The sequence below is a fragment of the Streptosporangium vulgare genome, assembly GCF_042428775.1.
Lineage (GTDB): Bacteria > Actinomycetota > Actinomycetes > Streptosporangiales > Streptosporangiaceae > Streptosporangium > Streptosporangium vulgare.
Genome location: NZ_JBHMBS010000002.1, coordinates 453,105 through 650,881 on the forward strand (window position 1 = coordinate 453,105; position 197,777 = coordinate 650,881).

Annotated in this window: 167 protein-coding genes, 2 tRNA genes and 2 pseudogenes (1 of these 171 only partly in view); 104 read left to right on the plus strand and 67 right to left on the minus strand. The window is 70.7% G+C overall.

Annotation, left to right across the window (positions count from 1 at the left end; genetic code table 11):
- A protein-coding gene (locus ACFFRH_RS06070) for a S9 family peptidase (RefSeq protein ID WP_386154867.1) crosses the window boundary here: on the plus strand, window positions 1–1,069 show its 3' portion. Its footprint begins 698 nt before the window's first position; 1,069 of the gene's 1,767 nt are visible here — the last part of the coding sequence; the start codon falls outside the window, past its left edge; its stop codon occupies window positions 1,067–1,069.
- A gap of 202 nt (window positions 1,070–1,271) precedes the next feature.
- Here the strand turns inward: ACFFRH_RS06070 and ACFFRH_RS06075 are convergent, their stop codons facing one another.
- Window positions 1,272–2,810, minus strand: coding sequence for a PP2C family protein-serine/threonine phosphatase (locus tag ACFFRH_RS06075; protein ID WP_344749707.1), 1,539 nt, complete (start codon window positions 2,808–2,810; stop codon window positions 1,272–1,274).
- Between the two features lie 120 nt (window positions 2,811–2,930).
- On the opposite strand from ACFFRH_RS06075, the gene ACFFRH_RS06080 reads away from it, so the two are divergent.
- Both ACFFRH_RS06080 and ACFFRH_RS06085 read left to right on the plus strand, forming a co-directional pair.
- Window positions 2,931–7,106 (plus strand): HAMP domain-containing protein, encoded by a 4,176-nt coding sequence (locus ACFFRH_RS06080; protein ID WP_386154871.1) that lies wholly within the window; start codon window positions 2,931–2,933, stop codon window positions 7,104–7,106.
- 3 nt (window positions 7,107–7,109) lie between these two features.
- Complete coding sequence (locus ACFFRH_RS06085; RefSeq protein WP_344749708.1) at window positions 7,110–7,742, plus strand: response regulator; 633 nt, start codon at window positions 7,110–7,112, stop codon at window positions 7,740–7,742.
- Between the two features lie 96 nt (window positions 7,743–7,838).
- Here the strand turns inward: ACFFRH_RS06085 and ACFFRH_RS06090 are convergent, their stop codons facing one another.
- Together ACFFRH_RS06090 and ACFFRH_RS06095 are read right to left on the minus strand one after the other, a co-directional pair.
- Entirely contained in the window at window positions 7,839–9,035 is a 1,197-nt protein-coding gene (locus ACFFRH_RS06090; protein ID WP_344749709.1) for an NYN domain-containing protein, read from the minus strand.
- 335 nt (window positions 9,036–9,370) lie between these two features.
- Window positions 9,371–12,274 carry a zf-HC2 domain-containing protein gene (locus tag ACFFRH_RS06095; protein WP_344746818.1) on the minus strand — a complete coding sequence of 968 codons (2,904 nt, stop codon included), beginning with the start codon at window positions 12,272–12,274 and terminating at the stop codon, window positions 9,371–9,373.
- Between the two features lie 170 nt (window positions 12,275–12,444).
- On the opposite strand from ACFFRH_RS06095, the gene pyrE reads away from it, so the two are divergent.
- Entirely contained in the window at window positions 12,445–12,981 is a 537-nt protein-coding gene (pyrE, locus tag ACFFRH_RS06100) for an orotate phosphoribosyltransferase (protein WP_386154877.1), read from the plus strand.
- A 266-nt stretch (window positions 12,982–13,247) separates the two neighbouring features.
- Here the strand turns inward: pyrE and ACFFRH_RS06105 are convergent, their stop codons facing one another.
- Entirely contained in the window at window positions 13,248–13,673 is a 426-nt protein-coding gene (locus ACFFRH_RS06105; protein WP_344746816.1) for a hypothetical protein, read from the minus strand.
- A 314-nt stretch (window positions 13,674–13,987) separates the two neighbouring features.
- Between ACFFRH_RS06105 and fbaA the strand changes: the two genes are divergently transcribed.
- From fbaA to ACFFRH_RS06125, 4 genes are all read left to right on the plus strand, one after another.
- Entirely contained in the window at window positions 13,988–15,010 is a 1,023-nt protein-coding gene (gene fbaA / locus ACFFRH_RS06110; RefSeq protein ID WP_329088784.1) for a class II fructose-bisphosphate aldolase, read from the plus strand.
- A gap of 125 nt (window positions 15,011–15,135) precedes the next feature.
- The gene (locus ACFFRH_RS06115) at window positions 15,136–15,555 is read left to right on the plus strand and encodes a DUF3151 domain-containing protein (RefSeq protein WP_344746814.1); all 420 of its coding nucleotides are present in this window, start codon (window positions 15,136–15,138) and stop codon (window positions 15,553–15,555) included.
- A gap of 219 nt (window positions 15,556–15,774) precedes the next feature.
- Window positions 15,775–17,058, plus strand: coding sequence for an adenylosuccinate synthase (locus ACFFRH_RS06120; protein WP_344746813.1), 1,284 nt, complete (start codon window positions 15,775–15,777; stop codon window positions 17,056–17,058).
- A gap of 102 nt (window positions 17,059–17,160) precedes the next feature.
- Window positions 17,161–18,087, plus strand: coding sequence for a glycerophosphodiester phosphodiesterase family protein (locus ACFFRH_RS06125; protein ID WP_344746811.1), 927 nt, complete (start codon window positions 17,161–17,163; stop codon window positions 18,085–18,087).
- An 85-nt stretch (window positions 18,088–18,172) separates the two neighbouring features.
- Here the strand turns inward: ACFFRH_RS06125 and corA are convergent, their stop codons facing one another.
- Entirely contained in the window at window positions 18,173–19,324 is a 1,152-nt protein-coding gene (corA, locus tag ACFFRH_RS06130) for a magnesium/cobalt transporter CorA (RefSeq protein ID WP_344746809.1), read from the minus strand.
- A 450-nt stretch (window positions 19,325–19,774) separates the two neighbouring features.
- On the opposite strand from corA, the gene purD reads away from it, so the two are divergent.
- From purD to ACFFRH_RS06155, 5 genes are all read left to right on the plus strand, one after another.
- A complete protein-coding gene (gene purD / locus ACFFRH_RS06135) occupies window positions 19,775–21,007 on the plus strand; it encodes a phosphoribosylamine--glycine ligase (RefSeq protein WP_344746808.1) in 1,233 nt (410 codons plus the stop codon).
- A 118-nt stretch (window positions 21,008–21,125) separates the two neighbouring features.
- Window positions 21,126–22,160 (plus strand): hypothetical protein, encoded by a 1,035-nt coding sequence (locus ACFFRH_RS06140; protein ID WP_344746807.1) that lies wholly within the window; start codon window positions 21,126–21,128, stop codon window positions 22,158–22,160.
- A gap of 376 nt (window positions 22,161–22,536) precedes the next feature.
- Window positions 22,537–23,805 (plus strand): UDP-N-acetylglucosamine 1-carboxyvinyltransferase, encoded by a 1,269-nt coding sequence (murA, locus tag ACFFRH_RS06145; protein ID WP_344746805.1) that lies wholly within the window; start codon window positions 22,537–22,539, stop codon window positions 23,803–23,805.
- Between the two features lie 225 nt (window positions 23,806–24,030).
- Window positions 24,031–25,320, plus strand: a complete 1,290-nt coding sequence (locus ACFFRH_RS06150; protein WP_344746819.1) for a GTP cyclohydrolase IIa — start codon at window positions 24,031–24,033, stop codon at window positions 25,318–25,320.
- A gap of 556 nt (window positions 25,321–25,876) precedes the next feature.
- Window positions 25,877–26,824, plus strand: coding sequence for an EamA family transporter (locus tag ACFFRH_RS06155; RefSeq protein WP_344746804.1), 948 nt, complete (start codon window positions 25,877–25,879; stop codon window positions 26,822–26,824).
- 204 nt (window positions 26,825–27,028) lie between these two features.
- On the opposite strand, the gene hisC is transcribed toward ACFFRH_RS06155, so the two are convergent.
- Window positions 27,029–28,090 (minus strand): histidinol-phosphate transaminase, encoded by a 1,062-nt coding sequence (gene hisC / locus ACFFRH_RS06160; RefSeq protein WP_386154886.1) that lies wholly within the window; start codon window positions 28,088–28,090, stop codon window positions 27,029–27,031.
- An 80-nt stretch (window positions 28,091–28,170) separates the two neighbouring features.
- On the opposite strand from hisC, the gene ACFFRH_RS06165 reads away from it, so the two are divergent.
- A complete protein-coding gene (locus ACFFRH_RS06165) occupies window positions 28,171–28,821 on the plus strand; it encodes a Uma2 family endonuclease (protein ID WP_344746802.1) in 651 nt (216 codons plus the stop codon).
- Between the two features lie 81 nt (window positions 28,822–28,902).
- On the opposite strand, the gene ACFFRH_RS06170 is transcribed toward ACFFRH_RS06165, so the two are convergent.
- From ACFFRH_RS06170 to ACFFRH_RS06190, 5 genes are all read right to left on the minus strand, one after another.
- Window positions 28,903–29,571, minus strand: coding sequence for an NUDIX hydrolase (locus tag ACFFRH_RS06170; RefSeq protein ID WP_344746801.1), 669 nt, complete (start codon window positions 29,569–29,571; stop codon window positions 28,903–28,905).
- Between the two features lie 19 nt (window positions 29,572–29,590).
- Entirely contained in the window at window positions 29,591–31,441 is a 1,851-nt protein-coding gene (locus ACFFRH_RS06175) for a DUF4434 domain-containing protein (RefSeq protein WP_344746800.1), read from the minus strand.
- Window positions 31,442–31,510: 69 nt separating this feature from the next.
- Window positions 31,511–32,599: a glycosyltransferase gene (locus tag ACFFRH_RS06180; RefSeq protein ID WP_344746799.1), complete on the minus strand. Its 1,089-nt coding sequence runs from the start codon at window positions 32,597–32,599 to the stop codon at window positions 31,511–31,513.
- 19 nt (window positions 32,600–32,618) lie between these two features.
- Window positions 32,619–33,884 carry a nucleotide sugar dehydrogenase gene (locus ACFFRH_RS06185; protein WP_344746798.1) on the minus strand — a complete coding sequence of 422 codons (1,266 nt, stop codon included), beginning with the start codon at window positions 33,882–33,884 and terminating at the stop codon, window positions 32,619–32,621.
- A 129-nt stretch (window positions 33,885–34,013) separates the two neighbouring features.
- Window positions 34,014–35,780, minus strand: coding sequence for a glycosyltransferase family 4 protein (locus ACFFRH_RS06190; RefSeq protein ID WP_344746797.1), 1,767 nt, complete (start codon window positions 35,778–35,780; stop codon window positions 34,014–34,016).
- A 106-nt stretch (window positions 35,781–35,886) separates the two neighbouring features.
- On the opposite strand from ACFFRH_RS06190, the gene ACFFRH_RS06195 reads away from it, so the two are divergent.
- From ACFFRH_RS06195 to ACFFRH_RS06210, 4 genes are all read left to right on the plus strand, one after another.
- Window positions 35,887–36,258 (plus strand): hypothetical protein, encoded by a 372-nt coding sequence (locus ACFFRH_RS06195; protein WP_344746796.1) that lies wholly within the window; start codon window positions 35,887–35,889, stop codon window positions 36,256–36,258.
- 49 nt (window positions 36,259–36,307) lie between these two features.
- Window positions 36,308–37,477, plus strand: a complete 1,170-nt coding sequence (gene wecB, locus ACFFRH_RS06200) for a non-hydrolyzing UDP-N-acetylglucosamine 2-epimerase (protein WP_344746795.1) — start codon at window positions 36,308–36,310, stop codon at window positions 37,475–37,477.
- 63 nt (window positions 37,478–37,540) lie between these two features.
- The gene (locus tag ACFFRH_RS06205; RefSeq protein WP_344746794.1) at window positions 37,541–39,601 is read left to right on the plus strand and encodes a glycosyltransferase family protein; all 2,061 of its coding nucleotides are present in this window, start codon (window positions 37,541–37,543) and stop codon (window positions 39,599–39,601) included.
- A 689-nt stretch (window positions 39,602–40,290) separates the two neighbouring features.
- Window positions 40,291–41,574: a DUF418 domain-containing protein gene (locus tag ACFFRH_RS06210; protein ID WP_344746793.1), complete on the plus strand. Its 1,284-nt coding sequence runs from the start codon at window positions 40,291–40,293 to the stop codon at window positions 41,572–41,574.
- A 288-nt stretch (window positions 41,575–41,862) separates the two neighbouring features.
- On the opposite strand, the gene ACFFRH_RS06215 is transcribed toward ACFFRH_RS06210, so the two are convergent.
- Window positions 41,863–42,843 (minus strand): alpha/beta fold hydrolase, encoded by a 981-nt coding sequence (locus ACFFRH_RS06215; protein WP_386154895.1) that lies wholly within the window; start codon window positions 42,841–42,843, stop codon window positions 41,863–41,865.
- On the minus strand, window positions 42,827–43,507 hold the full coding sequence (locus ACFFRH_RS06220) for an ATP-binding cassette domain-containing protein (protein ID WP_386154898.1): 681 nt from the start codon (window positions 43,505–43,507) through the stop codon (window positions 42,827–42,829). The genes ACFFRH_RS06215 and ACFFRH_RS06220 overlap by 17 nt, the downstream gene beginning before the upstream one ends.
- A gap of 125 nt (window positions 43,508–43,632) precedes the next feature.
- Here ACFFRH_RS06220 and ACFFRH_RS06225 point away from each other — a divergent pair, with 125 nt between their 5' ends.
- The 6 genes from ACFFRH_RS06225 to ACFFRH_RS06250 all read left to right on the plus strand — a co-directional run bounded on the left by ACFFRH_RS06225 (window position 43,633) and on the right by ACFFRH_RS06250 (window position 49,583).
- Window positions 43,633–44,037, plus strand: a complete 405-nt coding sequence (locus tag ACFFRH_RS06225) for a GntR family transcriptional regulator (RefSeq protein WP_386154901.1) — start codon at window positions 43,633–43,635, stop codon at window positions 44,035–44,037.
- Window positions 44,034–44,924: an ABC transporter ATP-binding protein gene (locus tag ACFFRH_RS06230; RefSeq protein WP_386154904.1), complete on the plus strand. Its 891-nt coding sequence runs from the start codon at window positions 44,034–44,036 to the stop codon at window positions 44,922–44,924. Before ACFFRH_RS06225 ends, ACFFRH_RS06230 begins: the two co-directional genes overlap by 4 nt.
- Window positions 44,921–45,991 (plus strand): ABC-2 membrane transporter-related protein, encoded by a 1,071-nt coding sequence (locus ACFFRH_RS06235; protein WP_344745793.1) that lies wholly within the window; start codon window positions 44,921–44,923, stop codon window positions 45,989–45,991. The genes ACFFRH_RS06230 and ACFFRH_RS06235 overlap by 4 nt, the downstream gene beginning before the upstream one ends.
- Window positions 45,988–47,418, plus strand: coding sequence for a S41 family peptidase (locus ACFFRH_RS06240; protein ID WP_386154907.1), 1,431 nt, complete (start codon window positions 45,988–45,990; stop codon window positions 47,416–47,418). Before ACFFRH_RS06235 ends, ACFFRH_RS06240 begins: the two co-directional genes overlap by 4 nt.
- Window positions 47,419–47,431: 13 nt before the next feature.
- A complete protein-coding gene (locus tag ACFFRH_RS06245) occupies window positions 47,432–48,589 on the plus strand; it encodes an alpha/beta hydrolase family protein (protein ID WP_386154910.1) in 1,158 nt (385 codons plus the stop codon).
- Window positions 48,590–48,689: 100 nt separating this feature from the next.
- Window positions 48,690–49,583: an aldo/keto reductase gene (locus ACFFRH_RS06250; protein ID WP_344745795.1), complete on the plus strand. Its 894-nt coding sequence runs from the start codon at window positions 48,690–48,692 to the stop codon at window positions 49,581–49,583.
- Between the two features lie 126 nt (window positions 49,584–49,709).
- Here the strand turns inward: ACFFRH_RS06250 and ACFFRH_RS06255 are convergent, their stop codons facing one another.
- The 3 genes from ACFFRH_RS06255 to ACFFRH_RS06265 all read right to left on the minus strand — a co-directional run bounded on the left by ACFFRH_RS06255 (window position 49,710) and on the right by ACFFRH_RS06265 (window position 51,733).
- Window positions 49,710–50,297, minus strand: a complete 588-nt coding sequence (locus ACFFRH_RS06255; protein ID WP_344745796.1) for a dihydrofolate reductase family protein — start codon at window positions 50,295–50,297, stop codon at window positions 49,710–49,712.
- A 120-nt stretch (window positions 50,298–50,417) separates the two neighbouring features.
- Complete coding sequence (locus ACFFRH_RS06260; RefSeq protein ID WP_344745797.1) at window positions 50,418–51,149, minus strand: SRPBCC family protein; 732 nt, start codon at window positions 51,147–51,149, stop codon at window positions 50,418–50,420.
- Window positions 51,146–51,733, minus strand: a complete 588-nt coding sequence (locus ACFFRH_RS06265; protein WP_344745798.1) for an ArsR/SmtB family transcription factor — start codon at window positions 51,731–51,733, stop codon at window positions 51,146–51,148. Before ACFFRH_RS06265 ends, ACFFRH_RS06260 begins: the two co-directional genes overlap by 4 nt.
- Before the next feature lie 403 nt (window positions 51,734–52,136).
- Between ACFFRH_RS06265 and ACFFRH_RS06270 the strand changes: the two genes are divergently transcribed.
- On the plus strand, window positions 52,137–52,826 hold the full coding sequence (locus ACFFRH_RS06270) for an RNA polymerase sigma factor (protein WP_344745799.1): 690 nt from the start codon (window positions 52,137–52,139) through the stop codon (window positions 52,824–52,826).
- A complete protein-coding gene (locus tag ACFFRH_RS06275) occupies window positions 52,823–53,509 on the plus strand; it encodes a hypothetical protein (protein ID WP_344745800.1) in 687 nt (228 codons plus the stop codon). Before ACFFRH_RS06270 ends, ACFFRH_RS06275 begins: the two co-directional genes overlap by 4 nt.
- A 272-nt stretch (window positions 53,510–53,781) precedes the next feature.
- Here the strand turns inward: ACFFRH_RS06275 and ACFFRH_RS06280 are convergent, their stop codons facing one another.
- The 3 genes from ACFFRH_RS06280 to ACFFRH_RS06290 all read right to left on the minus strand — a co-directional run bounded on the left by ACFFRH_RS06280 (window position 53,782) and on the right by ACFFRH_RS06290 (window position 56,287).
- On the minus strand, window positions 53,782–54,054 hold the full coding sequence (locus tag ACFFRH_RS06280) for a GlsB/YeaQ/YmgE family stress response membrane protein (protein ID WP_344745801.1): 273 nt from the start codon (window positions 54,052–54,054) through the stop codon (window positions 53,782–53,784).
- 259 nt (window positions 54,055–54,313) lie between these two features.
- Window positions 54,314–55,909, minus strand: a complete 1,596-nt coding sequence (locus tag ACFFRH_RS06285) for an SPFH domain-containing protein (RefSeq protein WP_344745802.1) — start codon at window positions 55,907–55,909, stop codon at window positions 54,314–54,316.
- 177 nt (window positions 55,910–56,086) lie between these two features.
- A complete protein-coding gene (locus tag ACFFRH_RS06290) occupies window positions 56,087–56,287 on the minus strand; it encodes an NfeD C-terminal domain-containing protein (protein ID WP_344745803.1) in 201 nt (66 codons plus the stop codon).
- A gap of 502 nt (window positions 56,288–56,789) precedes the next feature.
- Here ACFFRH_RS06290 and ACFFRH_RS06295 point away from each other — a divergent pair.
- Window positions 56,790–58,823 (plus strand): flavin monoamine oxidase family protein, encoded by a 2,034-nt coding sequence (locus tag ACFFRH_RS06295; RefSeq protein WP_344745804.1) that lies wholly within the window; start codon window positions 56,790–56,792, stop codon window positions 58,821–58,823.
- Between the two features lie 66 nt (window positions 58,824–58,889).
- Here ACFFRH_RS06295 and ACFFRH_RS06300 read toward each other — a convergent pair whose 3' ends face one another.
- The gene (locus ACFFRH_RS06300; protein WP_344745805.1) at window positions 58,890–59,918 is read right to left on the minus strand and encodes an acyltransferase family protein; all 1,029 of its coding nucleotides are present in this window, start codon (window positions 59,916–59,918) and stop codon (window positions 58,890–58,892) included.
- A gap of 364 nt (window positions 59,919–60,282) precedes the next feature.
- Window positions 60,283–61,089: an SDR family NAD(P)-dependent oxidoreductase gene (locus ACFFRH_RS06305; RefSeq protein ID WP_344745806.1), complete on the minus strand. Its 807-nt coding sequence runs from the start codon at window positions 61,087–61,089 to the stop codon at window positions 60,283–60,285.
- A 119-nt stretch (window positions 61,090–61,208) separates the two neighbouring features.
- On the opposite strand from ACFFRH_RS06305, the gene ACFFRH_RS06310 reads away from it, so the two are divergent.
- Genes ACFFRH_RS06310 through ACFFRH_RS06325 form a run of 4 tightly spaced genes read left to right on the plus strand, consistent with a single transcriptional unit; the run spans window position 61,209 to window position 65,121 of the window.
- A complete protein-coding gene (locus ACFFRH_RS06310) occupies window positions 61,209–63,755 on the plus strand; it encodes a nitrate- and nitrite sensing domain-containing protein (RefSeq protein ID WP_344745807.1) in 2,547 nt (848 codons plus the stop codon).
- On the plus strand, window positions 63,752–64,159 hold the full coding sequence (locus ACFFRH_RS06315) for a roadblock/LC7 domain-containing protein (protein ID WP_329088690.1): 408 nt from the start codon (window positions 63,752–63,754) through the stop codon (window positions 64,157–64,159). The genes ACFFRH_RS06310 and ACFFRH_RS06315 overlap by 4 nt, the downstream gene beginning before the upstream one ends.
- A gap of 58 nt (window positions 64,160–64,217) precedes the next feature.
- Complete coding sequence (locus tag ACFFRH_RS06320; protein WP_344745808.1) at window positions 64,218–64,565, plus strand: DUF742 domain-containing protein; 348 nt, start codon at window positions 64,218–64,220, stop codon at window positions 64,563–64,565.
- A complete protein-coding gene (locus ACFFRH_RS06325) occupies window positions 64,546–65,121 on the plus strand; it encodes a GTP-binding protein (RefSeq protein WP_344745809.1) in 576 nt (191 codons plus the stop codon). Before ACFFRH_RS06320 ends, ACFFRH_RS06325 begins: the two co-directional genes overlap by 20 nt.
- 390 nt (window positions 65,122–65,511) lie before the next feature.
- Here the strand turns inward: ACFFRH_RS06325 and ACFFRH_RS06330 are convergent, their stop codons facing one another.
- The 6 genes from ACFFRH_RS06330 to xylA all read right to left on the minus strand — a co-directional run bounded on the left by ACFFRH_RS06330 (window position 65,512) and on the right by xylA (window position 72,346).
- On the minus strand, window positions 65,512–65,883 hold the full coding sequence (locus tag ACFFRH_RS06330; protein ID WP_344745810.1) for a DUF742 domain-containing protein: 372 nt from the start codon (window positions 65,881–65,883) through the stop codon (window positions 65,512–65,514).
- A complete protein-coding gene (locus ACFFRH_RS06335) occupies window positions 65,880–66,269 on the minus strand; it encodes a roadblock/LC7 domain-containing protein (protein ID WP_344745811.1) in 390 nt (129 codons plus the stop codon). Before ACFFRH_RS06335 ends, ACFFRH_RS06330 begins: the two co-directional genes overlap by 4 nt.
- Before the next feature lie 234 nt (window positions 66,270–66,503).
- Window positions 66,504–68,741, minus strand: coding sequence for a sensor histidine kinase (locus tag ACFFRH_RS06340; protein WP_344745812.1), 2,238 nt, complete (start codon window positions 68,739–68,741; stop codon window positions 66,504–66,506).
- A 141-nt stretch (window positions 68,742–68,882) separates the two neighbouring features.
- Window positions 68,883–69,533 carry a DUF998 domain-containing protein gene (locus ACFFRH_RS06345; RefSeq protein ID WP_344745813.1) on the minus strand — a complete coding sequence of 217 codons (651 nt, stop codon included), beginning with the start codon at window positions 69,531–69,533 and terminating at the stop codon, window positions 68,883–68,885.
- A 282-nt stretch (window positions 69,534–69,815) separates the two neighbouring features.
- Window positions 69,816–71,198 (minus strand): xylulokinase, encoded by a 1,383-nt coding sequence (gene xylB / locus ACFFRH_RS06350; RefSeq protein WP_344745814.1) that lies wholly within the window; start codon window positions 71,196–71,198, stop codon window positions 69,816–69,818.
- Complete coding sequence (gene xylA / locus ACFFRH_RS06355; RefSeq protein ID WP_344745815.1) at window positions 71,195–72,346, minus strand: xylose isomerase; 1,152 nt, start codon at window positions 72,344–72,346, stop codon at window positions 71,195–71,197. The genes xylB and xylA overlap by 4 nt, the downstream gene beginning before the upstream one ends.
- A 78-nt stretch (window positions 72,347–72,424) precedes the next feature.
- On the opposite strand from xylA, the gene ACFFRH_RS06360 reads away from it, so the two are divergent.
- Window positions 72,425–73,576, plus strand: coding sequence for an ROK family protein (locus ACFFRH_RS06360; RefSeq protein ID WP_344745816.1), 1,152 nt, complete (start codon window positions 72,425–72,427; stop codon window positions 73,574–73,576).
- Between the two features lie 213 nt (window positions 73,577–73,789).
- Here the strand turns inward: ACFFRH_RS06360 and ACFFRH_RS06365 are convergent, their stop codons facing one another.
- Window positions 73,790–74,251: a MarR family winged helix-turn-helix transcriptional regulator gene (locus tag ACFFRH_RS06365; protein ID WP_344745818.1), complete on the minus strand. Its 462-nt coding sequence runs from the start codon at window positions 74,249–74,251 to the stop codon at window positions 73,790–73,792.
- A 72-nt stretch (window positions 74,252–74,323) separates the two neighbouring features.
- On the opposite strand from ACFFRH_RS06365, the gene ACFFRH_RS06370 reads away from it, so the two are divergent.
- The gene (locus ACFFRH_RS06370; RefSeq protein WP_344745819.1) at window positions 74,324–74,833 is read left to right on the plus strand and encodes a VOC family protein; all 510 of its coding nucleotides are present in this window, start codon (window positions 74,324–74,326) and stop codon (window positions 74,831–74,833) included.
- Between the two features lie 200 nt (window positions 74,834–75,033).
- Here the strand turns inward: ACFFRH_RS06370 and ACFFRH_RS06375 are convergent, their stop codons facing one another.
- The 3 genes from ACFFRH_RS06375 to ACFFRH_RS06385 form a co-directional block, all read right to left on the minus strand.
- Window positions 75,034–76,014 (minus strand): asparaginase, encoded by a 981-nt coding sequence (locus ACFFRH_RS06375; protein ID WP_344745820.1) that lies wholly within the window; start codon window positions 76,012–76,014, stop codon window positions 75,034–75,036.
- A gap of 182 nt (window positions 76,015–76,196) precedes the next feature.
- Window positions 76,197–78,485, minus strand: a complete 2,289-nt coding sequence (locus ACFFRH_RS06380) for a WD40 repeat domain-containing protein (RefSeq protein ID WP_344745821.1) — start codon at window positions 78,483–78,485, stop codon at window positions 76,197–76,199.
- Between the two features lie 178 nt (window positions 78,486–78,663).
- Entirely contained in the window at window positions 78,664–79,524 is an 861-nt protein-coding gene (locus ACFFRH_RS06385; RefSeq protein ID WP_344745822.1) for a hypothetical protein, read from the minus strand.
- 382 nt (window positions 79,525–79,906) lie between these two features.
- Here ACFFRH_RS06385 and ACFFRH_RS06390 point away from each other — a divergent pair, with 382 nt between their 5' ends.
- The 6 genes and pseudogenes from ACFFRH_RS06390 (at window position 79,907) to ACFFRH_RS06415 (ending at window position 86,033) form a co-directional block, all read left to right on the plus strand.
- Window positions 79,907–81,145 (plus strand): sensor histidine kinase, encoded by a 1,239-nt coding sequence (locus ACFFRH_RS06390; RefSeq protein ID WP_386154931.1) that lies wholly within the window; start codon window positions 79,907–79,909, stop codon window positions 81,143–81,145.
- Entirely contained in the window at window positions 81,136–81,777 is a 642-nt protein-coding gene (locus ACFFRH_RS06395; RefSeq protein WP_362689643.1) for a response regulator transcription factor, read from the plus strand. Before ACFFRH_RS06390 ends, ACFFRH_RS06395 begins: the two co-directional genes overlap by 10 nt.
- 1 nt (window position 81,778) lies before the next feature.
- Window positions 81,779–82,582, plus strand: coding sequence for a DUF4097 family beta strand repeat-containing protein (locus ACFFRH_RS06400; RefSeq protein WP_386154934.1), 804 nt, complete (start codon window positions 81,779–81,781; stop codon window positions 82,580–82,582).
- 163 nt (window positions 82,583–82,745) lie between these two features.
- Window positions 82,746–83,372 (plus strand): TetR/AcrR family transcriptional regulator, encoded by a 627-nt coding sequence (locus ACFFRH_RS06405; protein ID WP_344745824.1) that lies wholly within the window; start codon window positions 82,746–82,748, stop codon window positions 83,370–83,372.
- 249 nt (window positions 83,373–83,621) lie between these two features.
- A pseudogene (locus tag ACFFRH_RS06410) lies at window positions 83,622–85,025 on the plus strand (GH1 family beta-glucosidase); the annotation flags it as partial.
- A complete protein-coding gene (locus ACFFRH_RS06415) occupies window positions 85,005–86,033 on the plus strand; it encodes a LacI family DNA-binding transcriptional regulator (RefSeq protein WP_386155087.1) in 1,029 nt (342 codons plus the stop codon). The pseudogene ACFFRH_RS06410 and the gene ACFFRH_RS06415, both read left to right, overlap by 21 nt.
- Window positions 86,034–86,466: 433 nt before the next feature.
- Here the strand turns inward: ACFFRH_RS06415 and ACFFRH_RS06420 are convergent, their stop codons facing one another.
- Both ACFFRH_RS06420 and ACFFRH_RS06425 read right to left on the minus strand, forming a co-directional pair.
- Entirely contained in the window at window positions 86,467–86,985 is a 519-nt protein-coding gene (locus ACFFRH_RS06420) for a COG4315 family predicted lipoprotein (protein WP_344745827.1), read from the minus strand.
- A 271-nt stretch (window positions 86,986–87,256) separates the two neighbouring features.
- Window positions 87,257–88,237: a winged helix-turn-helix transcriptional regulator gene (locus tag ACFFRH_RS06425; protein ID WP_386154938.1), complete on the minus strand. Its 981-nt coding sequence runs from the start codon at window positions 88,235–88,237 to the stop codon at window positions 87,257–87,259.
- A gap of 81 nt (window positions 88,238–88,318) precedes the next feature.
- Between ACFFRH_RS06425 and ACFFRH_RS06430 the strand changes: the two genes are divergently transcribed.
- On the plus strand, window positions 88,319–89,773 hold the full coding sequence (locus tag ACFFRH_RS06430; protein ID WP_386154941.1) for an MFS transporter: 1,455 nt from the start codon (window positions 88,319–88,321) through the stop codon (window positions 89,771–89,773).
- Between the two features lie 175 nt (window positions 89,774–89,948).
- Here the strand turns inward: ACFFRH_RS06430 and ACFFRH_RS06435 are convergent, their stop codons facing one another.
- A complete protein-coding gene (locus ACFFRH_RS06435; RefSeq protein WP_386154944.1) occupies window positions 89,949–90,545 on the minus strand; it encodes an NADPH-dependent FMN reductase in 597 nt (198 codons plus the stop codon).
- A 155-nt stretch (window positions 90,546–90,700) separates the two neighbouring features.
- Between ACFFRH_RS06435 and ACFFRH_RS06440 the strand changes: the two genes are divergently transcribed.
- Window positions 90,701–94,009 carry an AfsR/SARP family transcriptional regulator gene (locus ACFFRH_RS06440; protein WP_386154947.1) on the plus strand — a complete coding sequence of 1,103 codons (3,309 nt, stop codon included), beginning with the start codon at window positions 90,701–90,703 and terminating at the stop codon, window positions 94,007–94,009.
- Between the two features lie 358 nt (window positions 94,010–94,367).
- Here the strand turns inward: ACFFRH_RS06440 and ACFFRH_RS06445 are convergent, their stop codons facing one another.
- Complete coding sequence (locus ACFFRH_RS06445; protein WP_344745832.1) at window positions 94,368–94,847, minus strand: hypothetical protein; 480 nt, start codon at window positions 94,845–94,847, stop codon at window positions 94,368–94,370.
- Window positions 94,848–94,962: 115 nt separating this feature from the next.
- Window positions 94,963–95,508 carry a GNAT family N-acetyltransferase gene (locus ACFFRH_RS06450; protein WP_344745833.1) on the minus strand — a complete coding sequence of 182 codons (546 nt, stop codon included), beginning with the start codon at window positions 95,506–95,508 and terminating at the stop codon, window positions 94,963–94,965.
- Window positions 95,509–95,797: 289 nt separating this feature from the next.
- Between ACFFRH_RS06450 and ACFFRH_RS06455 the strand changes: the two genes are divergently transcribed.
- Together ACFFRH_RS06455 and ACFFRH_RS06460 are read left to right on the plus strand one after the other, a co-directional pair.
- A complete protein-coding gene (locus ACFFRH_RS06455; protein WP_344745834.1) occupies window positions 95,798–98,074 on the plus strand; it encodes a DEAD/DEAH box helicase in 2,277 nt (758 codons plus the stop codon).
- Window positions 98,075–98,174: 100 nt separating this feature from the next.
- Complete coding sequence (locus tag ACFFRH_RS06460) at window positions 98,175–98,420, plus strand: hypothetical protein (RefSeq protein WP_344745835.1); 246 nt, start codon at window positions 98,175–98,177, stop codon at window positions 98,418–98,420.
- Here the strand turns inward: ACFFRH_RS06460 and ACFFRH_RS06465 are convergent.
- Window positions 98,410–99,237 carry an alpha/beta fold hydrolase gene (locus ACFFRH_RS06465; protein ID WP_446697419.1) on the minus strand — a complete coding sequence of 276 codons (828 nt, stop codon included), beginning with the start codon at window positions 99,235–99,237 and terminating at the stop codon, window positions 98,410–98,412. The two genes, ACFFRH_RS06460 and ACFFRH_RS06465, sit on opposite strands and share 11 nt — an antisense overlap.
- A gap of 276 nt (window positions 99,238–99,513) precedes the next feature.
- On the opposite strand from ACFFRH_RS06465, the gene secY reads away from it, so the two are divergent.
- Window positions 99,514–100,830 carry a preprotein translocase subunit SecY gene (gene secY / locus ACFFRH_RS06470; protein ID WP_344745837.1) on the plus strand — a complete coding sequence of 439 codons (1,317 nt, stop codon included), beginning with the start codon at window positions 99,514–99,516 and terminating at the stop codon, window positions 100,828–100,830.
- On the opposite strand, the gene ACFFRH_RS06475 is transcribed toward secY, so the two are convergent.
- The 3 genes from ACFFRH_RS06475 to ACFFRH_RS06485 form a co-directional block, all read right to left on the minus strand.
- A complete protein-coding gene (locus ACFFRH_RS06475; protein ID WP_344745838.1) occupies window positions 100,805–101,470 on the minus strand; it encodes a response regulator in 666 nt (221 codons plus the stop codon). The genes secY and ACFFRH_RS06475 overlap by 26 nt on opposite strands.
- Before the next feature lie 79 nt (window positions 101,471–101,549).
- Entirely contained in the window at window positions 101,550–102,692 is a 1,143-nt protein-coding gene (locus ACFFRH_RS06480) for a sensor histidine kinase (protein ID WP_344745839.1), read from the minus strand.
- A gap of 145 nt (window positions 102,693–102,837) precedes the next feature.
- The gene (locus ACFFRH_RS06485; protein WP_344745840.1) at window positions 102,838–103,443 is read right to left on the minus strand and encodes a TetR/AcrR family transcriptional regulator; all 606 of its coding nucleotides are present in this window, start codon (window positions 103,441–103,443) and stop codon (window positions 102,838–102,840) included.
- A 59-nt stretch (window positions 103,444–103,502) separates the two neighbouring features.
- Here ACFFRH_RS06485 and ACFFRH_RS06490 point away from each other — a divergent pair, with 59 nt between their 5' ends.
- On the plus strand, window positions 103,503–103,919 hold the full coding sequence (locus ACFFRH_RS06490) for a VOC family protein (RefSeq protein ID WP_344745841.1): 417 nt from the start codon (window positions 103,503–103,505) through the stop codon (window positions 103,917–103,919).
- Between the two features lie 22 nt (window positions 103,920–103,941).
- Here the strand turns inward: ACFFRH_RS06490 and ACFFRH_RS06495 are convergent, their stop codons facing one another.
- The 3 genes from ACFFRH_RS06495 to ACFFRH_RS06505 all read right to left on the minus strand — a co-directional run bounded on the left by ACFFRH_RS06495 (window position 103,942) and on the right by ACFFRH_RS06505 (window position 107,422).
- Complete coding sequence (locus tag ACFFRH_RS06495; protein ID WP_344745842.1) at window positions 103,942–105,081, minus strand: acyltransferase family protein; 1,140 nt, start codon at window positions 105,079–105,081, stop codon at window positions 103,942–103,944.
- 134 nt (window positions 105,082–105,215) lie between these two features.
- On the minus strand, window positions 105,216–106,256 hold the full coding sequence (locus tag ACFFRH_RS06500; protein ID WP_344745843.1) for a cupin domain-containing protein: 1,041 nt from the start codon (window positions 106,254–106,256) through the stop codon (window positions 105,216–105,218).
- A 176-nt stretch (window positions 106,257–106,432) separates the two neighbouring features.
- On the minus strand, window positions 106,433–107,422 hold the full coding sequence (locus tag ACFFRH_RS06505; protein WP_344745844.1) for a helix-turn-helix transcriptional regulator: 990 nt from the start codon (window positions 107,420–107,422) through the stop codon (window positions 106,433–106,435).
- A 61-nt stretch (window positions 107,423–107,483) separates the two neighbouring features.
- On the opposite strand from ACFFRH_RS06505, the gene ACFFRH_RS06510 reads away from it, so the two are divergent.
- Window positions 107,484–108,701, plus strand: coding sequence for an epoxide hydrolase family protein (locus ACFFRH_RS06510; protein WP_344745845.1), 1,218 nt, complete (start codon window positions 107,484–107,486; stop codon window positions 108,699–108,701).
- Window positions 108,702–108,785: 84 nt separating this feature from the next.
- On the opposite strand, the gene ACFFRH_RS06515 is transcribed toward ACFFRH_RS06510, so the two are convergent.
- Complete coding sequence (locus ACFFRH_RS06515; RefSeq protein ID WP_344745846.1) at window positions 108,786–109,376, minus strand: YdeI/OmpD-associated family protein; 591 nt, start codon at window positions 109,374–109,376, stop codon at window positions 108,786–108,788.
- 400 nt (window positions 109,377–109,776) lie between these two features.
- On the opposite strand from ACFFRH_RS06515, the gene ACFFRH_RS06520 reads away from it, so the two are divergent.
- Both ACFFRH_RS06520 and ACFFRH_RS06525 read left to right on the plus strand, forming a co-directional pair.
- Window positions 109,777–110,310 carry a pyridoxamine 5'-phosphate oxidase family protein gene (locus ACFFRH_RS06520; RefSeq protein WP_344745847.1) on the plus strand — a complete coding sequence of 178 codons (534 nt, stop codon included), beginning with the start codon at window positions 109,777–109,779 and terminating at the stop codon, window positions 110,308–110,310.
- A gap of 160 nt (window positions 110,311–110,470) precedes the next feature.
- Window positions 110,471–111,688 carry an MFS transporter gene (locus ACFFRH_RS06525; RefSeq protein WP_386154960.1) on the plus strand — a complete coding sequence of 406 codons (1,218 nt, stop codon included), beginning with the start codon at window positions 110,471–110,473 and terminating at the stop codon, window positions 111,686–111,688.
- A 150-nt stretch (window positions 111,689–111,838) separates the two neighbouring features.
- On the opposite strand, the gene ACFFRH_RS06530 is transcribed toward ACFFRH_RS06525, so the two are convergent.
- Entirely contained in the window at window positions 111,839–112,897 is a 1,059-nt protein-coding gene (locus ACFFRH_RS06530; RefSeq protein WP_344745908.1) for an IS630 family transposase, read from the minus strand.
- A gap of 163 nt (window positions 112,898–113,060) precedes the next feature.
- A complete protein-coding gene (locus tag ACFFRH_RS06535; RefSeq protein WP_344745849.1) occupies window positions 113,061–113,957 on the minus strand; it encodes a TIGR01777 family oxidoreductase in 897 nt (298 codons plus the stop codon).
- Window positions 113,958–114,290: 333 nt separating this feature from the next.
- On the opposite strand from ACFFRH_RS06535, the gene ACFFRH_RS06540 reads away from it, so the two are divergent.
- The 3 genes from ACFFRH_RS06540 to ACFFRH_RS06550 all read left to right on the plus strand — a co-directional run bounded on the left by ACFFRH_RS06540 (window position 114,291) and on the right by ACFFRH_RS06550 (window position 116,413).
- Entirely contained in the window at window positions 114,291–114,848 is a 558-nt protein-coding gene (locus tag ACFFRH_RS06540) for a CGNR zinc finger domain-containing protein (RefSeq protein WP_344745850.1), read from the plus strand.
- 64 nt (window positions 114,849–114,912) lie between these two features.
- Window positions 114,913–115,509: a YdeI/OmpD-associated family protein gene (locus tag ACFFRH_RS06545; protein WP_344745851.1), complete on the plus strand. Its 597-nt coding sequence runs from the start codon at window positions 114,913–114,915 to the stop codon at window positions 115,507–115,509.
- Window positions 115,510–115,927: 418 nt separating this feature from the next.
- On the plus strand, window positions 115,928–116,413 hold the full coding sequence (locus ACFFRH_RS06550) for a DnaJ family domain-containing protein (RefSeq protein ID WP_344745852.1): 486 nt from the start codon (window positions 115,928–115,930) through the stop codon (window positions 116,411–116,413).
- A 44-nt stretch (window positions 116,414–116,457) separates the two neighbouring features.
- On the opposite strand, the gene ACFFRH_RS06555 is transcribed toward ACFFRH_RS06550, so the two are convergent.
- Window positions 116,458–117,918, minus strand: a complete 1,461-nt coding sequence (locus tag ACFFRH_RS06555) for an amidohydrolase family protein (RefSeq protein ID WP_344745853.1) — start codon at window positions 117,916–117,918, stop codon at window positions 116,458–116,460.
- 206 nt (window positions 117,919–118,124) lie between these two features.
- Here ACFFRH_RS06555 and ACFFRH_RS06560 point away from each other — a divergent pair, with 206 nt between their 5' ends.
- The 5 genes from ACFFRH_RS06560 to ACFFRH_RS06580 are packed head-to-tail and all read left to right on the plus strand — an operon-like array spanning window position 118,125 to window position 122,457.
- Entirely contained in the window at window positions 118,125–119,309 is a 1,185-nt protein-coding gene (locus ACFFRH_RS06560; protein ID WP_344745854.1) for a CaiB/BaiF CoA transferase family protein, read from the plus strand.
- Window positions 119,310–119,341: 32 nt separating this feature from the next.
- Window positions 119,342–120,247, plus strand: coding sequence for a citryl-CoA lyase (locus ACFFRH_RS06565; RefSeq protein ID WP_344745855.1), 906 nt, complete (start codon window positions 119,342–119,344; stop codon window positions 120,245–120,247).
- A gap of 29 nt (window positions 120,248–120,276) precedes the next feature.
- Window positions 120,277–121,140 carry a DODA-type extradiol aromatic ring-opening family dioxygenase gene (locus ACFFRH_RS06570; protein ID WP_344745856.1) on the plus strand — a complete coding sequence of 288 codons (864 nt, stop codon included), beginning with the start codon at window positions 120,277–120,279 and terminating at the stop codon, window positions 121,138–121,140.
- On the plus strand, window positions 121,137–121,499 hold the full coding sequence (locus ACFFRH_RS06575) for a hypothetical protein (RefSeq protein ID WP_344745857.1): 363 nt from the start codon (window positions 121,137–121,139) through the stop codon (window positions 121,497–121,499). The genes ACFFRH_RS06570 and ACFFRH_RS06575 overlap by 4 nt, the downstream gene beginning before the upstream one ends.
- A 4-nt stretch (window positions 121,500–121,503) precedes the next feature.
- Entirely contained in the window at window positions 121,504–122,457 is a 954-nt protein-coding gene (locus tag ACFFRH_RS06580) for a quinone oxidoreductase family protein (protein ID WP_344745858.1), read from the plus strand.
- A 129-nt stretch (window positions 122,458–122,586) separates the two neighbouring features.
- On the opposite strand, the gene ACFFRH_RS06585 is transcribed toward ACFFRH_RS06580, so the two are convergent.
- The gene (locus tag ACFFRH_RS06585) at window positions 122,587–123,393 is read right to left on the minus strand and encodes an IclR family transcriptional regulator domain-containing protein (RefSeq protein ID WP_386154970.1); all 807 of its coding nucleotides are present in this window, start codon (window positions 123,391–123,393) and stop codon (window positions 122,587–122,589) included.
- A gap of 415 nt (window positions 123,394–123,808) precedes the next feature.
- Between ACFFRH_RS06585 and ACFFRH_RS06590 the strand changes: the two genes are divergently transcribed.
- The 8 genes from ACFFRH_RS06590 (at window position 123,809) to ACFFRH_RS06625 (ending at window position 136,421) form a co-directional block, all read left to right on the plus strand.
- Window positions 123,809–125,848, plus strand: a complete 2,040-nt coding sequence (locus tag ACFFRH_RS06590; protein WP_344745862.1) for a cellulose binding domain-containing protein — start codon at window positions 123,809–123,811, stop codon at window positions 125,846–125,848.
- A 319-nt stretch (window positions 125,849–126,167) separates the two neighbouring features.
- Window positions 126,168–127,067: a helix-turn-helix domain-containing protein gene (locus ACFFRH_RS06595; protein ID WP_344745863.1), complete on the plus strand. Its 900-nt coding sequence runs from the start codon at window positions 126,168–126,170 to the stop codon at window positions 127,065–127,067.
- 314 nt (window positions 127,068–127,381) lie between these two features.
- Complete coding sequence (locus tag ACFFRH_RS06600; RefSeq protein ID WP_344745864.1) at window positions 127,382–128,353, plus strand: SMP-30/gluconolactonase/LRE family protein; 972 nt, start codon at window positions 127,382–127,384, stop codon at window positions 128,351–128,353.
- Window positions 128,354–128,761: 408 nt separating this feature from the next.
- The gene (locus ACFFRH_RS06605; RefSeq protein ID WP_344745865.1) at window positions 128,762–128,932 is read left to right on the plus strand and encodes a hypothetical protein; all 171 of its coding nucleotides are present in this window, start codon (window positions 128,762–128,764) and stop codon (window positions 128,930–128,932) included.
- Between the two features lie 155 nt (window positions 128,933–129,087).
- Complete coding sequence (locus ACFFRH_RS06610) at window positions 129,088–130,095, plus strand: MvdC/MvdD family ATP grasp protein (RefSeq protein ID WP_344745866.1); 1,008 nt, start codon at window positions 129,088–129,090, stop codon at window positions 130,093–130,095.
- The gene (locus ACFFRH_RS06615) at window positions 130,085–131,209 is read left to right on the plus strand and encodes a TIGR04500 family putative peptide maturation system protein (RefSeq protein ID WP_344745867.1); all 1,125 of its coding nucleotides are present in this window, start codon (window positions 130,085–130,087) and stop codon (window positions 131,207–131,209) included. Before ACFFRH_RS06610 ends, ACFFRH_RS06615 begins: the two co-directional genes overlap by 11 nt.
- Window positions 131,206–133,359 (plus strand): peptidase domain-containing ABC transporter, encoded by a 2,154-nt coding sequence (locus ACFFRH_RS06620; protein ID WP_344745868.1) that lies wholly within the window; start codon window positions 131,206–131,208, stop codon window positions 133,357–133,359. Before ACFFRH_RS06615 ends, ACFFRH_RS06620 begins: the two co-directional genes overlap by 4 nt.
- 164 nt (window positions 133,360–133,523) lie before the next feature.
- Entirely contained in the window at window positions 133,524–136,421 is a 2,898-nt protein-coding gene (locus ACFFRH_RS06625) for an ATP-binding protein (RefSeq protein ID WP_386154981.1), read from the plus strand.
- A 204-nt stretch (window positions 136,422–136,625) separates the two neighbouring features.
- Here the strand turns inward: ACFFRH_RS06625 and ACFFRH_RS06630 are convergent, their stop codons facing one another.
- Window positions 136,626–137,375 carry an SDR family NAD(P)-dependent oxidoreductase gene (locus ACFFRH_RS06630; protein ID WP_344745870.1) on the minus strand — a complete coding sequence of 250 codons (750 nt, stop codon included), beginning with the start codon at window positions 137,373–137,375 and terminating at the stop codon, window positions 136,626–136,628.
- A 128-nt stretch (window positions 137,376–137,503) separates the two neighbouring features.
- Between ACFFRH_RS06630 and ACFFRH_RS06635 the strand changes: the two genes are divergently transcribed.
- Window positions 137,504–137,938, plus strand: a complete 435-nt coding sequence (locus ACFFRH_RS06635) for an Rrf2 family transcriptional regulator (RefSeq protein WP_344745871.1) — start codon at window positions 137,504–137,506, stop codon at window positions 137,936–137,938.
- A 228-nt stretch (window positions 137,939–138,166) separates the two neighbouring features.
- Here the strand turns inward: ACFFRH_RS06635 and ACFFRH_RS06640 are convergent, their stop codons facing one another.
- The 3 genes from ACFFRH_RS06640 to ACFFRH_RS06650 are packed head-to-tail and all read right to left on the minus strand — an operon-like array spanning window position 138,167 to window position 141,196.
- A complete protein-coding gene (locus tag ACFFRH_RS06640) occupies window positions 138,167–139,672 on the minus strand; it encodes a tripartite tricarboxylate transporter permease (RefSeq protein WP_344745872.1) in 1,506 nt (501 codons plus the stop codon).
- Between the two features lie 20 nt (window positions 139,673–139,692).
- Window positions 139,693–140,154 (minus strand): tripartite tricarboxylate transporter TctB family protein, encoded by a 462-nt coding sequence (locus tag ACFFRH_RS06645; protein WP_344745873.1) that lies wholly within the window; start codon window positions 140,152–140,154, stop codon window positions 139,693–139,695.
- A gap of 1 nt (window position 140,155) precedes the next feature.
- Window positions 140,156–141,196, minus strand: coding sequence for a tripartite tricarboxylate transporter substrate-binding protein (locus ACFFRH_RS06650; protein WP_344745874.1), 1,041 nt, complete (start codon window positions 141,194–141,196; stop codon window positions 140,156–140,158).
- A 174-nt stretch (window positions 141,197–141,370) separates the two neighbouring features.
- Between ACFFRH_RS06650 and ACFFRH_RS06655 the strand changes: the two genes are divergently transcribed.
- Window positions 141,371–142,054 (plus strand): response regulator transcription factor, encoded by a 684-nt coding sequence (locus ACFFRH_RS06655; RefSeq protein WP_344745875.1) that lies wholly within the window; start codon window positions 141,371–141,373, stop codon window positions 142,052–142,054.
- 6 nt (window positions 142,055–142,060) lie between these two features.
- Complete coding sequence (locus tag ACFFRH_RS06660; protein WP_386154987.1) at window positions 142,061–143,629, plus strand: sensor histidine kinase; 1,569 nt, start codon at window positions 142,061–142,063, stop codon at window positions 143,627–143,629.
- 171 nt (window positions 143,630–143,800) lie between these two features.
- On the opposite strand, the gene ACFFRH_RS06665 is transcribed toward ACFFRH_RS06660, so the two are convergent.
- From ACFFRH_RS06665 to ACFFRH_RS06685, 5 genes are all read right to left on the minus strand, one after another.
- On the minus strand, window positions 143,801–144,769 hold the full coding sequence (locus ACFFRH_RS06665) for a TAXI family TRAP transporter solute-binding subunit (protein ID WP_344745876.1): 969 nt from the start codon (window positions 144,767–144,769) through the stop codon (window positions 143,801–143,803).
- Window positions 144,770–144,875: 106 nt separating this feature from the next.
- Window positions 144,876–144,950 (minus strand) — tRNA-Ser (locus ACFFRH_RS06670).
- A 20-nt stretch (window positions 144,951–144,970) separates the two neighbouring features.
- Window positions 144,971–145,043, minus strand: a tRNA-Lys gene (locus tag ACFFRH_RS06675).
- Between the two features lie 46 nt (window positions 145,044–145,089).
- Window positions 145,090–146,505 (minus strand): hypothetical protein, encoded by a 1,416-nt coding sequence (locus tag ACFFRH_RS06680; protein WP_344745878.1) that lies wholly within the window; start codon window positions 146,503–146,505, stop codon window positions 145,090–145,092.
- Between the two features lie 7 nt (window positions 146,506–146,512).
- Entirely contained in the window at window positions 146,513–146,695 is a 183-nt protein-coding gene (locus tag ACFFRH_RS06685; RefSeq protein ID WP_386154991.1) for a hypothetical protein, read from the minus strand.
- 214 nt (window positions 146,696–146,909) lie between these two features.
- Here ACFFRH_RS06685 and ACFFRH_RS06690 point away from each other — a divergent pair, with 214 nt between their 5' ends.
- The 8 genes from ACFFRH_RS06690 to ACFFRH_RS06725 all read left to right on the plus strand — a co-directional run bounded on the left by ACFFRH_RS06690 (window position 146,910) and on the right by ACFFRH_RS06725 (window position 155,080).
- Entirely contained in the window at window positions 146,910–147,413 is a 504-nt protein-coding gene (locus tag ACFFRH_RS06690) for a methylenetetrahydrofolate reductase C-terminal domain-containing protein (RefSeq protein ID WP_386154994.1), read from the plus strand.
- On the plus strand, window positions 147,410–148,393 hold the full coding sequence (locus ACFFRH_RS06695; RefSeq protein ID WP_344745881.1) for a methylenetetrahydrofolate reductase: 984 nt from the start codon (window positions 147,410–147,412) through the stop codon (window positions 148,391–148,393). Before ACFFRH_RS06690 ends, ACFFRH_RS06695 begins: the two co-directional genes overlap by 4 nt.
- Complete coding sequence (locus ACFFRH_RS06700) at window positions 148,383–149,873, plus strand: hypothetical protein (protein ID WP_344745882.1); 1,491 nt, start codon at window positions 148,383–148,385, stop codon at window positions 149,871–149,873. The genes ACFFRH_RS06695 and ACFFRH_RS06700 overlap by 11 nt, the downstream gene beginning before the upstream one ends.
- A complete protein-coding gene (locus ACFFRH_RS06705) occupies window positions 149,873–150,964 on the plus strand; it encodes a uroporphyrinogen decarboxylase/cobalamine-independent methonine synthase family protein (RefSeq protein ID WP_344745883.1) in 1,092 nt (363 codons plus the stop codon). The genes ACFFRH_RS06700 and ACFFRH_RS06705 overlap by 1 nt, the downstream gene beginning before the upstream one ends.
- A complete protein-coding gene (gene metK, locus ACFFRH_RS06710; RefSeq protein WP_344745884.1) occupies window positions 150,961–152,202 on the plus strand; it encodes a methionine adenosyltransferase in 1,242 nt (413 codons plus the stop codon). The genes ACFFRH_RS06705 and metK overlap by 4 nt, the downstream gene beginning before the upstream one ends.
- A complete protein-coding gene (purU, locus tag ACFFRH_RS06715; protein WP_344745885.1) occupies window positions 152,199–153,065 on the plus strand; it encodes a formyltetrahydrofolate deformylase in 867 nt (288 codons plus the stop codon). Before metK ends, purU begins: the two co-directional genes overlap by 4 nt.
- A gap of 42 nt (window positions 153,066–153,107) precedes the next feature.
- Window positions 153,108–154,100 (plus strand): carbohydrate kinase family protein, encoded by a 993-nt coding sequence (locus ACFFRH_RS06720; RefSeq protein WP_344745886.1) that lies wholly within the window; start codon window positions 153,108–153,110, stop codon window positions 154,098–154,100.
- Between the two features lie 77 nt (window positions 154,101–154,177).
- Window positions 154,178–155,080: a VOC family protein gene (locus ACFFRH_RS06725; RefSeq protein WP_344745888.1), complete on the plus strand. Its 903-nt coding sequence runs from the start codon at window positions 154,178–154,180 to the stop codon at window positions 155,078–155,080.
- A gap of 16 nt (window positions 155,081–155,096) precedes the next feature.
- On the opposite strand, the gene ACFFRH_RS06730 is transcribed toward ACFFRH_RS06725, so the two are convergent.
- Window positions 155,097–156,434, minus strand: a complete 1,338-nt coding sequence (locus ACFFRH_RS06730; protein ID WP_344745889.1) for a PucR family transcriptional regulator — start codon at window positions 156,432–156,434, stop codon at window positions 155,097–155,099.
- Window positions 156,435–156,839: 405 nt separating this feature from the next.
- Here ACFFRH_RS06730 and ACFFRH_RS06735 point away from each other — a divergent pair, with 405 nt between their 5' ends.
- From ACFFRH_RS06735 to ACFFRH_RS06780, 10 genes are all read left to right on the plus strand, one after another.
- Window positions 156,840–157,775 carry an ABC transporter permease gene (locus ACFFRH_RS06735; protein WP_386155001.1) on the plus strand — a complete coding sequence of 312 codons (936 nt, stop codon included), beginning with the start codon at window positions 156,840–156,842 and terminating at the stop codon, window positions 157,773–157,775.
- Window positions 157,772–158,629: an ABC transporter permease gene (locus ACFFRH_RS06740; RefSeq protein WP_344745892.1), complete on the plus strand. Its 858-nt coding sequence runs from the start codon at window positions 157,772–157,774 to the stop codon at window positions 158,627–158,629. The genes ACFFRH_RS06735 and ACFFRH_RS06740 overlap by 4 nt, the downstream gene beginning before the upstream one ends.
- Window positions 158,626–159,663, plus strand: a complete 1,038-nt coding sequence (locus ACFFRH_RS06745; protein WP_344745894.1) for an ABC transporter ATP-binding protein — start codon at window positions 158,626–158,628, stop codon at window positions 159,661–159,663. Before ACFFRH_RS06740 ends, ACFFRH_RS06745 begins: the two co-directional genes overlap by 4 nt.
- Window positions 159,656–160,684, plus strand: a complete 1,029-nt coding sequence (locus tag ACFFRH_RS06750) for an ABC transporter ATP-binding protein (protein ID WP_386155005.1) — start codon at window positions 159,656–159,658, stop codon at window positions 160,682–160,684. The genes ACFFRH_RS06745 and ACFFRH_RS06750 overlap by 8 nt, the downstream gene beginning before the upstream one ends.
- Window positions 160,681–163,038, plus strand: a complete 2,358-nt coding sequence (locus ACFFRH_RS06755) for a CaiB/BaiF CoA transferase family protein (RefSeq protein ID WP_386155007.1) — start codon at window positions 160,681–160,683, stop codon at window positions 163,036–163,038. Before ACFFRH_RS06750 ends, ACFFRH_RS06755 begins: the two co-directional genes overlap by 4 nt.
- Window positions 163,039–163,118: 80 nt before the next feature.
- Entirely contained in the window at window positions 163,119–164,375 is a 1,257-nt protein-coding gene (locus ACFFRH_RS06760) for an amidohydrolase family protein (RefSeq protein ID WP_344745896.1), read from the plus strand.
- Window positions 164,372–165,409 carry a peptidyl-alpha-hydroxyglycine alpha-amidating lyase family protein gene (locus ACFFRH_RS06765; protein ID WP_344745898.1) on the plus strand — a complete coding sequence of 346 codons (1,038 nt, stop codon included), beginning with the start codon at window positions 164,372–164,374 and terminating at the stop codon, window positions 165,407–165,409. The genes ACFFRH_RS06760 and ACFFRH_RS06765 overlap by 4 nt, the downstream gene beginning before the upstream one ends.
- A complete protein-coding gene (locus ACFFRH_RS06770; protein ID WP_344745899.1) occupies window positions 165,406–166,596 on the plus strand; it encodes a uroporphyrinogen decarboxylase/cobalamine-independent methonine synthase family protein in 1,191 nt (396 codons plus the stop codon). Before ACFFRH_RS06765 ends, ACFFRH_RS06770 begins: the two co-directional genes overlap by 4 nt.
- Window positions 166,597–166,943: 347 nt before the next feature.
- On the plus strand, window positions 166,944–168,341 hold the full coding sequence (locus ACFFRH_RS06775; RefSeq protein ID WP_344745900.1) for an ABC transporter substrate-binding protein: 1,398 nt from the start codon (window positions 166,944–166,946) through the stop codon (window positions 168,339–168,341).
- A gap of 16 nt (window positions 168,342–168,357) precedes the next feature.
- A complete protein-coding gene (locus ACFFRH_RS06780; RefSeq protein WP_344745901.1) occupies window positions 168,358–169,245 on the plus strand; it encodes an SDR family NAD(P)-dependent oxidoreductase in 888 nt (295 codons plus the stop codon).
- A gap of 203 nt (window positions 169,246–169,448) precedes the next feature.
- Here ACFFRH_RS06780 and ACFFRH_RS06785 read toward each other — a convergent pair whose 3' ends face one another.
- From ACFFRH_RS06785 to ACFFRH_RS06810, 6 genes are read right to left on the minus strand one after another with little or no spacing between them, the layout of a single operon-like run.
- Entirely contained in the window at window positions 169,449–170,315 is an 867-nt protein-coding gene (locus tag ACFFRH_RS06785) for an amidohydrolase family protein (RefSeq protein ID WP_344745903.1), read from the minus strand.
- A complete protein-coding gene (locus ACFFRH_RS06790; RefSeq protein ID WP_344747180.1) occupies window positions 170,312–171,184 on the minus strand; it encodes an amidohydrolase family protein in 873 nt (290 codons plus the stop codon). The genes ACFFRH_RS06785 and ACFFRH_RS06790 overlap by 4 nt, the downstream gene beginning before the upstream one ends.
- The gene (locus ACFFRH_RS06795) at window positions 171,181–171,591 is read right to left on the minus strand and encodes a lipocalin-like domain-containing protein (RefSeq protein ID WP_344747179.1); all 411 of its coding nucleotides are present in this window, start codon (window positions 171,589–171,591) and stop codon (window positions 171,181–171,183) included. Before ACFFRH_RS06795 ends, ACFFRH_RS06790 begins: the two co-directional genes overlap by 4 nt.
- Window positions 171,588–172,355, minus strand: a complete 768-nt coding sequence (locus ACFFRH_RS06800; protein ID WP_344747178.1) for an HpcH/HpaI aldolase family protein — start codon at window positions 172,353–172,355, stop codon at window positions 171,588–171,590. Before ACFFRH_RS06800 ends, ACFFRH_RS06795 begins: the two co-directional genes overlap by 4 nt.
- Window positions 172,352–173,281, minus strand: coding sequence for a cupin domain-containing protein (locus ACFFRH_RS06805; RefSeq protein ID WP_344747177.1), 930 nt, complete (start codon window positions 173,279–173,281; stop codon window positions 172,352–172,354). The genes ACFFRH_RS06800 and ACFFRH_RS06805 overlap by 4 nt, the downstream gene beginning before the upstream one ends.
- Window positions 173,282–173,298: 17 nt before the next feature.
- Window positions 173,299–174,189, minus strand: coding sequence for a DUF6282 family protein (locus ACFFRH_RS06810; protein WP_344747176.1), 891 nt, complete (start codon window positions 174,187–174,189; stop codon window positions 173,299–173,301).
- A gap of 227 nt (window positions 174,190–174,416) precedes the next feature.
- On the opposite strand from ACFFRH_RS06810, the gene ACFFRH_RS06815 reads away from it, so the two are divergent.
- From ACFFRH_RS06815 to ACFFRH_RS06835, 5 genes are read left to right on the plus strand one after another with little or no spacing between them, the layout of a single operon-like run.
- Complete coding sequence (locus ACFFRH_RS06815) at window positions 174,417–175,178, plus strand: CoA-transferase subunit beta (RefSeq protein ID WP_344747175.1); 762 nt, start codon at window positions 174,417–174,419, stop codon at window positions 175,176–175,178.
- A 6-nt stretch (window positions 175,179–175,184) separates the two neighbouring features.
- Window positions 175,185–176,033, plus strand: coding sequence for an alpha/beta fold hydrolase (locus ACFFRH_RS06820; protein ID WP_344747174.1), 849 nt, complete (start codon window positions 175,185–175,187; stop codon window positions 176,031–176,033).
- A complete protein-coding gene (locus ACFFRH_RS06825) occupies window positions 176,030–176,812 on the plus strand; it encodes an alpha/beta fold hydrolase (protein WP_344747173.1) in 783 nt (260 codons plus the stop codon). The genes ACFFRH_RS06820 and ACFFRH_RS06825 overlap by 4 nt, the downstream gene beginning before the upstream one ends.
- Window positions 176,813–176,825: 13 nt before the next feature.
- Window positions 176,826–178,415 (plus strand): class I adenylate-forming enzyme family protein, encoded by a 1,590-nt coding sequence (locus tag ACFFRH_RS06830; protein ID WP_344747172.1) that lies wholly within the window; start codon window positions 176,826–176,828, stop codon window positions 178,413–178,415.
- Window positions 178,412–179,293 carry a CoA transferase subunit A gene (locus tag ACFFRH_RS06835; RefSeq protein ID WP_344747171.1) on the plus strand — a complete coding sequence of 294 codons (882 nt, stop codon included), beginning with the start codon at window positions 178,412–178,414 and terminating at the stop codon, window positions 179,291–179,293. Before ACFFRH_RS06830 ends, ACFFRH_RS06835 begins: the two co-directional genes overlap by 4 nt.
- 57 nt (window positions 179,294–179,350) lie before the next feature.
- Here the strand turns inward: ACFFRH_RS06835 and ACFFRH_RS06840 are convergent, their stop codons facing one another.
- Window positions 179,351–180,352, minus strand: a complete 1,002-nt coding sequence (locus tag ACFFRH_RS06840) for an aldo/keto reductase (protein ID WP_386155018.1) — start codon at window positions 180,350–180,352, stop codon at window positions 179,351–179,353.
- 164 nt (window positions 180,353–180,516) lie between these two features.
- On the opposite strand from ACFFRH_RS06840, the gene ACFFRH_RS06845 reads away from it, so the two are divergent.
- From ACFFRH_RS06845 to ACFFRH_RS06900, 12 genes are all read left to right on the plus strand, one after another.
- Window positions 180,517–182,019, plus strand: coding sequence for an aldehyde dehydrogenase family protein (locus ACFFRH_RS06845; RefSeq protein WP_386155021.1), 1,503 nt, complete (start codon window positions 180,517–180,519; stop codon window positions 182,017–182,019).
- Window positions 182,020–182,050: 31 nt separating this feature from the next.
- Complete coding sequence (locus ACFFRH_RS06850; protein ID WP_344749689.1) at window positions 182,051–183,148, plus strand: zinc-binding dehydrogenase; 1,098 nt, start codon at window positions 182,051–182,053, stop codon at window positions 183,146–183,148.
- A 79-nt stretch (window positions 183,149–183,227) separates the two neighbouring features.
- Entirely contained in the window at window positions 183,228–183,728 is a 501-nt protein-coding gene (locus ACFFRH_RS06855; protein WP_344749688.1) for a VOC family protein, read from the plus strand.
- A gap of 84 nt (window positions 183,729–183,812) precedes the next feature.
- Window positions 183,813–184,931: an alpha/beta hydrolase gene (locus ACFFRH_RS06860; protein WP_386155024.1), complete on the plus strand. Its 1,119-nt coding sequence runs from the start codon at window positions 183,813–183,815 to the stop codon at window positions 184,929–184,931.
- The gene (locus ACFFRH_RS06865; RefSeq protein WP_344749686.1) at window positions 184,931–186,130 is read left to right on the plus strand and encodes an FAD-dependent oxidoreductase; all 1,200 of its coding nucleotides are present in this window, start codon (window positions 184,931–184,933) and stop codon (window positions 186,128–186,130) included. Before ACFFRH_RS06860 ends, ACFFRH_RS06865 begins: the two co-directional genes overlap by 1 nt.
- A 19-nt stretch (window positions 186,131–186,149) precedes the next feature.
- Window positions 186,150–187,325 (plus strand): acyl-CoA dehydrogenase family protein, encoded by a 1,176-nt coding sequence (locus ACFFRH_RS06870; RefSeq protein ID WP_344749696.1) that lies wholly within the window; start codon window positions 186,150–186,152, stop codon window positions 187,323–187,325.
- Entirely contained in the window at window positions 187,318–189,003 is a 1,686-nt protein-coding gene (locus ACFFRH_RS06875; RefSeq protein ID WP_344749685.1) for an AMP-binding protein, read from the plus strand. Before ACFFRH_RS06870 ends, ACFFRH_RS06875 begins: the two co-directional genes overlap by 8 nt.
- Window positions 189,000–189,440 (plus strand): FAS1-like dehydratase domain-containing protein, encoded by a 441-nt coding sequence (locus ACFFRH_RS06880; protein WP_344749683.1) that lies wholly within the window; start codon window positions 189,000–189,002, stop codon window positions 189,438–189,440. Before ACFFRH_RS06875 ends, ACFFRH_RS06880 begins: the two co-directional genes overlap by 4 nt.
- Window positions 189,437–189,859: a MaoC/PaaZ C-terminal domain-containing protein gene (locus ACFFRH_RS06885; protein WP_344749682.1), complete on the plus strand. Its 423-nt coding sequence runs from the start codon at window positions 189,437–189,439 to the stop codon at window positions 189,857–189,859. Before ACFFRH_RS06880 ends, ACFFRH_RS06885 begins: the two co-directional genes overlap by 4 nt.
- Window positions 189,860–189,926: 67 nt before the next feature.
- Window positions 189,927–190,808: an amidohydrolase family protein gene (locus ACFFRH_RS06890; RefSeq protein ID WP_344749681.1), complete on the plus strand. Its 882-nt coding sequence runs from the start codon at window positions 189,927–189,929 to the stop codon at window positions 190,806–190,808.
- A 24-nt stretch (window positions 190,809–190,832) separates the two neighbouring features.
- Window positions 190,833–192,344 carry an FAD-dependent oxidoreductase gene (locus tag ACFFRH_RS06895; RefSeq protein WP_344749680.1) on the plus strand — a complete coding sequence of 504 codons (1,512 nt, stop codon included), beginning with the start codon at window positions 190,833–190,835 and terminating at the stop codon, window positions 192,342–192,344.
- Between the two features lie 85 nt (window positions 192,345–192,429).
- Window positions 192,430–193,134: an IclR family transcriptional regulator gene (locus tag ACFFRH_RS06900; RefSeq protein ID WP_386155030.1), complete on the plus strand. Its 705-nt coding sequence runs from the start codon at window positions 192,430–192,432 to the stop codon at window positions 193,132–193,134.
- 29 nt (window positions 193,135–193,163) lie between these two features.
- Here ACFFRH_RS06900 and ACFFRH_RS06905 read toward each other — a convergent pair whose 3' ends face one another.
- The gene (locus ACFFRH_RS06905) at window positions 193,164–193,547 is read right to left on the minus strand and encodes a VOC family protein (protein WP_386155033.1); all 384 of its coding nucleotides are present in this window, start codon (window positions 193,545–193,547) and stop codon (window positions 193,164–193,166) included.
- A gap of 654 nt (window positions 193,548–194,201) precedes the next feature.
- Between ACFFRH_RS06905 and ACFFRH_RS06910 the strand changes: the two genes are divergently transcribed.
- Window positions 194,202–195,659 (plus strand): RICIN domain-containing protein, encoded by a 1,458-nt coding sequence (locus ACFFRH_RS06910; protein ID WP_344749676.1) that lies wholly within the window; start codon window positions 194,202–194,204, stop codon window positions 195,657–195,659.
- Window positions 195,660–195,904: 245 nt separating this feature from the next.
- Here ACFFRH_RS06910 and ACFFRH_RS06915 read toward each other — a convergent pair whose 3' ends face one another.
- Window positions 195,905–196,558 carry an HNH endonuclease family protein gene (locus ACFFRH_RS06915; protein WP_344749675.1) on the minus strand — a complete coding sequence of 218 codons (654 nt, stop codon included), beginning with the start codon at window positions 196,556–196,558 and terminating at the stop codon, window positions 195,905–195,907.
- A 249-nt stretch (window positions 196,559–196,807) separates the two neighbouring features.
- Between ACFFRH_RS06915 and ACFFRH_RS06920 the strand changes: the two are divergent.
- Window positions 196,808–197,692: pseudogene (locus ACFFRH_RS06920) on the plus strand (IS630 family transposase); the annotation flags it as partial.
- Between the last annotated feature and the right edge of the window lie 85 nt (window positions 197,693–197,777).

Sequence of the window (197,777 nt, forward strand, 5' to 3'; positions counted from 1 at the left end):
CCAGCGGGAGATCTGGCTGCGCGACCCGGGCGAGATCACCGCCGACTGGTACGACGACGGCCGCTCGCTGCTCGTCGTGCGCGGCAACCGGGGGCGCACCTACCTGACCCGCTACGACCTTCCCGGTGGCGGGCTCTTCCCGATCGAGACCCAGCACGGCGTGATCGACGCCGCCGCGCCCCGCCCCGACGGCTCCGTCGAGTACTCCTGGTCCAGCGGGGCCCACCCACCGCTGATCCGGTCGACCAGCGGCCACGTGGTGATGAACCACGGCGGCCCCACCTCGCCTCCGTCGGTCCCGGTCGAGGACGTGGACGTGGAGGGCCCCGGCGGCCGCATCCACGCCCTGGTCTCCCGTCCCGAGCGCGGCTCGGGCCCCTTCCCCACGGTCTTCATGTTGCACGGCGGACCCACCGCCCAGGACGACGACTCCTTCGTGCCGCAGGTGGCCGCCTGGGTGGACCTCGGCTTCGCGGTCGTACGGGTCAACTACCGGGGCTCCACCGGATACGGCTCGGCCTGGCGGAACGCCCTGCACGGCGACGTCGGGCACATCGAGCTGGCCGACGTCGCCGCCGTCAGGGACACGATGGTCGACCGCGGCGTCTGCGACCCCGACCGGCTGGTGCTCTCCGGCGCCTCCTGGGGCGGCTACCTCACGCTGCTCGGCCTGGGCACCCAGCCCAAGATGTGGGCGGCGGGCATCGCCACGGTGCCGATCGCCGATCACGTCGCCGCCTACCGGGAGGAGACGGAGGCGCTCCGCTCCTACCACCGCGCCCTGCTCGGCGGCTCGCCCGAGGAGCAGCCCGAGCGGTACGTGAACAGCTCGCCGATCACCTACGTCGACCAGGTCGAGGCCCCGCTGCTCATCCTCGCCGGGGAGAACGACCCGCGCTGCCCGATCGGGCAGATCGAGACGTACGTGGCACGGCTCGCCGAGCGCGACCACGAGCACCGGGTGTACCGCTACGACGCGGGCCACGGCTCCCTGGTCATCTCCGAGCGGATCGCGCAGATGTCGGCCCAGCTGGACTTCGCCAGAAAGCACGTGAAGACCGACATCTAACCCGTACCGCCCCGGTGCGGGCGTGCCGGTCTTCCGGGCGCGCCGGCCTTCCTCCGTGATCCCCGGCCTTCCTCCGTGATCCCCGGCGAGAACGTGCCGATCTTTCACATGCGGCCCCGGAGGCTCCTCCACGTGCGGCCCCGGAAGCGCGCGGGCGGGAAGGCGGGAGCATGCGGAACGGCCGGGACGGCCGGCGGGGCCGTCAGCGGGCCCGCAGGACCACGATCGCCATGTCGTCGGCGCTCGGCTCGGGGGCGAAGTCCTGGACCGCGCGGCGGACCCGCTCGGCGACCGCCCGCGCCGACAGCCCCGCGCACTCGGCGAGCAGCTTGGCCAGCCCCGCGTCGTCGTCGAGCAGCCGCCCGCCCCTGCGGCGCTCGGTGACCCCGTCGGTCACCGCGAGAAGCACGTCACCGGGGTCGAGGTGGACGAGCTCCGCCTTGAAGGTCGCCTCGGGGAAGACGCCCAGCAGTGACTGCGAGGTCACCACGGCCTCCACGACGCCGCTGGGCTTCAGCCGCAGCGCCTCCGGGTGCCCGGCGGAGACCATCGCCACGTCCAGGCCGCTCGGCACGGGCGTGATCTCCCCGTGCAGCAGCGTCAGGAAGCGGGCGCGCTCGCCCTCCTCCAGGATGGCCTGGTTGAGGCGGTCGAGGACGGCCGCCACCCCGTACCCCTCCCGCGAGAGCAGGCGCAGGGTGTGGCGGGCGAGGCCGGTGACCGCGGCGGCCTCGGGGCCGGTCCCGCAGACGTCGCCCACCGCGAACCGCCAGGAGCCGTCGCCAGCCGCGAAGAGATCGTAGAAGTCGCCGCCGACCTCGTTGGTCTCCCCGGCGGGCTCGTAGACCACCGCGGGGTCCAGGCCGGGGATCTCGCCCGGCTCGTCGGGCGGGAGCAGGCTGCGCTGCAGGGCCCGGTTGGCCGCCGCCTGGGTGGCGTACAGCAGGGCGTTGTCCAGGGCGAGCGCGGCGCGGCGGCCGATGTCCTCGGCGTACTGGAAGACGTCCTCGGCGAAGCGGTCGGGCCGCCCCAGGCACATCGCGCCCAGCGTGCGCCCGCGCGCGAGGAGCGGGATGACCAGCATCTGCGAGTCGGCGAGCTGCATGGACCCGCCGGTCTGCGGGATCTGGACGCTGGCGAGCTCCTCCCTGAGCTCGTCGATGCGCCGCTCGTCGGTGTGCCAGAGGTAGGCTGGACGTTGCGGGCCGCCGCCGTTGCTCCATGTGTAGACGGCACACCAGGTGGCCAGCCGCGGCACCACGATCTGCGAGATGATCGCGGGCACCATGTCGGGATCGAGGGTGCCCGCCAGCAGATCGCTGGCGTCGGCGAGAAAACCCATCCATATCGGCCCTCGGCTGGGCTCCTCGGCGGTCCACTCCGAGGACGGCCGCCCGGAGGAGCCGGGCAGCCGGATCCTGGCCCAGTGCGTGCGCTGCTGACCGGCGAAGGTGACACCCCACTCCTCCACCGGCACGGACGGTGCGCCCGGGCTTGCCTCGGGGGCCTGCTTCTGGCGCACCTCGATCTGCAGCCCGTCGCCCAGATGGCTCCAGACGATCTCGAAGGGAACATCGGTCACCTGCGACGACAGGTCGGCCGCGAGCCGCTCGGCGACCGCCAGGACGGGCGCGGCGGCCCAGGCGGTCATCACCTCGATGGTGAACCGTCTGGCGGCGGGAACGGCCGTGTGTCCCGGGGCGAAGGTCGCCGCCAGGACGGCGCGTGGGGCACTGGTCACTGTTCCGTGCCTACCACACTTCCCGTTGGCATGGGGTGAATCGAAGGTGGGACTACACATTGCGCACCGTGACAGACTGGGGTGACTCACGGCTGCGCCCCCGGGAGTCAAGGAGGTCTTATGACCACGGTCAACACCGTGCCCGACGTCGAGGAGCGACGTTACAGCGAATCCGATCTGCGACCAATTCTGCAGACGCTGATCACCTGGCGCGACGGTGACTTCCGCCGCCGGGTGCCGCACGCCCCGCCGGGAATCCTCAGCGAGATCCGCCTGCTGCTCAACGAGGTGGCCGATCGCCGCGAGCACCTGGCCAACGAGCTGCACCGGGTGCGCCGTGAGGTGGTGAAGGAGGGCCGCTTCGGCGAGCGCCTCACCCCCGGTCCCGGCGTGGGTTCCTGGGCCGAGAGCGTCGATTCGGTCAACACGCTGATCGACGCGCTGGTGGGCCCGGTGAGCGGGGCCGCGGACGTGATCGACGCGGTGGCCAAGGGTGATCTGTCCCGGCGGATCGACCTCGACCGCAGTGCCAGGGGCGAGGTGCGCCGCCTCGGCAAGGCGATCAACGGCATGGTCGACCAGCTGTCGCTGTTCACGTCCGAGGTGACGCGGGTGGCCAGGGAGGTCGGCACCGAGGGCCGCCTGGGCGGCCGGGCGAACGTGCGCGGCATGTCGGGAAGCTGGCGCGACCTCACCGAGGCCGTCAACACCATGTCCAGCCGCGTCTCCGCGCAGGTCCGCGACATCGCCGCGGTGACCACCGGGGTCGCGCGAGGCGACCTGAGCCGCAAGGTCACCGTCGACGCGGTCGGCGAGATGTTCGAGCTGAAGAACACCGTCAACACCATGGTGGACCAGCTGCTGGCGTTCGCCGAGGAGGTCACCCGCGTCGCCCGCGAGGTCGGCACCGAGGGCCAGCTCGGCGGCCAGGCGCAGGTGCGCGGCGTCTCGGGGGTCTGGAAGGACCTCACCGACAACGTCAACGTGATGGCGGGCAACCTGACCACCCAGGTCCGCGCCATCGCGGCGGTCTCCACGGCGGTGGCGCAGGGTGACCTCTCCAAGAAGATCACCGCGGACGCCCAGGGCGAGATCCTCCAGCTCAAGGACACCCTGAACACCATGGTGGACCAGCTGTCGATGTTCGCCGACGAGGTCACCCGGGTGGCCCGCGAGGTCGGCACCGAGGGCCAGCTCGGCGGCCAGGCCCGCGTACGCGGCGTCTCCGGCGTCTGGAAGGACCTCACCGACAACGTCAACTCCATGGCCAACAACCTGACCTACCAGGTCCGCAACATCGCCGAGGTCACCACCGCGGTCGCCAACGGGGACCTGACCCGCAAGATCGACGTGAACGCCCAGGGCGAGATCCTCGCCCTGAAGACCACGATCAACACCATGGTCGACCAGCTGTCGTCCTTCGCCTCCGAGGTGAGCCGGGTGGCCCGCGAGGTCGGCTCGGAGGGCCAGCTCGGCGGCCAGGCACAGGTGCCCGGTGTCTCCGGCACCTGGAAGGACCTCACCGACAACGTCAACGTGATGGCGAACAACCTGACCACCCAGGTCCGCCAGATCGCCGCGGTCTCCACCGCCGTCGCCCAGGGCAACCTGTCCAAGAAGATCACCGCGGACGCCCAGGGCGAGATCCTCCAGCTCAAGGACACCCTGAACACCATGGTGGACCAGCTGTCGATGTTCGCCGACGAGGTCACCCGCGTCGCCCGCGAGGTCGGCACCGAGGGCCAGCTCGGCGGCCAGGCCCGCGTACGCGGCGTCTCCGGCGTCTGGAAGGACCTCACCGACAACGTCAACTCCATGGCCAACAACCTGACCTACCAGGTCCGCAACATCGCCGAGGTCACCACCGCGGTGGCGTCCGGCAACCTGACCCGCAAGATCGACGTGAACGCCCAGGGCGAGATCCTCGCCCTGAAGACCACGATCAACACCATGGTCGACCAGCTGTCGTCCTTCGGCGCGGAGGTCACCCGCGTCGCCCGCGAGGTCGGCTCCGAGGGCAAGCTGGGCGGCCAGGCCCGCGTCGAGGGCGCCGAGGGCATCTGGAAGCGCCTCACCGAGAACGTCAACGAGCTCGCCGCCCGCCTCACCACCCAGGTCCGCGCCATCGCCGAGGTCACCACCGCCGTGGCCACCGGCGACCTGACCCGCTCCATCACCGTCGACGCCGAGGGCGAGATCGGCGAGCTGAAGGACAACATCAACATGATGGTGGCGGTGCTGCGCGACACCACCACCGCCAACCAGGAGCAGGACTGGCTGAAGTCCAACCTGGCGAGGATCTCCCGCCTCATGCAGGGCCACCGCGACCTGATGGAGGTCGCCAAGCTCATCATGAGCGAGCTGACTCCGCTGGTGTCGGCCCACTACGGCGCCTTCTACCTCGCCGAGCCCACCGGCGACCGCGACCTGCACCTCATCGCCGGGTACGGCGTCCGCTCCGGCGACGGCCCCCGGCAGCGGTTCGCGACCGGCGAGGGCATCGTGGGCCAGGCCGCGATGGAGGGCCGGGGGATCATCCTCGGCAACGTGCCCGCCCGCTACCTGACCGTCGACACCGGCCTGAGCACCTCCACGCCCGCGCAGATCGTCGTGCTGCCGGTCCTGTTCGAGACGCAGGTGCTCGGCGTGCTGGAGCTGGCCTCGTTCAACGAGTTCAGCGAGATCCACCACGACTTCCTGAACCAGCTCGTCGAGACCATCGGCGTCACGATGAACACGATCATCGCCAACTCCAGGACCGAGGACCTGCTGACCGAGTCGCAGCGCCTCACCACCGAGCTGCGGGAGCGTTCCGACGAGCTCCAGCGCCAGCAGGAGGAGCTGCGCCGCTCCAACGCCGAGCTGGAGGACAAGGCCGCCCTGCTGGCCAAGCAGAACCGGGCCATCGAGATCCAGAACTTCCAGATCGAGCAGGCCCGCCGCACGCTGGAGGAGCGCGCCGAGCAGCTCGCGGTCTCCTCCCGCTACAAGTCCGAGTTCCTCGCCAACATGTCCCACGAGCTGCGCACCCCGCTGAACAGCCTCCTCGTGCTGGCCAAGCTGCTCACCGAGAACGCCGAGGGCAACCTCACCGCCCAGCAGGTGGAGTTCGCCAGGACGATCCACGGCGCCGGCTCGGCCCTGCTGCAGCTGATCAACGACATCCTCGACCTGTCGAAGGTCGAGGCGGGCCGGATGGACATCCACCCCCAGCAGATCTCGCTGCCCAAGCTCGTCGACTACTTCGAGGCCACCTTCGCGCCGCTCGCCCAGGACAAGGGCCTGTCGTTCACCGTCGAGGTCGACCCGTCGATCCCGCAGGAGCTCCGCACCGACGAGCAGCGCCTCCAGCAGGTGCTGCGCAACCTGCTCTCCAACGCGATCAAGTTCACCCCCAAGGGGGAGGTGCGGCTGCGCGTGATCCACGCCAGGCGCGCCGTCTCCTTCGTGGACGACACCCTGCGCGGCGCCGACGGCATCCTCGCCTTCGAGGTGGTCGACACCGGCATCGGGATCGCCTCCGACAAGCTGGAGGTCATCTTCGAGGCGTTCCGCCAGGCCGACGGGACCACCAGCCGCAAGTACGGGGGGACGGGCCTGGGCCTGTCCATCTGCCGCGAGATCGCCCGCCTGCTCGGCGGCGAGATCCACGTGGTCAGCGAGGTCGGCGAGGGCAGCACCTTCACCCTCTACCTGCCCCCGTCGTACGGCGGGCCGCTGGCCTCGCGCGACGGCGGGGCGAGCGCCCCCAGCGCCTCCCCCCGCAACCCGGCGCTCATCGGCGTGCTGGAGGAGCCGGACGACCTGCCGGAGCTGACGTTCAACGACGACATGCCCCTGCCGCAGTTCCCGCAGGGCGAGGGCAAGCCGTGGAAGGGCGACGACCCGCTGACCGGGGCGAAGATCCTGATCGTGGACGACGACATCCGCAACGTGTTCGCGCTGACCAGCGTGCTCGAACGCTACGGCTCCACGGTGATCTACGCCGAGAACGGCCGCGAGGGCATCGAGCAGCTCGAACGCAACGAGGACGTCGCCCTCGTCCTGATGGACATCATGATGCCGGAGATGGACGGCTGGGCCACCACCTCCGCGATCCGCAGGATGCCCCAGTTCGCGGACCTGCCGATCATCGCGCTAACCGCTAAGGTCATGCGAGGCGACCGGGAGAAAAGCATCGCATCCGGCGCCTCCGACTACGTGCCCAAGCCCGTGGACGTCGACCGCCTCCTGGAGAGGTTGCGCGGCTGGCTGACCCGGGGCAAGCCGGCCGGCGACTCCAACGAAGGCGTGTGATCGATGCCGGACAGAGCCAAGATCCTCCTGGTCGACGACCGGGAGGAGAACCTGATCGCGCTCGAGGCCATTCTCAGCTCGCTCGATCTGATACCCGTCCGGGCGAAGTCGGGGGAGGAGGCGCTCAAGGCGCTGCTCGGCACGGAGTTCGCGCTGATCCTGCTCGACGTCCGGATGCCGGGCATGGACGGGTTCGAGACGGCGGCCCACATCAAGCGCCGCGAGCGCACCCGCAACATCCCGATCATCTTCCTCACCGTGGTCGACAGCGCGCCCGACTACGCCTTCCGCAGCTACGCCGCGGGCGCCGTCGACTACCTCACCAAGCCCTTCGACCCGTGGGTGCTCCGGGCCAAGGTCGCGGTGTTCGTGGAGCTCTACAACATGAACCGCAGGCTGGCCGAGCAGGCCACCATGCTCCGCGAGCGCCTCGGCGCGGAGCTTCCGCCCGGTGATGCGTCCGACCAGGCCGCCGTGCTGCCCGAGCTGTCCAGGCGCCTGACCGCCGTCGAGGAGGAGCTCGGCCGGGTCGTCGAGCTGACCCGCAAGAGCGGCGACCCCGGTCTCGCGGGCCCGATGACCGAGCTGTCCAACCGCCTCAGCCACCTGCGCGCGGGCTTCGACGCCCTCACCTGACGGACGCGCCGCGGCGGGGCGGGGCGGGTTTTCCCCAGAGCGGTCCCGGCTTTTCCCCAGAGCGGTCCCGGCGGCCTCCGGCGCGTCCTGGCGGCCTCAGCGGCGGGCGCGCTCCAAGGCGTCCCAGAAGCCGCGGCGCAGGGCGTGGCGGACCTCGTCGTGCAGGAGGAAGTCGATCGGCAGGGAGGAGCCCTGGAGCAGGCGTGCCTCCAGGTCGGAGGGCATCCGGGGCTTGCGGGCGAGGACCGCCTCCAGCCACAGGGCGGGCGCGTCCTTGGCCACGGACTCGCCGAAGTCGTGGCCCTCCTTGTGGGCGGCCTGCACCGCGTCGGAGAGGGTCGTCGCGGTGCCGGTGCTCTGCGGGGGAACCGGGGCCGCCTGGGGACCGGTGTAGGCGCCCATCTGCGGGGACTGGTAACTCGGCATGCTGCCCGTGTTGCCCAGCGAGTACTGGGGCGCGGCCGGCAGCGGGCCGGTCTGGGTGCTGCCGGTGGCCGCGTGCGAGGGCTTGGAGGCGGGCGGGGGCGGCGGGGGCGGCGGAGCGGCGGGAGTGACCGGGGTGATCGGCGACTCCTGGGTGTAGCTCGGGTAGGTCGAGTGCGGCGCGGGCTGGGCGTGGGCCGCGCGGGAGGTCTGCACCGCGGGGATGGGGCTGGTGGCCGGGGCGCCGTTGCTCACGCCGACTCCGCGTGAGGTGGCGGACTGGCCGTTGCCGGAGCCGTGCTGGTGGCCGTTGGTCACCAGGGCGGGCATGTCGCCGCTGAGCATGCTGACGTGGGGACGCAGGTGACCGGCGCCGATCTCGATCAGGTCGTCGCACTCCTGGCGCAGCGTGCGGGAGACGGCCCAGCTGCCGTCGGCGCTGATGTGGACCACGGTGACCCGGACGCCGAGGTCCTGGGCGTCGCAGACGACCTGTGCCAGGTCCTCGTCACCGCTGACCACGACCGCGTCGCAGACCGCGCCGTTGCGGGCCAGCGTCATCAGGTCGCGGTGGACCTGGGCGTCGACGCCCTCGCGGCGGCCGGGACGGATGCGCGACAGGCGGAGCTTGAGGCCGGGGATGTCGGCCAGCGTGTCGTGCTCCGGGGTGCGGCGGCCCTCCACGGTCGCCTCGTACCAGTAGCAGCGCAGCAGCGGCAGCCCGGTGCGCTCTCTCGACAGTTTGTTGAGCAGCTGGAGCAGCCCCGGGTAGTCCCAGGAGACGGACTCGCGGTGGCGGGTACCGTGCACCGCCATCGCGCCGTCGGCCAGCAGGTAGCCGGCGTCCACGAACAGCGCGCAACGATCCACACGACACCGCCCTTCCTACGTAGCCCGATCCTTCGGTTCAGACAAGCCTGAAAGAACCCCTAAGAGACCGGACAGACGGCCCTTCCTCAGGGTAATCAAGCAGCTGACCATCCGAGGGTGAATCCCGACGATTCCACCCGCGCTCGACCATACGCTGGATCGTTCACGCAGACCGTACCAGTTTGTCCCGTTCGTGGACCCCCTCGGCGAGGTGCCACTCGCTCGGGTTTCCCACCGGCCCGCCACACGTGTCCCCACGCCCCGCATGACACCTTCGCCTCACAACGGACCCCGCCGAACAGTGCGCCCCCTGGGTGTCACGTCCGCTCACACCGTCACGGCGCGGTCTGCACACTCACCGCCGCCGCCCCGAACAGCAGGACGTCCTGGTGCGTGCTGAGCTCCAGCACCGGGTCCCGGCCGAGGGACGCCCGGAAGCGGTCCACGTCCGTGCCGAAGGTCGTGCCGGTGCCCCGCGCTCCGGCTGCGGACCCGTCGAAGGGGTTGTGCGGGTCCCGCTCCCCGCCCGCGGGCCGCAGGGGCCGGCCGCCGAGCCTCACCCGGTCACCCATGACGCCCGCGTCACCCTCCCAGGTCACCAGGGCGAGCCTCGCGGGCGCGCCGGAGCCGGAGGGGGTGAGCCCTCCGAGCGGTATCCGCGCCGAGCGATGCCCCCCGTCCAGCACCGTCGCGGTGTCCACGACGACGGCCTGGCTGTACGGCCGGCGCGGGTCGGCCACGATGACCACCAGGCTCCAGCCGGCGTGACGCGCCACACCGGACCGCACCGAGGCGTCGGCCACCCAGTACGTCCCGCGGACCGTGCCCAGCAGACGCGTCACGTCGGCGAACGCCTGGTAGCCGCGCCCCGCGGGCAGCTCCCGCTCCACCACCTGCGTGGCCCTGACCTGCCGGTATCGCTCCTCGCCCGGCACCTTGAGCTTGATCCGCCCGCTGGGCGGCGCGCTCGCCGACCAGTAGAGGCCCGCCCAGACCACCTTGCTCGCCGCCGGCAGGACGAGCCTGGCTGCGCTCGAACTGCTCGTCGACAGATCCCCGTCGCGGTCGAGGGGGCGCATCTCCCAGCTGTTGTTGTCGCGCCTGCCGCCCCGCCGCGAGTGCGCGGCCTCGCACGCGGGCTCCGAGGACGCGCAGCTCACCAGGGTGTTGCCGATCGCGGAGACGGCCACCCGGCCGTCGGTGGCGAACCGGGCCGGGGCACCCATCGCCCGTACCCCGCCGCGCGCCCTGGCCGCCACCCGCGTCCCGGTGGTGGAGACCGTGACCGAGGGTACCGCCCCGTAGGGCGCGTCGCCCGACACCAGGACCCTCAGGAAGACCGCCGTGGCCCGGCCGGCCGGCAGCGGGCCGCGTACGCACCGGGCGCCTCGGCTCCTCGCCCGGCAGGACCAGCCGTCGACCGTGCCGACCGGCGTGACACCGCCGACGGCGTTCCCCCTGCGGGCCCCGGACGGCAGCGTCACGCCTCGTGGCAGGCCGACATCGGCGACGACCTCGTCGCTCTGTCCCTGGCCCGCGTTGCGTAGCCGCACCACGACGATTCCGGCCTCGGACCTGACCAGGGCGCCGAGCGCGTCGATCCTGGCCACCAGGCGGGGGGCGAGCCAGGAACCCGTCCGGCCGTCCTGCCCCGCTCCGGCCGTCCCCCGCGATGTCCCCTGTTGTGTCTCCCGTGGGTCACCGATCCCGCCTTCCGTCCCACCGGGTTCTCCGAGCCCGTCGGGCTCGCCGCCGGGCACCGCGCCGGGGCTCGTCGTCCCGCCGGATCCGGACGTCGTCCCGGTCTCGGCGGGCTCGCGGTCGGGGCCCATCGGCCGCCCGGAGAGTGACGGTACGGGTGAGGCGGTGTCCTGCCCGTCCGGGGACTCTCGCGGGGCGGGGGAGCCGGGCGCGGGCGCCACGACGATCGGCTCGGAGGCCGTGCTCGGCCGGGGGACGGGCCCCTCCGCCGACACCAGCACGAGGGCCGCGACCACCGCGAGCGCGGTGGCCGTCGCACCGGTCACGACGGCACGCCGTACGGACCGGGGGGCCCTGTGCCAGCGTCCGGCCAGCCCGCCACCCGCCGTGGCGCCCATCCTGGCGAGTGCCGTCAGGTAGGCGGGGAACGCGGGGCCGACGACGAGCGGTCCGACCACCGAGCGGATGCCCTGGCCGATGCCGGTCAGCTCCGCGAGCACCGCGCGGCAGCCGGAACAGCCGTCCAGATGCCTGTCGATGACCCTGCCCTGTTCCCTGGGCAGGCCGCCTCGGGTGTAGGGCCCCAGCCTGGTCAGCACGGGCCGGCACTCGGGGGCGGACGTCTCGGCCAGGTGGATGCGCAGGCACGCCTGGCGCGTCCCCTCCCGTGCCCGGTGGGCGAGCGCGGCCGCGCCGTTGGCCGTCAGGCCCAGCAGGAGCCCGATGTCCTCGGCCCTGAGCCTCTCGACCTCGGCGTGCCACAGGACGAACTGCCACCGCTCGGGCAGGGAGAGGAACGCCCTGGCCACCGGCGAGCGTTCCAGCCCCTCCACCGACGGGTCGACGAGAAACGCGCGCGGGCCGAAGGAGGACTCCCCGTCCGCCCTCTCGTCGACCTCCCCCGCCGTTCGCTCATCGGCCTGCGCCCGCTCGTCGGCCTCCCCTTCCAGGCACTCATCGGCCTGCGCCTGCCCCCCGATCTCCCCCTCCGCCCGCTCACCGACCCCCTCTTCCGCCCGCTCATCGGCCTGTGCCCGCTCGTCGGCCTCCCCTTCCAGGCACTCATCGGCCTGCGCCTGCCCGCCGGCCTCTCCTTCCTCCCCCTCATGGGCCTCCGCCCGCTCATCGGTCTGCGCCCGCTCGCCGGTCCCTCCACCCTCCCCGCCCGCGCTCTCGTCGGCCTTCCCCTCCGCCTCCTCCGCCTCCTCCTCACCGGCTCCCGGTACGGCGGTCGCCGGGCCGTCGCCGGCACCGGTCGTGACGGCCGTGCCGGGATAGGCGGCGGTGCGGCGGAGGGCGGTGAGCAGGTAGACGCGGAACGCCTGCTCCGGACCGTGTCCCTGGGCGATCACGCGGTGGACCTCGGCGAACGTCCTCTCCACGACACCCGCGGCCTCGGCCTCGCCCGGCAGGAGCAGACGGGCCAGGGCGTGCGCCGCGGGGGCGTGCCGCTGATGGAGCACCCGGTAGGCGGCCACGTCGCCGTTCCTGGTGGCAGCCAGCAGTTCAGCGTCGCCTTGAGATGTTTTCACACTCATTGTGACCTCACCATTACCCGGAGTTGCCTGCCGGATAATCCCGCAGTACGCGCCGCGAGTAAACCCGGATCGCACTTTTGCCGCCCCCGGGCCGAAATCCGCGTTACGGCAGCCCGGTTCCCCGGCGGGGCCCGATCGGACGGGTTCCCGGCTCGCCCTAACCTTGTGCCATGAGCGATCGCGAGAACCTGCTGACGGAGATCAAGGGCAAGGCCGTGGTGCACGGCAAGGTCGTGCTGTCCTCGGGCATGGAGGCCGACTTCTACGTGGACATGCGCAGGGTGACCCTCGACGGGCAGGCGGCGCCGCTGGTGGGGCGGGTCATGCTGGACATCACCGAGGACCTCGACTACGAGGCGGTCGGCGGCCTGACGCTGGGCGCCGACCCGGTGGCGACCGCCATGGCGCACGCGGCCGCCGCGCGGGGCGGGAGACTCGACGCGTTCGTGGTCCGCAAGGCGCAGAAGACCCACGGCATGCAGCGCCGGATCGAGGGGCCGGACGTGTCGGGGCGGCGGGTGCTGGTGGTCGAGGACACCTCCACCACCGGCGGATCCCCGCTGACGGCGGTGGAGGCGCTGCGCGAGGCGGGCGCCGAGGTCGTCGCGGTCGCCACGATCGTCGACCGGGGAGCCGCGTCGGCGATCCCCGACGCGGGACTGCCGTACCGGACCGCCTACACCCTCGCCGACCTCGGCCTGGCCTAGAGTCCGCCCCCGTATCCGCACCCGCCGACCCTGATTCGGCCCGTATCCGCACCCTCCGGTTCCGGCACGGAGCCACCACCGGGCGCCCCGGCCGCCCGGCCAGGGCCCGCGGCTCCCTGAGCTCGGCCTGAGCCACGTCCCCGCCCACCTCGGCCCGGCCCAGGGGCACGCCCCACCCACCTGGACCCGGCCAGGAGCCGCGTACGGGGACCCGAGGGCTTTCCACAGGGGGACGGCGGGAGAACCGGGCCCCGGGGGCCAGGGGGCTAGTCCCGGGAGACCGTGAACTCCTGGCGCTCTCCCGCCTTGCCCGGGGAGCGGACGGCCCCGTTCACCTGGACGCGGACGGCCGCGGAGTCGGCCAGGACGACGTCGACCTTGGCGTCGAAGGACTGGAACCGCTCGCCGTGGACCAGCTCCCTGTCGAGGAGCACGTCGCCCCCGGTGACCTTCAGGAAGACCGTGGGGCAGTGCTCCCGCAGGCACTCGACGAGGACCGTCGGGACGCGCTCGGGCGTGGCGGAGGGGGGCGGGGAGGCGGCGGCGGACGACGCGCCGGCCGAGGGATCGGGCGACGCGGCCGTCTCCGCGTCGGAGCCCAGGCTGCCGAACAGTGAGAGCGCTCCGAACACGATCAGGGCGACGAGCGCCAGCACCACCAGTCCGACGAGGACCAGGCGCGCGATACCCATAGGGTCAGACCTGTGGCGTCCCACACTGTGGAGATTAGCGGTTCGTGAGGAGATTTCACGACCGACCCGGTGGATCGGTCAGGAAGATCCTCGGTCTGGAAGATCGTCCGTCCCCGCCCAGGTCGTGCGCCCCCTCGCCCTCCGCCCGGAGACGGGCCGGGGATAGGTTGGAGACACCGCCGGACACACATCGGTACGGATCGAAGTGGTACCGGAGCTATCCGGCCGGGCATGAACCTGGGACACTGGCCAACGGGTTATGCCCTCATAGCCACGCGCCAGCTTTTCACAGCCGTCTCCAGGGAGATGACACGATGCCTATCGCTACTCCAGAGGTCTACGCCGAGATGCTCGACCGGGCAAAAGCAGGCGGTTTCGCCTACCCGGCCATCAACGTGACCTCATCACAGACCCTCAACGCGGCGCTCAGGGGGTTCGCCGAGGCGGAGAGCGACGGCATCGTCCAGGTGTCGACCGGCGGCGCCGATTTCCTCTCGGGCACCACGGTCAAGAACATGGTGACCGGCTCGGTGGCCCTCGCGGAGTACGCCCGCGTCGTCGCGGCCAACTACCCCGTGACGATCGCCCTGCACACCGACCACTGCCCCAAGGACAAGCTGGCCGGTTTCGTGCGCCCGCTGCTCGACATCTCCCTCGAGCGGGTGGCCAGGGGCGAGGACCCCCTCTTCCAGTCGCACATGTGGGACGGCTCCGCCGTGCCGCTGGACGAGAACCTGGAGATCGCCAAGGAGCTCCTGGAGAAGACGGCCCGCGCGCGGATCGTCCTCGAAGTGGAGATCGGCGTCGTCGGCGGCGAGGAGGACGGCGTCGTCGGCGAGATCAACGAGAAGCTCTACACCACCACCGAGGACGCCCTCGCGACCGCCGACGCCCTGGGCCTGGGCGAGCGGGGCCGCTACATGCTCGCCGCGACCTTCGGCAACGTGCACGGCGTCTACAAGCCGGGCCACGTCAAGCTCCGCCCGAGCGTGCTCAAGGAGATCCAGGACGCGGTCAGCGCCAAGTACGGCACGGAGAAGCCGTTCGACCTGGTCTTCCACGGCGGCTCCGGCTCGCTGCTGGAGGAGATCCACGAGGCCATCTCCTACGGCGTGGTGAAGATGAACATCGACACCGACACGCAGTACGCCTTCACCCGGCCGATCGCCGACCACATGTTCAGGAACTACGACGGCGTGCTCAAGGTCGACGGCGACGTCGGCAACAAGAAGGTGTACGACCCCCGCTCCTACGGCAAGGCCGCCGAGACCTCGATGGCCGCGCGCATCGTCGAGGCCGCCCAGCACCTGAAGTCCGCGGGCACCAAGATCTCCTGAGGCCCGGAAGGGTCGCGTTTCCAGGGCCCGGAAAGGGTCACGACAGGGATCGCGAGATCGGCCTCCGGAAAGACTCCGGGGGCCGATCTTGGCCTGACACGGGTACACCGGGTAGGACTGTCGTTATGGAATCGCACGAGAATCTCCTCGCCGGCCCGCCGCCCACCCTGCTCCCGGACCTGCCCGAGGCCCGCGAGGCACTGGAATCCGGCGCCAAAGCATCCGACGTCGCCGCGCGTTTCCCCGCGTACCCGGCCGCCTGGGCCGTACTCGCGGACGAGTACTTCGCGGCGGGGCACGCCGTGACGTCGTACGCCTTCGCCCGCACCGGTTACCACCGCGGCCTCGACCAGCTCCGCAGGTCGGGATGGAAGGGGCACGGGCCGATTCCCTGGCAGCACCTTCCCAACCAGGGGTTCCTGCGCTGCCTGCACGCGCTGGCCCGCGCCGCCCAGAGCATCGGGGAGAAGGAGGAGGCCGAGCGGTGCTTCCAGTTCCTGAAGGACTCCAGCCCCGAGGCCTCCGAGGAGCTGACCAGCCGCTGACCAGGCCCTGACCAGGCGGCGTCCCCCGCCCGGCGCCGCCCCCGATCCACCCCGCTGAGCCGCTGATCAGCTTCCGATCCGCCCCCGGGATCTCTCACCGCACCACCCTCTCGCAAGGTGGGAGATCCCCATTTCGGACGCCGTCGGGTATTCTCTCCACGCAAGAGCCCCTGTCGCGATTGCGCCAGGGGTTTTCGTTTTTGTGGTGGGAGACTCACGATGCCGGCTGTCGTTCTCGTTGGTGCCCAGTGGGGCGATGAGGGCAAGGGTAAGGCGACCGACCTGCTTGGAGACCAGGTCGACTACGTCGTCAGATACCAGGGAGGCAACAACGCGGGCCACACGGTCGTCATCGGCGACCAGAAGTACGCGCTGCACCTGCTGCCCACGGGAGTGCTCTCCCCGAACGTCGTCCCCGTGATCGGCAACGGCGTCGTCATCGACCCGGGCGTGCTGCTGAGCGAGATCGACGGGCTCCAGGCCCGGGGCGTCTCCTCCGAGCGCCTGCTGATCTCCGCCAACGCGCACCTGATCATGCCCCACCACAAGGCCCTCGACAAGGTCACCGAGCGCTACCTCGGCAAGGCCAAGATCGGCACGACCGGGCGCGGCATCGGCCCCGCGTACGGCGACAAGATCTACCGGATGGGCGTGCGGGTCCAGGACCTGCTGGACCCGGGCATCCTGCAGAAGAAGATCGAAGTCGCGCTGGGCGAGAAGAACCAGATCCTCACCAAGATCTACAACCGCCGGGCGATCGACGCGGGCAAGGTCCTGGAGGAGTATCTCGGCTACGCCGAGCGCCTCACGCCGCACATCGCCGACACCTCGCTCATCCTCAACAGGGCGCTGGACGAGAACAAGGTCGTGCTGCTCGAAGGCGGGCAGGGCAACCTGCTCGACATCGACCACGGCACCTACCCCTTCGTCACCTCCTCCTCCCCGACGAGCGGCGGCGCCTGCTCCGGTTCCGGCATCCCGCCGACCCGGCTCACCGGCGTGATCGGCATCCTGAAGGCGTACACCACGCGCGTCGGCGCCGGGCCGTTCCCGACCGAGCTCGACGACGAGATGGGCGAGTGGCTGCGCACCACCGGCGGCGAGTACGGGGTGACCACCGGGCGCAACCGCCGCTGCGGCTGGTTCGACGCCGTCATCGCCCGCTACGCCACCCGGATCAACGGCGTCACCGACTACTTCCTCACCAAGCTGGACGTGCTGTCCGGCCTGGACACGATCCCCGTCTGCGTCGCCTACGAGGTCGACGGCGTCCGCCACGACGAGATCCCGATGACCCAGACCGACTTCCACCACGCCAGGCCGGTGTACGAGGAGTTCCCCGGCTGGAAGGAGGACATCACCGGTGCCCGGAGCTTCGAGGACCTGCCCGCCAACGCGCAGGCGTACGTGAAGGCCCTGGAGGAGATGAGCGGCGCCAGGATCTCCGCCGTCGGGGTCGGCCCCGGCCGTACGGAGACGCTCCAGATCCACTCGATGCTCTAGTTTCCGTAGTCTGCGGGTTTCTGCCGGTACGGCCCGCGCCCGGTGTCGCCGAGACGCGAGCCGTACCGGACGATCGGCGTTCGGGGTGGATAAGGTCCCTGTGTGCATGCCGAGATTCACGGTCACCGCGGCGCCCGCGGGCTCCGTCCCGAGAACACCCTGCCCGGCTTCGCCCACGCCCTCGAACTCGGCGTCGACGCGCTGGAGCTCGACGTCGCGCTCACGGCCGACCGGCGGCTGGTGCTCACCCACGATCTCACCGTGTCGGCGGTGACCAGCGCCGACGTCCGTCCCGCCTTCCGCGACGACCCCGCCTTCCCGTACGTGGGCCGGCCCGTCGGCGCGCTCACGCTGGCGCAGCTGCGCACGCTGGAGTGCGGGATACGGATGCCGCGCCACCCCGGCGACCGTTTCGCCCCGACCCAGCTGCCGGTGCCGAACACCCGGATGCCGACCCTGGGCTCCGTGCTGGGGTTGATGGACGCGTACGGCGCCGACGGGGTGCGGGTGCACGTGGAGCTGAAGTCCGACCCGACCAGGCCCGACCTGAGCGCCGACCCGGCCGAGTTCACCGAGATGGTGGTCGCCGAGCTCGACCGGCACCACCGGCTCGACAGGGCGGCGATCCTCAGTTTCGACTGGCGCGTCCTGCGGATCGCCCGCTCGCTCACCCCCGCGACCCTGCGGTACGCCCTGATCGAGCGGGCCACCATGGACAGCGCCTGGCTCGACGGTCTCCACCTCGACGACTTCGGCGGCGACGTCCCGGCCGCCGCCGTCGAGGCCGGGGGCACCACGCTCTCCCCCGAGCACGTGATGGTCGACCAGGAGTTCGCCAGGCGGGCCGAGAAGGCCGACCTGCCGCTGGCCGTGTGGACGGTCAACGACCCGGGACGGGCCGCGGAGCTGCTCGACCTCGGGGCGGCGGCGATCGTCACCGACTATCCCGACCGGATGATCGCCCTGTGGACCGAGCGGGGCATGCCCGTCCCCCGGCCGGTCACCCCCGCGCGCCCGCTGAGCGCCTGAGGGCTTGAGGGCCGGCGGGGGCCCGGGTCACCTCCAAGCCGTACGGCTCACATCCGGCTGTGCGGCCACCTCCGGCCGTTGCGGCTCACATCCAGCCGTTGCGGCGGAAGCCGCGGTAGAGCAGCGTGCAGGCGATGACCATCACGCCGATCACCACCGGGTAGCCGAAGACGGAGCCGAGCTCGGGCATGTGCTCGAAGTTCATCCCGTAGATGCCGGCGATCATCGTGGGGACGGCCATGATGGCGACCCACGAGGAGATCTTCCGCATGTCCTCGTTGGCGAGCGCGTTGGAGCGGGCGAGCGCCGCCTGAAGTATGGAGTTGCAGAGCTCGTTGGACGACTCGACCTGCTCGCAGACGCGGGCCAGGTGGTCGACGACGTCGCGGAAGTACTCGCGCATCTCGGAGGGGATCATCCGGCGCTGGGCCAGCGTGGACATCGGCGACTGGAGCGGCATGACCGACCGCTTCATCTCGATCATCTCGCGCTTGAGGTTGTAGATCCGGCCGATGTCGCGGGCGCTGACGTCGGCGAAGACCATCGCCTCGACGTCCTCCAGCTCGGCCTGCATCCGGTCGGCCACGCTGAGGTACCTGTCGACGACGTGGTCGGCGATCGCGTGCAGCACGCCGGTGGGCCCCCGGTTGAGGAGCTTGGGCTTGTCCTCCAGGCGCGCGCGCACCTCCGAGAGGGGGCAGTGGCTGCCGTGGCGCACGGTCACCACGAAGTCGGGGCCGACGAACACCATGAGCTCGCCGGTGCCGATGATCTCGCTGGTGGCGGTGAGCACCTCGTGGTCGATGTAGGCGACGGTCTTCAGGACCACGAAGATCGAGTCGCCGTAGCGCTCGACCTTGGGCCGCTGGTGAGCCTTGACGGCGTCCTCGACGGCGAGCGGGTGCAGGGCGAAGACCTCCGCCAGCCACTCGACCTCGGGGGCGTCGGGCTCGTGCAGGCCGACCCAGACGAAGGCGTTTCCCTTGCCGGAACCGCCGGAGTCCCCGTCGGAGGCCGCCTCGCAGGCCGCGTTGTGGGCGCGGACGATCTCCAGGGCGTCGGGGATGCCCAGGGCGTCGATCTTCTTGCCGCCGACGTAGGCGGCGTACTCGACGAGCGAGTCGCTCGGCGGTACGCAGACCCCGGTCATCCGCTCACGGAGCGAGACGGCGGGCGCGTGCGCGGCACGGATCGTACGGGTGTGCTTGATACGGGGAAAAAGAAGCGAAGAGCGCATGGCGAGCCTTTCCCGCCCAACCTGGCGGGATCCACACGCGATGCGATGTCACCCCCGATGAAGGAGGTGATGCGTGTGGCGCCGGTCGGGCACCGAGATGGGGTGGTCGAGGGTGCGCACAGCAGGCGTGCGCGAGCACGTACTGCTGGGATCGCCAGAGGACATCCCGAACCACCTCCAATCAGCAAGAGACACGCAAAGCCACCCAAAAACTAACACGATTGGGGGGATGTCTCTCAGTTTACTCCCAGGTTCAACTGTTGATCATGCACAACCAGACAAAATTCACACGCCCTTTACGGCACCTTCCCCGCGTACGGGCATCCGGAGTCGTCCACAGCCTGTGGACGATCCCCCGATCCCCCGATCCCACGGCCCCACGGCTCCACGGCTCCCGGGTGGCGGACGCGGGCCCAAGGGGCGTGCCGGGAGGACGATAGGCTCTGACGAGTGCGCGTTCTTGTGATTGGATCCGGCGGGCGTGAGCATGCCCTGTGCCGGTCGCTGGCGGCGGACCCCCAGGTCACCGAGGTTCACTGTGCCCCCGGAAACGCGGGTGTCGCGCAGGTCGCGACCCTGCACCCGGTGGTGCCGACCGACCCGGCCTCGGTCACCGAGCTGGCCGGGAGACTCCGGGCGGACCTGGTCGTGATCGGTCCCGAGGCCCCCCTGGTCGCCGGGGTCGCCGACGCCGTCAGGGAGGCCGGGATCCCCTGCTTCGGGCCCTCGCGCGAGGCCGCGCTGATCGAGGGGTCCAAGGCCTTCGCCAAGGACGTCATGGTCGCGGCGGGCGTTCCCACCGGGCGGTCGCACACCTGCGTCACGCCCGAGGAGGTCGCCGCCGCGCTCGACGAGTTCGGCACGCCGTACGTGGTCAAGGACGACGGCCTGGCCGCGGGCAAGGGCGTGGTGGTCACCGGCGACCGCGACGAGGCGCTCCGGCACGCCGCCGCCTGCGGGCGGGTCGTGATCGAGGAGTTCCTCGACGGCCCCGAGGTGTCGCTGTTCGCGCTCTGCGACGGCTCCACCGCCGTACCGCTCCAGCCCGCCCAGGACCACAAGCGCGCCTACGACGACGACCAGGGCCCCAACACCGGCGGGATGGGCGCCTACACCCCGCTGCCGTGGGCGCCGGACGACCTCGCCGACCAGGTGATGGCCGAGACCGTCATGCCGACCGTGACCGAGCTGGCCAGGCGCGGCACGCCGTACACGGGGGTGCTGTACGTGGGGCTCGCCCTCACGTCCAAGGGCCCGAAGGTGATCGAGTTCAACGCCAGGTTCGGCGACCCGGAGACCCAGGTCGTGCTGGACCGGCTGGAGACGCCCCTCGCCGCCCTGCTGCTCGCCTGCGCGAACGGGACGCTCGACCGGTTCGGTCCGCTCACCTACCGCGACGGCGCCGCGGTGACCGTGGTGATCGCCGCGGAGAACTACCCCGGGGAGCCGGTGAAGGGCGACGTGATCGAGGGTCTGTCCGACCCGGTCGAGGACGCCTACGTGCTGCACTCGGGCACCGCCCGCGACGGCGACCGGATCGTCTCCAGCGGGGGCCGGGTGCTCAGCGTGGTCGGCACCGGGCCCGACGTCCCCTCGGCCCGTGCCGCGGCCTACGAGGCCGTGGGGCGCATCCGGATGCGCGGCTCGCACCACCGCACCGACATCGCGGGCCGCGGCGCCTGAGCCCCCGGTTTCCCGGGAGGCGTAGCGCTTGATCGGCATGTCGCGGTAAGCCTGGGGCAGTCATCAGTGCCCGCCCCGCCCGGCAGCCCCGCCCCAGGCCGCTCCCCCCGGAGGAACGATGTCGCTTGACCCCGCGATGGCCCCCGAGCGGATCGGCGACACCGGCGTGCTGCGCTGGCCGGGCACCTGGCGGGTGTACGTGGCCACCCGGAGCGAGGAGATCAGGGCCGACGCCGAGCGGGCCCTCACGATGCGCGACGAGGCGGGCCAGCTGGTCTCGGTGGGCGAGGGCATCGGCACGCACCTGGCCCGCGCGGAGACGTACGCGCGCAGCAGGCACGGCGTGCGGCGCTGGCTGACCGGCCAGGCCATCGAGGGCGCCTGGTCCAACGTCAACAGCGCGACCGTGATGCTGTACGGCGTGCTGCCGACGGCGGAGCTGTGCGGGCGGGGCCCGGAGGTGGCGGCGATCGGCCGGGCGTACCTGCCGGGCGACGACCCCCGGCTGGTCCACCTCCAGGCCAGGCTGGCGGTGGGGGACCTGGGGGAGAACGACAGGCCGCTGATGCAGTCGGTGCTGCGGGCCGCGTACACCGCGCAGGCGATGGAGACCGGGCGGGTCCGCAGCTTCCGCAACCTGCTGCTCGGCGGGGTGGTGATGCTGACCCTGATCGTGCTGGGCGTGGTGGTCATCGGCGCGATCTGGCCGGACGTCATCCCGATGTGCGGCAACCAGTCGGTGATCCGCACCCAGGGGCTGATGCCCGCCCAGATCTGCCCGACGGGCGGCCTGCGGCCCGGCCACGGCGACGTCCCGCTCGTGGCCCTGATCGGCATGCTGGGCGCGGCGCTGGCCACCGCGGCCTCGCTGTCGACCCGCTCGGAGCTGTCCACCCGCTACTCGCTGGCGGTCGTCCAGAACCTGCTCAAGGCGCCCGCGGGGGTGGCCACCTCGGTGCTCGGGCTGCTGATCCTGAACTCGGGCTTCGTGCCCGGTTTCGCGGGACTGGGCTCGCAGCCCGCGATCCTGGTCTGGGCGATGGCGTTCGGGTACGGCCAGCAGGTCGTCACCCGCTTCGTGGACCAGCGGGCCGACAACCTCCTGTCGGCCGCCTCACCGCTCACCGCCGCGGGCGGCACGAAGAGCCGGTAGCGGCCGTCCGCCGGGGCGGCGCGAGGGGCGGATGACGCCTCTCCGCCGGGGCGGCGTGAAAGGCGGGCGACGCCCGTCCGCCGGGGCGGTGCCCCCATCTCCCGTGGCCGGCGGGTCATGAGATGATCTTCTGCGCGGCCCGGCCGCGGGCGGTGCGGGAGACATGGCCGAGGAGGCGCGGGGACACCGGGGAACACGAGCGGGCGGGCCTTCGCCGCCCGCGGGCGTGAAGGCCGATGATTACCGGTCAATCGGGGGGTAGTTCCCCCCTGAAGTGGCCGGTTCAGGGGCATCCAACGGCTACTGTTGGCCGAATAAACTCGGCTGCCGCCCCGCGCCACACGAATCACCCGAACCACTTCAAGGAGCATGACGCATGGTCCGTTACCGCGTGCGCGGTGGCAACCCACTTCGTGGAACCGCCTTCATCCAGGGTGCCAAGAACGCCGTGCTGCCCATGATCGGCGCGGCGCTGCTGGCGTCCAGAGGCCGGACCGTCCTGCGCAACGTCCCCATCATCGAGGACGTCCGCCGCGCGGTCGAGCTGGCCGAGACGGTCGGCGCCACGGTCGAGCTCCACGAGGCGGAGCGCACACTGGTGATCGACGCCTCGACGCTCAGCAGCCCGGTCCTGCCCGCCGAGATCGCCCGCCGCTTCCGCGGTTCCGTGCTGTTCGTGCCCGCCCTGCTGCACCGCCTCGGTGAGGCGATCATCGAGGGCGTGGGCGGCTGCAACCTGGGCAGCCGCAACCTCGACTTCCACTACCTGGGCTACAAGCGCCTGGGCGCGCTCGTGGACGAGGGCGACTCTGTCATCCACGTCAAGTCGTCCGGCCTCACCGGCGCCACCCTGTACCTGGACACCCCCTCGCACACCGGCACCGAGAACCTGATCATGGCCGCCGCCCTCGGGCGCGGCACCACCGTGATCGAGAACGCGGCGCTGGAGCCCGAGGTCCTCGACGTGATCGACATGCTGACCCGGATGGGCGCGAAGATCAGCGGTGGCGGCACCGGGTTCATCACCGTGGAGGGCGTGGAGGAGCTCCAGGCCGTCGAGCACACCGTGATGCCGGACCGCCTCGACGCGGGCGTGTTCGCCATGGCCGCCGCCGTCACCGGCGGCGAGGTGAACCTGGTCGGCGCCGACCTGGACCACCTCGGCGTGGTCCGCTACAAGCTGGAGCAGATGGGGGTGGAGTTCGCCGACCACGGCGCGGTGCTCCACGTGCGCAGGGACCGCCCGCTGCGCCCGATCAACGTGATCACCGACACCTACCCCGGCTTCGCCACGGACCTGCAGTCGCCCATCATGACGGTCGCCTGCCTCGCCGACGGTGCCAGTTACATTCATGAACGCATCTTCGACGGGCGTTTCGCTCTGGCCTCAGAGCTGAACAAGATGGGCGCCGATATTGAAGTGAAAGAGAACAGCGCTGTCGTTCGCGGTGCCACTCCGCTCAACGGAACGCAGGTGACCGCACACGATCTGCGTTCGGGAATCGCGCTCGTGCTCGCGGGTCTGGCGGCCGAGGGGGAGACCGTGATCGAATCGGGATATCTCATCGACCGCGGGCACTCTTATCTGGCCGAGCGTATGCAGTCCCTGGGGGCCGATGTGCGACGAGAGATTTCAGCATCATAATCAGCAGGTTTGAGACGCTCAAAAACCGCTCTGACCTGTGTAAACGATGCCAGTCATGGCTTTAACCCGGAAGTTGCTTCCGGAATTGGCCGCAAATCGGGCGTGACATTACGGCCCTCGCGAGCGATCGTTCCAAAAGAGAGCCGAAAACAAACGGACGGCATGATGGGACGAACATTGGTCGAGCGGGCCGAAGAAGCGCCACGAGTGTCACGCCCGGGTGCCATGACACCGGACCTCACTATCGGTGTGGTGGGCCCCCATGACCTCGTCGAACGGGTGATGTTGATGGGGCATGCGGCTGCCCCGTTACCCTGCCGCCTGGTGGCGGCGGCATACCGTGACGAGCAGGAAGCAGCCGACAAGGTCACCCGGCTGGGAGCCGGGGTCGACGCATGTCTGTTCGCCAGCCCGGTCCCCTACGACCTGGCCCGGCGATCGGGGGTGCTGACGATGCCCGCGACGTATGTCCAGCTCGGCGGCGCCGCGCTGATCGCCGCGCTGGCGAGGGCCGCGCTGGACGAGCGGATAGACCCGCGCAGGGTCAGCATCGATGTCCTGGGCAGAGCAGAGGTCGAGGAGGCGTACAACGATCTGAGCCTTCCCTCCGGGGACGTGCAGAGCCGCGACGAACCGGGCGCCACCGGTACGATCGCGGCCTTCCATGAACGCCTCGCCCGCCAGGGCAGCACGAGCGGGGCGCTCACCTGTCTGCCCGCGGTCGCCGACCGCCTCCAGACGGCGGGAGTGCCCGTCGTGAGGATCCGCCCGACCTCGGCCGCGGTGCGCACGGCGCTGCACACGGCGGCCCTGCTGGGCGCGCACCACAGACTGGAGGAGTCGCAGCTCACCGTGGTCCTGGTGGAGGTGCCCACGCTGCGCGAGCCGGTCCGCCGGGCCGCGCCGCGCTACTGGCGCGACGAGCTCCGGCTCTCGCTGCACCGGTTGCTGGTGCAGGAGGCCAACCGGATCAACGCGTCGGTCACCGCGGTCGACGACCACAGCTACATGGTCACCGCGACCCGCGGCTCGGTGGCCGCGGCCACCGAGGGCTTCCGGGTCCTGCCGTTCGCCGCGCGGGTCCGCGACGAGCTGGGCCTCGCGGTCGAGGTGGGCGTCGGCATGGGCCGGACCACCCACGACGCCGAGTCGCACGCCAGGGCCGCGCTGGCGCGCACCCAGGCGGGCAAGCAGGCCCAGGGCTTCGCGGTCGACCGCGAGGGCCGGGCGCTCATTCCGGCGCCCAGGATGCCCCCTCAGGGCGCGGGGCCGCTGAAGCCGAAGGGCGTGGAGGTCCTGGCCCGGCTGGCGGCCAAGCTGGAGGGTGGAGACACGGTGGTGGACGCGGAGGGCGCGGGCAAGATGCTCGGCGTCACCCCGCGCACGGCACGGCGGTTGCTGCGCACGCTGGTAGACGAGGGACTCGCGTGGCCGCTCCCGCCGAACCGGACACCACAGCCGGGGCGTCCCCGGCAGCTGTACCGGCTGATCGTGGAGAAGCTCGGCACCCGCTGAGCCCCGCGCCACGATCTCCACCGACCTGGAGGATTCCGCCGCACCCGGACGGCGGAACCTCCCAGGTCACGGCGCGCCGGCCCTGACGTGACGTGACCGGCCGACTCCGCGGTGTGTTCGTCGCGGGCTGTTCACCATGGTCCGCCGGGCCCGGCGTGTTCACTGTGGTTTGTTCATTCCGGCCTGTTTATTTTGGTCTGTTCACCGGACCTGTTCACAGGATTCGTTCATTCCGGCCCGGTCATTACGACCCGGTCATTACGGTCCGGTCATTGCGGCCCGCCCGTCCCGGCAGGGCTCACGGCGCGGCGCGCGGCACAGCTCACGGTGCGGCTCGCGGTGCGACTCACGACACGGCTCGCGGTGCGACTCACGGTGCGACTCACGGTGCGGCGAGGATCACGGGCCGCGATCCCCCGATCCCCCTGAGCGCGCTCCGCCGGATCCGGCCGGATCCCGTGTGGCGGAACCCGCCGGGGCACGGTCCGCCACCCCGTATCTCAGGGTCCGAAACCCGCGAGCGGATTGTCGGTTTCAGCCGCTATTGTCACGAGCTATGGGTCAAGACAGTGCTGACAGCCGCAAGACGCTCCTCGTCTGGGGGGCGCTGGCGATCGTGTACGTGGTGTGGGGTTCCACATACCTGGCGATCATGATCACGATCGAGACGATCCCGCCGCTGCTCAGCGGAGCTGTCCGCTTCACCACGGCCGCGCTCGTCCTCGGCCTCGCGGTGTACCTGCTGAAGGGCCGGGACGCCTACCGGATGACCTGGAAGGAGGCGGGTGGTGCGGCCCTGGTCGGCCTGCTGCTGCTGAACGGCGGCAACGGCATGGTCGCGGTGGCCGAGCAGCACATCTCCAGCGGCCTGGCGGCGCTGCTGGTGGCCTCGACACCGCTCTGGCTGGTCGTCTTCAGGATCCTGTTCAGGGACCGGCCGCGGGCGCTGACGCTCGTCGGAGTGCTCATCGGGTTCGGCGGCGTGGCGGTGCTCTCGCTGAGCGGCGGGAGCAACGCGGCCGACGGCACCGGAGTCGCGATCATCCTGCTGGCGTCGCTGTCGTGGGCGGCCGGCTCGTTCCTGGCGTCCCGCATCCCGATGCCCGCGAACCCCTTCACCGCGAGCGCCGTCGAGATGGCGGCGGGCGGCGTCGGGCTCGCCCTCACCGCCACCGCGATGGGCGAGCGCCTCGACGTCACCGCCGTCTCCGCGCGGTCGTGGACCGCGCTCGCCTACCTGATCCTGATCGGGTCGCTGGTCGCCTTCACGGCGTACGTGTGGCTGCTGGGCAACGCGCCGATCTCGCTGATCTCCACCTACGCCTACGTCAACCCGGTCGTGGCGGTCGTGCTGGGCGCCCTCGTGCTGAGCGAGCCGGTCACCGGCTCGATGATCGCGGCCGGCGTGGTGATCGTCATCGGCGTGGCCCTGGTGGTCTCCACCGAACGGCGCAGGAAGCCCGAGCCCGCACCGGAGACGAAGGCGGAGCCCGCGACCGTGTAACCCGCGACCGTGCGGGCCACACGGTCGCGGGCACCCGGCCGCGGGCACCCGGCGCGCGGGTGGACCGGTGAAGGCGGTCCGGCGCGCGGCCGGACCGGTCGGCACGGGCGAACCCGTCGGCACAGGGCGGGCCGACCGGCACAGGCGAACCCGTCGACTCAGGACGGGCCGACCGGCGCAGGCAGGCCGGCCCGCGCGGGCGGGTCAGGCGCTCCAGAAGGCCGACGCGGCGGCCAGGAAGGTGTCGTTGGCCTCGGGGTCGCCGATGGAGACGCGGGCGCCCTCCCCGGCGAAGGGCCGCACCGCGACGCCCTCGGTCGCGCAGGATTCGGCGAAGTCGAGCGTGCGCTCCCCCAGCCGGAGCCAGACGAAGTTGGCCTCGCTCACCGGCACCTCCCAGCCCTGGGCGACCAGCGCCTCGCGGACCCGGTCGCGCTCCTTGACCACGGCGTCGACCCGCTCCATCAGCTCGTCCTCGGCGGCCAGCGAGGCGATCGCGGCGGCCTGGGCGAGGTGGTTGACCGCGAACGGCACGATCGTCTTGCGGACGGCGGACGCCACCGGCTCGTCGGCGATCAGGTAGCCCACCCGGAGCCCGGCCAGGCCGTACGCCTTGGAGAAGGTCCGCAGCACGGCCACGTTGGGACGGTCGCGGTAGACGGTGAGCCCGTCGGTGACCCCGGCGTCCCTGACGTACTCGCGGTAGGCCTCGTCGAGCACGACGAGCACGCTCTCCGGCACCCGGTCGAGGAAGGCCTCCAGCTCGGCCGCGTGGACGACCGTGCCGGTGGGGTTGTTCGGGTTGCAGACGAAGATCATGCGGGTGTGCGGGGTGATCGCGTCGGCCATCGCCTCCAGGTGGTGCGTCTCCCCCAGCAGCGGGACCCGCACCGAGGTCGCCCCGGCCAGGTCGGCCAGGAGCGGGTACGCCTCGAAGGAGCGCCAGGCGTAGATCACCTCGACGCCCGGCTCGCTCACGGTCTCGAAGAGCTGCTGGGCCACCGTCACCGAGCCCGCGCCGAGGGCGACGTGCTCGGCCGGGACGCCGTACCTCTCGGCGATCGCCCCGGTCAGCTCGGTGGCCGCCGGGTCGGGATAGCGGTGCATCTGGGTCGCCGCCCTGGCGACCGCCTCGACCACCGAGGGCAGCGGCTCGTAGGGGGATTCGTTCGAGGAGAGCTTGTAGGACCGGCCGTCGGCGGACACCACGGCCTTGCCCGCCCGGTAGGCGGGCATCGTGTCCAGGATCGCGCGGAAACGAGGCATGGCCTTACCTTATGAGCAGCGGGCGGATGGGGCATCCTGTAACACTGGAGGTGAGAGGCGTGCCCGACCGGGAGGACGACATGAGCATCGCACCGCCGGCCGAGAGGCCGAGCGCCGAGGCGCCGAACACCGAGGCGGACGAGGCGGGGCCCCCCGAGCTGGAGCCGCTGCCCAGTTGGGTGTTTCCTCCCAAAGAGGGCTTCTCGGCCGACGACCTCGACCGGCTTCGAGGGATCCCTCCCCACACGGAACTCGTCGATGGCACTCTCGTCTTCGTGAGCCCCCAGACCAACTTCCACATGTCGACGCTCTTTCTCCTGGAGAGCGAGCTACGTCGGGCTGCTCCGGCCGACCTGCGCGTTCGCAGGGAGATGACGATGACACTCGGAAAGCGGCAACGTCCCGAGCCGGATCTCCTGGTGGTCCACGCCGAAGCCGTGAAGGACCTGAGGCAGACCACCTACCAACCGGCCGACGTCGTCCTCGCCGTCGAAGTCGTCTCCGCCGAGTCGGAGATCCGCGACCGGGAGCGCAAGCCGGTCCTGTACGCCCAGGCGGGCATCGACCACTTCTGGCGGATCGAGGAGAAGGACGGCCGCCCGGTCGTCTACGTCTACGAGCTGGACCCGGCCACCAAGTCCTACGCGCTCATGGGGATCCACCACGACCGGCTGAAGCTCAGCGTCCCGTTCGACCTCGACGTCGACCTGACGGAGATCGACGACCTCTAAGACGACCTGTAAGACGACCTCTGATCGGCGGCGAGACCCGACGGCTCACGACAGCGGGGCTCGGCGACGGCGGGGCTCCGGCTACTCCTTGAGGGAGCGGAGCATCGGGGGGTGCAGCGCCACGGCGGGGCCGCGGCGGTAGAGCTTGGCGGGGCGGCCGCCGTCGCGGGTGGTGGTGCCGCCGGTGGGCACCAGGAAGCCCTCGGCCTTGGTGACCTTCCGGTGGAAGTTGCGCGGGTCGAGGGTGCGGCCCCAGACGATCTCGTAGACCCGGCGCAGCTCGGCGACGGTGAACTCCGGCGGGCAGAAGGCCGCGCCCAGCGGGGTGTACTCCAGCTTGGCGCGGGCCCGCTCGATCCCGTCGACCATGATGCGCCGGTGGTCGAAGGCCATCTCGCGCAGCAGCGCGGAGACCGGCTGCCAGCTCATGTGCGCCTCGGTGGAGGTCGGCAGGTGCGGGGCGAGGCCGAGATAGGCCACGCTCAGCACGCGCTGGCGCGGGTCGCGGTCGGGGTAGCCGTAGGTCTGGAGCTGCTCCAGGTGCACGAGGGCGCCCGGCAGGCCCGCCCGTTCCGCGAGGACCCGGGCCGCGGCGGCGGGCAGGTCCTCGTCGAGCTGGATGAACCCGCCTGACAGGGCCCAGCGTCCCTCGTACGGCGGTTTGTCGCGCCGCCAGACGAGCGCGCTCAACGCCTGGTGACGCACCGTGAGGACGACAAGGTCCACGCTGACGGGAATGCGCGGCACCATGGCAGGCACGTTACACCGGTCAGACCCGCACGCGGACGTGCAGCGGCTCCGTGGCGGCGCGTCCGTCGGCCGCCGCGACCGAGACCTGGACCCAGGTGTCGTCCGGCACCCTGGACCAGTCGAACGGGATCCACGCCGTGCCCATCCGCACCGGAAGGTCGGGCGGCGGCTCGGTCAGGTTCACCCCGGCCACGTCGACGACGTGCGGCTCCTCCTGGCCCTTCCAGGTGAGCGTGACCTTGGCGCCCATGGGGATGTTGTAGCCGCGGATCTCCACGCCGTCCTGGATGTCGCGCTGCATGCGGATCGCGTCGGCCGCGATGGGCCGGTTGTAGTCACGGGCGATCTCCTCGGCGAGGGACGGGGAGCCGCAGGTGTAGAAGTCGCTCCACATGTAGGAGACGACCTTGGAGACGTAACGCCCGACCTGCGCCACGGCCGTGTCGAGCCGCTCCTTGTCGGTGCGTCCCCGGTCGGAGCCCGCGGCGCACCGCTCCTCGCCGGCCGGCTCGAAGGCCTCGACGTTGGCCCAGAGCTGCACGTGGAAGCCCTGCTCGACCATCCTGGTCCTGGCCAGGGACATCTCGCGGTAGTAGTCGCGGGTCGAGCCGTGGTACGCGTCGCCGTTGGTCTTCTCCTCGACGACCGGGCGCAGCCGCTCGTCGACCTCGTCCTCGCGCTGGTCGGGCCAGAACAGCCCGACCTTGCCGGTACCCCGGCTGTCCTGCGGGGCGATGATCCCGACGCCGGTCCTGACGAGGGCCTCGAAGCCCTTGGCGACCTGCTTGGGGGTGGCGCTGAACGGCCGCTTCTTGCGGGCGTCGAGGTAGGGGCTGACCAGGACGGGCCTGCCGGGCATCTCCTGCTCGACGATCTCGTGCTGCGAGGCGTAGACCCTGAGCGTCGGATGGTCGTCCTCGGAGTCCCCGACGTACTTCATCTCGCGCATCTGCAGCTCGAACGGCTGGTAGAAACCGCCCAGCGACTCCCGGTCCTGGAAGCGCGCCCCGTAGTCCTGCATGATCCGCCGGGTGAGCGTGGTGAGCGTGTCCGTGCCCTGCTTGGCGGCCCGGGTCTTCTGCGCCGGGTCGCGGGGGGCGAGCGGCAGCGCGGGGTAGACCTTCACCCCGAACCGGTCTCCGAGGTCGAGCAGTTCGGTGAGGCTGTCCTGGTACGCGGCCGCGACCAGGATCACGTGGTAGCCGCGTCCCTTCGCCCGGATGTTCGAGCAGCTCGGGTCGTCGCTGCCGTCGTCGGGGGCGACGATCCGGTAGAAGACCGTCTTCTCCGTGACGATCTTCCGCTCGAACTCGGGGCAGCGGAACAGGTCGGGGCCGAACGCCTCGTCGGTCCGGTAGACGAACGTCCAGCTCACCCGGTTGCCGGAGTTGGCGGCCTTGAGGTCGTTCTCCGCCGCCAGCGCGCACGGCACCCCGGCCTCCTCGCACGGCTCGTAGCGGGCGTCGACGTTCCCCTCGCCGTCCAGGACGCGGCCGTCGTCGTCGACCTTGCGCGCCTGCAGGCCCCAGCCGATCCGGATCACCGTGTCGCCGCCCACCTCGTGGATGGCGCCGAACTGCCGGCGCCAGGTGCAGTGGTCGGCGGTCGGGATGAGCCAGTAGCCGGTGATGGCGTACGGCCATCGCATCGTCGTGTCGAACGTTCCACACGGGTCGGTGAACTCGGCCACCTCCGGCACCGGGACCGAAGGGGAAGCGGAAGGCGAGGAGGGGGAGGACGAGGGCGAGGGCGACGCCCCGAGCGACGAGCTCCCCGCCGTCGGGGAGCCGTTCCCGGTGGGAGTGGTCACCACGAACGCCGCCACCCCTGCGAGGATCGCCACGCCCAGGAAAGCGATGAGCCAGCGCACGTTCAGGACACTACCGTTCTTGTGATCAGGCAGACATAAGGAGCCGGGTGGTCCCCGCCGTACCGGAGATCAGCTCTTGACGCCCGCCCACGCCTCCAGCTGGGAGACGAAACGGCGAGCCGAGTTGGGCCAGTGGTGGTTCGCACGAGCCGCCGCATACCCTCGGGCCCCCCGGCCATACCGCTCCCTGGCGTCGTCTCGCAGGAAGAGCACCGCCTGGGCCACGGCCTTGGGATCCTGCCAGGGCACGACGATGCCGCTGTCGTAGCGTTCGACCAGCTCCACCGCGCGAGGCGAGGGGGTGGTGATCACCGGGATGCCGTGCGCCATGTACTCCACGATCTTCGTGGGCATGGAGTGCCGGTAGTTGGGCTCGTCGTGCAGCAGGGAGAGGCCCGCCAGCGCGCCGTCGAGCCGCTTGAGCGCCTCGTCGTTCGGCATGAAGTCGCGCCACTCCAGCACGCCCTCCGCCACCGCCTCGTTCAGCGTCGGCCGCGACTGCGGGTCGGCGTAGCCGATCAGCTCGACCGCCACCCGGTACGGCTGGAGCAGCCGGGCCACCTCGATGGCCTCGCGCACCCCGCGCGCCCCCGACAGCCAGCCGAGGTAGACGACGCGGTCGTCACCCGGCGGGGTCACCTCGTCGGGCACCCAGGTCTCGTTGGGCACCACCAGGTGGGCCTGGCGGAACCGTCCGGCGTAGGCGGACTCGGCGAGCAGCAGGTGCAGGTGCCGCTCGGCCGTGCCTTCGAGCAGGCGGGCCAGGAACCGCACCGGCGGGCGCAGGAACGCGGGGAGCCAGGGCTTCAGCGACAGCGTCGCCGGGGTGTCCTCGTGGACGTCCCAGACCACCGGGGGCCGCTTGCGCATGCCCACCACCGCGAGCAGCAGCTCCGGGTCGTGGATGACCACGAGGTCGACCTGCCCGCGCATGCGCTTGAACACCTTGCGCGCGGCGCGCACGGCCGCGAACCGCTTGCGCTCGGCGGCGCGGGGGAGGTCGACGCCGTTCACCCAGGAGCGGGCCATCACGCCCCGCGCCGTGTACGGGGCCGCATACGTGACCTCATGACCGGCGTCCACGAGCGCGCGGATCTGCCGGTGCAGGATCCGGGCGTCCTCGGGGTGATGCACCACCGTCATGACGAGCACGTGCACTGCGCGCAGCCCTCCGTCGCTAGAGCCGCTCGACGCGTTCACCCTCGGCGAGCACGCCTCGGGTGTCGAGCACGAGCTTGCCTTGGTCCTCGACGATCGACAGGTCGAAGGCGGCGTGCTGCTGCAGCAGCAGCGTCACGTCGGCTTCGGCCACTGCCTTGGCGAGGTCTTCCTCACGTGGCACCTCGACGTCGTCGACGCGCCACTCCTTGACGTACGGGTCGGCGAAGACGAGCTCCGCGCCCAGCTCCAGCAGCGCCCGCGCGACCGGCAGGGCCGGGGTCTCGCGCTCGTCGGCGATGTCGGGCTTGTACGTGACACCGAGCAGCAGCACCCTGGAGCCGTTCACGGGCTTGCGCTGCCGGTTGAGCAGGCGCTGCACGCGGGCGACCACGTACGACGGCATCCGCTCGTTGATCTCCTGGGCCAGCTCGACGAAGCGGAACGGGTATCCCAGCTTGCGCACCGTGTAGGAGAGGTAGGAGGGGTCGACCGGGATGCAGTGCCCGCCGACGCCGGGTCCGGGAAGGAACTTCTGGAACCCGAACGGCTTGGTGGCCGCGGCCTCGATCGACTCCCACAGGTCGACACCGAGCTCGTCGCAGAAGATCGCCATCTCGTTGACGAGGGCGATGTTGACGTGGCGGTAGGTGTTCTCCAGGAGCTTGGCCATCTCGGCCTCGCGGGTGCCGCTCACCGGCACGACCTGCTCGATGAACTGGGAGTAGAACCCGACCGCGCGGTCCTTGCAGGCCGGGGTGTAGCCGCCGACGACCTTCGGGGTGTTGCGCAGGCCGTACTTGGGGTTGCCCGGGTCGATGCGCTCGGGCGAGAAGGCGAGGTGGAAGTCGGTGCCCGCGGCGAGGCCCGAACCCTTCTCCAGGATGGGGCGGGCGACCTCGTCGGTGGTGCCGGGCCAGGTGGTGGACTCCAGGACCACCAGCGAGCCGGCCCGCAGGTTGCGGGCGACGGTGCCGGTGGCACCCTCGACCGCCGACAGGTCGGGGCGGTGGTCCTCGTCCAGCGGGGTCGGCACGCAGATGACGATGGTCCGGCTGTCGGCCAGGACGGCTTCGTCCAGCGTGGCGGTGAAGCCCCCCGCCAGCATGTGCTCGAGGTCGGCGTCGGTCAGGTCGTCGATGTAGGACGAGCCCGCGTTGAGGGCCTCGACCTTCACGGGGTCGACCTCGAAGCCGACGACCCGCAGACCAGCGGCCGTCGCCTCCTTGGCCAGGGGCATGCCGACGTAGCCCAGACCGATGATGGCCAGGTCGTAGGCAGTCACTGGATGACCTTGGAACGCCGGAAACAACACTTCATGGTCGCAAAGGCTATCTCAAGTCCGAACGAGCTACGCCTAATGCGATTGAACGCATCGCAAACGGCTGGTCTCCCTGTTACCAACACGAGACCATCAACCAGCAATCGATCGGTAAATATCACGGTAAGTCTCCGCGATGCGGCTCCACGTACGCTTCGCCGCCACCTCGGCCCGTCCGGCCTCACCCATCTCGGCCCTTCGCTCCGGATCGTCACGCAGCCCGGCGATCGCCTTGGCGAGCGCCTCGGGGTCCCCCGCGGGAACCAGGAGCCCGGCTCCCTCGGAGCCCACCAGCTCGGAGAGGGCGGGCAGGTCGCTCAGCACGACCGGCTTGCCGAGGGCCATCGCCTCGACGGGTTTCAATGGCGTAACGAGTCGGCAGACGCGCAGGTCCTCTCGGGGACAGACGAAGATGTCGATCGCCGCCTGCGCCTGCAGGGCCTCGTCGGGACCGACCCGTCCCGGCAGGATCGCGACGTCGCCCAGTCCCAGCTCCTCGACCTGTTCGAGCAGCGCCGCCCGCTCCACGCCGTCGCCGACGAGCAGCACCCTGACCGGGGCGCCCTCGTCCCGCAGCAGCGCGGCCGCGTTGATCATGGTGGCGAAGCCCTCGTAGGCCACGATGCTCGACACCGAGCCCATCACGATCTCGCCGGGCTCGATGCCGTACGCGGCGCGGAAGGCCGCGCCGTCGTACTCGGCGCTGAGCAGCGCGTCGTCCACCGCGTTCGGCGCGAGATAGATCTTCTCCCTCGGCACCCCGCGTTCGACGATCTCGGTGGCCATGGTCTCCGCGAGGGTGACCACGGCGTCGGCGGAGCGCATGATGAACGCCTCGCGGTCGCGCTGGAGCACGTGCCGCTGGCTGCCGATGCGCTTGGGGTCGCGGGAGGCCCAGGTCTCCTCCAGGAAGCCCCGCACCTCGTAGACCATCGGCGTGCCGGTGCGCTCGCGCACCGCGAGCGCCACCGACCCGTTGCGGTGGTCGGTCGCGGCGTGCAGCACCTGCGGTCGCAGGGTCCTGACCAGCTCGGTCACCTCTCCGGCGCCGCGGATCATCCGTCCCTGGCTCTCGAACGGCACCTCGCCGCTCGGGATCAGCCGGTGGTAGGGGATCCCGTCGATCTCCTCGTACGGCGTCGCGTCGGCGTGCCCCTGCATCATCGGCCAGCCCCAGCTGGTCACGACGTGCGGGTCGAGCCCGGCGGCCTTCTGCGAGGTGACGATGCGGTGCGTGCGGACGGTGTATCCGGCCTGCGTGTACGGCAGCGCGTTGGTCACGCAGTGCAGCACCCGGCCGGGGAACCTGTCGCCCACGATCACCTTCGCCTTGGGCGGGATCGGGTTCGGCTGGATCGCGGCCAGCTCTCCGGCGTAGTAGGCGTACCGGCGCTTGATGAAGGGATAGCGCGTGTGGGCCTGCAGCACCGCGGCGGCCTCGCTCATCCGGCCGGAGTCGAAGTGCTCCTTCGCCTCGCTCCACGGGCCCTTCACCAGGCGCATGCCGAGCTTGCGTACGACGATCTTGGCGCGGCGCGCGACGGGCCAGGCGAACCGGCCCACGACGGGGCGGACACTCGGCGGGAGCGTCTCGGCCGCCGCCTGCGCCACGCGCACCGGGTCGGACTTCACCTTGGTCGCCACGACACGGGAGACGATGACCGGGTGCTGGACGAAGCCCTTGATCAGCCCGCGCAGTCCGGCCCTGGCCGACTTCGCCGCCACCGGGGTGGGCGTGGAGCCCGGGGACTCCGGAGAGCCGGGGGAGCCCGGGGACATCGGGGTGACCGAGGACGCAGGGAGCGACGCGGGGACCTTCTCCTCGTCCTCGTCCGAGGGCCTCGCCGGGACCGTGGGCATGTCGGAGACCGGGACCGCGTCCGGGCTTTCTGCCGGGTCCCCGACGGGGTCCTGAGGCGTGTCCGTGGCCGGAGGTGTTTCCGCGCTCGGCGGGGGCGGCGGCTCCGTGGGCGTGTCCACGGCGGGCTCGGCCAAGACCGGGGTCGTCTCCTGGACCGTTTCCCGGGCCTCCTCCCGGGCGGAGGGTGTCTCCGGCTCGGAGGATGCCTTGGGCGCCGCAGGTGTCTCGGGCCGCTCCGGACTCGGAGGCGTCATCGAAGCCGAGGTCTCGTCGGGGGCCTCGACCGCTGGAGGGGTCACCGAAGCGGAGGTCTCGACGGCGGGGGTCTCGACAGCGGAGGTCTCGACGGCCGGAGGCGTCACCGAAGGGGAGGGTGTCGCCGGCACCGAGGATGTCGCCGGACCCGGGGGCTTCGCCGGAACCTTCGCTGGAACCGAGGGGGAGTCTGGCCTGTTGGCATCGGATACCACGCCGTGACCGTACCATAGGCAACGTTTGCCCCACTGCCGCATGAAAGGCGAGGTCAATGAGGGACTTTGCCCGTCCGGGCGCTGCTCAGGGCCCCGATAATCCCCTCGTCCTGCACGTGCTCGGCGCGCGTCCCAACTTCGTGAAGGCCGCGCCCGTGGTGCGCGCCCTCGCCGAGCTCGGGGTGCGACAGGGCATCGTCCACACCGGTCAGCACTACGACGCGCTGATGTCGGACGTGTTCTTCGCCGACCTCGGTCTCCCCGAGCCGATCGCCAACCTCGGCGTCGGTTCCGGCTCGCACGCCCGCCAGACGGCGGCCCTGCTGGTCGGCCTGGAGGACGTGGTGCTCGAACACCGTCCCACCCTGGTGGTCGTCTACGGCGACGTGAACTCGACGCTGGCCGCGATCCTCGTCTGCGCCAAGCTCAACGTGCCGACCGCGCACGTGGAGGCGGGCCTGCGTTCCTTCGACCGGGAGATGCCCGAGGAGGTGAACCGGATCGTCACCGACGGCCTGTCCGACATCCTCTTCGCCACCTCGCCGGACGCGCTCTCCCACCTGGCCGCCGAGGGCGTCGACCCGGCCCGGGTGCACCTCGTCGGCAACCCGATGATCGACAGCCTGTTCTCCGCGCTCGACCACCTCGACCCCGCCCCGGTCCGCGCCCGGCTCGGCCTTCCCGAGCGGTACGCGGTGGCGACCCTGCACCGTCCCGGCAACGTCGACGACCCGGCCTCCGCCAAGGAGCTGGTCAACGCCGTGCTGTCGGTGAGCGAGCGCCTCCCGGTCGTGGTGCCGCTGCACCCGCGCGGCCGGACCCGTCTTGCGGAGGCGGGACTGGTGAACGGGGAGAACCTCCTCATCGTCGACCCGCTGGGCTACGTGGAGTTCCTGTCGCTGGTGCGGGGCGCGACGCTGGTCGTCACCGACTCCGGCGGCGTGCAGGAGGAGACGACCATGCTGGGCGTCCCCTGCCTCACGGTGCGGCCCAACACCGAGCGGCCGATCACCATCACGCACGGCACCAACCGGCTCGTCACCCCCGCGCAGCTGCCCGCCGCCGCCGACCGGGCGCTGGCGGACGGCGCGGCGACGCCGTCGGGCGAGCTGCCCCCGCTCTGGGACGGAAAGGCCGGACCCCGGATCGCCCGGGTGATCGAGAGCTGGCTGCGCGGCGGCAACCTCTCACCGGCCGGCCAATCCGTATCGCCCAAATCCCTTTAAAACGACTTTTTCGGTACGGCTATGGTCGTACGCTGGCACGACCCCTGACAAAGGCGATTCCCCATGAGCGATGAGACCCCAGAAGAGCCGAAGTTCCAGCGTCTCGGGCCGATCAACTGGCTTCCCGAGGAGCGCAAGGTCGTCGAGCGTCTCGAGGAGCGCGTCCAGGACCTGGAGCGGCGCCTCGCCATCGCCGAGGCGCGGGCCGACTACGCGCAGTGGAAGCTGGAGTCGACCAAGGTGCAGCGCCCCTACCGGGTGGCCGAGGCACTGACGGCGGCCAAGGGTGCTCCCGGGGTCACCGCGCTGCCGGGCAGGCTGCGCTCCGCGATGCAGGCCCGCAAGGGGCCCAAGCCGCCCCGCCCGGTGGCCGAGGTGGTCGAGGAGCTCAAGAACCAGGGGCCCGTGGTCGACGTGCCGCAGGTCAAGTGGCCCGCCGGTCCGATCGTCCGTCCCGACATGAAGGTCGCGGTCATCCTGGACGACTTCTCCCGGATGGCGTTCAAATACGAGTGGGACCAGATCGAGTTCGGGCTCCGCGACTGGCCGCAGATCTTCGCCGAGCGCCGTCCCGAGCTGTTGTTCGTGGAGTCGGCCTGGCACGGCAACCAGGGCCGCTGGCGCTACCAGATGACCGGCACGAAGGCTCCCAAGCCCGAGCTGCTCGCCCTGATCGACTGGTGCCGCGCCGAGGGGATCCCCACGGTCTTCTGGAACAAGGAGGACCCGCCGAACTTCGACTTCTTCATCGACACCGCCAAGCTGTTCGACTACGTCTTCACCTGCGACGGCGACATGGTCCCCCGCTACCGCGAGGTGCTGGGCCACGACCGGGTCGACGTGCTGCAGTTCGCCGCGCAGCCCCGGGTGCACAACCCCATCCAGGACAAGCGCGGGCGCGTGAACGACGTGGTCTTCGCGGGCATGTACTTCCGGGACAAGCACCCCGAGCGCCGCGAGCAGATGGAAACCGTCATCGCCCCGATCCGCGAGCTCGGGCTGCACATCTTCGCCCGCAACGGCACCGTGGACCCGAAGTACGCCTGGCCGAAGGAGTACGTCCCGCACATCGTGGGCGAGCTCCCGTACGACCAGATGCTGGCCGCGTACAAGATGTACAAGGTCTTCCTCAACGTGAACTCGGTGCTCGACTCGCCGACCATGTGCGCCCGCCGCGTCTTCGAGCTGTCGGCCTGCTCGACGTCGGTGGTCTCCGGCTGGTCCCGGGCCATCGAGGAGACCTTCGGGTCGCTGATCCCGATCGCCCGCGACGAACTGGAGTCGTACAACCAGGTCCTGCACCTGATCAACAGCCCCGAGCTGCGCGCCCGCCAGGGGCACCTGGCCATGCGCGAGGTCTTCGACAAGCACCTGTTCTCGCACCGCGTGGACCAGATCCTGGGGCTCCTCGGCAAGCCGGTGCGGCAGCGGACCCGGTCGATCTCGGTGGTCCTGCCCACCAACCGCGCCGCCCAGATCGAGCACGCGATCTCCTCGGTGGCCCGGCAGATCCACCGGCCCGTCCAGCTCGTCATGGTCCTGCACGGCCTCGACATCGACCCCGTCGTCGTCGCCGACAAGGCCCGGATGGCCGGGATCACCGACGTGGTCGTCCTGCCCGCCGACGAGTCGCTGTCGCTGGGCGCCTGCCTCAACATGGGCATCGCCGCGGCCGAGGGCGAGCTGATCGCCAAGATGGACGACGACAACCTGTACGGCGAGCACTACCTGTCGGACCTGGCCCGCGCCTTCGACTACTCCGACGCCGAACTGGTCGGCAAGGGCGCGCACTACGCCTACTTCGAGGGCGGCAACACCACCATGCTGCGCCTGCCCGGCCTGGAGCACCGCTACGCCTTCCTCGTCCAGGGCGGCACCTTCCTCGGCAAGGCCGACATGTTCCGCCACTACGGCTTCGAGGACATCACGCGCGGCGAGGACACCCGCCTGGTCCGCCGCCTCAAGGAAGACCGCGTCAAGATCTACTCCGCCGACCGCTTCAACTTCGTCTACTGGCGCAGCGGCGACAAGTCCATGCACACCTGGCAGGCCGACGACATCAAGCTCACCCGCAACGCCCAGTTCTCCTTCGCCGGGCATCCGGAAGCGCACGTCATGATCTGACGTTGCTGGGGCGGTTCCCGAAGGTTTTTGGTGGAGCGGCTCCCGAAGGTTTTTCTGAGGCATGGACACAACGGCTGCTCTGCCAGGCGCGTGTCAGCGTTCGTCACCTTCCCGGCAGATCAGGTGGGTTCGCGCTCCGGTGGGTGGGTGCTCCGGGCGGCCGTCGTTGGTGGCGGCTCCGGTGTGTCAGGCCTCCGGCCTGGCGGGCGCGCTGGTCACGGATTTTTATAAGCCGCCCGGAACACCCACCCACCTCCGCGCACGACCTGTCTCGCCGTACGCCGTGCGGACCGTAGTGGCTTTGCGACGGGCCGCCCATGGGGCTCTTCGACGCTGAAGCGATCCGTACGGGCTCGTTCGGGGTTGTTCGCCGTAGCTGAAGCGCCGGTGCGGAAAGGAGCGCAGGGGCGCTCGCCGGGGGCTCGCTCGCCGTACGAGGCTCATGGGGTTCTGCCGGGGAGTACGTCGCCTGCCGGAAATCAGTCGCTCTCTCAAATCGGGCCCCTTCATACCTCCTGCTGTCGTATCGTGACCGTAGGTGATCGAGCGGTTACCGACGTGTCGGTGCTCGCTCGTCACGAAAACCGCCGACGGCGGATTCCCCAGCGAGTTCACGGCCCCGCCCTCGAACGCGACGCCTGAGACGACCTCGCCCGGCCACGACAGTACGACAGGAGATCCGCTCCCTCATGGCGACCACCAGCGCCCCGATCCGCGGCCCTGTTCAGACCGGCGAGCGCGCGCTCGCGCCCGATCTCGCCCGCGGCTTCATGCTGTTGCTCATCGCCGTGGCGAACACCCCCTGGTATCTGTGGGGCCGGGAGCTCCGGGCCACCACGATCCATCCGCCCGGGGGCTCGGCACTGGACCGGATCACCCAGGTGGCCGCCATCGTCGGGGTGGACTGCCGGGTCTATCCGATGTTCGCGTTCCTGTTCGGCTACGGCATGGTGCAGCTTCTGTCGCGCCAGCGGGCCGCCGGGCACTCGGAGCGGGCCGTACGAGCACTGCTGCGCCGCCGCGGCCTGTGGCTGCTCCTGTTCGGGTTCGTGCACGCGGCGCTGCTGTGGCAGGGGGACATCCTCGGCGCGTACGGCCTGGCCGGGCTCCTCCTCTCCTGGCTGTTCCTGCGCCGGAAGGACCGCACGCTGCTCGTCTGGGCCGCGATCGGCACGGGCGTCCTCACACTGGCGACCCTGCTCGGCGTCGTGTGGGCCTGCTTCGCCGCGGACACGTCCCCTGGGATCGCCGGCTACCTGCCCTTGGGGGCGGCGAGCGTCGCCGAGAGCGATCCGTTCGCCGCGGCGTTGGGACGCCTGGCCTTCTGGCCGATGGTCGTGGTCGGCCAGGGCCTGCTGGGGCTCGTCATGCCCGTCGCGATCGTCCTCGGTTTCTGGGCGGCCCGGCGGCGGATCCTGGAGCAGCCGGGCGAGCACCTGCCGCTGCTGCGCCGCGTCGCCGTCACGGGCATCGCCATCGGCTGGCTGGGCGGACTGCCCCACGCGGCGGCGGTCATGGGGGTGCTGAGGATCCCCGAGGAGTCGATGTTCGTTTTCGAGCTGTCCCAGACGGCTACCGGCCTGCCCGCCGGGCTGGGTTACGCGGCGGTGTTCGGGCTGGTCGGGCACCGGCTCGGGCACCGGCTCGGACGTCGGCGACGGCCCGGCCCGGTGTCCACGGCGGTGGCCGCGGTGGCTTCGGTGGGCAGGCGATCGCTGTCGGCCTACCTCGCCCAGTCACTGCTCTGCGCCCCGGTGCTGGCCGCATGGGGCCTCGGGGTCGGGGCCCACCTGCACAGCGCCTCCGTGGCCGGCTACGCGATCGGCGTCTGGCTGATCACCGTGGCCGCGGCCCACGGCCTGGAGCGTCGCGACAACCGAGGACCCGCCGAGGTGCTCCTGCGCCGGCTGACGTACCGGACGCGGCACACACCGGACAGCCCGGCCATCGCCACCCTGGAGGCAGGCCGGTAGCGGGTCGGGGAACCGGTCGCGCCGCCCCGTCCGCCACGTGGAACCAGACGGCGGTGCCCGCCTCGGTGTCGTGGTGGACGTCCCACCCGGCCGCCATCGTCTCCACCAGGAGCAGGCCACGCCCGCCGTCGCTGTCGGTTCCGGCCGCGCGGACGAACGGCAGACTGGTCGCCGAGCCGTCGTCGATCGGGTGGCCATGATCAGGGAAACGATCTCGCGGCTCACCACGTGAAAGTGACTCTCCGCGTGAAACCCGTGCGCGCTCTTCTCCTCTCGGGCCGGGGATTCTCAGCTCAGGGACGCGAGCCAGCCGGTCAGGATCTGGTTGACCTCGTGAGCGCGTTCCTGCTGGATCCAGTGGCCGCAACCGTCGAGGAGGTGGGAGGAGGCGAGTCCGGGCAGGGTGACGGGGTAGGCGTCGATCGCGTCGGTCAGCCAGGTGGTGGAGGCGTCCAGGGCGCCGCCGACGAACACCGACGGCTGAAGGATGGGGGCCCCGTCCCAGGGAGCGAGGTCCTCCCAGTCCCGGTCCATGTTCCGGTAGCGGTTGAGCGCCGCGCTCATGCCGGTGCGTTCGAACTCTCCGGCGTAGACGTCCAGGTCGTCATGGGTGAGCCAGAACGGCAGCGGACCAGTGGGGAACCGCTCGCGGAGCGTGCCGCCACGGGTGGCGAAATGGGGGTCGGGCATCCCGGGGGCGGGCATGGTGTCGCCGGAGAGCGCGGCGTAGAACCCGGCCAGCCAGCCACGCACGTCCGGTTCGATCTCGGCCTCGGCCCGGCCGGGCTTCTGGAAGTAGCTGACGTAGAACTCCTCCTCACCGCCCATCCGGGCGAAGACCTCACTGGGCCGGGGCCCGCCCCGAGGTGCGTAGGGAACACTCAGCAGCCCGACGGCGGTGAACACCTCCGGCCGGACCAGGGCGCTGTTGGCGGCGATGCTCGAACCCCAGTCGTGACCGATGACGATCGCGGTTTCCTCGCCCAGGGCGCGCACCACCGCGACGTTGTCCTCGATCAGTTCCAGCATCCGGTAGGCCGCCACCTCGTCCGGCCTGGACGAACGGCCGTATCCGCGCACGTCCAGGGCCACCGCCCGGTATCCGGCCGCGGCCAGCGCCGCCAGCTGGTGGCGCCAGGAGTACCAGGACTCCGGGAAGCCGTGCACCAGCAGCACCAGCGGCCCGGTGCCCTGCTCCACCAGATGGGTCCGGCCCGCCGGGGAAGGAACCAGACGGTGTGTTCCCCTGACCTCAACTGCTCGCGACATGAATCCTCCTGAATCGAGGTGCTCCTCCCCATCGTGGAGTGGTGGCCCGGAAGCCCGCGAATCCTGTTGCCACTTCGGCAACAATCCTCGGCTCACCCCTCCCCGCCGAGATCAATTCATGTTCGGGCAACCACGAACGGGAGCGTACGGTCCCGGCTCGTACGGTCGGGGATCCGGCGGTGGCCGCTGACGCCGCCCGTGACGGCCGGCGGGGCCATCCCTCCTGGCCGGGGGGCGACCAGTGGCCTACGAGGTCGGCGTACTTGCGGTTGCCCGCGAGGAGTTCGGCGTGCGTGCCGAGGTCGGCGCGCGATCCGTCGAGGAGCAGGACGCGGCGGGCGCGGTAGGCGGACGCGAGGCGGTGCGCGACGACGACGAGCGTGCCGGGCCTGGCGGCGAAGGCCGTCTCCGCCCGCGCCTCGGCGACCGGGTCGAGGTGGCAGGTCGCCTCGTCGAGGATCACCACCCGGGCGGGCGACAGGTGGACCCTGACCAGGACGAGGAGCTGGCGTTCGCCGCTGGACAGTTGCGTGGCGGGGTCGTCGATCTCCGCGTCGTACCCGCCGAGCCGCTCGACGAGTTCCGTCGCCCTCAGCGCCCGCGCCGCCGACGCCAGGTCGGCGTCTCCGGCCGCCGGGTTGAGGTAGCACAGGTTCTCGCGCACGGTCCCGGCGACCCTGCCTCCGACTTCCGGTGAGCGGACCCCGTGGACCGTGATGGCCTCCCGCCACGCGCCTTCTTAACAAGTTCCATACATGTAATAATCTAAAGTACTAGGACAGTAGATAAATGGAGGAACCGTTGATCGAGTTCCATTTGGACGCGAAGTCCGGCGTCTCGCCGTACATGCAGCTGGTCCAGCAGGTACGGCACGCGCTACGACTCGGCCTCCTGCACGAGGGCGACCAGCTGCCGACCGTCAAGGAGGCCGTGGCGCAACTGGCGATCAACCCCAACACCGTCCTCAAGGCCTACCGGGAGCTCGAACACGAGGGCCTGGTCGCCGCCAGGCCGGGAGTCGGGACGTTCGTGACGGCGACCCTCACCGACACCTCGCTGGCCGCGCACGGCCCGCTACGGCTGGAGCTACAGCGCTGGCTGGCCAAGGCCCGCCGGGCCGGCCTCGACGACGAGAGCATCGAGGCCCTCTTCACGACCACCTTTCGGACCACCGCTCAGGAGGACATAGCGTGACCACTGTCCTGCAAGCCCAGGCACTGGGCAGGAAGTACGGCAAGCGCTGGGCGCTGCGCGAGTGCACCATCGACATCCCGGCGGGCCACGTCGTCGGGCTGGTCGGACCCAACGGAGCCGGCAAGACCACGCTGCTGAAGCTGGCCAGTGGCCAGCTGGAGCCGACGGCGGGCGCCATCACCGTGCTGGGCGGGCGGCCCGGGGGCACGCCCGCCCAGCTGGCCAAGGTCGGCTTCGTCGCCCAGGACACCCCCGTCTACGCGGGACTGACCGCCGCCGAACACCTGCGGCTGGGCGCCCGGCTCAACCCCCGCTGGGACGCCGCGATGGCACGGGAGCGCATCGCGCGGCTCGGTCTCGACCCCGCCCAGCGGGCGGGCAGGCTCTCGGGCGGCGAACGCGCCCAGCTCGCCCTCACCCTGGGCCTGGCCAAGCGGCCCGAACTGCTGATCCTGGACGAGCCGGTCGCCTCGCTGGACCCGCTGGCCCGCCGCGAGTTCATGCAGGGACTGATGGAGGCCACCGTCGAGCACGAGTTCAGCGTCGTGCTCTCCTCCCACCTGGTCTCCGACCTGGAACGGACCTGCGACTTCCTGGTCGTGCTGGTCGACTCCCGCGTCCAGGTCTCCGGGGAGACCGACAAGCTGCTGGCCACCCACCACCGGCTCACCGGCCCGCGCCGCGATCCCGACCGCCTCCCCGCCGGCCAGCGTGTGATCTCCGCGCGCCACACCGACCGGCAGAGCACGTACGTGGTCCGTACCGACTCGCCGATCCACGACCCCGCCTGGACGGTCACCCGGCTCAGCCTGGAGGACCTCGTCCTGGCCTACATGGAGAAACGCACCGCCGAGAGCCGGCGAACCCCCCTGGAGGTGCGGCGATGATCTGGCTGACCTGGCGCCAGTTCCGCGGCTCGGCCGCGATGACGGCCGCCGTCCTCGTGGTTCTCACCACCGCCCTGGCCCTGACCGGCCCGGACCTGGCCTCCCGCTACTCCGCCGGGATCGCCGCCTGTACGCGGGACAGTTCCTGCGACCGATTCTTCGACCGGTTCTTCGGCGACTACGACCTCCCCTTCCTGGCCGTCAGCCTCGTCGTGCTGCTCCTGCCGGCGCTGATCGGGCTCTTCTGGGGAGCACCGCTGATCACCCGGGAGCTGGAGGCGGGCACGCACCTGCTGGTGTGGAACCAGAGCATCACCCGCGGCCGCTGGCTGGCGGTCAAGCTCGGGCTCACCGGCCTGGTCGCCGTCGCCGCCGCCTGCCTGTGCGGCCTCGCGGTGACCTGGTGGTCCGCCCCCCTGGACAAGTCGGCCGCTCCTGAGCTGGCCCTGATGGCTCCCCTGGTGTTCGGCGCGCGCGGCATCGTCCCGATGGGGTACGCGGCCTTCGCCTTCGTCCTGGGCGTGACCGTGGGCATGCTGGTACGCCGCACGCTGGCCGCGATGGCCCTCACCCTGGCCCTCTTCACCGTGATCCAGATCGCCATGCCGCTGCTCGTCCGTCCCCACCTGATGCCCCCCGTCACCTCGGTCTTCGAGCTCAGCAAGACGAACGTGGACGGCATCGGTATAAATCGGGACGAAACCCAGTTCGTGCACATCGTGCTTGAGTCGGCCGTTCCCGGTCACGCCGGCGCCTGGGTCCTGTCCAGTGACTTCGTCGATCCGTCCGGGCGCACGATCGCCGGCAGCGGCACGGAGGGCGCCGTCAGGACCTCCACCACGTCGGGGCCCTGCGCGCCGCCGGGAGCGGGGGCGGGAGCGGGGGCGGGAGCGGGCATGGAGGGGTGCCTGGTCGAGGTCAACCGGCTCGGTTATCGGCAGCGGGCGACCTACCAGCCCCTGGAGCGCTTCTGGCCCTTCCAGTGGATCGAGACCGGCATCTACGCCCTGCTCACCGCCGTCCTCACCTGGTTCTGCTTCTGGTGGGTCCGAAGGCGCCTGTCATGACCACCATCAGCACCGCTGCCAGGACCGCCACCGCCGGGCTCGCGCTCCTGCTGGCGGCGGCCTGCACCGCGCCGACACCGCCGCGCGTCCAGGCGGGCACCGCGGGCCCGACGGTCTGCGCGCGCCCCCAAGGACCACCCGCAGCCGAGACCCCCACCACGATCGACGTCGTCGAGCAGGCCTACTTCTGCATCCTGGGCACCTACTACAGCGGCGCCACCCTGGACGCCCGCTCACTGCTGCACGCCGCGTTCGCCGCCCTGACCCAAGAACTCAACCGCGACGGACGCGACGTGCCCGGGGCGACCATGCCCGCCCTGACCGGTGACCGCGAAACCGACTGGGCAGCCTTCGAGACCGCCTACCGCGACACCACCGACCAGGTCCCCGACCTGCGCGACCAACTGGCCGTCGTCACCCTGCAGGCCATCGTGGCCGCCCTCGACGACAACCACGCCCGCTGGACACACGACGTCAGACGGCCGCCCGACCACTACGACGGCGACGGCTACGGCCTGGGCCTGACCACCAACGTCACCGCCGCGCAAGCCGACACCAACCCCGCCACCGCCGTCGCCCCGCTGTTCGTCACCACCGTGCACGGCGGCGCCGCCCAAGCCGCCCACCTGCGCCCGGGCGACATCATCGAAGCGATCAACGAATCCGCGCCCTTCATCGACGGCAAGGCCACCCCCGCCGTCACCGCCCTCTACCCCGAGTATCCGGAGGCGCGGCCGGTACGGCTGCGGCTGCTGCGCCAGAGCACCGGCCGCCGCTGGAACGTGACGCTACGGCCCGGCCTCTACCAACGTGACCTGGCCTCCCTTCAGGTGGTGCGATCGAAACTGCTGGACGACGACATCGCCTACGTACGGATGACCGGGTTCGCCTCCGACTCCGCCAACCGGGTGTTCAAAGCCGTCGCCCGGCTGCGGACCGGCCGGACGCTGTCCGGGGTTGTGCTGGACCTGCGCGGCAACGGCGGCGGCAGTCCCACCGAGGCGGCCCGGCTGCTGAGCGCCTTCGTCCACGGCAAGGTCACCGCCTACCAGTGCACCGTGGACGCCAGGTGCGAGGCGTCACCGACCGACGACACCGTCGAACTCCTCGGCCTGCCGCTGGCGGTACTCACCGACCGCGGCTGCGCCTCGGCCTGCGAGCACTTCAGCTCCGCGGTCAAGGACCTGCGCCTCGGACACCTGGTCGGCACCAGAACCGCCGGGGTCGTCTCCGGCCCGGCGCAACCGTACCTGCTCGCCGACAACACCCTCCTGAGCTTCCCCGACAGACACCACCTGGGACCCGCCCGCGAGGTGATCGACCGGATCGGCGTGCCACCCGACCACCATGTGCCCCTCACCCCCGAGGACGCGGCCACCGGACGCGACCCCGCCCTGGCCAAGGCCCTGACCCTGCTGCACAAGTGAACGGACCTCTTCCATGAGAAGACTCCTGGCCCTCGCCGCGGGACTGGTCGTCCTCGCCACGTCCGCCTGCTCCGCCCCCACCCCGCCCCGGGCCGACGCCGGCCCGTCGGCCACGCCGACCGGCCCCGTCACCCTGCCCGCCCCCACCGGCCCCCACCCGGTCGGCACCACCACCCTGTATCTGACCGACACCTCCCGGCCCGACCCCTGGGACCTCGACGTCGGCGCCAGGGAGTTGAAGGTCACCCTGTGGTACCCGGCCGAGCGGCGTGACGGGCAGCGGGCGCCGTACATGACAGCCAAGGAATCGGAGCTCCTGCTGAAGGGCTCCAGGGTCATCGGCGTGCCGTACGACACGCTGAGCAGGACGCGCACCAACGCCGTCAAGGACGCCACCCCCTCCGGGCGCGGATTCCCGCTGGTGGTGCTCTCCCCCGGTTTCACCAAACCGGTGAGCACCCTCACCTCCCTGGCCGAGGACCTGGCCGGCCGCGGGTACGTCGTGGCCGGGATCGACCACCCCTACGAGAGCTACGCCACCACCCTGTCCGACGGGCGGATCGCCGAATGCCTCGCCTGCGACAGCGACAGCGACCCCGGCTTCGGCGCACGAGTGGTCCAGGGCCGGGCCGCCGACGTCTCCTTCGTCCTCGACCGACTGCCGTCGGAGTGGGACGGCTCCGACCTGATCGACCGCACCCGGATCGCGATGACAGGCCAGTCGATCGGCGGGGCCGCCGCCCTGGCGACCATGGTGCGAGACCCTCGGGTGCGCGCCGGGATCGACATGGACGGCACCACCTACGCCCGGATTCCCAAGACCGGGTTCACCAAGCCGTTCATGTTCATCGGGACGCCGCAGCACGTCCCCGGGGGCCGCGACACCTCCTGGGACCGCGACTGGAAGCTGCTCACCGGCTGGAAGCGCTGGCTCGTGCTGTCTGGCACGGAGCACCAGTCCTTCACCGACCTGTCGCTGCTGGCGGGCGTCCTCGGCATCAGGCCCGCCCCCGGCGTCCTGTCCCCGGCGCGCTCCGCCGAGCTCACCCGCACCTACGTGGCGGCCTTCCTCGACCGGCACCTGAAATCGCGGCCGCAGCCCCTCCTGGAGGGGCCGTCACCACGCTCTCCCGAGGTCGCGTTCTGCCCCGCGACGTGCGGAACCCCCTGAAGTAGCCGTACGGCACGAGGGCGTGAGACGTCCGGTTTCACGCGGGTGGCCCGGTCATCGGCGTTCCTGGGTGTCCGGAAGGTGGTGGCAGACTTCGTACATGAATCCGGAGAGCATCACAGCGGCGGTGGCGGGAACGTGGGAGCTCGGCGATCTGGTCGTCAACCGGATCGGGTTCGGTGCGATGCGGCTGACGGCGAACGCCGACGGCACGCCGAGCGACCGCGACCGGGCGATCGGCGTGCTGCGCCGCGCGGTCGAGCTCGGGGTGAACCACATCGACACCGCCGCGTTCTATTTCTCGCCGCTGCGTTCCGCCAACGAGCTGATCAACCGGGCGCTGGCGCCGTACCCGGAGGATCTGGTCATCACCACGAAGGTCGGTCCCGGCAAGGATCCGTCGGGTGCGTGGCTGCCGCTGGCCAGGCCGGAGCAGTTGCGCGGCCAGGTCGAGGAGAACCTCCGCCAGCTCGGCCGCGACCACCTCGACGTGGTGAACCTGCGCGTCCACGGACCCGACTCGATCGCCGAGCGCTTCGGCGCGCTGGCCGAGCTGCGCGACGCCGGGCTCATCCGCCACCTGGGCATTTCCAACGTCAGGCCCAAGCATCTCGCCGAGGCCCTCGCCATCGCCCCGGTGGTGTGCGTGCAGAACAGGTACGGCCTCGGCGCGAGCCCCGAGCGCCACGAGTTCCTGCGCGCCTGCGGTGAGCAGGGCATCGCGTTCGTGCCGTTCTTCGCGATCGCCGGGGAGGGACGCGAGGCGGGCGCGGGCGACACCGAGACCGACGAGGTCCTCGCTGTGGCACGCGCCCACGGGGCGACGGCCGCGCAGGTCCGGCTGGCGTGGACGCTGCGGCGCGGACCGCACGTGCTGGCCATCCCGGGCACCGGTAATCCGGATCACCTGGTCGCCAACGTGGCGGCCGGAGCGCTGCGGCTCTCGGATGACGAGGTCGCCCGCCTCGAAAGGGCGACTCCGGTCACCTTCTGATCTCCAGGGTGTCCGGGGACGCTGAGGACTCCGGGGTCTTCAAGGTCTCCGGGGCTCGGCGTCTCCGGGGGCTCCGGGCTCTCTGGGGTCTCGGCGTCTCCGGGGGCTCCGGGGCGTCCTGGAGGTCTAGCCGATCGGCCGGTAGACGCACACGTTCACGCCCGCGTCGCTGGTCACCGTGGAGACCAGTTCGAGCGTGCGCAGGGCACCGTCGGCGGGGAAGATGGTTTTCCCGCCGCCGAGGATCACCGGCATGACGATGAGCCGGAGCTCGTCGACCAGGCCCTCGCTCAGGAGGGTGCGCGCGAGAGTGGAACTTCCCATGACCACCAGGTCGCCGCCGTCGGTCTCGCGCAGTTTCCTGAGGTGGGCGACGGCCTCCTCTCCGGGAATGCGGGTGGTGTTGTTCCAGGTCAGCTCGTCGCCCAGCGTGCGGGACACGACGTACTTCGGGATGCCGTTCATCCGGTCGGCGAACGGGTCACCGGCGCGCTCGGGCCACGCCGCGGCCATGGTCTGCCACGTGCGGCGCCCGAACAGCAGCGCCTCGGCTCCGGCCAGCACGCCGTCGAAGGCGCCGCCGACCACCTCCGGGTCGAAGAACGGGTGTGACCAGCCGCCGTTGGCGAAGCCTCCGTCGGTGTCCTCCTCGGGCCCGCCCGGCGCCTGCACGACGCCGTCCAGGCTCATGAACTCGATGATCACGATACGCATGGGATTACTCCTTGGGGGTGTGTCGCAGAGGTGTGACCGCACTGGTGGCGGACGAGCCGATCGGGGGTGGCACGACCGCTGTGGACCACTGTTTTGGACGGGCCGGCCGAGGTCTGCCGGTCACGCGAAGTTCTCGGCCGTCCAGGCGTCCCACGCGGCCTGCTCGTCGCGGCCCGCGAAGTTCTGGTGGCCGAGCACGAGGGCGTCGCCGCGGGCGGTGCCGGAGTGGATGAACCGGTACAGGCCCTCGTCCGTCCGTACGCCCAGGTTGACGGGCAGGTTCGCGTAGTAGACGACCCCGGAGGAGCCGTCGGGGAGCCGGACGCGGTCGCCTTCGCCGACGTCCGGTGTGACGCCCAGCGACTCCGTGACGATCTTCCAGACGGTGTCCGGGCCACCCGCTCCGGGCCGGAAGGTCGTGGTGACCGACGGGGTGCGGCCGGTGAAGTGGGTGAGGTACTGCTTGAGGGTCTCCAGGTAGATGGGCCAGCCGGCCTTCATCGCCTCGAACTCGGTCTCCCAGTCGTCGCCGAGTATGCCGTTCTGCACGAGCCGCAGCACGGTCGTGCCGCCGCCACGCCCCTCGACGAGATACTCCATCGCCATGAACCGGCCGTCGGGAGCCTCCGCGCCACGGGTCGCGAGACGGGTGCCGGGCTCGTAGGCGGTGATCGTGGCCCGCTGGGTGTGGCCCGTCATCGTCAGGTGGGCGGAGCCGCCGGCGGACGTGCCGAGCTCGGTGCGTCCCATGAACCAGGAGTCGACGCCCGGCCCCGTCGCGATCGCGTCCCAGACCTGCTCGGGAGTGGCGGCGAGCTCGATCTCCTGGGTCAGCTCGAAGGGGTGCGTCATCGGGTTTCCTTCACGCTCGGGTGGACGGCGACGACGATCCGGTGGTCGCGGCCTTTCTCGGCGGACTCGTCGTGGTACTTGGACACCAGGGCCGTGACGGCTCCCGCGAGCTCCTGGGCGAACGCGGCCCGGTCGGCGGCCGAGGCGAAGCGTACCTCGCCGTCGATCGCGAAGGTCGCGACGCGCTTGCGCGCCTTGGCCGCGCCGGTGATGAGCGCCCCGACATCGCGGACCAGCCGGGCCGCGACGGCCAGCAGCCAGCTCGCCGACAGCTGGTCGGGAGAACGGGCCGGGTCGGGCTCGACCGACGCCAGCGCGGTCGGGGAGATCACGTAGGAGGCCGCGGTCGCGCGCATGATGCGCTCGTTGACGTTGCCCTTGCGACGTTCCTCGATCATCTCGACGAGCCCGTGCGCCTCAAGCGCCTTCAGGTGGTAGTTGACCTTCTGCCGAGGCAGGCCGACCCTGGCGGCCAGCATGGTCGCGGAGCCGGGCTCGCTCAGCTCGGCCAGTAGCCGGGCCCGGATGGGGTCCAGCGAGGCCTCGGCCGCGGCCGGGTCCTCGATCACGGCGATGTCCTGCATGACCACAGGCTATTACCGACAAATTATATTGTCAAGGAAGTCTTATTTGCCGGTGTGCCGGCCCTCCCCGGCCCGGGTCCGGGCGGGTCGGGCGGATCCAGGCCGGGTGGGTCGGGTGAATCCAGGCCGGGTGGGTCGGGCGGATCCAGGCCGGGCGGGTCGGGTGAATCCGGGCCGGGCGAGGTCGGATGACTCGGTGACGGTCCCGCTCCGGCTCCTCACCTTTGGTGACCTTTGGGATCGCCGGTCGGCTCCCCCTGGGCCCGTCCGCGTCTCCCGCACGCGGACCGTGATCGGCCGTAGGCCGGGGATCGCGCGGACGCCACGAGCGCATGGGGACGACGTCCTGAATTATCAGGAACTGGTGGATCCGAGCGGACAGTACAGGTGTGTGGAAACGACTATGCGTGCCCGGGTACGCGCCGGGGATCCGGACGCCTTCAGCAGGTTGTTCGACGACCACGCGCGCTCGGTCTACAACCACGCCTTCCGGCTGACCGGCGACTGGTCGGCCGCCGAGGACGTGGTGTCCCTGACCTTCCTCGAGGCGTGGCGGCTGCGCGGCAGGATCGACACGGACGGCGGCTCGCTGCGGCCCTGGCTGCTGGGGGTCGCGACCAACGTGACCCGCAACACCAGACGTTCCGCCCGACGGCACGCGGACGCGCTGGCCAGGCTGCCCCCGGGCGAGGCGATACCGGACATCGCCGAGGAGGTCGCGGCCCGCGTGGACGACGACGAGCTGCTGGCCTCGGTACGGGTGGCCCTGGGCGCGCTGCGCAGGTCCGAGCGGGAGGTGCTCGCCCTGTGCGTGTGGGCCGGGCTCGGGTACGCCGAGGCGGCGGAGGCTCTCGGCGTACCGGTGGGCACGATCCGCTCCCGGCTCTCACGGGCGCGGAAGAGGTTGCGGAAACTCGCCGCGAGTACGGGCGCGGGTGCGAGTGCGGACGCGGGTGCGGGTGCGAGTACAGGCGCGGGCGCGGGAGCAAGGACGGGCGCGGATGCGGGCGCGAGGGAACCGCGAGCGCGGTCCAGACAGGTAAACGGTGACCGCGAGAACGCGGTCCGGTTCGTTCGGGAGAAGGCCCTGTGAATACCCCCAAGCCTCAGCCTGGTGACGATCAGATCGAGGAGCTGGCCCGGCTGCTACCGGTCCCGGTGGAACGGGACCTTCCGGCGGGCCGTCGCCGACCGCTCAAGGAGTTCGTGATGCAGGAGATCCACCAGGATGCCCGGCCGGAGAGGCCCGCACGCCGCCTGCTGCGGCGTCCCGCCTTCCTCGTCCCCGCCCTGGCCGCCACGGCGGCGCTCGCGGTGGCCCTACCGGTCCTCGTCGGCGGAGGGACCCCCGCCTACGCCGTGGACCAGAACCCCGACGGCACGATCTCGATCGAGATCAACGAGGTCAGGGAACCCAAGAAGCTGGAGGCCGACCTGAACGCTCTCGGCTTCAGAGCGGTCGTGGACTACGTGCCGCAGGGAAAGCAGTGCGAGGATCCGCGCGGCGACTTCCTGCCGCGTGAGAGGTCCTACGGACGCGCCGCCGACAACGCGCTGGTCCTCATAGACAGGGAAACGCCCTCCGATGGAGGGTTCGTCTTCAACCCCGGCGCCCTCGAAGAGGGACAGACGGCGGTGCTGGAGTTCACCATCGGCGACCCCACCGTGGGCATATGGGCCCGGATCTCGAACGGGCCGGTGAAGCCGTGTGTCCTGGTCGACAGTACCGAGCACCCGCTGGGTCCCTCACAGTCGCCCGGCTCGTCCGGCGGGTGAGTCACCGGGGTCCGCGGTCCTCGACGGGCCGGTGAACCCGGTTGTCCTGACGGGTTACCCACCCGGCGACGCGTCGCCCGCCGGAGGCCGGCGGCGGGGCCACATGTCCGTACGGCGGGGAACTGGGATGAGGCGGCGCGTCCGTACGGCGGGGAGAACGGCGACGGCCCCGTCCCGGGAAGATCCGGGACGGGGCCGTCGCAGGTGACCGGGGTGGTGGTCTCCGGATTTCCTCGGGTCTCCCCGCGGAAACCGGCCGCCCAGGTCACGGGCTAGCGGACGCCTCGCCTGCCGTACAGGCTCACCGCCAGGATGACGCCGACTGCGGCCAGGGCGATCTGGATGATCAGCTCGATCCAGTCGATGCCGGATGTGGCGGCGACGCCCAGGGCTCCCGCGATCGCGGTGCCGATGAGTGCGGCGACGATACCGATCACGATGGTCAGCCAGATCGGGATGCCCTGCTTGCCGGGCACGACGAGCCGACCCAGGGCACCAATGATGGCGCCGATGACGATGGCGGTAATGATGCCGGTGACTGTCATGTTCCACGCTCCCTGTCTGCTCAGCTGCCAGGCGTATGCCCTGGGAAAAAGGAACAACACATAACGGGGTGCCCCGAATTAGTGGCCACCGGTCACGAGTCCGTCGCGCGAAGGTCTCAGGCCGGACCCGGCCCGCTACCGTCCGTGGAGGAAGTCGGGCTTCACCTGCCCCGATAGCCCCACGGCCCCCACCTGTCCTCCGGCCCGCCTTTGGGAGGACAGGTGGGATAAATCAAAAAAATGGGTGAAGTGCCGAGGGTCAGGGGGTGGAGGCAACGGGTTTTTCAGGGGATGCGGCCCTGCCGGTTCCGCTGCTTCCGCCGGTTCCGCCGGGGGTGGCCGTACCGTCGGCGGAGGGGGCGGGGGCGGCTTTGACCTGAGAAGTGGCCTTGACGGGAGCGAGGGTGTCCGGGGTGGTCGCGGGGGTGACGGTGTTCAGGAGGGAGCGGGCGAGCCCGAGGCCGGCGCCGCCGAGGGTGAGGGCCTTGGCGAGCATCTCCTCGACGCCCTGGGCGCCGTTGAGGACGACCATGTGGTCCACGTTTCCGAAGGCCTTCGCACCCGCCTCGACGATCTGGGGCCACTTCTCGGCGAGCTGCTGGGCGATGACCGCCTCCTGGTTCTCGGCGAGGGCCTCGGCGCGGGCCCGGATCGCGTCGGCGGCGGCCAGGCCCTTCGCCCTGGCGGCGTCGGCCTCCGCGAGCCCCTGCGCCTTGGAGGCGTCGGCGGCGGCCAGGCCGCGGGCCCTGGCGGACTCCGCCTCGCCGAAGCCGGTGACCTTCGTCGCCTCGGCGGTGGCGATACCGCGCAGCCGCACGGACTCCGCCTCGGCCGCGGCGGCCTGCTTGACCTGCGACGCCTGCGCGGCCGCGCGGAGCTCGGTCTCGCGCGCCTCGGCCTCCGCCTGGGCGATGCGGGCGTCGCGCTCGGCCCGGGAGACCGTCACGGTCTCGTACGCCCTGGCGTCAGCGGGTTTGCGGACCTGGGCCTGGAGCCGCTGCTCGGCCAGCGCGGCCTCAAGCTCGGCCGCGCGGGTCTCCTGGACGACGACCTCCTGCCGGGCGGACGCCTCGGAGAGCGGTCCCGCCTGTCGGGACCTGGCCTGGGCCTCGTCGATCTCGGCCTGGTAGACGGCCTGCTTGATCTGCGAGTCGCGCCACGCCGCGGCCTTGTTGGCGGCGGCGATCTGCTCGGCCTGGGTGGCCTCCTGGTCGCGCTGGGCCTCGGCGATGCGGGCCGCGGCGGCGATGCTGGCGGCGTGCGGCTTGCCGAGGTTGGTGATGTAGCCCGTCCCGTCCTCGATCTCCTGGATCTGCAGGGAGTCGACGATCAGGCCGAGCCTGATCATCTCATCGGCGGCCGAGGCACGGGTCTCGCCGGTCAGCCGCTCGCGGTTGAGGATGAGGTCCTCGACGGTGAGGTTGCCGATGATCGATCGCAGGTGACCGGTGAACAGTTCGTGGATGGCGCCGTTCATCGAGTCCTGCTGGTCCAGGAAGCGCCGCGCGGAGTTGGCGATCGAGTGCAGGTCGTCGCCGACCTTGTAGATCACGACGCCTCGTACGACCACCGGGATGCCCTGCTGGGTGACGCAGGAGACCTGGAGGTTGGCGGCGCGGCTGTCCAGGCGCAGGCGGCGCGCGGTCTGGAAACCGGGGAGCACGGAGGTGCCCTTGCCGGTGACGATCCTGAACCCGAGGCTGTCGGCGTCGGTGGAGTTACCCCGGGCGCCGAGACCGGAGATGATCAGCGCCTCGTTGGGCTCCGCCACCCGCCAGACGGTCTTGAACAGCAGGATCATGACGAAAAGGGCGACAAGGACCACGCCCCCTATGACGAAGTACTCCGTGGGCATCTCGGCCTCCGCGGTGTGGGGGAGAGCAGGGGAGAGGAGAAGAAGGGTGGGGAGATCGGTTTCGAGGGAGTGGGGTGGCTCGGGCTCAGGGGAGCGAAGGGGAGCGGAGGTGAGTGAAAGGGGTCAGGGGAGTGGGGTGAGCGAAAGGGCCGGGAAAGCGGCGACGGGTGAGAGGGGTCAGGGGAGAGCGCGGGCGACGTAGATCGTGCGTGGCGGGAAGAACTCGACGACCACGACGATCGAGGCCGGGGCGATCTCCTCGTCCGGGACCGTCGAGTGGGCGTAGAACGCCTCGACGCCCCCGCGGACCGCCACCATCACCTCCCCGACCAGGCCCGGGCCGATCCTTCCGGTGACTCTTCCCTGCTTACCGATCACGCGATACTCCCCGTGACATCCGTCAAAGAGGAAAAGCGAACGCGAACGCCGCCCCCGGCGTGCCGCGCCTCACCGTCCGGCGACATGGAGGCGCCCGATCCATCACCAATCCCCTCACTTCACTTTATACGGGTAACGAGCCGACTGACCATAACGTTCTGGATTATCCGCTAATCCATATGACGCACCTTCCCTGCCCCGCTGAATCCACGGGGAGTCACCCCGAAAGGGCACGGAGCAGCGGAAACGGGACGAGATCGGCGTTGGGATGATGTGTGGGGGCACATCGGACCACTCGCGACATAGGCGGTTTTCCCCGGATCGGATAAGCCCAGGCGACACCGAAGCCGCATCACCCCCTCTCCCCCTTTAATGCCCAGCCACCATGACGTGCCTCTCATGTAGGAGATGTCATGACAGCGCGTTAATGGCCCGGGTAAAAACTTCCCGAAAACGCAGCGCGGCAGCTCCGCCGATCCATTCACATCGTGATGATCGCCCCATGACCGATCCTCACGAGATCAATCCCCGTAAGGCCCTGGAACTCGGCATGGACCGGCCCATCTCCCGTCGAGACTTCTTCGATGGGGTGATCGCGGCCACCGGGATCGCGGCGGCCTGCTCGCTGCCCGGGGTAGGTGAGTGGGGCGGCTCCCCGCCCGCGCTCCCGGAGAATCTGGAGCTTTCGCCGGACACGTCCTATCCGCCGTCCCTCACGGGGCTGCGCGGCGACACCGCGGAGGCGCTGAGCGTGCCCCACGCCCTCCGCGACCGGCGGTTCTGGCCGTACGCGGGCACGCCGGAGCCCACCGGCGAGCACTACGACCTGGTCGTGGTCGGCGCGGGGATCAGCGGCCTCGGCGCGGCCCACCGGTGGCTGGAGCGCGACCCCGCCGCGCGGATCCTGATCCTCGACAACCACGACGACATCGGCGGACACGCCCTGCGCAACGAGTTCCGTCCGACGGCGAGGAAGGGGCCGCTGGTCGCGTACGGCGGCTCGCGGTCGCTGGAGCGCCCGTCGGCCTGGACCCCCGAGGGCAAGGATCTGCTCGCCAAGCTGGGCATCCGCCCCGAGAGTCTCGGGGAGCCCGCCGGACAGGGGCTGTACGCGAGCCTGGGGATGCACGACAGCGTCTTCTGTGACCGGGAGAGCTTCCCCGCCGGGGACACGGAGAAGCTCGTCGTGCTCACGCCCGGTGAGAGCCCCGCCCGGTGGATCGCCGAGCTGCCCGTCGCGGAGCAGGCCAAAAAGGACCTGCTCATGCTGTACGGGAATCCGCCCGACTGGTTCCCCGGCCTGTCCGCCGAGGAGAAACAGGCGCGGCTGGCCCGGCTGACCTACTCGGGTTTCCTCAGGGACGTCTGCGGGGTCCATCCGGACGTGCTGGCGTTCGTCAGGACCATGCCGAGCGACGAGTGGGCCTACGGCTCCGACGCCTTCGGCGCGATCGACGCGTGGGGCGGAGCCGACGAGCACCGGTACGCGGGGTTCCAGGGGCTCGGGCTCGACAGGTCCAAGCCGTCCAGGTACAACTCCCCGACCGTGATCAAGGAGTGGGGCGCGGGCGAACCGCGTACCCGCCGCTTCCCCGAGGGCAACCAGGCGATCGCCCGGATGATGGTCGCCCGGATGATCCCCGGCTTCGCCACGGCCACCGGCGTGGCGGACATCACCACCGCGCGTTTCGACTACGACGTGCTCGACCTGCCCGGCAACCGGGTCCGGGTGCGCCTGTCCAGCCCGGTGGTCTCGGCCGCCAACGACGGCCTCCCCGGCGCGGATCCCGGGACGGCCACCGGCGCCACGGTCGGCTACTTCGACGGCGAGCGGGTGAGGACCGTACGGGCGGGCGGCGTGATCATGGCCTGCTGGAACGCGATGATCCCCTACCTGGTCGGCGACCTCCCGCCCGCGCAGCGGGCGGCCCTGCGGCGGTCGGTCAAGGTGCCCCTGCTGTACGCGACGGTCCAGCTCCGCGACTGGCGGGCCTGGCGGGAGCTGGGGATCAGGCGCGCCCGGTTCACCGGCGCCCGCTGGTGCGTGGCCGAGCTCGACGACCCGGTCGACCTCGGCGGCTACCGGTGCCCGAGGAGTCCCGGGGAGCCGATCGCCGTGCACATGGTCAGCACCCCCGTCACCCCCGGCATGTCCCCCGCGCACGGCTCGGTCGCCGGGCGGTACGCCCTGATCGAGACGCCGTACGAGCATCTGGAGTACAGCATCCGCGACCAGCTCACCCGGTTGCTCGGCCCGGGGGGCTTCGACGCGGCCCGCGACATCGAGGCGATCACGGTCAACCGGTGGGGGCACGGCTACGCGCCCGAGTACGCCACCCCGTGGGACCTCGACTTCTACCCCGACGGGCAACCCCCGGCGGCCGTCGCCCGCAGGCCGCACGGCCGGATCGCGATCGCCAACTCCGACTCCGTTCCCGCCGCCCGTGCCGACGCGGCCGTCACCGCCGCCTACCGCGCGGTCGCGGAGCTCCAGAGCCGACCGCAGGGCCCCTCCGGCGGATCGGTCCTGATCTGACCGGTTCCCGGCCCGGGTTCGCCCGGTTCTGGCTCGTTCGGTTCTGGCTCGTTCGGCCCGGTTTTCTCAGCCCGGTTTTCTCAGTCTGGTGAAGGCCCAGCTCATACTGGGCTCGACCGCCCAGTGGGTGACGCGCCGCACCGGCGCCGTACACAGCAGGGCGGCGAGGCCGACACCGAAGAGCCCCACGGCCGCGACCCCCGGCACGGTCTGCGACCAGTCGCCGTAGAACCGCTCGGCGACCTTCACCACCAGGCCGTGGAGGAGGTAGGCGTACATGGTCGCCATGCCGAGACCGGAGTACCAGGTGCGCCTGGACGGGGTGACCGCGAGGAACGCGGCGACGAGCAGCGTCCCGGCGGCCAGCATGGCCAGGCGGATCAGGCTGCCGGTGAGGTCGTCCACCCCGATCGCGTCGTTGGCGTGCCGCCAGCGGATCCACTCGGTCTTCACGGAGGTGTGCACGGCGAGCGCCAGGGCCGCGCCGGCGGCCAGCGTGACCGCGCCCGCGACCCGGACCCACCGCCTCCTGAGCCACTCGAAGTGCTCGGGCCGCAGCATGAGCCCGAGCACGTAGAACGGGAGCAGGCCGAGGGTGCGGTTCATCGACAGCTCGTCGGGGAGCCTGCTCATCCCCGACAGCAGCGACAGTCCCACCGCGACCACCAGCGGCCACCGCAGCTGCTGCCAGACCGGCGTGGACAGCCGCCACAGGAACAGCGACATCAGGAACCAGGTCAGGTAGTACGGGTCGAGGAGGCTGATGTCGAGCTTGCCGTACAGGAGAAGGCGGGGCAGCGAGTAGATCAGCTCGAAGATCACGTATGGGACGGCGAGGGTGCTGATCAGCTTGCGCGCCTTGCCCGACCCGAAGGTGAAGTTCCGCGACAGGTAGCCGCTGAGCACGATGAACAGCGGCATGTGGAACGTGTACACGAAGAAGTAGGCGGCGTGCGCGACCGGGACGTCCCGCAGGTCCTCGATCAGGTGGCCGGACACGACCAGGGTGATCGCCAGGAACTTGGCGTTGTCGAAGAACGGGTCCCTGCCCGCGGCGGCCGGGAGGACGACCCGCAGCGGGGTTGTGACGCTCACAGCCCCGGACGGTAACCGGATCCGCCCAACACCCGGCGAACGGCCGGTGACGCGCGGGGAAATCCCCGCCGCGAACCGTGGCACCGGTCGCCCGTGGATGTCCGGGTACTCAGGGGGCGACCGCCCGCGGACGACCGGACACTCAGGGACAGCCGGACCCCGCGTACGGCCGGATGCCCGATGACGGCCGGGCCCTCGCGGACGGCCAGATGCTCAGGGAGACGGGCGGGTGCCCGCGGACGACCGGACGCGCGGGGAGACGGGCGGGTGCCCGGGACGGCCGGGTGCCCACGGACACGTGTGCGTGTGCGTGTGCGTGTCCGTGGGCACCCTGGCTGGCGTCGTCATCGTGTCGCGCGGGTGGTCACTCGACGGCGGCGGCGCTCGCGTCCCAGAGAGCGCGGGCCAGCACGGGGTCGCTCATCCCCCGGGGAACGGACGCGGGGGCGCTCTTGGCGAAGTAGCGGCCCGGATGGGCGGCGCCGTCCGGGTGGGTGGCGAGGTGGACCATGGTGCTCGCGCCCTCCTCGGGGGTCTGGCCCATGCCGGGGATGTTCTTCACCATCCACATCATGAACGTCGACGGGGCGAACTCGGTCTTGATCACGCCGGGGTGGAAGCAGGTCGCGGTCACCCCGGTGCCCTGGAGGCGCCGGGCCAGCTCCACCGTGAACAGGGCGCCCGCCTGCTTGGAGTCCCCGTACTGGAGCCAGCCGCTCCAGCGCCGTCGCTCGCGGTCGAGGTCGGACGGGTCGAGGCGCCCGGTCTTGCCCGCGCGGGAGGTCGTGGTGATCACCCGTCCCGCGACCCGTTCGAGCAGCAGGTTCGTCAGGAGGAAGGGGGCCAGGTGGTTGACCTGGATCATCGTCTCGTGGCCGTCGCGCGTGAGCGTGCGCTCGGTGGTCATGACGCCCGCGTTGTTGACGAGGATGTCGATCCGTTCGTAGCGGGACAGCAGTTCCGCCGCCAACCTTCGCACATCACCCAAAAGGGTGTAATCGCAGGTAAACGTATCCGGAAGGGACCCGGAGACCGCCTTCACCCTTTCCGCCACGCGCGCCGTCTTGCCGGGATTACGGCCGACCAGAACCACCTTCCGCCCGCGTCTCGCGAGTTCCACCGCTGCGGCTTCGCCAATTCCGGCACTAGCCCCGGTAATCACACTAATCATCAGATCCTCCACTGCGCAAAAACCTTATTCGGTGCTAGTCTCCTGTGCGATCTTCGGAGGCGTATCCATCCCTAAACCGGCACGAGCCTCCACACGCTCAGGGGTTGGGACGAGTGGACATGAGCTCTAGAAACCGCTCGATTCGGTTCAAGATTTTCCTGCTGTTGCTCCTGCCGCTGCTGTCACTGAGCGCGCTCTGGGGCTTCGTGCTCAACCTGACCGTGGGCGACGGCATCGCACTGCTGAGGGCGAACACCTTCTACCAGACGGTGGGTGTCACCTCCACTGAGCTGGGCCTTCAACTCCAGGCCGAGCGGACGCAGTCGTCGGTCGCGATCAGCTCCCGGGTCCTCACGAGCGGGATGGGCGAACAGCGCGCCCGCACCGACCGCGCGGTCGAGGGGTTCAGGGAGGCCGCCGCCGGCGACCATTCCGACAGTCCGGAACTCGGCAAGTCGCTGGACGAGCTGGTCCGCCAGCTCGACAGGCTCTCGAGCGTCCGATCGGGTGTCGACAGCGGCCAGCACTCGCGGCTCGACGTGCTCTCGAACTACAACCAGATCCTCGACGCGGTCTTCCTGGTGTACGACCAGATGGTCGCGGTGCCCGACCTCTCGATCTTCCAGCAGGCCGCGGCCATGCAGGGGATGGGCAACGCCCACGAGATGATCGCCAGGGAGAACGCGCTGATCAGCGGGGCGCTGATCGACTACCGGCTGTCCACGGAGGAGCGCAAGGCCTTCGGCGAGTACGTCTCCACCCGGCGCTTCCTGCACACCCGGGGCGCGGCCTCGCTGGATTCCGAGCTGGGCGCGCAGTACCGCGACACCTTCGACTCCGCCGCCTTCGAGAAGTTCTCCAACCTGGAGAAGGCCATCCTCGGGTCGTCCGGCGGCCGGCTCGCCCCCGAGGCGAGCACGTGGAAGGCGACCACGAACGCGCTCTCGACCTGGCTCGACCAGGTCAACCTCGCCGCCTCCAAGAAACTGGCGGCCCGGGCCCAGGACGTCGCCACCGGCGTCATGGTCCGGATCCTGATCGCCGGTGGCGTCGGCCTGATCGCGGTGGTGGCGTCGATCATCATCTCGGTCCGCTTCGGCCGCCGCCTCGCCACCGAGCTGGCCGGGCTCCGCTCGGCCGCCCTGGACCTGGCGGACGTGCGGCTCCCCCGCGTCGTGGAGCGCCTGCGGCGCGGCGAGGACGTCGACGTGCGGGCCGAGGCGCCGCCGATCCAGGCGGGCGGCTCGACCGAGGTGCACGACGTGGCCCACGCGTTCGGCTCGGTGCAGCGCACCGCCGTGGAGGCCGCCGTCGGCCAGGCCAACCTGCGGCGCGGTGTCAGCCAGGTCTTCGTGAACCTCGCCCGGCGCAAGCAGAGCCTGCTCCACCGCCAGCTCACCCTGCTCGACAGCATGCAGCGCCGGGCGACCGACCCCGACAGCCTTGAGGACCTGTTCCGTCTGGACCACCTGACCACCCGCATGCGGCGGCACGCCGAGGGCCTGATCATCCTGTCCGGCGCGGCGCCCGGCCGGACGTGGCGCAAGCCGGTGCCCGTGATCGACGTGCTGCGGGCCGCGGTCGCCGAGGTCGAGGACTACACCCGGGTCAACGTGATGCCGGTGCCCGACGTCTCGCTCGACGGGGCCGCGGTCGCCGACATCACCCACCTGGTGGCCGAGCTGATCGAGAACGCCACGATCTACTCGCCGCCGCAGACCGCGGTGACCGTACGCGGGGACGTGGTGGCCAACGGGTTCGCCGTCGAGGTCGAGGACCGCGGCTTGGGCCTGAGCACCGTGGAGTACGCGGCGATCAACGAGCGGCTGGCCAGCCCGCCGGAGTTCGACCTGGCCGACAGCGACCGGCTCGGCCTGTTCGTGGTGGGCCAGCTCGCCTCCCGGCACGGCGTCCAGGTCATCCTGCGCGGCTCGCCGTTCGGCGGCACCACGGCCATCGTCCTCATCCCCCGCTCGGTGATCGCCCAGCAGGAGGCGCCGCTCGCCCTCACCGCGGAGCGGACGTCCTTCACCGCCGAGCGCGCCGCCGGGCGTCAGAAGGAGACGTTCGAGACCGCCCCGCCCGGCGCGCTCGCCCCTCCGGCCGGCGGCAACGGCCTCCCGCGCAGGACGAGGCAGGCCTCCCAGAACCAGCCGGGCCAGACGGGCCAGCCCTTCCAGCAGAACCAGCCGGACCAGTCCGCCGCCCCGTCCCTCAGCGTGGTGACCGACCTTCCCGCCCGTACCCCGTCCACGGATCAGGCGGGGCAGTCGCCCGCGGGCCACGAGACGGGCTGGGGCGCGGCGGCGCGCGAGGCGCCGTCCCAGGGATCGCCCCAGGCGCCCCGTGAGACCCACGAGACGCCTCGCGAAGCCCGGGTCGGGGAGAAGGGCGGCAACGGCGGTCCGACGCGCCAGACGGCCGCACAGCCCCTCACGGGGCCGGGTGGCCTGCCTCGCCGGGTCCGGCAGGCGAACCTGGCGCCTCAGCTCCGCCAGGAGTCCGAGCCGGCCGGGCCGGAGCCGAGGGCGAACCCTGACGAGGAGCGTTCGCCGGACGAGGTCCGCGCGCTGTTCTCCGCCTTCCAGGCGGGGGCGCGACGCGGGCGCGAGGAGCAGGACAATGACTTCGCGCACCATACGACAGGCGACAAGGGGGACAAGTGACCGGGAAATTGACCAACACCGGCGAGCTGAACTGGCTCCTCGACGACCTGACCACCAGGGTGGGCGCGGTGCGTCAGGCGGTGATCCTCTCCACCGACGGGCTGGCCGTCGGATTCTCGAAGGGGCTCCTGCGCGAGGACGCCGAGCATCTGTCCGCGGTCGCCGCCGGATTCCAGAGTCTGGCGCGCGGCGCGGGACGCCACTTCGGCGGCGGCGAGGTGCGCCAGACCATCGTGGAGATGGAGTCGGCGTTCCTGTTCGTCACCGCCGCCGGGCAGGGGACCTGCCTGGCCGTGCTGAGCAGTTCCGACGCCGACGTCGGCCACATCGCGTACGAGATGGCGATGCTGGTCAAGCGGGTCGGCCAGCACATCTCCACCAATCCACGCCAGGGTCTCTCGTGAGCGAGGGCCGCGTCGTCGACGGACCGTTAGATCCCCGATCCCGGTGCCGGAGGTATGGATGACGAACTGGATGGACGAGGAGGCCGGACCGGTCGTCCGGCCGTACGCGCTCATCGGGGGTCGCACCCGCTCCTCCGGTGACAAGCTGGACCTGGTCGCGATGATCACCTCGACTCGCGGCGCTCCGTCCGGGGGATTCGTCCCAGGCCCCGAACAGGAACGCATCCTCGCCATGGTCACCACTCCGACCTCGGTCGCCGATGTCGCCTCGGACCTCAACCTGCCGCTCGGCGTGGTGAGGGTCCTTCTCGGCGACCTGCAGGACCACAAGCTCATCTCGATCGGGCGCGCCTCCGCGAGCGAGCGCATTCTCAAGGAAGTGATCAATGGACTTCGGGCCCTCTGACGAACCCGTCGCCCTCAAGATTCTCATCGCGGGTGGCTTCGGGGTGGGCAAGACCACGCTGGTGGGCGCCATCAGCGAGATCCGGCCGCTCCGCACCGAGGAGGTCCTCTCCGACCGCGGTATCGGCATCGACGACGTCGACGGCGTCGAGGGCAAGACCACCACCACGGTCGCGATGGACTTCGGCCGCATCACGATCAGGGAGGGCCTGGTCGTCTACCTGTTCGGCACGCCGGGCCAGGAGCGGTTCTGGTTCATGTGGGACGAGCTGTCCTACGGCGCGCTGGGTGCCGTGGTGCTCGCCGACACCCGGCGGCTCACCGACTGCTTTCCCTCGATCGACTACTTCGAGCAGCGCGGCACGCCGTTCATCGTGGCCGTCAACTGCTTCGACGGCGCCGACCGGCACGAGGCGGAGGACGTGCGCGTCGCCCTGGACCTCGACATGAACGTGCCGGTGCTGCTCTGCGACGTGCGGCGCCGCGTCTCGGCGAAGACGGTGCTCGTGACGCTCGTGGAGCACTCCCTGCGGGTGCTGACGGCCAGCCAGAGCTGAGGATCGGGCCGGGGCGCTCCCCCGGCCCCGCCAGGGACGGACACCGGCCCGGCACCGGCCTGGCACCGCGGCCGGGAAACGGACACGCCACCGGCTCAGGCGCTACGGCCGGGGAGTCAGGCGCGTCACCGTTCGGACGCCACCGCCTGCAAACAGGCATCCCGGCTCGGGCGCCACGGCCGGGAGACGGATACGCCACCGGCTCGGGCACCGCGGCCGGGAGACAAGCGCGTCACCGTTCGGGCGCTACCGCTGGAAACGGGCACCCCGGCTCGGGCGCGCCGGCCGTTGGGGGCGCGAACACGGGTGCGGCGCCCTCAGTGCCCTCAGTGCCCTTAGTGCCCTCGGTGCCCTCGGCGTCCTTCTCCGCCGCCGGGGACGCGGGTGGTGTCACAGCGCCCGCAGGCCGCTGATCAGTTCCTTCAGGAGGCTCTCAGGGGGCATGGAGGCGGCGGGCAGCGGCGACCGCACCAGGATCAGGCCCTGGTCCAGCAGGTCGCCCAGGAGGACCTTGATCACGCCGATCGGCAGTCCCGCGTCCGAGGCGATCTCGACGATCGGGCGGGCCCGCCTGACCAGGTTGAGCAGCCGCCGGTGCTCGGAGCCCAGGTTCGCCCCGGGACCGGCCGGAACTCCGGTCGCCACCACCATCGCGAGCAGGTCGAACGAGGACGACGACGCCCGGGTGCGCCCACCGGTCATCGCGTAGGGGCGGACGACGGGACCGGCCTCCTCGTCGACCCACTCGACGTCGTCTTTCATTGGCCGGCCACCCGGGGGCCGGTGGCCAGGTGCTGCCCGACGCGGGTGACCAGGCGGGCCATCTCGTAGGCGATCAGGCCCACGTCGGCGGCGCCGGTGGTCATGACCGACAGGCAGCTTCCCTGACCGGCGGAGGTGACGAAGAGGAACGCGGAGTCCATCTCCACCATCGTCTGGCGTACGGCACCGCCGCCGAACTGCAGGCTGGTGCCCTTGGCGAGGCTCTGGAAGCCGGAGGCCACCGCGGACAGGTGCTCGGCGTCCTCCTTGCTCAGCCCTCGGGACGAGGCCATCATCAACCCGTCGTTGGACAGGATCAGCGCGTGCGAGACGTCCGCCACACTCGTGACGAAGTCATCCAGAAGCCAATAAAGCTCACCCGGCACGTGGTTAAACCCCTTCCCCTCTGATGATCTCGATGGTCGCCGGCCCCCACCGGCTCGGTGAATCCGTTCCCGCGAGTCCGCTCCCACGGGCGTCGCCGGGCCGCGCGCACGGCCGCCGGCCGGGGCACGGCGACCCCGGTCCCGGGCGGTCGAGACGCGGCGAAACCGATCTCGGTCGATCAAGGCGCGGTGACCCCGGTCGCGGGGATCCGCTCAGGCGCTCACGGTCCCGGCTCATCCCTTGGCACCGCCGTCCTCGTCGCCGCGCCCGCGCCGCCACCCGGACTGCAGGGCGCTCATCAGCGCCCTCGTCTCCTCGGGCGACCGTCCCTCGACCTCGGCCTCCATCTGGGGCGAGCGGGGCTCCCGGGCCTGGCGCGGCGGCGGCATGTTCGCCTGCCGCACCCGGCGGGGCAGGCCGTCTCCACCGCGCCGCAGCGGCTTCCACAGGTCCGCGGGGATCGGGACCTCACCGGAGGAGTCGCCGGGGCGGTCCACCCGCTCCACGACGGTCCCGGCGAGCTGCCCGGCGGACTCGGACCGCACGCTGATGACGGTGAGCACCGGCGGTTCCAGCGGCTCCTCGACGGGCTCGGGGTCCCCGAGCAGCTGCTCGGGGATGAGGACGACGACCCCGGTGCCGCCGTACGGCGAGGCGCGCAGCGCCACCTCGACGCCGTACCTGGCGGCCAGCAGCCCGACCACGGAGAAGCCGAGCCGGTCGGTGTCGGTCGGGTCGAACTCCGGCGGGCTGGCCAGGCGCTCGTTGATCGCGGCGCGCTTGTCGTCGGTGAGCCCGAGTCCCCTGTCCTCGATCTCGACCGCGAAGCCCCGCCCGACGAGCTCGCCCCGGACCGAGACCTGGCTGCCCGGCGGGGAGAAGACGGTGGCGTTCTCCAGGATCTCGGCGAACAGGTGCATCATGTCGGCGACGGCGTTGCCGACCAGGGTGGTGCCGCCCGTCGGGAAGATCCGCACCCGGGCGTAGTCCTCGACCTGGGCGGCGGCCCCGCGCAGCACGTCCTCCATCGGCACCGACGAGCGCCACTTGCGGCCCGCCGCCCCGCCGGACAGGATCACCAGGCCCTCGGCGTGGCGGCGCATACGGGTGGTGAGGTGGTCGAGCTTGAAGAGGTTCTCCAGCGCCTCGGGATCCTCCGCCTGCTTCTGCATGCCGTCGAGCATCTTGAGCTGGCGCTGCAGCAGCGACTGGCTCCTGCGGGCGAGGTTGCGGAAGGCCTGGGAGACGCCCTCGCGCAGCCTGGCCTGTTCCACGGCGGCGTCCACGGCGCTGCGCTGGACGCTGTTGAAGGCGTCGGCGACATCGTGGATCTCGGCCGTGCTGCCCGACGGCTTGAGCGCGGGCGCCTCGGCCGCCACGTCCACCCTGTCGCCGCGGCGCAGCTTCTCCATCACACTCGGGAGCCGCGCCTGCGCGAGGTCGATGGCGGCCCGCCGCACGGCGGCGAGTTCCTTGGTGATCCCGCTGCCGATCCGGTACGAGACCAGTATCGACGCGACGACCGCGATGAGGCCGAGCACGCCGATGACGCCCGCGCGGACGAAGACGCTGACGGCCGCGGGCGTGGCCTGCTCGATGAGCGCGGGGGCGGTCGCGGTCAGGGAGCGCTGGTAGACGGCGTCCAGCGCGTCGCCGGCGGCGCGCCAGTCGGTGGACCGCACCTCGGCGCCGGTCAGGATGTGGTTCTCCAGCGTGATGAAGCGCGCGTACGTCGAGGAGGCGATCATGTCCGAGAACGGGGCGCGCAGCTTGGGCTCCAGCTCGGGGAGCGCCTGCTCCATGAGGAAGATCCGGTTGGCGGAGAGCCGGGTGAACAGCCGTACCTCGGTGGGCGTCATCGAGGTCCTGAGCGCCAGCGAGCCCGCGGCGAGTGCCCGCTCCCGGCTGAGCAGGTCCATGGCGTGGTTGATCGTCGTGATGGCGCGCGACTGGCGGTAGAGCGGCAGGTCGTTGCTGAGGCTCAGGGTGTTGAAGAGCCGGCGCAGGGCGTCCGGCAGCCGGGCGAACTCCTCGGAGAGTCCCACCGGGCCGATCCGGCCGGAGTCGACCCTGGCGCGGATCATGTCGAGCGCGCCCACCTGCCGCATCAACTCGTGGTGGTGCGTCCTCATCTCCTCGGTCATCGCCCCCTGCGCCACTTCCCCGTTCGTCTGCAGGCGCAGCCGCGTACGGGCCTGGTCGGTGACCAGGCGCTGCGCCACGAGGGTGTCGCGGTCCGCGTCCGAGCGGGTGGCCAGGTACTCGGCCGACAGGATGTGCTCACGCTGGACCGCGGTGCCCAGGTCTCCGGCGGGCTTGGCGACGGTGTCGTACAACGTGCCGACGGAGAGCAGGCTCATCGAGTCGCCGACCGTCACGACCGTCGCGAATCCCCAGAGCCCCACCAGCGATGCGAGCGGGATGACCAGCAGCACCGAGACCTTGAACCGGATGGACCTGCTCGCTGCCATGTCACCTCAACGGCTCGCTCTCGGAGCGCCGGGGGAAGCCCCGGCCGACCTCTAGATCGCCGACGAGAATAGCACTGGCGGCTCCTGCTATTTGTAGCCTATTTGTGACATGTCATGAAAGAGTTTTCAAAAGTGAGTGATTCATCCCAGAGCGGCGCGTGATGCGGGAGCGGCGGCCCGCGCCCAGGTCAGCCGGGCGAGCCGGAGGGCCAGCACCCCGACCAGCGCGACCTCGGTGCCGAGCAGGGTCCACTCGACGAGACCGGCGAGCACCCCGTCCCCGGGAAGCATCACGTAGGTGAGCGCCAGCAGCCCGAATCCCCCGGCCAGCGTCAGCCACTCCAGCGGCCTGGCCACCGGCCGCCACCGCTCGTCCTCGCCGAACCGCGCCACCGTCAGGCCGCCCGCCGCGGGCACCGCGGCCAGCACGCCGAGCGACACGTAGCGGTACACGTGGGAGACCAGGTCCGTCCCCGTGCCGGGAAGCGCCGCGGGCACCACCGCGAGCACGATGAGCCCCACGCCCCAGGCCAGCATCAGCCGCTCGGCCAGGACACCCACCGGCGCCCCCACGGCCCGCAGCCCGGCGACCACCGCGAAGGCCGTCACCCCCAGCGCCACCATCGCGAGCCCGGTGGCTCCGGTGCGGTCCAGCGCGGCGTACTCACTGATCGTCAGATCGAGCGGGTTCGCGTAGGGAACCGGGTCGGTCTGTCCGGCGGCCACGGCCACGGCGGCCACGACGAGCCCGGCACAAGCGATCAGGGGGTAGAGCCTCTTCGACGCGAGCATGCGCTAAGACTGTCCGCCAGAGGACGTTTCAGACATCCGGCGGCACCCCTGATCCAACCCTGAGCCATCCCTGAGACGCCCCGGCCCGGGACACCGCCCGGACAACCATCCGGACACCGCCCCGGGACGGCCCGCCGCCACGCGACGGCGTGCCCCGCCCTCCGGCGGGACACGCGCCGAGCGGGGTACACGGTCAGGCGATACCGCGCGACCGTGTACCCGTGTACCCGTGTACCCGTGTACCCGTGTACCCGTGTACCCGTGTACCCGTGTACCCGTGGCTCAGCGCAGGCCGCGGACCTCGGCGTAGCGGGCCCTGACCTCCGGTGCGGGATCGGCCTCGTAGTGCTCGGCCTTGCCCGCCTCCCACTCCGGGGGCTCGTCGCCGCCGAGCAGCCAGGCGGCCTGCCTCGCCGCCCCGTCCGCGACGTACTCCCCGGGCTCGGGGACGACCACCGGCCGTCCGAAGACCGCGGGGGCGATCCGCCGTACGGCCTCCGACCGGGCGCCTCCGCCGATGAGCAGCACCCTGGCCGGGTCGAGCCCGAGGGCGTCGAAGGCGTCGGCGAGATGGCAGAGCATGCCCTCCACCGCCGCCCTGGCGAGGTGCGCCGGGGTGGAGGTGGCGAGCGTCAGCCCGTGCAGCGAGCCCGTGGCGGTGGGCAGGTTCGGGGTGCGCTCGCCCTCCAGGTACGGGACGTGGACGAGCCCTCCGGCCCCCGAGGGCGCCTCCAGGGCCAGCCTGCCGAGCTCGTCGAGACCGACCCCGAGCATCCGCGCCGCGGCGTCGAGCACCCTGGCCGCGTTGAGCGTGGCCACCAGCGGGAGGAACCGCCCCGTGGCGTCCGCGAACCCGGCCACGGAACCGGTCGGATCCGCGCTCGGGCTCGCGGCGACCGCGAAGGCCGTCCCCGAGGTCCCGATCGACACGACCACGTCCCCGGGCAGGGCGCCGACCCCGAGGGCCGCCGCCATGTTGTCGCCCGTGCCCGGCGCGAGCCGCACCGTGCCCGCGCCGGAGACACCGGCCGCGGGCCGCACCTCGCCCGCGGAGTCGCGGGGCCCCAGTACCTCGGGAAGCCCGGGTACGGCGCCGAAGGCCGTCCGAAGGAGGTCGGTCCGGTAGGCGCCGGTCGCGGGCGACCAGTATCCGGTGCCCGACGCGTCGCCCCTGTCGGTGACGAACTCCCCGCCCAGCCGCCAGGTGAGCCAGTCGTGCGGCAGGCACACCCTCGCCGTACGGCGGGCGGAGTCGGGCTCGTGCTCGGCGAGCCAGCGGAGCTTGGTCACCGTGAACGACGCGACCGGCACGCTGCCGACCGCCTCGGCCCAGACCTCGGGACCGCCCAGCTCCTTCACCAGGTCGGCGGCGGCTCCGGCGGAACGGGTGTCGTTCCACAGCAGCGCCTTCCTGACGACGTCGCCGGACTCGTCCAGGCAGACCATGCCGTGCTGCTGCGCGCCGACGCTCATCGCCTCGACGCCGTCCAGCCCGCCCGCCCGCGCGATCGCCTCCTGGAGCGCCTCCCACCAGGCTCCGGGGTCGACCTCGGTGCCCTCGGGGTGGGTCGCGCGACCCTGGCGGACCAGGGCGCCCGTGCGGGCGTCCCTGATCACCACCTTGCAGCTCTGGGTCGACGAGTCGACCCCGGCCACCAGCGTCATCCGCGGACTCCGAGGAGGTAGTCCATCGCGAGCTGGTTGAGGCGCGTGAAGTGGAAGCCGCGCGCGGCCACCGCGTCGAGGTCGAAGTCGTCGCGGTTGAGGTCGGCGATCGTCTCGCCGGGGGCCAGCGTGGGCTCGGAGAGCTCGGCGACCTTGCTCGCGGCGAGCGCCTCGGCGACCTCGGGGTCCGCGCGGAACGCCGCGACCTTCTCCTTCAGGATCAGGTACGTGCGCATGTTGGCCGCGGCGGAGACCCAGACGTCCTCGGAGTCCTCGGTGCGCAGCGGCTTGTAGTCGAAGTGCCTGGGGCCCTCGTAGCCGCCGTTCTCCAGCAGGTCGACCAGGAAGAAGGCGTTCTTCACGTCGCCGTGGCCGAAGATCAGGTCCTGGTCGTAGCGGGGACCGTGCTGGCCGTTCAGGTCGATGTGGAAGAGCTTGCCGTGCCAGAGCGCCTGCGCGATGCCGTGCGCGAAGTTGAGCCCGGCCATCTCCTCGTGGCCCACCTCGGGGTTGAGGCCGACCCGGTCGGAGTGCTCCAGCTCGTTGATGAACGCGAGCGCGTGGCCGATCGTCGGCAGGAGGATGTCGCCCCGCGGCTCGTTCGGCTTGGGCTCGATCGCGAACCTGATGTCGTAGCCCTGCTCGATCACGTACGAGGTGAGCAGGTCCATGCTCTCCTTGTAGCGGCTGAGCGCGGCCCTGATGTCCTTGGCGGCCCCGGACTCCGCACCCTCGCGCCCGCCCCAGCAGACGTAGGTGGTCGCGCCGAGCTCGGCGGCCAGGTCCACGTTGCGGATGACCTTGCGCAGCGCGTAGCGGCGGACGTCGCGGTCGTTGCTGGTGAACCCGCCGTCCTTGAAGACGGGGTGGGTGAACAGGTTCGTGGTGGCCATCGGGACCTTGAGCCCGGTCTCGGCCAGTGCCTTCTTGAAGTTCGCGATGGCCCTGTCACGGTCGGGCTCGACGGCGAGCAGGTCGTCGTCGTGGAAGGTGACGCCGTACGCGCCGAGCTCGGCGAGCCTGTGCACGCTCTCCGCCGGGTCCAGCGGGGCGCGGGAGGCGTCCCCGAAGGGGTCGCGGGCCTGCCAGCCGACGGTCCACAGCCCGAAGGTGAAGCGGTCTTCGGGCTTGGGGGTGTAGGCGCTCATCTTCGTTCCTCCGATTTAATCCACTTTATGGACTTAATATGGATCGAGGTGGTGGGATCGTCAAGAGGTGGGTGTTCCATGACACAGGCCGTACGCCACAATTCGATGCGCGCCCGCAATCTCGGCGTGGTCCTCGGCGAGGTCCGCAGGAGCGGTCCGGTCACGCGGGCGGCGCTGGCCGAGATCACCGGACTGACCAAGACGACGGTGTCGAAGATGGTCGGCGACCTGATCGAGGCGGGCATGGTCACCGAGTCGGGCGCGCTCAGGGACGGCGAGCGCGGGCGGCCGGGCACGGCCGTCGCGCTCAGCGGGCGGCGGGTCGCCGCGCTCGGCCTGGAGATCAACGTCGACTATCTGTCCGCCTGCGTGGTCGACCTCACCCTCGCGGTGCGGCTCAGATATACACAGGCTGTGGACAACCGCACGTCCTCGCCTGTGGAAACCCTGTCCCACCTGGAAGAACTCGCCCACAGGGCTGTGGACGAAGCCCACGGCGAAGGCCTCTCCATCGCCGGATCGACCCTCGCGGTACCCGGACCCGTGGACGGAGGGCTGGTCCACGCGGCCCCCAACCTCGGCTGGCACGACGTCCGCGTCTCCGACCTGCTGGACTTCCCCGTCGAGGTGGACAACGAGGCCAACCTCGCGGCCCTGGGCGAGCTCTGGTTCGGCTCCGTGCCGGGCGACTTCCTGCACGTGTCGGGGGAGATCGGCGTCGGCGCGGGCCTGGTGGTCGGCGGCACCCTGTTCCGCGGCGCCCGCGGCCTCGCCGGGGAGCTGGGACACGTGGTCGTCTCCCCCGACGGCCCGGCCTGCCGCTGCGGCGGACGGGGCTGCCTGGAGCAGTACGCCGGGCAGGACGCCCTGCTGAGGGCCGCCGGGCTCGCCGGGGTTCCCGACGGGGTGTCCACGCTGCTGGCACACCTCCACGCGGGTGAGCGGGACTCGCTGGAGGCCTGCGAGCGCGCCGGTCAGGCACTCGGCGTCGCCCTCACCTCCGCGGTGCACCTGATGGACCCGGGGACCATCGTGCTGGGCGGGGTCTTCGCCCGGCTGTTCCCGTGGATCCGGGGGTCGGCGCACAAGACGATGACCTCCCGGCTGGGCGTGATGCGCCGGGCCGTTCCCGAGCTGACCGTCTCACGGCTCGGCGGCGACGCCGCGACCCTGGGGGCCGCCGGGCAGGTCATCCACCGGGTCATCGCCGACCCCTGGAGTCACCTTTAGCCGTCCGCGGACATCCATGGATATTCGTGATCTTGTTTTGGCCCCCGTGGACGCCCGTGGACGGCGGCGCCCAGGGTCGCGGCGAGACCGCTCAGACGGGAAAGGCCGGCCAGGCGGAACCGGGCGGGCGCAGGCGCAGGCACGGGGAACACCCGGGCGGGGAGGCCGCTCAGGAGGCCCCGGGGAGAAAGGCCACTCAGGCAGGGAAGCCGCTCAGGTGGGGAGGCCGGGGTCGGGCTTGGCGAGGATGGCGGCGCAGATCTCGGTCAGTTGACGGAGCTGGCCGGGGGTCAGGCGGTCGAACACGGCCTGCCGTACCGCCTCGACGTGGCCGGGGGCGGCGGCGGTGAGGACCGCGAGACCCTGGCCGGTGAGGATCGCCCAGCTCACGCGCTTGTCCGCGGCGCACGGCTCGCGCCGGACCCAGCCGCGCTCCTCCAGCCGCTTCACCGCGTGCGACAGGCGGCTCTGCGAGGAGTTGACCTCCGCGGCCAGCTCGCTCATCCGCATCATGCGCTCGGGCGCCTCGGAGAGCTTCACCAGCACGGCGTAGTAGGCGTGCGGCATGCCGGAATCCCGCTGCAGCTGCCGGTCCAGCTCCTCCTGGACCCGCTGCGAGGCGGCCAGGAACGCGCGCCAGGTGTTCTGCTCGTCATCGTCCAGCCATCGCGTCACGGGCCCAGCTTACTTGAACTCTCAACAAAGCGGAGGTAATCTACTTGAGAGTTCAAGTTTTTAGGAGGAACCATGCCGGTCCAGCGGCTCAACCACGCCGTTCTCTTCGTGCGCGACGTGGAGCGCAGCGTCGCCTTCTACCGGGAGGCACTCGGCTTCAGGGTGGTCATGGGCATGCCGGGCGCCGCGTTCCTTCAGGCCTCGGGATCCAGCAACGACCACGACCTCGGCCTGTTCGAGATCGGCGCGCAGGCGGGCCCCTCGGGGGCCGGGCGCTCGACCGTCGGCCTCTACCACCTCGCCTGGGAGGTCGACACCCTCGCGGAGCTGGAGCGGATCGCCCTCAAGCTCGGCGAGCTCAACGCCCTCGTCGGCGCCTCCGACCACTCCACCACCAAGGCCCTGTACGCCAAGGACCCCGACGGGCTGGAGTTCGAGGTCTCCTGGCTGGTCCCCGCCGACCTTCTCACCGAGGAGGTGCTGGAGGGGCGCTCCGGCATCAAGCCCCTCGACATCGCCAAGGAGAAGGAGCGGTACGGCGCCGAGACCCGCGGCGGCCTCGGGATCTCGATCCCCGTCTGATCGTTCCGGGCGCCTGTCCGGGCAGCGCGGTACGGGGGCCGGAAGGGGAAGAGGCGTGATCCGGCGAAGGCCTCCCCAGCCCTTCGCCGGATCACGGACTCCACCGACGTGCCCACACAGCTCGGAGATACTCCCCCTTTTCCTAGTTTTTACCTATCCGCAAATCGCTTCGTGGCGCGTCAAGCCCTGCCGGACCCGCGTCAGAGCCTGCCGAACCAATCGCGTACGGCGTCGATCCCGCCGGTCCCGAGGGCGACCATCAGCGCGCACCGCGCCTTCGAGGGCGCCAGGCCGCGGGCCCCGATCGCCCCGACGGTCGCGGCGAGCCCCGCGCCGAAGCGCATCTCGCCGAGCGGAAGCGAGTTGGTACGGCACCTCGACGCGACGACCACCGGGATTCCCCACTCCGTCAGCTCGGCGATCGCCACGAAGAGCCCGACCGGCACGTTGCCAATGCCGGTCGCCTCCAGCACGACGCCCTGGGCCCCGGCGTCCACGACGGCGGTGAGCAGCACGGGCTCGATTCCCGGATAGGTCTTGATCAGGGCGACGTCCGACGCCGGATCCCCCCCGAACGCGGGCGGCCGGAGCGGCGGGGCGGCCAGCGTCTCGATCCGGCGGCCGACCACCCGGCCCAGCACGGGGAAGGGCTCCGACGAGAACGCCGCGATGCTCGTGGCGTCGACCTTGGCGACCCAGCGGGCCGCGTGGATCTCGTCGTTGACGCACACGACGGCCCCGGCGCCGCGCATCGCGCCGTCGGCGGCCACCACGAGGGAGGAGGCGAGGTTGCGCGGGCCGTCCGAGGACAACTCGTCCAGGGAGCGGACGGCACCGGTCAGCACGATGGTGCCGCGCTCCGCCGCCCGGCCCGCGAGGAGGTCCACGAGGTAAGCCGTCTCCTCGATCGTGTCGGTGCCGTGAGTGATCACGACGCCGTCGAATCCGCGCTCCAGGACGGCCGAGCGCGCCCTGCGGGCCAGTTCCAGCATGGTCGAGGGCGACATGTCCCAGCTGGGCTCCGCCATCACGTCCTCGACCACCACGTCCACCGTGTCCGCCGCGATCGTGCCGGGCGGGAGCGCCCTCAGGAGCTCGGACCCCGACAGGACTCCCGGACGGCCCGGGGCGTAGGAGTGGGCGATGGCGTCACCGGTCGCCAGCAGCAGCACACGCTTCACGGAGACGGTCCCTTCGATGGGCCGCGTTCAGGTCGCCTCCATTTATAACCCATGACTACCCCCATTGGGGTTATCTCTGGATCGCATGAAGTTACGCAAGGTCATCGAGAATGGAAATATGGCCTCGCGGCGCAAAAGCGCGCGAGGGGAACGCGAGGCGGCGCGGACACCGGCTCCGCGGACTACGGCGACTCCAGGTCCCAAACCCGCAGCGTCTCCTCGTCGACGGACACCGCGATGGTCTTGTCCTTCAAAGTCCCCACCGCCACCGCGTAGACGGTGCCGACGTGGTCGGTGAAGACCTTACCGACCGGTTTACCGGTGGCCAGGTCCCACACCCGCAACGTCCCGTCTTCGCTACCGGACACCGCGATGGTCATGTCCTTCAAGGTCCCCACCGCCACCGCGTAGACGGGACCCTCATGGCCGGTGAGGGGCTCGCCGATCGTTTTACCGGCGGCCAGGTCCCACACCCGCAGCGTCTTGCCGTCGTCGACGGACACCGCGATGGTCTTGCCGTCCAACGTCCCCACCGCCACATCGTCAACGGAACCGTCATGGCCGGTGAGGGGCTGACCGATGAGTTTCCCCGCGGCCAGGTCCCACACCCGCATCGCATTGTCATCGCCGGACACCGCGATGGTCTTGCCGTCCAACGTGCCCACCGTCACCGCATAGACAGAATCGGTGTGGTCGGGGAGGGGGTTGCCGACCGGCTCACCGGTGACCAGGTCCCACACCCGCAGCTTCCCGTCTTCGCCACCGGACACCGCGATGGTCTTGTCCCTCAACGTCCCTACCGCCAGCACATTGACGGGACCGTCGTGGCCTTCAAAAGGCTCCCCGACAGGTTTCCGTGTGGCCAGGTCCCACACCTGCAGCCACCCGTCTTCGCCACCGGACACCGCGATGGTCTTGCCGCCCAACGTCCCCACCGCTATCGCACTGACGACACCGAGGTCGTCGGTGGAGAGCTCACCGACAGGTTCCCTTGTGGCCAGGTCCCACACCTGCGGCACCCCGTCGTCGTTGGCCACCGCGACGGTCTTGCCGCTCAACGTGCCCACCGCCACCGCCACCTCATGGCCGAAACCGGGGGCATCACTGGAAGGCGCTGTGGAAGGCATGCCGGAGGGTTGGGTGAGAGGAATGATCACAACGAAGACCACCCATGCGGCCACGACCGCAAACAGGAAGATCAGAACAGTGCGCCGGACCAGCCGAGATCTCCGGGACCGCCGGGTGACCCGCGGCTTGGGTCGCTTCGGCGGCCTGGTCCGCCGGCCGATGTCAGGTGTGGCCTGATCGTCGGGGGAAGCGGTTGTGGGTTCACCTTTCTGGCCGGGTTCACCCTCCTGCCTGGGTTCACCCTCCTGGCTGGGTTCGTTCTTTTGAACGGGGATGTCGGTACGGGTGGTCAGGGAGTCGTGCAGGCGGATCAAGGTGGCGGCCTCGGTGTCCAACACCTGGTCGATCTGGCGCAGAACCTCCCGCGCCGCCTCCTGGTCGGTGTCGTTCATCGGGGTGAGCAGCGGCCCGAACTGTTGCGGGAGCGCGGCCGGAGCGGACGCGGGCAGGGCCGGGCGACTGTCCAGGGCAGCCAGGCGTACGAAAGCCTGCTGGGCCTGGGATCGCGCGGTGACCTGCAGTTCCTCGACCTGGTGGCGCCGGCGTTCGGATTCGGCCAGGCGGGCGCTGGTCTGCTCGTGGAGCCGCTCGGTCGCTCGCAGGCGCTCCTCGGCCTCGGCGAGGCGGCTGGTCAACCGGCCGACCTCGGCCTCCAACACGGCCCAATCCGGCTGGGGTTCGTTGCGCCGCGCGGCCAGTTCCTGGCGGAGGGTCTGGCGTCTGGCCGACAGGGCGGTCACCGCCTCGGTCAACCGGGCCAGCATCTCGGCAAGACCCTCACCCAGGTGTTTGTAGCGGTCCATCGACGCGTACACCTGACCCAGCACCCGGCGGGCTCGCACCGCTTCGGCCAACGCCCCCGCCCATTCCCGGCTGTCGGCCGCCCCTTGTCCATCGGTATCACCGGCTTCCCACACCGGGCGGATCCTTCGCTCCAGAACCTCCAACCGCCAGTCATCGCCTTGGGCTATCAAAGCGATGAACGCGGTGATGAACGCCCATTCCGGGCGGCGGCTCCCCTGGAGGTAGGCGGTGATCGCCTCCTCCTCCCAATCGGGCAGTTCCCTACGCAGTCGTTCCCGCGTCAGCCCGTCGGCCTCGGCGATGATCTCCAAGAGTTCACCCAGCTCGGTCCACCGCTCAGCCGGAGCCTGGCGACCTCGGGCGGCCCACGCGGCCAGAGCGACCAGCAGCGGTGCCCCGGAGATCACCTGAACCACGTCCGCCGCGTCGCTCCAGCCACCGGCGCGTAGCGCGAATCCCGTCCCCAGTACCAACCCGGCGCCGACCACAGCCGCAAAAACCAGCCGTCGCCGCGCCGCGCCACTACCCGCCGACCACATATCGGCATTCTCTCAACAATGCGTAATTTGATCACGCTTCGTGATCAAATCGGGACAGTGCATGCTGGAATCCGCTTAGTCGGCCCTCGGGGTGTGGGTTCTCGACAATGGGAGTCGTTGAGCGCGACGTCCCGCCGGTTCTCCCGGTGACGCCGAAGCGGTCCGACGTGCCCTCCGATCAGGAGTTCCGGTACCGCTCCCGGTTCGGGGAGCCTGACAGTTCTCCGGCGAGCCCGGCTTCCGGGTCGGCGAGCCCGTCGCTCCGGAACAGCGCGTGGACCGCCTCCCGCGTCCCGTCGTTCCGCCTCGCCCTCGTCACGAACTCCTCCGGTGTCCGCCCGAACAGGCGCCGCAGGTTCGCGGAGCGCGCCAGCAGGTGCCCGATCAGCTCCGGCTGGGGAGCGAGCCGCAGCGGCTCGCCCTCCTCGTCCACCAGGCATCCGTGCCTGCCCGCGTAGACGTGGCACGACGGAAGGACCTCCCCCGAGGAGAGGGTCACCGGGAAGGAACCCGGGGGCAGCGGGAGCCGGAGGTAGTTCGGCTCGGTCGCGTCCAGCGCGGCGAGCTGGGCGTCGTCCACCCACACGACGAACAGGGGCGACGCCCCCGCCACCCTGATGGGCGCGGCGGGCAGGTAGGCGTTCCGGCTGACGTGCGCCGACACCCCCGGGGCGACGCCGCGCACGGTGGCCGGGGTGAGCGGGACGACGGGCCGGATCCCGGCGGCGGTGAACTTGCGGTGCAGCTGGCCCGGCGCGGCGTTGGACCCCACCGCGACCACCGGGTGGCGGGCCTCCATCGGCCCCGCGCCGAGGCTCCCGAGGTGGTCGGCGAGCCGCACGACCCGGTCCCCCGACCGGACCCGCCCGCCGCCGAGGGCACCGGCCTCCTCGGACATCGGCAGGAAACGGTCGTCGGCCAGCAGCCCGGCTCCCGAGGGGAGACGGCCCGGGTAGGTCAGGGGCTCGGACATCGGGTCGTCGGCGAGAAGCCGGGCGGGATCGGCGGTGCCGGGGAGGGCGGGAATCACAGGAAGCATAGGAAGCATAGGAAGCACAGGGGACCGGAAAGGCTGGGAAGGCCGGGAGGACTGGGAGGACTGGGAGGGCCGGGAGGTGCGAGGAGGCCGGAGGACTGGGAGGGCCGGGGACCGGATCGGCCGGGAGGCGACCGGTTCGTCGCCCGTTCCGCGCCATGCCGTTCGACATGCTCGCGGGGGCCCATTTCTCAAGGGTAGGTGAAGCCGACAAATAATTCCTTTACCCCAGAAATACCCAGGAAGCGGGCGGGCCGTACGGCCGCGAAGGCAGGAGGTGCCTGCGACGGACCTCGGCGAGGGTCCGGGGGTGGGGTTTTCCCCACCTTTTTCCGGGATACCTCGCCCCTGTGTCCCGGCCGCCACGGTCCCTACGGTGGATTCCATGACCGGCACCGAGATGACCACCCCCTGGGAGAGGATCAGCGCCCACTGGTCCACGCGGGCCTGGCTCCGCACCGCGCACCTGGTGACGGGCGTGCCGATCGCCCTGCTGGGCACGGCGGTGATCGGGGCGCTGGTGACGGTGTCGGTGGTGCTGGTGTGGACCGTGGTGGTCCCCGTGGTGGCGCTGCTGCTGTTCTTCGTGGTCGTCCGGCTGCTCACCCGGGTGCAGCGGTCGCGGTTCGCCGCCTTCCTCGACGTGGACATCCTCCCGGTCCCGCGCCGTCCCCTGAGCATGAACCCGTTCAGGCGGCTGCTCCAGGAGGCCAGGACGCGGAGCACCTGGCGCCGGCTCGGGTACCACCTGCTCGCCCCGCTGATCAGCGGCATCGGCGCCGCCTCGGTCGTCGGGGCGTGGGCGGGCGGCCTGGTCACCGCCGGGCTCGCCGTACGGTACTGGGCGATGGAGGAGACCTGGCCGAGCCTGGCGTTCGTCCTCGTCTCGGGGGCCCTGCTCGTCGCGGGGCCGTGGGTGGCGCGCGGGTTCGCGGTGCTGGACGTGATCGCCGCCGAGGCCCTGCTCGGCCCCAGCCTGAGCGACCAGCTGGCCCAGCGGGTGGAGACGCTGCGGGAGAGCCGTACCGAGGTGGTCGACGCCGCGGACGCCGAGCGCCGCCGCATCGAGCGGGACCTGCACGACGGCACCCAGCAGCGGCTGGTGTCGCTGGCGATGAACCTGGGCATGGCCCGCGCCACCCTCACCGACCTGCCGGAGCCCGCCCGCGAGGTGATCGTCCAGGCGCACGAGGAGGCCAAGCAGGCCCTGAAGGAGCTGCGCGACTTCGTCCGGGGGCTGCACCCGGCCGTACTCAACGACCAGGGCCTGGACGCGGCGCTGTCCGGCCTGGCCGCGCGGGCCCCGTTCCCCGTACGGCTGAGCGTCGACATCTCCGAGCGGGTCTCCCCCACGGTCGAGGCGGTGGCGTTCTTCGTCGTGTCCGAGGCGCTGACCAACATCACCAAGCACGCGGGGGCGTCCGGCGCCGAGGTCGTCGTCGACCGCTTCGGCGACCGCCTCCACGTGGCCGTCAGCGACGACGGCAAGGGCGGCGCGGACCCGGACCGGGGAACCGGCCTGCGCGGCCTGTCCCGCCGGGTCGGCTCCGTGGACGGCATCCTGTACGTCGACAGCCCGCTCGGCGGGCCGACGACGATCAGAGTGGAGCTACCGTGCGCGTAGTGCTCGCCGAGGACTCCGTACTGCTGCGAGAGGGGCTCGTCCGCCTGCTCGGCTCGGCGGGCATCGAGGTCGTGGCCGCCGTGTCCGACGCGGAGGGGCTGCTGCGCGCCGTGGACGAGCACGTCCCCGACCTCGTCGTCACCGACGTGCGGATGCCCCCCTCGCACACCGACGAGGGCCTGCGCGCCGCGCTCGTCCTGCGCCGCCAGCGGCCGACGCTCGCGATCCTCGTGCTCTCCCAGTACGTCGAGGAGCGCTACGCCACCCAGCTGCTGTCCACCGCGACCAGCGGGATCGGCTACCTGCTCAAGGACCGGGTGGCCGACGTCGAGGAGTTTCTCGACGCGCTGCGCCGGATCGCCGCCGGGGGCACCGCGCTGGATCCCGAGGTGGTCGCCCAGCTGCTGCTGCGCCGGCACAGCGACCCGCTGGACCGGCTGACCCGCCGGGAGCACGAGGTGCTCGCGCTGATCGCGGAGGGCCGCTCCAACACCGGGATCGCCGAGGCCCTGGTGGTGTCCGAGAGCGCGGTCGGCAAGCACATCAACAACATCTTCACCAAGCTCGACCTCTCCGGCGCCGACAAGGACCACCGCCGGGTACTCGCCGTCCTGCGATTCCTGAAGGTTTGAGATGCCGACACGAAACAACGCCCGAACCGCCTGGCTGGTCGCCGGGGGGACGCTCACCGCGCTCACCGTGGCCTTCACCGCCCTGGCGTCGTGGGCCGAGATCACGGCGGTCCGCCCGAGCTTCGAGACCACGCTGCAGTCCCGGGCGTTCACCTCGCCGCGGATCGTGGTGGAGACCACGACCCGCGTCAACGTCTCGGTCGTGCCGGGCGCGGCGAAGCGGCTGGGCCTGGAGCGCGCGCTCCTCTGGACCCGGGACCGGCCCAAGGTCACCGAGGAGTGGGACGGGCGGACGCTCACGCTCGACGTCCACTGCCCCGGCGGCGACCGTCCCGGCGGCCCTGACTGCCAGGCCGACTACATCCTGAGCGTGCCCGCGGCCACCGACGTCGAGGCCTCGTCCCACCGCTTCGGAACCGTCTCGGTGAGCGGGATCCAGGGCGACCTGAACCTCTCCACCGCCGCGGGCGACGTGATCGTGGACGGTACGGGAGGCGCGCTGCGGGTGCGGGCGCAGATGGGGAGCGTGATCGGCACCGGCCTCAGGTCCGCCGGGGCCGACATCGAGACCGGCAGCGGAGACGTCGACCTGAGGTTCCTGGTCCCGCCGGGCGACGTCAGCGCCGTGGTGAAGACGGCGGGGGACGTGACGGTCAGGGTGCCGGACGGCGAGCAGTACGAGGAGGGCTACAACGTGCGGACCAACACCGGGAGCGCGGTCGTCGAGGTACGGCGCGACCCGGCCGCCCCGCGGCGGATCACCACCCTGACCGGAGAGGGCCGGCTGAGCGTCCTTCCCTTCTGAGCCGCGGTCTCCCATCCTGTGACCCGTGGCGTCCCGTCCTGTGAGCCCCCGGACACGCCTCCCCCCGCCGGGCGGATGGGACGGAACATCGCGCACACAGGTTTGACCAGGTCAAAACCAACATCAGGGCGTCTCCACCCGTGCGGGGGACTTGAATCGAGTCATGATTTCCGCCGACGACCCGCAGAGCCAAGCGGTCATCGACATCGCGACGCGGCTCTTCGCGGCGTTCGGTCATGACGGCACGTCACTGCAGGCGATAGCGGAGGCGGCCGGGCAGGACCTGGCGTGGGTGCAACAACGGTTCGGCGACAAACACGATCTCTACCTCGCCGTCATCGACCACGCCGGCCAGGCGGAACGGGCCGTCGTGGAGGACGCGCTCAGCCCGCTCCCCGCCGCCGACCCCGACGCGTTCGCCGCCGTCATGTACGACCTCTCCGAGCGTTACCTGGAGTTCTGCCTCGGCAACCCGCAGATCCCCGCGCTGTGGATACACCGCTGGCTCGGCGACGCCGCCGACCTCCCCGACCTGGAGCAGACATACTCGGTCTCCCTCATCAACGACACCCGCGACGCGATGCGCTCCGCGGCCAGGGCGGGACTGATCGACGACCAGGTGGACCTGGGCATGCTGGTGCTCACACTGATCTGGAGCGTGTACGGGTTCCTGCACGGGCAGGCGATCGCCGAGGCACACTCCGTCTCCACCGACCCGCGAGCGCGGCAACGCTTCCTGGCCCATCACCGCCAGCTGATCGACCGCATGCTGAAACTGCCCGGCGCCTGACACTCGTCGGCGGGGCGGAGGGCGACCGGCTCCCCGTCCCCGCTGTCGGCGGCATCGGTTACTGTGTCGTCGACTATGAGCGCGGGCGAGGTGGGAGCGTGCCCACGCGGGTCGGGAAACCCTCTCGACGCCGGGCCGCCACCGTCCCATGATGTCGGTAGCAGACTTCCACGGGCGGGGACGGCGGCGCCCCCGCCACCGCTCCGCGCGTCCTGGCAAGTCGCGAGAACCAACGGGGGTTTTCGAAGGATGACCGCAACGACCATCTCGGCCCGGGGCGAGACCCTGGCCTTTCCCGAGGGCTTCGTCTGGGGGGCCGCCACCGCCGCGTACCAGATCGAGGGCGCCGTGCGAGACGGGGGGCGGGGCCCGTCGATCTGGGACACGTTCTCCCACACGCCGGGCAGGACCAACGACGGCCACACCGGCGACGTGGCCTGCGACCACTACCACCGTTACGCCGAAGACGTCCGGATGATGGCGGATCTGGGCCTCGGGGCCTACCGGTTCTCGGTGGCGTGGCCCAGGATCCAGCCGTCGGGCTCGGGGCCCGCCGTCGCCGCCGGGCTCGACTTCTACGACCGGCTGGTGGACGAGCTGCTGGCGGCCGACATCGCGCCCTACGTGACGCTCTACCACTGGGACCTCCCCCAGGCGCTGGAGGACCTGGGCGGGTGGACCAACCGCGACACGGCCTACCGCTTCGCCGACTTCACACGCGTCGTGCACGACCGGCTCGGCGACCGCGTCGGGACGTGGATGACCATCAACGAGCCGTGGGTGGCCGCCGTGCTGGGGTACGGCATCGGCATCCACGCGCCGGGCCGCGCCTCGGCGGCGGAGGCCTTCCGCGCCTCCCACCACCTCCTGCTGGCCCACGGCCTGGGTGCCCAGGTGCTGCGCGACGCGGGCGCCGGTGAGATCGCCCTCACCCTGAACCTCACGCCGGTGATGACCCCCGGCCAGGTGAGCGACCCCGACCTCGTCCCGTCCGCCGAGGACGCCGAGGCGGTGAACCGGATCGACTGCCTCATCAACCGGCAGTTCCTCGACCCGGCCCTGCGCGGGAAGCATCCCGACCCGGTGCTCGCCATCATGGAGCGCATGGGCGGGATCGACCACATCCACGACGGCGACCTCGAAACGATCAACCAGCCCGTCGACCTGCTCGGGATCAACTACTACACCCCCTGCGTCGTACGGTCCGAGCCCGGCGAGCCCGCCAACGCCGCCTACCCCGGCAGCGAGGGCATCCAGTTCAGCGGCACCCACGCCCCGACGACGGCGATGGGCTGGGCGATCGTGCCGACCGGGCTCTCCCAGCTGCTCACGCGGCTCTCGCGCGACTACCCCGAGGTCGGCCTGCTCGTCACCGAGAACGGCGCCGCGTTCGACGACGTGGTGGCGGGCGACCGCGTGCACGACGCCGACAGGACCGCCTTCTTCGAGGGCCACCTGAGGGCCGCGCACGCCGCGATCGAGGCCGGGGCCGACCTGCGCGGCTTCCTGGTCTGGTCGCTGCTGGACAACTTCGAGTGGGCCGAGGGCTATCACAAGCGCTTCGGGATCGTGCACGTCGACTTCGAGACGCAGCGACGGCTGCCCAAGGACAGCGCGCTGTGGTACCGCGAGGTGATCCGGCACAACGGGCTGCACCGCGAGCGCGCCAAGCGCCCCACCCTGGAGGCGGTCGCCGCCCGCGCGGGTGTGTCGAGGTCCACCGTCTCCCGGGTGATCAACGGTGAGGGCACGGTCAGCGACGAGTTCCGCGCGATCGTCATGCACGCCGTCAACGAGCTGGGCTACGTCCCCAACTCGGCGGCCCGCAGCCTGGTGACCCGGCGCACCGACTCGATCGCGCTGGTCGTCTCCGGCTCCCCCGTCGGGGCCCGCTCCGACGACCCGCTGTTCTCGGCGACCGTCCGCTCGGCCACCCGGGAGCTGGAGGAGGCGGGCAAGCGCGTCACCCTCATGCTCGCCGACTCGACGGCCGGACGGCTCCGGGTGGAGCAGTACGCCGCCTCGGGACACGTGGACGGAGTGGTGCTCGTGTCCGCGCAGGGCACCGACCCGCTGCCCGCCGCGCTGGCCCGTACGGGCATCCCCGTCGTGTCGTTGGGCAGGCCCACGGTGGCGACGCACGCCGCGTACGCCGACGTCGACAACGTGGGCGGCGCCACCTCGGCGGTCGAGCACCTGCTCGCCGGGGGCCGACGGCGGATCGCCGCGATCGCCGGGCCTCCGGACATGGTCGCCGCGCAGGACCGGCTCAAGGGGTACCGCGAGGCCCTGCGCGACACCGGGCACCGGTCGATCATCGCCGTCGGCGACCTCACCCTCGCCTCGGGCGCGGACGCGATGCGCCAGCTCCTGCGCGACGACCCGGCGCTCGACGCGGTCTTCGTGGCCGGTGACCTGATGGCGATCGGCGCCCTGCGGGTGTTGAGCGAGTCGGGGCGACGGGTGCCGGACGACGTCGCGATCGCGGGATTCGACGACATCGAGGCCGCCTCCTACGCCGTGCCAGCGCTCACCACGGTGCGCACGCCCCGGGAGGGCCAGGCGCGGGCGGCGGTGCGCCTGCTTCTCCGCCAGATCGACGGCGGCCCCGTCTCGTCGACGATCCTGCCCACGGAGCTGGTCATCCGGGAGTCCACCTGACGGGGTGACGACGGGCTTCGACCGGCGTGGCCGCGGACTTCGAGCGGCGTGGCCGTGAGCCTCAACCGGCATGACCACGAACTTCGAGCGGCGTGACCACGAACTCCGGCCGACATGGCCGTGAGCTTCGAGCGGCGTGACCGCGAGCTTCGACCGGTGGAGCGCATCCGAGGAACGTGAAGGGCCCGCCGGGGCCCCGGCGGGCCCTTCACGTTTCGTGCCCCGGGCGGGGCGAGTTCCACACCCTCTCGTTCCCCGGCGGGGCGAGCTTCACGGCCTCGTCGGTGGGCTCGCTCGCGTCGCGGGCGGGCACACCGTGCCCGCCGCCTCCGGCCCGCACTCCCGGGTCTCCGGGGTCCCGGCCGCACGGACGCGCTCGTTCACGTCCCTCCCGGGTCCGTGCTCATTCACGTCCCTTTCCTCCCGGACCGACTCAGTCGCGCGCCTTCTTCCCGTTCGCGCCGACCGCGTACCACTCGCCGCCGAAGCCGTCGACGTCGTGCCCCTTGATGTCGCCGGCCTCGGTGTCCTTGGCGTAGTAGTAGAGGGGATGACGGTTGTAGGTCACCTGCGTCGTGCCGTCGTCTCGCTCGGTGGTACCGAGCAGTTTCTTGTCGACGCCCTCACCCGCTTCGGGCGCCCCGTCCGTGACGTACGGCGGCCACGCCCGCGCGCAGGCGTCGGAACACGACGACTTCCCGTCCTTGTCCTTCTTGAAGAGATAGAGCGTGCGCCCTCCCTCTCCGACCAGAACCTTTCCGATCCTCGTCTCACCCAGCTCGACCTTGGCCCTGGTCGCCGGTGAGGACGAGGTGGGGGTTTCTGGCGAGGTGGGCGACGCCTTGACCTGGTCCGCGACCATCGGCTCGGTCGTGCTCCCGTCGTCGGCGCCGCCGCATCCGGCTGTGAGCACGCCGAGCGCGAGCACGCCGGCATGAAGCAACTTCCTCATCTCCGACCCTCCAGGTAAGCAGTGCCATTACTGCTGGACAGCAGACACGCTGCGGCACCCGTTGGGGGGCACGACACGGATCGCTTGGACATGCCTTTGCCCGCCCTTGCGAGACCCGTCTCGCCCGGACCACCCTGGCCCCCCGAGCCACCCGGTCCGGGCTCGCGACCGTCCGCGTACGGGAAGCCCGGGACGAGGGCGCCGGGTCACGTCGGGACCGGACCGGGGAAAGGGCCAAGGTGGGGGTGGGGGGTCGGGAGGGCCGGGGCGGTCAGCCCGAGGTTTCGAGGGCGGCGCGGGAGCGGCGGCGGTGTGCCTTCTGGCGGCACGCCGCGCCGCAGAACCGGGCCGGACGGCCGGTGCGGGCGGCACGGATCGGGTCGCCGCACACCTCGCACCGCGAGGGGTGCGCGCCGGGACGGCTCTCCTCACGCGCCGACGCCACACCTCGGCTTTCGTCACGTAACGGCACCGGGGGCCGAGTTTCGTTACGCAGCGCCTCCGCGACCGGGATTTCGTTACGCGGTGTTCCTGGGGCCGGGGTTTCGTTACGTCGCGGTGTCGCGGGCGGGTTTGCGGGCGGGGTCGCGGGCGGGGTCGCGTCGCCGCGAACCGCCACCGCTTCGCGTCCCCCCGTGCCACCGCGCCCCCCGGTGCCACCGCGTTCCGCCGTGCCACCGCGTTTCAGCACGCCACCGTGTCCCGCCGCCCGCGCGTCGTCTTCCCCGTCGCCTTCGCTGTCGTCCCTCGTCGCGGAGCCGGGCCCGGCCGCCGCCCGCGCGGTGTCGCGGCCGGTCCTCGCCGGGGAGACGGGTCCTGTCGCGACCGGTGCCGTGTCCGCGCGGGCGTCGTAGCCGGCGCGGGCGGCGGCGATCTCGTTCTGGTGCTGCTCCGTCCAGGTGACGAGCGACTGGATGGTGTCGTGCAGGGTCACCCCGAGGGGCGTGAGCTCGTAGTCGACCCTGGGCGGCACGACGGGGTGCACGGTGCGGCGCACCAGGCCGTCCCGCTCCAGATGGCGCAGGGTGACGGTCAGCATGCGCTGGCTGACGCCGTCGATCTCGCGGCTCAGCTCGGTGAAACGCAGGGTGCGGCTGTCGAGGAGCGCGATGACGAGCAGGGACCACTTGTCCGCGACCCGGTCGAGGATCTGGCGGACCTCGCAGTCTTCCCGGGTGTCCCACTGGCGCGCGTCGTAGGCGTCGTCGGTATCCGGGCAGCAACTCGGTGACTTCGAAGTGCCTTCTTCCATGGTCATCGATGGTGTCCCATGATGCGACTACTTACAAGAGGGAACCGCATGGGGTTCCCGCCCCCTTCAAGGAGTCGTCTCGTGTCCACACCACTGTCCCCGCCCTCGGATCGCATGGGCGGGCGGGCCTGGGGCATGCTGCTCGTGCTGTGCGGCGCGATCTTCCTGGAGGGGATCGACGTGGCGATGCTGAACGTGGCCCTGCCGTCGATCCGCTCCGACCTGGACCTGACCACCGGTTCGCTGAGCTGGGTGATGAGTTCGTACGTGCTCGGCTACGGCGGTTTCATGCTGCTGGGCGGGCGGGCCGCCGACCTGCTGGGCAGGCGGCGGATGTTCCTGGTGTGGCTCGGCGTCTTCATCCTCTTCTCGGGCCTGGGCGGGTTCGCGACCGAGGGATGGATCCTCATCGTCGCCCGTTTCGTGACAGGGGTGGCCGCCGCGTTCATGGCACCCGCCGGGCTGTCGATCATCACGACGAACTTCGCCGAGGGCCCGCGGCGCAACCGGGCGCTCCTGGTCTACGCGGGTACGGCGGCGGCCGGTTTCTCCCTCGGCCTCGTCGTCGGCGGCCTGCTGGCCGAGATCAGCTGGCGGTGGGTGTTCTTCGCCCCGGTGATCATGGCCTCCGTGATCCTCGCCGCCGCGCTCCTCCTCATCCCGGACGGCGACCACCCGCACCGGCACGCGCGGGGCTTCGACCTGGCCGGAGCGGTCACCGTGACCGGGGCGATGATGGTGCTGGTGTTCGCGGTCGTCAGCCTGGAGGACCCCGCCGCGGGATGGGGCTGGACGGCCGGGGCCCTCGCCGCCGGGGTCGCGTTGCTCGCCGCCTTCGTGGCGATCGAGCGGCGGTCGGCGTCGCCGCTGGTACGCCTGGGCATCCTCCGTTCGGGCCCGCTGGTACGGGCCAACCTCGGCGCGCTGCTGTTCGGGGGGTCCTTCTTCGGGTTCCAGTTCCTCGTCGTGCTCTACCTGCAGGAACTGCGCGGCTGGTCGTCGTTGCAGGCGGCCCTGGCGCTGCTGGTGGTCAGCATCGACGCCGTACTGGCGCCGACCCTCACCCCGCGCCTGGTGAACCGTTTCGGCAACGTCCGGGTGATCTTCGGCGGGCTGTGCCTCGCCGCCGTGGCCTACGCCCTGTTCCTGCCGGTCGGCCTCGACTGGACGTACGCGGCGATGTTCCCGAGCATGGTCATTCTCGGTCTCGCCTTCTCCCTGGCGTACGGACCGCTCACCATCGCCGCGACCGACGGCGTGGCCGAGGAGGAGCAGGGACTCGCCGGCGGCCTGCTGTACACCTCCTTCCAGTTCGGCTCGGCGCTCGGCCTGTCGGCGGTGACCGCCGTGAACGTCGCCGCCACCGGATCCGGCGGATCCCTCCTCACCGAGCTCGACGGCTTCCGCGCGGCCCTGGTCATCCCCCTCGCGATGGCCGTCGTCGCGGCGGCCGTCGTCGCGTCCGGCCTGCGCGGGCGCGGCGGGGCCGGCGCGGGACTCCGCCACGAGACTCCGGTGACCGCCGAGTCACGGTAGGCCCGAGCACGGCGGTCCCGAAGGTGATAGGCCCGAACGCGGTGGCCCCGAGCACGGCGGTCCCGAAGGTGATAGGCCCGAACGCGGTGGCCCCGAGCACGGCCAGCCCGAGCGCGATGGTCCGACGGTCTCGGGGTGCTCCCGGGAGCGGTCCGGTCCCGGCATGTCCTCGTGTTCAGACGGCGTAGGGGTAGCTGGCTCTGGCCTCGCGCAGCGCGCGGGCCCACCACGTCAGCTGGTCCAGGGTGGTCTTGACGGTGGCGTCGCACTCCGCGTTCGCCCGGGGCCAGCTGCCGTCGGGGGCGAACCGCTCCCAGTAGCGGGGCAGCGTGACACCGTCACGGATGGCCACCGCGTGCAGCTCGGCGAAGACCTCGCGCAGCTGCGCGGCGGCGAACAGGCCACCGGAGTCGTTGCCGTAGGAGACGACCGCGACCGGCTTGGCCCGCCACTCCTCGTGGAACCAGTCGATGGCGTTCTTGAGCGGAGCCGGGAAGCTCCGGTTGTACTCGGGAGTCACCACCACGAACGCGTCGGCCCCCGCCAGGCGCGGCGCCAGCGCCACCACCGGCGCGGGCAGCGCCTCGTCCTGGTCCGTGAGCGTCTGCGGCAGGGCGGCGTCGGCCAGATCGATCACGTCGATCTCCAGATCCGCCCGCCTGCGCGCCCGCCCCGCGAACCAGGCCGCCACCGTGGGGCCGAACCGGCCGTTACGGGTGCTGCCGACGATGACCGCCACTCGCAACCGGTCGCCGTCCCGCGTCATCGGCATCCCCGACCTCCTTGGCCTCCGAGCCTGGCGTGATGTACTCCACCTTGCCGGAGGGGGTTTACGGCTTGTTTACGCTTCCGCACTCAAGCCCGGCCACCGCCCGGCCGTCGCGTACAACCCGTTCCGCGGGGCCGTGTCGCGTTATGGTGGCGTCCATGCGTTTCGGGGTGCTGGGACCGCTGGCGGTGTGGACGACGGACGGCAGGCCCGTGACGGTCCCCGGGCTGAAGGTTCGCGCCCTCCTGGCCGACCTGCTCATCCACGAGGGACGCCCGGTGCCCGCCGATCGGCTCGTCGACGACCTGTGGGGCGAGGATCTGCCGGGCAACCCGGCGGGGGCGCTGTCGGCCAAGGTCTCGCAGCTGCGCCGGGTCCTGGAGGACGCCGAGCCCGGCGCCAGGAAGCTGGTGGTGTCACCCCCTCCGGGATACGTGCTGCGCGTCGAAGCCGACACGGTCGACGCGCGGCGGTTCCTCTCCCTGACCGCCGAGGCGGGACGGACCGGCGACCCTCGGGCCAGGGCGGCGCTGCTGGCCGACGCACTCGCCCTGTGGCGCGGCCCCGCGCTGGCCGACTTCACCGACGAGCCCTTCACCCAGGCGGTGATCGCCCACCTGCACGAGCAGCGGCTCACCGCCCACGAGGATCACGCCGAGGCCCGCCTCGCCCTCGGCGAGCACACCCGGCTCGCGGCCGAGCTGGGCGACCTGCTGGCCCGGCACCCCCTCAGGGAAAGGCTGCGCGCCGCCCACATGCGCGCCCTCTACCGTTCCGGACGACAGACCGAGGCGCTCCACAGCTACGAGGAGCTCCGCGTCCACCTCGCCGACGAACTCGGCCTCGACCCGGGCGCCGAACTGATCGCCCTGCACCGGGCGATCCTCGCCCAGGATCCGGCACTCGACCCGCCCGCCGTACCGGCCTCTCCCCCCGCCAGGCCCGCCACGAACCTGCCCGCGCCCCTCACCGGCCTGGTCGGCAGGGAGGACGCGATCGCCGAGATCGACGCCCTGCTGCGCGCCGACCGCCTGGTGACCCTCACCGGTCCCGGAGGGGTGGGCAAGACCCGCCTCGCCGTCGAAACCGCGTGGCGGCTGACGGACGCCTTCCCCGACGGCGTGTGGCTGGTGGAGCTGGCCGCGCTCGACCGGGCGGGCGCCCTGGCGACGACGACGGGATCGCTGATCGACGCGGTCACGACGGTGCTGGACATCCACGACGGCGCCGATCCCGGGGAGCCCGTGGACCGGCTGATCGGCGCGCTCCGCCCCCGGCGGCTGCTGCTGGTGCTCGACAACTGCGAGCATCTCGTCGAACCCGTCGCCGAACTGACGGAACTCCTGTTGCGAGCCGTCCCCGGCCTGCGCGTCCTCGCCACCAGCCAGGAGCCCCTCGCCCTGACCGGTGAGGTGGTCTGGAACGTCCCGCCCCTGGAGACGCCGGACGCCGCCGCCGACCTCGACGCGCTGGAACGGACCGGCTCGGTAAGGCTGTTCGTCGCCCGCGCACGCGCGACGAACCGTGAGTTCGCCCTCGACGCGGACACCGCCCCGGCGGTCGCCACGCTCTGCCGCCGCCTGGACGGCATCCCGCTGGCCCTGGAACTGGCCGCCACCAGGGTGCGCGCGCTGGGCGTTCACGGCCTCGTGGCCCGCCTGGACGACCGTTTCCGTCTTCTCGCCACCGGGCATCGCGGCGCACCACCCCGCCAGCGGACGCTGCACGCGATGATCGGCTGGAGCTGGGATCTCCTGACCGGCCCCGAGCGCCTCGCCCTGCGCCGCCTCGCCGTCCACGCCGGTGGCTGCACCCTTCCCGCCGCCGAGGCCGTCTGCGGCGCGGACGACCTTCCGGCCGCCGACGTGCTCGACCTGCTGGCCCGCCTGGTCGACCGTTCCCTGGTCACCGTCACCCACACAGCCGACGGCCCCCGCTACCGCCTCCTGGAGTCGGTGGCCGCCTACTGCGTCGAACGCGTCCACGAGGCGGGCGAGTTCGAGTCGCTGCGGCGGCGTCACCGGCGCTACTACACCGATCTCGCCGAGGAGGCCGAGCGGCACCTGTACGGGCACGAACAGCGACGGTGGCTGCGCCGCCTCGACGCGGAGACCGCCAATCTCCGCGCCGCGCTCGACGGCGCGGTGGCGGGCCGGGACCCGGAGGGCGGGCTCCGGCTGGTGAACGCGATGACCTGGTACTGGTTCCTGCGAGGCCGCCTGGCGGAGGCCAAGCGGTCTTCGGCCTCGGTACTGGCCCTCACCGCCGAGACCGCAGGCGTCACCGCCAAGACGACGGGCATCACCGAGACCGCGGACGTCACCGCCGGGGTGCCGGACACCACGCGCGTTCCCGCGCTCCGCGCCAGAGCCCTCGCCTGGCAGGCTGGCATCGCGTTCCTGCACGGTGACACCACCGACCGGGCGGCCATGCTGCTGTACGAGGACATCGACGACCCGGGCGAGCGGGCCAGGGCCCAGTGGTTCCTGGCCTTCACGGGGATGGGCGCCGGTGATCCGGCGGCCAGCGAGAAACTGCTGGACGGGGCGCTGGCGGCCTTCGGCCTTCTCGACGACCAATGGGGGACGGCCGCGGCTCTCGTCACCCGGGCCAAGCACGCGCACATCCGGGCTGACCCGGCCGCACTCGAACGCGACAGCGAGCGGGCGTCGGAACTGTTCGGCGCTATCGGTGACCGCTGGGGCCAGTTGCAGGCGACGGAATGGCTCGGCGGGCTGGCGGAGATGACCGGCGACTACGAGCGCGCCGACCGGCTGCACCGGGACGGGCTGCACCTGGCCGAGGAGCTCGGGCTCTGGCCCGAGGTCGCCGTACGGCTCGCCTGGATCGGCTGGATCGCCCTGCAGCGCGGCGACCACATCCGGGCCCGGGAGTGGTGCGAACGGGCGGCGCGGCTGGCCGCGGAGCAGGGCCACCAGGCCGGGCAGGTCTTCGCCGAGACGGTGCTCGCCTACGCCGCCCGCAGGGAGGGCGCGCTCGACCTCGCGGAGACGCACCTGCGCAACGTCCTGAGGTGGACCCCGAGGCGGGAGGACGGTGAGACGGACCACCTCGTGCACCTGCCGATGATCCTGGTCGAGCTCGGTTTCGTCTTCGAGGAACGCGGCGACGCCGCGACGGCACTGGCCACGCACCTGGAGAGCTTCACCACCGCCCGTGAGTTCGACGCCTTCCGTGACATGGCCCGCGCCCTGGAGGGCCTGGCCGGGGCGCTGTCCCTCGCCGGGGAGCAGGACCACGCCGCCCAGCTGCTGGGGGCGGCGGCCTCGGCCCGCCTGGCGACGGCGATGCCCCTGGCGCCCGCCGAGCGCGGCGACGTCGACAGGATCACGGCGAGAACGCGCGACGCGCTGGGCGAGGACGGCTTCACGTCCTCCTTCGAACGCGGCGGCGACCTGACACCCGAGGAGGCCCGATCGCTCGTCGACCGGGTGACCGTGCCCTGACGTCGATCGGGCGGATCGTGCCCTGACGTCGATCGGGCGGATCGTGCCCTGACATGAACCGGACGACCGCGCCCTGACGTGGGGACCGAGTGACCGCGCCCTGCCGTGAACCGGGAGATCGTGCCCTGACGTGGACCGGGCGGATCGGTGCGCGAGGCCCTCGTCCCCGGTCGTCCCGGACCTGCGGCCGGAGTCCGTTCCCCGCCACGGTACGAAACACGGTGCGAGCCCCGCACAGCACGAAGCCGGCCCCCTGAGGAGCCGGCCGTGTTCGAGCGTGGGAGACCGATCGGGTCGGTGTTCGGTGAAGAAGTGTGGTGACGGTGTTCGGTGACGTGGTGGGGCGGGGTGGGGCGGGTTAGAAGGCGTCGCCCCAGCGGCCGCAGTCGTCGAACTTGTCGGTGCCCTCGCAGACGCGGATCTTGAAGTCGTCGAAGCCGTTGCTCTTCTTGAAGCCGCCGAAGTGGTCGATGTCGCCGTGGCCGAAGGTCTTGAAGACCTTGGTGTGTGAGCCGAAGCGGTCGTGCCACTTGAACCACACGTAGCTGTAGGAGCGGTCGCGGTCGCGGTCGAACAGGTCGCCGTAGAACCAGTAGCGGCCGTTGTCCTTGGTCCAGTAGCCCTTGAAGGAGGAGCGGTGGCCGAAGTCCTCGCCGCGGCCGAAGCCGGAGTAGTAGGGGCCGAAGAAGTGCTTGCCGGAGGTCTGTGCCTGCTGCGTGGTGGCCGTGGCCGTGGCGGTGATCCCGGCGGAGGCGGAGGCGGCGGGGGCGGCGGCCACGCCGGCGAGCAGGGAGGCGGCCAGGGCCGCTCCGGCGAGGAGGGTGCGCGTCGTGCTCATCGTCATGCTCCTGTGCGGTGGTGGAGGGGTGTTGCCGTTCGGACACCACGAACACTAGAAACGGCCGGCACTTCCTTCTGCGCAGGAATGCACACTCAACCCCCAACGTGCACTATTACGGATTCGCGGTGAGATCCACGCGCCAGTCGTTGCACCGGATGGCGTTTCCCAGCGGATACTCGAAGTCGCACTCGGCGACGAACCGGAACCCGGCCTTGCGGCAGACCGCGTTCGACGCGGGGTGGTCGACGGACGGGTACGCGTGAAGGTACCGGTGCGCGCGCTCCGCCCTCGCCCTGGCGACGACGGCGAGGGCCGCCGCGACCGCTATGCCCCTGCCCTGGAACTCCGGCAGGACGCCCCAGCCGGTCTCGTACACGGTCTCGTCCCGCCAGACGCGTTCCCAGTATCCGATGACGCCCACCCGCTGGAGCTCAGGGAGCAGGACGACGCTGAACATCTGGCCGGTTCCCTCCCCGTCGATGCCGACATACCGTCGGTGCCGATCGAGGAGTTTCTCCTCGGTCTCCGGGCCTCCCAGGTGTTCGGTCATCTCCGGCGCGTTGATGCGACGCAGCAGGTCGAGATCGGTCTCCGCCCACGGATCGAGCCGTACCAGCGGTGCGTTCCCCCGCGCTGACATCGCTGAGATCTCTGACATGTCTCCCACTTCACCTTCGGCCGCTCGTGTTCAAAAGCACGCGGATTCTGCCAGGGAGCACCGACAATCAGTCCCGGCGCGTGCTCGGCGGGCGGCGGGACCGGGGCTCCGGCCAGTCGGACCGTTCGTCGGATCCGCCCCGGCACCCATGAACGGCTCGTTACCGGGCACAGGGCTGTGATGCCGTGTCCGGTCCGGCCGGTCGTTGACAACCGGCCGACTGGTTGGCGACGGTGAACTACCGCGAGCGGGCCGTGACGGGATCGGGCCATGACGGGAGGACGAGAGCTTGGGCGACGTCGAGCGAGAAGACCCGGCATCCACCCCCAGGCAGGTCAGGACCCTTTTCCAGAGGGCGGGTCGCCTCCAGTCCCACGCGCGCACGCTGCTCGCCGACGACACGCGGGCGCGCACCGAGGCCCGGCGGGCGCTGTCCTCCGTACGCACGCGCCTGGCTCGCGAGGAGCTGGGAGCGATTCCCCTGACGCGCCTGAAGGACGTCACCGTGGGGCGGCTGCGGATCAGAGCCCTCGAACAGGCCGGATACCAGACGATCCTCGACATCCTGGACACCACGCCGTACGCGCTCCAGCTGCTCCCCGGGGTCGGGGTGTGGAACGCGAGACAGGCGCACGCCGCCGCCGGGCAGATCGCCAAGGCGGTGGAGGAGACGGTGGCGCTGCGGATCGACGTCGACGAGCAGGACGACGAGACCACGGCCCTGCTGATCGCGCTGAACCGGCTGGTGAACGCCGGCCCCGACCTGCCGCGTGCGAGTGGCGCCGCGCGGAGGATCGAGGAGAGGCTGACCCCGCTCCTGCTCGCCGCGCAACCCGCCCGCGGGTGGTTGCGGATGCTGCTCGCGGGCCAGAGAGGTCGCCGCCGCGCGCGGGAGGCCGTCGCGCGGATCGAGGAGGTGATCGCGGAGGCGAACGCGTCCGAGACGGCGCTGCTCTTCAGCCAGACCTCCGTGGACCTGCTGCGCCCGCCGGTCTCCGCCATCGAGGCGTGGGTCGACTTCGAGCTCCGCGCGTCCGAGTACTACAACCTGCTCGCCGAGATCGCGGCCACGGAACCCGACCGCGTCGCCTCGGAGGGCTTCCTGCCCGACGACATCTCCGCGCGGGTCAAGGCCCAGGACCTCGACGACACCCACCGCCGGGTCTCCCTGCGCGGCTACCAGTCGTTCGGCGCCCGCTTCGCCCTCGCCCAGCGCCGGGTGATCCTGGGCGACGAGATGGGCCTGGGCAAGACCATCGAGGCCATCGCCGCCCTCGCGCACCTCTGGGCGTGCGGCGAGAGGCACTTCCTGGTGGCCTGCCCGGCCAGCGTCCAGCTCAACTGGGTACGCGAGGTCGAGACCCGCAGCACGCTGCCGGCCTACTCCCTGCGCGGCGGCGACCGGGCCGCGGCCCTGGCGGAGTGGATCCGCACCGGCGGCGTCGCGGTGACCACCATCGACACCCTGCACCGGCTGGAGGTCCCCGGCGACGTCACGCTCGGGATGCTCGTGATCGACGAGGCGCACTACGTCAAGAACCCGGCCGCCCGGCGGTCCCAGGCCGTCGCCCGGTGGTGCGGCCGTACCGACCGGGTGCTCTTCATGACCGGGACCCCGATGGAGAACCGCGTCGAGGAGTTCCGCAACCTGATCGGCTACCTCAGACCCGACCTGATCCCCGGCCTCCGGAACGGCGACGCGGCGGTGGGAGCGGTGGGAGCCGCGGGGGCGGCGGGAGCACAGTCCTTCCGCAGGGCCGTGGCCCCGGTCTACCTGCGCCGCAACCAGGAGGACGTGCTCACCGAGCTGCCCGACCTCGTCCACGTGGACGAGTGGGAGGAGTTCAGCCCGGCGGACCTCGCCGCCTACCGGGAGGCCGTGGCCGACGGGAACTTCATGGCGATGCGCCGCGCCGCCTACGCCGTGCCGGAGACGTCGGCCAAGCTCCAGCGGCTGCTGGAACTCGTCGACGAGGCGGCGGGCAACGATCTCAAGGTCGTGGTCTTCTCCTACTTCCGCGACGTCGTGACCGCCGTCCACAGGGCTCTCGGGGGCACCGGCGCCCTGGGATCCCCCGGTTCCCCCGGCGAACCCGGTGACTCCGGTGACCCCGGCGGCCGGGTCCACGGGCCGATCTCGGGCGACCTCGGCACCGCCCGCCGCCAGCAGGTCATCGACGAGTTCACGGCGGCCCCCGGCCACGCCGTGCTGCTCAGCCAGATCCAGGCCGGTGGGATCGGCGTCAACCTGCAGGCCGCCTCCGTGGTGATCATCTGCGAACCCCAGGTCAAGCCGACCATGGAGAGCCAGGCCGTGGCCCGCGCCCACCGCATGGGACAGGTCCGCAAGGTCCAGGTGCACCGCATCCTGACGGCCGACAGCGTCGACCAGCGCATGCTCGACATCCTCCGCGGCAAGGCCGGGCTCTTCGACACCTACGCCCGCCGCAGCGACCTGGCCGAGTCCACCCCCGACGCGGTCGACATCTCCGAACAGACCCTGGCCCGCCAGATCGTCGAGGAGGAGCAGCGGCGCCTCGCGACGTCACGGCCGTCGCGCGCCTGAGGGGTTCGCGGTACCACCGGATACCGGAACGACCGATCCTCGCGACACGAAACGAGAATCGTGCGCTTCCGAACGATTTCCACCTCGAACGTTCGCGATCGTGACGAGGGCGGGTATCGCCCCCGTCCAGGGCGGTGGCGGTCTCGCCCAGGACGTCGAACCGTCGCAGAACACCGAGCCGTCCCAGAACACCGAACCGTCACAGAACGTCGAGCCGTCCCAGGGCGAACAGTCCCAGAACGTCGAGCCGTCCCAGGGCGAACCGCCCCCAAGGTGGAACCGCCCCGAGGTCGAACCGTCCCTGGAGCCGAACCGTGCCAGAGGTCCGAACCGTCTCAGGAGGTGATGAAGGCCAGCAGGTCGGCGCCGAACTCGTCCTTGTAGGCGCCCACCAGGCCGTGCGGCCTGCCCGGGTATACCTTCAGGGTGGCGTCCTTGACCAGCTCGGCCGACTTCAGCGCGGCGGCCCCGATGGGCACGATCTGGTCGGCGTCACCGTGCGCGATGAGGGTCGGGACGTCGAAGCGGCGGAGGTCCTCGGTGAAGTCGGTCTCGGAGAAGGCCTTGACGCAGTCGTACGCCCCCTTGAGGCCCACCTGCATGCTCCACAGCCAGAAGGCCTCCCTCGCCCCCTCCGACACCTCCGCGCCGGGCCGGTTGAAGCCGTAGAAGGGCATGCTGAGGTCCTTGTAGAACTGCGAGCGGTCACCCTCGACCCCCGCGCGGATGCCGTCGAACACGTCGATCGGCAGGCCCTCGGGATTGGCGTCGGTCCTCAGCATGAGCGGCGGGACCGCGCCCAGCAGGACGGCCTTGGCGACGCGGGAGGTGCCGTGCCGGCCGATGTAGCGGGTCACCTCGCCACCGCCGGTGGAGTGACCGACCAGGATCACCTCGCGCAGGTCGAGGGTCTCGATCAGCCGGGCCAGGTCGTCGGCGTAGGTGTCCATGTCGTTGCCGTTCCAGGGCTGGCCGGAACGGCCGTGCCCCCGGCGGTCGTGCGCGACGGCCCGGAAGCCGTTGTCCGCGACCAGCTTCATCTGGTCGTCCCAGACGTCGGCGTTGAGCGGCCAGCCGTGGCTGAAGACGACCGGCTGCCCGCCGCCCCAGTCCTTGTAGAAGATCTCGGTACCGTCCGCGGTGGTGACGAAGGCCATGGTCATTTCCTCAGGGTGGTGTGCGAGCTGGACATACCTCGAAGTTAGGTCAACGGGTGACACCCACCACCGGGCAGACGACCGCATCGCGCGAACTTCGTAGTGCGTTGACGAAACCATGGCCTTGCGGGGGGATTTGGCAGCGTCCGAAGACTTCTGAGAGTTCCGAGAGCTCTGAGAGTTTCGCGCGGAGCCGGGCTCTCGGGAAGTACGCGGATTCGCGTACGACGAAGCCTCGGATGAGCGGATGTCGCCTCACGCCCGCGCGCCCAGACTCTGCGCATGCCCACCATGCTCATCCGTGTCCTCCGCGTGCCCGACCTCCGCGGGAAACTGCTCTTCACGCTGGCGATGATCACGCTGTTCAGGTTCGGGCAGATACTGCCCGCGCCCGGCGTGAACGTGGTCGCGGTGCGCGAGTGCCTGAACGGGGGAACCCGCGGCGGGCTCGTCGACATGTTGCAGCTGTTCAGCGGCGGGGCGATGCTGAAACTCTCGGTGTTCGCCCTCGGGATCATGCCGTACATCACCGCCGGGATCGTGGTCCAGCTGCTCACCGTGATGATCCCGCGCCTGGAGGCGCTCAGGAAGGAGGGACGGCAGGGGCAGGCGAAGATCACTCAGTACACGAGATACCTGACGGTGGCGCTGGCCGTCCTCAACGCCACCACCGTCGTGGCGATGGCCCGCGCGGGCCGGATCTTCCCCAACTGCGACCGGCAGGTGCTGTACGACCAGAGCCTCATGACGATCGCGGTGGTCGTGGTCACCCTGGTGGCCGGGACGTGCGTGGTCATGTGGCTGGGCGAGCTGATCACCGACCGGGGGATCGGGAACGGCATGTCCATTCTGATCTTCACCCAGGTGATCGCCGTGTTCCCCTCCTACATGTCGAACATCTTCCGGCTCAGCCCGCTCGCCCTGGCGACGATGCTGGTCTCGGGCGTCTTCCTGGTCGCGGCGGTGGTGTTCATCGAACAGGCGCAGCGACGGATCCCGGTGCAGTACGCCAAGCGGATGGTCGGGCGCAGGATGTACGGCGGAACCTCGACCTACCTCCCCCTCAAGGTCAACCAGGCCGGGATCGTCCCCGTCATCTTCACCTCGTCCCTGCTCTTCCTCCCGCAGCTGGCGATGCAGCTGACGGGCGGCACCGGACCGGTGTCCGCGTGGATCGCGCGCTATCTCGTCTCGGGCGACCATCCGGTCTACATCACGGCGTACCTCCTGCTGATCGTGGCCTTCACCTACTTCTACGTGTCGATCACCTTCAATCCGGAGGAGGTGGCCGACAACATGCGGCGGTTCAACGGGTTCGTCCCCGGCATCCGGCCGGGACGGCCCACCGCGGAGTATCTGCGGTACGTGCTCTCGCGGCTGACGGCCCCGGGAGCGGCCTACCTCGCCACCCTGTCGCTGATCCCGATCATCGCGTTCATGCTGCTGCGCGACCCGGCGACCCAGCAGAACTTCCCGTTCGGCGGGACGAGCGTCCTCATCATGGTCGGGGTGGGGCTGGACACGGTGAAACAGATCGAGGCGCAACTGGACCAGCGTGACTACGGGGGCTTCCTCAGGGGATCGTCACCCCGGACCTGAGCGCGAAGACGACCAGCTGTGCCCGGTCGCGGGCGTGCAGTTTCACCATGGCGCGGCTGACGTGGGTGCGGACCGTGTCGGGGCTGATGACCAGCTCCGCGGCGATCTCGTCGTTCGACCGGCCGGTGGCCACCCAGGCGACCATCTCCCGCTCCCTGGGGGTGAGGGTGTCGAGGCCCTCCACCGGGGTGACGTCGTGGCGGCCGAACAGCCCGATCACCTTCCTGGTGACGGACGGGGAGAGCAGGGCCTCACCCGAGGCGACGACCCTGATCGCGCGGGTGAGCTCCTCGGGGGCGCTGTCCTTGAGGACGAACCCGCTCGCCCCGGCCTGGAGGGCCGCGAAGACGTACCGGTCGACCTCGAAGGTGGTGACGACGACCACCCGGGTGGCACGAAGCGCGGGATCGGCGGCGATGGCCCGCAGCGTGTCGATGCCGTCCATGCCGGGCATGCGGATGTCGAGCAGCAGGACGTCGGGAAGGGTCTCGCGCAGCAGCCTCAGCGCCGCGGCGCCGTCGGCGGCCTCCCCGGCGAACTCCAGGTCGGGCTCGCGGTCGATGAGCGCCCGGAGCCCCATGCGTACGACGGCCTGGTCATCGGCGAGCGCCACCCGGATCGGACCCACCGGAGACGTCACGCGGCCTCCAGGGTGAAACGGGCCACGACCGGAGACGCCCCGCGACCCTCCCGGGAGGAACGGGCCACGACCGGAGACATCACACGTTCTCCCGGGGGAAGCGGGCCACGACGCGGAACCCGCCGCCCTCGCGGGGGCCCGCGTCGAAGGTGCCCCCCGCCTCCGTGACCCGTACCCGCATCCCGGCCAGCCCGCGGCCCTCGGCGGCCGTTCCCGAAGGACCGCTCCCCCTGTCGGCGACCTCCAGGACGAACGCGTGCGGGTCGCCGGTGACGCGGACCAGTGCCCTGGTCGGACCGGCGTGGCGCAGGACGTTGGTCAGCGACTCGCGCACGACGCGGTAGACCACGCCTTCGAGGCGCGCGGGGACATCCGGCGCGGCCGGCTCGACGTCGACGGGCACCCCCGCCGCGCGCACTCCGTCGATCAGCCGGGGCAGGTCGTGGTCGGCGGAGGTCCCCGGACCGGCGGAGGTCCCCGGACCGGCGGAGGTCCCCGGACCGGAGAGGGGATCGGTGCCGGAGAGAGCTTCCGGATCGACGAAAGCCTGCGGACCGGCGGAGGTTCCGGGGTGGATGAGGTCGAGCGCGGAGCGGAGCTGGTCGAGTGCCCGCACGCTGGTCGAGCGGATCGCCTCCAGTGACTCGCGGACCTGGTCGGGCCGCTCGTCGAACACGAGCAGGGCGATCCCGGACTGCATGGCGATGGTCGCGAGGCCGTGCCCCGCGACGTCGTGCACCTCCCCCGCGATGCGCGCCCGTTCCAGAGCGATCAGCTCCCGTGCCGTCTCACTCGACCCGTCCGGCCCGCCAGACTTATCCGACTTATCCGGCTTGCCCGGCTTCACGAGCAGCGCCGGACGGGCCGGCGCCGCGTTCAGGCTCCAGCTCGCCGGGACGTCCGTACCGGAGACTCCGCCGTTCGAAAGCTCCACGCCGAGGGTCTGTGCCGTGGGGACAGGGGAGACGGAGGGAGGACCGGTGCCCGGGGACGGGGATTCGGCCCTGGCGCCCGCGTGCCCGTCCTGGGGCTGGGTGGTCGCGCTGCGTGCGTGGACGAGACCGCTGGACGGCCACGGGATGGCGAGCCAGCCCACCCACGCCAGCATGAGGATGACCGGCAGGTCACGCAGGCGGCCCAGGTGTCCCAGGCGGGAAAGCGCCATCGCGGCCGCCGCGATGGAGTCGCGCGGACGGCCGCCCGGATGCCTGGACTCGGTCACCGTCCTCCATCAGAACAGACTCGTGTGAACCGATCCTAGCCAGTGCGTGGCGGTCCCGTCCGGGCCGGGAAACCTCGGAGGCCCCGAAAGGCCCGGAAACCCCGAACGCGAGGAACGTCCCGAACCCAGAGAACGCCCCGGTCGCCTACCGGGGCTCGCGCAGGGATTCCAGGATGCGCGACAGCGCCTCGGTGACGGCGGGAAGGTCGTCGGGGTCCGTGGAGCGGGCCAGCCACAGGGCCGCCTCGTTCATCGCGCCGGACAGGAGGTGGGCGAGCGGCTCCACGGGCCGGCGCGCGATGATCCCCGCCTCGATCAGCGTGACGAGCGCCTCGGTGAGGTGCCGCGCCGAGGAGGCCTCGTCCATGGCCCGCCACTCGTTCCAGCCGAGCACGGCGGGGCCGTCGACGAGCATGATCCGCTGCACGTCGGGGTCGCGGCTCACCGCGAGGAAGGCCCGGCATCCCGCGACCAGTTGCTCCCACGGGTCGTCGTGCGCGTCCGCCGCCGCCGCGACCCGCTCGCCGACCTCCTGCTGCACCTGCTCGACGACCACATGGAAGAGGGCGGCCTTGCTCTCGAAGTGGTGGTAGAGCGCGCCCTTCGTGACGGCCGCCGCCCCGACGATCTGCGCCAGGCTCACCGCGGCGTACCCGTGCCGCGCGAACAGCGCCCTGGCCTCGGTCACCAGCGCCCGCCTGGTCTCCAGCCGTTGCCGTGCCCGGTCCACCACGACCTCCCTTGTTGGCATACCGATGGTATGTTAGCTTCACATACCGACGGTATGTGAATTGGCCGAAGGGAGAGGGCATGACCCTCACGAGCTTCTACCCGGTCGTCTGCACCGATCGGATCGCCGAGTCCCACGACTTCTACCGGCGGTTCTTCGGCTTCGAGACGACGTTCGAGGCGGACTGGTACGTGAGCCTGCGACGTCCGGAACCGCCGCACTACGAGCTCGCGCTCGTCGACCGCGACCATCCGACGGTGCCGGAGAAACACCGCTCGGCGGTTCGGGGGCTGATCCTCAACTTCGAGGTGGCCGACGTCGACGCCGAGCACGACAGGCTCGTACGGGAGGCGGGGCTCCCGGTGGAGCTGACGCTGCGCACCGAGGAGTTCGGGCAGCGGCACTTCATCGTGGCCGCGCCCGACGGCGTGCTCATCGACGTGATCACCCCGACCGAGCCGTCCGCCGTCTACGCCGAGCGGTACGCCGCCCCCTGACCCGGACGGCGGAGCGAGAGTCCTAGGATCCGCCCGGCGCGGACTCCCGGGCCGAGGACCTGGCCAGCCGCCTGCCGAGACGTTGAGCGGGGGCCTCGAGCAGGCGGTGGGTCAGGTAGCAGAGCGGGATCAGGGCGAGGAAGAACAGCGGGAGGTTCGGGCTGATCCGCAGCAGGAGCGGGTGCAGCAGATAGAGGGAGAAGCTGATCACCCCGAGGTGGGCGAGCCACCGGGGGAACGACCGGCGCCGCAGCGCGAACCCGGCCGCGAAGAAACCCGCGGCCAGCAGGAGCGCCGGCGCCCAGCCGGGATCGTCCTTGGCGAGGACCCCGCAGGCCAGGACCGTCAGCACGGAGGCGACGGCGGTACGCCACCGGATGGTCCCCTGCTCGGCGCGGTACACGGCCGTACCGGCGAACATCATGGCCAGGATGATCAGGCCCTGCCACGCGCCGATCCGGCTGCCCAGGATCACCAGCGCCAGCCCGAGGAGGGCGCCCGCCACCGCGGCGGCCGTACGCGCCCCGCCCCCCGCCCGCGCCGACACCACGACGACCGCGACCACCGCGACCCCGAGAAGCGCCGCGACCAGGTCGGCGCGGCCACCGATGACCGGCCCCGGCAGCAGGAGGCCCAGGAGTACGGCCGACAGCGCCAGGACGATCGCGGTCGTGGCCGACCGGTGCGCCCGCCCCGTGGCGAACAGCCCGACCGCCAGCAGGTAGAACGCCATCTCGTACGAGAGCGTCCACATCACGTCGATGACGGCGGGCACGCCGAGCAGCTCCTGCAGCATCGTCACGTTCCCGAGGACGACCAGCGGCAGGGGCCGCACGCTCAGGCCCGGGTGGAGGGCGAACGCCCCGGCGTACGCGAGAAGAAGCGCCAGGCCGAGCGCGGCGAGCAGCAGGGGAAGGAGGCGGAAGGCGCGGCCGATCCAGAAGGCCCGCAGGTCACCGCGCCGCTCCAGGGAGGCGGGGATGATGTAGCCGCTGACCAGGAAGAACACGAAGACGCCCCAGGTGCCGACGTCGATCCTGCCGTCCACCTCGGCCCAGAGGTCCGGGATGAAGGTCCAGCCGGAGTGGTGCAGCGCGACGGCGAGCGCGGCGGGTCCGCGCAGGGCGTCCAACCAGGCCAGCCGCGAGGGGATCGGGGCCATTCGCCCGACTTTAGGCGATGGTCATCTTTTTCCGGACATCACCCGCCCTGCGATGTCACCGGAACCGAGGACCGACCCGTCACCGGAACCGCGACATCCCCGGAACCGAGGAAAGGCCCCGCCGGGCGACGTCCTCAGCGGACCGGGTCGGAGGGATTGGCCCGGGCGACGAAGAGCGGGTCGACCGGCGTGAAGGGGAACCGGGGGAGGTCACGCTCGGACATGCCGAAACTCGCGGCGAGAACCTCGCGGGAGAACGCCGACGCGCTGGCCCGGTAGCCGATGTCGGCGGGCATGGGCTGGTCGAAGAAGATGAGGAAGTGGATGTCGTCCTCGCCGATGACCTCGATGTGGTGCGGGAAGGCGCGTGGCACGAAGTAGACGTCACCGGGGCTGAGCAGATACTCGTCGAGGGTGCCGTCGGGGTCCAGCACCCGCATGCGGGCGTGCCCCTTCTCGACGTACCCCATCTCGCCGGTGACGGGGTGCCAGTGCGGTTCGCGCATCCCGCTCTCCTTGATGCGCAGGGAGTACATGGAGATGTCCTCCAGGGCGGCCCAGTACTGCTTGCGGGCGAGGCGGGCGTTCCCGTAGGCGTAGGACAGCGGCGGGTGCTGGCCCTCGACGTCGAACAGGTGGGCGTTGGGCAGCCCGGCCGTGGACGGAATGTCGGGGGCTCCGGTGCGGCGGACGATCTGCTGGGCCGGAGACCGTTCGAAGGCGGCGAACGCCGAGGCGGGCAGGTCGTAGGTGTTCCCGAGCACCGCGTCGGTCATGGCGCCGAAACTGTCGCGCAGCGAGAAGTGCCGAGGGCGTTCGTCGCGCAGCGCGAGAACGAACTCGGCGCGGTCCTCACCGATGTTCTCGAGGTGGTAAACCGCGCCCGACTCGACGTGGTACATCTGCCCCGCGGCGATGACGAACGAGGAGAAGGCGTCGGCGTTCCCGAGGATCGACACCAGGACCGTGCCGGAGAGGCAGTAGCCGATCTGGTTGGCGTTGACGTTCCACTGCGGCTCGCGGATCGCGCCGGGTTCGAGGGCCACGTGCTTGATCGAGAGCCCGCTGAGAATGGGCAGGGCGGTGGCGTCGACCAGGGTGACCGACCCGAGCTCGCTCTCGAACGCGGGTGTCGCGTTCGCCAGGGAGGTGACGTGGGGTGAGGTGCCGGCCATGATGTCCCCTTCGTTGTTCCTCGTTGCTCTTCGTTGTCGCGACCCGCGCGATCGCGGTCGAAGAAGGCACGCCGTCTTCACAGCCCGGACCCGCCGGTGGTGTACGCCTGTTTCTGCAGGTTAAGCATCAGGTGCCCACTGTGTCGGGTCCTGTCGCGGCGTGTCGCAGACATCACTCACACATCTGGGAGTCGCTTGATCTCCCCCGGAACCGCCGGAACCCCCCGCCTGTAGCGGTCGGCCAGCACGCGGATCTCCGCGACGAGTTCGGGCGGCTCGGTGACCTGGAAGTCGGCATCGAGCATGCCGAGGTACGCGGCCAGCATCCGCGGCGTGTCCGAGCCGACCTCGGCCACGCAGGTGTCGTCGTCCAGAGGTTCCACCGGAACGCCGGGCGGCAGCCGGTCGCGCACGTGCTCGGCCGGTGCGCGCACCGTCACCCGCGCCCGGCACTGCCAGGGCGCGGTGGCCAGGCCGGTGGCGACGTGGCCGACGAGGTCGCCGCCGGGATCCTCGCGCGGGGTGAACCGCGGGCCGTTCGGTGTCCGCAACCGCATCCGGTCCGCCCGGAACGTACGCCAGTCGGACCTCGCGACGTCCCACCCGACCAGGTACCAGCGGCCTCGGCTGTGCACGAGCCGGTGCGGCTCGACCTCGCGGCGGCCGGCCGACCCGTCGTGGCCGGTGTAGTCGAACCGGAGCCGCTCGTGGTCGCGGGAGGCCGCCGCGATCGCGGTGAGCGTGGCGGCGTCCACGCTGGGACCGGCGTGCGGGAGCGGGACGAGGTACGCGCGCAGGCCGTTGACACGGCGGCGAAGCCGCGACGGCAGCACCTGTTCGAGCTTGGTCAGGGCACGCAGCGCCGCCTCCTCGATACCGGTGACCGCGCCCTGTGTGGCGCCCACCCGCAGCCCGACGGCGACGGCGACCGCCTCTTCGTCGTCGAGCAGCAGCGGCGGCAACGTCGCACCGGCCCCGAGCCGGTAACCGCCGGTGACGCCCCTGATCCCGTGCACCGGATAGCCGAGGTCGCGCAGGCGTTCCACGTCGTTGCGCACGGTGCGTGTGGTGACGCCGAGGCGCTCGGCCAGTTCCGGCCCGGTCCAGTCGCGCGGCGCCTGCAACAGGGAGAGCAGCCGCAGTAGTCGTTGTGCCGTGTCGAGCATGTTCCAAGTCTGCCCGGATACAGGAACGGAGCTTTCCTGTATCGCTCCTACGTTTCTCGCCATGGACAACAACACCGGCATCCGCCCGTTCCGCGTCGACATCTCCCAGGCCGAGCTGGACGACCTGCGCGATCGCCTCACCCTCGCCCGCTGGCCCCGGCAGATCCCCGGAACCGGCTGGGAGCGCGGCGTCCCCGTCGGCTACCTCAAGGAGTTGGCCGACCACTGGGCGAACGACTTCGACTGGCGCGCGCAGGAGAAGACGCTGAACGAGCACCCGCAGTTCGTGACGACGATCGACGGCCAGGACATCCACTTCCTGCATGTCCGCTCGCCCGAGCCGGACGCGCTGCCGCTGATCCTGTGCCACGGCTGGCCGGGCTCGTTCGTGGACTTCCTGGACGTGATCGGGCCGTTGACCGATCCCCGCGCGCACGGCGGTGACCCGGCGGACGCCTTCCACGTCGTGATCCCGTCGCTGCCCGGCTTCGGGTTCTCCAACCCGGTGCGGGAACCGGGCTGGGGCGACCTGTTCCGGGTGGCCGCCGCGTTCGGGGAACTGATGAGCCGGCTCGGCTACCAGCGGTTCGTCGCGCAGGGCGGGGACATCGGCGGCGGCGTGACCATGCTGCTGCCCATGGCCGCGCCCGGCCGGGTGGTCGCCACCCACCTCAACGGTCCGTCGCCGTACCCGTTCGGCCCGCCCATCGAGCTGGACGGCCTGTCCGACGCGGACCGGGCGCGCGCCGAGCGATTCAACGCCGCCCGCCAGGACGGCCTCGGCTACCTGCACCTGCAGTCCACCCGGCCGCAGACCCTCGCCTACTCGCTGACCGACTCGCCGATCGGGCAGCTGGCGTGGATCGCGGAGAAGTTCAAGGAGTGGACCGATCCGGCCGCCGAACTGCCCGAGCACGCGGTGGACCGCGACCGGCTGCTCACCAACGTGAGCCTGTACTGGTTCACCGGCTCCGGCGCGTCCTCGGCCGGCATCGTCTACGAAGGTATGCGCGCCTACCGCGAGATCGCCGCCCAGCAGTCCGGCGACGACCAGGCCGGGTGGGCTTCCGGCGACGATCAAGCCGGGTGGCCGTCCCCGCCGGCGCCGCCGCAGGGGATCGCGGTGTTCGCGGCGGACATGACGATCCGCGCGCTCGCCGACCCGGCCGACACCGTCGAGCACTGGTCGGAGTTCGGCCGAGGTGGCCACTTCCCGGCGATGGAGGCACCCGACCTGCTCGTCGGCGACCTGCGTGAGTTCTTCCGCGTCGCACGGTGATCCCGGCGGGGAGCCCACCGTTCGGCGGGACGATGTGCCACTCGGGGAAGGTCCGCTCAAGCGCGGCACACCGGCGTTCCGGCGTCAGGGCTTTCTCCGGGGGCCGTGGGGTGGTTCTCCGGCCTCCAGGCGTTCGACGTAGACGGCGATTCTGCGTGCTCGTGTTTCGGGCTTCTTCGCCTTCTGAATGGTGAGCAGGATCTGGTAGCCGCTGCTCTTGCTGAGGGCGGCGAAGGCGGCCGCCGCGGCCGGGGAGGCGTCGAGCGCCGCCCGCAGGTCAGGGGGGACCTCCGCGGTGCTCGGCGGGGCGTAGGCCGCGTCCCAGCGGCCGTCGGCCTTGGCCAGCTCGATCTGTTCGAGCCCGGCCGGCCGCATCCGGCCGGTGGCGATGAGCTTCTCGACCTTGGTGCAATTGATCTTCGACCAGGAGCTGCGGGCCCTGCGCGGCGAGAAGCGCTGGGCCCACCAGCCCTCCGGCGCGTTTCCCGAGAAGGCCTTGCCGTCGATCCAGCCGTAGCACAGGGCGACGTCCAGGGCCTGGGACCTGGTGACCGAGGGCACCTCCGTCCCCTTCTTCGGCAGGGCGACCCAGACCTCGTCGGCGGTCCGGTGGTTCGCCTCCAACCAGGTGTCGAACTCGTCGACCGAGGTGAAGTGCAGATTCTCGTCCGTCATCGAATACCTCCAGCGTGGGGACCTCGGTCCCCGGCCGTGGGGAATGTCGGGGCTGTCAAAGATGTCATGTCTCACCGGCTCTCCCCCTCGGCCAGGGTCTCAAGTTATGTCGACAACACCTTCAAGGACAACGAGCGTGCCATAAGGATTACTTATTACGCGAGGCAGGAATTTCTTATTTAAGTCGAAAACCCCTGCTCATCACGGACGGCGAATCCAAACCACCATCGGGCTTGATCGGTGCGAGAGAAAGCCCTTATTGGAACGTCGTTGTCCGCCTGTCACGGCGGTCGTAGCCTCGTGCTCGGAACATCATTTCCCGTCACCGCGGTCATGGTTACGCGAGGTCGAGATCGAGATCACCCCTGTCCGCCCCCCGTACGGCAGAAAGGAAGAAACGATGTCCACCACCTATCCCGAGGCCGAACTGGAAGTGCGTTACAGCGAACCGGGAGTGGAGCCCACCTCGTGGCGGGAGACCCTGGACCTGCTGGAGACGGCCGAGCTGTTCTGGCTGACCACCGTCCGCGCCGACGGCCGCCCCCACGTGACGCCGGTGGTCGCGGTGTGGCACGACGACGCCGTGTACTTCACCACCGCCTCGATCGAGCAGAAGATGCGCAACCTGGAGCACAGCGGAAAGGTCGCGGTGACGACGGGGAACAACCTCTGGACCAAGGGGCTCGACGTCGTCGTCGAGGGCGTGGCCACCGAGGTCACCGCTCCCGAGGCCCTGCCGGGGATCGTCGAGGCGTTCGACGCGAAGTACGGCGCCCACAACAGCTGGAGCCTGGAGCTCGTCGACGACGTCGCCCAGGTCGCGGGCCATCCCGCGGTCGTGTTCCGCATCGAGCCCGTCAAGGTGTTCGCGTTCGGGAAGGAGCCGCCCGCGCAGACCCGCTACCGGTTCACCGGGACCTCGGCCTCGTCCTAGTGACCCGTCTCTGAATGTTGGCGGGATTATTTTGGGACAGGTGCTGCTCCCGATCGGAGGGACCCGGGCAACGTTGTATGCAGGGCCACTCGCTCCGGGATCTGACGGTGAGGTCTCAAACCCGCCAGCCCATGGCCGTAATTGCTGCTGGACTGGGCGCGTGTCCTCTACCTCTACCGCCGCCTCTGCCGTGCCGACACGATCACCGCTGATCGGTTGGCTGGCTGTTATTTCAGTGATGTTGGGGATCTTCTCGATCGTTACCGCCGAGATCTTGCCGATCGGCTTGCTGACGTCCATCGGGTCCAGTTTCGACATCTCCAACGGTGCAGCGGGCCTGATGATGACGATTCCCGGCATTCTGGCCGCGATCGCCGCCCCGACGGTCACCGTCGTGACCGGGCGATTCGACCGGCGTTTGATGCTATGCGCCTTGATGCTCCTTTTGGCCATCGCGAACTTCCTCGCGGCTGCCGCACCGGCCTACTGGGTCATGGTGATTTCCCGAGTTCTGGTCGGGCTGGTCATCGGTGGTTTCTGGTCGATCGGCGCCGGTCTTGCCGTACGGCTGGTGCGAACGGAGCGGGTCGGTACGGCGACTGCGGTGATCTTCTCCGCCGTCCCGCTGGGATCCGTACTCGGCGTACCCGCGGGTACCCTCATTGGGCACCTCGCGGGCTGGCGGATGGCCTTCGTCGTCATGGGGGTGATGACGGTGGGGGTGTTTCTCGCGCTGATCGTGCTGGTGCCACCGCTGCCCGCCGTCCAGGTGACGCGGTTAACGGTCCTGGGCGACCTGTTCCGCAGTGCCGGTGCCCGTGTCGGGCTTGTTCTGACGTTTCTCATAGTGATGGCCCATTTCGGGACCTACACCTATGTGACTCCTTTCCTGCAGCAGGTCACCCAGGTAAGCCCTGGTCTGATCACCACGTTCCTGCTCGCGTACGGCATCGCCGGCATCATCGGCAATTTCATCGCGGGCGTGACGGTGACACATGGCCTGCGGGCCACGTTCGTCGTCAGCGGCTGCATGCTCGCCGGCGCAACCCTGCTGCTTCCGGTCCTTGGCAGGGGATATATCGGCGCGATCGTGCTGCTCATTGTGTGGGGGTTGGCCTACGGCGCCATCCCGGTCTGCTCGCAGACCTGGTTCTCCACCTCGGCCCCCCACGCGCCGGAGGCGGCCTCCATTCTCTTCACCTCATCCTTCCAGGCCACCATCGCCATCGGCGCTCTGCTCGGAGGTGTCGTGGTGGACGCGGCTTCCCCATCGACCGTCATGGTGCTCGGTGGAGCGATCGCGATCCTCATGGTGCTGACGGTTACTGTCGGCCGAGCCGTACCCGAAGCGGCATCACCACGTTCAGGCGTGAAGTGATCGAGGGTGTCAACGACGTCCGAATCCTCCCCCAATCGGCATAATTACGCACGCACGCAGACAGCAGCAGCATGACCGACGGGTCAACGCCTCACCGACGGTGTAGTGCATCGCGATCTGGGAAACGATCACTCTCGATCTGGTGGCCCGTCACGCAGCTTTGGCCAGATAACTGGTCCAGCTTCGGATGGGTGAACTGGCAGCGAAGTTCGTCTTGGGCTGGGCTCGGGCGTTGCGCCAGCGCACGTAGGCACCGATCGCCGCGTTCTGCTCGGCATGGCTGCGGTGATCGGTGCCGTTGAGGGCGTAGTACCGCAGGGCGGCGAACTCGGGCTCGATCCAGTTCAGCCACGAGCCATAGGTCGGCAAGAACACCAGCTCGACGTCATTGTCGGCCGCCCAGGCGCGGACCTCGCGATGCTTGCGCGGCGCGTAGTTATCGACGATCACATACAACCTCTCGCCGGGCCAGCACGCCCGGAGCCTCTTGAGAAAGGACAAGAACTCCCGCCACCGTTTGCGCGTGCGGATGCGGTAAAACAGCTTGCCACTGACCAGATCCAGGGCGGCGATCAATTGCATCACCCCGTCATAGCGGTGGTAGGTGGCCCGTAACCGGGCCGGCGAGCCCACCGGCCGCCACCGCTTGCCCTTACGCGGCATCAGATTCAACGGCCCGAACTCATCGACGCAGACCACCCGCCCGTCGACGGGCCGCTGGTCATACAGCTCCAGCACACGGTGCATCTTGGCGATGAAGTCCAGGTCGGTGGAGGCCTTCCACGTCGTGGTGCTCTGCCAACTCACCCCGCCCTTGCGCAAGATCCGTCGCAGATGCTCGCGGCTGATCGCCGCCACCACCCCTTGGGTGATGAGGTGCTCGGCCAGCGTGCGCAGGCTCCAGGTCGACATGCCAGTGATGCCCCACTCGGCGGGGACCGTCTTGGCGATCAGGCAGATACGCTCCCGCGCCCGCACACTGATCGCCGAAGGACGGCCCCCGCTCCATTTTGGGTTCAGCGCGTCAAACCCCCGCTCGTTGAAGGCGTGGATGACCTCACGCACGTAATCGTCACCGACCTGCATCAACGAGGTGATGTCCGGCACCGACCGGCCCTGACCGGACATCATCACCACGATCGCCCGCCGCAGCTTGATCGGATCCTTGGCGGTCCGGCTGATCCGCTGCAGTTTGCGGCCTTCTTCCATCGACAACGGCCGGACGAAAACCTCCGGTCGACGCGCCACACCCACCTCCAGCAAAAGCGTTGGAGACAGCCTGATGGACCTCACCCGCCGACGCCAATCACCCGACTAACGTTGGGTGACGGGCCACTAGCCTGGTCGCCACACGTTCCGCGACGGCGTCCCGTCACCGGCCTGACATCGAGGGGCGCAGGACGTCGGCGAGCGCGGTGCCGAAGTCGGCGTGCCGGAACGTGAACCCCGCGTCGCGCAGCACCCGCGGGACCACGCGCAGGCTGATGAGTGCCAGCTCGTCGGCCGCCTCGCCGAGCACGGCCCGGACCACCGCCTTCGGCACGGGCAGGAGCACGGGCCGGCGGAGCGCCCGGCCGAGCGCCTTGGTGAACTCGTCGTTGGTCACGGGTTCCGGCGCGCACAGGTTGACCGGCCCCGAGACGTCCGGGTTGTCCAGGAGGAAACGGATGGCGGCGATCTCGTCCGGCAGGCTGATCCACGCCACGTACTGCCTGCCGTCGCCGAGCCGCCCGCCCAGCCCGAACTGGATCGGCGGCCTGAGCAGGCCACCGTCGGGCGACAGGACGAGACCGGTGCGCAGCAGCACGACCCGGCTGCCCGCGTCGCGCGCCACGGTGGTCGCGGCCTCCCAGTCGACGACCATCTCGGCGAGGAAGCCGGGGCCCTCGCCCGCCGTCTCGTCGGTGACGACGTCGCCGGTGTCGCCGTAGAAGCTCAGGCTGGACGCGTTGAGCAGGGTGGGGACGCCGTGCTTGGCGACGGCTTCGGCCAGCGTCCTGGCCGGCTCGATGCGGCTGGCGCGGATGTAGCGCTTACGCGCCGCGTTCCACCGGCCCTGGAACGACGCGCCACACAGGTTGATCACGGCGTCGACGCCGTCGTCGAACGCTTCTCGCGCGATCGTGCCGGACGACGGGTCCCACTCGTGCTCGTCCTCCGCCGCGGGTCCGCGCCGGACGAGCCTGCGCACCTCGTGACCCGCCTCGCGGAGCTCGGAGACCACTGTTCTGCCGATGAGGCCGGTCGATCCCGCGACGACGATCAGCATATGATCCACAGTACTTCGCCCGCATTGTTCCACGTCAAGGTGACGGTGCGTTTCCAGCCGGGGAAAACAGGAAGGGGAGGTCGGAAATCGCCGAGTCGGCCCGGCCGAAAAATGAACCTCCCTCCCCGGCTCGGTTCACCGCGACGTTCTCGTACGGTTCCCGTTTCCCGCCGAAGTGAAAGCGGGAGCGAAAACGGGTCCATTTCCGCACGGGGCCGTTCTTGCGCGTGGAGCCGTTCCTGTGCGGGAGGTCGATCCCGTGCGGGGCCGTGCCCGCCGGCAAAGTGAGAGCGGGGCTGCCGACGAAAATTCGTTGCCGTTAAAGTGGGCGAGGTGAAAGGACAACCCGGGAACAAGGCCGCCGCCCCGGGCCGGCTCTCGCTGGTGCAGGACTTCGTCAACAGCGTCAACGTGGAGTTCGGGCCGGACGAGTTCGCCACGGCCGACGGATTCGTCGGCTGGCTGACCCGCCACGGATTCGAGGATCTGAGGCCCGACGACCTCGACCGGCGCGACGCCGTCACCCTGCGGGAGGCGTTGCGCGCCCTCCTGCGCGAGAACAACGGCGGTGACCCCACCCCTGGCGCCCGCGCCACCGTCGAGCACATCGCCCGCGACTGCCCGCTCGTCCTGGGATTCGACGAGACCGGCGCGATCGGCCTGCGCCCGGAGAAGACCGACGTGCGTGGCGCGCTCGCGACCGTCCTCGCCGCCGTCTCCGATTCCGTCGTCGACGGTTCCTGGTCCAGGCTCAAGGCCTGCCACGAGCACCGCTGCGAATGGGTCTTCTACGACCGCTCCCGCAACCGGGCGAGCCGGTGGTGCTCGATGGAGATCTGCGGTACGCGCTCCAAGATGCGCGCCTACCGCCGGTCCAAGAAGAACGCCTGAGCCCGGGGGTCCGGCCGCCGATCTCGCGGGGCACCGGGACGCCCGCGGAGATAGCCTGATCCACATGGATGAGCGCGACGGAGTGGAGATCATCGCCTTCGTGGACGCCGAGGCGTTCGAGAGCTGGCTCGCCGAGCACCACACGCGCCAGGAGGGTCTGTGGATCAAGCTGGCCAAGAAGAAGTCCGGCATTCCGACGGTCACCTCCGACGAGCTGGTCGACGTCGGGCTGTGCTACGGCTGGATCTCCGGGCAGCGGCTCCCTCTCGACGAGCAGTACTACCTGCAGAAGTACGTGCCGCGCCGGCCCAGGAGCCTGTGGTCGCAGGTGAACGTCGACAAGGTCGCGATGCTGACGGCCGCCGGGCGGATGCGCGAACCAGGGCTGGCCGAGGTGCGCAAGGCGCAGGAGGACGGGCGCTGGGCGGTGGCCTACGAGTCGCAGAAGACGGCGACGGTGCCTCCCGACCTCACGGCGGCGCTCGACACGAACCCGGAGGCGAGGAAGGCGTTCGAGGCGCTCGACAAGACTGGACGTTACCTGGTGATCCTGCCGCTGCTCCAGGCGCTCACACCGGAGAACAGGAAGGCCCGGCTCGACAAGGTCCTGGAAACGCTGGCCAAGAGCGAAACCCAGGGAGACCAGGGAAGCCGGGGATAGGTCAGCCCGCGCGCTCCTGGTCGTCGGCCGGCCCCCTCCGTTCACCGCGAGCATCCTCATGATCGGAAAGCCGGAATCACCCCGGCTGGAAAATCGTCACCTCCGTTCGGGCGATTCCGCGCCCCGGCCCGTCCTCGCCCATCCAGCCCCTGGCCCTCGGGCGAGCCGTGTCCGTGAAGGTGTCCATCCGGCTCACAGCCAGAACCACCGGATCTCCGACGCGCGCCACCGCTCGTCCAGCCACGGTGCGAGATCCTCATCGTGGTGAAACGGACCGCGCTCTGCGGCCTGCCCCAACGATGGGGACCGCCGGTGGTAACCGACCTGGAGATCACTTGTGGTCGGTGCCCGGAAGAGCCCGTGGCCCCTCCGGTTATTCTCGAAGGCGGTGCTGGTCACGGCATGAAGGGTGAGATCCATGACGGAACGCAAGCCACCGGGGGTCGGCTTCGAGACCTGGATCGACCGGCAGATTCGTGAGGCCACCGAACGCGGGGAGTTCGACGACCTGCCGGGTGCCGGCAAGCCCCTCCCCGGCGAGGGGAAGCCGCACGACGAGATGTGGTGGATCAAGCAGAAGATGCTTGAGGAGAATCTGGCCTTCCCGCTGCCGGGCACGCTCGCGCTGCGTAAGGAGGTCGAGGAGTCCGTGGCGGAGGCGATGGACGCGCGGACGGAGGCCGAGGCTCGGGCGATCGTCGAAGACGTGAACGACAGGATCCGCGAGAGCCACGGAAGACCCCTGTCCGGCCCGCCGCTTTTCCAGCCCCTCGTCGACGTGGAGAAGGCCCTCGCCGACTGGCGAACCCGTCATCCGGCCCAGGAGAAACCCGCTCCCGTTCCCGAACCGCCGCGTGGCAGGCGTTCGTTCCTTCCGTTCATCCAACGGAAGAAGCGCGGCTGATCGATACCGGCGAGGTCGCCATCGATCTTCCGGACGCCCGGGCCCTACTCGGAGTCCCGGCGGGTGTGGGTCGAGTCGCTGTGGTAGTCGGTGTAGGTGTACGGGTTGTCGAGGAGGGTGGTCTGGGGGATGTCGGGGTTCATTCCCTTGCGCCACTCCTCCTCTCCCATCGTGGTCCGCAGGTGGTCGACGGTCCGCTCGACCTTCTCGCGGGCGGCGGCCAGGTCGACACCGAGCAGGCGGTGCTCGTGCTTGACGACGCGGCCGTTGACCAGGACGGTGTGCACGTCGCCGCGCTGCGCCTGGAACGCGACGTGGCCGTAGGGGTTGAGCAGCGGGAACGAGACCGGTGAGTGCTCGTTCTTGATCAGGACGATGTCGGCCTTGCGGCCCACCTCCAGGGCGCCGAGCTCGCCGTCACGGCCGAGGGCGCGGGCGCCTCCACGGGTGGCCCAGTCGACGACCTGGTCGGCGCGCAGGCCGCTGTGCGTGACGGTGTCGCCCTTGGCGTGGGCCTCCAGGTGCTCGCGGGAACGGTCGGCGCCGAGCGTCGTACGCATGGCGGAGAAGAGGTCGCCGCTCCACCAGACGCTGGTGTCCATCGAGAGCGACACCGGGATGCCGTGGGCCCGGATGGCCCAGGTGGGCGGGTAACCCTGGCCCGCGCTCTGCTCGCTCTCCGTGGAGATCGAGATGGAGCCGCCGGTGGCCGCGATGCGGTGGTAGGAGTCCGCGGACAGCGAGGCGGCGTGGACGTACACCGTCCCGGCGTTCATGAAGCCGTGGTCGTACATGAGCCGGATGCCGTCGTCGCCGGTGGCGCCCCACACGCCCGCGTGGGTGGTGACCGCGACGCCGAGGTCTCGGGCGACCTCGAAGGCGGGCCTCTCGGGGAAGGACGGGTCTCCGGTGACGTCGAAGGCGAGCTGGAAGCCGAGCATGTCGTCCCCGGTGATCCGCCGCCGGACGAAGTCGCGGAACTCCGGCGCGGCGGTCCAGTCGGCGGGCGCCCGCTGGAGGTTGCCGTAGGCCAGCACGAACCGGCCGGGCACCGACCGCAGCGCGTCCACGGCGGCGTCGGCGTGGTCGACCGTCTGGAGACCGTGTGACCAGTCGACGACGGTCGTGACACCGGCGTCGAGGGCCTCGATCGCGGCCAGCACGTTTCCGGCGTGGACGTCCTCGGGCCGGAAGAGCTTGCCGTGCTCCAGGTAGTACCAGATGAAATACTGCGTGAGGGTCCAGTCGGCGCCGTAGCCGCGCATCGCGGTCTGCCACATGTGCCGGTGGGTGTCGATCATGCCGGGCATCACGATGCCGTCGGTCGCGTCGATCTCGGCGGTGCCGTCCGGCACGGGCAGCTCCGGTCCGACGTCCGCGATCCGGTCGCCGATGACCAGGACGTCGGTGCCGGTGAGGATCCGGCGCCCGTCGTCCATCGGCAGCACCGTGCCTCCGCGCAGCACCACCGGCCGGTCGGCCTCGAACCGAATCCGTTCGCTCATGACCAGAACTCCTCACCGCGCATACCAGAGCGCGTGACCGGACGTATGTCCGCTTTACGGTCAATACGTTTCTCCGTACTGTCACGTCTCACACTCCGGCTGTCAACAGATCTTTTTTACCTGGGTCTGGCTTGACGGATGACGCATGTTTGCCAGAATCTCCTTAGCGGACATATGTCCACTGAGCGGACCACAAAGGGAGTTGGATGTCAGTGAGCGTTGCGTCGCCGGACGAGGCCACCGGGGGGCCGCTGTCGGGGGTGCTGGTCGCGGACTTCTCCCGGGTGCTGGCCGGACCGTACGCCACCATGCTGCTGGCCGACCTGGGCGCCCAGGTGGTGAAGGTCGAGAGCCCGGGGGGCGACGAGACCCGCTCGTGGACGCCGCCGGTTCGCGGGGACGTGTCCACCTACTATCTGGGCGTCAACCGCGGCAAGCGCTCGATCGCGCTGAACCTGCGCGACGAGACCGACGCCGGGCTCGCCCGCGAGCTGGCCCGCAGGGCGGACGTGGTGGTAGAGAACTTCAAGCCCGGCGGCCTGGCCAAGTACGGCCTCGACTACGACAGCGTCCGCGCGGCCAACCCCGGCGTGGTCTACGGCTCCATCAGCGGCTTCGGGTCGGGCAAGGGACGCGACGTGCCGGGGTACGACCTGATGGTGCAGGCGATCTCCGGCCTGATGAGCCTGACCGGGGATCCGGACGGGCCGCCCTACCGCGCGGGGATGTCGGCGTTCGACGTGATGGCCGGCAACCACCTCGTGATCGGCGTCCTCGCGGCGCTGCGCCATCGGGACGCGACCGGCCAGGGACAGCACGTCGAGGTGAACCTGCTGTCGTCGGCGCTGACCGGGCTGGTCAACCACAGCTCCGCCTACGTGGCCGGCGGGGTGGTGCCCTACCGGATGGGCAACGCGCACCCCAGCGTGTTCCCGTACGAGCCGCTGCCGACCGCCGACAACGACCTGATCGTCACCGCCGCCAACGACGGCCAGTTCCGCAGGTTGTGCGAGGTCCTGGGCATCCCGGAGATCGCCGACGACCCGCGGTTCGCCCGCAACGCCGACCGTACCGAGCGCCGTGACGAGCTGCGGCCGATCCTCGTCGAGCGGCTGGCCCAGCGGGGCGCGGTCGAGTGGTTCGAGCTGCTGGTGGCGGCCGGTGTGCCGAGCGGTCCGATCAACACCATCGACGGCGGGTTCGCGATGGCCGAGCGCTTCGAGCTGGACCCGATCGTGGAGGTGGGCGAGGACGACCGGGCGGTGCCGACGACACGGCATCCGATCAGGTTCTCGCGCACCCCGGCCGGTTACCGGCTGCCGCCCCCCGAACTGGACGAGCACGGCGCCGAGCTGCGCGAATGGCTCACGGAGGGGAACGACCGTGGCTGAACCGCGCGAACGGCTCACGAGGGAGGACGACCGTGGCTGAGCGGATCGACCGTCCCGGGTATCCGACCGCGCTCGGCGCGTCCAGCCTCAAGAAGATCACTCTGCTCGGCCACGACCTGGCGGCGGACGTCATGGGCGAGGTCGGGTTCGGCGAGCTGGCGTTCTGGCTCGCGACCCAGCGGCGGCCGGGACGCGGTGAGGTGCGGGTGTTCGAGGCCGTGCTGGCCGCGCTCGCCGACCACGGTTTCACCCCGACCGCGATCGTCACCCGCCTCACCTACCTGTCGGCGCCCGACTCGGTGCAGGGCGCGCTCGCGGCGGGCCTGCTGGGCGGCGGGTCGAGGTTCCTGGGCGTCACCGAGGACACCGGCCGCTTCCTGCACGACGTGCTCACCTCGGTGGACGGCGACCTGCCGGACGGCGAAGACGGCTGGGACGCCCTCGCCCTGAAGACCGTCCGGGATCGGCGCGCGGCCGGGAGGTTCGTCCCCGGGCTGGGCCACCACGTCCACAAGGAGGGCGACCCGCGCACCCCCCGGTTGATGGAGATCGCCACCGAGGAGGGGGTGTTCGGGCCGCACCTGTCGCTGTTCGCGGCGATCGGCCGGGTGCACCCGCGGGTGCTGGGCCGGACGCTGCCGCTGAACGGGGCCGGGGTGTGCGGCGCCGCGCTCGCCGACCTGGGCCTGCCGCTGGAGCTGCTGCGCGGGTTCGCCCTGCTCGCCAGGACCGCCGGGCTGATCGGGCAGCTCGCCGAGGAGATACGCAACCCGGTCGGCAACGACATCTTCCTCTCGGTGGACCTCAACAACCGGTCCGTCGAGCCCGTGCCGTACACCCCGGACACCCTCAGCACCCGGGACACTCCGGGCACCCCGCGCACCCGGGACATTCCGAGCCCCCCGAGCACCCCGGGCACCCCGGAAGACCGCCCCTAACCTCGCAGACCGTCTGACAAGGAGATCCGATGGCCGAACTGGTCGCCGTGGTCGCGTCCACGCACCACCCGTTCTACTACCGGGCGAGCACCGCGACGGGTGCGGACCGCCCGGAGTTCGCCGACGAGTGGGTACGAAAGGTCGAGGCGTTCCGCGAGACCCTGACCAGGGCCCGCCCCGACGTGCTGGTGATGGTCGGCTCGGACCACTTCCACCAGCTGTGGCTGGACAACATGCCGCAGTTCCTCATCGGCAAGGCGCCGTTCTACGACGCCAACTTCTACAACGAGGAGCGCGAGTTCGGGCTGCCGCGCATGCTGCTCAAGGGGCAGGAGGACCTCTCGGCCTACCTGCTGCGCGAGGGCATGGACGCGGGGTTCGACCTGGCGTTCTCCAACGAGCTGCGGATCGACCACTCGATCACGTGCCCGATCATCACGCTGCGCCCGCAGAACGACCTGCCGATCGTGCCGGTCTACACCAACATCTTCGCCCCGCCGCTGCCGCGGCCCAAGCGCTTCGTGCAGCTCGGGAAGACGATCCGCGAGCTGGTGGAGTCCTGGCCGCAGGACGTGCGGGTCGCCGTCATCGGCACCGGGCACCTGTCGCTGGAGCTGGGCGGGCCCCGGCAGTTCGGTCCGCACGGCCCCGACCCGGAGTTCGACCGGCGCGCCGTGGAGTGGATCTCCACCGGCGACCTCGAAGGCTGCCTGTCGGAGGTCACGCTGGACAGCCTGCACGCGCCGGGCAACGCCACCCACGGTTTCATGGACTTCATGCTGATGATGGGCGTCGCGGGCGAAGGCAGGAAGGCCGACTACGTCGACACCTACGACCTGTTCCACACCATGGAGGCCTACTTCACCTGGTACCCGAACGGAGTCGGCCAGTGAGCAAATACCTGCTGAACAAGTTCCTCTACACCGTCGACCGCGACCCCGAGCTCGTCGAGCGCTACCGCGAGGACCCCCGGGGCACCGTGGAGTGGTGGGAGAGGGAGCAGGCCAACCGCATCCTCAACTGCGCCGACGGCGAGTCGAGCACCTGGCTGCGCTTCGACGACACCGAACGCGCCGCGCTCGCCGAGCACGACTACCCCACGCTGTTCGAACTCGGGGCGCACCCGTTCCTCACCCTCACCCTCTTCATCGCGATGTTCGAACGCGACCACGACGAGCCTCTCGGTTTCCAGCTCCAGTACGCCGAACGGCTCGCGCACTTCGCGCTCCCCTATCCCGACATCGCCACCTGAGCCCATGCGCGCGATAGAGATCCAGGAACCCGGCCGTCCGCCCGTGCCGGTCGAGCGGGACGCGCCCGCGGCCGTCCCCGGCGAGACGCTGGTCACGGTCACGGCCGCCCCCATCACCCCGCTCGACCTGCTGTGCGCGAGCGGCACGTCCTATTTCGGGAGACCGCGGACCCCGTACGTGCCGGGCGTGCAGGGGGTCGGGACCGTCGAGGGCGAGCCGGTGTGGTTCGCGACCTCGGCGGGGATGGCGCCGGGAGACGGGAGCATGGCCGAGGTCGCCCGCGTGCCGGTGGGTGACGTGGTGCGGCTTCCCGCCGGGGTCGATCCGGTGGCGATCGCCGCGCTGGGGCTGTCGGCCGTCGCCGCGCACCTGGCGCTGACCTGGCGCGGCGAGCTGGTCGCCGGGGAGCAGGTTCTGGTGCTCGGCGCCGGCGGCGTGGTCGGCCAGGCGGCCGTCCGGCTCGCCCGCGTCGCCGGTGCCCGCAGGGTGATCGCGGGCGCGCGGTCCGCCGCCGCCCGGGGCCGGGCCGAGCGGGCCGGCGCCGACGCCGTCGTCGCGCTCGACACCGGGGACGTCGCCGAACTGGCGGCGCGCTTCGCCGCCGTCGCCGACGGGCCGGTCGACCTGGTGCTCGACCCGCTGTTCGGCGTACCGGCCGCGGCCGCCGCGCGCACCCTGCGCCCCGGCGGCAGGCTGGTCAACCTCGGCGGCTCGGCGGGCGAGACCTGCCCGATCGACTCGGCCACCCTGCGCGGCAGGTCACTGCGCCTGCTCGGCTACACCAACAACGAGCTGAGCCCGGAGCGCCGCGCCGCCTCGATCGCGTTCGTCGCCGAACAGGCCCTGCTCGGCACCCTGTCCGTCACCCACGAGAGCATGTCGCCGGGGGACGCCGGGGAGGCGTGGCGGCGCCAGCAGGAGGGCACCGCCACCGGCCGGATCGTCCTCACGTTCTGAACGCCCCGGCCGACCGGCCGGGACACGACCGGCCGGGTCGCGGTCGGCCGGCCGGTCGGGACGCGCGGTCAGCCGGGGCGCGACCGGTCGGTCGGGACGCGGTCGATCGGTAAGGACGCGGCCGGTCGATCAGGACGCGGTCGGCCTGGTCACGTGGGGCACCGTCTCCAGCCGGGCGAAGTCCGCGCTGATCTCACCGGCGGTCTGGAGCAGCGGCGGAAGGTGCTCCTCCAGCAGCCGTTGCAGGGAGGTCTCGGCGGCGTGGCTGTTGACATTGATCCCGGCGATCACTCGCCCGGACCCGTCACGCAGCGGCGCGGCGACCGAACGGATGCCGGGCGCGAGCTGCTCGTCGGTGAACGCCCAGCCGCGTGCGCGGACCTCGCGCAGCTCCGCGTGCAGCTCCTCACGGCCGATCCGCCGCGGTTCGATGCCGGAGCGGGACGGCTCGGCCAGCACGCGGTCCACCTCCTCGGGGGACAGCGCGGCCAGGCAGATCTTGCCCAGTGAGGTCGCCTGCGCCGGGAACCGGGTGCCGATCTGCACGGCCAGGCCCACGATCTTGGGCACCGCGACCCTGGCCACGTAGACGATGTCGGAACCGTCGAGCTGGGCGATCGAGCACGACTCGCCGGTGCGGGCGACGAGCCTTTCCAGGTGCGGGCGGGCGACGTCCCACAACCCCATCGAACGCACGTAGGCCACGCCCAGCTCCAGCACCCGGGGGGTGAGCGCGAACCCGCCCTCGCACGAGCGCACGTAGCCCAGCTCCTGGAGGGTGAGCAGGATACGGCGGGTGGTCGGCCGGGCCAGACCGGTCGCCGTGGCCACCTGGGTCAGCGACATCACCGGCCGGCGCGGCTGGAAGGCGGTGACGACCTCCAGCCCCCGGGCCAGCGCCTCGATGAAATCCGGTCCGACGCCTTCCCTCGGCATTCACCGACTCCTCACGGCAGGGGTGTCACGGGGCGGCCCACTCCGCGGAGGACCGGCATCCGGACAGATCGATGGAGCATGTGGCATGTTCACCGCCCAGCCTATATGCCCATGTAGCACGGCACGAGGGTGATGCCGCCCTGCCCTGTCGTGGTCCCGCCGCGACCGGGAGCCGGGACGGTGACCGGCCTTCGATCGCTGAGCGGACAAGCGGCCACTCTCCGGCACCCGACCCGCACGCCAGGCCGGCCGTCGACGCGGGATCGACGACACCAACCGTGATCACATCCATCCGCTTCCGCGTGAAAGTTTCACCGCGGGTTGACGGATATGAGGCGACCGCTGACGATCATGTTGCCTCCGGGTCAGGGAGGAGGCGTCGAGTGAATGCCACTATCCGTTACGAGGTGCACCGATGCCAAGAACTCTGTCACGGGCGGCGTCCGCCGTCCTGCTGACACTGACCGTCCTGAACCTTCCCACAGCGCACGCCGACGAGGCCGCCCCGGTCGCGGTGACCGTCAACGCCCGCGCCGCGCTCGCCTCGGTCCCCGAGACCGGCATCGGTACCAACCATGCGATCTGGGACTCCCGCCTGGGCACCGACGAGACCGCCGACCTGCTCAAGGACGCGGGCATGAAGCTGCTGCGCTATCCCGGCGGCTCGTACTCCGACATCTACCACTGGGCCGACCACACCGCTCCCGGCGGCTACGTCGCTCCCGACACCGACTTCGACACCTTCATGCGCGGCGTGCGGCGCACCGGCGGGCAGCCGATGGTGACCGCCAACTACGGCACCGGTACGGCGGCGGAGGCCGCGGCCTGGGTACGGCACGCCAACGTCACCAAGGGCTACGGCGTCAAGTACTGGGAGATCGGCAACGAGAACTACGGCAACGGCCACTACGGCGCCGCCTGGGAGGCGGACGACCACGCCGACAAGAGCCCGGCCGAGTACGCGCGCCATGTCGTGGCCTACTCCGACGCGATGAAGGCCGTCGACCCGACCATCAAGATCGGCGCGGTGCTGACCACCCCGGCCAACTGGCCCGACGGGATAGTCGCCGACGGCGACGCCGGGACCTGGAACGACGTCGTCCTGTCGACCGCCGGATCGAAGATCGACTTCGTGATCCTGCACTGGTACCCCGGCGCCTTCGACAGGGCCGCGCACGTGCCCGACATGATCCACCTCACCCGCCGGCAGATCGAGAAGCACGTGGGGGCCGGCTCCGAGCGGATCGGCATCGCGATGACCGAGTTCAACACCGGGTCGAACAGCGGCGGCACGACGACCCAGCCCGGCGCGCTGGCCGCCGCCGACGCCTACTCGACGCTGCTGGCCAACGGGGTGTTCACAGTCGACTGGTGGAACGTCCACAACGGCATCGGCAACGTCACGCAGGTCGAGGGACACACCGACTACGGCGACTTCGGCCTGCTGTCGAGCGGGAGTTGCACCTCCGACGGCAGCGTCTGCGAGCCGTCCGCGAACACGCCCTTCGCGCCGTACTACGCGCTCCAGATGGTGAGCAGGTTCGCCCGCCCCGGCGACCGGTTCATCCGGGCCGCGACCGACCAGGAGAAGGTCGGCGCGCACGCCGTGCGCCGTCCCAACGGTGATCTGGCCGTTCTGCTGATCAACACCTCGTCCGACACGTCCTACCCCGTCACGATCGGCTACTCGGGCTTCAGCCCGGCGCCCGGGGCACCCACCGTGCTGACCCACACCAACGGCGCCACGAGCATCACCACGTCGACCGCGGGCAGCGCGACCGGCCAGACCCTGCCACCGCTCTCGCTGACCACGATCGTCCTGCGGCCCGCCTCCGCCCAGACCGGCCTGCCCGGCGTGCCCGGACAGCCGACGGCCTCCGCCGTGACGGACAGGGCCGCCACCATCTCCTGGCCCGCCGCCTCCGCCGGCGCGCGTCCGATCGTGAAGTACGAGGTCCACCGCCAGAACGGAGCCGTCAGCGAGCAGATCGGCGAGACCACCGGCACCTCGCTGACCGTGGGCAACCTGAAGCCGGGCACGCGCTACACGGTCAACGTGATCGCCAGGGACAACGGCGGTGGCGTGTCGGCGCCCTCCGCGCCGCTGACGTTCACGACCGGCACGCCCGCCACCAGTTCGTGCTCGGTACGCCTGACCAAGCAGTCCGACTGGGCGAGCGGCTACGTCGGCGCCATCGAGATCACCAACCAGGGCGCGCCGATCGACGGCTGGACCCTGAACTTCGGCTGGCCCAGGACCTGGCAGAGCCTGGGCAGCGGCTGGGGTGCCGTCTGGACGCAGAACGGACAGGACGTCAAGGTCGTCAACGACCCCGGTAACGGCTCGCTGCCCACGGGCGCGTCGGCCACGATCGGCTTCGTCGGCAACTACAGCGGCCCGAACACGCTGCCCGCCGTCTTCACCCTCAACGGGACCGTCTGCACGACCCGGTGACAGCGGCCGGGGGCCGTCCCCGTACGGAGGCGGCCCCCGGCGCTCACGTCGCCCGAGTGATCAGCGGGTACGACGGCCGACGAACATGATGTTCCCGGGGGTGAGGAAGGGGAACACGCTCACCCCGGAGACCGGAGACCGGAGACCGGAGACCGGACACCGGACACCGGACACCGGACATCAAGCCCAGGCCCGGGTCCAGGCCCAGGTCCAGGTCCAGGCCCGGGTCCAAGTGCCCGGGCCCGGGTAGCCAGACCCTGCGAATCCCTACCCCAACGGGGTGAGGCGCGGACCTCCGGCGGTACGCATACTTGGCTTCATGAACGAGCACGGGCACCTCGCCGACTTCCTCCAGGCACGCCGGAGCCTGCTGCGGCCCGAGGACGTCGGGTTGCGGACCTACGGCGAGCGGCGCCGGGTACCCGGGCTGCGTCGGGAGGAGCTCGCGATGCTCGCGGGCATCAGCGCGCCCTACTACACTCGGCTGGAGCAGGGCCAGTCGCGCAACGCCTCACGCGAGGTGCTCGACGCCATAGCGAGCGCCCTGCGCCTGGACGAGTCCGAGCGTGCCCATCTGCACGCCCTGGCCCACGCACCGAGACGTGACAGGCGCGCGAGCCGGCCGCGCACCGAACGCGTCACCCCGGCGACCAGCGCCCTGCTGGCGGCCCTCGGGAGCACCCCCGCCATCGTGATCGGCCGCCGAGGCGACGTCCTGGCCTGGAACCGCCAGGGTCACGGGCTGTTCGCCGGCCATCTCGCCCCGGACAGCCCCGACGTCCCAGGCCGCCGGCCGAACATGACCAGGCTGGTGTTCCTGGACGCGCACACCCGTGACCTGTACGCCGACTGGCCCGCCAAGGCCAGGGCCGTGGTGGGCAACCTGCGCCTGACGGCCGGGCGGTATCCGGACGATCCGCTGCTCGCCGGGCTGGTCGGCGAGCTGACCATGCGCAGCCCGGAGTTCGCCACGATGTGGGCCGATCACCGGGTCCTGGCCTGCGATGTCGCCGACTACGAGATGCGCCACCCCCTGGTCGGGACGCTCACCGTCACCCAGCAGACGCTGCAGAGTCCACAGGGAGACGGTCCCGCCCTGGTGGTGGCCACGGCCGATCCCGGCTCCCCCTCCGCGACGGCCCTGACCCTGCTCTCCCACGTCACCGCACCGCGGGAGGCGCCCCGGCCACGCCCCGGCGCCGAAGCCCGCACCACCTGACCCGCACCACCTCCCTGACCCACTTCCCCTGACCCACTTCCCCCGGGTACGCGGAGCCACCTGACCAGAGCCCCTCCGGCGACTGAGGGCATCGGCCCGTACCACCCGCCGTATCCCCCGGCGTCCCACGCCGGGTCCCTGTCGCCGGCCGCTCCCACGCCCGCCGGTCGGCGGCACGATCACGCCCTCCCACCAAGACACTCCTCGACCCCCAAGAGACGCCCTCGATCCCCGAGACGCCTCTCGATCCGCGGGACACCCCACCCACGGCGCCGGACCACGGCTGCCGCATGCCGGAAAACAGTGAAGGAACCATGTCCAAGCGAAGCATCAAGATCACCGTGTCGGCCGCCCTGCTGGCCGCGGCCGCCCTGACGCCGACCGCGCCGGCCGGCGCGACGGCCACCAAGGGGCCGCTGACAGACGTGCGGATCGCCACCCACTTCGACCTGTCCGCGGGCCAGATGCCGGAGAACATCGCCCTGCTGCCCGACGGCACGGCGAACGTCACCTTCGCCGCCGGGCGCCAGGTGGCCCAGGTCACCCCCCAGGGCAAGGCGCGCATCCTGGCGACGCTGCCCGCACCCGCCGACGGCGGGGTCAACACGCCGGTCCTCGGTTTCCCCCTCACCACCGGCATCGTGCACACCTCGGACGGCACCGTGTACACGCTGTACGCGACCGGCACGGCCGACCTGACGGGATTGTGGCGGATGAGCCCCGGGAAGGCCCCGCGGCGCATCGCCGCGCTGCCCGCGAACGGCCTGCCCAACGGGCTGGCGCTGGACAGGCACGGCAAGCGGCTCTACATCACCGATTCGGTGCTCGGCACCGTGTGGAGCGTCCCCGTCACCGGCGGCACACCCGTCGCGTGGTCCACCGCTCCCGAACTCGCCCCGGCCGGCTTCCTGGGAGCCAACGGCGCGAAAGTGCACGACGGCGCGCTGTGGGTGACCAACCTCGACCGGGGCACCCTCCTGCGCATCCCGATCCGCCCCGGGAACCGCGCGGGAGCGCCGCGAATCAAGGCGTCGGGCATGGTCGGTATCGACGATTTCGCCTTCACCGGCCGTGGCGACGAGATCCTCGCCGCCCTCAACGCCCCCAACAAGGTCGTGCGCGTCCGGTCCGACGGCACCAGCACCACCGTTCTGGACGCCACCGACGGACTCCAGAACCCCACCTCCGTCGCGCTGCGCGGCGATGAGGTGTACGTACTCAGTGCCGCCTACACCACGGCCACCGACCCCAACCTGCTGCGCGCACGCCTGCGCGACCACCCGTGAGCGAATCGCACCTGTCACGATGTCCAATGTCTCGCCCTCTCCGATCGTCCTTCGAGGTCGATCACATGGTCGACCTCGCCGATGCGGGGAGACCAGGATCGTGCGGACCGTGGGCGCGGCGCCCGCCCGTGCGTCGTCGATCGTGAACACATCCGCGGTACGGCCAGAACAGGGGACCGGTCCGCATACCGGAAGCGTCACGTACGACCGCCTGAACGGCGGCCGGCACTCTCCGTGATCCGCGCCCGCGGTATGGCGCTTCCGCGGCACCGGGCGCCGTGTTCGCCACTCCGGCTCGGTGGTCTCCAGTCAGCACCAGTGAGTTTCCAGAAGAACGTAAGTCATGGTGGCCATCCTTTTCGTCGGGCCGCAGATCGCGGTCCTGTTCGACCAGATGGGACGTGCGCCATGGGCGACATGCTGAAGATCGACGATCTTCCCGCCGGTGTCTTCGAGCTCTCGGGCGAGGACCTGGAGATCGTCGCGGGCGGGGGCATCCAGGTGGGGATGAAGCCGGGATCGGGCTATATCTGCACCGCCCTGAACGACGACGGCACCACCGACTGCAAGATGACCTGATCTCTCGCGATGTCCAGGTCGCGCTGACAGCGGCCGGGTCCTGACGGCGCCGTCCGGCCAGGCACGACCGTGCCTGGCCGGACGGGCCACAAGGTGAACAACGGGAGGCCGGTGTCCGGGACGCCGGCCCCCAACCCATGAAGGCGAAGGAGCCCGTGACCGTGTTGTTGATCATCAGCAGCGCCCGCGACGACTCGGTTCACGCCGTGCTGCCCAAGCTGCGGGAGCGCGACGTGCCGCTGCTGTGGTGGGACGAGGCCGATTACCCCGCGGCCTCCACCCTCACCACCGGCTTTCTCGACGGCCGCTGGCAGCAGACGCTGACATACCAGGGCGAGACGTACGACCTGTCGAAGATCACCGCGGTCTGGGACCGCCGCCCCGGCAAACCGTCCGCTCCCGACGTGGAGGAGCCGTCACAGCGGGCGTTCGCCGAGCATGTGGCCAAGGTGGCGCTCACCGGCGCGTACGACCTCATGGTGGGGGCGCGATGGATGCCGGTGCGGCCGCACCACGGCCTGGCGGTGGACAACAAGCTGCTGCACCTGTACCGGGCCACGGAACTCGGGTTCGACGTGGTCGACACCGTCGTGACGAACGATCCGGACGAGCTCGCCCCGGCGTGGAACCGCGCCGGCGGTCGTCTCATCACCAAGACACTCGACTCCCGCCCGTTCACATTGGACGGTGAGGCCCGTCACCTCTACACCACGGTGGTCCCCCGGCGACGGTTGTCCGGCCGGCACCGGCTCCGGTACGGCCCGGCGATGCTGCAGCCGAACGTGGAGAAGGCCTACGAGCTGCGGGTGACCGTCGTCGGCGAGCGGGCGTTCGCGGCCCGCATCGACTCCCAGGCCTCGCGGCTGACCACCGTCGACTGGCGGCATTACGACGACTCCGCCGTCGGCTACTTCGCCTACGACCTGCCTCCGGACGTCGAGCGACGCTCCGTCCGCCTGGTCGCGGAGCTCGGCCTGACGTTCGGTGCCCTGGACTTCATCGTGACCCCGGACGGCCGGTACGTCTTCCTGGAACTCAACATCAGCGGGCAGTGGGCGTTCGTCGAGATTCTGACCGGCCTGCCCATCGGCGACGCGATCGCCGACTGGCTCGCGGACGCCACCACCCGACCCGACCCGAAGGGGCCCACCGATGCCCACTGACCGAAGCGCGCTCCCCTTCCCCGCCGGTCCCGCGTCCGCCGGCCCCGCACCGGCCACTCCCGCGTCCACCGGCCCCGCGCCCACTCTCGCCTCCTTCGGGACGGACCTCGCCGACGCGGTCACGCTCCTGCGCGGGCTGCCGACCACCCGGGACACGGTGGGTGACGCGCACCGGTTCGTTCGGGACTGGGGCGCTCTGCGGCCGTGGCTGCGCGCCCAGCTCGTGATCGATGAGCCGCCGGGGGCGACCAGGGTCGGGCACGACCTGCTCCTCGACCACCCCGAGGGCGGAACCGTCGCGCTGTCCGCCGAGGTGGACGACGGCGTTCCCTGGCTCGTCGACCACTCCACCCACTGGGCGGCGGCGCATGTTCTCAGCGTCAACGGGACCGGCCTCTCGATCACGGCCGCGCTGTCCACCATCCGCGCCCTCGGCGCCCGTGACCGGCAGCTGCACGAGCGGTTGGTGGACCACCGCATCATCCTCAGCGAACTGGAGGAGGAAACCGAACCGCTGACCATCGCCGAGACGCAACGGGCCGCCGACGAATTCCGGCGACGACGCGGGCTCACCGGCCGCGCCGAGACGCTGGACTGGCTCGCCGAGGCCGGCATGTCCGAGAAGATGTTCTGGGACCACGTCAAGACCCAGGCGTTCGTCGCCCGTGTCCGTGAGCGCTTCGCCGGTGAACCCGCCCGGCGTCATCTCGCCGAGCATGCCGACGACTTCACCGTACGACGGGCCGCGTGGGTGACCGGGTCCCGGCCGGACGCGCTGCGAGTCCTCCTCGACGGCCCGGTCGCGGAGTTCGTGAACCGGGTCATGGCGGCGCTGCCGCTCACGCGGGAGGCCGGGGGTACCGGAGGAGGACCGCACCTGCGGGCCACCGCCACGCTCACCCCCAGGTTGCCGGAACCTCTGCGGGCCGTTCCGGAGAACACCGCGATCGGACCGGTCCCGCACGACGGCGGTTATCTGGCCGGGGTCGTGTACGAGGTCGTCCCCGCGGACCTTGAGGCCCCGGAAGTGCTCGACGCGGCGCGGGACGCGGCGTTCCAGGCGTGGCTGGACGAGCGGCGGCGCACATCGGACGTCAGGTGGTTCTGGCTGTGAGAAAACGAGTGCCGCTGCGGATGCAGCTCGCCCGCAGCGACTGCGGCGCCGCCTGCCTGTCCATGGTGCTCGGCGGGCTGGGTCGCCGCACCGGTCTCGCGGAGGTGCGCGAGCATCTCGCCGAGGGCGTCGACGGGGCGAGCCTGCGCGAGATGATCCAGGCCGGTGCCCACTTCGGGCTGCGGCTGCGTGCCTGCCGTGCTCCGGCGGACTCCGTCACCGGGCTTCCCACCCCGTTCATCGCCCTGTGGGAGAACAACCACTTCGTCGTGGTCGAGCAGGCCACCCCGCAGGGTGTCGTCGTCCTCGATCCGGCACGGGGACGGCGACGGCTGTCGCAGCGGCGGTTCGAGGAGGGGTACTCCAGCACGGTACTGCTCGCCGACGCTCCCGCCGGGCTCACGCCCGCCGTCAGGTCCCGGCCGTGGCGGGTGCTCCGTCCGCTAATCGTTCCCGCGCTGGCGAACCGGGGGCTGATCGTCGCCGTGCTGCTGGCCTCGCTCGGCGCGCAAATTCTCGGGCTGGCCGTACCGCTGCTCACCAAACTCGTGGTGGACCGGCCGGTGGAGACGGACGTGACGACGCTCGCGACGGCCGCCTTCTGCGTCGTCCTGGTGCACGCGTTGCTGTCGTGGACCCGTGCCCGGGTACTGATCAGGCTGCAGACCTCGGTCGCGGCCGAGGTGATGCGCAATCTCGTCGACCACACGCTGACCCTGCCGTACCGCTTCTTCCAGCGCCGCTCCAGCGGTGACCTGCTGAGCAGGCTCAGCGGGGTGGCGATGCTGCGTGACCTGCTCACCGAACGGTCGCTGACCTTCCTCTTCGACCTGTTCACCGCCGTGTCGTACGTGACCCTGCTTTTCGTGGCCTCGCCCGGGCTCGCGCTGCTGACGCTCGCGGCCGCCGCCGCCCAGGCCGTCGTGGTGCTGACCACGGCCCGCCGCGGCATGCACCTGGCCTTCGCCGCGCTGCACACCAATGCCACCACCCAGTCGATCCTGGTCGACAGCCTCACCGGAATCGAGGCGATCAAAGCCTCCGGTGGCGAGGCGGACATCGTCGCCCGCTGGCGCACGCATCACGATGAGGAACTGGCCACCGGGGCGGCCCGCGACCGGCACGTGGCCGGAGTGCAGGCGGCGAACAACGCCCTGCAGATGGCGCTCCACCTGGGGCTGCTCGTCGCCGTGTTCGCCACCACCGGCAACGGCGCGACGCTGGGCGACCAGCTCGCCCTGGTGTCCCTCGCCGTCTCGGCGACCGCGCCACTCGCGTCACTGCTCGGCATCGCGTATCAGCTCCAGCTCGCCGCCGCGCACATCGGGCGGATCGCCGACCTGATGAGCGCGGCACCCGAACGGGCGGGCGGCGTCCGGCTGGACGACGGACTGCGCGGTGCTGTCACCGTCATCGGGCTCAGTACCGGCTACGACGCCCGCACGCCGGTGCTCCGCGACGTCTCGCTGAACATTCCCCCCGGCGCGAGGGTCGCGATCGTCGGCGCGTCCGGATCCGGCAAGACCACCCTCGGACGTGTGCTGGTCGGGCTGGTGGAGCCGTCCGCCGGGCAGGTCCGCTTCGACGGGATACCGCTGGAGGAGCTCGACCGGCGATGGCTCCGCCGGCAGGTGGGAGTCGTCACCCAGCAGCCGCACCTGTTCGCCGGCACCGTCAAAGCCAACATCGCCGGCTTTTCCGGGCTGAGCGAACAGGCGGTCGAGTATGCCGCTCGGGTGGCCGAGATCCACGACGAGATCGTGCGGCTCCCCCAGGGGTATGACACCGACATCGGCGAGGGCGGCGCGCGCCTGTCCGGCGGGCAGCGCCAGCGACTCGCCCTCGCCCGCGCTCTCGCCTGCCGACCCCGGATCCTGCTGCTGGACGAGCCGACCGCCAGCCTGGACGCGGTCACCGAGGAGCGTATCCGCCGCAACCTGCTGAGGCTCGGGCAGACGCAGATCATCATCGCCCACCGGCTGTCGACCATCCGGGACGCCGATCTGATCGTCGTCCTCGATCGTGGCCAGGTGGCCGAGGCCGGTACCCATCACGAACTGATGGCCCGCGGTGGCCACTACGCCGACCTGGTCCGTTACCAGCATCAGACGGCCGCCCCCGCCATGACACCGGCCCCCGGCCCCCGCTGAGCCACCGCTCACATCGCATTTACTACCGACCGACTGGCAAGGACCGCCCTACCCACGTTGCACTTTGGGGCATAATTACGATAAGTCCGTATTTGGACGAAGGTGGAGGCGAAGAGGGCGGTTATCAGGTGAGCGCTGAATCATCCGGGCTTCACTTCTCCGTCTTGGGTCCGCTGACGGTGAGCCGCGGGGGAGAAGCGCTCGACCTCGGAGGCCCCCGCGTCAAAGCCCTCGTCGCGACGCTGCTCATCGCACAGGGCAAGATGGTGACGAGCGACCGCCTTGTGGACGCCGTGTGGGGGGAACATGTCCCGGCCAGCGGCGTGTCCACCCTGTACTCGTACGTCACCAAGTTGAGAAGAGTCCTGGAACCGGACCGGCCTCCACGTACGGCCACGGGCCTCCTCGACCGGCAGGGTCCGGGCTACGTCCTGCGGGTCAGGCCGGAATCGGTGGACTCGGAACGCTTCGCCGCTCTGGCGGAGCGCGGCGCGAGACTACTGCCCGATGATCCGTCCGCGGCGGCGGAGAGCCTCGCGACCGCGCTCGCGCTGTGGCACGGTCCCGCGTACGCCGGCCTCGGCGACACCGATGTGGCGGGTGCCGAGATCGCCCGACTGGAGAACGCCCGGCTGGCCGCCCGCCAGGACCACGCGGCGGCCCGCCTCGCGATGGGCGCGGATGTCCAGGCCGTCGGCGAACTGGAGTCGCTGGTCTGTGAGCACCCCCTGGCGGAGCGGTCCTGGGAACTGCTCGCGCTCGCCCTATACCGGAGCGGACGGCAGGCGGACGCACTGGCCGCCCTCCGTACAGCGCGCGAGCGGCTGGTCGAGGAGCTCGGCGTGGACCCGGGCCCCTCACTGCGCGCCATGGAGGCGGCGATACTCAGGCAGGACCCCGCCCTGAACTCGAAGGGGCCGGAGAAGGCCGGCACCGCCACCGAGGCTTCCGAACCGAGGAAGCCCGGGGAGCCGGGGAAGCCCGCCCGCCCGCGGCTTCCGGTGCCGCTGACCCGCCTCATCGGGCGTGACACCGCCGTGGGCGCGGTGAAGGACCTGCTCGCCACGCGCCGGCTGGTGACGATCATCGGTCCCGGTGGCACAGGCAAGAGCCGCGTGGCCCTGGAAGTCGCCCGGGAGCACCGGAACGGGGCCGGAGACGACGGAGACAGGGCCGGGAACAGCGAAGACGGCCCGTGGCTGGCCCTCCTCGCCGACGTGACGGACACAGAGCTGCTGCCGGCCGCGGTCGGCGCGGCGATGGGCTCGGCCATCACGAGCGGCATCGACCATCTCGCCGCGTCGATCGGCGACCGGGAAACACTGCTGGTCCTCGACAACTGCGAGCACCTGGTCGACGCGGTCGCACCATTGGCGGAGACGTTGCTGTCTCGTTGCCCCGGCTTGCGGCTGCTCACCACGAGCCGCGAACCGCTGGCCGTCACGGGAGAGACGACCTGGGACCTGCCGCCGCTGGACCCCGACGGGGCGGCCGTCGAGCTTTTCCTGGAACGCTCTCTCGCGGTCCGTCCGGGCCGGCATCCGCGCCATGACGAGCGTGAGCCGATCTCCCGGATCTGCCGGGAACTGGACGGCCTCCCCCTGGCCATCGAGCTCGCGGCGGCCCAGACCCGGGTCCTGTCCCTCGAACAGATCGTCAGCGGACTCCATGACCGGTTCGCGTTGCTGGCCACCGGCCCCCGCACCGCCCCGGAGCGCCATCGGAGCCTGGAGGCGGTCATCGCGTCGAGCGTGCGCCTGCTCACCCCGTCCGAGAGGGAACTGCTCGGCTGCCTGAGCCTCTTCGAGGGAGGGTTCGACCTGGAGGCGGCCGAACGGGTGGCGGGGCCTCCGGAGGTGCTGCACAGGCTGGGCGGCCTCGTTGCCAAGTCGCTGGTCACCGTGGACGGCGCCGCCGCGCCCCGGCGTTACCGGATGCTGGAGACCATACGGCAGTACGCCCTGCGCGCTCTGTCCGACGACGAACGAACCCGATGGGCCCGCCGTCATCTCGCGTGGGCGGTGGAACTGGCCGAGACGGCCGACCGGCGCCTGCGCACCTTCGACGGGGAGCTGTGGCTGCGCAGGCTCCGGCACGAGCAAGCGAACACCCGGGCCGCGCTCGGCCATGCCCTGACCACGGGCGACGGGGACTCCGCGCTGCGCCTCGCCGGCGCGCTGTCGTGGTTCTGGTACCGCAACGGCGACGTGCACGAGGGCATCGTGCGGTTGTCCGAAGCCCTCGACCGCGCGGGCGACGATCACGCCGGGCGGGGGCACGCGCTGGTCGGGCGGGCGTTGCTCCGCTACCTGGCGGGTGACCTGTTCGCCGGGAACGACGACGTCGAGCTGGCGCTGCGGCAGGCCGAGGCCACCGGCGATGTCGAGGTCATGGCCCGCGCCCTGCCGTACCGGGCGTACTTCCTCCAGCTCAGCGGCGACCCGAGCCAGGCGCAGCTCACACTCGCCGAAGGCTGGACGCGGGTACGGGCGACGGGGCTGTCCTGGGTCGAGGCCGAGCTGATGATGGTGCGCGGGCAGATCACCAGGGTGGCGGGCGATCCGCTGCTCGCCACCGGGCAGCTCGTGCGGGCCGCCGACATCGCCGAGGCCTGCGGCCACGACTGGGCGTACTGCTCCTCGGGCTGGATCGGAGCGAAAGTCGCCATGGACCTGGGCGACGCCGACCGGGCTGTGCAGCAGGCGGCCCGCCTGGTCGTGCACCTCGACCGTGTGCAGGACGTGACCTCCTGGCTGGCCTGTGCCCACGTGCTCGCCGGAGCACTCGGCATGGCCGGCCGGGCGGTGGACGGCGCGGTGCTCCTCGGCGCGGTCTCGGCCATCGGCTCCCGGGTGGGCTACTCTCCCGAGCTGATGGATCCGCTGGACGGCCCCCGGAACGTGGCCGTCGTGCGCGCCGCCCTCTCGTCGGAGACGTACGACGAGGCGACGACCATGGGGGGGAGCCTCACGAAGGAGGACGCCACCGCGATGGCGCGCCGCCTCATCGTGGCCACCCCGGACGACGGGCGGCGGGCGGTCTCGCGCCAGGATCGTTCCTGAACCAGGGACCGCGAGGCGAGTACGCCGGGCGGCATGTGTTCCGTCCGGCGCTGTGCCGTCACGGCCCGTCCGGTCACTCATCGGACGAGGGCGACCTCCGCGCCGGAGACGGCCCGGACCGTGTCCGGACAGGCGTCCGCGACCAGAGTGGTCAGCCTGGATGTGTTCCCTCCCACAGGGCAACCGGCCCTTCAGGGATCCGGTTCAGGCGTTGTAGCCGCCGTGGGAGTCCAGCACCGCGCCCGTGACGTACGACGCGGCGGGGCTCGCCAGGAAGGCGATCGACGCGGCGATCTCCTCGGGACGGCCCATGCGTTGCAGGGACAGCGAGCCGACCAGGGCCTTGAGGGTCTCGGGGTCCGGCGGTTCCATCCCGCTCTCCATCAGTCCGGCCTCCACGACGTTGGCCGTGATCCCCCGGGGCCCGAGGTCCCGGGCGACGCCCATGGTGTATCTCTCGATCCCCGACTTGGTCGCCGAGTAGTCGGCGAGACCGGGGAGGCCGACCCGGGTGCCCAGCCCGGAACTCACCGTGATGATGCGGCCGTCCGCGCGCAGCACCCGGGAGGCGGCCCGGATGACGGCGATCACGCCGAGGTAGTTGGTGGCGTGCATCCGGTCCAGCGCGGCGGTGTCGGCGTCCGGGTCGTCCACCCTGTGGCTCACCGAGATCGCCGCGTTGTTGACGAGGATGTCCAGGCCGCCGAAGTGCGCGACCACGTCGTCGATCAGCGCCGGTGCCCCGCCCAGGTCCGCCTGGTCGGACTTGAAGGCGACGGCCTTCGCTCCCTTGCCGCGTACCTCGTCGACGACGGCCCGCGCCCGTTCGTCGGAGCTGACATAGGTGAACGCGACGTCGGCGCCCTGCTCGGCCAGCAGCCGTACGGTGGCGGCTCCCAGTCCGCGAGACCCTCCGGTGACCAGGGCGACCTTGCCCGTGAGCGGCTTGTTCATTCTTCTCACCTCGTTGATCGATCCATTCGATGTCGTAACACTAATGGTTACGATCCATGGTCGCAACATTTGCTGTTACGACTGGGGCGGCCGTACCATACAGCGTCGGGACCAGGAGAAGAGGGTTCATGAGCGCCAACAGCAGGTTGACCATCGCCGCCCACGCGCTCGCCTGGATCAGCCTCTACCAGCGCCAGGGCAACGAGGTCGCGACCTCCGAGCAGATCGCGGCCAGCGCGAACACCAATCCCGTGGTGATCAGGCGGCTGCTCGGCGAGCTGCGCAGGGCGGGGCTCGTGGAGTCCCGGCGGGGCGCGGGCGCGGGCTGGTCACTGGCGCGCGAGCTGGACTCGATGACCCTGCTCGACGTGTACGAGGCGGTGGAGCCCGGCCCGCTGTTCGCGATGCACCGCGCCACCCCGGACCAGGGGTGCACGGTGGGGTACGGCATCCAGCCGGCGATGCGGGGCATCTACGAGGGCATCGAGGAGACCCTGCGGCGCGAGCTGGCGCGCGTCACGCTGGAGGACGTGGTCAGGGACGTCCTCGCGGCACCCCGCTGACCCCCGCCCGCGAGCCGCCTCCGCAGTCACGGGAACACGGCGCCCACCGCGCCACGTACGCGGGAACCACGCTCCGCGAGCACCTCGCCCCGCCCGCGACGGCGTCGTGACGGATCCGTCCGCTCCGGGGTGCGGAAGGCGGGCCTCCCGCACCTGGCGGGGGCCCCCCCCCCCCGGGGGGGGGGGCGCCGGGGCCTCGGCTCCCCGGCCCCCGTGGACGGGGAGTGCCTACTCCTCCTCGGTGAACACGACCTCCCGGCGCCTGCGAATCGCCGGGAGGACGGCGACGACGAGCGCCGCCACGGCCAAGGTCAGGAGTACCGCGGAGATCGGCCTGGTCAGGAAGACCGTCGCGTCGCCGCGGGAGATGATGAGCGCCCGCCGCAGGTTCTCCTCGAGCAGAGGGCCGAGGACGAAGCCGAGCAGCAGCGGCGCCGGCTCGCAGCCGCACTTGATCAGGATGTAGCCCAGGATCCCGAAGAACACGATCGCGTAGACGTCGTACGCGTTGAACTCCAGGGAGTACGTGCCGATCGCGGCGAACAGGATGATCATCGGGAACAGCACCTGGTACGGGATGCGCAGCATGCGCACCCAGAGGCCGATCAGCGGCAGGTTCAGCAGCACGAGCAGCACGTTGCCGATCCACATCGACGCGATCAGGCCCCAGAACAGCGCCGGCTCGTCGACCATGACGTTCGGGCCGGGGGTGATGCCGTGGACGATGAACGCGCCGACCATCAGGGCCATCACCGGGTGGGCGGGCAACCCCAGGGTGAGCAGCGGGATGAACGACGTCTGCGCGGCGGCGTTGTTCGCCGACTCGGGACCGGCGACGCCCTCGATCGCGCCCTGCCCGAACTCCTCGCGCCGCTTCGAGATCCGCTTCTCGACGGCGTACGAGGTGAACGAGGCCAGCACGTGGCCGCCGCCGGGCAGGACGCCGAGCGCGGCGCCGAGACCGGTGCCCCGCAGGATCGGGCCGACCATCCGGCGCCGGTCCTCGCGGGTCGGCCAGAGGTTCCTCACCTTGCCGACGATCGCCGTGCGCGTCCGCTCGTTCTCCAGGTTGCGCAGGATCTCGGCCACCCCGAACATGCCGACGGCGACCGAGACGAAGTCGATGCCGCCGTACAGCTCACGCCGGCCGAACACGAACCTGGGCGTGCCGGTGTAGATGTCCTGGCCGACTGTGCCGAACAGGACGCCGAGCGCGATCATCGCCAGTGCCTTGAGCGCCGTGCCGCGCGCCAGCGCGATCGACACGATCAGGCCGAGCAGTACCAGGGAGAAGTATTCGGCCGGGCCGAACCGCAACGCGACGCGGGCCAGCGGCGGGGCGGCGACGGCCAGCACGACGGTGGCCACCGTACCCGCGACGAAGGACCCGATCGCCGCGGCGGCCAGCGCCGCGCCGGCCCGGCCCTGCCTGGCCATCTCGTGCCCGTCCAGCGCGGTGACCGCCGCCGACGACTCGCCGGGCAGGTTGATCAGGATCGCGGTCGTCGAGCCGCCGTACTGCGCGCCGTAGTAGATGCCGGCCAGCATGATCAGCGCCGTCACCGGCTCGAAGCCGAACGTGATCGGCAGCAGCATCGCCACCGTCGCCGTCGGCCCGATGCCGGGCAGCACGCCGACCGCCGTGCCGAGCAGCACTCCCACGAAGCAGTAGAGGACGTTCTGGAGGAGGAGGGCGGTCGAGAGGCCCAGTGCGAGGTTGTCGAGAAGTTCCATGCCTCAATCCGGATGCCGCGTCAGAACCCCAGCCACGGGCCCAGGAGCGGGACCCGCAGCTGAAGCCCGACGACGAAGACGAGCGTGCCGGCCACGGTGAGCCCGGCGGCCACGGCGACGGCCGTGAGCAGCCGTACGCGCGAGCCGGCCAGCGCGGTGAGCAGGGCGGTCACCGCCGACGCCGGCACGAACCCGAGGCCCCGGACGGTGACTCCGAAGAACAGGACCGCGAGCACGATGGCACCCACCGCGCGCCAGGGGACCGGCCCGAACTCGATCACCTCGCCCGCGACGAGCCCCTTGACGACGATCGCGAGTCCCAGGGCGGCCACGACCGCGCCGACCAGCAGCGGGAAGGCGCCGGGGCCCATCCGCAGCGGGGTGCCCGGCTCGTAGCCGAGCGCCCCCACCACGAACGCGCCACCGATCAGGACGAAGACTCCCCCGGCGAGAACGTCCGGGAGGGACCGTCGGCGCTCCACCTCAGGAGGCCTTGACGCCGGCGTCGGCGATGACCTTCGCCCAGGTGGCGAGCTGCTCTTCGAGCTTGGCCCGGAGCGCCTGCGGGGTCGCGTCCCCGGCCGGGACCGGCGCGGTGCCGAGCTTGGCCATCTGGTCGACGACCCCCTTGTCGGCCAGTGCCACCTTCAGCGCCTCGGACAACTTCTGGACGACCTCCTGCGGTGTGCCCTTCGGGACGTAGAGGCCGTGCCACACGCTGACCTGGAGCTGGGGCAGCCCGGCCTCGGTCGTGGTGGGCAGGTCGGGCAGACTCCTCACCCGCTCCGGCGTGGTGACCGCGTACGCCTTCACCTCGCCCGCGGAGATCTGGCCGCTGGTGTTCGTCGTCTGGTCGCACATGAAGTCGACCTGGCCGCCGACGAGGTCGGTCAGCGCGGGACCGGTGCCCTCGTACGGGACCTCCTGGAGCTTCACCCCGGCGGCGGTCTGGAACAGCAGGCCGCACAGGTGGGACGCGGCGCCGATGCCCGCGTTGGCCAGCGTGACCTTGCCGGCGTTCGCCTTCACGTAGGTCACGAGGTCCTGGAGCGTCTTGGGCTCGAAGTCCTTGCGGGCGACGATCGTCATCGGCACCTCGGTGACGAGCCCGACCATCTCGAAGTTCTCCAGCGGCTTGTAGCCCAGGTCCTTGTACAGGGCGGGCGCCGTCGACATGCCGATGTGGTGCATGAGCACCGTGTAGCCGTCGGGATCGGCCCGCGCGACCTCGCCCGCGCCGACCGTGCCCCCCGCGCCCTCGGCGTTCTGGACGACGACCTTCGCGCCGAGCTCGGCCGCCATCGGCTCGGCGATCATGCGGGTGACGGTGTCCGTCGGACCGCCCGCGCTGAACGGCACGACGAACGTGATGTTCCGCTCCGGATAGCCTCCGGCGCCGGCGCTTCCGCCGGTCGCGGCTCCGCCGGGGGCTCCGGCGTTGCCCGCACAGGCGGCGACGAGTGAGACGACACCGATCGTGGCGACCATCCGCGCGACGGCCCGGTACCTGCTGGTCGTTCTCATGTCGCGGCCTCCTCCTCGGCGCACGCGCGTTTGTCGATGAGTGCGCGGCCTCAGTCTCGGCTGACGGGGGCGCGAATGGTGTCAGAGAAATCCCAAGAATGCGCCGGACGCCAGAGAAATCCAGATAAGGGGAGGGCTGACCAAGTGTCGATCCGGCCCGTACAATCCGCCGGTATGCGGATCACCATCATTGAGGATGACGACCGCGTGGCGCGAGGTCTGGTGACCGTCCTCGCCCAGGCGGGTTTCGAGGTCCACCGCATCGCCACCGCCGCGGAGGCCGTGCGTGCCGCTCCGTCCGATGTGGTCCTCGTCGACCTCGGCCTGCCCGACGGCGACGGGCTCGACGTGATCCGCAAGCTGCGTGACCGCCCGGAGACCGCCGTCATCGCCGTGACGGCGCGTTCCGAGGAGCACGAGCGGGTCCGCGGCCTGCGCGCCGGCGCGGACGACTACATCGTGAAGCCGTTCGGCATCCCGGAGCTGCTCGCCCGGATCGACGCCGTCCTGCGGCGCACCCGGGTGGCCCGCTCCCTGAGCCACCCGGACGAGCCGCTCGTCATCGGCCCGATGCGGATCGGCGTCGGCACCCGCGAGGTCACCGTCGACGGCACACCCCTGGCGCTGACCCGCAAGGAGTTCGAGCTGCTCCTGCTGCTGGCCAGGCGGGCGCCGAACGTGGTGAGCCGCGACGTCATCCTCGACCAGGTCTGGGCCACGACCTGGGAGGCGTCGAGCCGCACCCTGGACACCCACATCGCGGCGCTGCGGCACAAGCTCGGACCGGCCGTGCTCATCCGCACGATCCACGGGGTCGGCTATCGGCTCCTGGCCGACCAGCCGGAGCTGATCGGCTGACTCGCCGTGCACCGTCGCCTGCTCGCCGTCCTGGTCCCCCTCGCGGTGCTGCTCGTCGCGGCGCTCGGGGTGCCGCTCAGCGTCACCGTGGCCGAACGGGAGATGCAGGAGACGTACGTAGACCGGCTCAACGACGTCGGCCGGTTCGCGTCGCTGGCCGAGACCGCGCTGTCGACCAGGCGGAGCGAGGCGCTCCAGCAGGAGCTGGCGCGCTACCACGAGCTGTACGGCATCCCGGCCGCGGTGATCGACGTGTCGGGCACGGTACTGCTCGGACCGGCAGGCGCGTACCGGCGGGCGGCGCGGGCCGAACCCGCGCTGCCCCGGATCGTGACCGCGGCGCTGGCCGGGGCGAGGTCCGAACCGTCCTGGGAGTGGGCGCCGTGGGACGACTCCGCGCTCGTGGTCGCCGAACCGGTGGGCCGCGACAGCGAGGTCGTCGGCACCGTCGTGACGATCTCCGACCTGTCGAAAACGCGCCGCCGCATCCTCGTGCGATGGGCCCAGCTCGCCGGGCTCGGGCTGCTGCCGCTGATCGCGCTGGTGGCCGTCGCCTGGCCGGTGTCGGCGTGGGTGCTGCGGCCGGTGCGGGAACTGGACGCGGCGAGCTCGCGGATCTCGCGGGGCGACCTCACGATCCGGGCGGACGCCGAGGCCGGTCCGGTCGAGCTGCGGCGGCTGGCGGAGTCGTTCAACACCATGATGGACGCGGTCGAGAACGCCGTGCAGCGGCAGCGGGCGTTCGTGTCCGACGCGTCGCACCAGCTACGCAACCCGCTGACCAGCCTCCGGCTCGCCGTGGAGAGCCTCGAACCGCATCTGCGCGCGTCCGGCGACGGGCGGCAGGTCTACGACATGGCCGTCGACGAGCTGAAGGCGATGCAGCGGATGCTGAACTCGCTGCAGGCCAGCGCGCGGATGGAGAGCATACGGACGGCGTCGCCGGTCGACCTCGACGCGGTGCTGGCGACCCGGGTGGACCGGTGGCAGGCGCTGACGGCGACGGCGGGGCAGAGCCTGGTGGTCGACGTGCCACCGGGACTGCGACTGCTGGAGCCGCCGGGCGGCCTGGGCAGCGTCCTGGACGAGCTGATCAGCAACGCGTTGCGCCTGTCCAACGCGGGGGTGGTGGAGGTGACCGCCCGGGTCGCCCCTGACGGTTCGGGCACCTCGCGGGCCGCTCCCGGCGGCACGGGCGCCTCCCGAGTCGTCCCCGGCGGTGCGGGCACCGGTCCCGGGAACGCCGCGACGGCCGCCGGGCACGGCGACGCCTCCGCGGCCGGAGGCGTGGTCACGATCGTCGTCCGTGACGACGGCCAGGGAATCGACGCGTCCGAGCGAGCCCAGGCGCTACGCCGATTCTGGCGGTCGCCGCGGCACCAGAACGTCCCCGGGACCGGCCTGGGACTGGCGATCTGCGCCGACCTGGTCGGGGCGGCCGGAGGCGAGCTGCGTCTGGAGGAGGGCCTGCCGCGCCCGGACGGATCCGGGCACGGATTCGCCGCGGTGGTCGCGTTGCCGGTCGTCCCACGGGTGACATCGCCGTCCGATGACCCGGCGCCGCCACAGGACTGAGGCCATGGGCTCCGCCGCGGTCCTGCCGCGAGCTCCGTCACGGCTCTGAGGCCCCGACCCCCGTCGCGCCCCTGAGGACCGGACTCCGTAACAGCTCTGAGGCCCTGGACTCCGTCGCCGGCCTGTCGCCGTCTCGGATCACCGCTCATCGCCGGCCTGTCGCCGTCTCGGTCAGCGCTTGTGGTCGCGGAACCAGGCGGCCGCGCCCGGGTGGAGCGGGGTCGACGCGGTGGAGATCCCGGTTCGCACGTTGATCTGCCACGCTTCCGGCACGGCCTCGGGAAGGGCCTCGGCGTCGCGGCTGGCGGAGATGATCGTGCCGGTGTGCGTGAAGATCGTGTCGGTGATGGCGTAGACCAGGTCATCGGGCAGGTCGTCACGCACGAGAAGCACGTTCGGCACAGCGACGGTACGGGTGGCCGGGACGCCGGCGTAGGCGGTCGCGGGGATCATGGCCGGAGTGTAGGGACCCGGGAACGCGGTGAAGAGCGCGTCCGCCTGCGCGTCCAGCGGGATCAGCCGGATCGGGTACCGCTGCGCCAGCTCCGTGATGGCGGGGGTCGGGACGCCGGTCAGGGAGAACATCGCGTCGATCTCGCCGTCGCGCAGCGCCGCCGCCGATTCGGCCTGGCTGAGATACCGGCCGTCGGCGTTCACCAGGCCGAGCTCCAGAACCCGCAGCGACGTGAACTCGGTGCCCGAGTCGTGGGCACCGAGGGACACGCGTTTGCCCTCCAGGTCCCGGAACCCGTCGATCGCCGAACCGGCCATGACCACGAGATGCAGGTGGCTGTCGTAGAGCCGGCATATCGCCGAGAGCCCCTCGGGCGCACTGCCGTCGGTCGTGATCAGCGCGTCCAGGCTCGTCAGCCCGAGATGCACCTCGCCGGCCCGCAACATCCGGATGTTGTCGGTGGACGCCCCGCTCGGCACGGTGACCATGGTGACACCCGGCACCTGCTCGGAGACGTATTCGGCCAGCGCACCACCGATGCGCCGGTACACCGCCCCCGCCGGCCCGGTGGCCAGCCGCAGGTGGACCATGCCGGTCTCGGGCGGCCCGGAACAACCGACGAGCAGCCCCCCGGCGGCCAGGAGCACCACCCGCCGACTGAGCCTTGGCTCCAGGTTCAGCACCATGCCGAGATGATACGGACGCCGGCCGTCATCGCCGATGCCATCGACGTCTCGTCAACGGGCCCGCGAACATCGGCCATCGACGTCTCGTCAACGGGCCGACGAACAGTGGCCTCGTCGACCGGGCTCGAACCGGCGTCCACCCGGTCTCGAGCCGGGAGCTCTACCACTGAGCTACAACGAGGCCACGCTCACATCGAACGGCACTGCCGGCCGGGCTCGAACCGGCGCCCACCTGGATGAAGAGCCAGGCGTTCTACCACTGAACTACAGCAGGCCGCGGTCTTCATTCTCCTCGACGCCGTCCGGTGAGCGCCACGGAATTAACGGTCGCGGTCCCGGACGGGCAGATCGCCGACGACCACCCCGGAGGCCAGTCCGTGGTGGACATCGGCGATCATCTCGGGCTTGACGCGCTTGCCGCTGAACGCCCCCGCCCGCCGGAGCAGGGCGGCCCAGACCGGGTCGGCGACGCTCACTCCGTGCACCAGCTCGGGCGTCGGCCGGAACACCGCCACCCCGCGCTTCGGCGCGGGCACGGTCCAGCCCGACCCCGCGGGATCCAGCTTCGCCGCACGGCACGCCGCCTCGACATCGACGCGAGCACAGGTCGCGCTCCCGTCCAGGACCTCCCACGGCAGCGGCAACGCCGCCCACACCGCCGTGTTCGGATCGACGTCACCGCCGCTGCCGCTGTGCCAGCGGACCAGGTCGGCGGCCATCAGCCGCATCGCCTTACCCGGGCACGCCACGTCCAGCAGGTCCAGTGCGTTCAGCGAGGCCAGGCAGGCCAGCCAGCCCGCGCGGGCCGCGTTGTAGGCGACCGCCAGGTTGTTCCAGGTGGTGGAGTCGTCGCCACGCTTGACGATCATGGTCGCGCGTTCGGTGCCGGGGTTCCAGCGGTCGCGCAGCAGTTCCGCGCTGTGCCGCATGACCGCCGACCACCGGCCCAGCAGCCGTCCCCGTTCCTGTTCGGTCAGGTGTCCCAGGACGTCGGAGGCGGTCCGGACCTGAGCGATCATCCACCAGTCGCCGTCAGCCGCGCACCGGTCGAGCAGCATGGAAGCGATCTCGTCGAACGGGTTCTCCCGTCCCGACAGGCTGAACTCCCGGCGTACCTTGCGCCGCGCGGTGTAGTACGCCACGAAGCACGCCGCGTCGACGTCCGCGGCGAACCGCTCCAGCGGGATGTCCGCCCCGAAGCCGGTGACGCCCACCATGAGCAGGCGCCGCTTGTCGTGCTCGACGCCGAGCGTGTGCGCCTTGGCGGCGAGCCTGCGCAGCACCCGGAAGCGGCGGTTGTACTGCCGCTTGGTCACGTCCATACCCGCCGCCTCCCGGGCGTCCCGGTTCAGCCGGTCGGCCAGGAAGTCGGTGCGCTCGGGCGTCCAGCCCATCTCGCGTCCCATGGTCGCCGCGAACTCCAGCAGCGATTCCGGATCGTCGGGGTCGACCTCCGCCGACCGTTCGAACAGCCGGGTGGCCGCCGCCACCTGCCGCGCTCCGCCGACCGGACGGGTGTAGTCGGTGGACATCGAGGAGAACCCGCCCTGCCGGCGCGAGGAGTGCTTGGCCGCGCGCTCCAGCACCACGCGCTCCCGCCGTGACAGCCGCCCGTCCAGCGCCTGAAGCACCAGATCCGCGACGTCCTCGGGCCGGTACCGGCGGTCGAGCGAGGCGTGCAACTCGACCAGGATCTCCCGGCGGGGTGGCTGAGTACTGTCATCGCGGAACTTCATGAAGTCATCATTCCGGTCGACCACGGTGCACTTCGACCGAATTATCCGGTCGTCGGCCGCAGCGCGTCAGGACCGGGGTGGGAGGAATGTCAGGAGGACAGGATTCACGCGCCTCACGCCGGCCGATGATCGACGACGTCGCCGTCACGTCGCGGGCCGTCACGTCGCGGGCCATCACGTTGTGGGCCATCACAACGAACGTCCGCTCAGCGTTGGTGTGCGGGCCTAAGACACACGTCGCGCGCTCTGGCAGCCTCCATCTCAGCGGTTGAACGAACTTCATCGAGCGATCCGGCCGCGTCTTTTCGGGCTACGTCAACGGTGGTTTCCGGCTGCATATCCAGAAGGAGTAGATCGTGGGCTTCGACGAGCAGAATGCGCGCGGCGGCGGATGGCCCCGCCCCATGATCCCCCGAGTCGGGGCTCGGCTCAGTTATGGTCTCCACCCTGTCCTTGCCGCGAATCCCCTGTACCGCAGGTTCGGAGCCTGGCTCGAACGCAGGCAACGGGTCTATCGCTGGTTCACCCGCGCGGAGCGGGTGGCGAAGGAGCGGCTGTACGGATGCCGCATGTGCGGTCAGTGCGCGTTGCCCGACACCGGCTACACCTGCCCGATGACCTGCCCGAAGCAACTACGCAACGGCCCCTGTGGCGGTGTGGCCGCCTCTGGCCGCTGTGAGGTCCATCCCGATCTGGTCTGCGTCTGGGTGACCGCGATCGAGCGGGCGCAGGGCGCCGGGCACGGCGCCGACCTCGGTCTGCTGCAGCGCCCCGTCGATCACCGCGCATGGGACAGCAGCTCGTGGGTGAACTACTGGCAGGGACGTGATGACGGGCTGGGGGTCGCGCCCAGCGCGGATGATCCCCGCCCACTGCTGCGACGCGAGCTGGGGTTGAGCCCGCGATGAGCGCCGAGCCATCGAGAGGTGGGCTGCGCGCCGCGTTCGCCGCCGGCAGGTTCGCCGTCACCGCCGAGATCGGGCCGCCCAGAGGGGCCGACGCGGAGGCGGTCGCGCGTAAGGCTGAGCTCCTGCGGGGCTGGGTCGACGCCGCGAACGTCACCGACAACCAAGGGGCGAACGTCCGGATGTCGAGCTTGGCCGGCAGCCTGCTCGCCCAGCGCGCCGGCGTCGAGCCGGTGATGCAGCTGACCTGCCGCGACCGCAATCGCCTCGCCCTGCAGTCGGACCTCCTCGCGGCGGGTGCCCTCGGCATCCCGAACGTGTTGCTGCTGACCGGCGACCACCCCCGGTTCGGTGACCATCCCGAGGCCAAGCCGGTCTTCGATCTCGACGGTGTGCAGCTTGTCTGGACCGCGCGAACCCTGCGGGACGACGGCGTGCTCATCTCCGGCAGGGCCGTCTCCGCCCGCCCGGCCTGGTTGATCGGCACGGTCGAGAACCCGTTCGCGCCTCCACTGGGATTCCGGGCCCGACGGCTGGCCAAGAAGGTGGCCGCGGGTGCGGAGTTCGTCCAGACGCAGTACGTGTTCGACTTCGAGGTGTTCGAGCGCTGGATGGCCGGCCTGCGGGATTTCGGCGTCACCGAACACTGCAAGATCATCGCTGGTGTCGGCCCCATCCGCTCGCTGCGTGCCCTGGAGTACATGCGCACCGCCGTCCCCGGCGTGCATATTCCCGACCAGGTCGACCGGAGGCTGCGCGGGGTACCCGCCGACCGGGTCGCCGAGGAGGGGATCCAGATGTGCGTGGAGACCGTGCAGCGGCTCGCCACGATCCCCGGCGTCGCGGGCGTCCATCTCATGGCGCTCGGCTATGAGCACGGCGTGCCCGACATCCTGCGGCGGGCCGGTGTCTCCCAGCCGCCGGCCGTGCTTTCCGATCACAACCGCCACCACTCCATGGAGGGCATCGGTCATGCTCGTTGACTTCCGGCCCCACTCCAAACTCAGCGGCACGAGCCCCCTGGACCTCATGACCTCGCTCGCGCCCGTCGTCGAGGCGTTGCGGGAGGCCTCCACGGACCTCGACAAGGTCCGGTTCGTGTGCGACTGGGTCCAGTACAAGTCGAACTTCCGCGAGGTGGTCGACGTCCGGTCGATCCTGCCGTGCCCGCAGCCGGGGGCGAGACCTGGCCCCGCCATCGTGCCCCTGGGCGCCCGGGACGACGCCGTGGAGATCGCTGTCGACGTACGGCGCAGTGCCGCCATCTCCCTTGAGGAGGTCACCGCGGCGCTGCTACGGGAGCGCGCGAACAGCCGCGTCCTGCTGGAGGACTGGGGGCCGGGCAGCCGTAGCTGCCTCTGGGACTTCAACGCCCGCTACTGGAAGGACCTGGACCTTTGGGAGAAGGCCACCGGGCGAGGGTACGAGCAGGCACTGCCGGGCGGCGAGAGTGACGCGCACAACCGCCACGCCGCGCGCGATGTGATCAATGACCTCTTCGAGGTCTGGGATTCGCTCGCCGATGGCGACGCCCTGCCCGAGGAGCTCTACGTCGTCGAACTCGGGGTGGGCAACGGCAGTCAGGCGAAGGTCTTCCTGGACGAGTTTCGCGCCCTCGACACCGAGCACGGGCGCGGCTACTACCGGCGCCTGCACTACATGATGTGCGACTACTCCCAGCATGTGCTCGACCTGGCCCGCGAGGCGGCCGGTGAGCACCGGGAGCGGATCGGATCGTTCGTACTCGACGCCACGATGCCGTGCGCCTCGCTCGGCTTCCTGAAGTACAAGGTCTTCCTCGTCTACGTCTCCAACGTCTACGACAACCTGCCGACCGACGAGGTCGCCCAACTGGGCGGCCGAACCTACCACGTGCAAACCCGCGCCTACCTCGACGACGCCACCGTGGCCGAGCTCGCCGAGTCGGTGGGGGCCACGGCGAGCGAACTGCCGGCCCTGGTGCACGAGTTGTTACGGCTGGGGCCGGGGCTGCTGGCCGAGACCGACCCCGGCCGGTTCGCCGATGTGGACGCCGCCGTCTCCTTCTGGCGGGCGGTGTGGGACATGGTCAGGCTGGAGGAGCGATACGTCCCGCTGGCCGGCCTGGACCTCTACTCCCTCGCGCCGTCCATGAGCGGGGAGCTGCTGCGGCCCCTGCTCGAATCCGGCGCCGACATCCGCATGCACGTCAGCAACGGGGCGGTGGCGAGCTTCGCCGACAGCCTGCGACTCCTGCATCCGTTCGGCAGGCTCGTCTGCCATGACCTGTTCGTCACCGACGTACAGGCCTATCGGACCAACTTCCGGGGCCCGGGGAAGTACGAGGGATCCGTCGTCAACTGGGTGAACGGACCGCTGCTGGCACATGTGGGACGGCGTAACGGCTTCGACGTGCACTACGCGCCCTTCGCCCATCGGGCGGGCGGGAACATCATCACGATGACGGCGCAGGTGAGGGACTGATGTCCGCGCTCACCCAGGCCGCCCTCATGAGCCGCCTGCCCCTGCTCCCCACCAGTGTCGTGGGCTCCTACCCCGTTCCTGAGTGGATGGAACGGTTGAAGACCGACTACTACCGCGGCCGGATGAGTTACGCGCAACTCCGGGACCTGCACGACATGGCGATCAAAGCGGCGCTTCGGGACCAGGAGATCGCCGGCATCGACATCGTGTCCGACGGCGAGCTGCGCCGCGACAACGACATCGACTACTTCCTCGCCAGGATGCCGGGCATCGACATCCCGCGGACGTCGAAGGACTTCTACTTCGACTACTACGAGGCCAGGGTCACCGAGCGGCTGCCCCCCACGGCCACGGCACCGCTGATGCTGGCCGACGACTTCTCCTTCACCACCGAGCAGACCTCGGACCCGGTCAAGTTCTCCTTCACCGGGCCGTTCTCGCTCTCACGGCGGGTGCGGAACGAGGCGTACGACGATCCCGGCGAGCTCGTGCTGGCGATCGCGCGTGTGCTCAACGCCGAGGCGCGTGCCCTGGCCGAGCGCGGCGCGCGGCTCCTGCAGATCGACGAGCCCTTTCTGGCCGGCTACCCCGGTGAGGTGGAGACGGCGATCAACGCCGTCAACATCGTCACCGAGGGCGTCGACGTCACCTGGGCACTGCACGTCTGTTACGGCAACCGCTACGCGCGCCCCTCGTGGGAGGGCCATTACGACTTCCTGTTCCCCGCCGTGCTCGACGCCAACGTGAACCAGCTCGTCCTGGAGTTCGCGCGCAAGGGGTACGCGGATCTGCCGGTGATCGACAAGTTCGGCTGGGACCGCACCATCGGGCTGGGCGTCATCGACGTCAAGTCCCCCGACGTGGAGACCCCGGAGGCGGTCGCGTCCAGAATCCGGAGCGCGATCAAGCTCGTTCCGGCCGACCGGTTGGTCGTCAACCCCGACTGCGGGCTACGGAACATCTCCGCGCCCGTCGCCAGGGCCAAGCTCGCGGCCATGGTCGCCGGCGCCGCCATGGTGCGGACCGAGCTGACCGGCGCCGCCCACCACCCGAACCCGCTTGAACCATCGCCCGAGGAGCCTGAGCAATGACCCAGCTGGGAATCAACGACGACTACGTGTTCACCTCCGAGTCGGTGACCGAGGGACACCCCGACAAGATCGCTGACGCGGTGTCGGACGCCGTGCTGGACGCGGCCCTGGCCCTTGATCCCTACTCCCGGGTCGCCTGCGAGACCCTGATCACCACCGGCATGGTCGTCCTGGCAGGAGAGATCACCACCCCGCGACTGCTCGACTACACGCAGATCGTCCGGGACACCGTCAACAGGATCGGATACGACGACGGGGCCTACGGCTTCGACGGCCACTCGTGTGCCGTTCTCGTGGCGCTGGACAAGCAGTCACCCGACATCGCGCAGGGCGTCGACCTGGCGCACGAGCATCGCCGCGACCGCTCCGGCGACGAGTTCGACCGAGCCGGCGCCGGTGACCAGGGGATGATGTTCGGCTACGCCACCGACGAGACCTCCGAGTTCATGCCGATGCCGATCGCGCTGGCGCACCGCCTGTCCCGCAGGCTCGCCGCGGTCCGCAAGAACGGCACCCTCGGCTACCTGCGCCCGGACGGCAAGACGCAGGTGTCGGTGCGCTACCAGGGTGACGTCCCGGTCGGCGTGGAGCAGGTCCTGATCTCGACCCAGCATGCCGAGGAGGCCTCCCTGGAGCAGATCCGCGAGGATCTCTGGCGGCACGTCGTCACCCCGGAACTGCCGGCCGAGCTGTACGACGCCGACGCCCTCCACCGGAGCCTGCTGGTCAACCCCACCGGCAGGTTCGTGATCGGCGGCCCGGTGGGTGACGCGGGACTCACCGGACGCAAGATCATCGTCGATACCTACGGGGGATTCGCCCGGCACGGCGGCGGCGCCTTCTCCGGCAAGGACCCCTCGAAGGTGGACCGGTCCGCCGCCTACGCGGCGCGTCATGTCGCCAAGAACGTGGTCGCCGCCGGTCTCGCCCGCCGGGCGGAGGTGCAGGTGGCGTACGCCATCGGGGTGGCCCGGCCGGTGTCGGTGTTCATCGAGACGTTCGGCACCGAGCGAGTGAGCCGTTCGCTGATCCGGACGCTGGTGGCCGAGCACTTCGACCTGCGGCCCGCCGCCTTCCGGAAGTACCTCGGACTGCACAGCCCCATCTACAGCCAGACCGCCGCCTACGGGCACTTCGGGCGTACGGACCTCGACCTGCCCTGGGAGCGGACCGATCGGGCCGACGCGCTCCGCCGGGCGGCCGCGCTGTCCGTCGACACCGTCCCCGCGACGCTGTGACCGGGACGGACCCCGACGTCGGCCGGCTGGTCGTGTCCTGCACCGACCAGCCGGGCATCGTCGCCTGCGTCTCGTCGTTCCTGTATCGGCGCGGAGCCAACATCGTGCAGTCCGACCAGGACTCCACCGGGCCCGCGGGCGGCCGGTTCTTCCTGCGCATCGTGTTCCACCTGCCAGGACTGGACAAGGAGCTGCCCCGGCTGGAGCGCGAGTTCCGGCAGGAGGTCGCGGCGCGGCTCGACGCGGACTTCCGGTTCCGCGCCGCCTCCGTGCCGACCCGGGTGGCGCTCTTCGTCTCGCGGTACGACCACTGCCTGCTCGACCTGCTGTGGCGGGCCCGCCGGGGCGAGTTGCCCATCGAGGTGTGTCAGGTGGTCTCCAACCACCCGGACCTCGCCGACGAGGTGTCCTCGTTCGGGGTGGCGTTCGAGCACATCCCGGTTACCAGGGCGACCAAACCCGAGGCCGAACGGCGCCAGCTCGGCCTCCTGCGGGACAGCGTCGATCTGGTGGTCCTCGCCCGCTACATGCAGATCCTCTCGGGTGACTTCCTGGACCGGATCGGCGTACCGGTGATCAACATCCACCATTCCTTCCTGCCCGCCTTCGCCGGCGCCGGGCCGTACGAGCAGGCGAAGGAGCGCGGCGTGAAGCTCATCGGGGCGACCGCGCACTACGCCACCGAGGAGCTCGACGAGGGACCGATCATCGAGCAGGACGTCGTCCGGGTCTCGCACCGCGCGAGCGCGCGCGAGCTGGCGCGGCGCGGCGCCGACATCGAGCGGACCGTGCTGGCCAGAGCCGTGACCTGGCACTGCGAGGACCGTGTCCTGGTGAACGGCCGCACCACGATCGTCTTCTGACCCCGCCGGCCCGCAACAGAATCCACACACCGAGGAGTAACCGTGCCCCCAGGGACGACCGCCGTGGTCGGATCGATCGCCACCGATCATCTGATGCACTTTCCCGGCCGCTTCGCGGACCATCTCGTGGCCGACCGGCTTGACCGGGTGTCACTGAGCTTCCTCGTCGACGATCTCGTCGTCCACCGTGGCGGAGTCGGCGCGAACATCGCCTTCGGCATGGGGGTCCTGGGGCAACGGCCGGTGCTGGTGGGAGCGGTGGGCGCCGACTTCGCCGACCACCGGGCGATCCTCGAACGGCACGGCGTCGACTGCGGCGGGGTCCTCACCGTCGAGACGGCCCACACCCCGCGGTTCACCTGCACGACCGATGACGACCAGTGCCAGCTCGCGTCGTTCTACCCGGGGGCGATGACGGAGACGAAGAACATCTCACTCGCCCCGATCGTGGAGCGGTACGGCATCGGGTTGGTGCTGGTGGGCGCGAGCGATCCGGACGCGATGGTCGCGCAGACCGAGGAGGTCAGGGCGCTGGGCGTGCCGTTCGCCGCGGACCCGTCGCAGCAGCTTCCCCGCCTCGACGGTGACCGGTGCCGGGCTCTGGTCGACGGCGCCCGCTACCTGTTCACCAACGAGTACGAACTGGAACTGCTGATCCGCAAGACCGGCTGGGACGCCGACGAGATCACCACCCGGGTCGGCCTGCGGGTGACCACCCTGTCCGACCGAGGCGTGGACATCGTCGGGCGCGACGGCACCGCGCTGCACGTCGGGGTGGTGCCGGCCCGGACGATCGTCGACCCGACCGGCGTCGGCGACGGGTTCCGGGCCGGTTTCCTCGCCGGCGGGAACGGCGGGCTGGGGCCGGAGCGGGCCGCTCAGCTCGGGGCGCTCGTCGCCACGCTGGTGCTGGAGACGAACGGCGCCCAGGAGTGGGTCATCGACGCCGACACCGACGTGGCCCGCCTGCGCGAAGCCTACGGTGAGGAGGCGGCGGCGGACATCGAGCCGGTGCTACGCGCCGCCCTGACCTGAGGCGGTGCCGCGTTTTCCCCGCCGCGTATTCTTGTCGTGGCACACCCTGTGTGCCACGAAGTGCGAGGAGATGCGGCATGCGAAGCATCGGGTACGTCGGCGTACGGTCCGCATCGGCGGAGGACTGGCTGAACTTCGGCCCGCGCGTCTTCGGCTTCGAGACCTACCGGCTTCCTGACGGCACGGTCCGGGTGCGCTGGTGCGACCGCTCGCACCGCCTCGCGATCCACCCGGGTGACTCCGATCGGCTGCTCTACCTCGGCTGGGAGATCGGCGCCGAGGAGTCGCTGGAGGAGGTCGCGGCACACCTGACCGCCGCCGGGTTCGAGGTGACCGAGGGCTCGGCACGACTGGCGGCGGAGCGCTCGGTCGAGCGGCTCATCTCCTTCGACGACCCCTTCGGCCTGCGGCACGAGTTCTTCGTCGGCCAGGAGGAGACGGCGGGCTCCTACCGGGGACACCGGCCGACGTCGCGGACGGTCACCGGAGCGCTCGGCCTGGGCTTCGTCGTGCTGCGGTTGCCGGACCTGCAGCGGGGGCTCGACTTCTACGCCAGCGTGATGGGCATGAAGGTGTCCGACGCGATCAACCTCGGCGCGCACCTCGGCGAGATGTGGTTCCTCCGGTGCAATCCTCGCCACCACAGCATCGCCCTGCTCAATGGGGGCGACGCCCTCCGGCTGGAGCACCTGATGATCGAGGCGACCACGCTGGAGGAGGTGGAGATCGCCTGGGACCTGGCCCGGAGTGAGATGGACGCCTTCGTCAGCCCCGGACGCCGGCTGTCGGACAACATGTTCCTGTTCCGCGTGCACACCTCCACCGGCTTCAACGTCTGTTACGGGTGGGGTGCGACCCAGGTCGACGACGAGGAGAGCTGGATCCCGCGTTACATCGACTCGTCGAGCGGCGCCGGCATCGTCTATTCCGCCGCCGCCGCCGTGACGGCGGGCGATCCGTCCCCGGAGATCAAGCAGTAGAGGTCCGGCACCGACCTCACCCGACCTCGCCGCCGAGAGCGTCGAGAATCTCCAGAGCCACCTGCGCGGCGAGGCGGTCGCGATAGGTGTTCAGATCCAGTCCGGTGATCTCCTCGATCCGGTGGATCCGGTAGGTGACCGTGTTGGGATGCACGTGCAGCAGCTTCGACGCGCGTTGCGGGCTGTTGTTCTCCCGGAAGTAGCACATCAGGGTGGAGATGAACTCCGAGTGGTGCTTCTTCTCGTGGCGCAGTACCTCGCCGAGGATGTCCGCGGCGAACTCGCGCAGCGTCTCGATGTCGGGCACCTGGAGCAGCAGGCGGCTGATGCCGAGCTTGTCGAAGGCGACCACGGTGCCGCGCCGGCCGAGCCGCCCGATCGCCTCGTTGGTCCGCCGCGCCTCCTCGTACGAGCGGGCGATGTGCGCCGGTTCGCGGAACGTTCCACCGATGCCGATGGACACGCCGACGTCGGGAAACAGCGCCCCGAGTCGTTGCACGCACAGGGTGCCGAGCTGCTCTGCCCGGGTGGTCGAGCCCGGCGTCGCGCTCTCGGTCAACACCACGACCACCTCGTCCGTACGTACGGAGGTGATCGCGTCCGGGGACTGGGCGATGAACAGGCGGGCGGTCGCGCCCGCGGCGCGTTCGGCGACGAGGGCGCTGCGCTGGGTGTCGCCCGTGGGCGGTTCGAGAATGATCGACAGGACGCGGTGGTCGCGCTCGGTGTCGTAGCCGAGGTGCTGCGCCCAGCGCACGACCTCGTCGTTGTCCCGGCCCGACCCGGACAGCAGCCCTTCGACGAGGTCGTCACGCACCTGGCTCGCCGCCGAGAAGATGACGCGTTCGCGGGCCAGGATGACCCCGCAGATCGTCGCGGCATGCTCGGCGATCAGCAGGTCGATGTCCTCCCCCTGGTCGGGGGCCGCCGCGACGAGCGAGACGAGATAGGCGGACACGGTGTCGCCGATGAAGATCGGGGCCACGATGCGGGCTCGGCCGCGCGCCGGATCGGGCAGCCGGAGCGGATGGCGGGACTTGCCCGCGCTGGCGAGCATGTGCGCCAGCCGGGGATGGATCAGGTGGTCGTGGACGTACTGGATGGCGCTGTCGTCGCTCTGGCCGGGCGAGGCCGCGGCGAGGATGCCCAGCTTCTGGCTGATGATGGCCACCGTCACCTCGGTCCGGTGGGCGACGAGGTGGGCGACCGTGCCGATGTCGGCGTCCTGGAGAACCAGGCCGGACAGCTGACGATAGATCTCCACCAGGTCACGTAGAGTCCGGTTCTCCTGGGTGATCTCGGTAGACCCGCTGGTGACACTGGCGAGGCCGGTGAACGATGACTCTGCGGCCATGTGCGAATCCTAAGGTCGAACGCCGGGGTTGCCATGTGTGTGACGACAAAGAGTACGTCCCCATACTGTGCCGCGGCCCACGGTGCCACCTCGCCCCGTCGGCTATACGTGGTAACCGACGCGCGCCCGCAGCCGTCTGACCGTGACGGCGTTTCGGGTGGTCACCGCCTTGCGACGGGCGCCCGGTAACGATCCCGAAACCGCCCATTTACGCAACGGCTCCCTCTTGACGCCCACGTAACCGCAGGGCAGCATTGCGTTTACAACTATTGCACATTTTGTCCCATTATCGGACAACAGCGCAGTGGATCGATGTTGCACGAACGGAGTCGGCGAGTGCCTCGCCCGGCTCCGCGCACTCTTCGTTCCACGTAGCGCTGGACGGAGGTGGCGGTGAGCGCGGGCATGGTAATTCGCCGGCTCGGCGGCGGTCTGCTGGTCTTGTGGCTTGTTTCGATTCTCACCTTCCTGCTGGTACAGCTGATTCCCGGCGACCCGGCGGAAGTGATCGCCGGCGAGAACGCCACCGTGGCCGAAGTGGCCAGGATCCGTGTCGAACTCGGCTTGGACAAACCCGTCCTGGAGCAGTACTTCGGCTGGTTCTCCGGCATCCTGCATGGAGATCTCGGCAACTCGTTGTTCACCAACAGGTCCGTCGCGGACACGATCATCGAGGCGGCACCGCCGACCGTGGTCATCACCCTGATGGCGATCATGATCGCCGTCGTGCTCGGCGTGACGGTCGGCACCGTCGCGGGCCTCACCCAGGGAAGCTGGATCGACCGGACCGTGTCCGCCCTCGCCACCCTCGGCATCGCGATGCCGAGCTTCTGGCTGGCGATGGTGCTCGTGTCCGTGTTCGCGCTGGCCAACCCCTGGCTGCCGGCGACCGGATATGTCGACTTAAGGGAGGGATTCGGGGAGTGGCTCTCCTACGTGATCCTCCCGTCCACGGCGCTCGGGGTGGCCACGGCGGCCGAGCTCGCCAGGCACACCCGAGGCTGTGTGGCCGACGTGCTCACTCGCCCGTATGTGCGCACGGCACGGGCCCGAGGCGCCTCGGGCATGTGGCTGGTCCGGCGGCACATCCTGCGTAACGCGGCCATCCCCGTGGTGACCGTGCTCGGTCTGCAGGCCGGGCGGCTCCTCGGCGGAGTCATCGTGGTGGAGGCCGTGTTCGGCATCTCCGGACTCGGCTCCCTCGCCATCAACTCGGTGCTGCAACGGAACTACCCGATGATCCAGGGATACGTCCTGTTCAGCGCCGTCATCGTGGTGGCGATCAACCTCATCGTGGACCTGGCCTACGGCTGGATCAACCCGAAGGTGCGTACGGCATGACCACGGCCACCCGAAGCGCCCGTCCTCGCCATGTCCTGCGCTCGACCCTGCGCAGGCCGTCCAGTGCGATCGCCGTCGGATTCATCGTCGCCCTCGTCTTCTTCGCGATCGCCGGGCCTCTCGTCTACCCGCACGACCCGGAGGCCCAGAACCTCGGCAACAGGTTCGCCGATGTCGGCTTCACGCATCTGCTCGGCACCGACGAGTTCGGCCGTGATGTCGCGAGCCGGATCATCCAGGCGTCGCGCATCGCCGTCGTCGCCCCGCTCATCTCGGTGGGCGTCGCGTTGCTCATCGGCCTGCCGCTCGGGCTGTGGGCCGGTCTGCGCCGCGGTGTCGTCGACACCGTCGCGGGCCGGCTGGCCGACACGATCCTCAGCCTCCCCGCCCTCGTCGGGGCGCTCGCCATCGTCGCCGTGCTCGGCCCGGGGCTCGTCAACGCCATGTTCGCGATCGGCATCATCTTCGCCCCCGGTCTGTTCCGTGTCGTACGCGGGGCGACGCTGGCCGTGGCGGAGGAGACCTTCGTGGACTCGGCGGTGGCGATCGGCTCGTCCACCCGGCGGACCCTCTGGGTGCACATCCTGCCCAACATCGCCGCTCCGCTGCTGGTCCAGGTCACGATCCTGATGGGCGTCGCACTCCTGGTCGAGGCGAGCCTGAGCTTCATCGGTCTCGGAGTCCAGCCACCCGACGCGAGTTGGGGCTCGATGCTCAAGGCCGCGTACACCAACCAGTTCCACTCGCCCTTCTCGGTGGTGCCGCCCGGAATCGCGATGGTACTGACCGTGCTCGCGTTCAACACGATCGGTGACTCGATCCGTGACGCCGTCGGACTCAGGAGGCGTACATGACAGCAGGACCGGCACGGCGAAGCGATGCCGGCGCCACCGAGCCGCTGCTCTCCGTCGAGGGCCTCACCATCGACCTGCCCGGCGGCTCCAGACAGCCCGGCCTGGTCGAGGACGTCACCTTCGAGGTGCGCAAGGGGCAGGCGGTCGCGCTGATCGGCGAGTCCGGCTGCGGCAAGTCGCTCACCTCCATGGCGATCCTGGGCCTGTTGCCCGCGGCCGTCCGGGTCGCGGCGGGCTCGATCCGCTTCGACGGGGTGGACCTGCTCACCTGCGACCGGCGGCAGCTTCGCCGGATCCGCGGCGGGCCAGTCGGCATGGTCTTCCAGGAGCCGATGAGCAGCCTCAACCCGACGATGACCGTCGGCGACCAGATCGCCGAGGTGCGACGGCTGCACCTGGGCGAGCGGCGGTCGGTCGCGCTCAGGCAGGCGGGACAGTTGCTGAGCCGGGTCGGCATCCCGAACGCCGAGCGCAGGCTCAGGTCCTACCCGCACGAGATGAGCGGCGGCATGCAGCAACGCGTCATGATCGCGGCCGCCATCGCCTGCGACCCGAAGCTGCTGATCGCCGACGAACCCACCACCGCCCTCGATGTCACGATCCAGGCCGAGATCCTGGAGTTGCTGCGCGATCTGCGACGCGACCTAGATCTGGCCGTCCTGCTGGTCACGCACGATCTCGGCGTGGTCGCGGACTTCTGTGACGACGTGGTCGTCATGTACGCCGGTCACGTCGCCGAGCGAACCCCCGTCGACCGGCTCTTCTACGAGCCTCGGCACCCGTACTCCAGCGCGCTGCTCGCCGCCGTGCCGCAGGCGGGCCGGGCCAGGACCGGTTTGACGGTCATCCCGGGCAGGGTCCCGTCCGCGGGCCAGTTCCCCGAGGGCTGCCGGTTCGAGCCTCGCTGCGCGCACAGCGTCGAAGACTTCTGCCGGCGCCCCCAGGCCGACACGACCATCGGCGACGACCGCCGCACGCGATGCGGACGCGTCGCCTCCGGCGACCTGATTCTGAAGGGGGCCGTTCGTGGCTGAGGATCGTGTGGTTCTGCGCGTGCGCGGCCTGACCAAGTCGTTCCCGCTGCGCCGCGGCCTGCTGGGCCGGACGCTGGAGAGCGTCCAGGCCGTCGACGGAGTCGACCTGGAGGTACGGGCCGGCACCACGGTCGGCATCGTGGGCGAGTCCGGATCGGGCAAGACGACGGTGGGCCGGCTGATGGCCCGGCTGCTCAAGCCCGACCAGGGCACGGTCGAGGTGGAGGGCAAGGACGTCAGCAGAGCGCGCGGCAGCGAGCTCAAGGAGATGCGCAGCAAGCTCCAGGTCATCTTCCAGGATCCGTACGGCGCGCTCGACCCGACCAAGACGATCGGCCACGCCATCGCCGAACCGCTCCTGGTCCACGGCCTGATCAGCCGGGACCAGATGCGTGAGCGCGCCGCCCAGCTGCTCGGCCGGGTCACCCTCGATCCGGCGTTCGTCGACAGGTATCCGGACGAGCTGTCCGGTGGGCAGCGGCAGCGGGTCTGCATCGCCCGCGCGCTGGCGCTCTCGCCGAGCGTTCTCGTCGCCGACGAGCCGACCTCCGCACTGGACCTGTCCACCCGTTCGGAGATCCTCAACCTGCTGCTGTCCATCCAGGAGGACACCGGGCAGGCGGTGGTCCTCGTGTCCCACGACTTCGCCACGGTCAGGCACCTGTCGCACCGGATCGCGGTGATGTACCTGGGCCGGATCGTCGAGGAGGGGACCGCGGAGCAGATCGCCACCGACCCGCGGCACCCGTACACCAAGGCGCTGCTGTCGGCGGTGCCGGTGCCCGATCCGGACGCGCAGCGCTCGCGGCGCCGCACCGTGCTCCGCGGCGAGCTTCCCGATCCGGCGAACCCCCCGTCGGGATGCCGCTTTCGCACCCGCTGCCCGGTCGTCCAGGACGAGTGCGCCCACCAGGACCCGCCGCTGTTGCAGATCGGCGCCGAGCACAGGGTCGCGTGCGTCCTGCACCGGCCGTCGCCGAACGACACGCTGGTCAGCGAGCCTCAGGAGACCTCGCGATGAGCGCCCCCGGAGCTCTGCACGGGATCCGCGTCATCGACTTCGGTCACCACGTCGCCGGACCGCTGGCCGCGGTCATGCTCGCCGACCAGGGAGCCGACGTCGTGCACGTCGACCGTCCGGGCGTCACTCCCCCCGCCGACGACGCGTTCTTCAACCGGGGCAAGCGGCGCATCAGCCTCGACCTGAAGGACGCGGCGGACCTGAGCGTCGCCCGCGACCTCGTCCGGCGGGCCGACGTCCTCATCGAGAACTTCCGGCCCGGGGTGATGGACCGGCTCGGGCTCGGCTGGGAGGAACTGCGCGCCGGCAACCCGCGGCTCGTCTACTGCTCGATGCCGGGCTTCGCGGCCGACGATCCGCGCGCCGGTGTCCCGGGCTGGGAGGGGGTCATCGCGGCCGCCACCGGCAACTGCCGGATCCGGGCCGGTCACGCGCCGGACGGCTGGGACGACACCCGGCCGACCTACACGGCGATACCCGTCGCGTCCAACTTCGCGGCGTTCTGCGGCGCCTTCGCGATCGTGGCGAGCCTCACCGCCCGGCACCGCACCGGACGAGGTGATCGCGTCGAGGTCCCGCTGTTCAACGCGATGTTCGAGGCGATCGGGGGGAGCGGCGCCTACCCGGTCGCGCAGGGACTGCTGCCGGAGCGGGCGATCAGTTCCAACGGCAGTGGCACGTACCGCTGCGCGGACGGCGGGTACGTGCAGTTCAACCCGATCGGCGCGACGCCCCGCTTCCTCACCTGGTTCCTCGACGCGGCCGGGGTGACGGCCTGGACGGGCGATGGCCTGACCGACCGCGCCCGGATGGATCGCGACCCGTCGCTGCGCCGGCTGCTGCACGACCGGCTCACCGCGCTGTTCCAGACCCGCCCCGCGGGCGAATGGGAGGAGCTCGCCAACGCGGCGGGCGTCCCGCTCGCCGCGGTCCGGACGCTGGCCGAGTGGCTGGAGACCGACCACGCGCTCGCCTCCGGGCAGGCCGTCGTGGTCGACGATCCGGAGCTCGGCGCGACGGTGATGCCCGGCTCGGCGGTGTGGCTGTCCGCCACCCCCGTGCCGCCCGGCAGGCCACGGCACCTGCCCGACGCGGACCGCGCCGAGATCCTCGCCGAACTCACCTCGCCACCCGCTGACCCGCCGCGCGGCGAGGGCGAGGGCGCGCCGGTCTCCCTGCCCTACACGGGACGGCGGGTCGTCGACCTCACCCAGATTCTGGCCGGGCCGAGCGCGGGACGGATTCTGGTCGAGTTCGGGGCCGACGTCGTCAAGATCAACTCACCGCAGCGGCGCGTCGGCGCGCACGGGTTCGTCAACCGTGGCAAGCGGACGGTCCTCGTGGACGTGAAGTCGAGCCAGGGCCAGCAGATCCTCTGGCGCCTCATCGACGACGCGGACGTGCTGACCCACAACTTCCCCGAGCGGACCGCCGAACGCTACGGCCTCGGCTACGAGCACGTCCGGGCCCGCCGTCCCGACATCGTCTACGTCTCCGTCAGCTGCTACGGCTACGGCGGGCCCTGGTCCGGCCGCCGGGGGTACGAGACCCAGGGGCAGGCCGCGACCGGGATCATGACCCGGACGGGCGGCGACGGCCGACCGGCCGTGCTGGGCCCGTACAACCTCCTGGACTACGGCACCGGCGCCATGGCCGCCTTCGCGAGCGCGGTGGGTCTCTACCATCGCGAGCTGACCGGAGAAGGCCAGCAGGTGCACACCTCCCTGACCCAGACCGGCGGCTACCAGCAGGCGAGGTTCGCGGTGCGCCCCGCACCCGGGCTCCCGGATGCGGAGCGAGGCCGGCACCGCCCCGCGGCCGAGCCGTGCGGGCCGTCGGCCCTGGGAGTCGACCCGTGGCACCGGTTCTACCGGGCGTCCGACCGATGGTTCTTCCTCGGGGCGACCCGGGGCGGCCTACCCGTGCTCCGCGAGGTTCCCGGCCTGAAGGAGGCACTGTCCGGCCTGGACGGGGCCGACGACGACGCGGTGGCCGCGGCCCTGGAGACCGCCTTCCACACCGGCACCGCCCGTGAGTGGACCGGCCGCCTCACCGCGGCGGGGCTGGGCGCGCATCCGGTCACGACCCTCGTGGAGCTGATGACCGACACGTGGGCCCGATCGAGAGGGCTCACCGTGAGCCAGATCTCCGAGGAGGTCGGCGAGGTGGTGATGCCCGGCATCGCGATCCGGGTGCACGGCAACCCGCCGCGCCTGGGCCACCCGGTACGCCGACCGGGCGCCGACGCGCGCGAGGTGCTGAGCCGGATCGGACTCGCCGACTCGGCCGAGGCACTCGAACGAGGCTGGGCCGTGCAGATGACCGCGCTGCCCCCTGGCTGGGACCACTTCTGACCCCGGACCGGCAACCGAACAGCACATCCCAGGCCCGCTGGGCGGGACGTGCCGCGATCGCGGCACTGACAGGAGGACTGATGAGCGACGACCCGGTCACCCGGTACGACCTGTTGATCAAGGGCGGCCAGGTTCTGGACCCCGGGCAAGGACTCGACGGCGTCATGGACATCGCCGTCACCGGCGGCCGGATCACCAAGGTGGGCGAGGACATCCCCGGCGACTCGGCCCGCCGGGTGATCGACGCGAGCGGCTCCGGGCGCTACGTCGTCCCCGGGTTGATCGACATCCACACGCACGTCGCGCACGGCGCGATCACCCCGGGTGTGGGCATGGAAGGCTGCGATCCCGACGCCATCGGCGTGCGTTCGGGAGTCACCACGCTGGTCGACGCCGGATCCGTCGGCGTCGCCAACATCGGTGTCTTCTCCGCCTACATCCAGCCGAACGCCAGAACACGGGTCATCCCGTACCTGAACATCGGCAGCTACGCGCACACCATGCCCACCATGATCGACATCAACGACCTGGCCGAGATCGACCCGGTCGCCATCGCGAAGTGCGTCGCCGCCAATCCCGGGCTGGTCCAGGGCATCAAGCTGCGGCTGGTCGGGCCGCTGGTCGCCACGCGGGGCAAGGACATCGTGTCCGCGACCAAGGCGGTGGCCAGGGAGCACGGGCTCCCGCTCATGGTGCACATCGGCGACCTGTCCGCGCGGCGGCGCCCCGATCCGCACCTGCTCGAACCGGCCACCCGGTTCGCCATCGAACAGCTCGACGCGGGAGACATCCTCACCCATCTGTGCACGCCGAACCACGGCGGCGTGATGGACGCGGTGGATCGGATGATGCCCGCCCTGCTCGCCGCCCGCGAGCGCGGGATCACCCTCGACTCCGCGCTGGGCAAGGGCAACTTCGGTTACCGGGTCGCGAGCGAGCAACGCGCGCTCGGGCTCCTCCCCGACACCATCAGCAGCGACCTCACCGCGGCGGGAGAGACCTTCCACTCGCTGCTGGAGTGCATGGCCAAGTTCATGGCCGTGGGCTACACCCTGTCCGAGGTGGTCCAGATGACCACGGCGAACGCGGCGCGGGCGATCGGCGCGGAGCGTGAGCTCGGTGCCATCGCGGTCGGCAGGGAAGCCGACCTCACGGTGCTCGACCTGGTCGAAGGCGACTTCGAGTTCGTCGACACCAAACAGGAGGTCTTCCACGGCGGCTTCGGCCTGCGGCCGGTGCAGACCGTACGGGCCGGCGAGCTGATCGCGCCCGGATGGGGCACTCACCCGTGGGGCTGGCTGCCGGCACCGCGTTCCACCTCCGGGGCGGCGTCGTGACGGACGGGCGGAGGTTCGAGGTCGACGGTGACTGGGAGCGGTTGCCGGACGGGCTGCGGCACGCGGACGTGGCCGCGGTCGACGTGGACGCGGCCGACCGCGTCTATCTGTTCACCCGCTTCGACGGCCAGGTCATCGTGTACGAGCGGGACGGCACCTTCGTCCGGAGCTGGGGAAAGGGCCTGTTCACCACGCCGCACGGGTTGACCGTCGGGCCGGACGGCGGCGTCTACTGCGTCGACGCGGGCGACCACACGGTCCGCAAGTTCACCCCCGAGGGCGAGCAGCTCATGACGCTGGGCACCACCGGGACGGCCTCGGACACCGGGTTCGTCTCCGGCCGGCCGGTGCACGTGCACAGTGTCGAGGGCGTCCGGTACGCGGGCGGGCCGTTCAACCGGCCCACCAACCTCGCCGTCGCCCCGGACGGCGACCTCTACGTGACCGACGGGTACGGAAACAGCCGGGTGCACAGGTTCACCGCGTCCGGTGACCTGATCGGCTCCTGGGGCGAGCCCGGCACCGGCCCCGGTCGGTTCCACCTGCCGCACTGCCTGGACATCGCGGCGGACGGGCGGGTGTTCGTCGGCGACCGCGAGAACGACCGGATCCAGATCTTCACCCCGGACGGGGAGTTCATCGAGGAGTGGACCGACGTCCGGCGCCCGTGCGACCTCACCATCGCCCCGGACGGCTCGGTGTTCGTCGTCGAACTGTGGCGGCCGGCGGGCAAGAGGTCCTTCGTGCACGGCGAGGCACTGGAGGACCAGCCCGCTCGGCTCACCGTGCTGGACCGGCACGGCGACGTGGTCGAGCGGTGGGGAGACTCCACGACGGATCGCACGGCGGTCGGCAACTTCATCGCGCCGCACGGGGTCGCACTGGACTCCCACGGAGACCTGTACGTCGCGGAGGTGACGTACAGCTTCGCCATCAGACCCGGCTGGGTCGCGCCGTCGAGCGGCCGGCACCAACTGCAGAAGTTCCTGCGCGTCGGCGCGGGAGAAGACACCTTGGCTAGGAGACACGTATGAGGCGCGGAAACGGTCGGATTCTCACCACGCACGGCGGCAACCTGCCGCGGCCCAAGGACCTGGACGAGCTGATCGCCCAGGGCGATCAGGAGGCCGTCGACGCGCGCCTGCCCAGCGCGGTGGCCGAGGTCGTCGCCCGTCAGATCGAGTGCGGCCTCGACACCGTCAACGACGGCGAGTACGTCAAGGCCGCGAACCTGACCGCCTACAGCGGTTACATCCACGCCCGCGTGACCGGCTGGGAGACCCTGCCCATCGACCCGAACGTCCCGCCCAAGCGTGAGTACGTCGCCGCGCGCGACAAGGCGGACTTCCCGGGCACCTACGCCTCCGGCCTCTGGCTGGCCGGAGCGGGAGGGCCGGTCAGGCCCGGCTTCTCGACCCCGGGCGCCGCGCCGAAGCCGCCGACGTCGGGCCGGGTGTGCACCTCCCCGATCACCTACATCGGCCAGGACGCCATCGCGGCCGACATCGCGGCGATGAGGACGGCGGTCGAAGGCAAGGAGGTGGACGGTTTCATCGCCGCGCTGGGACCGCTCAGCCTGGGCGCGGGCGCGAGGAACGAGCACTACGCGAGCGAGGAAGAGTACATGTTCGCGGTCGCCGAGGCGCTCCGCGAGGAGTACCGGGCGATCACCGACGCCGGCCTGGTGCTGCAGATCGACGAGCCCGAGTTCGCGACCACCTGGCAGTTCCACCCCACCTGGACGGTCGAGGACCTGCGTCGTTACCTCGAGTTCGCGGTAGAGGTGATCAACCACAGCATCGACGGGCTGCCCACCGAGCAGATCCGGATGCACACCTGCTGGGGCAGCGGTCACCGGCCGCACACGCAGGACATCGGCCTCGAACACATCGCGGACCTGCTGATCAAGGTCAATACCCAGGCCTACGCCATCGAGTCGGGCAACGTCCGGCACGCGCACGAGTGGCGGGTGTGGGAGGACGTGAAACTGCCCGAGGGCAAGATCCTCGCCCCCGGAGTGGTCAGCCACGCCACCGACCTGGTCGAACATCCCCTGCTCGTCGCCGAACGGCTGACGAACTTCGCCAGCGTGGTGGGCAAGGAGAACCTGCAGGCGGGGACCGACTGCGGGATCGGATCGCGCGTGGGCCACGAGGAGATCGTGTGGGCGAAGCTCGCCGCACTCTCCGAAGGCGCCGCGATCGCCAGCAGCCGGTTGTAGGCCGACCGGCCCACAGCTCAAGTCCAGGACCTGGTGGGGGCGTAATTCAGCGTCACGGCTGAAGACGGGTCATCGAGAACCACGGGACACGCGGATGCGGGCCGGCACGTCGACGACGGAGTCGGAGAGCACCGCGAGTCGCCAGTCATACCAGTCAAGCTCGCTTCTGAAATATGGAGGCATAAGCCGTGAAACGAGCAGCAGTAAAGACCGCCGGTGCGTTTCTCGCCACCGGTCTCGCCCTCTCCGGCTGTGGCGCCGGGACGACCGACCAGCCGACGTCGAACGCTTCCGGCACTTCTGGTGATTCCGGCGCTTTTGACAATACGGCCATCCTGCGGTGGGCCGTGCCGGGCAACCCGACCTCCTTCGATCCCCGCAAGGCCGCGCCGTTGGACCCGGTGTTCCTCGACGTGGTCTACGAGCACCTGATCAGCCGGAGTTCGGCCGGTGAGATCGGGCCGGGTCTGGCGACCAAGTGGACGTTCTCGGACGAGAACAAGGTGATCACTCTCAAGCTGCGCGAGGGGGTGAAGTTCCACAACGGTGAGGAGTTCAACGCCGAGGCCGTCAAGGCGTCGCTTGAGGCGTACAAGAAGAGCGGTGCGCTCGTGACGACGCTGTCGGTGCTCGACAAGGTCGAGGTCACCGGCCCGTCCGAGGTGAAGCTCACCTTCTCCGAGCCGGCCGGTTACATGATCAACGTGCTCGCCGGTGAGGCCGGCATCGTGGTCGCGCCCGGTGCGCTCGACGCCGAGGACCTGCCGACGAAGCCGGTCGGCACCGGCGCCTTCGAGATCGACACGCTGCAGGTGGGCAAGGTCACCTTCAAGAAGTTCGAGGGCTACTGGAACGCCGCCGAGACGACCATCGGCGGCCTGGAGATGACGGTCTACTCCGATGAGACGACCCGCCTGCGCGCGGTGAAGTCGGGGCAGGCCGACGGCACCTCGATCACGCCCGGCCAGATCAAGGAGGCCGAGGCCGACGGCCTGACCGTGGTCAGGGGCCCCAACACCACCTTCAACGGAATCCTGCTGAACACCTCCGTCAAGGGGCTCGACAACCCCAAGGTGAGGCAGGCGTTGATGTACGCCATCGACCGCGACGCGATCAGCAAGAACCTGTACGAGGGCGCCTGCGTCTCGGCGGTGCAGCCGTACCAGGAGGGCTTCTGGGCTTACGTGCCCGAGCTGGGCGACGTGTCCTCCTACTACGACCCGGAGAAGGCCAAGAAGCTCCTCGCCGAGGCCGGCTTCCCCAACGGCATGGAGATAACGCTGGAGGTCGGCCCCAACACGTCGTACCAGATACTCGCCCAGGCGCTGCAGGCGCAGCTGCAGCAGGTGGGGATCAAAGCCACGATCAAGGTCCTGGAATTCCAGCAGATGATCACCGCTCGCCGGACCGGCCAGTTCACCGCCACGGTGGCGCTGGTACAGGCCGGCCGGCCCGACCCGAGCCAGTTCGTCGCGGACTTCTACATGAAGGGTGGCGCCTACAACCCGGGCGGCTTCTCCCAGGAGGGGATCGGCGAACTGCTGGCGAAGGCACGGGCCAGTGACGACGTCACGGAGCGGGCGGCGCCGATGCACCAGATCATCAAGGACGTCGCGGCGGCCGGGCCTCCGGTGGTCCCGGTGTGCGGCGTGACCTACGTGGCGGCCTTCCGCAAGGGGGTGACCGGACTCGACGTACCGTCGGTCGGTGACTACCACTACAACTCGGTGAAGATCAGCAAGTAACAGGGAAAGGAAGCCCATGCGGCTCAACGACAAGGTGGCCATCGTCACCGGATCAGGGCGTGGCCTCGGCCGCGCGTACGCCGAGGCGCTGGGCGCGGCCGGTGCCGCCGTGGTGGTGAACGACATCGACGCCGACGTCGCCAAGGAAACCGTCGAGGCGATCACCGGCGCCGGTGGACGTGCCGTCGCCGAGGTGTGCGCCGTCGGTACCACGGAGTCGGCCGACGCCCTGGTGCAGCGGGCCGTCTCGGAGTTCGGCCGCCTTGATGTGATGTGCACGAACGCCGGCGCGCTGCGCGACCGTACGCTGGCCAAGGTCACCGACGAGGAGTTCGACCTCGTGGTGGACAGCCACGTACGTGGCACCTTCACCTGCGGTCGCGCCGCGGTGCGCCGGTTCCGCGAGCAGGGCGGCGGTGGCCGGCTGATCCTGGTCGGCTCACCCGCCGGCCAGTACGGCGGCTTCGGGCAGACGGCGTACGCCGCGTCCAAGGCGGCCATCATCGCCATGGTGCGGGTGTGGTCGATCGAGACGGCGAAGCTGGGCGTGACCGTGAACGCGATCGTGCCCACCGCGCTGACCAGGATGGCGGCGACCATCCCGGCGCTGACCGAGGTCGTCGCCGCGGTCGAGGCCGGCGGCCCGGTCCCGGCCGACCTGCGCCGGCGCGGCATCGGCAAGGTCGAGGACGTGGCGCCGCTCGTCGTCTACCTGGCCTCGGACGAGGCGGCCGGCGTCACCGGGCAGTACATCGGCTTCGGCGGCGACAGGTTCGCGATCTGGGCGCACCCGAAGGAGGCGTTCGTCACGCACCGCGACGGTGGGTGGAGCGCGGAGCAACTCGCCACCGACTTCGCCGGGTTCTCCGAGCACCTGCAGAGCCACCTGCCGCCCCCGAAGTGACCGGCGAGAGCCGTCCCAGCCAGGCTGGGACGGCTCGGCGCGCGGCTCGGCCCTGCGGCTTCGGTGCGGCTCGGCCCTGCGGCTCGGCCGCGAGGGTCGGCGCATGTCAGCCGCGACGGTCAGCGCGTGATCGGCCGCGCTCGGCTGAAGGAGTACGCGTGCTCGGCGTACGAGCCCGTGCTCGGACGTGCGAGACCCTGTGCTCAGCCGAAGTAGAACGCGTGCGAGGCCAGCGAGATCCGCCGGCGTAGCGCGGGATCGGGTACGAGCCGCGCGAAGGAGCCGACGGCGTCACGATAGGTGACCGGATGCCGGGCGCCGACGAACGGCGCGTCGCTGCCCCAGAAGACGTGGTCCGGCCCGGCGGCCCCGATCAGGGTCGCCGCGTGGCCGGCCAGCGTGTCCGGGCTGACGCCGAAGCGGTAGCCCGCGGACAGCTTCACCCACACCCCGCCGCTGTCGAGGGCGCGCAGGAGCGCCGCACCGCCGGCGCCCGTGTAGCCGGTGACCCGGTCCGGGTCGCCGAAATGGTCCACGACGACCTTCACCCCGGAGGCGGTCAGCCGCTCCAGCACCGGCGGCAGCCGGTCACCCTCGATGTTCAGCTCGATGTGCCAGTCGAGGTCCGCGACCCGGAACAGCAGCCGCCGGTACGCCGGGTCGGTGAGATCCGGCAGGTCGGCGAGCCGTCGCCACTGGAACCTGACGCCCACCACGCCGTCGGACTTCATCCGTTCCAGGACGTATCGATCGACGGTGGGCTCGACGATGACGGTCCCGCGCAGCCGCTCGTGCGCCCGCAACGCCTCGATCGTGTAGTCGTTCAGGTCGCCGAGCAGGCTCATCGCCGACAGCACACCGTAGCCGACGCCGTGCTCGTCCATCATCGACACGAAGGCGTCCGCCGTCAGCTCACCCTCGGGCCGGGTCCAGGCCCGCGCCGCGAGGGGCAACGCGCGGGTGAACAGGTGAACATGGGTGTCCACGAGAGGCGCCCCGCCCTCCGGCAGGCCGTCACCCGCCACGCCGTCACCTGGCAGGCCGTCACCCGTCACGGCGTCGCCCGTCACGGCGTCGCGATGCGGTAGAGCGAGCCCGCCGTCCCGCCGAGGACCAGGGCGGCGTCCCTGGTGGACAGGCCGGAGACCGACTCGCGGGCGATCCTGACCATGTCCGCGTAGGCGCCGGCGGTCTGGGTGACGTCCGAACCCCACAGCACCCGCTCGGCGCCGAACCGGGAGACGAGCCATTCGACCACGACCGACGGCGCGCCGCCCGCGGCGATGATCCGGGCGAAGTTGAGCGTCGTCACCTTGACGTGGACCTGCGGCAGGTCGGCCAGCGCGAGCAACTCGCCGGCCCCCGGGTAGGGCTCTGGGCGATCCGCCTCGACGCTCGCGACGTGATCGAGCACGACCGGTGTGTCCGGGAACCCGCGGGCCACCGCGGCGAGCGCGCGCAGGCTCTCGTCTCGGTTCCAGCGGTAGATGTGCAGGCACATCGACAGGCCGAGCTCGCTCGCCTGCCGCCACACCTCGCGCGCCCGCTCGCCGGCGAACCACTCGGCTCCGGGTGTGCCGCCGTGCTGGTTTCCGCCCGGCGAGGTGAGGCGGATGGCCCTGGCGCCGCGCTCCGCCCAGTGGCGTACGCTCCGCGCCGCGTCCGGGGCCTGCGCGTCGAGGACGCACATGGCGGCGAGCCGGTCGGGATGCCGAGCCGCCGAGTCCACCACATAGCTGTTGTCGTAGCCGAACACGTGGGCGCGCTGGACGGCGACCGCGCCCGACAGCCCATGGTCGCGCAGCGCGGCGAGCAACCGCTCCGCGGTCATCGGATCGTCGCGCACGGCGTCGCTGACCGAGCCGCCGGGCGGGTTGAACGGGTAGGCCGGGTCGTTGGTCACCAGGTGCGCGTGCGCGTCGATCAGGGTGGGGGTCATCGGATGCGCTCCCAGGTGAGGATGGGGGTGGGCGGCCTGCCGGGGGTTCGCTCGGCGCGCAGGGTGAGCCGGTCCCCGTCCACGACGGCGAGGCGGACCAGCGTGGCGCCGATCCAGTTGGGGTAGATGGCCGTCTCGACCTGGTGGACGACACGGTCGCCGGACCATTCGTAGCGTCCGCCGTACGCGCCGAAGGTCCGTACGGCGGCGAGCTTCTCCGCGTCGGTGGTCCAGCGCCAGTTCTCCGTCCGCAGGAGCGGGCGGTCACCGGCCATGTACTGCACCGACATGTAGCCGTCGGGACCGTAGATGAGCAGGCCGAGCGGCTCGTCCCCGAGGGGGCGCGCACCGTCGTCGGACTCGCCCTCCATGACGTAGTCGATCAGCCGCCAGGTGCCGACGATCATGAGGTCGCGCCCATCTGCTCCCGGAACGCCCGCGCCATCGAGTGGGCCGTACGGGCGAGCATGGTGGCGTCGTTGCCCATGATGAGGAACTGGTGGCCGAGGGCGGCGGTCCGGACGGCCGACGACGCGTCCGTACACGCCGCGCCGCAGGGCTTGCCCGCCGCGGCGGCCGCGGCCCGCGCCCGGTCGAGCGACTCCTCGACCACGGGATCGTTCATGCGGGCCCCGAGCGCGAGGGAGAGGTCACCGGCGCCCAGGAACACCGCGTCGACTCCCGGCACGGCGAGAATGCCGGCGGCGGCGTCGATCGCCGCGGGGCTCTCCAGCTGGGGGACGCAGACGACGTCCTCGTTGCCGACCCGGACGTACTCGTCTCGGGGCGTCAACCCCCACTTACCCGCGCGGCTGGTGCCGCCCGCTCCCCGCCGGCCGAGGGGCGGGAAGCGGGTGGCCGCCACCACCCGCTCGGCGTCGGCGACCGAGTCGACGCGGGGGACGAGGATGCCCCGGGCGCCGGCGTCGAGGACCCGCTGGATGGTGCTGCCCCGATGGTCGGGCACGCGTACCAGGGGATCGACGCCGTACGCCGAGGCCGCACTGATCATCCGGGCCGCGAGGGTGAGGTCGAGCGGGGAGTGTTCGAGATCGATGACCACGAAGTCGAATCCGGCGCTGGCCATGATGTCGACGCTCTCGACGGTCGCCAGCTTGATCCAGGTGCCCAGCCGCGGCGTCTGCGCGGAGGCGGTCGCGAAGAACGTCATGCGGTCGTGATGTGGTCGGGGGCCGGGTACTCGTCGGCGTTGAGCACCCATCCGGCCTTGGCCGAGAAGTCCGCGCGCGGTGGGCTGAAGACGTCGATGAGCATGTGCACGCCGTCGCCGATCGCCTGGCTGGTGTGCACGGTGGGCGGCGGGATGATCGCGACGGCGGGGCTGCCGACGGCCGCGTGCTCGTCGGCGCGCCACTGCGAACGCTTCGACGTCCAGGGCGTCCGGACATGATGGATGTAGTCACCGGCGACGGTGAGCGAGCACTGCTCGAAGTCGTCGTGGTGGTGGGGGGAGAGCCGATCGGGATCGCGCGGGCCGTCCTTGGGATCCCCGAAGTTGACCATGAAGGCGCTGGACCGGAAGATGCGGCCGAACCGGCCGGGTCGCAACGGGAAGTCGGCGTTGCGGTAGACGCGCAGACGGTGGCCCGCGGGCGGCTCCGGCCACGGCTCCAGCGGGGCGACGCGCGGGTGGGGCTCGGCGTACTCCGAGGCGTTGCCGCAGCGTGCGAGGAGGTCGGTGGTCCGGACGTCGAACAGGCGGACCAGGTCGGCGTCGCCGTGCGCGGTGAGCTCGCTGTCGCCGGGTGGCACGATGACCACGCCGCTCCCGGTCACCGTCCGGCTTTCCGCGCCGGCCGTCACGTCGATCGTGATGTCGTCGTGGGGGAGGACGACGACGTACTCCTCCCGCTGCGCGGCCGCGTCGCGGCGGAGCGCGTCGCCGGGGACCAGGCGGGTGAAGGCGAGCACGAAGTTCTGGCCGCGGACGTACCAGGTCTTGCTGCCGAGCTCGGTGACCTCGTCGGGCGGCAGCGCGAGGAACTCGTAGGTGGCGAGCGCGGCGATGGGGGCGTTCGGATTCGTCGTGACCGGTGCCGTGTTGAGCGCGGCGCGAGGATCGTTGGGGGCGTACATGTGATCCGTCCTTACAGTCAGTCGTCCAGGCCGAGCAGGTACGACGGGTTGACGCGGACTATCTGCCGCAGGTCCTTCTCGGGCAGCCCGAGATCGAGCAGCGCGGACCCGACCCGGATGAAGGAGTCGACCGGCATCGGGCGGCCGACCTGGCCTAGGTCGGAGGCGAGCACGGTGTGCTCGGGCCCGACCCGCTCGATCCAGTCCATCAGCACCTCCGGACCCCACCGCACGTTCGCCACCTCGGGGTCGTACATGCTGGTCTCATGCTCGATGTAGGCGCCGAGCGCGACGAAGTCCCGGCACTGCGCCGGGTCGGAGCCGATCACGAAGTTCGGATGGCTCACCACCAGCCGCCGGACTCCGGCCTCGCGCGCGGCGGTGAAGACCTCCCGGATGTCGTCGGGGGCCATGTGCCCGGCGGAGAGCAGCGCGCCGGTCTCGGCGATGACCGCGATGACCTGGCCGACCTCGGGGATGAGCTCGCCATCCGGGCCACGCACGTCGACCTGGGTGGTGGTGAGGGGGATCGTCGGCGTGGGGAAACCGCCGCCGGAGTTGTGATGGTCGACGTGCGCGCTGGAGGAGATGGTGGGAAACCAGACACACCGCCCGCCCATCCGCAGGCACATCTCCACCGCGTACGGGTTGATGCCGCCGACCTGGTTGTTCAGCGCGATGCCGCCGTAGACGGCGGTGCTCACGCCTTTCAGCCGATCGCTCATCGCGAGGAGGTCCATCACCGTGTTGTGGTGGTGGGACTTCGCCAGGAAGGCGCGCATGCCCAGCCGCGCGCCGTCCTCGGCGGCCTGGACATGGTCGAACTTGCGCGGCAGCGGGTTGGGCCCGGAGTGGCAGTGCAGGTCGACGAGGCCGTGCAGGATTCGCTCGACAGCGGGTCGGGTCATCGTTGCTCCTCCTGCGCGGCAGCCACCGGCCAGGGCGCGACGACCCTTGACAGAAACACCGCCACGATAGCATTGTTACAAATTACGGACTTACTGTACGATAAATGCGACTCGCTGTTCTGACAAGCACTTGTCCCGGCGAGATGTTCCAGCGCGACGACCTGCGCTGTCGCTCAAACCCGATTGGGGGCCACGTGCCGGAGGCGACCTATACCTGGGCGGAGATGATGGCGATCTCCATTTCGCACGAGATGGCCGACGGTGCCTTCGGCTCCGTGGGCGCCGCATCGCACATTCCCGCCGCCGGGCTGCGCCTGGCGCAGCTCACCCACGCGCCCAACCTGTCCTTCTTCTGTGGAGGCAGCGGTGCGATGAACCCGAAGATCCAGCGGTTGACCGAGTCCTCGGCCGACTACCGCAACCTCGTGACCAGCGAATATCACTTCAGTCTCGACGACGTCGTGGACTTCGAGACGGCGATGCGCTTCGACTTCGCGTTCCTGGGCGGAATGCAGATCGACAAGCACGGAAACCTGAACATGGCCATGATCGGCGACTGGGACAAGCCGAAGGTGCGTGGACCCGGCACCATCGGCCTGATCTTCCTCGGCGGCTTCAAGACCAGCTACATCTACACCCAGCACCACACGCCGAAGATCTTCGTGGACAAGGTCGACTTCATCAGCGGCGCGGGCTGGCTCGACGGCGGCGACGCCCGCTCCAAGGTCTTCCGCCCGGAGTCCGACGGGCCCCGGCGGGTGTTCACCCCCCTGGGCGTGTTCGACTTCGAGCCGGAGAGCAAGCGGATGCGCCTGATCAAGGTGCACCCGTGGAGCAGCATCGAGAAGATCCAGGCGGCGACCGGATTCGAGTTGCTGATCGCCGACGACGTGCAGACCGTCGGCGCCCCCAGCGACGAGGAGCTCACCCTGCTCCGGACCCAGGTCGACCGCGACGGTGTGCTGCGCCGCTACCCGTCCGTGGCCTGAGCGCTCATGGGCTTTCACGATCGGTACGTTGTCGTCGACGGCTGCACGACCCACTATCTGGAGGCCGGGGACGGTCCTCCGCTGATCCTCCTGCACGGCGGCGAGTACGGCGCCTCGGCCCGGCTCGCCTGGGAGAACTGCATCCCGGCGCTCGCCGAGCACCATCGCGTGCTGGCGCTCGACTTCGTCGGCTTCGGGCACAGCGACAAACTTCGCGACTTCGGCGGCCAGCGCCGTCTCATGCGACGGCAGGTCTCCGGCGTACTGCGCACCCTGCGCGTCGGCTCGGCGGACTTCATCGGTACGTCCCTCAGCGGGCGGCTGCTGCTCGACATCGCCAACCGGCCGTCACCCGAGTGGCCGATCCGGTCGATGGTCGTGGTGGGCACCGGTCTGGCCGCCCCGGCGGCCGAGGCCCGCGCCGTGCTCGAGGACTTCGACGGCACGCTCGACGGCCTGCGCCCGTCGATGGACGTCCTCTTCCACGACCCGCGTTGGAAGAACAGCGAGGACTACCTGCGCCGCCGCCATGAGTACTGCATGGTTCCCGGGGCGTGGGAGACCGCCGCGGCGGGCGGTCTGCGCGCGCCGGGACGTGACGGCGGCGAACGACGGCCGCACGTGCGCCCGCCCGCCCGCGACTACGGGGGCATCACCGTGCCCACCTGTCTCGTCAGGGGACAACATGACCGGCTGGTACCACCGCTGACCTGGCAGGAACTCGCGACGCAGATCCCGTACGCGCGGACCGAGACGATCGGCGGCAGCGGTCACTATCCGCAGATCGAGCGCTCGGAGGAGTTCGTCGAGGTGGCGCTCGGGTTCCTCGCGCGAACGAAGGCGGAGGCGCGATGACCGACCTCCACCTTGAGTCCGGCGGCGACGACGACGGCCCCGCGGTGCTCTTCCTGCACGGCTCCGGCGCGTCCGGAGCCGTCTGGAAGCCGGTGCTGGAGCGGCTTCGCGAGCGCGGGACCCGGTACCGGTGGCTCGTCGCCGACCTGCCGGGGCACGGCCGCTCGGGCCATCGCGAGGACTACTCGCCCGAGGGTTACGCGGGCGCGGTGTCCACCGCGCTCGCCGGCGTCCTGGGCGAGAACGCGTCGCTGAACGTCGTCGGTCACTCGCTCGGCGGGATGGTCGGGATGACCATCGCCGACGGGACCTACGGCGTCACGGTCGAGTCCCTGACGGTGATCGCGATGAAGGTCTCCTGGACCGGGGAGGAGCTGGCCAGGCGGGCCGCGACGGCCGACCGGCCGGTCCGGATCTTCCCCGGAGAGGAAGAGGCCCGCGAGCTGTTCGGGCGGGTGTCGGGTCTGCGAGGACCCGCGTTCACCGACGAGGACCGCGCCGGCGGGATCACGGCACGCGACGGCGGCTACGCGCTCTCCGGCGATCCGGGGATCGCCAAGGCCGGCCCGGCCACCGGCCCCGAACTGGCCGCGCGCATGCGCAAGGTGACCTGCCCGGTCGAACTGGCCTGCGGCGATCACGATCCCGGCATCGAGCCGGCGGACCTGGCCCGGGTACTCGGGCACCCGGTCACCGTGCTGCCCGGCGCGGGGCACAACGTCCACATCGAGCGCCCCGGCCTCATCGCCGACCTGGTCGAGCGGGCACTCGGCCGCTGACGAACGGACACTCATGCGAATCGAGAACCTGCTGCGGCAGAACGCGGTACGACGTGGCCCGCTGCCCGCAGTCATCTGTGACCAGGCCCAGCTGTCCTGGGCCGAGCTGGACATCGAGACCAACCGGTTGGCCAACGCGCTGATCGGGCTCGGATACCGCGCGCAGGAGAGGGTCGCGCTGGTGCTGTCCAACTGCCACCACATCGTGACGGCCTTCCACGGCTCGTGGAAGGCCAACCTGGTCACCGTGGGGATCAACACCCGGCTGACCGCGCCCGAGATCGCGAGGATCCTCACCCACTCGGGTGCGTCCCTCGTCATCTGCGACACCCCCGCCGCGGTCGAGGCCGCCACAGGGGTGCCGGGCATACGAGGCGTCTACACCATCGGCCTGGGCGACGGCGACGACCAAGGGTCGTTCGTGAGCCTCGTCGCCTCGGGTGACCCGGGTGACGTGCCCGAGACCGGCACCGGCGACGAGCTGCGCTCGCTGCGCTACACCAGCGGCACCACCGGCGCGTCCAAGGGCTGCATGGCCACGCACGACCAGCAGCTCGCCAGCACGGCCAACTACCTGTGCGAGGTCAACGTGCCGCGCGGCGGCCCGACCTGGATCTCGGTGCCGCTGACGCTGGGGGTCGGCGCGTCCTTCGTGACGACCACCGCCTACCTCGGCGTCCCGCTGCTGCTGCGCAGGCGCTTCGACCCGGCCGCGTTCGTCGACGACATCGACAGGTTCGGGGTCGAGCACGCCTTCCTGGTGCCGACCATGCTCGTCGACCTGGTCAGGGCGCTGCCCGACCTCGACCTGCACCGCGCGAGCGCGCTCAGGCTGGTGGGGTACGGCGGCGCGTCGGTGTCCTGGAGCCTGATCCGCTCCCTCGCGGAGGCGCTGGACCTGGAGTTCTATCACGCGTTCGGGGCGACGGAGGCGGGTGGTTTCGTGGCGTTGCTCACCCCGGACGACCACAGAAACTTCCTGCGCACCGAGGCCGCCTCCATCGTCCCGGTGGGCAGACCGGCCGCGTTCGCCGACGTCAAGATCTTCGACGCGGAGGACCGAGAGGTGGCCGTACGGGAGACCGGCGAGATGCGGATCCGGGCGGCCAGCGTGTTCTCCGGCTACTGGAGCCAGCCGGAGTTGACCCGCGCGGTGCTCAAGGACGGCTGGCTCCGGCTCGGCGACATGGCCTGGCGGGACGAGCGCGGCTACATCTATCTCGCCGACCGGGCGCAGGGCGTCATCCGGTCGGGGGCGCAGAACGTGTACGCCGGTGAGGTCGAGGCGGTGCTGCAGGCCTGCCCCGGCGTCGCCCGCGCCGCGGTGATCGGGGTGCCGCACGAGCGGTTCGGCGAGTCGGTCAAGGCGCTGGTGCAGCGGGCGCCGGGTGAGGAGCTGACGGAGCAGCAGGTCCTCGACTACTGCGCGGAACGGCTCGCCGGCTACAAGCGGCCCCGCGAGGTGGAGTTCGTGACCGACCTGCCGGTCGACGAGGGCGGCAAGATCAGGAGAGCCGAGCTGAAGCGCGTCACCGAGGTGCGCCTGCTCGGCGAGGTGACGACCGGTGGCGACGCCGGTCCGGCTAAGGAGTTCAGGCGATGAGCGCGAACAAGGTGACGACCCCCGAGGAGGCGGTCGCCGGCATCCCCGACGGAGCCACGATCGCGCTGGGCGGCGTGCACTCCCACAACGGCCCGATGGCGCTGGTGAACGCGCTGATCCGGCGCGGGGTCAAGGATCTGGAGCTGATCCCGACGCCGAGCGCCGGTCCGCCCGTGGACATGCTGATCGCCGCCGGCTGCGTCCGGCGGCTGCACGTCTCCTACGTGGGGCTGGAATTCCTCGGCATGGCGCCGAACTACCGCCGCGCCGCGGAGAGCCGGTCGATCGAGATCGTCGAGGCGGACGAGGCCTACATCGTCTACGGGTTCCGGGCCGGAGCCAGCCGGCTGCCGTTCCTGCCGCTGCCCGCGCTCTACGAGGGGACCGACCTGCCCAAGGTCAACAAGGACATCCGGTCCACGACCGACCCGTACACCGGAAAGACCGTGACCACCATCCCCGCTCTGCGTGCCGACTACGGACTGTTCCACGCGCAGGTCACCGACCGTAAGGGCAACACGCAGATCTTCGGCCAGCGGCGGTTCGAGGACGTGATGGCGAAGGCCTGCGAGCACGTCATCATCAGCTCGGACGAGATCCTGGACGAGTACGCCCCGGCCCCGGACCCGCGCCTGGTGTCCATCCCAGGCGCGATCGTCGACAGCGTCGCGCACGCGCCCTACGGCTCACACCCGCTGTCCTCGCCTGGGCACTACGCCTACGACCGGGAGCAACTGGTGGAGTACCGGGACCTCGCCGCCCAGGACCGGACCAAGGAGTACCTGGAGAAGTACGTGTTCTCGGTCAACGACCACCAGGAGTACCTGGACAAGCTGGGCGCCCGGCGTCTCCTGGGTCTCCAGCAGACCTTCCGCTGAACGGGCCCCTGGGTCCCCGGCGGACGTTCCGCTGAACGGGGCCGCCCACCCGGGGGCCTACCAGGAGTAGGCCTCCGGGGCGGGTCCCGGGCCGGGGAAGATGACGTCGAGGCGCTCAAGCGTCTTGTCGTCCAGGGACACCTCGAAGGCACGGGTGGCGGCGTCGAGCTGGGCCAGGGTGCGCGGCCCGATGATCGGCGCGGCCACGCCGGGCCGGCCCAGCAGCCAGGCCATCGCCACGTCGGCGGGGTTCTCGCCGAGCTCGTCGCACAGGTCCTCGAAGGCCTGGATGGCGGCGCGGTGCCGGTCCAGCTTGATCAGTCGCTTGCCCCGGTGGGTCGCCACCTTGGCTCCGGGGAGCGGCGTGCCCATCTGGTTCTCCCGCTCCTTGCGCAGGATCCCGCCGAGCAGGCCGGCGTCGAGCGGCGACCACGGCATCATGCCGACGCCGTAGTGCGCGCAGGCGGGCAGGACTTCCAGCTCGGCGGTGCGTTCGAGCAGGTTGTAGATGGTCTGCTCGCTGACCAGACCCGGGCGGCCGCGCCGGGCGGCGGCCTCCTGCCCGGCGGCGATGTGCCAGCCGGGATGGTTGGAGGACCCCACATAGACGATCTTGCCCTGGGTTTTGAGCACGTCCATCGCCTCCCAGATCTCCTCCCACGGAGTCGATCGGTCGATGTGGTGCATCTGGTAGATGTCGATGTAGTCCGTGCGCAGCCGCCGCAGCGACGCCTCGCAGGCGCGCCGGATGTGCAGGGCGGACAGGCCGGCGTGGTTCGGCCACTCGGACATGCGGCCGTACAGCTTGGTGCTGAGCACCGTGCGCTCACGGCGGCCCCCGCCGGCGGACAGCCACCGGCCGATCATCTGCTCGGTGAGTCCTTCGCCGAACTGCCAGCCGTACACGTCGGACGTGTCGATCAGGTTGATCCCCAGCTCGTGGGCATGATCCATGATCTGGAACGCGTCCTCCTCGGTCGTCTGGGTGCCGAAGTTGTCGGTGCCGAGCACCAGTCGGCTGACCGTCAGACCGCTGCGACCGAGGTGAGTGAACTCCACGAGATCTCCTCATTCCATTTATCGGACGACGAGTCCTATATTTGAATTTTGATGGTAGCGTTCATGGGCAGATGAGGTAAAGAGCACTGGTCCGGCAGGCAGTCACGCTTCTGACCGCATATGCACCTGGGCCACGGCACAGATCCGCCCAAGGAGTCTCCTCGATGAGCACAAACCTGTCCGAGCACCTCGCCGTCGCGGAGTTACCGGCGGCGCACAGCTTCGTCGGGGGGGCTCTGTGCGGTGGCGGCGGGGCGGTCTTCACGACCTGTCATCCGGGCGACGGCTCGCCGATCGCCGAGGTCGAGGCGGCGACGGCCGGCTTCGTCGACGAGGCCGTGGCCGGCGCGGTCGCGGCCCAGCCCGCCTGGGCGCGCACCTCCCCGCACGAACGCGCGCGGATCCTGCGCATGGCCGCCGACCTGATCGAGGCGCGAGCCCCGCGACTCGTCCACCTGGTCGCGCTGGACAACGGCAAGACGCTGGCGGAGGCGCGCGGCGACGTCTTCGTGGCGGCGGCCCACCTGCGCGGTGCGGCGGGGTGGGCGTCCACCCTCGAAGGCACCACCCTGCCGGCGGACGGATCCACGCTGCGGATGACCTTCCGGGAGCCGGTGGGAGTGGTGGCGGCGATCATCCCGTTCAACACCACCCTCATGTTCGCGGCACAGAAAGCCGGCCCGGCCCTGGCCGCGGGCAACGCGATCGTGATCAAGGCGCCCGAGCTCAGCCCGCTCGCGGCGCCCGTGTTCGCCAGGATCCTCACCGCCGCCGGACTTCCCGACGGTCTCCTCCAGGTGCTCCAGGGCGCGGGAGAGGTGGGCCGTCGGCTGGTCGAGCATCCCGGGGTGAGCATGGTGTCGTTCACCGGCAGCACCTCGGTCGGCCGGCAGGTGATGGGCTCGGCGGCGGACGGGGTGAAACGGGTACTGCTGGAGCTCGGCGGGAAGTCCGCGAACATCGTCTACGCCGACGCGAACCTGGACGCCGCCCTGCACGCCACGGTCGGCGGCATCTTCCGCAACGCCGGTCAGCGATGTTTCTCCGGCTCCCGGCTCCTGGTCGAGGACTCGATCGCGGACGCGTTCGTCGAGCGGGTCGCCGACGTGGCGCGTTCGATCAGGGTCGGTGACCCGTTCGCGCCGGACACCCAGCTGGGCGCGCTGATCTCGGCGGGGGAGGCGGCCAGGGTCCGGGCGATGATCGACACGGCCGTGGACCAGGGCGCGCGTGTGCTGGCCGGCGGTGGTCGGCCGCCCGGTGTCCATCCCGACGGCGCGTTCGTCGCGCCCACCGTACTGGAGATCCCCTCAGGACTGCCCCGCGTGCCCGACATCGTGTACGACGAGGTCTTCGGACCGGTCCTCACCGTCCAGGGGTTCGGTGGCGTGGAGCAGGCGATCGCGCTCGCCAACGACTCACCCTTCGGCCTGGTGGGCGGTTGCTGGACCCGTGACCTGGACCGGGCGCTCACGACCGCCAGAGCCGTGCGGTCGGGCTATTTCTGGATCAACTCCTACGGGGCGTTGGCGCTGGACGCCCCGATCGGCGGCGTCGGCCTGTCGGGCGTCGGCCGAGAGCTCGGCCGGGTGGGGCACGAGGCCTACACGGAGCTCAAGACGGTGATCGTGGACACCGCCGCGGCCGACGCGCCCCGCTGGTACTGACCTTCAGCCGACCCGATCCGAGGAGTGATCCATGTCCGCCTGCTACCGAGGCGCCGTCGTCCGAGAGGCGCACGGGCCACTGAACGTCGAGGACATCCCGCTGCGGGACCCGACCGGCGACGAGGTGCTGATCAGGGTGACCGCCTGCGGGCTGTGCCACAGCGACGTGCACTTCATACACGGCACGTCGGGGACCGACTTCCCCTACCTGGTCGGCCATGAGGTGGCCGGCGTCGTCGAGACCCTGGGGCCGGGGGCGACGGGCGTCGCGGAGGGTGACAGCGTCGTCGTCGCGCCGATGGTGGCCTGCGGGACCTGCAAGCACTGCCGCGCGGGACGGCCCACGGCGTGCGCGTCGAGGCTGCCCCGCCGGCCGAAGGTCGGCCTCGGCGACGGCGTCGCCGCGACCCCGGTCCTCGGCATCGGCGGCCTGGCCGAACGGGTCATCGTGCCCGCCCGGCAGGCGATCGCGATCGACCCGAGGGTGCCGCCCCGGATAGCCGCGCTGCTCGGCTGTGGCGTGCCCAGCGGCTTCGGCGCGGCGGTCAACACCGCGGGGACCGGGCCGGCCGACGACGTGGTGGTGATCGGATGCGGTGGCGTGGGGATCGCGGCCATCGCCGGGGCCGCGTACGCGGGGGCGCGGCGGATCATCGCGATCGACACCAATCCCGGCAAACTCGCCGTCGCCGAGCGGTTCGGCGCCACCCATCTGATCGACGCGTCCCAGGAGGAGCCCGGAGAACGCGTACGCCGGTTGACCGACGGCATGGGCGCGGACGTCGTCCTGGACGCGGTCGGCGGGCCCGCCACCTTCGCGACGGCGGACGGCCTGCGGGCCCCCGGCTCACGGCTGGTGATCGTCGGCGCCCCCAGGCAGGGGGACATGGCCGAGGTGCCGCTGAGACGGCTGTTTTTGACCGGAGGGTCGATCCGGGTCTCGATCTGGGGAGACTGCGTGGCGTCACGGGACCTGCCCCTGCTCGCGGGCCTCTATCTGGACGGCCGGCTGCCGCTGGACGAGTACGTCTCGGGAACGTTCGGCCTCACCGACGCACAGGAGGGTTACGACCGGTTGCTCGCCGGAGAGGCGCTGCGCAGCGTGGTGATCCCCTCAGACCGCGGTTGACAAGTTGACATGCACGAACAGACAATCAATTCAAATTCCGGACTACTTGTCCGATAATTGACACGCTGAGGATCAGATGATGGCGACAGCCGATCTCCGCGCACCGCGCTCGCTCAACCACATCGCCTATCCGACGTGGGACTCCCAGGCAACGCACGACTTCTACACCGAGGTCCTCAGGTGCGAGTTGCTCACCGCGATCCAGCTGGACGAGGTGCCTTCCAACGGAGCCCGCACCCCCTACCTGCACACTTTCTTCGGACTGGGCGACGGCAGCGCCATCGCCTTCTTCGAGGTCGACGACATGCCCAACCCCGGCCCCGACTCGGTGCCCTCCTGGGTGCGGCACATCGCACTCAACGTCGACTCCATGGAGGAGCTCCACGAGTGGAAGGCGCACTTCGCCGCCAAGGGCGTGGAGACGGTGGGCATCGTCGACCATGACGGGGTCTGGGAGTCCCTGTACCTCTTCGACCCGAACGGGGTCCGGATCGAGCTGACACTGCAGACCCGCCCTCTCGACGACGCCGACGCGCGCGCGGGCGCCGAGACGCTGCGGAAGTGGACCGCGCGCGGGTAGCGCGCGGCCACCGACCCCATCCCTGCCCCATCCGCGCTGATCAGGAGCTGCCTCGTGCTGTCTCGCGAACTACTCCCCATACCGATGACGCCTGGCGGACGCCTGGACATCAACTCCGGTGTCGCCCGGATGAGCGGGAAGATCTGGGCCACCCTCTGGAAGAACGATCTGCGGCCACCGTCGACCGCCGTGCTGATCGTGCACCCGGCGTCCAACTTCATCGGTCACTACGCCCTGGAAGAGCTCGCCGACCGTGGGGTGGCCGCGGTCGGGCTCGCCACCCGCTACGTCGGCAACGACTCCGCGCTCATCATGGAGAACTGCCTCCTGGACATCGGCGCGGCGATCCGGCACCTTCGCGAGCTGGGTTACCAGCGGATCGTCCTGGTCGGAAACTCCGGCGGCGGCGGTCTCGCCGCGCTCTACCAGGCGCAGGCGGAGAACCCGACCATCACCCACACCCCGGCCGGCGACCCCGTCGACCTCGCCGGCGCCGGGCTCATCCCGGCCGACAAGGTCGTCATGGCCATGGCGCACCCCGGCCGGGCGGTCGTCTACACCGAGGGGCTCGATCCGGCCATCACCGACGAGCGGCGGCCCTTCGACCGGGACGACTCGCTCGACATGTTCGACCCCGCCAACGGCCCGGCCTACGGCGAGGAATTCGTCGAGCGCTACCGCCTCGCCCAGATCGACCGCAGCCGCCGGATCTCCGGCTGGGTCACCGAGCAGCTCGAAGCGCTGCGCGGACACGTCCGCGAGTCGGCGGACGGGGAGAAGGTGGCGCCCGACGACCTGCCCTTCGTCGTGCACGGCACGGCGGCCGACCCGCGCTTCCTGGACCTCGCCCTCGACCCCTCCGACAGGCGGACCGGCACCCTCTGGGGCAGCCCCTGGGCGGCCAACTTCCAGCCGGCGTCGCTGGGTCACCTCACCAGCCTGCGGTCCTGGCTGAGCCAGTGGAGCTACGACCACAGCCGGGCCAACGCCTACGTCGCCCTCCCCGAGGTGCAGGCGCCCGTCATGGTCGTGTACGGATCGGCCGACTGCGCCGCCTTCCCCAGCCACGCCCGCACCATGTACGAGGCCGTCGCGCACGACAGGCGTGAGCTGGTCGAGATCAAGGGGGCGGACCACTACTTCCAGGGCCGCCCCGATCTGGCCAGGATCATGTGCGACCACATCGCCGAGTGGAGCAAGTGATGGGCATCCTCGACGTGGCCGTGGTCGGCGCCGGCCCGGTCGGGCTCACCGCGGCCCTCGCCCTGGCCAGGCGCGGCGCGTCCGTCACCGTCTTCGAGGAGGGCGACCGGCTCAGCACCGAGTGGCGGGCCTCGACCTTCCACCCGCCGACGATCGAGATCGCCCGCGACCTCGGCGTCGTCACGACGATGCTGGAGGCCGGCATCGTCGCGCGGAAGTACCAGGTGCATGATCGCCGCGACGGGCTGATCGCGGAGTTCGACTTCGGCACACTCGCCGGCGAGACCGACTATCCCTTTAGATTGCAGCTCGAACAGTACAAGTACACCCAGATCCTCAAGGACGCGATCAACGAGTGTCCCGCCCCGGTCGACATACGGCTCGCCACAGGCGTGGCGGACGTGAGCCAGGACGAGGACAGCGCGCTGCTGACCACCGTGTCAGGGGAGCGGATCGCGGCCCGCTGGGTGCTCGCCGCCGACGGCGCGCGCAGCACCATCCGCAAGGCGCTCGGCAGCTCGTTCGAGGGGCTCACCTACGAGCATCGCTATCTCGTGCTGAGCATCGACTATCCGGTGGAGACGCTGCTGCCGGGGATCTGTGACGTCAACTACATCGCCGACCCCGTGGAGCACCTGCTGATCCTCCGGGTGCCGGACGTCTGGCGGCTCGTCGTCTCGGTGCCGCCCCACGTCACCGGCGAGGAGGCCCTCTCCGACCGGTACGTCGCGGACCGGCTGCGTGGCGTCTTCGGTGACCACCCCGAACTGCCGCTGCGCGAACGGAAGATCTACTCCGTGCACCAGCGGGTGGCCGACACCTTCCGCCGGGACCGGGTGCTGCTGCTCGGCGACGCGGCGCATGTCAACAGCCCCATGGGCGGCATGGGTCTCAACGGCGGCATCCACGACGCGTTCGATCTGTCCATCCAGCTCAGCGCGGTGCTCCACGGTGAGGCCACCCCGGACGTGCTGGACGCCTGGGCGCACCGCAGGCGCAAGGCCGCGGTCGAGGCGGTACAGGAGCTCACCCACCGCACGACCACCGCGATGGCGGAGCAGGACGAGTCGGAGCGGCGCAGGTTCCAGCTTCAGATGTCGGAGATCGTGGCCGATCCGCTGCGGGCCCACAACTGGATGATGGACGCCGCGATGATCTCCAACGTGCGCGCCCACGCCCTGCCGCCTCGGGCCGGATGACCGGCATGTCGAAGGGGACCTGATGGACTTCGAACTGAGTGACGAACAACGGGACATCCGCGACACCGTGCGCGCCTTCGTCGCCAAGGAGATCCTTCCGTTGGAAGAGGACTTCCTCAGGCTGGTGCGTGAGGGCGGCGCGAGGCTGCCCCGGGACGAGGAACACCGGCTGCGGGCCAAGGCGCGCGAGTTCGGCTTCTGGGGGCTCAGCACGCCCGAGGAGTACGGCGGGATGGCGCTTCCCGCGGTCACCCAGTCGCTGATCCACATCGAGCTGGCGAAGAGTTGCGTACCCTTCCGCTTCGGCGGGGAGGCCGACAACATCCTGTACGGCGCGGACGCGGCCCAGCAGGAGGAGTACCTGAAGCCGACGATCGAGGGCGAGCGCCTCGGCTGTTTCGCGCTGACCGAGCCGGGCGCGGGGTCGGACGCCGGGGCGATCAGCACGTACGCGCGGCGCGACGGCGACGACTGGCTGATCAGCGGTGAGAAGACCTTCATCAGCAACGGCCACGAGGCCGACTACGCGATCGTCATCGCGCTGACCGACAGGGACAGGGGCGCCCGCCACGGGGCGACCGCGTTCCTCGTCGACCGGGAGGCGGGCTGGACCTCCTCGCCCATCAGCACGATGGGCAGCTGGCACCAGCCCGCCTCGCTCTCCTTCGACGACGTGCGAGTGCCGGCCGGCAAGGTCCTCGGCGAGGTCGGCGGCGGCTTTCAGCTCGCCATGCGCTGGGTCGGCAAGGGACGCTACGTGATCTCCGCGCACTGCGTCGGCATCGCCGAGCGCTGTCTGACGATGGCGGTGGACTACGCCGGCCTGCGCGAGACCTTCGGCAGCAAGATCGGCCGGAACCAGGCGATCCAGTGGATGATCGCCGACTCCGAGACCGAGCTCGAAGCGGCCCGATGGCTCGCCCTCCGGGCCGCCTGGGACGTCGACCGGGGGGCCGACGCCAGACACGCGTCGGCGATGGCGAAGCTCTTCTGCACCGCGATGGTCGGCCGCGTCGTGGATCGGGCGCTGCAGATCCACGGCGGGATGGGCTACACCAAGGAGCTCCCCCTCGAAGGCTGGTATCGCGCCGTCCGGGCGATGCGCATCTTCGAAGGCACCGACGAGGTGCAGCGGCTCATCCTCTCGCGCGACTTGCTACGCGGTCACACCCGAATCGGAGGCCACCTTGCCTGATTCCATCCCCACCTCCTCCCCCACCTCCTCCCTCACCGAGCAGAAGATGAGCATCGCCACGGCCCTGCGCGCCGCGGCGGAGGCCGCGGGAGAGCGGCCCGCGATGATCCAGGGCGACCGGTCGATCAGCTACACCGAGCTGGAGGCCCGCGCGGCGCGCCTGGCCGGGGCGCTGTCGGAACGCGGGGTCGGCGTGGGCTCGACCGTCGCCATCTCCCTGTACAACTCGTTCGCGTATCTGGAGACCATCCTCGCCGCGTTCAAGCTGGGGGCGCAGCCGGTCAACATCAACTATCGCTATCTCGCTCCAGAGCTGCACTATGTGCTCGACTACACCGACGCGGTCGCCTTCGTCTACGACACCGGCCTGGCCGACCAGGTTCACCGGATGGACGACCTTCCCAAGCTGAACCTGCTCCTGGAAGCCGGATCCGAGGGCGAACCGCTCGCACCGGCGGTCCCCTTCGAGTGGGCGGCCAAGCACGGCCCGGTCCACCGGAGGGCGGACACCGACTCCCCGCACGGCATCATCCTGCTCACCGGCGGCACGACCGGCCGGCCGAAGGGTGTCGTCTGGGACCGTGACGGGCTGCTGGGCATCATCGCGTCGGTCTTCCGCCAGCACGGCATGGAGGCGCCGGAGACACCGGACGACGTGCGGGCGCGAGTGCGCGAGCTGCACGAGAAGTTCACCGCCCCCATCGTGCTGCCGATGTCGCCGCTCATCCACGGCACCGGCCTGCTGCAGACGCTGCGCTCCCTGTACGGCGGCGGCACGATCTGCTTCTGCGCCTCCAAATCCCTCGACGCGGACGAGGTGTGGCGGACCGTACAGCAGAACGCGGTCACCGAGATGGTCATCGTCGGCGACGCGTTCGGCCGCCCCCTGGTGGACTCCCTCGCCGCCGCCCAGAGCTCGGGGAAGCCGTACGACATCGCCAGCCTGCGCAAGATGACCAGCTCCGGCGTCGTGTGGAGCGTCGGCATCAAGCGGGAACTGCTGCGGCACGGCGGCGACCTCACCCTGATCGACAACATCTCGGCCTCGGAAGGCGGGCCTTTCGGGCTCGCCATGGCCCGCTCGGAGGCCGACCTGGTGGACGGGCGGTTCACGCTCGCCCCCGTGGCCCGGGTTCTCGACGAGAACGATCAGGACATCAAGCCGGGCACCGGACAGATCGGCATCCTGGCCAGCGCCGGACCACAGCCGGTCGGGTATCTCAAGGACCCGGACCGGACGGCGAGGGTCTGGCGGGTCATCGACGGCGTCCGCTACTCGGCGCCGGGTGACCTCGCCTCACTGGACGCCGACGGCAAGCTGATCCTGCTCGGCCGCGGCGACGGTGTGATCAACACCGGGGGCGAGAAGGTCTTCCCCGAGGAGGTCGAGGAGGCGCTGCTCACCCACCCGAAGATCACCGATGTCGTCGTCGTCGGCGTTCCCGATCCCCGCTGGGGCCAGATCGTGACCGCCGTCGTCGCCCCGGCGAGCGCGCTCGGCGACGTCGAGGACGAGACACTGAGTCAGCATGTGGCCGAGCGGCTCGCCGGTTACAAGCGCCCGCGCCGGATCGTCAGAGTGGACTCGCTCCCCCGGAGTCCGGCCGGAAAGATCAACCGCGCGTCGGCCCGTGAAGTGGCGACCCGCCACCTGCAAGCAGAGGAGACAGCGTCGTGACCGGCATACCGTTCCCGATCGAGCAGGGCCATGTGCGGGCCTTCGCCCGTGCCCTGGGTGAGGACGCCGACCTCGTCCCGCCCACCTTCCCGATCGCCTTCGCCCAGTTCGACCCGGACTGGGGGTTGCGCATGCGCCCCGACCGGCCCTGGAACGGCTCCGGGTCCGGGCCGGGCGTGTCATCCGGCGGAGGCGGCGGCCTGCACGCCGAGCAGGAGTTCGAGTACTTCCGCCCGATCCGGATCGGCGAGACGCTGACGGCCCGCAAGCGGGAGGGACGGACCTGGCGCAAGACCGGCGGGAAGGGCGTGCTCGACTTCGCCGAGCGGCATGTCGACTTCTTCGACGCCGAAGAAGAGCTGGTCGCCCGCTCGACCACGGTCTCCGTTACGGTCACCCCCAAGAGCGACGACGACACCCCGGAGGCGGGCCGATGACCGTGACCCCCGACCAGGAAGTACGCCAGGTCGTCGTGACGGACCTCAAGCGGACGCAGATCGTGATGTACGCCGGCGCCGGTGGCGACTTCAATCCGCTGCACACCGACGAGCCGTTCGCCACCCAGATCGCCGGCAACCCGACCGTCATGGCGCACGGGATGCTCACCATGGGCCTGGCGGGCCGCGTGCTCACCGACTGGTTCGGGCACGAGAACATCCGGCGCTACCGGGCCCGGTTCAAGGCGCCCGTCTGGCCCGGCGACACGATCACCGCGACGGCGACCGTGACCTCGGTGGACACGGTCGACGGGCAGCGACGCGCCGAGCTCACCGTCTCGGCGGTGAACGCGGCGGGCGTGGAAGTGCTGACCGGCACCGCCACCGCGATCGTCACCGACGAAGGTGAGGTGACGTGATGGACATCGGGAAAGTGCTGACCGGCACCCCCACCGCGATCGTCACCGACGAAGGTGAGGTGACGTGATGGACGTCACCGCGCTCGACGCGATCGACGTGCACACCCACGTGCAGATCTCCGTCCACGAAACGCCGGAGCCGGGAAACGACAACTTCTCGGCGATGGCCGACTACTTCAAGGCCGGTGCGGTCAGGAAGTTCACCGTCCCCATGATCGCCGAGTACTACCGCGAGCGGAACATGGCGGCGATCGTCTTCGGCGTCGACTCGATGCACGTCAGCGGCCGGGAGCAGACACCCACCAACGAGGAGATCGCGGAGCAGGCGGCACTGCACGGCGACGTGCTCATCCCGTTCGCGAGCGTCGATCCGCATCGAGGCGCGGCGGGCGTGCGGGCGGCCCGGCGGCTGGTCGAGGAGTACGGCGTCCGCGGATTCAAGTTCCACCCCACCTCGCAGGGCTTCTTCCCGAACGACCGGATGGCCTATCCGCTCTACGAGGTCATCGCCGAGCACCGGCTCACCGCGCTGTTCCACACCGGCCAGACCGGCGCCGGTGCGGGCACACCGGGCGGCGGCGGGTTGCGGCTGAAGTACTCCAACCCGATGCACGTCGACGACGTGGCCGCCGACTTCCCCGACCTGCAGATCATTCTCGCGCACCCGTCGTTCCCCTGGCAGGACGAGGCGCTCTCGGTCGCCATGCACAAGCCGAAGGTGTACATCGACCTGTCCGGATGGTCGCCGAAATACTTCCCACCCCAGCTGGTGCAGTACGCGAACACGCTGCTCAAGGACAAGGTGCTCTTCGGATCGGACTTCCCGATGATCACTCCGGAGCGCTGGCTGGCCGACTTCGCCAAGATCGACATCCGGGAGGAAGTCCGGCCGAAGATCCTCAAGGAGAACGCGGCCAAGTTGTTCGGACTCACCGGACAGTCGCGATGACAGCCCTCGGCCAAGGAGGTCGCGATGCACCACACCGGTCCCTTTGATCGGAGCGTCGACGTCGTCGTACTCGGCCTGGGCGACGCCGGCGCGGTCGCCGCGGTGACCGCTCACGACGAGGGCGCGGAAGTACTCGTCATCGAGAAGCAGCCGGCCGACGATCACCGGCCCAACAGCCGCTACGCCGCCGGCTTCTTCCTCGTGCCAGAGGACGTGGACGGCGCGGTGGAGTATCTGTCCGCGCTGTACGCGGTCAACGGCGAGCTGGCCATGATCGACCCCGGCCTGATCCGCACCTGGGCGGAGGAGACGGCGGCCACCCCGGCCTGGCTCGACCGGCACGGCGGCAAGTACCAGAGACTGAACATCCGCGGCGAGCACCCCTCCCTGCCCGGTCACGAGTCGATCAGCGTCTACAAGGCGCAGCCCACGAGCGGGTCCGACGGCTACACCGGCTGCCCGATGCACGGCTTCCTGCGGAGCCTGGTCACCGAGCGCGAGATCGAGGTCCGGTACGCGACGGCAGCCAAGTGGCTGCTCACCGACGCACGAGGCGCGGTCGTCGGGGTGGAGACCGACGGCGCCGACGGGGTCCAACGGATCGGCGTACGCCGCGGTGTCGTGCTGGCGGTCGGCGGCTACGAGGCCAGCGAACGACTCAAAACGCACTACCTGCCGGTCACTCCGGTGCATTTCTATGGCACCGAGCACAACACCGGAGACGGCATCACCATGGCGACCGAAATCGGCGCCGAACTGTGGCACATGAATGTTTGGCCAGGACATTTCGTAGCGAGATTCCCCGACGCCGGATACACCGGGGGAACGGCCATCGATCTGTGGGGATCCGGCCGGTTCGGACCGGCCGAGGGCGAGCCGGCACCGGGTTCGATCTTCGTCGACGGGTCGGGCCGGCGATTCATCCGCGAACCGGGAAAGCAGCACGCCGCCCATCTGGCGCTTTTGGCGATGGACGCCGACCAGCTCACTTACCCGAGGATTCCGACGTGGTGGATATTCGATCAAGCCCGTTTCGAGCGGGCGACGCTGGTCCCGACCTACTCGGGCCCCACCGGACCGGTGCGGGACTACACCTGGAGTGAGGACAACGAGGCCGAACTGCGGCGGGGCTGGATTCATTCCGCCAGGTCAATCCCGGATCTGGCCCGATCCTGCGGGCTCGATCCGGTCGTGCTGGAGCAGACGGTCTCCCGCTACAACCAGCACTGCGCGGCGGGCGTCGACGCCGACTTCGGCCGCGACCCCATCACTCTGGCCCCGATCGGCGGCGACCGCTATTTCGCAGTTCCGCTATGGCCGGGTGGCTCGCATACGGTCGGAGGTCCGCGCCGCGACGCGAAAGCGCGTGTGGCCTCGATTCACGGAGGTTCGATAGACAATCTCTACTCCGCCGGTGAGCTAGGATCATTACACGGCCTGCTTTATCCGACAGGTGGCGGTAGTATCGCCGAATGTCTCGCGTTCGGCCGGATCGCCGGGCGTAATGCCGCAGCCGATCGGACTGTCATAAGTTGACTCTCGTGCGACAAGTGACATCAGATTTGTTCAATACAGATACAGTGCGCATTGGGAAAACCAACAGCGGTGGGGGTGGCTTGGCGTGAGCGCTGATGATCGCGCCGGAGACGGCGGGAATCAGGGCAGCGGATCCCAGACCTTGGATCGCGGCCTGAGACTATTGGAGTTGCTCGCCGTAGAGGACCGCGACATGACCGTCGCGGAGCTGGCCACGGCGCTGGGCATGCACCGGCAGGCGGTCTATCGGCTGCTCACCACGCTCCGCAATCACCGCCTCGCCGCCGAGGGCAGTTCGGGGCGTTACCGGCTCGGGCTGGGCGTGATCCAGCTGGCCCGGCAGGCCAACCCGCAGCTCCAGCGCGCGGTCATCCCCTACCTGCGAACGCTGGCCGAAGAGCTCGGCGTCACCACGCAGTGCGTCATGTCGGAGGGGGCCGATGCCGTGGTGCTGGCGGTCGTCGAGCCGTCCGACGCGATCTTCCACCTGTCCCAGCGCAGCGGTGCCCGGCACCCGCTCGACCAGGGGGCGAGCGGCCTCGCCATCATGCTGGCCCGGCCGCCCAGAGCCGACGACCCGCCTGCGGTCGTCGAGGCGCGGGGGTGCGGATACGCGGTGTCGCGCGGAAACCTGACACCGGGCGCGGTCGGCATCGCCGTGCCGCTCTACGACGGTGAGGGGCGGCCGCTCGAGGCGAGCCTCGGCATCGTGTCGATGGTCGATCTGGACGTCGAGCACACCGCCAAACGCCTCCTCGCCACCGCGAAGCAGATCACCGCCCGGGAGTAACGGAGCGCCTGCCAGGTTTCCGAGAAAGGTCAGGACGCGGTGGCGGCACGCTCGGCGGCGCTGCGCTCGACGCAGAACTCGTTGCCCTCGATGTCGGCGAGGGTGACCCAGCCGGTGCCGTCGGGACGGCGGCGGTCGGCGACCAGGGTGGCACCGAGGGAGAGCAGGCGCTCGACCTCCTCGTCGCGAGTGCGGTCGGTGGGCTGGATGTCGAAGTGGAGCCGGTTCTTGACCGTCTTGCCCTCGGGGACGGCGATGAACAGGATCGAGACGCCCTCCGTCTCGACCAGTGCCTCGGGGTCACCGGGGTGGTCGTCTTCGCCGATCTTGGTGTTCAGCACCTCGGCCCAGAAGGTTCCGAGCCGGTAGGTGTCCGCACAGTCGACGCTCATGTGGTGCACAAGAGAAGCCATGGCCGACAGTATGCCCGTCCCACTCACAGCAGGCTCCGTTGATCTTGAGGCTGTAACGACCGCTCGGGCGCCTCGCCGGACTCCGCGATGCGTTCCCAGGCAGTGGTGCCCGAGCTTCGCCGGTCGTGTGGTGGGCGTCCGGACGAAGAAGGCCTCCTCGTCGTGAGTGGCCGCGGAGATTCCGGCCGCCACGCACCGAAGAAGGCTGAACAGGCGATATGGCCGCCTCCGCCCCGGAGACCGGCATTGCCACCGCCGCGGAATGTCGACCGCATGGGGACGAATTTCTGGTAGCGAGATATTGACATCCCGCCTTGCGAACCCTGACACTTTGCGGAAATGCAATAGAAACATGAATGCGACCCGATCGTCGGGCCTTCATCGAGAACCGATCGCCCCACCGCCAAGCCCGCAGGGACGAGATGCACGCAGAAATGTTATCGCTAACAATTCTCCGTGCGTCCGTTGATGCACTCTCCTTCCCCCCAGGTCCAGCCGTGAGCGCGCAGCTGTGATGTCGCCCCTCGCCGTCTCCTTCCCGGTTTCCGGAAAGGATGCCCGCGGTGTCCCTCCGTCCCCAGTGATTGGACATTTATGGCACTGATCATGGCCTCCGATGGTTACTCATCAGGACCGTCGCGGCGCACTCGGTCGTTGCGTCGATTACTGATCGCCCTCGTGGTGACCGCGCTCACCGCTGCGACAAGCCTCGTCGTCTCCGCACCGTCGGCCAATGCCGAGACCAGCCAGTTCCGAGGCATGAACTGGGCCGTGCTGGGTGACAACTTCAGCACCGGCACGCTCGTCGTGCAGGGACTGAGCCAGTCCGACAGCAACGCGACGGTTCGCGCGAAGGCCAACTCGCTCTACGACAACATGGAATACATCATGGGCATCAACACCATCCGGTTGCCCATCAACACTCACACCGTGGCCAACACGACCTGGTGGAACTCCTACCGCGGCGCCATCGACGCCGCCGCCGAGCGTGGATTCAAGGTCATCCTCGCCTACTGGGAGGACGGCGCCGCCTCAGGCGGCAGGATCACGAACCTCACCGCCTGGAACACGATGTGGTCCAGCGTGATCAACACGTACGGCTCGAACAGCAACGTCTACTTCGAGCCGATGAACGAGCCGCACGGCTACTCGTCGACGGAGTGGCGCAACGTCGCGGCGAACTGGCTCGGCTATCACACCTCGGCGGTGCCCGGCCGGGTGCTCATCGGCGGCACCGGCTTCAGCCAGGACCTGCGGGACATCTGCAACGACAGCCGCTTCAACTCGACGCTGCTGTCCTTCCACTACTACGCCTTCTTCTACAGCCCGATGACCTACGACGAGTTCCGAAGCCACATTCAGACGCGTCTGGGCAACTGCGCCCACCGCGCGGTCGCGACCGAGTTCGGCGCGCCGATGTCCACCGGCCTCAACTACGCCGACCCGACCAGCACCGACAACTTCGTACGCTACCTCCGCGCCATGGCCCAGGTCATGCGGGACAACCAGATGGGCGGCACCTACTGGCCCGCCCTCGGCGGCAAGCCGGGCACCATCGGCTACGACTGGTACTCGATGTACGTCATGGGCGGCAGCGGCACCAACCTCAGCGTGACCGTCCGCAACGGCCACGGCGCCAACCGGGTCAGGTACGCCTGGGGCGACGCCGTCGGCGACGTCACCCCTCCGCCGACGGTGACCTACAGGATCAACGCGCGCCACAGCGGCAAGGCCATGGACGTCCAAGGAGCGAGCACCAACGACAGTGCGCGCGTCGACCAGTACACCTACAACGGCAACGCGTGGCAGCAGTGGCAGTTCCAGGACGTCGGCAGCGGCTACTGGCGCATCGTCAACCGCCACAGCGGAAAGTGTCTTGACGTGGTGGGCGCCTCGACCGCCGACGGCGCCGAGCTCGTCCAGTACACCTGCGGCTTCGGCAACAACCAGCACTTCCAGATGGTCAGCAACGGCACCTACTTCCAGCTCCGGGCACGGCACAGCAACAAATGCGTGGACGTACCGGCCGCATCGACCGCGGACGGCGTGATCCTCAAGCAGTATCCGTGCAACACCGGCACCAACCAGCAGTGGTCGCGCACGGCCGTCTGACGGTCGTCTCGACGTGACCGCGGATCCGCGACACGAACCCGCGGATCCGCGGCACAAGCCCTCACCCCCGGTGCCGATCTCGTACTGCGTGCTCGGTGCCGGGGGCCGGAACCAACCGGTGAGCCGCCTCCGGCTCGTCGACGACCATCGGGACACCTTCGGCGTGAAGCGGCTGTGCCGGGTCCTGAAGGCGTCCCGCTCGGGGTTCTACCGATGGATCGAGGCGGCGTCGGCAAACGTCGGCTTCAGCAGGTGCGAAGCATGTTGAGCAGGGCCACCTTCTCCTTGCGGGTCACGAAGAGCCGGTAGTGGCGCTTCACCGTGATCCACGAGGTCGCGTACCGACACCAGTGGGCGCGACGTTGCGGGCGCCAGCTCTGCGGCCCCTTGCCGCCTTTGGCGATGTTGGCGGAGTGGCTGACGGTGAGCAGTTCGGGGCGGACCAGGTCGTTGGCGAACGCGCGCCGCTTGGCCTGGCTCCATCTCTTGGCGCCCGAACGCCAGGCATAGGCGAGCGGCACCAGGTGGTCGACGTCCGCGTACTTCTCGTTCTTCAGCCACTTGCCGTCGTACGAGCTGTACCAGAGCCCCTTGACCGGGTGGCAGGCCGCGTTGCGGCGTACGTTCCGCCCGTCGCGGGCCAGGACCATCTCCCGCGTGTTGCACCTGCCCTTGCGGTGCGCCGATCGGGAGTGGAACCGCTCGCGGCTGTAGCCCCGGATGGACAGGGGCCTGGCGACCTTGAGCTGAGCCAGCACGTGCCGAGCGAGGGCCGCGGACTCCGTCTGTGATCGCTTACGCGGTTCGGCCGCCGCCTGCGGGGTGGTGAGGACGGCGGTGATCGGGACGAGCACGAAGGTGAGTACGGCGGTGTGCGCTGCACGTCTCAGGAAGATCATGACTTCACCTATACCCGACGACATCAACGAAGAAGTCCTCTGACGGTGTAATGCCTGTTCAGGGGACTTCTCGCACGTGTGCGTCCGCAGGTATTCGAAACCCCTACCTTCTGATCCGTAGACGTAGTGCTGTGACCGGAAACCTATACCGGTCTCGCGTGTAGCCGCTGGCGCCGGTTGGATGTCTTCACAGGTCCAGCTGATGCGAGGAGGCGCGGGGTGGTGGAACCGGTCAGAGTACGAAGACTGATGGACGCCGAAGGGCAGAAGCTGCAGCAGATCGTGCGCCGGGGTGGCACCAGCTCGGTCAGGTATCGGAGGGCGATGATCCTGCTGGCCTCGGCCGGGGGCAACACCGTCCCGGTGATCACTCGGCTGGTGGTCGCCGATGAGGACACCGTGCGCGATGTCATTCACCCGTTCAAGGAGATGGGGCTGGCCTGCCTGGACCCTCGGTGGGCGGGAGGCCGTCCCCGCCTGCTCAGTGACGACGAGGAAGCCTTCGTCGCCGCGACGGCCACCACCCGACCGGTCCGGCTCGGGCAGCCCTTCACCCGCTGGTCCATCCGCGAACTCGCCGCCTACCTGTGGGCTCTTCCCGGCCGGGCCATCAAGATCGGCCGGGAGGCGTTACGCGCGCTGCTGGGGCGGCGCGGGATCTCCCTCCAGCGCACCAAGACCTGGAAGGAATCCCCGGATCCGGACTTCGAGGCCAAGCTGGACCGGATCGAGTACGCCCTGACCCAGCGGCCGGAGCGGACGTTCGCCTTCGATGAGTTCGGCCCTTTGGGCATCCGCCCGGCACACGGTTCGGGCTGGGCGCCCCAGAGCCGACCGGACCGGCTGCCGGCCACCTATCACCGCATCCATGGGACCACCTACTTTCACGGCTGCCGCTCCGTCGGCGACGACACGTTGTGGGGTGTCAACCGGTGCCGCAAGGGCATCGACCACACCTGGTCCGCGTTGCGATCCATCCGTGCCGCCCGCCCGGACGGCGCTCCGATCTATGTGATCCTGGACAACCTGTCGGCGCACAAGAACTGGCGCGTCCGAGCCTGGGCCAGGCGCGACAAGGTCGAGTTGTGTTTCACCCCGACCTACGCCTCCTGGGCCAACCCGATCGTGCGACACGAAGTCGCATGTGATGAGTGGAATGCGATGAAGGAGGTTCGACTGATGTCGAGCGCGTAGTTCCCGGTCCAGTGCGCAAGGACCG

Bases quoted from the DNA above. Each gene is read 5' to 3' on its own strand.
- ACFFRH_RS06080 (WP_386154871.1), top strand. From the start codon at position 2,931: ATGACCACGGTCAACACCGTGCCCGACGTCGAGGAGCGACGTTACAGC.
- ACFFRH_RS06085 (WP_344749708.1), top strand. From the start codon at position 7,110: ATGCCGGACAGAGCCAAGATCCTCCTGGTCGACGACCGGGAGGAGAAC.
- ACFFRH_RS06095 (WP_344746818.1), bottom strand. From the start codon at position 12,274: ATGAGTGTGAAAACATCTCAAGGCGACGCTGAACTGCTGGCTGCCACC.
- pyrE (WP_386154877.1), top strand. From the start codon at position 12,445: ATGAGCGATCGCGAGAACCTGCTGACGGAGATCAAGGGCAAGGCCGTG.
- ACFFRH_RS06105 (WP_344746816.1), bottom strand. From the start codon at position 13,673: ATGGGTATCGCGCGCCTGGTCCTCGTCGGACTGGTGGTGCTGGCGCTC.
- fbaA (WP_329088784.1), top strand. From the start codon at position 13,988: ATGCCTATCGCTACTCCAGAGGTCTACGCCGAGATGCTCGACCGGGCA.
- ACFFRH_RS06115 (WP_344746814.1), top strand. From the start codon at position 15,136: ATGGAATCGCACGAGAATCTCCTCGCCGGCCCGCCGCCCACCCTGCTC.
- ACFFRH_RS06120 (WP_344746813.1), top strand. From the start codon at position 15,775: ATGCCGGCTGTCGTTCTCGTTGGTGCCCAGTGGGGCGATGAGGGCAAG.
- corA (WP_344746809.1), bottom strand. From the start codon at position 19,324: ATGCGCTCTTCGCTTCTTTTTCCCCGTATCAAGCACACCCGTACGATC.
- ACFFRH_RS06140 (WP_344746807.1), top strand. From the start codon at position 21,126: ATGTCGCTTGACCCCGCGATGGCCCCCGAGCGGATCGGCGACACCGGC.
- murA (WP_344746805.1), top strand. From the start codon at position 22,537: ATGGTCCGTTACCGCGTGCGCGGTGGCAACCCACTTCGTGGAACCGCC.
- ACFFRH_RS06150 (WP_344746819.1), top strand. From the start codon at position 24,031: ATGACACCGGACCTCACTATCGGTGTGGTGGGCCCCCATGACCTCGTC.
- ACFFRH_RS06155 (WP_344746804.1), top strand. From the start codon at position 25,877: ATGGGTCAAGACAGTGCTGACAGCCGCAAGACGCTCCTCGTCTGGGGG.
- hisC (WP_386154886.1), bottom strand. From the start codon at position 28,090: ATGCCTCGTTTCCGCGCGATCCTGGACACGATGCCCGCCTACCGGGCG.
- ACFFRH_RS06165 (WP_344746802.1), top strand. From the start codon at position 28,171: ATGAGCATCGCACCGCCGGCCGAGAGGCCGAGCGCCGAGGCGCCGAAC.
- ACFFRH_RS06170 (WP_344746801.1), bottom strand. From the start codon at position 29,571: ATGGTGCCGCGCATTCCCGTCAGCGTGGACCTTGTCGTCCTCACGGTG.
- ACFFRH_RS06190 (WP_344746797.1), bottom strand. From the start codon at position 35,780: ATGCCCACGGTCCCGGCGAGGCCCTCGGACGAGGACGAGGAGAAGGTC.
- wecB (WP_344746795.1), top strand. From the start codon at position 36,308: ATGAGGGACTTTGCCCGTCCGGGCGCTGCTCAGGGCCCCGATAATCCC.
- ACFFRH_RS06205 (WP_344746794.1), top strand. From the start codon at position 37,541: ATGAGCGATGAGACCCCAGAAGAGCCGAAGTTCCAGCGTCTCGGGCCG.
- ACFFRH_RS06210 (WP_344746793.1), top strand. From the start codon at position 40,291: ATGGCGACCACCAGCGCCCCGATCCGCGGCCCTGTTCAGACCGGCGAG.
- ACFFRH_RS06215 (WP_386154895.1), bottom strand. From the start codon at position 42,843: ATGTCGCGAGCAGTTGAGGTCAGGGGAACACACCGTCTGGTTCCTTCC.
- ACFFRH_RS06225 (WP_386154901.1), top strand. From the start codon at position 43,633: ATGGAGGAACCGTTGATCGAGTTCCATTTGGACGCGAAGTCCGGCGTC.
- ACFFRH_RS06235 (WP_344745793.1), top strand. From the start codon at position 44,921: ATGATCTGGCTGACCTGGCGCCAGTTCCGCGGCTCGGCCGCGATGACG.
- ACFFRH_RS06240 (WP_386154907.1), top strand. From the start codon at position 45,988: ATGACCACCATCAGCACCGCTGCCAGGACCGCCACCGCCGGGCTCGCG.
- ACFFRH_RS06245 (WP_386154910.1), top strand. From the start codon at position 47,432: ATGAGAAGACTCCTGGCCCTCGCCGCGGGACTGGTCGTCCTCGCCACG.
- ACFFRH_RS06250 (WP_344745795.1), top strand. From the start codon at position 48,690: ATGAATCCGGAGAGCATCACAGCGGCGGTGGCGGGAACGTGGGAGCTC.
- ACFFRH_RS06255 (WP_344745796.1), bottom strand. From the start codon at position 50,297: ATGCGTATCGTGATCATCGAGTTCATGAGCCTGGACGGCGTCGTGCAG.
- ACFFRH_RS06260 (WP_344745797.1), bottom strand. From the start codon at position 51,149: ATGACGCACCCCTTCGAGCTGACCCAGGAGATCGAGCTCGCCGCCACT.
- ACFFRH_RS06265 (WP_344745798.1), bottom strand. From the start codon at position 51,733: ATGCAGGACATCGCCGTGATCGAGGACCCGGCCGCGGCCGAGGCCTCG.
- ACFFRH_RS06270 (WP_344745799.1), top strand. From the start codon at position 52,137: ATGCGTGCCCGGGTACGCGCCGGGGATCCGGACGCCTTCAGCAGGTTG.
- ACFFRH_RS06280 (WP_344745801.1), bottom strand. From the start codon at position 54,054: ATGACAGTCACCGGCATCATTACCGCCATCGTCATCGGCGCCATCATT.
- ACFFRH_RS06285 (WP_344745802.1), bottom strand. From the start codon at position 55,909: ATGCCCACGGAGTACTTCGTCATAGGGGGCGTGGTCCTTGTCGCCCTT.
- ACFFRH_RS06295 (WP_344745804.1), top strand. From the start codon at position 56,790: ATGACCGATCCTCACGAGATCAATCCCCGTAAGGCCCTGGAACTCGGC.
- ACFFRH_RS06305 (WP_344745806.1), bottom strand. From the start codon at position 61,089: ATGATTAGTGTGATTACCGGGGCTAGTGCCGGAATTGGCGAAGCCGCA.
- ACFFRH_RS06310 (WP_344745807.1), top strand. From the start codon at position 61,209: ATGAGCTCTAGAAACCGCTCGATTCGGTTCAAGATTTTCCTGCTGTTG.
- ACFFRH_RS06320 (WP_344745808.1), top strand. From the start codon at position 64,218: ATGACGAACTGGATGGACGAGGAGGCCGGACCGGTCGTCCGGCCGTAC.
- ACFFRH_RS06325 (WP_344745809.1), top strand. From the start codon at position 64,546: ATGGACTTCGGGCCCTCTGACGAACCCGTCGCCCTCAAGATTCTCATC.
- ACFFRH_RS06330 (WP_344745810.1), bottom strand. From the start codon at position 65,883: ATGAAAGACGACGTCGAGTGGGTCGACGAGGAGGCCGGTCCCGTCGTC.
- ACFFRH_RS06340 (WP_344745812.1), bottom strand. From the start codon at position 68,741: ATGGCAGCGAGCAGGTCCATCCGGTTCAAGGTCTCGGTGCTGCTGGTC.
- ACFFRH_RS06345 (WP_344745813.1), bottom strand. From the start codon at position 69,533: ATGCTCGCGTCGAAGAGGCTCTACCCCCTGATCGCTTGTGCCGGGCTC.
- xylB (WP_344745814.1), bottom strand. From the start codon at position 71,198: ATGACGCTGGTGGCCGGGGTCGACTCGTCGACCCAGAGCTGCAAGGTG.
- xylA (WP_344745815.1), bottom strand. From the start codon at position 72,346: ATGAGCGCCTACACCCCCAAGCCCGAAGACCGCTTCACCTTCGGGCTG.
- ACFFRH_RS06360 (WP_344745816.1), top strand. From the start codon at position 72,425: ATGACACAGGCCGTACGCCACAATTCGATGCGCGCCCGCAATCTCGGC.
- ACFFRH_RS06370 (WP_344745819.1), top strand. From the start codon at position 74,324: ATGCCGGTCCAGCGGCTCAACCACGCCGTTCTCTTCGTGCGCGACGTG.
- ACFFRH_RS06380 (WP_344745821.1), bottom strand. From the start codon at position 78,485: ATGTGGTCGGCGGGTAGTGGCGCGGCGCGGCGACGGCTGGTTTTTGCG.
- ACFFRH_RS06385 (WP_344745822.1), bottom strand. From the start codon at position 79,524: ATGCTTCCTGTGATTCCCGCCCTCCCCGGCACCGCCGATCCCGCCCGG.
- ACFFRH_RS06390 (WP_386154931.1), top strand. From the start codon at position 79,907: ATGACCGGCACCGAGATGACCACCCCCTGGGAGAGGATCAGCGCCCAC.
- ACFFRH_RS06400 (WP_386154934.1), top strand. From the start codon at position 81,779: ATGCCGACACGAAACAACGCCCGAACCGCCTGGCTGGTCGCCGGGGGG.
- ACFFRH_RS06405 (WP_344745824.1), top strand. From the start codon at position 82,746: ATGATTTCCGCCGACGACCCGCAGAGCCAAGCGGTCATCGACATCGCG.
- ACFFRH_RS06420 (WP_344745827.1), bottom strand. From the start codon at position 86,985: ATGAGGAAGTTGCTTCATGCCGGCGTGCTCGCGCTCGGCGTGCTCACA.
- ACFFRH_RS06425 (WP_386154938.1), bottom strand. From the start codon at position 88,237: ATGGAAGAAGGCACTTCGAAGTCACCGAGTTGCTGCCCGGATACCGAC.
- ACFFRH_RS06435 (WP_386154944.1), bottom strand. From the start codon at position 90,545: ATGCCGATGACGCGGGACGGCGACCGGTTGCGAGTGGCGGTCATCGTC.
- ACFFRH_RS06440 (WP_386154947.1), top strand. From the start codon at position 90,701: ATGCGTTTCGGGGTGCTGGGACCGCTGGCGGTGTGGACGACGGACGGC.
- ACFFRH_RS06445 (WP_344745832.1), bottom strand. From the start codon at position 94,847: ATGAGCACGACGCGCACCCTCCTCGCCGGAGCGGCCCTGGCCGCCTCC.
- ACFFRH_RS06450 (WP_344745833.1), bottom strand. From the start codon at position 95,508: ATGTCAGAGATCTCAGCGATGTCAGCGCGGGGGAACGCACCGCTGGTA.
- ACFFRH_RS06465 (WP_446697419.1), bottom strand. From the start codon at position 99,237: ATGACCATGGCCTTCGTCACCACCGCGGACGGTACCGAGATCTTCTAC.
- secY (WP_344745837.1), top strand. From the start codon at position 99,514: ATGCCCACCATGCTCATCCGTGTCCTCCGCGTGCCCGACCTCCGCGGG.
- ACFFRH_RS06485 (WP_344745840.1), bottom strand. From the start codon at position 103,443: ATGCCAACAAGGGAGGTCGTGGTGGACCGGGCACGGCAACGGCTGGAG.
- ACFFRH_RS06490 (WP_344745841.1), top strand. From the start codon at position 103,503: ATGACCCTCACGAGCTTCTACCCGGTCGTCTGCACCGATCGGATCGCC.
- ACFFRH_RS06495 (WP_344745842.1), bottom strand. From the start codon at position 105,081: ATGGCCCCGATCCCCTCGCGGCTGGCCTGGTTGGACGCCCTGCGCGGA.
- ACFFRH_RS06500 (WP_344745843.1), bottom strand. From the start codon at position 106,256: ATGGCCGGCACCTCACCCCACGTCACCTCCCTGGCGAACGCGACACCC.
- ACFFRH_RS06505 (WP_344745844.1), bottom strand. From the start codon at position 107,422: ATGCTCGACACGGCACAACGACTACTGCGGCTGCTCTCCCTGTTGCAG.
- ACFFRH_RS06510 (WP_344745845.1), top strand. From the start codon at position 107,484: ATGGACAACAACACCGGCATCCGCCCGTTCCGCGTCGACATCTCCCAG.
- ACFFRH_RS06515 (WP_344745846.1), bottom strand. From the start codon at position 109,376: ATGACGGACGAGAATCTGCACTTCACCTCGGTCGACGAGTTCGACACC.
- ACFFRH_RS06520 (WP_344745847.1), top strand. From the start codon at position 109,777: ATGTCCACCACCTATCCCGAGGCCGAACTGGAAGTGCGTTACAGCGAA.
- ACFFRH_RS06530 (WP_344745908.1), bottom strand. From the start codon at position 112,897: ATGGAAGAAGGCCGCAAACTGCAGCGGATCAGCCGGACCGCCAAGGAT.
- ACFFRH_RS06535 (WP_344745849.1), bottom strand. From the start codon at position 113,957: ATGCTGATCGTCGTCGCGGGATCGACCGGCCTCATCGGCAGAACAGTG.
- ACFFRH_RS06545 (WP_344745851.1), top strand. From the start codon at position 114,913: ATGGATGAGCGCGACGGAGTGGAGATCATCGCCTTCGTGGACGCCGAG.
- ACFFRH_RS06550 (WP_344745852.1), top strand. From the start codon at position 115,928: ATGACGGAACGCAAGCCACCGGGGGTCGGCTTCGAGACCTGGATCGAC.
- ACFFRH_RS06555 (WP_344745853.1), bottom strand. From the start codon at position 117,918: ATGAGCGAACGGATTCGGTTCGAGGCCGACCGGCCGGTGGTGCTGCGC.
- ACFFRH_RS06560 (WP_344745854.1), top strand. From the start codon at position 118,125: ATGTCAGTGAGCGTTGCGTCGCCGGACGAGGCCACCGGGGGGCCGCTG.
- ACFFRH_RS06570 (WP_344745856.1), top strand. From the start codon at position 120,277: ATGGCCGAACTGGTCGCCGTGGTCGCGTCCACGCACCACCCGTTCTAC.
- ACFFRH_RS06580 (WP_344745858.1), top strand. From the start codon at position 121,504: ATGCGCGCGATAGAGATCCAGGAACCCGGCCGTCCGCCCGTGCCGGTC.
- ACFFRH_RS06585 (WP_386154970.1), bottom strand. From the start codon at position 123,393: ATGCCGAGGGAAGGCGTCGGACCGGATTTCATCGAGGCGCTGGCCCGG.
- ACFFRH_RS06590 (WP_344745862.1), top strand. From the start codon at position 123,809: ATGCCAAGAACTCTGTCACGGGCGGCGTCCGCCGTCCTGCTGACACTG.
- ACFFRH_RS06595 (WP_344745863.1), top strand. From the start codon at position 126,168: ATGAACGAGCACGGGCACCTCGCCGACTTCCTCCAGGCACGCCGGAGC.
- ACFFRH_RS06600 (WP_344745864.1), top strand. From the start codon at position 127,382: ATGTCCAAGCGAAGCATCAAGATCACCGTGTCGGCCGCCCTGCTGGCC.
- ACFFRH_RS06605 (WP_344745865.1), top strand. From the start codon at position 128,762: ATGGGCGACATGCTGAAGATCGACGATCTTCCCGCCGGTGTCTTCGAG.
- ACFFRH_RS06615 (WP_344745867.1), top strand. From the start codon at position 130,085: ATGCCCACTGACCGAAGCGCGCTCCCCTTCCCCGCCGGTCCCGCGTCC.
- ACFFRH_RS06630 (WP_344745870.1), bottom strand. From the start codon at position 137,375: ATGAACAAGCCGCTCACGGGCAAGGTCGCCCTGGTCACCGGAGGGTCT.
- ACFFRH_RS06635 (WP_344745871.1), top strand. From the start codon at position 137,504: ATGAGCGCCAACAGCAGGTTGACCATCGCCGCCCACGCGCTCGCCTGG.
- ACFFRH_RS06640 (WP_344745872.1), bottom strand. From the start codon at position 139,672: ATGGAACTTCTCGACAACCTCGCACTGGGCCTCTCGACCGCCCTCCTC.
- ACFFRH_RS06650 (WP_344745874.1), bottom strand. From the start codon at position 141,196: ATGAGAACGACCAGCAGGTACCGGGCCGTCGCGCGGATGGTCGCCACG.
- ACFFRH_RS06655 (WP_344745875.1), top strand. From the start codon at position 141,371: ATGCGGATCACCATCATTGAGGATGACGACCGCGTGGCGCGAGGTCTG.
- ACFFRH_RS06665 (WP_344745876.1), bottom strand. From the start codon at position 144,769: ATGGTGCTGAACCTGGAGCCAAGGCTCAGTCGGCGGGTGGTGCTCCTG.
- ACFFRH_RS06680 (WP_344745878.1), bottom strand. From the start codon at position 146,505: ATGAAGTTCCGCGATGACAGTACTCAGCCACCCCGCCGGGAGATCCTG.
- ACFFRH_RS06685 (WP_386154991.1), bottom strand. From the start codon at position 146,695: ATGGCCCACAACGTGATGGCCCGCGACGTGACGGCCCGCGACGTGACG.
- ACFFRH_RS06690 (WP_386154994.1), top strand. From the start codon at position 146,910: ATGATCCCCCGAGTCGGGGCTCGGCTCAGTTATGGTCTCCACCCTGTC.
- ACFFRH_RS06695 (WP_344745881.1), top strand. From the start codon at position 147,410: ATGAGCGCCGAGCCATCGAGAGGTGGGCTGCGCGCCGCGTTCGCCGCC.
- ACFFRH_RS06700 (WP_344745882.1), top strand. From the start codon at position 148,383: ATGCTCGTTGACTTCCGGCCCCACTCCAAACTCAGCGGCACGAGCCCC.
- ACFFRH_RS06705 (WP_344745883.1), top strand. From the start codon at position 149,873: ATGTCCGCGCTCACCCAGGCCGCCCTCATGAGCCGCCTGCCCCTGCTC.
- metK (WP_344745884.1), top strand. From the start codon at position 150,961: ATGACCCAGCTGGGAATCAACGACGACTACGTGTTCACCTCCGAGTCG.
- ACFFRH_RS06725 (WP_344745888.1), top strand. From the start codon at position 154,178: ATGCGAAGCATCGGGTACGTCGGCGTACGGTCCGCATCGGCGGAGGAC.
- ACFFRH_RS06730 (WP_344745889.1), bottom strand. From the start codon at position 156,434: ATGGCCGCAGAGTCATCGTTCACCGGCCTCGCCAGTGTCACCAGCGGG.
- ACFFRH_RS06735 (WP_386155001.1), top strand. From the start codon at position 156,840: ATGGTAATTCGCCGGCTCGGCGGCGGTCTGCTGGTCTTGTGGCTTGTT.
- ACFFRH_RS06740 (WP_344745892.1), top strand. From the start codon at position 157,772: ATGACCACGGCCACCCGAAGCGCCCGTCCTCGCCATGTCCTGCGCTCG.
- ACFFRH_RS06745 (WP_344745894.1), top strand. From the start codon at position 158,626: ATGACAGCAGGACCGGCACGGCGAAGCGATGCCGGCGCCACCGAGCCG.
- ACFFRH_RS06755 (WP_386155007.1), top strand. From the start codon at position 160,681: ATGAGCGCCCCCGGAGCTCTGCACGGGATCCGCGTCATCGACTTCGGT.
- ACFFRH_RS06760 (WP_344745896.1), top strand. From the start codon at position 163,119: ATGAGCGACGACCCGGTCACCCGGTACGACCTGTTGATCAAGGGCGGC.
- ACFFRH_RS06770 (WP_344745899.1), top strand. From the start codon at position 165,406: ATGAGGCGCGGAAACGGTCGGATTCTCACCACGCACGGCGGCAACCTG.
- ACFFRH_RS06780 (WP_344745901.1), top strand. From the start codon at position 168,358: ATGCGGCTCAACGACAAGGTGGCCATCGTCACCGGATCAGGGCGTGGC.
- ACFFRH_RS06790 (WP_344747180.1), bottom strand. From the start codon at position 171,184: ATGACCCCCACCCTGATCGACGCGCACGCGCACCTGGTGACCAACGAC.
- ACFFRH_RS06795 (WP_344747179.1), bottom strand. From the start codon at position 171,591: ATGATCGTCGGCACCTGGCGGCTGATCGACTACGTCATGGAGGGCGAG.
- ACFFRH_RS06800 (WP_344747178.1), bottom strand. From the start codon at position 172,355: ATGACGTTCTTCGCGACCGCCTCCGCGCAGACGCCGCGGCTGGGCACC.
- ACFFRH_RS06805 (WP_344747177.1), bottom strand. From the start codon at position 173,281: ATGTACGCCCCCAACGATCCTCGCGCCGCGCTCAACACGGCACCGGTC.
- ACFFRH_RS06810 (WP_344747176.1), bottom strand. From the start codon at position 174,189: ATGACCCGACCCGCTGTCGAGCGAATCCTGCACGGCCTCGTCGACCTG.
- ACFFRH_RS06815 (WP_344747175.1), top strand. From the start codon at position 174,417: ATGGCGATCTCCATTTCGCACGAGATGGCCGACGGTGCCTTCGGCTCC.
- ACFFRH_RS06820 (WP_344747174.1), top strand. From the start codon at position 175,185: ATGGGCTTTCACGATCGGTACGTTGTCGTCGACGGCTGCACGACCCAC.
- ACFFRH_RS06825 (WP_344747173.1), top strand. From the start codon at position 176,030: ATGACCGACCTCCACCTTGAGTCCGGCGGCGACGACGACGGCCCCGCG.
- ACFFRH_RS06830 (WP_344747172.1), top strand. From the start codon at position 176,826: ATGCGAATCGAGAACCTGCTGCGGCAGAACGCGGTACGACGTGGCCCG.
- ACFFRH_RS06835 (WP_344747171.1), top strand. From the start codon at position 178,412: ATGAGCGCGAACAAGGTGACGACCCCCGAGGAGGCGGTCGCCGGCATC.
- ACFFRH_RS06845 (WP_386155021.1), top strand. From the start codon at position 180,517: ATGAGCACAAACCTGTCCGAGCACCTCGCCGTCGCGGAGTTACCGGCG.
- ACFFRH_RS06850 (WP_344749689.1), top strand. From the start codon at position 182,051: ATGTCCGCCTGCTACCGAGGCGCCGTCGTCCGAGAGGCGCACGGGCCA.
- ACFFRH_RS06855 (WP_344749688.1), top strand. From the start codon at position 183,228: ATGGCGACAGCCGATCTCCGCGCACCGCGCTCGCTCAACCACATCGCC.
- ACFFRH_RS06860 (WP_386155024.1), top strand. From the start codon at position 183,813: ATGACGCCTGGCGGACGCCTGGACATCAACTCCGGTGTCGCCCGGATG.
- ACFFRH_RS06865 (WP_344749686.1), top strand. From the start codon at position 184,931: ATGGGCATCCTCGACGTGGCCGTGGTCGGCGCCGGCCCGGTCGGGCTC.
- ACFFRH_RS06885 (WP_344749682.1), top strand. From the start codon at position 189,437: ATGACCGTGACCCCCGACCAGGAAGTACGCCAGGTCGTCGTGACGGAC.
- ACFFRH_RS06890 (WP_344749681.1), top strand. From the start codon at position 189,927: ATGGACGTCACCGCGCTCGACGCGATCGACGTGCACACCCACGTGCAG.
- ACFFRH_RS06895 (WP_344749680.1), top strand. From the start codon at position 190,833: ATGCACCACACCGGTCCCTTTGATCGGAGCGTCGACGTCGTCGTACTC.
- ACFFRH_RS06905 (WP_386155033.1), bottom strand. From the start codon at position 193,547: ATGGCTTCTCTTGTGCACCACATGAGCGTCGACTGTGCGGACACCTAC.
- ACFFRH_RS06915 (WP_344749675.1), bottom strand. From the start codon at position 196,558: ATGATCTTCCTGAGACGTGCAGCGCACACCGCCGTACTCACCTTCGTG.